Origin of the sequence: Proteus sp. PR00208 (genome assembly GCF_016238545.1) — a bacterium.
Taxonomy (GTDB): Bacteria; Pseudomonadota; Gammaproteobacteria; order Enterobacterales; family Enterobacteriaceae; genus Proteus.
Genome location: NZ_JAEHQE010000002.1, coordinates 1 through 230,686 on the forward strand (window position 1 = coordinate 1; position 230,686 = coordinate 230,686).

A 230,686-nucleotide genomic window follows, 5' to 3' on the forward strand; every position below is an offset into this window, starting at 1 on the left:
CCTTTATACTTAATCAACTGGTCTGATTTGTCATAACGACAACCGCACCTAAAATCCAGCGCTTCTAATCAGAAGTTACTAACTTAAAAAAATTATGAGGGTTTAGGTCATGAACCGTAAAAACCTGTTTACTCGCACAGCACTAGCTGCCATTGTAGGAGCAATCTCCTCTCAAGCAGGCGCTGCCGGTTTTCAGTTAAATGAATATTCAACTTCAGCACTAGGGCGTGCATTTTCAGGGGAAGGCGTTATTGCCGATGACGCAAGCGTAGGTAGCCGAAACCCAGCTGCACTGACTATGTTTGATCGCCCCGAATTTTCTGTCGGTGCTATTCTCATTAACCCAGGCGTTGATGTTAAAGGTAAATCACCTCTTACAGGTACTGATACCACTGCAAAAGATATCGCACCAAGTGCATTAGTACCTAATATCCACTTTGTAGCACCCATCAATGATAAATGGGCCATTGGCGCATCAGGTACAACAAACTTTGGTTTAGCGACAGATTTCCCTAACGATTATCCTGCAGGACTTATCGGCGGTAAAACTGATCTGAAAACCATGAACTTAAACTTAAGTGCAGGTTACCGTGTAAATAACCAATTTAGTGTAGGTTTAGGGTTAAATGCTCTTTACGCTGATGCGGAAATTACTCGTCATGTTGGTGAAGCGGGTAAAGTGTTAGGTGGCGCATTATCTCAAAAGCCTGGCATGGAACAATTAGGTGGTTATTTATCAAGCTTATCTCCTAGCGATCGCTTTGCTCAGTTAAAAGGTGATGCATGGGGCTTTGGCTGGAACGCAGGTCTATTATACGAATTTGATGAAGGTAACCGCATTAGCTTCACTTATCGCTCTAAAGTAAAAGTGAAATTTAAAGACGGTGAATATCAAAGTGATTTGCGCTCTATTCCACAACTCGAAGGAATGGGAATTGTCGGCACTAACGGAGAAACCATTAAAGGTAAGCTGGATCTTAACCTACCTGAAATTTGGGAATTTGCGGCCTATCACCGTGTTGCACCAAAATGGGCTGTTCACTATAACTTCGCTTACACCAGTTGGAGTGCGTTTGAAGAGTTAAGAGCAACACGTAAGAGCGATGGTCAACAACTGTTTAAGAAAGAAGAAGGCTTCCGTGATGCATGGCGTGTGGCTTTAGGTACAACCTATTATCACGATGATAACTGGACATTCCGTACCGGTATTGCCTTTGATGATAGCCCAGTTCCCGCTGATAAACGTTCTATTTCCATTCCAGACCAAGATCGCTTCTGGTTAAGTGCTGGTACAACTTACGCATTTAATAAAGATATGTCTGTTGATGTGGGCTTAGCGTATATGCACGGTAAAAAAGTCACAATCAAAGAGAAATTATCTGAAGATTTACCATTGCCTGCTTATGAATTTGAATCATCAGGTAAAGCATGGTTATACGGTATGAACTTTAACTACCGTTTTTAATTTCCACTGTATTTTTATACAAAAAATGGTCTTTTTTAAGACCATTTTTTTATTTATACATAAAACTAACAGCAAAGGTTAGTCAATGGAATCTAAGTCATCTTCGATGGCTTTCGCATTAGGGTTTTCTTTTACTGTACCCGCTTGGAAGTCATTACTTTGGAAATAGGCTTCACGCATCATTAGATAAGGATCAGACGAGTTTTGTAAAATTGCATCAGAGTCGAGCAATTGTGCTCGTGTTTCAATGCCTTCTAATGCCCATTTACCCGCCGACATCCAAAATGTTAAATAGCTCAGCATAGGATACGTTAAATCAGCCCAATCACCACCTTCTTCACGGACAGTAAAGCTACCATAGCCCGGAACAACAACATAAGGGCCATAATCCATACCATAATGCCCTAATGTGCTACCAAATCGCATTGGGACTTCTTTTTCCATCGTCTCTTTAGACATGCCAGCAACATCTATTAAACCGCCCATACCAAAAACGGTATTAATCCAGAAACGACCAAAATGTTTTGCACCTTTTTCAAAGTCACCACGCAATACGCTGTTTACCATACTTGCAGGCTCTTCTAAATTACCTAAAAAGTTAGATAAGCCATTTCTTGCTGGTGGTGGCACATAATCACGCCAAACAACGGCAACTGGACGTAAGATATAGGGGTCTAAAACATAGTAGTTAAAATCAAACATCTGGCGGTTAAACCCTTCTAATGGGTCAGAGCGCCCCTCCCCATTATTAGGGGTACTTGCACATCCTGAAAGTAAGGCGACTGAAAGAGCAACACCGCACAGGCGATACTTCATAATGTTCTCCGCTAATTATCTTATGATGAGCAGCATCATAGTTCGCATATTCATAAACTCTACACATAATACTGTCAATGCATGATAAGTGGTACTTTTATTAGGTTTTGATCTTATAAGATAATTCGGGTTTTGTGATTACCTTATCGAGCTGATTTAAAATATTAGCCCAATATTATTAGGCTAATATAAAAATACATGGTGTGATTTAATTATATTCTTTTATCGCTAATAGCTCTTCTGGATCTAAGTATGAAAAATGCTTTTTTAGTGAGGGCTTACCAGAAATATGAAAATCATCTTTAACCACTAACGTGCCATTTTCAGTATAAAAATTCACTAAATACTCAAGATTTTCGTCAGTAACAGCTTGGTCTGCATTGGTTATTAATTGCGTTAGCAATTGGGTATATTGTTCCAATTCTTCAGTAGTGAAAATTTTCCTCTCCTTATCTTTAAGCCAGATAAGGAATTTAAATAAAAAAAACGCTCATCAGGAGAGTTCTTAAATACAATCAATTACCACCACTAAGTGATGGTAATAATAATTGCTGGAAAAGTTGTATAATATGACATAAAAATAAACCTTATAAATAGACTAAATAAAATCTAGCAGTAATTTATTTTTTAAACAAAAAATACAGGATCAGACGTGCTATTTATTTTACGCAATATCTCAATAACGTCCTTATCAGTAATTCTATTAGCGTTCATTTTTACTTGGAAGGTTTCTAATTGTGTCCCTTTTGCATCATCACTATCACTATGATATTCGCGTAAGTTAATAATCGTTTTGATGCCTTGGGCTTCTAACCATTTCATTTCACCCGGTGTTGGCTGTCCTGAACGATAAACTTTTTCTGAAACTTGATAGAAATTTTCAGGAGGTACAAGAATATCAATTAGCCTAGAGTTACACCCCACCAGTAGAAAAAAATAAGTAATAAATAAAAATTACAGATATCGAATATCATTAATTGATTTTATGTCCATATAAAAACCTAAATATATTATTGGTGATTGAACGAAGAAGTAAAACAAGGGTGATAATAGCGTGAACTGATAAACACTGCTCTAGGAATAATATTTAAATTTACAGGATGGGTAATAGATGGCGTTCCCTACAGGGATCGAACCTGTAACTAGCCCTTAGGAGGGGCTTGTTATATCCATTTAACTAAGGGAACATACGTAATAAAATTAAGTACAACTTATGGACGGGCTATATTCTACCCCCCTCACTCTCTATTAATCAAGTTTTAACGCACTGATATTGGAAGGAATTTTTTTGTTTCTTTTTTGAACAATGTAATTTGGCTTAAAAACCATCTGATAAATATCAGCATCAATGATTATGGTTTGTTCTTATATATGTCTGTTCTATTAAAACTCTTTCAGTTGTTTTAAAAACAATTTCGGTGAATATCCCATCTCTTTATTAAACATCGCACTAAAGGCGCTCGGATTTTCATAACCCAGTTCTAAAGCAACTTCAGTAACTGAATCACCTCTCTTTAAAGCGGTTAACGCATACATTAAACACGCTTTTTGACGCCAGTCTCGAAAAGAAAGACCCGTTTCTTTATGAAAAAGACGGGTAAAAGTACGTAGGCTCTTATTTAATTTTTCAGCCCACATTTCTGGTGTCGTGCGAATATTAGGTTGTGACATAAATTCAGTACACAATTCATCTAATAAAGCATGTTGCGGTAATGGTGTAAAATAAGGCAATGGCTTAGCATGAGCTAATTCATGACAAAGCAAAGTCAATAATGCACTATCTCGTCCACCTAAATCATAAAGTAAAGGAAGTTCATTGGCCGAAAGTAATAGCTGATGAAGCAGAGGGGAAACTTGTAAAACCTCACAATATTCTGAGTGACGAGGGATTTTATTAGGCTCAATATAGAGACTATAAGTACTACTCCCCAACATCAGCACTTGATGTACCTTTTCTGCTGGGATCCACACGCCACTGTAAGGTAATACAATCCATTGACCATCTTCTGTTTTAACTTTCATTACCCCATTAGGGGCATATAAAAATTGAGCTCGTCGATGATGGTGAGCTTCAAGTAATGTGTCATAAGGATAATCAGAGCCTAATGCTAAAATATCACGAGGAAGGTTATCCACACTGTTGATATCGATATTACGCATAATATTTAAATTGTCCTAAATTCGTATAAACTTGTCATTATCGCGTGGGTAAGCCATCATTTTATTCTATATTGTTAATCTCCTGACTCAACAGGAGATTTGAAATGACACTCTGGCTGATTTCTTTTGGTTTAATTTCAGGCATCACAACATGGTTATTTGGCTTTGGCGGTGGCTTTGTCACTGTTCCCTTACTCTATACACTTATTCTTACACTCTGGGGAATAGGCAGTTTACCTGCTGAACATGCTATGCAAATCGCAGTTGCTACCTCTGCATTAATTATGTTGTTTTCTGCGACAGTCACAACCATTAAACACCATAAGGCCAAAAGGCTTGATTGGAATATCATGTTCATTTTGTTTATTGGTATCGCTTTTGGTGGGATCTTAGGTGCTCTTCTCGCCTTAACAGTTGAAGGTGTGTGGATCAAATGGATCTTTATTGGTTATCTTTTTGTCACTATATTAGACTGCTATTTTCGCCCCGGTTTTATGGCTCCTACTCACAACTCAAAAAAAGTGACCAAAGCAAAAGAAAGCATTAATGGTACAGTAATTGGTATTATTGCCGCTTTTCTAGGGGTTGGTGGAAGTGTGATGACAGTACCTTTATTGCGCCGTAGAGGAACACCAATGGCACAATCAGCAGCAATCGCCAATGCATTAACCTTACCTTTAGCACTCACTGCAACATTCACTTATGTCGCCCTCTCTTTTACGTCACCTTTAAATAGTGAATCTGGTTTTATTGGTTATATTTGGCTAAAAGCTGCACTTATTCTGATTTGTAGCACTTGGGTTGGCTTGAAGATCTCTGAACGCTTTTTATCTCGTATTCCCGACAAATGGCATGCAAGAGTCTATCCTCTGTTACTGAGTCTTGTTTTGATTGTCATGCTGTTTTAAATCCTTTCTTCTATGAAGAGACAAAGGCAATAAATAACGAAAAAAACAATAATGGCTACACATAAAATAGTGGCAAATGGTGGTTTTGAGTGTTCAAAAAATCGCCATTTTTTAACATTTCACCTTATCTTTTTCCTACGCACCTTCACTTAGCATTAATGATATTAAGACACATAAAACAAAAAATATCTCTTTTTGACAATCACGATACAGTTCCATAACTATTAATATCATTAATTAATATTTAAACATAATGAACAATAATTTATAAATTGTCTCGTATTTAGCATCAGTTTGTTCACGTTTTACTGAGCCTTTTTTGTATTATTAATCACCAATTTATTTTTCTTTTTTATTTGTATTTATCATCAAAATAATAAGTTAGCTGTTTTTCAAAAGAAAATAATTTAAGAAGAAACTGGATTTAAACAAAATAAAAAATATTATTTATTCTGATTTTTAAATAACAAATTAATTACAATATAACGAATTTTCGATATATAAATAATTATATATCGATAGGCTTTTTTGTCAAATTTAAATTATTATTAATCATATATTTTAAATACACTTTAATAAAATAGATTGATAATATAAGCTAGTGAATTTAAAAGAACAATCTACAACTGTTATATCCCTTAAAATCTCCTATTTCTTCTCCAAACTTTTATAATAGTATCCAATGGAGGAAAATAATTATCATTTGATTTTGTCTATTTTAGTTAAATTATTTAGTGACATTTATTAACGTCTTATTCTCTATTATTTATTATTTACAACCAAGTCATCACTTATGGATTAATAAAATGGAGACGCCTTCAAATATTTATTTAACTGTCTGTATATAATATTTAGCTATAAGAAGAAACTGGAGGTTATATGAGTATTAGTCGTCGTTCTTTTATTAAGGGGATGGGAATAGGATGTGTGGGTTGTACCGTGAGTAGTTTACCACCAGGTGCACTTGCATTTAATCCTGTAGATTCTCTTAAGGGTCAGTCAAAATTAACACCTAGCCTGTGTGAAATGTGTTCTTATCGTTGTCCGATAGAAGCTCAGGTTGTTAACAACAAGACCGTTTTTATCCAAGGAAATAGAAATGCGGAACACCAAAGTAGCCGAGTTTGTGCAAGAGGTGGAAGTGGCGTTAGCCTAGTTAATGATCCAAATCGGATTGTCAAACCCATGAAACACAAAGGCCCTAGAGGTGCTGGTGAATGGGAAGTAATAAGCTGGGAACAAGCTTATCAAGAAATTGCAGAAAAAATGAATGCCATAAAACAAAATTATGGTGCAGAAAGTATCTCTTTTTCATCTAAATCAGGTTCACTCTCTTCTCACCTTTTCCATTTGGCAGCCGCATTTGGTTCACCGAACACCTTTACACACGCATCGACTTGCCCTGCGGGTAAAGCCATTGCAGCATCAGTGATGATGGGTGGCGATCTTGCGATGGATTTAGCAAAAGTATATTATCTCTTTCGGTCATAACCTTTATGAAGGTATTGAAGTCTCTGAAACACACGAACTAATGAACGCCCAAGAGCGTGGTGCAAAACTAGTCAGTTTTGATCCTCGTTTATCTGTCGTTTCAAGTAAAGCAGATGAGTGGTTCGCAATCCGCCCTGGCGGGGATTTACCTGTTTTAATGGCAATGAGCCATATTCTTATTAAAGAAGATCTTTACGATAAAGATTTTATTGAGAAATTTACCGTTGGCTTCCCACAATTAAAAGACGTTTTACAAGATACAACACCTGAATGGGCTCAAGCACATTCTGATGTTCCCGCTGAAGATATTGTTCGTATCACACGCGAAATAGCAGCAAAAGCACCTCATGCACTGATTATGCCTGGTCACCGCGCAACCTTTAATAAAGAAGAAATCAATATGCGCAGAATGATCTTCACCCTCAATGCCTTACTCGGCAATATTGAACGTGAAGGCGGTATGTATCAGAAAAAAGCAGCTTCAAAATATAATAAATTAGCAGGCATTAATGTTGCTCCTGAATTAGCGAAACCAAGCGTTAAAGGTATGCCTGAAATTACCGCAAAACGCATTGATGCAACAGCACCTCAGTTCAAATACATCAATAAAGGTGGTGGTATTGTTCAGTCCATTATTGATTCAACTTTAGAAGGTGTGCCGTATCAAACAAGAGCATGGATTATGTCTCGTCATAATCCATTCCAAACGGTCAGTTGTCGTCCAGAGTTGGAAAAAGCAGCACAGAAATTAGATTTAATTGTTAGCTGTGATGTGTATTTAAGTGAAAGTGCTGCTTATGCAGATTATCTGTTACCTGAAACCACTTATTTAGAGCGTGATGAAGAGATTTCTGATGTTTCAGGGCTAAATCCTGCTTATGCCTTACGCCAGCAAGTTGTTGAACCTATTGGCGATACAAAACCAAGCTGGTTAATTTGGATGGAACTAGGTAAAAAATTAGGTCTAAGCCAATATTTTCCTTGGGAAAATATGGGAGTTCGTCAGTTGTATCAAGTTAATGGCGATGAGGCACTGTATAAAGAAATCCATAAAAAAGGCTATTTATCTTATGGTATTCCATTGCTATTACGTGAACCTACCTATGTTAAAGCGTTCGTAGAACAATATCCTGATGCGATTAAGCATGTTGATGACAATGATATGATGGAAAAAGCTCTCTCATTTAAATCACCAAGTGGCTTAATTGAAATTTACTCTGAAGAATTAGAAAGCCGTTTAGAAAACTATGGTATTCCACGCTTCCACAACTTCCCATTAAAAGAAAAAGACGAGCTTTATTTTATCCAAGGTAAAGTCGCCGTTCATACTAATGGTGCAACACAATACGTACCATTATTAGCTGAATTAATGTGGGAAAACCCAGTTTGGCTACACCCTGAAACAGCTAAAAATCATGGAATTAAACATGGTGATGAAATCATTCTGGAAAACAGTATAGGCAAAGAAAAAGCACATGCTTTGATCACTGAAGGCATTCGCCCTGACACCGTATTTGTTTATATGGGATCAGGTGCAAAAGCAGGTGCGAAAACAGCAGCGACTACAACAGGCGTTCACTGTGGCAACTTATTACCTCATGAAATTAGTCCTGTATCAGGTACTGATGTGCATACATCAGGTGTCAGAATTAGTCGGGCTTAAGGAAAAAAATAACGATGAACAATAATGATAAACAATTTGTCATGTTACATGATGAGAAACGTTGTATTGGCTGCCAAGCTTGTACTGTTGCGTGTAAAGTCATCAATGACATTCCAGAAGGATTTAGCCGACTTCAAGTCCAAATTCAAGGTCCTCATGACGACGAAGCGGGTAACCCACATTACCAATTTTTCCGTGTTTCTTGCCAGCATTGTGAGGATGCACCTTGTGTTTCTGTGTGTCCTACTGGTGCCTCTTTTATTGATGAGAATGGTATCGTTCAGGTGAAAAAAGAGCTGTGTATCGGCTGTGATTACTGTGTTGGTGCTTGTCCTTACCATGTTCGTTATATCAATCCAATGACGCATATCGCAGACAAATGCAACTTCTGTTCTGATACTCGATTAGCTGAGGGTGAATTACCTGCATGTGTATCAGTATGCCCAACAGATGCACTTGCTTTTGGTCGCATCGACTCACCTGAAATTCAGGCTTGGATCAAACAAAAATCCGTTTATCAATACCAATTAGATAATGTCGGAAAACCAAGTTTATTCCGTCGTAAAGAAATCCATCAGGGAGATAAAGCATGACTAGTATCTGGGGAGCAGAACTCCATTATACGCCAGATTATTGGCCTGTATGGTTAATGGCAGCTGGTTTATTAATCGTTGCTATGATAGCAGTATTAGTTATTCATGGCTTACTACGCTATGCCCTTGCACCAAAACACTCTGGTCATTATGAAGAAGAGCGAGTTTATTTATATTCTAAAGCAATTCGTTTTTGGCACTGGGGTAATGCTTTACTGTTTATCCTATTACTATTAAGCGGATTTTTAGGGCATTTCTCTATCGGAAATGTCACTTCAATGGTGCTATTACATAAGATCTGTGGTTTTGTACTTATCGCGTTCTGGATTAGTTTTATTTTTATCAATCTAACAACCAGTAACGGTGTGCATTACAAAGTAAGATTTAGCGGATTAATTGGTCGTTGTATCAAACAAGCTCGCTTTTATCTTTACGGTATAATGAAAGGTGAACCACATCCTTTCGCAGCAACTGAAACTGATAAATTTAACCCACTTCAGCAACTCGCTTACTTAGGTGTGATGTTTGGTTTAGTGCCACTGTTACTTGTTACTGGATTATTATGTTTATATCCTGAAGTCCTCGGTTATGGCTATTGGATGCTAAAAGCACACTTAGTATTAGGAATAGTGGCATTAATGTTTATTTGTGCACACTTCTACTTATGCACACTGGGTGATACTTTCACTCAAACATTCCGTAGCATGATCGATGGTCATCACCGTCACCAGAAACATGATGATCATGGTTCCATAGCAGAAAAAACAGAGCATTAATTTCTCAATATTCCTTCTGTTACGTTTCATTTCCTAAAATGCCCGTTTGAACGGGCATTTTTTTGATCTTAATTCAGAAATAATTTTATAGTTTTATTATTAGCAAATATATCATTTTATTTACATGTTATTCGGTGTATAGTCGGCGCCCACTTTCGCTATATAAATATTTATACAATGATATACATTGCATTTGCGATGGGTATCATGAAGATTGGCAAATGAGTGCAGCAATTGGTTATCAAACAGCTTATCGTGCTGGTGGATCAAATCATACCGAAAATGGATTAAGTCCTGCTGTCACATTAATGTTTAAACCTCTCAAAGACTAACTGTTACCGTCTCTTCATATTCACAGCGAAGAGGCAACAATAGCCCATCCCAATGTGATATTAACTACTATTATCCATAGATAGTCATTTAATGATAAATACTTAAATTTTGATCTAATAACGTATTTCCTCCAACGCACACATTTTGTCTTTATCATATTAAAATTCATTCTTTTTAAATTTATTGGTATAAAAGACATAAGTTATCCGTTTAATAGCTTCAAAAATGTTATCAGGAGGTGAAATCGTGGTGGGTAATATAAGAGGTAATTTTATGGGAAGCTTATTCTAAACAAGTATTAATTAGCTGTTTTTTCTCATACAAATAAATACGAGAATATATTTCTCTAAGTATGAAATTCTCAGTTCATTTGTAATAAAATTATTCTTTTTTTCTTAAAATTAAAAATTCTCATTCTCTATATACGTAAAATGCCCTAATAAGGGCATTGGTTTCATATAGAGGCTTTATTTCATCTATTAAGAAAATTCTTATTATTAACTAACCAGAGAGACACACTTACATATAAGAATTATCTTACTCAATTTAGTTATTCTAAAATGAGTTACTTTCTAATTTAAGAATATTATTAGAAGATAGAAAGAGCCTTGCTATCGAAATGAGCTGGAATATGTTGTTCATTACGCTCAGTTTCTTGAGCTATTCCACCTGTTACTTCTTCAAAGAAGCTACCAATATTAACGCCTAGTACTTCAAGTACTCTAACTAAGCAATCAATATCAATACGGTTTACACCACGCTCATAACGAAATAACTGTTGTTCACTAATATCAATCTCTTTTGCTAACTGAAATACAGTATAACCTTGAGATTTTCTTAATGACTTAATTTTTTGTCCAACTGCATAAGCGACTGGATACTTGCTACTCATAATATTGTTCTCGCTTTTCACTTTGATTGATATCTAATTTTATAATGGTGTGTTCCTGCGTAATAATATATAAAAATATATACTATCGAGGACACCTTTTTGTTTTAATAAAATATTATTTTTAGTAGATAAGAAATATTACAATTCATAACATGACTTATCATATGTAAATAATATACTACGCATTTAAACACTTTCAACTAGTCGAAAAAAGACAGTGCAAGCACAATGATTTACTCACACTAGTAAAGAATACCTAGGATAATGGTATATTTCCTTTATTTTCATGCATTTAAAATATTTTATTTATAAAATTACGCTTTTTTTCCCTTAAACTTTACTCATTAATTAGAATTATTATCTACTACAAGCTTAATTTAAAGTGCGATTGTTTGAATTGTGTAAAAATAAATCAACTTATATCAGTCTAATTTATTTAAAATAATAAATTAACCTCATAAAGGTAACGATTTTCTTATTTTTATTAAATAGCTTAAGCAATATCAATGAAATCTGATGAGTTTATAAAAAAGTCAATATTACACTTTAATTTCAATGAATTACATGCATTACATTGAAATATAGATATAAATCTCATTTTAAACATTTGTTAATTAATTTATATAAGCATAAACCCTTACTCTTTCAACTAAATATATTTCAAGATCCACAATTCTTTATTACTCCAGAATAAAAAATTATAGATTTAATTACGCATTTTTTTTGAATTTTTATTAATGAATAACTTATTTTAATTTTCAATTAGATTAAAAATCTTCTTTATGAAATAGAAAAAAGGTGAATGTTAATATAAATATTTTTGTTTTATCAGTAAGTTATTTGAAGATTATGCTTATTACCATAAAAACCATTCTTTTTATGAGCATAAAATACTATTCTTTCTTTTTCACTCAAATACCCGTATTTGATGCATTACAAAAATAGTGTAATCATCGCATCTTAAGCCAAATTAACGAGGGAATGAACTATTAAATATCGCCTTTAGCATGATCTAATTTTGTTAAAAAAAACAAAAATTAATCTTTTTACGTCCTAAGTAATCACACCTATTCCATATAAGAGTTATTCTTAGGGCAAAATAAACATTAATATTTTTATATAATTTATATTCCTACTAAATGCACAATTTTCTCCATTTTTCGTAAAAAATGAAATTAACCACTTCAGGACAAATCACTTAATGATGAAACAAGTGTTTTTTGCTTTATATCATTTACTATCCAGTTCATTATGATGAAAAAAATTGATAAATATCAAATTTTAAGATTAATTTATTTTAAATCATGGAGTTAAATAAGATATTCCGTTCTATCATATCTTTAAAAAAGAAGAATAAAGAAGATAAAACATCATTATATTTTATCTTTCTTCTTGTTAGCGCTATCCTATAGTTTATAAAAAGTAAGAAGTATTAACTATAAAGCCCTATTTTTATCTTTTAATCTTCTGAATTTTTTCTTAAAAAATGCGTGCCACATATTTTTCAATGCTGATTTAAAATGTTTTAACTTACTCATTTTATGAGAGATATTGCTCATAAAAAGTACTCAAATAATTTATAACCGTGTCTCTGAGGTTATTTAATTTTATTAATAAACTGAAAATGCCTATTTCTACGCCTAAAGAGAGTAGTTCTTTCTTTTTCAGTTAGAGTAATTTTTTTAATATTTTCGGCTCAAGATTTGAGCTCCACTCAAAAATAAATACATACTTTCTACTGAGCCCCCTCATCCCAAATGATTAACTTAACAATAGAAGAGTGATTTTCTTTTTAAGCGCCTCCACTTTAAATGATAAAAACATAACAGAATGTAAAAAAGCGTAATAAAGAAACCGACTAATGATCACTTTTCACAGAAAACACAATGCAATAGCAAGTTAAAACAGCCTTAGAAACGAATAGCACCAAAGGAACAAGATAAGCCGCTAAGTATTGCCTTGGGTATATGCCAATACAAGGATTAGGAAAGCATGTGAGTAAGGATATGCGGTCATGAACGGGGCATGTATGAGCAAGATGATAAAACAACAGATATAGAAAAAACAATTAAGGCTTAAAAGAATGCAACTAAACGGCAATAACACAGGTATTAAAAACAAAATAACTATTGTTGCTTGTTTTTGAGAAGTACTAGGGAGAACAAAGAAGAAATTATAACGAAGGAATAAAGAAGTGGTGGGCGGTATTGGGCTCGAACCAACGACCTCCTCCTTGTAAGGGAGATGCTCTACCAACTGAGCTAACCGCCCGCTTTATTATTAAATGGTGGGTCGTGGGCGATTCGAACGCCCGACCAATTGATTAAAAGTCAACTGCTCTACCGACTGAGCTAACGACCCATTTAATAATTTTGCGTAAATCTGTAAGTAGCTTTGTGAATGGTGGGTCGTGGGCGATTCGAACGCCCGACCAATTGATTAAAAGTCAACTGCTCTACCGACTGAGCTAACGACCCGTCACAATGTTCACTACTTTATGTTGTATTTTTAGGAATGGTGGGTCGTGGGCGATTCGAACGCCCGACCAATTGATTAAAAGTCAACTGCTCTACCGACTGAGCTAACGACCCATACCTAACTGTGTGATATTGCGCGAAATAACCGGATGAAGTGGTGGGCGGTATTGGGCTCGAACCAACGACCTCCTCCTTGTAAGGGAGATGCTCTACCAACTGAGCTAACCGCCCACTTCATGATGACTAAATTCTCACTACCACGCTTTAATGTAATTGGTGGGCGGTATTGGGCTCGAACCAACGACCTCCTCCTTGTAAGGGAGATGCTCTACCAACTGAGCTAACCGCCCAATTACACTAAATCATACAACTTATCACAACGAAAAATAATGGTGGGCGGTATTGGGCTCGAACCAACGACCTCCTCCTTGTAAGGGAGATGCTCTACCAACTGAGCTAACCGCCCGTCGTGATGGGGTGCATTATAGGGATACTGCGCTATGAGTCAACGATTTTTATCAGTTTTTTATCGTGAAAATGATCGTTCGTTTTATTTTTAGTCAAGATGCTTTTTTTAGCACCATAAGTGACACAGCAATTAACCAAAGTAATCCTACGGATACTCTTCGTCAAACAAAAAATCATCAATTTGAAAAATTTATCTCTGTTAAAAGCTTAATGCCATTGAGGAATTAGCATCCAGTGATAAAATAAGGCAACCATTTCGTTTTTTTGATAATCACGATTACTTATCTATATATAAGTAAGACGTACAAAGGCAATCCCAATGAGTAAAATAAAAACCCGTTTTGCACCAAGTCCTACTGGCTATCTACATGTTGGTGGTGCGCGTACCGCACTTTATTCCTGGTTATATAGCCGTCACAATAAGGGCGAATTTGTACTGCGTATAGAAGACACCGACTTAGAACGCTCTACACAGCCAGCCATCGATGCAATCATGGACGGTATGAATTGGTTAAATCTGAATTGGGATGAAGGTCCTTATTATCAGACTAAACGCTTCGATCGCTATAACCAAGTGATTGATCAAATGTTATCTGCGGGTACTGCATACCGTTGCTATTGTTCTAAAGAGCGTTTAGAACAACTACGCGAAGATCAAATGGCGAAAGGTGAAAAACCTCGTTACGATGGTTGTTGCCGTGGCGGTAACCATAATCACAGCGCTGATGAGCCTCATGTTGTGCGTTTCTTAAACCCACAAGAAGGTTCTGTTATTTTTGATGACAAAATTCGTGGCCCGATAGAATTTAGTAACCAAGAGCTTGACGATCTGATTATTCGCCGTACTGATGGCTCTCCAACTTATAACTTCTGTGTTGTTATTGATGACTGGGATATGGAAATCACTCACGTCATTCGTGGTGAAGATCATATCAATAACACACCTCGCCAAATCAATATTCTCAAAGCATTAGGTGCGCCTGTACCTGAATATGCTCACGTATCAATGATTTTAGGTGACGATGGTAAAAAACTATCTAAACGTTATAACGCAGTCAGCGTAATGCAATATCGTGATGACGGCTATTTACCAGAAGCACTATTAAACTACTTAGTACGTTTAGGCTGGTCCCACGGTGACCAAGAGATCTTTACTATTGATGAAATGATTGAACACTTCACTTTAGAAGCTATCAGTAAATCAGCAAGTGCATTTAATACTGATAAATTACTTTGGTTAAACCATCATTACATCAATACACTGCCAGCAGAGAAAGTTGCAGTTCATTTAGATTGGCATATCAAACAACAAAATATTGATACCAGTAATGGTCCATCATTGGTTGAACTGATCAAATTATTAGGCGAACGTTGCAAAACATTAAAAGAGATGGCTGAAAGTTGCCATTACTTCTATGTTGATTTCGAAACCTTTGAAGAAGCTGCCGCGAAAAAACATTTACGCCCAGTAGCTCGTCAACCATTAGAAGTTGTTCGTGATAAGTTATCAGCAATTACAGAGTGGACGGCTGAAAATGTTCACCAAGCCATTCAAGATACTGCTGATGAATTAGAAGTGGGTATGGGTAAAGTGGGCATGCCATTACGAGTTGCTGTAACAGGTGCAGGTCAATCTCCTGGCTTAGATGTTACCGTTCACGCTATTGGTAAAACGCGTAGCATTGCACGTATTAATAAAGCATTAGACTTTATTACTGAAAGAGAAAACCAAGCTTAATTGCCACGTTAATCTTGCTTATTAAGAAAGATACATTCCTAAAATGGGGAATGTATCTTTTTTTTGTACTCTTTTTCAGCAATCAATAAATAATGTGAGATTAACTGATTGACAGTATTGTGCTTGTTGCCTATTATCAAGCCCGTTCCAGTATGTTGGGGCTATAGCTCAGTTGGGAGAGCGCTTGCATGGCATGCAAGAGGTCAGCGGTTCGATCCCGCTTAGCTCCACCAATATACTTCTAGAACAATCTAATATGTGGGGTTATAGCTCAGTTGGGAGAGCGCTTGCATGGCATGCAAGAGGTCAACGGTTCGATCCCGTTTAGCTCCACCAGAATTTTAAGATCCTGAAGAGAAATCTTCGGGATTTTTTGTTTTCTACTCCCTCTACTTTTTAATATTGCGGGTAAGCCCATATTCAAGCCATAAAAAATGAATGGCCTGATAATATTAACTTTAGTTAACATAATTCATGAGATGGCATATTTATGAAAAAGAGTGAATTAGAAAATGTATTGTCATTATTTATTGAATTAAGCCAAAAAATTATTAATGCATTACCACCTGAAAAATCAGGTATAAACAATAATTAGCATCACCGCTTTAATGGCTTTAATAACCCTTCTAGACCTTCAATTTTAATTGCTAAGGTCATCTCCATAAGTTGACCAAGCTTACCTTCAGGAAACTCGCCTTTCTTTGCAAACCACAATAAATATTCTTCAGGTAAATCAACCAACATACGCCCTTTGTACTTACCAAATGGCATTTGAGTGTTTGCTATATCGATAAGATGCTGTTTCTCTAGCATGTTTTCTACCACGTTGTCATTGAAGGAATAGAACCGATTATAGGGCAATTTAAAGATAAAAAAAGCAGTACCCAAAGGTACTGCTTTATTTTCTGTTACTTGATTAACAAGTGACGCTGTTTACATTGTTATTTTATTCACATGCTATCTGTTTTATCTTCAGAGATTAAACAAACAGACCTGCGATAGCGGCTGATAAGAAGCTTACTAATGTAGAGCCGAACAGTAATTTCAGACCGAAACGAGAAACAACGTTACCTTGTACTTCATTCAGACCTTTAATCGCACCTGCTACAATCCCGATTGAAGAGAAGTTAGCAAATGAGACTAAGAATACAGATAAGATCCCCACAGAGCGTGGTGTTAACTCAGAAGCGATATCTTGTAAGCTACCCATTGCAACGAATTCATTAGACACTAATTTTGTTGCCATCACACTACCAACACGTAATGCATCTTGTTCTGGCACACCAATTACCCATGCTAATGGATAGAAAACGTAACCTAAACAATCTTGGAAGCTGATACCAAAAATCATGCTGAAAATCGCATTCACAGCAGCGATTAATGCAATGAAACCAATCAACATTGCAGCAACGATTAATGCAACTTTGAAACCCGCTAAGATGTATTCACCTAACATCTCAAAGAAGCTTTGGCCTTCATGCAGACTACCCATTTGAATATCTTCTTCATTTTCAACAGAATATGGGTTAATCACAGAAAGAACGATAAATGTACTGAACATATTCAGTACCAGAGCAGCAACAACGTATTTTGGATCTAACATTGTCATGTATGCACCAACAATTGACATAGATACTGTCGACATTGCTGTTGCAGCCATAGTGTACATACGACGCTGAGACATTTTGCCTAATACATCTTTATAGGCAATAAAGTTCTCTGATTGGCCAAGAACCAGTGAGCTCACCGCGTTGAATGATTCCAGTTTCCCCATACCGTTCACTTTAGAAAGCACAGTACCGATAATGCGGATCACGAAAGGTAATACTTTGATATGTTGAAGAATACCAATTAATGCAGAAATAAAGATAATTGGACATAAAACATTCAAGAAGAAGAATGCTAAACCACCTTTCATCATGCCACCGAATACAAACTCAGTACCCTGTGCGGCGTAGCCTAATAAGTGATCAAATAATCCAGCGAAGCCACGAACAAAGCCTTCACCAACATCAGAGTTGAGGAAGAACCATGCTAATGCGATTTCAATAACTAATAACTGCACGATATAACGCAGACGGATCCCTTTGCGGTTGTTACTCGCAACGAATGCTAATGCGCCAATAACGGCGAGTGCTAAAACGAAGTGAATGATAGAGGACATGCATGCTCCAAAAATAAAAATAAATCTTGTAGAGCATTTTATGTAACGCGTAACATTACGATGTGACTACTGTCACAATCTCATGAAACCGCATACACACTATTTATTAAATAAGATAGGTTGATCACACTTTGAAAGTTACTTAAGAAACATTAAATGTGAATTTAGCTTAAGTGAAAATGCCACTGAGAAGATTTCCCCAGTAGCATTTATTAAATATTAGGATGATTATTTCGATTGATCAAGTAATCGTATCATTTCATCTTCATCGATAACAGTTATCCCTAATTCGTTAGCTTTCACTAACTTAGAGCCTGCTGCTTCACCCGCAATGACCATGTCAGTTTTTTTAGAAACACTTCCACTTACTTTTGCGCCTAACGCCATTAATCTGTCTTTTGCTTCATCACGCGTTAACTGTGCAAGTGACCCAGTTAACACAACGGTTTTACCCGCAAAAGGATTATCACCCGCTTCATGAGTCACAATAACAGGCGCTTGCCATGTAATACCGGCATCATTGATCAATTGATCAATAACCGTTCTATTGTGTTCCTCTTGGAAGAAATTAACGACATGTTTAGCGACGACATCACCCACATCAGGGACTAATTTTAGCGCTTCTACATCTGCATTTCGTAATTCATCAAGGGTTGAGAAATGTGTTGTCAATCCACTTGCTGTTGCTTCACCGACTTCTCGAATACCAAGTGCATAAATAAAACGTGCAAATGTCGTTGATTTAGCCTTATCTAAAGCAGTGATCAATTTTTTAGCTGATTTTTCACCCATTCTCTCTAAACCAGATAGAATTTTTTCATCTAAACAGAAGAGATCTGCTGGTGTTTTGACATATTCTTTCTCAACCAGTTGGTCGATAATTTTATCGCCCATTCCATCGACATCCATAGCTCGACGTGAAACAAAATGTTTAAGTGCTTCTTTACGTTGCGCTCCACAAATTAAGCCACCAGTACAACGAGCAACCGCTTCGCCTTCAATGCGCTCAATATCAGAATCACAAATAGGACAATGTGTCGGAAAGACAATTTCTTTAGCATCATCAGGGCGCTTTTCTTCAATCACACTGACAACCTGAGGAATAACATCACCAGCTCGACGAATAACGACCGTATCGCCAATGCGTATTCCTAAGCGTTCAATTTCATCAGCATTGTGTAACGTTGCATTACTCACAACAACACCTGCAACTTGAACAGGTTCTAAACGCGCAACAGGTGTAATCGCTCCAGTGCGCCCTACTTGGAATTCGACATCTTTGATAATCGTCATTTGCTCTTGAGCTTGGAATTTATAAGCAATAGCCCAGCGTGGTGCTCTTGATACGAAACCCAGTTCCTCTTGCAATGCAATATCATCAACCTTGATAACAACCCCATCAATATCAAAACCTAAATTGGGGCGAACTTCTTCTACATGGTGATAAAAATCAAGTACTGCTTTGCTACCAGTGCAAAGTTTTACAGCATCGCTAACAGGCAATCCCCACTTTTTAAATTGTTGTAGGCGCTCATAGTGACTTGTAGGTAATTCGCCACCTTCAAGTACACCGACACCATAACAGAAAAAGGTTAATGGACGTTTTGCTGTAATACGAGGATCAAGCTGTCTTAATGAGCCAGCTGCGGCATTGCGAGGATTAGCAAAAACTTTTCCGCCTGTGCGGCGCGCTTCTTCGTTTAAATATTCAAAGCCTTTTTCATTCATAAAGACTTCGCCACGAATTTCAATACGAGCAGGAATATCTTCACCATATAAACGCAGTGGAATAGCTTTGATTGTTCTCACATTCTCAGTGATATTTTCCCCTGTTGTGCCATCACCACGCGTTGCAGCTTGTACTAATACTCCATTTTCATAAAGTAAACTCACTGCCAATCCATCTAATTTTAATTCACAACAGAAAGTGATCTCTTCACTATTTTTTAAACGATCACGTAAACGCTTATCAAAAGCCAGATAGCTTGTTTCATCAAAAGCATTATCTAAGGAGAGCATCGGAATTTCATGTCTCACTTGCTCAAATGCCGTTAGGGGTAAAGCACCAACTCGCTGTGTAGGCGAATCAGAGGTAATTAATTCAGGGTGTTCAGCTTCTAATGCTTTTAGCTCATTCATTAAGCGATCGTATTCAGCATCAGGTATTTCAGGTGCGTCCATGACATGATAGAGATATTCATGGTGACGTAGAGTAACGCGAAGTTTATCAATTTTTTGTTGAGTGTTTTTATTCATGATTATCACCAAAGAAGAAAAACCCCCGCAAGCGGGGGCTTTTTTTACAGATATAAAGCTATTGATTTAAATCCAGCGTCCTGCGAATTCTAGATTTATAAAGCTCGATTTTTTGTGGCGTTAAGAGTTTGCGTTCATCATCCAGCACAACACCACCTACATCAGATGCTATTCGTTGAGCCGTAAGTAACATCAATTTAAAGTTTTGATTAGCATCACCATAAGATGGCACCATCATAAACATCGATACACCTGGTGTCGTTAATTCAGCCATCGTATCAATGTTAAATGTTCCTGGTTTCACCATATTCGCTAAACTAAACAACACAGGCCCATTGGCTGTTGGGTTGAGATGACGATGGAAAATATTCATTTCGCCAAACTGGAATCCAGCTTGAATGATACTTTGCATCAACACTTCACCATCCAGCATTTGACCATGATGTGCACTTACGTTTAGAACAATAACCAGCTCTTTCTCTGCTTCTGTTGCTTGCGGAGCAGATTCAACTTTTGGCTCTTCAGCCGGAGCATGATGCGAAGCCTCAGTTTCAACAGGAGTCACATGAGCCGTTGTCTCTGAAATTGAAGGCTCAAAACTCGCTGATGGGCTTACTGTATTAACGTGTGATTTTATTTCACTCGCAACATTAACCACAGGAGCTTGTTTTGGCTCATCCCTAACAATCGGTACAGGCTCATTTTCAATAACATCAAAAACACCAAGGCTTGGCTCTTGCTGTAATGAAGTGTCGTGAGAATTCCCTTTTGTTTGGTTTTCAGACATTAATGGATCTCTATCTACCACTGAAATTTCAGGTTCATGTAGAGGCTCCGATTTTATCGGTGGCTCACTCTCCCGCTTTTCAGTAGAGGATAAAGTTGATGTCTGATGACTAACCTCAGCATATTGTGGTTCGTCATCGTTCTCATCTGACTGATAATTCTGTTTCTGACGTTTTACTGGGCGATTACGGAAAAGCTTAGAACGCTCTTTTCGACCAATCCATAAGCCGTGTAATAACAAAGCTATGATTAAAATCGCACCAACAACGATTAATATCAGACGCAAATTTTGCTGCATCATTTCTATCTCTGTTGTCTTGAGGTTTAATAGCCACGTTGGCAAATATTACTTTTTACTAAGAGTATTTGCCAATGCTCATAAGTGCAAGCCAATACTTAATTTTCTTGTCACAAAGATACACACTTCAATCTCTTATGCGCGTTTTTTAGACAATTCATGACTAGTAAGGCTGATTATCTCCCTATATGATACTAGCTTGCCCTCATTGGAGAGAATAGGAAGTATGACAAATTTGACAGAAACGAATAAAAATTTAAATGGATTTCATTATTTTGCTCTTGGTTGGCGTTTAATTACACGCAAAGGGCTGAAGCGTTTTGTTATCTTACCCTTACTTGCCAACATTATTATTCTCGGAAGCGCTTTTTGGTGGCTATATGGTCAAATTGATGGCATGGTCAATTGGATGATGGAAAAAATTCCTGATTGGTTACAGTGGTTGAGTTATTTGATCTGGCCATTATCCGTTATTTTTATCTTATTAGTGTTCACTTATTTCTTTAGCACCTTAGCCAACATTATTGCTTCTCCGTTTAATGGATTATTGGCTGAAAAATTAGAAGGCCAAATAACTGGCATTGCCCCACCAGATACGGGTGTTGCAGGTATATTGAAAGATGTTCCACGTATTTTAAAGCGTGAGTTAACTAAAATAGCTTATTATTTACCTCGCGCTATTGTTTTGTTATTGCTCTATTTTATTCCTGCTATCGGACAAACCGTTGCGCCTGTTTTATGGTTTGCTTTTGGTGCTTGGATGATGGCAATTCAATATAATGACTTTCCATTTGATAACCATAAAATTTCATTTGCAGAGATGAAATCTTCGCTTAAACAGGATAAATGGAATAATCTTCAATTTGGTATGATTATTAATATTTTTACCATGATCCCTATTCTAAATTTAGTCATCATGCCAGTTGCGATCTGTGGTGCAACAGCAATGTGGTGCGATCGTTATCGTAAACAACATGTGCAAGATGGGCAGTGGTAAACCTAATTTAGCGACATATCGATAAATATAAAAAAACCCCGTTTTATTCTTCTTAGACGGGGTTTTATTTTATGGTTTTTCTAAAATGTGATTTAGCTTATTTTGTTATTAACCAGACTACTCAATTAATGAACGAATATAATCTTTCGTTTCTTCTCTATCCATCGGCTCACGCTCATTAATACCCATTTCAAAGATATTTAATGCGCCATCTAGTTTTTCAATAATCTCTTCATCATCTCGAATGCAGAGAATATAAGCATTTTCAAACGGTGTGAGATCGACCAATCGTAACCCTTTTTCTGTCAAAAAGTGGTTAATATATTCCAAATAAGGTAGTTCATAAGGCAACATATAAGGATCTACACTCACCTCATCCCAGTCAATATTTTCAACTTGAGATAAAATCAACGCACTCGGTGATTCAGGCAAAGAGATGTGCTCTAACGATTTTAGATCAGGAATATCACCGAAATATTCTGTCCACTCCACATAGTCCATTAATCCTTGAGCTGAGAGTGATTCATATAGCCAATTAAGGACATCTTCTTGAGCATCTGACTCGGGTAAATTTTCACGCAAAGCTTGCGCATCTAATTCAGGTACGGCGAGTTCAAGCGCACTAATCAACTCTTCAATGGTTTCCATTATGACCCCTGTATTTGCAGTAAATGTGGTTAAAAATAGATTATCAGCCATCAATATACTGTACATCTCTTGATTTATTAATTTGTGAATCGTCTCACTGACTCTTGATTAGAACCTTTTGGAATAAAAAGAGAAAAAAGGTATAAGTATATTCATAAAGCTTATTTCCATCTTTAGCTTGATGGCGTATGGTAATTTCATCTGACCTTATAAAAATTATGTACCGAGGATAAAAATGAGCAAGATTTTCGAAGACAACTCGCAAACTATTGGGCACACTCCCTTAATTCGCTTAAAACATTTCGGAAATGGCAACATTCTGGCTAAAGTGGAATCTCGTAACCCAAGCTTCAGTGTAAAATGCCGTATCGGTGCCAACATGATTTGGGATGCAGAAAAAAAAGGCATTCTTAAAGAAGGCGTTGAGCTTGTAGAACCTACCAGTGGTAATACTGGGATTGCTCTGGCTTATGTTGCAGCAGCTCGTGGCTACAAATTAACACTGACGATGCCAGATACCATGAGTGTAGAACGCCGTAAATTACTCAAAGCATTAGGTGCTAATTTAGTGCTGACTGAAGGCGCAAAAGGCATGAAAGGTGCCATTGATAAAGCCAATGAAATTCGTGATAGCGATCCTAAGCGTTACCTTTTACTACAACAATTTAGTAATCCAGCTAACCCAGAAATTCATGAAAAAACCACAGGTCCTGAAATCTGGAATGATACTGATGGTGAAGTAGGTGCTGTTATTGCTGGCGTCGGCACTGGTGGTACTATTACGGGTATTGGTCGCTATTTGAAAAAGACACAAGGTAAAGCGGTAACAATGGTTGCTGTTGAACCAGTAGGCTCCCCTGTTATAACTCAAGCTCTCGCAGGTGAAGAAATAAAACCGGGTCCACATAAAATCCAAGGTATCGGAGCTGGCTTTATTCCTGAAAACCTAGATTTATCGTTACTGGATCGTGTTATTCAAATCACTAACGAAGAAGCCTTTGATACTGCTCGTGAACTGATGACTAAAGAAGGTATTCTTGCGGGTATTTCTTCAGGTGCAGCTATTGCAGCTGCAGTAAAACTCGCAAAAGAACCAGAATTTGCAAATAAAGAAATTGTGGTTATTTTACCTTCTTCAGGTGAACGTTATTTAAGCACTCCACTTTTTGCTGACATTTCTGACAGCTAAATCGCGTCATCTCAATTGTAAAATATTTATTAAAAAAGCACCTCAATGGTGCTTTTTTTGTGGTAGAGATCAAAGTTTGTTATCCAGACAGGTGATTTATTTCTTCGAGTTTAGTATTTAATCAATTAATTATTTCGAAGGTCGAAATTAATCAGAAAATAACCGAGATGACAAAACGAACTCTTTTATCTTTCTGAACACTATTTTTATCAGATGACGCTTTACGGCTTAATATTATCTGATATTGCTACGCAAAGCAGGACAAATTCATCTACACTTACTAAGTCCTGACTTAATGTGAACAATTGAGTTATAAAAGGAAAAAATCCTATGTACCAGCAAGAAGTTACTATTACAGCACCAAACGGCTTACATACTCGTCCTGCGGCACAATTTGTAAAAGAAGCCAAAACATTTTCTTCTGATATCACGCTTATCTCTAGCGGTAAATCTGCCAGCGCTAAGAGCCTTTTCAAATTACAAACTTTAGGCTTAACCCAAGGTACTGTTGTAACTATCTCTGCTGAAGGCGAAGATGAAAAACAAGCTGTTGAAGCATTGGTAAAATTAATGGCGGAATTAGAGTAATTCGCAATTAAGCATTAACGCACTATTTATTCCCCTGAAACCATTCAGGGGAGTTAATTTCAATGATGATTTTAAAACAACAGTATTTTGCAATCCTATTCTTTTAAGATTATCACCAGCAAGTCGTAGGATAAATTATGATTTCAGGAATTTTAGCGTCACCCGGTATCGCATTTGGTCAAACCCTTCTCCTCAAAGAAGAACCTATCATCATTAGCCAACGTAAGATCCAAAGTGATGAAATTGAAAATCAAATCGAACGCTTTAAAGACGGTCGTAACAAATCTGCACAACAACTAGAAATTATTAAAGAGCGTGCTGAAAAGAACCTTGGTGCGGATAAAGCCGAAATCTTTGAAGGCCATATCATGTTGCTAGAAGATGAAGAGTTAGAACAAGAAATTGTTACTCTTATCAAAAGTGACAAAAAAACCGCTGAAGCTGCGGTTCAATCTGTTATTGAAGATCAAGCAACCGCATTAGAAGCGTTAGATGACGAATATCTAAAAGAACGTGCAGCTGACGTTCGTGATATTGGAAAACGCTTAATGCGCAATATCTTAGAGATGCCAATTATCGATTTAAGTGCTATCTCAGAAAAAGTTATTTTAGTTGCAACTGACCTTACCCCTTCTGAAACTGCGCAATTAAGCTTAGACAACGTATTAGGTTTTATCACTGACTTAGGTGGCAGAACATCTCACACATCTATCATGGCTCGTTCATTAGAAATTCCAGCTATCGTGGGAACATCTAATGCGACACAAACAATTAAAAAAGACGATTATCTTGTTCTTGATGCGATTAATAACAAAATCATTATTAATCCATCAGATGAGGAACTCGAAGCATTAAAAGCTATTAAAGAAGAGTATCTACACGAAAAAGAAGAATTAGCAAAACTCAAAGACTTACCTGCTATTACACTTGATGGGCATCAAGTCGAAGTTTGCGCTAATATTGGTACAGTTCGAGATGTTGCTGGTGCTGAACGTAACGGTGCTGAAGGTGTTGGTCTGTATCGTACAGAGTTCTTATTTATGGATAGAGACTCTTTACCAACAGAAGATGAGCAATTCCAAGCCTATAAAGCGGTAGCTGAAGCTGTAGGAAGCCCAGCGGTCATTATTCGTACTATGGATATTGGTGGCGATAAAGACTTACCTTACATGAACCTACCAAAAGAAGAGAACCCATTCTTAGGCTGGCGTGCAATTCGTATTTGTCTTGACCGTAAAGAGATCCTTCATCCACAATTACGTGCTATCTTAAGAGCATCTGCTTTTGGTAAACTACGCATTATGTTTCCAATGATTATCTCTGTTGAAGAGATCCGTGCATTGAAAGCAGAACTTGAAATACTGAAAAGCCAGCTTCGTGAAGAAAAGAAAGCTTTTGATGAATCTATTGAAGTCGGTGTGATGGTAGAAACCCCAGCCGCAGCAGTGATGGCTCGTCATATGGCAAAAGAAGTTGACTTTTTTAGTATTGGGACTAACGATCTAACACAATATACTCTGGCTGTAGACCGTGGAAATGAGCTGATATCTCATCTATATAATCCAATGTCACCTGCAGTACTCAACCTGATAAAACAGGTGATTGATGCATCACATGCTGAAGGTAAATGGACTGGAATGTGTGGTGAACTTGCTGGAGATGAACGAGCAACATTGCTCCTTCTCGGCATGGGATTAGATGAGTTTAGTATGAGTGCGATTTCAATTCCTCGCATCAAAAAAGTGATCCGTAATGCGAATTACGATGATGCAAGAGCACTAGCAGAGCAAGCACTTGCTCAGCCAACTGCAAAAGAATTGATGGACTTAGTAGAAACTTTTACTAAAGAAAAGACACTATGCTAATCGCATTAGCCAGAGCCCGGTCCCAACTACAATAATTAGGAGAAGATTCATGGGTCTGTTTGATAAATTAAAATCACTGGTTTCAGAGGAAAAGAAAGGCAGTGGCACGATTGATATTGTTGCACCACTTTCTGGTGAAATCGTCAATATCGAAGATGTTCCTGATGTTGTTTTCGCTGAAAAAATCGTAGGTGACGGTATTGCTATCAAACCTGCTGGTAATAAAATTGTTGCGCCAGTCGATGGTACTATCGGTAAAATTTTCGAGACTAACCATGCTTTCTCTATTGAGTCTGACAACGGTATCGAGTTGTTTGTCCACTTCGGTATCGACACTGTTGAACTGAAAGGTGAAGGGTTTAAACGTATCGCTGAAGAAGGTCAGCAAGTAAAAGTAGGTGATACGATTTTAGAATTTGACTTAGCTGTATTAGAAGAAAAAGCAAAATCAGTTCTAACTCCGGTTGTTATCTCTAATATGGATGAAATTCAAGGTTTAACCAAAATGACAGGCCCAGTTACTGTTGGTGAAACCGTTATTATTCAGATTAAAAAATAATCTTCTGTGATGTTCTCTATTTAAACCGCCACCAATAATGTGGCGGTTTTTTATATTTAAAAAACACAAACTAAAAACTAAAAACTAAAAACTAAAAACTAAAAACTAAAAACTAAAAACTAAAAACTAAAAACTACTCTAACTCATTCGACGATGTTCTTACTCTAAATAATTCAAGGTGTAGCTAGGCGACAAGTGAATAAGTCCCTAGGAGCATACATTAGTATGTGACTAGGGTGAGTGAACGCAGTCAACAACGCTATAACTTGAAGTATGACGCGTAAAATGCTCTAAATAATTCAAGGTGTAGCTAGGCGACAAGTGAATAAGTCCCTAGGAGCATACATTAGTATGTGACTAGGGTGAATGAACGCAGTCAACAACGCTATAACTTGAAATATGACGCGTAAAATGCTCTAAATAATTCAAGGTGTAGCTAGGCGACAAGTGAATAAGTCCCTAGGAGCATACATTAGTATGTGACTAGGGTGAGTGAACGCAGTCAACAACGCTATAACTTGAATTATGACGAGTAACGCTACAACTTGAATTATGACGAGAAAACGCCCGTAGATAAATAACGATCACCCCTATCACACACAATCGCAACAATCACCGCACCAGGATTCTCTTTTGCAACGCGCAGAGCGCCAGCAACAGCCCCTCCAGAACTTACGCCACAGAAGATACCCTCTTGGCTAGCTAACTGGCGCATCGTCTCTTCTGCTTCGATTTGAGACATATCTATCACACTATCCACCAGCTCTTTTTTAAAGATACCCGGCAAGTACGCTGGTGACCAACGACGAATACCTGGAATTTGGCTTTTTTCTTCAGGCTGAAGGCCTATCACTTGCACACTATTAGATTGTGTTTTTAAGTAACTTCCCACACCTGTGATTGTACCCGTTGTTCCCATACTCGAAACAAAATGCGTAATACGACCTTGTGTTTGTTGCCAAATTTCAGGGCCTGTTGACATAAAATGTGCTCTTGGATTATCGGGGTTATTAAATTGGTCTAATACCTTACCTTCGCCCTGTTGTTCCATTTGTTGTGCGAGATCTCGCGCACCTTCCATACCGATTTCACGACTCACTAAAATCAATTCTGCGCCATAAGCTTGCATTGATGCTTGACGCTCTTTACTCATATTCTCAGGCATTAGCAGCTTTAAACGGTAACCTTTTACCGCCGCAATCATCGCTAAGGCAATCCCCGTATTACCACTGGTTGCTTCAATCAACGTATCACCCGGCTTTATTTCACCGCGTAATTCCGCTTGTTCAATCATCGATAATGCAGCTCTGTCTTTTACTGAACCTGCGGGATTATTACCTTCAAGCTTAACCCAGATTTCAGCGTCTACCTCTTGTGTAAGTCGTTGTAGTTTTACTAATGGTGTATTACCAATAAATTGTTCTAACCCTGCCACAATAAGTCCCTGCTCATTTGTTTGTCTGTATTAATGAAGAAATCACATTTAACTTATTAACGCAATAACATTAACGTTAATTCGATAAGTCTCTACACTTTCGTAAAAACCAAAACACCCACGCTAAAAATAAGCATGGGTGAGAAATAATAAAAGGCTATGCTATTAATAAAATTAAGCGGTATAAGCTAACGATACTGTATTTAAGGGAGTATCTCCCGTATATAAACGGGCTTGAGCACCTCCCATATAATAGGTATTTCCTGTTGCTGGCGCCGAAGAAATATCATTCCAAATTGCAGTAATAGGTGTTTCACTCCATCCTAATGGCTGTAAAATTAACTGCCAATAATGCCCTTTGGGTGATACCTCAATAACCTTAACGGGTAATCTGCAAACACTATTGGCATGTGCACTTAATGCAATTTCCCACGGACGTAAGAACACATCTACCGAACCTTGATAAAGCGGTGTCACAGATAATGGCAAGTGATATCCCCCGATCTGTAATTGAGCGCCATTAATTTCACCTTTTAGGTGGTTCACATCACCTAAAAATTCTAAAACAAAGCGACTTTTTGGTGATTGCCACACTTCTTGTGGTGTTCCTACTTGCTCTATTTTGCCATTTCCCATAATCACAATGCGATCAGCTACTTCCATCGCTTCTTGTTGATCATGAGTGACGAAGACACTGGTAAATTTAAGCTCTTCATGCAATTCACGTAACCAACGGCGTAATTCGGTTCTCACCTTGGCATCTAAAGCACCAAAAGGCTCATCTAATAACAAAATTTGAGGTTCAACGGCCAATGCTCTTGCTAAGGCTACACGCTGTTTCTGTCCGCCTGACAATTGTGCAGGATAACGTTGAGCTAAATGAGGCAATTGGATCATCTCTAATAACTGCTCAACTTTTTTATGAATTGCGTCTTTGCTAGGGCGCTCACGACGGGGCAATACGGTTAAACCAAAAGCGATATTCTCAAATACGGTCATATGACGAAACAATGCATAATGCTGAAAAACAAAACCGACTTTGCGATCTCTCGCATGTAATCGGCTAACATCCTGCCCTTCGAAACGAATACTTCCTTGGGTTTGATGTTCAAGACCTGCAATAATACGTAAAAGTGTCGTTTTCCCCGAGCCTGAAGGCCCTAACAGCGCCACCATTTCACCTGAAGCCACATCAAGACTGACATCATGCAACACTTCAGTGCGATCAAAATATTTTGTGACACTATTAATTTCAATACTCATATTTTGCCTCTACTTTTGTGTAAATAATGATGTCATTGCTGACGAGCTAAGTGCCATTGCAATGCACTTTTAAACATTAAAGTGAATATTGCCATCATGGCGAGTAATGCAGCCGCCGTAAATGCACCAACGGTATTGTAATCTTGATGAAGTAATTCCACTTGTAACGGTAGTGAATAGGTTTCGCCACGAATAGCACCAGACACCACAGAAACCGCACCAAATTCACCAATTGCTCTAGCATTCGTTAATACAACACCATAGAGCAATGCCCAGCGAATATTAGGCAACGTCACTCGCCAAAACATCTTCCAACCACTCGCTCCTAATAACACGGCGGCTTCATCTTCTTGGCTACCTTGGCTCATCATCACTGGCACCAGTTCTCTGACTACAAAAGGGCAAGTGACAAACACCGTAACTAATACCATTCCCGGCCATGAGAACATAAGCTGGATATCAAATTGCGATAACCACTGCCCAGCCCAGCCATTACTACCGTAAAAAAGCAGATAAAGTAATCCAGCAACCACTGGAGATACTGCAAATGGAATATCTATCAACGTCATTAACAGTTGACGCCCCGGAAAACGAAAGCGCGTGACAAGCCATGCCATACTGACACCGAACAACATATTGACAGGTACAGTGATTAGCGCGATGAGAACCGTTAACCAGACAGCATGTAACATATCGCTGTCTAATAAATTCTCAGTAAATATTTCAACGCCTTTTGAAAACGCGGTCATAAAGATCCACGCAATAGGCACAACTAAAAATAAAATGGATAACACAACGCCAGTAAAGATTAACCCCCACTTTACCCAATCAATTTGGCGACGATATACCGAGCGTTGTTGCATAATATCTGACATCAATGCCCCCTTAACCGTTGACCAAATCGGCTTTGTAATCCATTAATTGAAAACAGTAAGACTAATGAAACAAGTAAAATTACAGAAGCAACGGCACTTGCCGCAGGATAATCAAATTCTTGCAATCGAATAAAAATCATCAAAGAAACGACTTCTGTTTGCCATGCAATATTGCCAGCAATAAAAATAACGGCGCCAAACTCACCTAAACTGCGCGTAAAAGAGAGCGCGGTTCCCGCTATTAGTGCCGGTGATAACTCAGGTAATACAACCTTACGAAAAGTCTGCCAACGACTCGCTCCTAGCGTCTCAGCCGCTTCTTCATACTCAGGGCCTAACTCTTCAAGAACTGGCTGAACCGTTCTTACAACAAAAGGTAAACTGGTAAAAGCCATAGCAACGGCAATGCCAATCCATGTATTAATGACTTTTATATCAAATTTATCCAATACAAAACCGTACCAGCCTTGTGTTGAAAAAAGCGTTGCGAGTGTCAAACCAGCAACAGCCGTAGGTAAAGCGAAAGGCAAATCCATTAAACCATCAAGCAGTTGTCTACCTGGAAAACGGTAACGAGTAATGATCCACGCAAGCAACATACCGAAAATAGCATTAAAAATGCTGGCAACTGCCGCCGCTAATAGCGTGACTTTATAAGCGGCCACAATTTGTGGATGCGTGATTACTGCCCAATATTGAGCCCAACTCATATCAGAAAGTTGCACAACCAGCGCACTCATTGGTAACAGTAAGATCAAGCAGGTATAAAACAGTGTTCCACCTAAACTTAATCCAAATCCCGGTAAAACCCGTTTGCTGGTTGTGGTAAACATTATTGACGTCCTTGCGCTAATAACTTGTCAAGCATGCCATCTGTCGTGAAATGTGTTTTCATCACGTTATTCCAGTCACCAAATACTTCTTCAACCGTAAATAGTGACGTTTCTGGGAACTGTGCTATTTTTTCAGCCATGACCGCTTTATCATTTACGCGATAATTAAATTGCGTGATGATCTCTTGTGCTCTCGGGCTGTATAAATAGTTTAGATAAGCTTTTGCCAGTGCTTCGGTGTCGTTACGTTGAACATTTTTATCAATCCAAGCGACTGGAAATTCAGCTAAAATATCAACAGGTGGCACAATGACTTGATATTCATCTTCACCATATTGTTGACGAATATTATTAACTTCAGATTCAAAGCTTATTAATACATCTCCGAGTCCACGTTCAATAAAAGAAGTCGTTGCACCACGGCCTCCTGTATCAAACACCTCAACATTCTTGAGGAATTTCTTCATCGCTTCTTGTGTTTTCTCATCGTTACCATAAGCTTTTTCAAAAGCGCCCCACGCGGCTAAATAGGTATAGCGACCATTACCCGATGTTTTAGGATTAGGGAAAACCACTTTGACATCTTCACGGGTTAAATCTTCCCATGAAGTAATGTTCTTGGGATTTCCTTTGCGTACTAAATACGCCATGGTGGAATAATAAGGTGAACTATTATTAGGAAGACGTTGTTGCCAATCAGCAGGAATTAATTTGCCTTTATCATGCAAAATTTGCACATCAGTAACTTGGTTATAGGTCACTACATCCGCAGGTAAACCTTGCAATATTGCAAGTGCTTGCTTAGAAGAGCCTGCATGTGATTGTTTGATGGTGACTTTATCGTCAGGATGTTGTGCATCCCATTGCGTTTTAAAGTCGCTGTTTAGCTGTGTGAATAACTCTCTGGCGATATCATAAGAGCTATTAAGTAATTGAGCCGCCCCTGCATAACTACTAACCACCAAAGACAATGCTGCGGTTGCTTGTAATGCAAAGGTTCTGATCATGTTTTTCTTCATTAAAAGTACCCATCATTGTAAGTTTTATTCTAATGGTTACTCTATCGACTTTATTTATAACAGTGTAGTTAGCTTTTGTTATTTGATATAACTATAAGATATTAAAAATGAATAAAACTCAGGCTAATTAATTAAATTTGCATCAATTACTCTTTATATGAAAAAAATTCAGACAAAAATGCCCGCTTTTAAAGCAGGCATTTCATTAATAAAGCGTATTTAACACTAGATAATAATCACAGTGATTTTAATACTTCATAAGAAGGTGCGAAGTAATAACTTCCCGTTACAGGTTTACTCATACGTAATAGGTCATCATGTTTGCCGTCTAATTCACCAAACATGCTCAATAGTTGCTGCTCGATGTTATATAAACGACCACAGTAAGCTAAGAAATATAAACCATGTTTACCGCTTGCAGTACCGTAAGGCAGGCTGTGGCGTAAAATCGCTAGCTCTTCACCATCTTCTTCAATCACAACACGAGAAACGTGAGATGTCACATTACGCTCAGATTCATCAAGTTCAACACTATCTTTTTTAGTGCGACCGATCATTTTTTCTTGGTCTGATTCACTAAAACGAGCCCATTTTTTCAGGTTATGCTCATAACGTTGCACTAAAACATAACTACCGCCAGCATCAATGCCGTCATTAATTAGTGCAACACCATAACGTTCATCATCCTGTGGATTTTCTGTGCCATCAATGAAACCACTTAAATCGCGCTCTTCTATCCAACGGAAACCATGAATTTCTTCTTCAACTTTGATTGCATCACCAAAAGCAGCAATTGCGGCTTGTGCTAGTGAGAAATTCACATCATGACGCATAGATTGGATATGAATAAGAAGATCGCGCTGTGTTGCAGGCGCTAAACCTTTACCTAGAGGGCGAAAAGGTTTGAGCTCTGGTGCGCTATTTTCATCGGAAAGTTTTTTCCAGAGATCAGAACCAAATGCAACAACTGCGCCTAGTGATGCATCAGGAAATTGCTTTTGTAAATCAGATAATGATTGCATGAATTTCTGACATCCTTCACGCAGAGCCTCTAATTCACCGACAACCATTGCTTCGATAAAAAGACCAAATTTACTATGTGCGACTAAAATGCCACTTTGTGCATGAGACATATTGCTTTCCTAATCAATAATCAAAACACCTAGAATGATGTTAATTATATCGAATATTTTTTTCTGAAGATTTGCCTTTTAACAAAAATCGGACAGTCTGATTATAAAATCTTCCTTGTTTTATAAGGAATAGCATAAGGAATAGCGTGAAGGCTATTTGTTCTGCCAAATAATTTGCGTTAACGTCCAGTTAGATAGAACTTCATCAGGTGGCATTAATCCATCAGGACCATCCCATTGACCACTAAAGACATAACTCACCGATTTAGCTTCTGTGGATTGACATAAAATAGTTCTCTGTTTTTCATCTTTAGAACCTTTGCTGCACACACCAAATGCTTTTTTATAGATATCTTTAAATGGTGTACCCATCGTTGTACCCCAATCTGTCGTAGCCTTGGCATCAAAGACTTCTATTTTCTCAACAGTGCCTTTTTCTTTGCCATAGAAAGCCACTTGAACTTTATTATCTTCAAGCGCTTGGACTACAACAATAATATCGCTACCTTGCATCTCCATGCCTTCACGATAATTGAAGCTACTCCCTAGCTCATTTTTTATTTCACTTTCTGCTATTTTGGTTGAGCTGGTAATATTTCCTAATCCATTGGCAGAAATTGTTAACGTATCATTTGAAAACCAATTCATCGGATTTAGTGCAGAAAAAGACATTCCTCCCATGGATGAACAGCCACTTAATAGCAAAACACTTGTGCTTAAACACAAGGGTAACCAAAACTTAGGCATCATTTATTTCTCCGTTAAACTTTTTCGTCACACATTAAAATAGATATTGAGGTTATTAAGTACACCTTATCTTACTCTTTGTATCGTCTCAATCATCAGACTAAAACTGTCGCAATAAGTCAGCATAACAAAATATTTACTGATTTGATCTTAGATAACCACATGAAAAGAAAGCCTAGTTACGACCATCAACATAACATTTTGTTCCACAGAAAAGGCAATATCAGATTTTACGCATAAAATAAGAAGTACAAATGTAAGAATAGAAACAAAGAAAAAAGAGATGAGCATAAAGGGAAGAATAGAAAGGGAAGAGAAATAACCCCTAAAGATATCAGGGGTTTTAAACACAATTAAAGATCAAAATCCTGATCAACAATTAATCGTTTAGTATAAGTTGTGCTTTCTTGGTTTTGATCTTCATACAATAACTTCTCAAACATACAAATTGTTGCATCATTTTCTTCTGGTACAACTAATGTAATTTGAGGACACCCTTTCGCGATCAGCTTTTTCTCTAACCGAGAGATCAATGCATTCGCAATGCCTCTTCCTCGAAAATCTGGATGAACGCCCAAATAGTATAAAGAACCACGATGACCATCATAGCCCCCCATCACACTACCCACGAGTTCACCCGCGACTTCGGCGATCAGAAACAAATCTGGTGAGTGGTTTATTTTTCTTTCAATATCAATTTCAGGATCGTTATCAGGCGATATCAAATCGCAACGCTCCCAAAGTGTAATAATTGCCTCAAAATCATCTTGGCGAAATACACGTATTTCCATGGTTTTGCCCATTATCGGTCACATAAATCTGAATTTATTATCGCTTGTTTAGTTTATGAATCAACTTGAAAATGAGAACATAGACAATATGGAGTTCTATTTTTAATAAATATGATAAAAATTGTAGGTTATTATGAATTTGCCTGATATTCATCGCGTTAAAGAATTTTTCTTATCACTACAAGATACGATTTGTCGCTCTCTTGAAAACATAGACCAAAAAGCCACTTTTCAGCAAGATAACTGGGAAAGAAAAGAAGGAGGCGGTGGTCGTACTCGCGTTTTAACCAATGGCGCTCTTTTTGAACAAGCTGGCGTCAATTTCTCGCATGTTTATGGCGACACATTACCGAAATCTGCCACTGCACATCGCCCTGAATTAGCAGGACGTCGTTTTCAAGCAATGGGTGTTTCATTAGTAATTCATCCTCTTAATCCTTATATTCCAACTTCTCATGCTAACGTGCGTTTTTTTATTGCTGAAAAAGAGGGAGAAGATCCTGTTTGGTGGTTTGGTGGTGGCTTTGACTTAACACCTTATTATGGGTTTGAAGAAGATGTTATTCATTGGCATAAAGTAGCTAAATCGGTTTGTACTCCTTTTAGTGAAGATTATTACCCTCGTTATAAAAAATGGTGTGATGATTATTTTTATATTAAACACCGCAATGAACCTCGTGGTGTAGGTGGCCTTTTCTTTGATGATTTAAATACTCCAGATTTTGACCATTGTTTCGAATTTGTCCAACAGGTTGGGCTTGGTTATCTTGATGCCTATTTACCTATTGTTGAAAAGCGTAAATCAATGCCTTGGGGAGAGCGTGAACGCCAGTTCCAACTCTATCGCCGTGGCCGCTATGTTGAATTCAATTTAGTGTGGGATAGAGGTACATTATTTGGCTTGCAAAGCGGCGGAAGAACAGAGTCCATTTTAATGTCGATGCCTCCCTTAGTCCGTTTTCAGTACAATTACTCGCCCGAACCGAATACCCCAGAAGCAAAGTTATACAGTGACTTTTTGATCCAAAAAGAGTGGGTATAAAATACTTCATTCATTGAGAGCAAAGCCACATTAAAAATGTGGCTTTACTAGAATCAAACGAGAAGTTTAATAACAAATATTTCCTAAAATCAATTAAACAAAAAAGCCAGTAAACCTGTCACTTTATTTTTGTTTTCCCACCCTTCTGCTCTCATACAGGTATTGAAATAGTCTTTACGTTCCCATTCATTAGCATCGGAAGGAAGAGATGCTCCTGCGCCTGAATTAGGAATATCTTTACCATTTATACTCATAGGAGCAAAAGAAGGCTGGCTTGAAGCCACATATCTCGCGGGATATCGCGCTTTAGCTTCTTGCATACACATATTCTTAGCAATATCTAACGGTGATGGATTTGTAGTTTTTGCTTCCCATTTTTCAGGTGTTGCACATGCAGAAAGCGTAAAAATTGATGCAATGATGATCGTTTTTTTCAAAGTAATAGCTCATTAAGACGAATGGGAATCAATTGCATTTTAGCTATTTTCCGAAAGAAATAATTAATTTTTTATGAAGCTTAATCTCATTGAATAATTATTGAGCATAAAAAACGACAAATTAAATGTTAAATAAGCTGTGACACCTCATTTAAGACAGTGATATCTATTTTTCATAATTTATCTCACTAAAATATATCAAAACTCCCATCATGCAAGTATGTTGAAAAAATATAAAATTGAAAAATTTATCATTTTTCTTGTCTTAAACTAATCATGCGATCTAAGAAATAAGGAAGGTAAATAATGAGAAAATTACGTATTGGTATGGTCGGTTTAGGATCAATTGCACAAAAAGTTTATCTACCTATTTTAAGTAAAGCTTCTAAGTGGGAATTTATAGGCGCATTTTCACCTAATCAGGAAAAAGGGAATATAATTTGTGCCACTTATCGTATCCCTTTATTCACTAGCTTAAGTGCTTTAGCTCAACAGTGTGATGCGATATTTGTACATAGTACAACTTCAAGTCATTTCGAAGTTATAGACTATTTATTAAACGCAGGTGTACATGTTTATGTTGATAAACCCTTAACAGAACATATTCACCAATCTGAGGCACTTATTGAGCTTGCTGCCAAGAAAAATAAAAAACTCATGGTGGGTTTTAATCGCCGCTTTGCCCCCTTTTATCATCAGTTGAAACAAAATATTACCCACCTTTCTTCTTTAAGAATTGATAAACATCGATGTGATAGTGTCGGCCCTAAAGAGACTCGTTTTACCTTGTTTGATGACTATTTACATGTTGTTGATACAGCGCTTTGGTTAGCAGGTTCAAACGCTAAATTATTAAGTGGTAGTATTATCCAAACAAAAGAAAATGTACTTTTTTATGCTGAACACCATTTAAAAATCAACGATTGCTGGATAACAACATCAATGCACAGAAAAGCAGGAAGCCAGCAAGAGCAGATTATTGCCGTTGATGAAGATGCAATCCATCAAATTACAAATATGAATTTATGGCGCAGTGAAAGCAGAAGTAGGCTCACTGAAAAACATCCAGAAAATTGGGACCCCATTTTATTACAACGAGGTTTTATTGGGGCGGTGGAACACTTTATTGAATGTGTTACGAATAATACAGAGCCATCGACAAGTGGAGAGCAAGCCATTGTTGCTCAACTCATGATAGAAAAAATGTTAGCTAATCAATAAATTCCAGGTATAAAAAAACTGAGTTCATTATAAATTGAACTCAGTTTTTATTTTTTGACGTTAAATTAACTTATTTCGATTTCTTCAAATGTGACATTAAACGCTTACGTTTACGCAACTGAGATTGTGTTAATTTATTTTTCTTATCCGCATAAGGGTTTTCACCCTCTTTAAATTGAATACGGATTGGCGTACCCATCACTTGCAGAGTACGGCGGAAATAGTTCATCAAATAGCGCTTATAGCTATCTGGTAAATCAGTGACCTGATTACCATGAATAACTACAACAGGTGGGTTATACCCACCGGCGTGTGCATATTTCATTTTTACACGACGTCCACGAACAATTGGTGGCTGATGATCATCTTCTGCCATCTTCATGATGCGAGTTAGCATAGAAGTTCCTACGCGACGCGTTGCACAGACATAGGCTTCTTGAATTGATTCAAAAAGATTACCCACGCCACTACCATGTAATGCAGAAATAAAGTGAACACGCGCAAAGTCAACAAAGCCTAGTTTAAGATCAAGCATGGCTTTTACTTGTTCGCGATCGTCTTGTGTCATGCCATCCCATTTATTAACAGCAATGACTAATGAACGACCTGCATTCAAGATATAACCTAATAATGAAAGATCCTGATCTGAAATACCTTCACGGGCATCAATAACCAGCAATGCAACGTTAGAGTCTTCAATGGCTTGTAATGTTTTGATAACAGAGAATTTTTCTACTGTTTCTTTCACTTTACCACGTTTACGAACACCCGCTGTATCGATGATGATATATTCTTTTTCATCACGTTCCATTGGAATATAGATACTGTCACGGGTTGTACCTGGCATATCGTAAACAACCACACGATCTTCACCAAGCATACGGTTTGTCAATGTTGATTTACCGACATTAGGACGACCAACAATCGCTAATTTTACCGGTAATGTAGAAGGGTCAAAGTCGTCTTCTTCCTCTTCTAACGCTTGTGCTTCTTGTTCTGCTTCTAATGCAGCCCAATAAGCCGCATTTTCTTCTTCTTCAGTCAGCTCTAGCTCTTCTTCCACCACTTTACCCGTAATTGGTAAGAGTGCTTGTTCAATCAATTGAGCAACACCACGACCATGAGATGCAGCAATTGGGAAGATTTCGCCTAATCCTAAAGAGTAAAAATCAGCTAATGCAGTATCAATATCGATACCGTCAGTTTTATTCGCAACTAAATACGTTTTTTTCTCAACACCACGAAGGTGTTTTGCAATACCTTGGTCTGCTGGCATCAAGCCCGCACGAGCATCAACTAAAAACAGTACGATATCGGCTTCTTGAATAGCCTGTAGCGATTGTGATGCCATATGGGTTTCAACACCCTCTTCAGCACCATCAATACCACCGGTATCAATAATAATAAATTCTTCGCCTTCTAACTCTGCTCGACCATATTTACGGTCACGGGTGAGGCCTGGAAAATCGGCAACTAATGCGTCTCTTGTGCGTGTTAGTCGATTAAATAACGTGGATTTACCCACGTTAGGGCGCCCTACTAAGGCAATAACGGGTATCATTTTTTGATGCCTCATAAAAATACAATCACAAACCTGATTGTATTTTACATGTAATTACTAAAAAGACGAAACGGCTCCTTTAAAGGAGCCGTAAAATAAATAGATTTGTCAGCAATTAATTACCGACTATAAAGATAAAGCTTACCGTCGCGAGCTTGGATCATCAGTTTATCTTGTACCGCTTGAGGGCGACTTAATAAGCCTGAACTGTTCACTTGGTTTTGTGCAATAAATTTACCTGTATTGGTATCAATCCAATGGAGATAACCTTCTGCATCACCAACCACTAAATAACCATCAAAAATAGCCGGAGCAGTTAAATTGCGATGCAATAAATCTTCTTGTGTCCATAATGTCACACCATCAGATTTACGAACAGATAAAACTCTGTCATTTTGGTCAACAAGGTAAAGATTATCACCCAACAGCACCATATCATTGACTGAGCCTAACTCACGTTTCCAAAGAATTTGTCCAGAACGCATATCAAGGCTAACTAAATTACCGTTATACGCCATTGCATAAACAGTATTTTCATCAATAATCGGTGTGATATCCACATCATTTAATCGGCTAATTTCAGTAGAGCCTTTAATTTGTGAAATATTTTGTTGCCAAATCAACTGCCCTTGAGAAAGAACAACTGCACTGACACGGCCATTATCTGCACCAATAATAGCTGCGCCATAAGCAACAGCAGGTGCAGACTCGCCACGAAGAGATAATGATGGAGTATCTAAGTTAATAGTCCAAGAAATCTCACCACTTAACAAGTCGAGTCCTTGCAACATACCATTACTGGTATGAATAAGTACTAAACCATCACTAACAACAGGTTTTGAAATGGCTTCACCAGCAACATCTGCTTCCCAATCAATGGAGCCATCTTCAGTGTTCAGTGCGTATACTTTCGCTTTTTCAGTTCCCACAAAAACGCGAGTGCCTGAAACTGTTAGCCCACCAGAAAGTAATGCGGACTCATTGGATGAAAGAAAACCTGTTTTAATAGAGAGATCTTGCGACCAAAGCTCTTTACCTGTTTCTACATCTAATGCTTTCACTAAACCATGGCGATCAGCGACATAAACAACTGCGCCATCCCATGTTGGTGACAAGTGAGAATAGTATTTACCAATACCATTTCCAACTGATTTGTCCCAAACAGCTCTAGGTGTAAATTGGCTTTGCACCTCAGGCAATGGAGACATTGTCACATTATCCTGTTCACTAGAACATCCTGCCAACAAAGCAGATGCTAGTAGACCAACCAGGAGAGTTTTACGCAGTTGCATGTCTGAAGATCCCTTTAATTGGATAAATTATTGAGTTTAAGTTCAACCAGTGAGCGAATAGCACCCGCATTTTCATCAGTTAATGCGCTACGATAAGCGGTTGTAGCACCCGTGTTATCGCCTTTTTTCGCTAAGACATCGCCACGGATATAATTTTTCATTCCATTCCATGCTTTGCCTTTCACTTGCTCTAACGAAACTAAAGCAGCATCTGTTTTATCTAATGCTAATTGTACACGAGCTAAACGAAGATTAAGCATATCTGCAAATGCGTCATTTTTTACTTTTGCCACAGCATTCGTTAGATGGCGTTCACCACTGACTAAATCATTAGCATCAATAGCGATTTGGGCTAGCTCTAATGAAGCTAAAGCGCCATAAATATCATTCGTTTCAGTAACAAATTTTTCAGCTAATGCAATATTTTCAGGCGTAGGCTTAGCAAGTGCCTCGCTGACTGTTGCAAAAGCACCTGCGCTTTCTTGCAGACGATTTGTTTGATGTGATTGCCAATATTTCCAACCAAACACACCACCAAAACCAATAACAGCGGCTAAAACGATAGTTAAGCCGTAGTTTTTAAAGAACTGTTTAATTGCATCAACTTGTTCGTTTTCGGTGCTATAAACTTCCACAAGTCTCTCCTTAACCTAATAACAGAGTCAATTGCTGAGCGAGCTCATTGCGAGCAACGATTGTTTGTTCCCCTGAACGCAAATCTTTCACTGCAACAGTGCCGGCATTAATTTCATCTTCGCCTAAAATCAGAGCAATTTTAGCGCCTTGTTTATCAGCACGCCCTAACTGCTTTTTAAAGTTACCATTACCATGATTCGTCATTAAACGTAATGTTGGTAATTGATCACGAATTTCTTCAGCCAGCATTAATGCTGCGCTTTGACTCTTTTCGCCAAATGAAGCAAGGTAAACATCAGCGACATTAGTATCTGCAACAAATTCAGGGTTAACCGCTTGAACTAATAAGATCATGCGTTCCATCCCCATAGCAAAACCAACTGCTGGTGTTGGGTGTCCACCAAGTTGCTTCACAAGGCCATCGTAACGGCCGCCCGCACACACGGTTCCCTGTGAACCTAATGCGCTAGTTACCCACTCAAAAACAGTACGGTTATAATAGTCTAAACCACGAACTAAACGCTGATTAACACGATATGTAATACCGACAGCATCCAATAAAGCACAAAGACCATCAAAGTGCGCTCTTGATTCGTCATCAAGATAATCGAAAAGTTCAGGCGCATCATTCAATAAAGTCTGAATTTCTGGATTTTTTGAGTCTAAAACACGTAATGGGTTAGAATACATACGACGTTTGCAGTCTTCATCTAACTTATCTACGTGCTGCTCTAAGAAAGCAACTAACGCTTCACGATATTTAGCACGCGCTTCTAATGAACCAATAGAGTTAAGTTCTAATGTTACGTGTTCTGCAATACCTAACGCTTTCCACCAACGCGCAGTTAGCATAATTAATTCCGCATCAATATCTGGGCCTTGTAGACCAAAGACCTCTGCACCTAACTGGTGGAATTGACGATAACGACCTTTTTGAGGGCGCTCATAACGGAACATTGGTCCTAAATACCATAAACGTTGTTCTTGGTTATAAAGCAAACCATGCTCGATACCCGCACGAACACAACCTGCTGTGTTTTCTGGGCGTAATGTCAGACTTTGAGCATCTTCGCCACGATCGGTAAAAGTATACATTTCTTTTTCAACAACATCGGTCACTTCACCAATTGCTCGCTGAAATAGAGGGGTATGCTCTACGATAGGTGTTCTGATTTCACTAAAGCCGTAACCCGCTAAAATTTGTTTTAGCGTATTTTCAATTTTCTGCCATACACGAGTGTCAGCAGGTAGATAGTCGTTCATACCACGAATGGCTTGGATTTTTTGTGCCACTTTTCTTCTCTAATAGTTATTAATTGATTGTTAGGCTGATTATAGAAGCGAAATCAATCAGTATTCAATGTGAAATCAATAGTAAAACTGGCTCATTGATTAATGAGCCAGTTTTTTGAGTATTATTTGTCCAGCTGATTTATATTTATACGCATACTATCATCAAGCATTGATGCTTTAGCTCGAATTTTCGCTTCTAATAAATCAATCATATTAACGTTATCAAGACGCTCTTTTTGTCTCACACCATCTTCATAAAAACCACTTCGTGTTTTAGCGCCAGTTACACCTAACGTTGAAACTTCAGCTTCGCCTGGTCCATTAACAACACAACCAATAATAGAAACATCCATAGGTGTGATGATATCTTCCAAACGTTGCTCTAATTCGTTGACTGTTCCAATAACATCAAATTCTTGACGAGAACACGTTGGGCAAGCAATAAAGTTAATTCCGCGAGAACGAATACGTAAGGATTTGAGAATATCAAAACCGACTTTAACTTCTTCAACCGGATCTGCAGCTAATGAGATCCTTAATGTATCGCCGATACCTTCTGATAATAAGATCCCAAGACCAATCGCAGATTTAACAGATCCCGCTCTTGCACCACCCGCTTCGGTGATCCCAAGATGCAATGGTTGATCTATTTTTTTTGCTAGCAAACGGTAAGAATCAACAGCAAGGAAAACATCAGAAGCTTTTACACTGACTTTAAATTGTTCAAAATTCAGCTTATCAAGGATATCCACATGGCGCATCGCCGATTCAACTAACGCCTCAGGTGTTGGCTCTCCGTATTTCTCTTGAATATCTTTCTCAAGTGAACCGCCGTTTACGCCAATACGAATAGGAATATTGTTGTGACGGGCGCAATCAACAACTTGGCGAATGCGTTCTTCACTACCAATATTACCTGGATTGATACGTAAACAATCAACACCATATTCAGCGACTTTTAATGCGATACGGTAGTCAAAATGAATATCAGCGACTAAAGGCACATTAACTTGTTGCTTAATTAATTTGAATGCTTCCGCAGCATCCATTGTGGGTACAGAAACTCGAACAATATCCACCCCTACACGTTCCAGAGATTTTATCTGGCGAACAGTCGCTTCTACGTCTGTTGTTCGTGTATTCGTCATCGACTGTACCGCGATAGGAGCGCCATCGCCAACAGGTACATTGCCCACATAAATTCGTGTCGATTTGCGACGAATAATAGGTGATTCTTTATGCATTGATTAATTCTCCCATGCTTCCATGCTTCCATGCTTGCTCAAAGGTGTAGTCAGATTAAGCGCTCGGTACTGTTATTTTCGCTATTTTTCCAGTAAAACGGCTTAAATCAACAGATTCACCATTAAACTGTAAGCGAGTAACAGAAGGTGCGCCTATTTTTAGTTTATAAGGTTGCTCACCATCAAATTCCAAACGATCACCCGCTTTCTTAATACCATTAAATAAGACTTTATTTTGAGCATTACGAACTTCTAACCAACATTCACCATCAAACATAAGAACCAATTGATTCGCAATAGCAGGAGCTTCCGATGAAGTAGATTCTTGCGTTGAATTTGCTCGAGAAGTTGTTGATGTTGTTAGTGGTGAGACTGGTAATGGAACCGTTCTCACTTCTGTTGGTACTGGTACTGTTGGTGCTGGTGACGTCGTTTCAGCCGTTGGTGATGTAGCGACATTATTCGCCTGATTATCAACTAATGGCGACGCAGGTACTTGTAAATTATCACCTTCAGATGTTGACGTATTATCTAAGGTTGCTAAAGGAGAATCTATCGTGTTGGTGTTTTCTTGTGTACTATTTTGCCCTACGTCTTGAGATGCCATAGAGACTAATTCTTGTTGATCCGCCTGATGACCTTGCCACCACCAAACACCTACTAATGCAATCATAACAATCAAAATCACCCAAGTGATTTTCATCAGCCAACCTTCACGTTTTTTATGACGTTTGCCTAATGAGTAATTTTGTGTGGTTGTCATTCTAATTTGTTTAACAGGCGCTTGTTGGTCGATAAAACCAAGGATGTCTTTTTCAGGAACACCAACGAGCTTGGCATAAGAACGCATATATCCGCGTAAAAATGTGGGTGCAATATCAGAAGAAACAGAATCTGTTTCAATGTCGCGCACTGTTGATAACTTCAAACAAAGTCGATCAGCAACAGTTTGTTGTGTTAGCCCTACTTTTTCTCGTGCCTGACGTAAAAGTTGACCTGCTGTTAATTTCACTTCTTCGGTTTTGTTTTCAGTATTCATTAGCAATCTAGGCACTGTGGCTATTGGATGTTTAACATTGATGAACTCGCAAAAGCACAAAGTACCTTAACGTATATCACCGCGAATTTTTTGATATTTTATTATCACTTTGCTGACAGACCAAATAATCTGGCGGTATATCCTCAATTAACACACTATTATTGTTTAATAGTTTTTGTTCACAAAGGAAATTACCATAAAGCCTTAATACATTAACATTTACTGGCTTCGAGTTCATCGCTAATTTGTAATAATCTAACGCTTGAATAGAATTTCCTAATAACTGCGATGTTAATGCCATTCCTAAATTTGCATCAGGATGATTTGGCATCACTGATAACACTTTTTGGAAATGATATTGCGCTATTTGATATTGTCTTTCAGCTAAATAAGCATCACCTAATTGTAAACGTGTAGACACTGCAACACGTTCTTGATTGGCTGATGATTGACAACCAAGTGTCAATAGCATCAAGCCAATAGTTATAACTACTGATGATATCCTTATCATCGTTTTATTCCTCAAATATATTCATCCTTGTTCTCTCTACATTGTAATTATGTAATACACTTCACAAAGAAAGAGATATCCAACTGTATCAGACTGCTTTTACTGAAATTAGTTCACCTTGTTGGCGTTTTTTCAGTGTACGTTTTGTACGGTCAATAACATCACCTGCTAATTGTCCACAAGCCGCATCAATATCATCGCCACGGGTTTTACGTACAATCGTCGTAAAGCCATATTCCATTAATACTTTAGAGAAACGGTCAATACGGCTATTAGAACTACGTCCATATGGCGCACCTGGGAACGGGTTCCATGGAATTAAGTTAATTTTACACGGCGTGTCTTTTAAAAGCTCAGCTAATTGGTGTGCTTGGTCTGTGCTGTCATTAATATGATCAAGCATGACATATTCAATAGTCACTCGCCCTTGGTTCGCGTTTGATTTAGCAATATAACGGCGAACACCTTCAAGAAACATTTCAATATTGTATTTCTTGTTAATTGGAACGATTTCATCACGAATTTCATCAGTTGGTGCATGCAATGAAATAGCTAAAGCCACGTCCACAGCATCACCTAATTTATCTAATGCAGGTACAACACCTGATGTAGAGACAGTGACACGACGTTTAGATAGACCAAAACCAAAATCATCCATCATGATTTCAAGTGCTGGAATAACATTATTTAAATTTAGTAATGGCTCACCCATTCCCATCATCACGACATTAGTAATAGGACGACGGCCTGTCTCTTTTAATGAGCCGATAATTTTAGCTGCACGCCAAACTTGCCCAATAATTTCAGACACTTTCAAGTTACGGTTAAAACCTTGCTGTGCAGTTGAACAGAACTTGCACTCTAAAGCACAACCCACTTGTGAAGAAACACATAATGTTGCGCGATCATCTTCTGGAATGTACACAGTTTCTACTTGTTGATCGCCAACTTTAATTGCCCACTTAATCGTGCCATCTGTTGAACGTTGTTCTTCAGAAACTTCAGGTGCTTTAATTTCAGCAATTTCTTTTAATTTATTGCGTAACACCTTGTTGATATCTGTCATTTGATCAAAATCGTCATAACAGTAGTGGTACATCCACTTCATAATTTGGTCAGCACGGAAAGGTTTTTCGCCCATAGAGACAAAAAGCTCACGCATCTGTTTACGATTTAAATCTAACAGATTAATTTTAGTTTTTTGATTCACAGTATTTTCTTTAGAAACAGCGACAGAAGCGCTTGGCGCTGGAGTGGTAGATTGGGTCATGACATTGCCTCGTTGTTACACTATGCGGCCTGCATTAGCATTGATGCTAATGGGATACTTATATATTTGTATAATAAACAATAATAAAAAACGCCCTGTTAATTATCAAACAGGGCGTCGCATTGTACTGTTTTTCGCGTAGAGATGCTAATAAATTAGCGCGCGCAAACTTCGTTTTCAGTGAAGAAGTATGCGATTTCACGAGCAGCAGAAGCTTCTGAATCTGAACCGTGTACCGCGTTTTCAGTAAAGCTATCAGCGTAGTCAGCACGTAATGTACCTGCTAATGCGTTGTCTGGGTTAGTTGCGCCCATCAGATCACGGTGACGTTGAATCGCATTTTCACCTTCTAACACTTGAACCATGATTGGACCAGAAGTCATAAATTCAACTAGACCGTCAAAGAAAGGGCGGCCTTTGTGTTCTTCATAAAAGCCTTCAGCTTGTTCGCGCGTTAAATGCAACATTTTAGCGCCAATGATGCTAAAACCTGCACTTTCAAAACGGTGATAGATAGCGCCGATAACATTTTTTTTCACTGCGTTTGGTTTGATAATAGAAAATGTGCGCTGAATAGCCATGTCTTACCTCTAAATTATTTTATTAATGATAACTTTTGTTATTTCTTTTATCGCAGATCATGGAAAAACGAATCAAAAACCGCATTCCCTGCAAAAAATAGGGCTCGATTATAGGAGGATAAAAATAAATTGCACAGATTGAATATCCTTTTTTTTAAGAAACTGTGGCAAAAAAGTTATAAATTATCGATCTAATCACATTTTTGACGTATTCCATGTTCAAACTTGAAAATAAAAATAAAAAAGAACCGAAATGACACTCGATAAATAGTCTAATTATCTTTATTAAAAAACCTATTTTAGTGAAAAATCTCTCAGTTCTCATTTATTCCATTGATTAGTTTAACGAAATATAAAATTAACCATATCCGTTTGACCACTTAGATCAAGCACAGAAAGTTGATATTTACCTCGTTTCTCTAATAAATAAGAGAATGTTTCTCCGTTTTCTGTTTTACCTATTTGCTCACCATTTAAAAACCACCATTGCATACCACTTCCTCCTTGCGTAGAAACTGTTATTTCGAGATTAGTTTCACCAGGTAATGGCCTTAATAAATCACCCGCACGAATACCCGAGATAAACAAGGGAATAATATCTTCTTTAATTGGTGGGCAAGTTTCAGAAATCGGTGGCAGTCGTTTTGCTCTGCGCTCTTTTTCAGGCAACCATGCTTCTAATGCTATCGGCCATAAAGCAATATCTTTTAACTCTGCATTAGGACAATTAGGCCCAGTGCGTTTACCTTCATCATCTAACCAAATTTTTTCGTTGATCCCCAAAATACCTTCTTGGCTATCATTCAATAAAGTTGGCGGAATAGTGTTATCTAAGATCCAGCTTCGACGACTAACTCGACAGTTACTATCTTCTTTAGGTAATGCCTTACCTGTCGGCCAACAGATTGTTGCTGCTGTTACACTATTAGGACGTAAATCAGTAGGTGGTCTTTGTTTATTTTGATAGAAATAGCCAGTTAATAAGTTATTGACCTGATTCATAATAGGGACAGCCGTTGCAAAGCCAAATTGCCCTGCAACAGGTGTTCCATCAGGTCTGCCCACCCAAACACCAATGGTGTAGCGAGCATTCACACCGATAGACCACGCATCCCGATAGCCATAACTTGTCCCTGTTTTCCAAGCTAAAGGAACAACGGGTGAAATTGCACTATCTGGGCGAGGTCTGGCTTCTCCGGCTAATATGCGTCTGACAATCCATGCCGCACCTTGTGACATCAACACTCGGTTTTCTATTATTTGTTCCGGCTTAAAACGCAACGGTGCTGTTTTTCCTTGCCTTGCTAATGCACTGAAGGCGGAAACGAGCTCATCCATTCGTGTTGCAGTTCCTCCTAAGATCAGCGCTAAATTTGGCTCTGAACCATAAGGAAAGCGCATTTCAAGATGGTTATGACGCAATTTCGCTGCAAATTTCTTTGCACCATACACTTCGATAAGTTGTACTGCTGGCAAATTCAAAGAACGACTTAGTGCTTCACTGGCACTGACCGCACCATTAAAATCAGAGTCAAAATTACCAGGACGATAATTATCAAATCGACGAGGAACATCTTGTAAGAGTGATTCTGCATGAATAAGCCCTTCATCTAATGCGAGTGCATAAATAAATGGCTTTAATGTTGAACCTGGCGAACGCCATGCGCTAATCATATCGACATGACCAAAGCGCGAATTGTCATTAAAATCAGCAGAACCAACATACCCTTTCACACTCATATCCGTATGATCAACAACTAGGATGGCTAAGGATGTTTTATCCGCTAATTGATACTTCCATTGATTCGCAATATCTTCGAGTTGTCGTTGAATATTGATATCAATCGTGGTGGTAATAACAGGCTCTCGCTTTTCGTTATACATACGGCGAGCCAGCAGTGGTGCTAATTGCGGTGTTTGCCTTGGCGCTAATAAAACCTGCTCTTCTTTGATTTCATCAACTTTTTCTTGTGGCCATATTTGATACTCAGCCAATCTATCTAATACTTTATCTCTGGCAGCTTGAGCACGTTCAGGATATCTATCTGGTCGTAAACGACTTGGTGCTTGTGGCAATACAGTCATTAATGTCGCCTCTCCCGCAGATAAATCAGCGGGTGATTTGCCTAAATAAGCCCAACTTGCAGCACCAATGCCCTCTAACGTACCGCCAAAGGGTGCTCTATTGAGGTAAATTTCCAGAATTTCATCTTTTGAGTAATACCACTCTAATTGCAAGGTGCGCCAAAGCTGTTTGATTTTTCCCCCTAAAGTACGGGAGTGAGGATCAATAAGGCGAGCCACTTGCATTGATAATGTGCTTCCGCCTGACACAATTCTTCCTGAACTTAGATCTTGCCACGCCGCACGTAATATCGCCATCGGGTTAACACCAGGATGCTGATAAAACCAGCGATCTTCATAAGTGATTAAAGCTTCTAAATATTCAGGAGAGACATCAGCGAGTTTGACATGATAACGCCATACCCCTTCTTTATCGGCAAAGCGCCAAAGAGGAGTACCATCTTGCGCTGTAACAATCGTCGCAATTTGAGGTTCAGGATCAGGGAGAGGCCAAATTTTATCTGCGATCCAGACTAAAATTGGCGTTGTTAGCAAAAAAATAATGATAACAGCAATAAGCCGTTTATATCCTAGTTTCATTCAATCACTCAAAGGAAAAAGCCCTTTCCGAAGAAAGGGCTACAAGATTTAAGGAACAACGTCAATCTTGGTTTCTGTTGATCCTATTGCACGCCAATAAGGCACATACATGGATTCAACTTGTGGTGGTGGTACTTGATAGTTACCTGGTGTTACAGCTCTTGCTAAATAGAGCAATGTCGTAGGGCGATATTTATCAACAGAGATAGCAGCAACAAAGCGATCATCTCGATACTCAAGATGTTTGATATTCGCTTGTCCCATATCGTCGATAAATTCCTGCAAGTCTGCAGCACTATCACTTAAGCTTGCACTACTTGATGCTAAGTTTTGGTTTTCGATTTCAAGACCAGCTGGTAATAAATCAACAACTAATGCATCAGGTACGTCTCTATCAGCAGAAACTTCCAGTTTAACCACCAGCATTTCACCACTTTGTAAGCGATTAGGATGAACGCGGTTTCCTTTCAAATCATAATAACTGCGATGGATATTTAATATATTACTATAAGGAGCAGGAGCCACTTTAGGATAGCCCACGATATTCATACGAGAATAAATCGCGGCACCACCACGATTATTTAGCTCTAAGCCTTCTTGTAATTGTGCTGATGTTAATGTCTCATTGACTGCACGATCGCTACTGATTGCGGGAACTTGACGATTAACAGCAACTTCCCAAGGCTGTTCTGCCATATTAATAAAGAAGCGCCCAGCAAGGTATAACGAGTTACTTTCTTGGGTTGAGAACCATTCACGGCTTGTTAAGTTATCAGATAGTGTCATCACACTTGCATCACGAGATTGTGTTTCAAGGTTATTTTCACTTAACAATGCAATAATTAATGCTTGGTCACGAATGGTGCTACCGTAGTCGCCCAATCCATAATTATATTTACGCGTTGTTGTCACACCTTCAGCAATCAAGCTTTCAGCGCGGCTGCCATCCCCCATCAGTTTTAATGCGATACCTAACTGAACTAAGGCTAAACCACTTCCTGCTTGATTACGCTCAAGATAGAGACGACGTAATTCACCTAAAGGTGCTTTTTGCTGATTAGCTAATACTAACGCGGCATAAGCCCTTGCTGAGAAACGTGCTGCATCTTGATTAACCGCATATTCATAGTTAACTAAGCTTTTATCTTGTAAATAACGTAATAAACGATCATTCGCACGTTTTAATGAATCAGTTGGAACTGAATAACCTTGTTGTGACGCACGGAATAAGAAGTCAGTCGCATAAGCGGTTAACCAATATTCTTCACGTCCACCCTGATCCCATAAAGAGAATCCGCCTTCTGACTTTTGCATCGTCAGCAGATGAGCAATACCTTTATCAATAGCCGCTTTTCTATCAGCATCAGTTTGCGTTTTAATTCCCAACTGTTTCAACTCTTTTTCTGTTGAATACAGTGAAGGATAAAGCCCGCTGACTGTTTGTTCTAAGCAACCATAAGGATAAGCAAATAGCTCTCTAACATAACGCGCCACTTGTAACGGAGGACGGCTTGTTAGTAATAACTCACCTTCAAGCGTTGAGCTATTAAAGCGACTTAAAATTTCTGATGGTAAGCGCCAAGTATCACCATCTTGCAATGTGCTTGCATAATGAATAGTTTCTGCTGGGAATGCAGGGCGAACACCAATATTCCATGTATTGTGATAAGGTTTAATCTCTTCACCTGGTACTTTAATACCATAAATAGACAGTGAGAATTCCCCCTGACCAAAGCCATGTTTCGCTTTTACTGGGATTTGAATTTGAGTACGTTCACCTTTCGTTAGCGAGACAGTTTTGCTTTCAGCGCCACCTAACCCCACCAACCCTGAAGCGGTATAATTTAAGGTAATAGATTGTGCATCATCTGTCAGATTGGTTAAATCTAACGATAAAAGTGCATTATCACCACCAGCCATAAAGCGAGGTAATGAAAGCTGAGTCACTAAAGGTGCAGCAATAACAACTTTACCTTCCTGACTACCAAATTTATCCGCAGTCCAAGCTTGCGCCATTAAACGAACTTCACCATTAAACTCTGGAATAGGCAAAGAAACTTCGCCCTCACCTTGAGCATTTAATTTTACAGGAGCTGTTTGTTGAGCAATAATTTGCACATCAGTTAATGGCTTTTTGCCACCACGAGATAATGCGGCAGCTTCACCACCATCACCACCAAAACGCAAGTTAGCTAAGCGACCTTGCCCTTCAATTAATTGACCGTAAACATCATATTGGTCAATGCTATAACGTTTACGACCAAAGAAGGCATCGTAAGGATCAGGGGTTTTATACTCTGTGATATTCAATACACCAGTATCAACCGCAGAAACTAATACATTAATATTTTCAGGTAATGGCTGACCAGCAACTGGATTCGCTTTAATACGAATTTTTAAATCTTGGTTAGGGCGAATTTTTTCAGGTGCATCAAGTGAAATATCAATCCGACGGTTTTTATCCTGTAATGGTAAATGCAAAATACCCACAGCACGTTTTACTGTCGCTTGTTTTGAAGTATCTCCTGGTCTTACAACAACAGAAGTCAGATAGAGATCGTGTCTTGCCCACTCTTTATTAATAGGCACTTCAACATCAAGCCCTTTTTCTGGTACATCAATTTCCTGCCACCATAAAGGTCCATTACTTGATTCAAGTAACACATAACCTTTACCCGGATGAGGTGCAACAATGTTTAACTTAACTTTTTCGCCCGGTAAATAACCATCTTTATCCAGTTTCAATTTAACTTGGTCTGGTCTTACCGCGCCTGTTCCACCAGTGTTATCCATCCAAGAATAACCTGCCCAGAAACGTAGGCTACTAACTAATTCTGTTTTAGGATCAACAACTTCAATACGATAAGAGCCCCACTCAACAGGGAATGCCACTTTTGCGGTGCCATCTTTCGCAATCTTAATTGTTTGCTCATCCATTTGCAGATCTTTTTCGTTATAGCCAGATTCCCAGCCATTCGAACTAGACCAACGCCAGTAATAATCATGGCGTTCATAGATAAACTTCACTTTCAGATCATTAGCAGGTAGTTTTTTGCCGTCTTGGTCTGTATAGACAATTTCAAATTCAGCCATTGAGTTTTCATCAACGCTATAACCTGATTTATATTTGTCTGTACGATAATCGTAGACTTCTTTTTTAGAAAAGACAGGACGAATACCCGCAAGATGAGTGGCAGGCCAAACTGCTTGTTGATAACGACGAGTAACAGGACGTCCACCCGCTTCAAGTAAGCTTGCTTGTAGAATAATATTGATAGGTGATTTCAACTCAGCGTAGCGTTCACTATCAACACTTAACTCACCTTCACCATCAGAGTCTAAATTAAGTTCAAACTCATCCAGTAGACGGCTGAAGTTTTCATCTTTTACAGTACCAAATTCATATCCAGGTAATTTACTGACAGCTTCACGAGAGGCTTTTAAGAAGACTTGCCCTTGTAAGCGATTATCGGCAGCTGGTGCGCCATAAAGATAGCGACCCTTAATGTCAAAATAAGCGTCATTACCACTCAATAAAATGCCTTTCTTACCAGTGATTTCTAATGCCATACGTTCTGGCATAAAATCTTCGACCTGAAACTCATAGAAACGAGGTGTACCATCGCCTACATCAAAACGTAAGGTACGTGTACCAGTATTTTCATCCGCAGGAATAACTAATTTTAATTGGTAAAGCCCCTTTTCAGGTTGCCAAACAAAACTACGAGACACTTGCCCGTCTGTTTTAAGCAGATCGACTTTAACAGGTTGCTCTTTAATAGGATTACCATCACCGTCACGTAGCAATGCGTTAACGATCAATGTTTCACCGGGACGATAGAGATCACGTGGGCCGAAAGCAAAAAACTGTTTGCTATAACCTTGTGGGCCACCAATATCAAATTCAGACAGATCAAGCGCAGGTTTACGCAAGTCAATCATACTGGTTTGCCCATCACGAATAGCCATTAATAAACGTGCTTTATCACTTTTCTCAAGTGTGGCATGCCCTTGGCTATCTGTCTGTGCTTTAGAAATCAATCCACCTTTTTCATCTAATAGGCGAATTTCTACTTTATCTAATGCAGAACCATTTTTAAGTGATTGGGTAAAGATATCTAACGTATCAAGATAACTGTGCATCGACAGTCCGATATCACTAAATGTAAATACCGTTGCTGGCACCGTATAAGAATACTTACCCGCTTGTTGCATAACCGCAATGTAGGCACCCTCTTTTTTCAGGGCATCTATTGATTTTAGCGGTAACAACACGTTTTCACGGGTATTTGTTTCTGTGTTTAATTCAAAGCGACCGGTATAAACCAGATCAGCTTGAGATAAAAACTCATCTGATTCCCAATAGTTAATATTAGAACGGCTTTCCCATTGCGTTAAGAATTGGGCTAATTGCTCATCTTTAACACGGAAAAAGTTTACGTCAACTTGCCCCACATTTAACGCAATGATGGGTAGACCTTCAGCCGCTTCAAGTGGCAGTAACGATCCTTTACTGGTAAAGCCAACAGATGGGAAAATTTCTTCTGTTGTTAGTTTCTGGCTAAAAGGTGTCGTTAATGTACGTTCATTAATACCTTTTATTTTTTCATCAATAGTTAAATTTAATTCTGTTGATGGTGGTAAATGACGGAAACGTAGTTCCATTAGGTTATCAGATAGCTCCCACGCACCTTCTAATTTCCCTTTTTTGGTATCAACAAGATGAATAACATCATCAAACTTTTGGTCAGGATCAAGCGGTACAGAAAAAGTCACAACCATTGTGCTCGCACCATCACGCTGTAATTCTGATGCATCTAATACGGTGACTTCTTTTCCAGCAAAACGCATTGCCAACTCATCACGGACTTCTTTACTTTTTAATGCAGTTTCGTTATTCGTTTTTGTTGTAACTGCTGGTTTTTCGCTTATTTGAGTTGCAGTACCTGATGTGCTCTGAGCGGTATCTTTTTGCTCTGTCACTTGTGTATTTTGCGTCTTATCAGCAGATGATGTGTTTTCATCCGTTTTATCATCACAACCTGTGAGAGCCAATGCTGATGCCAATACAACAGCAAGAGAGCTCCAACGATAGCCTCTCTTTTCTGTATATTGTCTAAATTGGTTTTGGTTCATATCCATTTCCTTTAATTCAACCCCTGAATAATGCGATGTTCTATGCAGGCAGAGATAATATATGTATTTTTTTATACTAATAAGATAAAGAATAACTTAATAAGCTATCTTTTACCGCGTAAGACGAAATAAATTACAACACAAAGTCGTCTTATTTTTACTTTAAAAACAAAACCTAGCTAAAACAAAGCGTTATATAAAAATGCAAACAATTTGCTAATTTAGTCAATTTTCTATTATAAGATAAAAAAAAGCGATATCTGATGAGATATCGCCTAAATTTAGAGGGCTGTATTAACTATCCAAATTAACTATTGGGATGCCTTTTCTTAAGAATCCCCCTAGTTTGCGTTGATAAAAAGGTGATACATGGTGGATCATAAAATGACTCACGCCTTTTTCATCTTTATTCACAAAGCAAAAATCTAGAGATTGTCCTTCTTCTAAATATTCAAAAGCCGATTCAGCCGCTTGTGGGAGTATCTGCATGATCACATCTTCTTCACCCGTTATTTCTAAACCAATAAGATAAAATGACTCTTCATCATCTTGCTCCTGAGCATTAACAATAAAGGCGCGGCGGATCGGTTTATGTTCACCAAAAAACTCGCTAAGCGCGGTTGTTAATTTTTCAGGTTGTGGCTCTAGAACACTCAACTTTAAAGAAGAACCTTCAACAGAAACAATTTCTTGTGTCTCAAATTGTTCAGATACACCCATTACAAACTCCAAATCAAATAACGTTTATTATTTTGCTTTTGCTAATAACAGATTCGCGATAGAACGTACACCGTAACCCGTAGCACCTGCCGCCCATTGCTCTACAGAAGATTTTCTGTACGTTGCTGAACAGTCGATATGTACCCAACCTTTTTTGTAGTTAGTGACAAAGTGCGATAAGAATGCAGCCGCAGTACTTGCACCTGCAGTATGAGAAGGTGCTGCGATATTATTTAAATCAGCGAAGCTAGAAGGTAATTGACTACGATGGAAATCCGCTAATGGTAGACGCCAGAACAATTCATTTTCTTGTTCAGCGCTAGTCAGTAGATCTGCTGCTAATTTATCATCAAAACTTAATACAGAGTGATAGTCATTACCTACTGCAACTTTAGCTGCACCCGTTAATGTTGCTGCATCGATAATCAGCTCTGGTGCAATATTGCTTGCATCAATTAAACCATCAGCTAAAACTAAACGGCCTTCAGCATCTGTATTCATGATTTCAACTGATTTGCCATTACGGTAACGAATAATATCACCTAATTTAAAGGCATTACCGCTGACCATATTATCTGCGATGCAGAGCAGTAGTTTTACGCGTTTATTTAAACCACGAGTAACCGCTAATGCTAAAGCACCTGCTAAGGTTGCTGCACCACCCATATCGGCTTTCATTGAATTCATGGATGATGAAGGTTTGATGCTATAACCACCTGAGTCAAAAGTAATACCTTTACCGACTAAACAAGCAAATACAGGGGCATTGCTATCTTTTGTTGGATTGAAATCTAATGCTAAATAGACAGGATCACGAGAAGAGCCTCGTCCTACTGTATAAATACCGGCATAGTTTTGATCGCGCAGATCAACACCTTTGGTGATCTTATAGCTAATATCTTCTTTATCAAGACCACAGAACAGATCAACTGTGCGTTGTGCTAGTTGTTCAGGCCCTAATTCTTCAGCTGGTGTATTGATGGTATCTCTAACCCAATCAACGATGCGAATACGTGATTCTAGTTCGTGTTTATCTGCATCCTTTAATTGTGGCCATTCGATTGAACGAGCGCCTTTAGGTGCTCTAAATCCTAACCAGAAAGCCCAACTACGTTCTAAATCCCAGCCTTCGCCAACAAGTGCAACATTACGAATACCTTGGCCATCAACTTTACGTCCACCACGCTGAATAGCGCCTAAACGGTTTTCTTCCGTTAAGTGGATTGTCATGCCGGTTTCGCTAGTGCTAATTAGTGCTTTTTCACCCCAACATGCAGCAGCAGGTTCATTTGACAGCATGATAGGCATAATTTGTTTATTCATTTATTGTCTCACTTATTATTACTGGTGGCAGTTAACCTATTCAGACTACCAGATATTTACCGTTTAGCGTGATCAATTTACTGCAAAAACAAAGAGGTCACCATTATCATCCAGTGATCTTACGTATTTACATGATATTCCTCGAAGAAGATCGCACAATAAAATCCCCATACTTCCCTCTTTATGGTTATTTTTAAATCACTGATAAAGCAAAGTGAGAAAAGCCATAATGCAAAAAGACCAGCAATTAGCTAGTCTTTTAAATTTACGATGTCAGCAATTATTCAAATTCATCAAGCCAAACAAGTAAAATAGCCTCAAGAATTTTTTCATTGGATTTCTGTGGATCATCATCAAAATCTTCTAAATCACAAATCCACTGATGCATATCAGTAAAGCGTACCGTTTTAGGATCAGTGTCAGGGTAAAGATCAAATAATGCTTCCCCTATTTCACGCGTGTCACTCCATTTCATGCTCGGCTCCTAAAATTAATGCTCTCTTGCGTGATTAATCGAATATTTAGGGATCTCAACAACTAAATCTTCGTCAGTCACTTTTGCTTGGCAACTCAAGCGGCTTTCTGGCTCTAAACCCCATGCTTTATCTAACATGTCGTCTTCAAGCTCAGAGCTCTCTTCTAGTGAATCAAAACCTTCACGCACTACACAGTGACAAGTTGTACATGCACAAGACATTTCACAAGCATGTTCAATTTCGATGCCGTTGCGTAATGCAACATCTAGAATAGACTCACCTTCTGTTGCCTCAACAACAGCACCTTCAGGGCACAGTGTGCTATGGGGTAAAAATACAATTTTAGGCATAGTTATATCTCATCCACAGAATGACCTGCCAACGCTTGTCGAATAGATGAATCCATACGACGCGCTGCAAAATCCTGAGTTTGCTTATCCAGTAGTTTAATCGCGTTTTCAATAGCAACAGGATCTGTTCCTTCAACGCTCTCTATTAAGGTATCTACAACTTTGTCGATAGCCATTTTCTCATCTTCATTTAACAGATGAGCATCTTCTTCTAATGCTGCAGTTAAACTTTCTAACACGCGAGCTGCTTCGACTTTTTGCTCGGCTAGACGGCGAGCTCGTAAATCTTCTTGGGCATTTTCCATCGAAGATTGGATCATCTTAGCGATTTCAGTATCACTAAGACCATAAGACGGTTTGACTTGTACTGAGGCTTCAACACCCGTTGATTTTTCCATTGCACTGACACTGAGTAAACCATCAGCATCAACTTGGAAAGTGACACGAATATGTGCGCCACCCGCAGCCATTGGAGGAATTCCACGTAATGTGAAACGTGCTAAAGAACGACAATCACTCACCATTTCACGTTCACCTTGAACAACGTGAACACTCATTGCCGTTTGACCATCTTTGAATGTCGTAAATTCTTGCGCTCGGGCAACAGGAATCGTGGTATTGCGAGGGATCACTTTTTCAACTAATCCGCCCATTGTTTCAAGACCAAGAGAAAGCGGAATAACATCTAGCAATAGCATTTCGCTATCCGGTTTATTGCCCACCAAAATATCAGCTTGGATTGAAGCACCAATGGCAACCACTTTATCTGGATCGATAGAGGTTAACGGTTCTCGTTTAAAATAATCACCCACCATTTGACGAACTAATGGCACTCGTGTTGAACCACCAACCATAACCACTTCTAGAACTTCATCTATTTCAACATCCGCGTCTTTTAATGCACGGCGAACAGATAATAATGTACGTTTCACTAATGATTGAATTAATGATTCAAACTCAGCACGAGTGATCTCACCTTTCCATCCATTAATGTTGATATCTGCAACATCGTTATCACTCAATGCAATTTTGGTTTCTGATGCAACATCTAGTAATTGACGTTGTAATACAGCATCTTTTTGATGACCAAAACCAGCACGTTCTCTTATCCAGTCTGCCAGCATCATATCGAAATCATCACCACCTAAGGCAGTATCACCGCCAGTCGCTAAGACTTCAAAAACGCCTTTAGTTAAACGCAAAACAGAGATATCAAAAGTACCACCACCTAAATCATAAACAACGATGGTGCCTTCTTTTCCTGAATCTAGACCATAAGCAATAGCTGCCGCTGTTGGTTCATTTAATAAACGTAGAACATGTAAACCCGCACGACGAGCCGCTTCTTTTGTGCCTTGACGTTGAGCATCATCAAAATAAGCAGGCACAGTAACAACAACACCATCAAGTTCGCCACCTAATGATTGTATCGCGCGCTCTGCTAATGTTTTTAATATGTCAGAGGAGACTTGGATAGGATCGACAATACCTGCTGCGGTTTTAATTAATGGCAGATCGTTGTCATTTTCATGAAAATGATAAGGAAGGTTTGGATAACGGCTTGTCACATCACTCAGTGAGCGACCCACCATTCTTTTTATTGAGCTTATCGTGTTAGCAGGATCTTTTTCTGCTTCTTTTTTAGCATTCCAACCAACATTGATATTATCAACTTGATACTGCACAACAGATGGCAATAAATAGCGACCTTCGCTGTCTGAAAGCGCTTCGGCTTGCCCACTACGTACAGTGGCAACTAATGAGTGTGTCGTACCTAAATCAATACCCGCTGCAAGTCGGCGCTGGTGCGGTGCAGGCGTTTGACCCGGTTCACTAATTTGTAATAATGACATAACTATTTCCCTTAAAAACCATCAAACAAGCGTTCTTCAAGTTGCTCTACTTGCTCTTTTAATTTTGCGAGAAAACGCAATTTTCTCACATTATCTGCAGCAATATCCCAAGTTTGATTATCTAACGTTTTGACCATTTCATCATGGCGTACTGTGTACATTTTTTCTAAACGCGCAGAAAAATCGGCTAACAAACTTTCGGCTTCAGCACTGTGTTCGATGTTATCCAGCTCTTCACGTAATGTGAGTTGCTCCATTAAAAATGCAGTATCGTGCATCGTTTGTTGCTCATTAGCAATATCGATACCGTGTAATGAGAGCATGTATTCAGCTCTTGAGAGTGGATTTTTTAAGGTCTGATAAGCCTGATTGATGGTTGAAGCAAGCGAGATTGCTTGAGCCTGTTCTTTTTCAGACTGACCTGCAAAACGATCTGGGTGATATTGACGCTGCATATCTTGATAACGTGTAGCAAGTTGCTGTTTATCAATATCAAAACGATTAGGCATGCCTAATAGTGTGAAATAGTCCATACATCTACTCTTGGATTAATTAACGTTAATACTGTGTTTTAACACAAATTACACAGTGAAGCTCTCACCACAACCACACTCATTCGATACATTTGGGTTGTTAAATTTAAAGCCTTCGTTTAATCCTTCTTTGACGAAATCAAGCTCTGTTCCATCTAAATAGACCATGCTTTTACCATCAACGATAACTTTCACACCTTTGTCTTCAAAAACAGTATCTTCGTCATTGATGACATCAGCAAACTCAAGAACATAAGCCATTCCAGAACAACCAGATGTTCTTACGCCTAAACGCAAACCTTCACCTTTTCCACGATTAGATAAGAAAGAGCGAACTCGATTAGCGGCGGATTCTGTAAGGGAAATTGACATGGCACACCTCACTCATAAAGAACGAAAGCGGATACTGAAAAAAAGTTTCAGCATCCGCCAATATTTTATTTTTTTATTATAAAAGACAATTACTTGCCTTGGCGTTTGCTTTTATAGTCTGCAATCGCTGCTTTTATTGCATCTTCTGCAAGAATTGAACAGTGAATTTTCACTGGTGGTAATTCTAATTCTTCTGCAATTGCTGTGTTCTTAATAGATTCGGCTTCATCTAATGTTTTGCCTTTCATCCATTCTGTTACCAGTGAACTTGATGCAATTGCTGAACCACAACCATAAGTTTTAAAACGCGCATCTTCAATTACGCCATTATCGTCAACTTTGATTTGCAGTTTCATAACGTCACCACAAGCAGGTGCGCCAACCATACCACTCCCTACAGTAGGGTCATTATTATCAAATGATCCCACATTACGAGGGTTTTCATAATGATCAATTACTTTTTCGCTGTAAGCCATGATTTAACTCCTGAAAACGTCTGATTAATGGTGAGACCATTCGATGCTGTTGATATCAACACCTTGTTTATGCATATCCCAAAGTGGCGAAAGATCACGTAAGCGACCAATGGCACTGTGGATTTGTTCAATTGCATAATCTATTTCTTCTTCAGTGGTGAAACGACCCAGAGAGAAGCGAATAGAACTGTGTGCAAGTTCATCAGTTAAACCTAAAGCACGCAATACATAAGAAGGTTCTAAACTAGCTGAAGTACAGGCAGAGCCTGAAGATACAGCAAGATCTTTCAGTGCCATCATTAATGATTCGCCTTCAACATAGTTGAAGCTCACATTAAGAATATTTGGCGCAGTATGTTCTAAAGAACCGTTGATATAAACTTCTTCGATATCTTTAATGCCATTCCATAAACGTAAACGTAATTCGTTTAAGCGTTTAGTTTCATCAGCCATTTCTTCTTTCAAAATACGGTAAGCTTCGCCCATACCTACAATTTGGTGAACGGCTAATGTACCTGAACGCATACCACGCTCATGTCCGCCACCATGCATTTGAGCTTCTAAACGAATGCGTGGTTTACGACGAACATAAAGCGCACCAATACCCATAGGGCCGTAAACTTTATGCGCAGAAAGAGAAAGTAAATCAACTTTTAACTTAGAGAGATCAATCGGTAGTTTACCCACGCTTTGTGTTGCATCTACGTGGTAAACAATACCTTTGCTACGGCATAATTCACCGATAGCAGCAATATCTTGAACAACACCAATTTCGTTATTTACATGCATGATAGAAACTAAAATAGTGTCTTCACGCATCGCTTCTTCAAGCTCTTTCAGGTCAATCAGACCATCACTTTTTGGTGCTAAATAAGTCACTTCAAAACCTTCACGCTCAAGTTGACGACAAGTGTCTAAAATGGCTTTATGTTCAGTTTTTGAAGTGATGATGTGCTTACCTTTTTTCTGGTAAAAGTTAGCAACACCTTTTAGTGCGAGGTTATCAGCTTCAGTTGCGCCTGATGTGAATACGATTTCACGAGGATCTGCACCGATTAAATCAGCAATCTGATTACGTGCAATATCGATAGCTTCTTCTGCTTGCCAACCAAAACGGTGTGAACGAGAGGCTGGGTTACCAAAAATGCCATCAATAGTCAGGCATTGCATCATTTTTTCAGCAACTCGTGGATCAACGGGAGTGGTTGCTGAATAATCTAGATAAATGGGTAATTTCATTGCTCACTAACTCCAAAGACGACGGATCTTCTTTAATAATTTTGTTTTTGCCTACCTAGAGATCGCCGTTAAACTCGCATATTAACAATGGTTTCTTGTAAACGACCATTGATAGCATGGCGTTTTTCATTGTCTTGACGATCGGCGACATCCATAACCTCTTCGTTATTGACTAACTCTTCAAGGCTGATACTGCTTAGGAAACTGGTTATACGATCACTTAAATCACGCCACAAAGTATGAGTCAGGCAACGATCGCCACCTTGACAACCTTCTTTGTTACCCTGACAACGGGTAGCATCGACAGATTCATCAACCGCAGAAATAACTTGAGCAACAAAAATTTGCCCTGCATCACGACCTAATAAATAGCCGCCACCAGGACCACGAACACTTGCGACTAATTCATTTTTGCGCAAACGTGAGAAAAGCTGCTCAAGATAAGAAAGGGAAATCCCTTGACGCTCTGAAATATCAGCGAGGGGGACAGGGCCTTGCTGTGAATGCAATGCAACATCAAGCATTGCAGTAACTGCGTAACGCCCTTTTGATGTCAGTCTCATAACAAATACTCCGTGGTGAACAATAATCAAATTGTGTCATTCCCGAGTAATTTAGTCAACTATTTATCCGAGTGTTTTAGTCAAGTATTATACTCAGCCCAAAGTTGACTTAAGTTAATCAACTTTGCCCTCTATTTCTTAGCCCATTTCTCAACTGACGTCAGAATACCACGTAAGATATGAAGCTCTTGTGTTTCTGGGCGCGCACGCGTAAATAGACGGCGTAAACGGCTCATCACTTGTCCCGGATGTTTAGGGCGAATAAAGCCAGATTCATTAAGCACCTGTTCTAAGTGAACGTAAAAACGTTCTATATCATCAGCTGGTGGATAATCAATCTCTGATGGGTTATTTTCCTCTTGTTTTTCTTCTTGGGCAAGTGCTGCCATACGAATTTCATAACTAACAAGCTGAACAGCCATTGCTAAATTTAAAGAACCATATTCTGGATTAGTCGGAACATACAGATGAAAATCACATTTTTGTAATTCTTCATTGGTTAAACCTGTGCGTTCACGACCAAAAATAATAGCAACAGGCTTATTTTTAGCTTCCATGACACAGCGCTCACCACATTCACGCGGTGCAAGCATTGGCCAAGAAAGTGTACGGCTACGGGCACTTGTTCCTATGACTAAACCACAGCCTTCAATCGCTTCATCGATACTATTAACAATATGTGCATTGCCAATAACATCACTTGCACCCGCGGATAGGGCAATAGAATGCGAATCTGGTTTTTCTTTTGGATTAACAAAATAAAGATTGGTTAATCCCATAGTTTTCATAGCTCGAGCTGTAGAGCCCATATTGCCTGTATGCGAGGTTTCTACAAGGATGATGCGAATATTTTCTAACATTGATTTCTTGTTAATTGCTTTGTGATCTATCTATTTTATCACAATTGTAGCCAGAAACACGAATGCCTGTTATACTCTGGCACGTTTTTTATCCCCGTTCTTTAACATCTTGTGGAAGATAACCATGCATCCGATGCTGAATATTGCCATACGTGCCGCACGTAAGGCTGGTAATTTAATCGCCAAAAATTACGAAAATCCTGAATCTGTAGAAACTAATCAGAAAGGTACCAATGATTTTGTCACTAACGTTGACCGTGACGCAGAACAAGCAATCATTGAAATCATCCGTAAATCTTATCCAAAACACACCATTATTACGGAAGAAAATGGCGAGTTACTCGGTGAAGATCACGACATACAATGGGTTATTGATCCACTTGATGGCACGACTAACTTCATTAAACGTCTTCCACACTTCTCTGTTTCTATTGCTGTACGCATTAAAGGCCGTACTGAAGTGGCTGTTGTTTACGATCCTATGCGTAACGAATTATTCTCAGCCGTTCGTGGTCAAGGCGCACAATTAAATGGTTATCGTCTGCGTGGCTCTAATGCTCGCGATTTAGACGGTGCTGTTCTTGCGACTGGTTTTCCATTCAAAAGCAAGCAACATTCAGCTGCTTACATGAACATGTTAGGCAAACTGTTTGTACCTTGTGCTGATTTCCGTCGCACAGGCTCAGCGGCATTAGATTTAGCTTATGTTGCCGCAGGTCGTGTTGATGGTTTCTTTGAGATTGGCTTAAAACCTTGGGATTTCTTAGGTGGCGAATTAATCGCTCGTGAAGCAGGTGCTATCGTTTCTGACTTTACAGGTAACCATGGCTACCTACAAACAGGTAATATTGTTGCAGGTAACCCTCGTGTTGTCAGAGCATTATTAGCTGAAATTCGTAGCGAATTAACAGATGCATTAAAACGTTAATTTCGTTGATACGAATAAAAAATATAAACGAAAAAGACCATAATATTATGGTCTTTTTTATTGCACTTTTTCTTATGTAGAACAAGTTAACTATTTTGAGGTTTAACTTGAGGTCTTATAAACATCGCAGGAATAGTTAATGCCGCCATTAACCAGAAAATTAATGATTCTTGATTTGGCAGTTTCTCATATAGCCAACCTGATACTATCGTCATAATCGCAATACTTCCTCCCATTGCTAAAGCAGAATAAACGGCTTGCAGGCGAATAATTTCATGCTCTTGACGCGCACTAATAAAGCGCATAGCGGCTAAATGGCACACTGTAAACGTACCACTATGTAAGATTTGAACAACAATAAGCGCGGGTAATGCGGTAAAACTCCCCATTAATCCCCAACGTAAAAATCCAGCAAAAGCAGAAAGCAAAAGTAAATTTCTTGCGCTCCAACGACGGAATAAACGATGGCTCAGCATAAAAACAACTACCTCTGAAACCACACCTAATGACCAAAGATAGCCGATTGTTGCAGTGTCATACCCTGCTTTTTCCCAATACAGTGTGCTAAAACCGTAATAAGCTGCGTGTGCGCCTTGCAGTAAAGAGACACATAACAGAAAACGCCAAACTGGCCCATCTGAAATGAGTTTCATAAAAGACACATTACTGTGTTCTGCTTTTTTCACTTTACCCTGTGGCATAACTTTAGGGCGGAGCATAGATGTCAGGAATAGTGCAAAAGTACTGGCAATCAATCCATAAAGAATAATGGGATGCCCAAAAGCATCAATTAAAACACCTAGCAATGATGAGCTAATAATAAAAGCGATTGAACCCCAAACGCGAATTTTTCCATAATCAAAAGGAAACTGTTTTTGCCACGTTCCCGCTAGGGAATCCCCTAAAGGCACCATTGGTGAAAAGAAAACGTTAAATCCTGTCATCACAAAGAATAACCATGCCCAATGGCTACCCATCATAAATGCAACAGTAAAAAGTAATGAGAGAAAAGCAAATAATCTCAATGCAGTGATAAGTTTTGACGGATCTTTTACCGCAGGCGTTAAAATTAGGCTACCAACAAAACGTGCAGTTAAACCTACACCTAATAACAGACCTATCATTGCCGGATCGACACCCTCTCCTTTTAGCCATATGGACCAAAAAGGTAAAAAAATGCCGTATGAAAAGAAATAAGTAAAATAATCTAAGGCAAGCCACAATGTTGATGGAATAACCATCCAATCCCCCATTTTTAAGATGCAAAAAAACCCGCCAAGAACAAGTTCTCGAAGCGGGCTTGTACAACGGGTTTTATTATATCGTTACAAACTTATGCGTAAACTGGAAATTTAGCGCAGATATCCAAGACTTTTTGTTTCACTTTCTCAATGTTCGCTTCATCATTGATATTATCAAGGACATCACACATCCAACCGGCTAATTCACGAGCTTCCGCTTCTTTAAAACCACGACGTGTAATCGCTGGAGAACCGATACGAACACCAGAAGTGACAAATGGGCTACGTGGATCATTTGGTACGCTGTTTTTGTTAACAGTGATATTTGCACGACCCAGTGCAGCATCTGCATCTTTACCTGTAATATCTTTATCGACTAAATCTAATAAAAACAGGTGGTTTTCAGTTCCGCCAGACACTACTTTATAACCGCGATCTAAGAAAACTTCTACCATTGCTTTCGAGTTTTTCGCAACTTGTTGCTGATAAACTTTAAATTCTGGCTCCATAGCTTCTTTTAATGCAACCGCTTTACCTGCAATAACATGCATTAAAGGGCCACCTTGAGAGCCAGGGAATACAGCAGAGTTCAGTTTTTTATAAAACTCTTCGTCGCCACCTTTAGCAAGGATAAGACCACCACGTGGACCCGCTAAAGTTTTGTGGGTTGTTGTTGTAACAACATGTGCATGAGGAACTGGGTTAGGATAAACACCCGCTGCAACCATACCTGCTACGTGTGCCATATCAACAAATAAGAATGCACCAATGCTATCTGCAATTTCGCGCATTTTAGCCCAATCAACCAGACCAGAATAAGCAGAGAAACCACCGATGATCATTTTTGGTTGATGTTTTTTAGCCTGAATAGCGATATCTTCGTAATCAATTTTACCTGATTCATCAATACCATAAGGTACGATATTATACAGTTTACCAGAAAAGTTAACTGGTGAACCATGAGTTAAGTGACCGCCTTGCGCTAGGTTCATACCTAAAACGGTATCACCTGGTTTTAATAATGCCATATAGACAGCGGCATTCGCTTGAGAGCCTGAGTGAGGCTGTACGTTAGCGTAATCTGCACCAAATAATGCTTTTGCACGATCGATAGCCAGTTGCTCTACAACATCCACATACTCACAACCACCGTAGTAACGTTTACCCGGATAGCCTTCAGCATATTTATTTGTCAGCTGAGATCCCTGCGCCTGCATAACACGAGGGCTGGTATAGTTTTCAGAAGCAATAAGTTCGATGTGCTCTTCTTGACGAGTCACTTCACCTTCCATTGCATTCCATAATTCTGGATCGTAATCAGCAATATTCATTTCACGTTTTAACATTCACATCTCCTGACTCAGCTAACTTCACTAAAGACAAACTCCCATGCGGGAGAAAGAATGGCATACAGTGTAAACTCTTTTTCTTCATTGAGATAGCCCCTAATGAAAAAATACGCAATCGTTTGCCATCCAACTATAACAGCATATTATTACTTTTTAACAACCTCATTTTATCCTGTACTTATTCCTCTTTTTGAGGTGCATCTCGCCTTATTTTGCAAACACCCCGCATCATTCTCTAAGAATTGAGATTTTTTGTTAAAAAATAAAAACAGAGATTTACAAAATACTCAAAAAGAGATAAGTTGCATATAAAATGCAATTTATAAAAATTCACAATAAACTGAAAATTTTTCAGGAGCAATTATGTTAGATGAACAAACTATCGCGACAATTAAATCAACAATTCCCCTCATTGCTAAAACAGGTCCTGCGTTAACTGCCCATTTTTATGATCGAATGTTTTCTCGCCACCCAGAATTAAAAGATATTTTCACCATGAGCCATCAAAGCAGTGGTGCGCAACGTGAAGCCTTATTTAATGCAATATGCGCTTATGCGACGAATATTGAAAACTTAGCTACTATTTTGCCTGCCGTTGAAAAAATTGCACAAAAACACACCAGTTTAAATATTCTTCCTGAACACTATCCCATCGTCGGTGAAAATTTATTAGCAACAATTGATGAGATGTTTAGTCCTGGGCAAGAAGTGCTAGATGCTTGGGGGGAGGCTTATCAAATATTGGCTGATGTCTTTATCAATCGCGAAGAACAAATTTATCAACAAAAAGAACAAACAAATGGTGGTTGGAGAGGATTACGAAACTTTAAAGTTAAACATAAAGTAAAACAAAGTGATGTAATTACCAGTTTTGAATTAGAGCCTGAAGATGGACTTGCGGTTACTCCTTATCAAGCAGGGCAATATTTAAGCCTTTATATCCGTGATGAACATCTTGAAAACCAAGAAATACGTCAATATTCATTAACTCACTCTTCAAATAATAAAACCTATCGCATCGCAGTAAAACGCGAAGATAAAGGTATTTTATCGAATTTTCTGCATGACCATATTCAAGAAGGTGATACTTTACACGTCGCCGCACCAGGGGGCGATTTCTATTTAGATGTGTCACCAACAACACCTGTAACCTTAATTTCAGCAGGTGTGGGTTTAACGCCAATGCTATCTATGTTACACACACTTTCAGCTCATAAAGCTAATATCAATTGGTTACATGCAGCTGAACATGGTGGTGTTCATGCTTTTAAAGATGAAGTTAATCAAGTCGGCAATCAACTTTCACATTATCAACAAGCGATATGGTATCGCACGCCACGAGCGGAAGACGTGCAAAATAAAGATTATCAATTCGAAGGCTTAATGACATTAAAACAAGTTGAAGATTGGTTAACTATTCCTGATATGCGTTTCTATTTTTGTGGTCCATTACCTTTTATGCAATCTGTTGCTAAGCAACTTATTGAATTAGGTATTAATAGTGACAAACTTCATTATGAATGTTTTGGTCCTCATGCTGTTATTACACAAGATTTACAGTAAAAATACTTTCATTAAAGTTCGATTTTAAATTGAATAAAAAAACGCTGATAGAGTTATATTTATCGGCGTTTTTATTAGCTATTTCACTGCCTTTTTATGATCGATATTTATTTTCAATCGCCGCAGGAATAACATGCTCTTTAGCAGAAAGACCGTACCAAATAACACTAATTAAACAGAGCGTATAACCAAATAATTCACTGCCCTCTTCCACCATGTTTTTAACAGCACGGTTATAATCCTCACCCAATAATTTATGCCAAAGTATTCCCATGCCAAATAAACGAGAGAACAGTAAAACACATAATAGACCAGCAACTAACATTCCATGGCTTGGATGAGTAATAAAGTGAATTAAGCCTTTTAACGTTCTTTTGCCTTCTCTAATTGCAATAGCAATACAAATAAACGTAACCGTTAGAGCAAACCAAACCCAAGAGCCGTGTGCAATCTGATCAAATACACCATCTAACTCACGAATTAAAATACATAGAAAAAAGCCCAGAATAAGTGTGAATGCTCCCTGTTGTTCACATCCTTGGCACGCTTTAACGAAAAAGAATAAACAGACAATGGCAACGATAATTTCTTGACCTAATTCAGTTACCGACGTTTCAGAAATACCATTATCAAGAACCAAAATATCAAGAAAAATAAATCCCGTAGTGATAGCGATTAACACTGCTGCACATAAAAATAAAGCGAGACGCTTTAATAAATAATTAAACACTATTTTGCCCATACCTTAATGATTTTTTAATATTGATGATAATAACTTTCCTTAAAAGTTATTGAATAACATTTTGTGCCTTAAAGTTTATAAAAAATAGTAAAATAAATTGCTCAGTATCATCAATAGACTTGTATAAGATATAAATAGCATTATAGGCAAAACATTAAAAAATTAATTATGCGCAAAAAAAGAAAAAGCCCGATATCTTGATTAAAAAATATCGGGCTTTAATAAAAATGAAAAATATAATTATTTGGCTTAAATTAATTAATAACTAAATAGCCTCTTCGTCTTGTTCGCCAGTACGAATACGAATAACGCGATTCACATCAAAGACAAAAATCTTACCATCACCAATTTTACCTGTTTGTGCCGTTGTCATAATTGTATCTACACAGGTTTCAACAATTTCATCAGAGACAACAATTTCAATCTTCACTTTAGGTAAAAAATCGACCATGTATTCAGCACCGCGGTAAAGCTCAGTATGCCCTTTTTGGCGACCAAAGCCTTTCACTTCTGTTACAGTCATTCCCGTGATACCCACTTCGCCGAGCGCTTCTCTTACATCATCTAATTTAAACGGCTTAATTATCGCTTCAATTTTTTTCATCGTATTATCCTGCTATTACCAGTTGTGGCGACCAAAACCGCTTGTAATTGGGTATCTGCGATCTTTACCAAAATTACGACTTGTAATACGTGGCCCTACAGGGGCTTGACGTCGCTTGTATTCATTAATATCGACTAATTTTATCACTTTACGGACTGTCGCTTCATCAAATCCTGCTGCAACTAAATCAGATACAGATTTATCTTGCTCAACATAACCTTCAAGAATAGCATCCAGAATGTCATAAGGAGGTAAATTATCTTGGTCTGTTTGCCCCGGTGCAAGTTCTGCTGATGGTGGTCTATCAATAACACGCTGAGGAATAGCAGGTGAAAGTGTATTACGATATTTAGAAAGCTCGAAAACTAATGTTTTAGGTACATCTTTTAGTACATCAAAACCACCCGCCATATCGCCATACAATGTGGAATACCCCACTGCTGATTCACTTTTATTGCTTGTGGTTAACACTAAACGACGGCGTTTATTCGACATTGCCATCAAAATAACAGCGCGGCAACGTGCTTGTAGATTTTCTTCTGTGGTATCTGCGGCAGTATCTTTAAACATAGGCGCAAGCTGAGCCATAAAAGCATCAAACATAGGTTCAATAGAAACCGTATCAAACTCAACACCTAATAAATCAGCCTGTTCTTTTGCGTCATGAATGCTCATTTCTGAAGTATAACGAAATGGCATCATAACAGCCTGAACACTCTCTTTGCCTAAGGCATCAGCTGCGATAGCAACTGTTAGTCCAGAGTCAATACCACCAGATAACCCTAGAATTGCCCCTTTAAAGCCGTTTTTAATTACATAATCACGCGTTGCAAGCACTAACGCTTGATAAACTTGCGCTAAAGGCGAAAGTTCCGGAGCAGGATCTGCCATCGGAATAATATTTAATTCATCGAACTCAACGATAGTGGTTTGTTCATCAAATGCAGCTAGACGATGCGTAATAGTACCGCGTTCATCAAATACTTTTGAACAACCATCAAATACCAACTCATCTTGGCCACCAATTTGGTTAAGATAAATCACGGGAAGATGTGTTCTTTGGCAATGTTCTTTAATTAGCTGTGTACGAACATGAGGTTTTTCACGGTTATAAGGTGATGCATTAATAGATAGAACAAGATCAGCACCCGCTTGTTTTAATGCATCGATAGGTTCATTGATCCAGATATCTTCACAAATTAACAAGCCTAAGTGGTAACCTTTAAATGGCACCACACAGCGCTCATTTCCTTGTTGGAAATAACGTTTTTCATCAAACACACCATAATTAGGCAATTGCTGTTTGAAATAACGCGCTTGTAATTCACCTTTATAGAAAAATGAAAGTGCGTTGTAAATTTTGCCGTTTTGCCACCAAGGATGCCCAACAACAATCGCCGTTTTTTTACTTGCTTGTTCTAAACGCGTAAGTTGTGTTTCACAACGCTGTTGGAAATCAGGACGAAATAGCAGATCTTCAGGAGAGTAACCGCATAAAGCCAACTCAGAAAACATGACCAAATCGGTATCTTCTTGTGCTTTTACGGTAGATAACATGCGTTCGCAGTTACCTTCAATATCGCCAACAACCCAATTAAGTTGAGCCATGGTGAGTTTTAGTTTACGACTCATAAAAATTAGTCTCTCCGCTATCTTCCGCATAAAAGGAAAGTTAGTTTAAAAATATATTCGTTATCTGAAAAGGTTATTCTTTAAAATCATTCGCATCTAGCTCATGACGAGATAACAATTTATAAAACTCAGTTCGATTGCGCCCAGCCATACGTGCGGCTTGGGTCACATTGCCTTTTGTCATTTGCAAAAGCTTTCTCAAATAGGTCATTTCAAAATGCCCTCTCGCTTCTGCAAATGTGGGCAGTGCCGTATTTTCACCTTGTAATGCCTGTGTTACAAGCGCTTCACTGATCACAGGTGCTGTTGTTAACGCAACACATTGCTCAATAACGTTAACCAATTGACGCACATTACCCGGCCAACTTGCTGTCATTAAGCATTTCATCGCATCGGTTGAAAAACTTCGAACAAAAGGTTTATGGCGTTTAGCAGACTCTCTCAATAAGTGATTAGCAAGAATAGGAATATCTTCTGCTCTCTCACTTAATGTCGGAATACGTAAGTTAACCACATTTAAACGATAGAACAGATCTTCTCGAAATTCATTACGTTCCATCGCTTTAGGTAAATCACGATGCGTTGCAGAAAGAATTCGTACATCAATATCAATATCGCGATTACTGCCTAATGGGCGAACTTTTCGCTCTTGTAAAACACGTAATAACTTAACTTGCAATGCCATTGGCATATCGCCAATTTCATCTAAAAATAATGTGCCGCCTTCAGCTGCCTGAAATAGACCTTCACGGCTACTCACCGCGCCTGTAAAAGCGCCTTTCGCATGGCCAAATAATTCAGACTCTAGAAGTTGCTCAGGTAAAGCACCACAGTTAATGGCAATAAAAGGTTTTTTCGCTCTAGGGCTTGCGCGATGGATAGCTTGAGCAAGGACTTCTTTACCCGTACCACTTTGGCCATTGATAAGTACACTGACATCAGATTGGGCAACTAGCTTTGCTTGCTCTAATAAACGTAGCATTTGCGGGCTACGTGTCACGATATCTTTTGACCACTCTTCATCTGAAACAATAGTCACAAGCTCAAGTGCTTCATCAATCGCTTTATAAAGTGCGTCTCTATCAACGGGTTTGGTTAAAAAGCTAAATACGCCTTGCTGTGTTGCGGCCACTGCATCAGGAATAGAGCCATGAGCCGTAAGAATGATAACGGGCATGCCCGGCTGCTGACGTTGTATTTCAGCAAACAGCGCCATACCATCCATTTCATCCATTCGGAGATCACTAATAACAAGGTCTATTTTTTCTTTTAAGAGAAGTTTTAGTGCTTCTTGTCCACTTTCAGCGGTGAAGATATGAAAACCCTCACTTGTTAATCGCATACCAAGTAACTTTAATAACCCAGGATCGTCATCGACAAGTAAAAGATTTGCTGATTTATGGCCAGCCATGCACATTCTCCTTATTTAGAACCTGCTTCAGTCGGTTTTGAGCCTTGTGTGTCAGTATCTGTTTTGACAGGTTCTGGTTTTACCGCCTCAGTTTTCGTAGATTCGGTTTTTGTAGATTCTGGTTTGGAAAGCTCTGGTTTAACCACTATTGCAGGCGGTTGTTTTTCCTCACCTTTTGACTTCTCTGTTATCGATTGCGTCGAAACGGGTTTTTCATTCGTTTTTTCAACGGCTGGTTTTTCAGCAGCAGGTTTCTCTGCATTCACTTTTTCTGTTTCCGTTACGCTCTCAGCTAAATCTTCATTTTGCGATAGCGAATCAACAGAGCCACTCTGTTTTCTATTCGATAACTGCCGTTCAATTTGGGTAAGACTTTCAAGCTTTTTCAGGGTGAGACTCAGTTCATGCTGTAACGCATTATTCTCTTTTCTTAGTGCATCAATTCTATTATCTGTATCTGTGATTAAACGGCGATAACGACTCTTTTCTTCTGCTAAAGAGAGAATAAGCGTTTGGTTCTCAATCCATGTTGATAATAGAACTCGCATAGAACTTGGAAATTGTAATTGATAGCTTTCTAATAATACTAATTGTGTTCGACGATCGGCAATCGTCATTCCAGCACGCTCTAATAGAATACTTTTATAAAATGCATCATCCCAACCAGTGACGACAACACTGCTGGCTTGGCGTTGTGCTTCGGTCGTCATTATGCGGTTTGTACATTCAATGGCACGTAACCAATAAAGCGCGTTATTGATGCCTTCATCATAAAATGAGCTTAATGTTTTACATTCAGCCCAACGATAATCAATCGTTTTTTGCTTAACAACGGGGATTTCTGGCTCAGGCTCTTGTGTCTCAGTGAGCGACTTTGGTGTACACCCTGAAAGAACCAGTGGAAACATAATAAACAAGAAACACTGCTTCCAATTTAATGCAATTTTTCTAGTTGATGCAGGGGCCATAGATAACAATTCAATACCAAGCATCTTCTTATTTATTTTTTTATACTCATGATGAGGAGATGCTTGTTTTTGTGACCTGATTTGCATTATTTAATCTCAGAAAGTAGCGGTAATTCAATACGAAAACAGACATCGGCATAGTCAGAAGGAACAACACTTAGTTCACCTTCCATTCTTTTGATACAGTCATGAGCAATACTTAAACCTAAACCACTTCCTTTGACAGCCCCTTTGCGTAGCAAAGATCCTTGGAAAAAGGGTTCAAAAATCATTTTTTGTTCAGATTCAGGAATAGGTGTTCCTTTATTGGCTATATCAATAACTATTTTCTGTTCAACTTGATAACTAGAGATCCAGATATTACCTGATTCAGCACCATAGTGCACCGCATTCGAGTAGAGATTGTCGATAACTCGCGATAATAACGTCGCTTCTGCTCGACATGTGGTTAGATTAAGTGAAATTATCGTTTTAATATCTTTTGCTCTCGCGGGTAAACTGTGGGCTAATACCACATCATTTACTAAATCAGTCAAGTTAATTTCTTCGATTTGTTGAGGAACTTCAGAAAGTTTGCGATTGTAATCAAGTAGTTGTTCAATTAATAACTGTAACTGCTTACTGCTATTATCGAGAATTGAAACGACTTCTTTTTGATCAAGAGTTAAAGGGCCCGCAACTTCATCAGCTAATAATTCCGTACCTTCTCGCATACTCGCTAACGGTGTTTTTAACTCATGAGAAATATGACGCAAAAATTCATGTCGTTGTGACTCAAGCCATGCTAAACGCTCACTTAACCAAATAATACGTTGTGCTAATGAACGAAGTTCTCGTGGCCCTTGAAAAGTATCTAAATTATTACTCAGTGTTCGACCTTCACCTAATCGATTGATCATCTTCTCAATCCCTTTAACAGGGCCAATAATCATTCGAGTAAATAGCGCAATGAGGATCAAACTGAAAACAAAAACGATAAGACTTTGCCAACCAAAATAGCGCCCTTTCTCAGCGATTGCCATTTGAAGTTGTTCACCACGGCTAAAAATAATCTCTTTAGTTAATACAACGATACGGTTATTAGCATAAGAGAATTGCTCTAAAGCTTGTTGCATCTCTTTTGTAGGTTCACTGCTTTCACATTGAATCGATTTTAGTTTTTCAAGTGAGGTATTAAGTACATCGGCTTCTTTAGATGCCGAAAGAGGAATAATGGTTTGCTGTAATGTTGAGAAGAGTTTGGTGTATTGCTGGTAGCGTTGCTGATACATATCATCATCAGTTTTATCTCTTAAAACACAATACCGACGATAGTTTCCTTCCATTTCAATCGCAAGATTTCGCATTACTTCACTGCGTTCAGTATCTGCGAGTGCATTTTTATTGGTAATAGCAGCCTGATTACTTAATTGATCGAGACTTTGATAAGCCTGATAAGCAAGCACAAGTAAAGGTAATAGCACCATCCAAAATGCCATTATCACGAGCTGTCTTAAAGAACGGGGGAAAACACGCCACTTTTTCAATGAAATCATCTCAACACCTATTAGAGTAATGCGATGCTACATGACTTGATAACAAGAAAAAAGTCCGACATTGGGAAAATTAGGTAAGAGAACAAACACAAACGAGGAAATGCGACAGGCTCTAGAAGTGGGAGAGCGGAATATCTTATTGAGATATTCCGCTCGTCAATATTTCATCTCTTTTTTCTCTAAAAGAGAATGAAGGTGGTGCCTCACTCCACGTGTCGCCCTGTGTTTGATAAGGTCCGAAGACGAGTATCATGATGTTGGACGGTAGGCACCTTACTCTGGCGTCATTCCTGGCTTATGTGGTATGTTCCCACCCATATTGTGGACCGACATAAAAAGTTGAATGAGCAACTGATTTATATAATGCACAAGGCGTGCCAACTTTTAAAAAATCTTCTAACAAACTGAAAATAAACAAAAAATAAAAATACCTCTCTGATATTTTATTTATAACTCTTTTTTATCTAGTTATAAAACAACCAAGCTGTCTCCATATCCAGACAGAGTTACCCTAAATTTAATAATTACTTATATTTCAATAAATTAAATGTCGCCAAAAAGAGACAAGCAAACTAGTAAGTGTCGCCGTTTTTACACAACAAAAAATAATTCTTTTATTATCAATAAAATAAAGCCTCTAACAATGTAGAGGCTTTATGTATTTATCTCTAAGATAATATTACATTTGATTAATCAAATTGTTTTCTTGCATTGCGGAATAAACGCATCCAAGGGCTGTCTTCACCCCAATTATCTGGATGCCAAGAATTACTGACTGTTCTAAACACACGTTCTGGGTGAGGCATCATAATGGTTGAGCGACCATCTTTTGTAGTGACAGCCGTGATCCCTTTTACAGAGCCATTAGGATTTAATGGATATTGTTCTGTTGGATTACCGTAGTGATCCACAAAACGTAATCCCACTAAATTTTGTGCTTCTAGTTGTGCTAGTTGCTCAGCATTACGGAATTCAGCAAAACCCTCACCATGAGAAACTGCGATAGGCATTTGTGAACCCACCATACCTTGTAGTAATAATGATGGGCTTTCTGTCACTTTCACTAAACTAAAGCGCGCTTCAAAACGCTCAGAACGATTGCGAACAAAACGAGGCCACAAATCTGCACCTGGAATAAGTTCTGATAATGTCGACATCATTTGGCAACCATTACAGACCCCGAGAGATAAGGTATCTTGACGTTCAAAGAATTGAGCAAATTCATCGCGTAAGCGAGAATTAAATAAGATGGACTTCGCCCAGCCTTCCCCCGCACCTAATACGTCACCGTAAGAGAATCCACCACAAGCCACCAGCACATCAAAATCACTGAGTGAACGTCGTGATGAATGTAAGTCACTCATATGAACGTCGATAGCATCAAAACCAGCCCTGTCAAAAGCAGCCGCCATTTCAACATGAGAGTTAACACCTTGCTCTCTTAAAACTGCAATACGAGGGCGACTCCCTGTTGCAATATAAGGTGCAGCAATATCTTCATTTGGGTCAAAGGTTAACTTCACATTTAACCCAGGATCGTTGAGATCTTGTTTTGCTTGATGCTCTTCATCCGCACACTCTGGATTATCACGTAAGCGTTGCATTTGCCATGTTGTTTCTGCCCACCAAAGACGCAATGTGCTGCGTTTTTCGTTGTAAACTTCCGTTTCACGGCTTTGGATAATAATGGCATCATTTTCTGTTGCTTGACCTAAATAATGTAAACAATCCGATAAACCATATTCGGCAAATAATGCTTCGACAACTTCTTGATGTTCAGCACGAATTTGGATCACACCACCGAGCTCTTCATTAAAGAGTCCAGCTAAAACATCTTCATCATAAGCACTGATATCAACGTGTAAGCCACAATGGCCTGTAAATGCCATTTCTGCAAGAGTGACAAATAACCCACCATCAGAGCGATCGTGATAGGCCAACAATTTGCCTTCATTGACCAATTGTTGCATCACATTGAAGAACTGTTTCAACTGTTCAACATCTCGAAGATCAGCCGCTTTTTGACCTAATTGGCGATAAACTTGCGCTAGTGCCGTTGCACCTAATGCATTATGACCATTACCCAAATCAATTAAATACAAGCGGTTTCCAGCTTGTGTTGATAATTCAGGCGTCACTGTTTTACGCACATCTTCAACACGAGAGAATGCTGTAATAACTAAAGATAGTGGAGAAGTAACCTCTTTGGTTTTCCCATCTTTATCTTGCCAGCGCGTCTTCATTGACATCGAATCTTTGCCCACAGGAATAGTAATACCTAGCTTTGGACATAACTCTTCACCAATGGCTTTCACTGCGTCATATAAACCTGCATCTTCACCCGGATGACCTGCTGCTGACATCCAGTTAGCCGAAAGCTTAATGCGATTAAGTGCTTCTACATCACAACCCGCCATATTTGTTAGTGCTTCACCGACAGCCATACGTGCAGAGGCAGCAAAATCTAACAGTGCGATAGGTGCTCGTTCACCAATAGACATCGCTTCACCATAATAGCTATCTAATGTTGCTGTGGTAACGGCACAATTGGCAACAGGAATTTGCCAAGGCCCGACCATTTGATCACGCGCAACCATTCCCGTTACAGTACGGTCACCAATGGTAATTAAGAAGGTTTTTTCAGCAACGGCTGGTAAATGAAGAACACGATAGACGGCATCTTTTAAATCGATATCTTTACGGGAGAGATACTCACCTTCTGTTTTAAGTGATTTTACATCACGCAACATTTTAGGTGCTTTACCTAATAATATGTCTAATGGCATATCAATCGGCTTATTATCAAAGTGTGTATCATTGAGCACTAATTCACGCTCTTGCGTTGCTTCACCGATCACAGCATAAGGTGCTCTTTCACGCTGACATAACGCATCAAAAAGAGGCATTTTTTCAGGCGATACCGCCAATACATAACGTTCTTGAGATTCATTACACCAGATCTCAAGTGGGCTCATACCCGGTTCATCATTAAGAACATCACGTAATTCAAAACGACCACCACGACCGCCATCATTAACTAATTCAGGCATTGCATTAGAAAGACCACCAGCACCAACATCATGAATAAATAAGATCGGGTTATCGTCACCTAATTGCCAGCAACGGTCGATAACTTCTTGGCAACGGCGTTCCATTTCTGGGTTATCACGCTGTACAGAGGCGAAATCTAAATCAGCATCTGATTGACCTGATGTCATAGAAGAAGCGGCACCACCACCAAGACCGATGTTCATAGAGGGTCCACCAAGTACAATTAACTTAGCGCCAACAGTGATTTCGCCTTTTTGTACGTGATCTTCACGAATATTACCGATACCCCCAGCTAACATGATGGGTTTATGGTAACCGCGAATTTCAACACCATTGTGGCTATTTACTTGTTCTTCATAGGTTCTGAAATAACCTAATAATGCCGGACGACCGAATTCATTATTAAATGCCGCACCACCTAGTGGACCTTCAGTCATGATGTCTAATGCATTAACAATACGCTCTGGTTTGCCAAAATCTTCTTCCCAAGGCTGTTCAAATCCCGGAATACGTAAGTTAGAAACCGAAAATCCAACTAGACCAGCTTTAGGTTTTGCACCGCGCCCCGTTGCGCCTTCATCTCGAATTTCACCGCCTGAACCCGTTGCAGCCCCTGGCCAAGGTGAAATTGCTGTTGGGTGGTTATGTGTTTCTACTTTCATCAAGATATGTACGGGCTCTTGATGATAGTGATAATGCCCTTTTTCTGTATCAGGATAAAAACGCCCCGCCACAGAGCCTTCCATTACTGCCGCATTATCTTTATAAGCTGACATGACATAATCAGGCGTTTGCTCAAACGTATTTTTAATCATTTTAAATAATGATTTATCTTGAGCTTTACCATCAATTATCCAATCAGCATTAAATATTTTGTGGCGACAGTGTTCAGAGTTAGCTTGTGCAAACATATAAAGCTCAACATCTGTTGGATTACGCTGTAAGCGGTTAAAAGCATCGACTAAGTAATCAACTTCATCGTCTGCCAGCGCTAATCCCATTTCGATATTCGCTTTTACTAGTGCATCTTTGCCTTTTGCAAGCACATCAATCGTTTTTAGTGGTGCTGGCGTTTGCTCGGCAAAAAGTGCATTTACATCTTGATAATTTAAGAAGATGGTTTCCATCATTCGATCATGAATAAAACCATAAAGCTGTTGCCACTGATTGTCTGTCATCGTACCGCACTCAATAAAGTAGGCGATACCACGTTCAATTCGGACAACCTTGGCTAAACCACAGTTATGTGCAATATCTGTCGCTTTAGAAGACCAAGGTGAAATTGTTCCCGGGCGAGGTGTAACAACTCGCATTTCCCCAACAGGCTCATGTTCTGTTAATGAAGGTCCATAATGCAGTAGTTGACGTAATTTAGTTTGATCATCTTCAGATAACTGCCCTTCCACTTTCGCGAAATGGACAAATTCCGCGTATATACCTTGTACAGGAAGATCATTTTCCTGACATAGAGTGAGTAATTTATTAATACGAAACGCGGATAAAGCGGGGGAGCCACGCAGGATTTCCATAGTATTGAGTTCTCTCTTTTAGCAGCTAACCTGACCAATCATTCAGGGGAAACGCGCCTAGTATAATAGAATAACCGCCCAGACGAAACCGTTTGCGTGAACAAAATAACGGCATTTAACTTAGAGTGTTTTAATGATTAATTGGTGTAATCAAGTTGCGTCTTGCCAAGATGTTAAGCAAAATGCTCGATTACTGGAAATTTATCCATGTTAAAATGACGATTTTACACACAACAATAAACAACGTTAACGAGAACCAACCTATTGAATAATATAAGGATAAACTATTTCGTTATCGTTATCATAGCGCTCTTTTCAGCGGCTATTATCGCGTTGAATATTACATGGCCAGATAGGCAAAAAGCGCAGATAAATAAGATTTTATCTCGTGGTGAGTTAAGAATTAGTACGATACCTTCACCATTGATAACGATGAACGATAAAAAGGACCCCGTAGGTTTCGATTATGAATTAGTGAAACGCTTTGCAGATTACCTAGGCGTGAAACTTGTCGTTAATATGCGGACAAATATCAACCAAATGTTTGATGATCTGGAGAATAATAAAGCTGACTTTATCGCCGCCGGATTACTTTATAATAAAGAGAGATTAGATACGACACGCAGTGGCCCTGCTTATTTTTCAGTTTCTCAACAGCTGATTTACCGTAAAGGGACATTAAGACCACGTAGTTTTGATTCGTTAGATGGGCGGCTTGTTGTCACTGCTGGCTCAGCTCATGCAAGTTTATTGCGAACATTAAAAGAGACGCAATACCCCGAGCTTGAATGGGAAGAATCAGATAATCAGACGACCTCGCAACTGCTAGAAGCATTATCAGAAGGTAAAATAACCTATGTTTTAGCAGATTCCATCAGTGTTGCAGTACAACAACGCATTCATCCTAATGTTGCCGTAGGGTTTGAAGTCACTGAAAGCCGTCCACTAACGTGGTATTTGCCAGATGGTGAAGATAATAGCTTATATGCAGCGATGCTCGATTACTTTAATCAATTATCTCAAGAAGATGTGTTAGCAAGACTTGAAGAAAAATATTTTGGCCATGTAGGTACATTTGATTACTTCGATACTATCTCTTTTATTACAGCGATAGATTCTATTTTGCCAAACTATCAACCTCTTTTTGAAAAGTATGCAGATACTTTCGATTGGCGGTTATTGGCAGCTATGGCATGGCAAGAATCACATTGGGACCCTCATGCTACATCACCAACTGGAGTTAGAGGATTGATGATGTTAACTCGCCCTACTGCATCAAGTATGGGCGTTACTGACAGGCTTGATCCCGAAGAGAGTGTTCGAGGAGGAGCACAATATCTTAAGCATCTCCTTTCGCGCTTACCAGATTCTATTCCAGAAGATGAAAAAATTTGGTTTGCATTGGCAGCATATAATATGGGATTTGGTCATATGCTTGATGCCAGAAGGCTTACGGAGCAACAAAATGCCGATCCTGATAGTTGGCTAGATGTAAAATCAAGATTACCTCTACTTAGCCAAAAGAAATATTATGCAGACCTCCCTTATGGCTATGCCAGAGGCCATGAGGCTTATCGCTACGTTGAAAACATTCGACGATATCAACTTAGCCTTGTCGGTTACCTTCAAGCCAAAGAGAGCAAAAATAAAATATTATCTAAAGATAAAGAGAATGATAACGATGAAGAGCAAGAAAGCTCATCATTATCATTGACTCAAGATATGGCTTATCAATAATTTTTGTACTTAAAAACAGCCTATTAAACAACATAGCCTCTTTTATAGAGGCTTATTTATTTCATTTCTACTATTCAAAAATCACTCCAACCAATTAAAGCAATCCCTAAATTAATATTTTCTTAATATTAAAAATTGTTACATTTTGTCATGCCATTTTTTACCCAAAATAGGGAAAATTCATGTGTTAAAAAATGTAACACTCATTAGCCAAAACACTCACCCAATGAGTAAACTGTGTTTAAAATGATCCAATTAGTCATTTTAAGACTATCAGAATAGGTGAAACATAAGAAAAAATTAACTTAAATACGTAGGAATTATCTCATGTGTTATTATTCATTTTATGATTGTTATTTTTGGAGAAACTTTTTTCACGATAAAAATTAACCTAAAGGTGTCATCATTAACATCTAACTTATTGAATTATATATATTGCGATAATCTATAATTGATTTTATTAATTTTTCTAACCTAATGTTAATAACATTACTTTTTGTAAAGTTAAAATAATGTTAATTGCATTGTCTATTAAATTTATCTGCCTGATAAACTTTTTCACCCATAAATTGAGTAATAAAAAGAATAAACCTACATAAAACTCTATTAATATGGAATAGGCAAGATTAAATATGAAAATTGAGTAAATCAACAAAATGTTATATCAAATAGAATGCCTTTGTTGATATCATATAAACCAGTCATTATTCGAAACAACTCGAAATATAATGCAAATCAATTTTTATATTCCGACACTAATATTATTTTTCTATAAATAATAATACGCACGATCTTCAAGGGATTATCTATAATGAAACTGAGTAAAATTGCTTTAGCTGCTGCTTTAGTATTTGGTATTAATTCTGTTGCAACTGCTGAAACTTCTGCACCAAAAGTTGGCGCAACTAAAGGCGAAATTCAATTAAAAGGTGAAATTGTTAATTCAGCTTGTGGATTAGCAGCTTCTTCAAGTCCTGTTATTGTTGATTTCAGTGAAATCCCAACTTCTGCATTAGCAAATATGCAGAAAGCAGGTAACGTTAAAAAAGATATCGAATTACAAGACTGTGATACTACCGTAGCAAAAACAGCTACTGTTAGCTATACACCAAGTGTTGTTAATGCAACAAATAAAGACTTAGCATCTTTCGTATCTGGCTCAGCTTCTGGTGCAGGTATCGGCTTAATGGATGCTGGCAGCAAATCAGTAAAATGGAACACAGCAACAACACCAGTACAATTAGTTAATGGTGTTTCTAAGATCCCATTCGTTGCTTACGTTCAAGCTGAATCAGCAGACGCAACTGTAACTCCAGGTGAATTCCAAGCCGTAATCAACTTCCAAGTTGATTATCAGTAATCGTTTTATTTATTTAAATTAATTAAATAATAAATTAATTACTGCATTAACGCAGGGGACTTCCTCTGCGTTAAATTTGATAAAACACTTCAATTTAATAAGAATAAAATAAAAAGTAATAAAATAAATATTCATTATTTAATTACTTTTTATTTTATTAATAATTAGGCGTTTATTCATGTTAATTTCTTTTTTTCACAGCACAATATGGAAAAACATTTGTGCCATTTTGCTATTGTGCTTAGCGCTTTTCGCTCAAGCCGAGCCTGATGATTCTGTGGAATTTAACATTCATATGCTAGATGCCGAAGACAGAGATAATGTCGATTTATCTCGTTTTGCAACCTCTAACTACATTATTCCGGGTATGTACTACTTAGATATCCGTATAAATGGTCGTGACTTCCCTCGCCAAAACATTAATTATGTTGAAGTGAAACCCAATTACTCCATCGCTTGTATTGACCCTACTCTTCTAAAAAAGTTAACAGTTAACGAAGAAAATCAAAAATTTATCGAAGAAATCTCACCAGATTGTTTCAATATCAGTCAATTACCAGGTATCTCTATCAAAAATGATGGCGGTATTCTCGATATTGTTATGCCTCGCTCACTAATGAAATATGAAGATGCGGATTGGACACCACCTGAATTGTGGGACCCAGGTGTATCTGGGTTATTAGTTGACTATACCTTAACAGGTACATCAACTCGCCCAAATCAAGGCAATAATAACAACTCATTAACAGGATATGGGCAAGCTGGAATTAACCTTGGTGAATGGCGACTACGTGCTGAATATCAAGGAAACTATTCATCTGAATATTCATCAAATAATAGCTTTGATTGGAATCAGATATACGCCTATAAACCATTACCTAGCCTAGCTGCAAAATTAACGCTTGGTGAAACTTATTTAAACTCTCAAGTTTTTGATAGTTTTCGTTTTACAGGTGCCAATATACAAAGTGATGAAAGAATGTTGCCCCCTTCTTTGCAAGGTTATGCACCTGAAATTCATGGCATCGCAAACACTAATGCCAAAGTGACTGTAACGCAAAACGGTCGCTTAATTTATGAAACTACGGTACCTGCTGGCCCTTTTGCTATTAAACATTTACAAGATACAGTACAAGGCCAATTAAATGTCAGAGTCGAAGAGCAAAACGGTAAAGTAAGCGAATTCCAAGTACAAACAGCCAATCTACCTTATATGACTCGCCCAGGCTCAGTGCGTTATAACACATCAATGGGTCAGTCGTCGCTCAACAACCATAAAATGCAAGGCCCTGTTTTTTATCAAGGCGATTTTTCATGGGGTATGAACAACACATGGTCGCTGTATGGTGGGGTTTTGTTGACAGCTAAAGATTACAATGCGTGGTCATTAGGTTTAGGTCACGATATAGGGCGTTTAGGTACGCTTTCAGGTGATATTACTCAGTCTTATAGCAAAACCTATGATAATGAAAATATCAATGGTATGTCCTTCAAACTGAACTACGCTAAAACCTTTGATGAGTACCATAGTACGATTACTTTTGCGGGTTATCGCTTTTCAGAGAAAACATTCCGATCTTTCTCTCAATATATGGATGAGCGTTACAACGATATTAATAACAATGGTTATGAAAAAGAGATGTATACCATTACAGGTAACAAAACTTTTTGGGCTGATGATATTGAAAAATCGACAACACTTTATCTCTCTTATCGACACCAAAACTATTGGGATAAAAAGACACAAGAACAGTATGGTGTTACGGTAAGCCGTAATTTTTCTATTATGGGTATAGAGCAGATTAATACTAACTTATCTGCCTTCCGTACTCAGCATAAAGGTAATACTGATGACAGTATTTCTTTTAATATTTCAGTTCCATTAGGAAGTGGTAAAAGCATTGGTTATAGCTTGCAAGACAGTAACGGAAAAGTGAACCAAATGGCCTCTTATTCTGATAATAGCAATTATAATAATCTATGGCGTGTCCGTGCAGGTTTAAGCTCAGACAATAAAGCCAATACTGATGGTTATTATCAACACCGTTCGCAATATGCAGAAATTAATGCCAATGCGAGCTATCAACAAGATAATTATGTTGCACTAGGTGCAACAGTTAAAGGCGGATTTACTGCAACACGCCACGGCGCTGCATTACATAGCAGTAGCATGACATCAAGTACTGCTCGCATGATGGTTGATACTGATGGTGTTGCAGGCGTACCATTTAATAATCAAAGCACAACGACAAACCTATTCGGTATTGGGGTATTAACTGACTTAACTAGTTATAACAATGTTGATGCTCGTATTGATGTTGATAAAATGGATTCAGATATTGAAACACACAAAGCCATTACTTCTGCCACATTAACTGAAGGCGCAATTGGCTACTATAAATTCCCTGTTCGCCAAGGTGAGCGCCTAATGGCCATCTTACAAACAGTCGATCAAAAACACCCACCATTTGGTGCCGAAATCACCAATAAAAACGGTGAAAATATGGGAATGGTGATGGAAGATGGTTTAGTTTATATCGCCGGTGTTAACCTTAATGAATCATTAAACGTGATCTGGGGTGGTAAAACCCAGTGTACGATTACAATCCCAGCTGCAATTAACGATCCACTAAAACATGAGTTGTTATTATGTCAGGGATTTTAATGAATAAAATGAATTACTAGAGATAATTGTATGAACTCATTCAACACACTTAAAACGCTTTTTTGTGGCTCATTAATTGCACTTAGCATTGTGAGTACGACTCAAGCGGGCGTGTCATTAGATAGAACTCGCATTGTACTAATGGGCAACGAAAACTCAGCTAGCGTAAACCTAAAAAATACTAGCCCTGATATTCCTTTCTTAGCACAATCATGGGTTGAAAATGAACACGGACAAAAAATCGCTTCTCCTTTAGTCGCATTGCCACCTTTACAGCGTCTTGATGGTGATCAAAAAGGCGTGGTTAGAATTACCAAAACAGCAGAAATTGGTCTTTTGCCACAAGATAGAGAATCACTGTTTTATTTAAATGTGCGTGAAATTCCACCAGCACCAAAACAAGCTAACGTGTTGCAAATGGCAATGCAGTCTCGCATTAAATTATTCTACCGCCCAACCACCATTATTCCTGAAAAGCCAGGTATGGTTTGGCAAGATCAATTAGTGTTTAAAAAACAAGGCAATCAATTTATTGCAGAAAATCCGACACCTTATTACATCACAATTATCGGGCTTTCTAATAAGTTGAATGGTGAGGATAGCGATAAGTTAACTACCTTCCCTGGTTTAATGGTTGCGCCTAAAGCATCACTGGAAATTCCAGTTAAAACCAGTAACGTCAATCAATTTTACATGATGTATGTAAATGATTACGGCGGACATCCAGAATTAAAATTTGTTTGCCAACAAAATAGCTGTAAAGCAGCACCTAAAGAACAACAACCCAAATATTAATTAACTTGACGCCGGTAGGAATAAAATGAAATTAACAACAGCAAATTTTTATTTCAATACGCTAAAATTACTTTTTACTGGCGCAATGTTATGTACTCCAGTTGTGGCATCTGCTTATATTCATGGTGAAGTTCGCACTGTTGGAGGCCCTAATATTTTTAGAGTTGCATTAAATAACGCAACATTTCCTAATAACCGACCTGGCGAAACGGCCACAGTAAACTTTTCTTTGCCTGACAGATATTTAGCAACGGTTTATTGTCCTAAAGATCCTTTAGTTCCGAATTCTCGCACTTATTATATGGCAAATTCTGACCTACGCTATTTAGGCAATAATTACTATGAACTGAATGAATATGTCGATGTTCAGATCAAGTTTTCTATTTGGGGTCCTGAATCACTTCCTACTGTTCCTTTTATTGAAAAACCGAACAATCGAAATGGGCAACAAGGCTGCAGTGTCCCTGAATCACCAAAACCCAACATGTCATCAGGAAGTAGTGGTGTATTAGTCTTTCGCTTGAAAAAACCGATTATTAATGGGGTTTCATTAACAGGACAAGCTGTAGCTCAAATGTATGCACGTGTAGGTAATGGCTTATATCAAGAATATGGCCCTGAGCCAATTTCAAAATTAGTGATTAGTTCAGGAATATTAACCACGGAAGATAGATGTACATTTAATAATGGCTCTCCAATTACCTTTGATTTTGGCAATGTCGGTAATACCTCTGACTATTTAAATGGTCAAAACTACAAGATCACGCGCAATATTCCCATCAAGTGTGAAGGTGGTAGTTTTACTAACCCTAACAGTAGAATTATGTTCAAAATTCAAACTGGGAGCTCAGGTATCGCTAGTTTTAACCCTAATTATCTTGGCACAACAGGACCTGTAGATAGAACTAATTTAGGTATTGTTTTAAGAGACAAATCAGGAGCGATTGTGCCACCTAATCAATATTTTTCTGTCGGGAAACTGAATAATTTTAAAGGAAACTGGGAAGTCACAGCAGCTCCTATCGCAAAAACAGGTAGCAAAATTACAGAAGGTGAATTTTCAGCACATGCCACATTAGTTGCGGAGTTTATGTAATGGAAAACCCAATAACAAAATCTGCTATTTCTCTTTTATTATTACTTTCACCTTCCGCTTTTGCTGTGACCGAGCTTATTGGTGGTGATATGGAATTTAAAGGTGTTGTGGTTGCACATGGTTGTACTATTGTTGCTGGTGATGAAAATAAAGTAATTGATTTCAAACAGATATCAGCAAAAGATCTCTATACTTTTCAAAAAAGTGAACCTGTTGCTTTTAGTATTAGTTTAGAAAATTGCAGTCAGGATATTTATAAAAGCGTCACGATTACGTTAGATGGGAAAGAGCATCCTACAATGCCCGATCACCTTGCTGTTGTTGGCACAGGATCTGAAGATCCTAAAAGTATCGGGATTGTATTTACAGATGTTCAACGCAATGCTATTCAATTAAAAAAGCCGAGCTCAACTCGACTTCTTAATAATAAACGTATTCAGTTTAATTTTATGACATATGTTGAGGCATCACCCTCTGCACTGAAAAATCAAACATTGCTCACTGGCCCATTCCAAGCACAAGCAACGTATACCCTTAATTATCAGTAAAAAGGTATTATTCTTTTATGGCTGGTTCAGTATTCATTATAACTGGACTGGTTTTTTGCTTTTTAAGTTGTTTCTTTTCAGCCCTTCTCATTTTAAAAAATTGGCTTAAAAGCTGTGAACACTCTTCACCTAATACACCTGATGTTATCTCAACTTTATGGTTCATTCCGGGGTGCTGTAAAATATCAATAAATGAACCAGCTGCACCTGTTTTTAAATCTGAGGCGCCATAAACTACGCGTTTTACCCGACTATGCACAATCGCTCCTGCACACATCACACAAGGTTCTAGGGTAATATAAAGAGTTGCATCGAGTAGACGATAATTTTGTAAATGCTTTCCCCCTTTGCGTAATGCCATAATTTCTGCATGTGCAGTGGGGTCGTTATCGATAATTGAATGATTCCATCCTTTAGCAATGATTTTATTATCAACGACTAATACTGCGCCCACTGGTATTTCACCGATTTCTTGTGCTTTTTGCGCTTGCTCAATCGCTTTATGCATCCAATAAATATCATCTTTAACTTTATTCACAAGGATATCTCTTCATGATCATATAGCGGGATATTGTACCCTGTTTTCTATTGATAACTAAAGAGATTGTCTTGAATTGTTTATGACAAAGATAGCAAGATGAAACTTTAGTTTACGCGCGCTTCTGTGGCTAATTTGATAGCTAAAGCCCCTAAGATTGTTGCCATAAACCAACGTTGAATGAGTGCCCAACGAGGCCTTTGCATAAAGAACCCTGCAATAGAGCCAGCGGCAATAACAATCAATGCATTTACTGCGATGCTAATAATAATTTGAATACTCCCTAACACTAATGATTGATTTAAAACGCTGCCATTTTGAATGCTAATAAATTGAGGCAACAGTGATAAATACATCAATGCAATCTTAGGATTCAATAGATTGGTAACAAACCCCATAACAAAGAGCTTTGTTGTATTACCTGAAAGCAATTTTTTGGGATGAAAGATAGAACGCCCACCAGGTTTAATAGATTGCCAAGCTATATAAAAAAGGTAAATCGCACCACAAATCTTCAACGCATCATAAGCATAAGGTACAGCCATAAAAATGGCCGTAATACCAAATGCCGCTAATAACATATAAAAAATATAGCCGACAGCCACACCGATTAGTGAAATAAATCCGGCTTTTTTCCCTTGAGAGATTGAACGTGAAATCAGGTAAATCATATTAGGACCTGGAGTTAATACTAATCCCAAAGATAAAAGCGCAAACGTCCACATATTAAACAGTGTTGGCATAGAATACCCCTTATGTTATTGCATTATTTAACATCAATAACAGAGTATTAGGTGTGCGGAATACCACAAAACATACTCTTTATAATTAATATTTACTCGCTTCTACCTAGGATTTTTGATTTTTATATATATTACTGATAAATTATCGTAGCTTATAAGCTACAAATATAGTTGTTGATTCGTAGCTTTTAAGCTACATTTTGCCAATGAAAACGATCAAACATTACTTAACAATAGATGGCAAAGACTTATATGCTGACTATTTCAAAAAAATACGCGATCCTGTTGCTAAAGCAAAAATTGCATCAAGAGTAAATAGAATGGCAAGTGAGCATTTTGGCGATCATAAACCTTGCCGTGATAGTGTTTGGGAATTACGAATTGATCAAGGAGCTGGATATCGGGTTTACTATAGTTTAATCGATGGCGAAATTATATTGCTACTTCTAGCTGGAGATAAGCGAACTCAGGATACTGATATTAATAAAGCTATCCTATGTCTAAAAGATTATTTGAAGAGGTAGATTATGCCAAATTCTCGTTTGCATGATGATGCAATGGTCGAAATTTTACGTGAAGACCCCGATTTTGCTAAAGCTTATTTACATCAAGCCTTCCTTGATATAGATGAAGATGGTGGGCAAGAAGCTTTTCTTATGGCGTTACGCCATGTCGTAGAAGCCCGTGGAGGCATGGCAACCATTGCAAAAAAAGCAGGTGTTTCACGTGAAACACTTTACCGAACACTATCACCAACAGGTAACCCTACATTAAAAACACTACGCCATGTCATTAATGCTACTGGTTTTCATTTCTCCTCATTGGCAAGCGCTTAATATTTTATTTATATAATCTGATAAGCCATTTGAGTGATGTTACTTTAGGAAATGTCATATAAATGGTAATCTTACCCTCCCTTGCTTATCTCTCATCAAGCAAGAAGATTTGGGCGATATCCCCATTTGAATGATAAAACGCTATTTTATCGGATATAGCTACATAAAACTGATAGATGGTAACATATAAGTGCAAGATATAAGTTACTGAAATTTAATAATTTATATATTAAGTGACTGATATGGCTTTACTAATTACGAAGAAATGCATCAACTGTGATATGTGTGAACCCGAATGTCCTAATGATGCTATTTCAATGGGGGATGAAATTTATGAAATTAATCCTGATCTTTGCACTGAATGCGTAGGACATTACGATAAACCGACTTGCCAATCGGTTTGTCCGATTACTAACACGATCATCACTGATCCTACTCATACTGAATCTCAAGATGAATTATGGGAAAAATTTGTGTTGATCCACCATGCAGATAAGCTCTAAACCTTAGTCAATGATTTTGTGGGTGATAAATCTAAGAGAGCTATTTTTCTAAAATAACTGTCGCACAGGCATAACGCTGTTCATCAGCAAGTGTTACGTGAATAGAGTTTATCCCCGCTTTCTCTGCCATCTCTTTTGCAACCGCTAAAAAATGCAGTGTAGGTTTGCCTAACTCATCATTACGCACTTCAAAATGATTAAAAGCCAATCCTAAACGGATCCCTGTTCCTAATGCTTTTGCCGCCGCCTCTTTTACTGCAAACCGTTTAGCTAAAAAGCGTATTGGCTGTTTATGGGATTGATAGATTTCCCATTCGGTATCAGTAAGAATGCGACGAGCAAGGCGTTCACCAGAACGCCCTATAATATCTTCGATACGCGATATCTCGACGATATCCATACCTAAGCCAACAATAGCCATTAGCGACGCGCTTCTCGCATTAAGCGTTTCATTTCTTCAACCGCTGGTGCTAATCCACTAAATACGGCTCTACCAATAATTGCATGACCAATATTCAGTTCATAAAGTTCAGGTAATGCGGCAATACGTTGTACGTTGTGGTAATGCAAACCATGTCCCGCATTCACTTTTAAGCCTTTAGATGCGGCGTAAGTCACTGCATCACGAATACGGACAAACTCTTTTTCTTGAGCCATTTCATCTTCAGCGTCAGCATAAGCACCAGTGTGGATCTCAATAAAAGGTGCACCAACACGATCGGCTGCGTTAATTTGCTCATGGTCAGGGTCAATAAACAGAGAAACTTTGATACCCGCTAAAGATAAGCGTTTAATTGCATCAGCAACTTTTGCTTCATTGCCAACAACGTCTAAACCACCTTCCGTTGTCACTTCTTGGCGTTTTTCAGGTACTAAGCAGCAAAAATCAGGCTGAGTTTGACAAGCTATCTCAATCATCTCTTCAGTAACTGCCATTTCCAGATTTAATCTTGTCTGAACCGTTTGGCTTATCAACATTAAATCGCGATCAGTGATATGACGTCTATCTTCACGTAAATGGATAGTAATACCATCAGCACCAGCTTGTTCTGCAATAAAAGCCGCTTGAACAGGATCGGGATACGTTGTGCCTCGGGCATTACGAAGGGTGGCGATATGGTCAATATTAACGCCAAGTAGAATATCAGACATGCTCTTCTCCTGAAAAATAACGTTGTATTACCTTAGTTTACACATTCCATAGAGAAGAAAAAGACAATATTACTGTTCTGCCATCAATGCTCTTTTCTTTGGGGATTTTTTAATAGCAAATTGTCTAAAAAGTTCTCTACTTTTTAATGGTTTTCCGCCTAAATAGGGCTTCAATGCCATTCGAGTAAACCTTTTCGCCGCTTTTAATGTTTCAACAGTAGGAAATTCGCGACTGGCTAAAGATTTTAATTCAAATCCCGTAAAACTATTATGATCAACCACTAAACTCGCAATAAAACCTTTTTCTTCCCGATAACGATAGGTCATCGAATCTGAAACAGGCTCTCCACTTCCGGCACAATGCAGAAAATCTAATCCATAGCCAAGTTGTGTTAATAACGCAAGTTCAAAGCGTCTTAGTGCCGCTTCGGGTGTGGTATCGCTAGCAGCAAGAATTTGCAAACAGGAGAGGTATTCAAAAAAAAGTACACTATAAGACGTACCATTTTCTAAAACGCGAGACAATAACTCATTAAGATACAAGCCACTGTATAGTACAGAGCCTGTCAGTGGTAATGCTAAAGAGATAGGTTCAGCATCACGAAGTGTTTTAACTTCTCCTCGCCCACTCCAACGAATGAGCAAAGGAGTAAAAGGTTGAAGTGCCCCTTTTAAGGGTGAACGACGGCCTCGCGCACCTTTTGACAATATGCGTACTCGCCCTTCATTTTCAGTGAAAAAATCGAGTAATAAACTCGTTTCACTGTAAGGTCGAGCATGGATAACGAATGCACGTTGCCAGCCATCCACTTCAGTTACCTACTTTAAATCGTCCACATAGCCAAGGCTACGTAAAGCACGTTCATCATCAGCCCAGCCCGCTTTGACTTTCACCCAAAGTTCTAAGTGAACTTTGTTTTCAAATAAGTCTTCCATATCCATACGGGCTTCAGTACCAATTTTCTTGATTTTCGCACCTTTATTACCAATAACCATTTTCTTCTGGCCTTCACGTTCAACCAGAATTAATCCGTGGATATCATAGCCACCACGCTCATTGGTAACGAATTGCTCAATTTCAACAGTGACAGAATAAGGTAATTCTTCACCTAAAAAGCGCATCAATTTTTCACGAATAATTTCTGATGCCATAAAACGCTGAGAGCGATCAGTAATATAATCTTCAGGGAAATGATGAGTCGCTTCTGGTAAACATTTACGTACGATTTTCGCTATCGTATCGATATTCATGTCTTTTTCAGCACTAATTGGCACAACATCAAGAAAATCCATTTGTTGGCTTAAAAAGCCAATATGTGGAAGTAACTTGGTTTTATCAGTCACGTTATCCACTTTATTAATTGCTAATAAAACAGGGCAACGTAATGATTTTAATTTATTTAACACCATTTCGTCATCAGGCGTCCAATTGGTGCCTTCAACAACGAAAATAACCAATTCAACATCACCAATTGAACTGCTTGCTGCGCGATTCATTAGTCTGTTGATTGCTCGCTTTTCTTCGATATGCAAGCCCGGTGTATCCACATAAATCGCTTGGTAAGCACCATCTGTATCAATACCCATGATACGGTGACGCGTAGTTTGCGGTTTACGTGATGTAATAGAAACTTTCTGCCCCAGTAATTGGTTCAGTAGTGTTGATTTTCCCACATTTGGGCGACCGACTATCGCAATAAATCCGCAATAGGTTTGTTCTTCGCTCATTCAAGCTCCAGTTGTATTAATGCCTGTTCAGCAGCGGCCTGTTCAGCTTTACGACGGCTTGTACCCATCCCTTTGACAGGTTGTTCGATACCGCTTATCTGACAATGGATCGTAAACTCTTGATCATGGGCTTCGCCACGAACCTGTACCACAATATAAGAAGGTAATGGTAAATGACGGCCTTGCAGATACTCTTGCAAACGAGTTTTAGGATCTTTTTGCTTATCGCCTGGACTAATTTCAGCCAAACGATTCTCATACCAGTTTAAAATAATTTTTTCGATATTTTGAATATCACTATCGAGGAAAATTGCACCAATTAAAGCTTCCACCGTATCCGCTAAAATTGATTCGCGACGAAAGCCACCGCTTTTTAATTCCCCTGGGCCTAAACGCAGACATTCACCTAATTCAAATTCACGCGCTAATTCAGCGAGTGTATTTCCACGAACAAGTGTTGCTCTCATTCGGCTCATATCACCTTCATCAACACGAGGAAAGCGATGATAAAGTGCGTTAGCAATTACATAGCTTAGAATTGAATCACCTAAAAATTCTAAACGTTCATTATGTTTACTGCTGGCACTGCGATGCGTTAAAGCCTGTAGTAATAATTCATTTTGCGTAAAAGTATAGCCCAGTTTCTTTTGTAACTGGTTTATTAATAAAGTATTCATGTGCGATCAATTTCCATAACTTAATTTGAAGCACACGCAACAAATCTGTTTAAGACAACGAGAAATTATCGAGTTGGATAACAGAACTGTTGCGTTTGCACTGGCTCCTGTCAATAACAGGAGCCAATCATATTTAAAGAAGCGACACATTCTACACTTAGATAAGAAGGAATGCTGTCGCTATTTTGTTAATAATTACTTAATGCCACCGATACGGCTAAAACGAACGCCTGTTGGCCATTCATTCTCTACTTTTTCAAAGCTCATCCAAATTGTTGTCGCTTTACCTACTAAATTTTTCTCAGGAACAAAGCCCCAGAAGCGACTATCTGAACTACCGTCTCGATTATCACCCATCATAAAGTAATGACCTTCAGGAACAATCCACGTACCGACAGGTAATCCAGGCTGGATAAACTCAGGCATCGTCATATCACCAGGTATTGTCATAATACGGTGAGAGACTTTATCAATAGTTTCTACTCTTTCTTCTTCACGTAATTGAGTTGCTGTTGAAATAGGCTCCTCAATTGGAATAGATTTCATACCATTAATACGCTGACCACCCGGTACATTTTGTAATAATAACGTCCATTCACTTGGATAAGCAGTACCATAAGTTACTGATATTTCCTCATTACAAATGGCTTTATCACAATTTGGATAGATATGAAGTTTTTTCGACACCATATCATAAACAATTTTATCGCCCGGTAATCCAATAACACGTTTAATAAAGTCAGTAGAAGGATCACGAGGATATTTAAATACAGCGATATCGCCTCGTTTAGGTTTCCCTGTATTAATTAACGTGGTTTGTGTAATTGGATCTTTTAATCCATAAGCAAACTTTTCAACCAAGATAAAATCACCAACCAACAAGGTTGGCATCATGGAGCGAGAAGGTATTTGAAACGGCTCATACACAAATGAACGCAGAACCAAAACAATAATCAAAACTGGGAATAAAGAGCCTAATGTCTCTGCCCAGCTTGGTTTATTAATTGATTTTGCTAACTCTTGCTGATCCTCGGTCCCTTGCGTCATCTCTTGAAGACGCTTTAGTTTTGCTTTTCGGGCTGGCTTGAGCTTAAAGCGCTCAATTCCCCAAAAAACTCCCGTTATTAGCGTTGCCAGCGTTAGGATCAAGGCAAACGTGTTAGCCATGTTTTCTCCTTAAATTATTTATCTTTACCAACATGAAGGATGGCTAAAAACGCTTCTTGTGGTAGCTCTACGTTACCAATTTGCTTCATACGTTTTTTACCATCTTTCTGTTTCTGTAACAGTTTTTTCTTACGGCTAACGTCACCGCCATAACATTTGGCTAATACGTTTTTACGTAACTGTTTAACAGTTGAACGAGCAATAATATGGTTACCAATTGCCGCTTGGATAGCGATATCAAACTGTTGGCGTGGAATAAATTCTTTCATTTTTTCCACCAGCTCACGACCACGATAAGGTGCATTATCGTTATGTGTAATCAATGCTAAAGCATCAACGCGATCACCATTAATCAAGACATCGACACGTACCATGTTAGAGCCTTGGAAACGAATAAAGTTATAGTCTAAAGAAGCATAACCGCGTGATGTTGATTTTAAACGGTCAAAGAAATCTAATACTACTTCAGCCATCGGAATTTCATAAGTTAATGAAACCTGATTACCATGATAGACCATATTGGTTTGAACGCCGCGTTTTTCGATACATAAAGTAATTACGTTACCTAAGTATTCTTGCGGTAATAACATATGACATTCAGCAATAGGTTCTCTGATTTCTTCGATATTATTCAGTGGTGGTAATTTAGACGGGCTATCCACTAACACAATATCACCGTTAGTCATTTCAACTTCATAAACTACGGTTGGAGCTGTTGTGATCAGGTCGAGGTCATATTCACGTTCTAAACGTTCTTGAATAATCTCCATATGAAGAAGACCCAAGAAACCACAACGGAAACCGAAACCTAACGCTGTTGAGCTTTCTGGCTCATAGAATAATGAAGCATCGTTCAGGCTTAATTTGCCTAATGCATCACGGAATGATTCATAGTCGTCAGAGCTAATTGGGAATAAACCCGCATAAACTTGTGGCTTAACTTTTTTAAAGCCAGGCAATGGCTTATCTGCTGGTTTTTGCGCTGCTGTTAAAGTATCCCCAACAGGTGCACCTAAAATATCTTTAATACCACAAACAACCCAGCCTACTTCACCACAATTAAGCGTGGTTGTATCAATTTGTTTTGGCGTAAAAATACCAATACGGTCAATGTTATAAACCTGTCCCGTACTCATTACCTTGATTTTATCGTTTTTGCTGACTTTACCGTTTTTAACACGGATCAGTGAAACAACACCAAGGTAATTATCAAACCAAGAGTCAATAATCAGTGCTTGTAATGGAGCGTCTGCATCACCTTCAGGTGCTGGAATTTCTTTAACAAGACGTTCGATAACTTCTTTAACACCAATACCTGTTTTTGCCGAGCAACGCACTGCATCTGTGGCATCGATGCCCACAATGTCTTCAATCTCTTCAGCAACACGCTCAGGCTCTGCTGCTGGTAAGTCTATTTTATTTAAAACAGGAACGACGGTGAGATCCATATCCATCGCGGTATAGCAGTTTGCTAATGTTTGCGCTTCAACCCCTTGCCCAGCATCTACGACCAATAACGCGCCTTCACACGCAGCGAGTGAACGAGATACTTCATAAGAGAAGTCAACGTGTCCTGGGGTATCGATAAAGTTAAGCTGATAAACTTCACCGTCATCAGCGGTGTAATTCAAGGTTACGCTTTGCGCTTTGATTGTAATACCACGTTCACGCTCAAGATCCATAGAATCAAGAACCTGCGCAGCCATTTCACGATCTGATAAGCCACCACAAATTTGAATAATTCGATCTGATAACGTCGATTTACCGTGGTCAATATGTGCGATAATGGAAAAGTTACGTATGTTTTTCATTCTGAAATTATTTTTCTCTATTGCTTTGCTCTATAAATCTGGCTTTGGCGTCATTCATGGACACAAAGCGAAAACTCTATATTGCAGGAGTTATTATTGATGACGCATTCTACACACTAGAGACATTATACTCAAAGAAACGTTCATCAAACACAAACATTTATGCTAAGACTTGCATTTATTTGTAATTTTTTGCGGGTAATTTCCAGATATAGAAACGTGTTAATTTAAGATAGATATTATTACAAAAGCAGCATGACAAGAATAATGGGGCTGATGCCCCATTATTTTAATCAACTCATTATTCTTGAAACTGAACTTTAAGTTCATGAGGAGGAAGCCCTATTTGCAATACAATAGGTTCAAAACCTTCATCTTTGCTCCACCAAGTCGCCACTTTTTTGGCAAATAAAAAACCAAGAGCACCACCCACAAGTCCACTGCAAAAAATAGCAAATTCACTCGAAAGCCAAAGGCTCGCAATGCCTGCGACAATAAATAAGCCAATAAGTGGCGTTAAATACACTAGCATTGCGGAAAGAAGTAGATTATTTTCAGGAATACCGACTTCCACTTTTTGCCCTTCAACTAAAGGTTGTGCAACGGGAAGTTCGAGTTGATGAACTGTCTCTGGCCCTATTTTATTTAATAAATAAGAGCCACACGCAGCGCGAGCTTGGCAACTACCACAGCCAGAAGAAGATCCGTAGCGTAATAACGCCCGTCCTTCATGCCAATGTATAACTGTTGCCCACTCTTTAACCATAACTTATACCCTTTTACTTTTTCGTAAATACAACACTATTAACTATTGCTTGTGCCGTAGGAAATGGTAGCTGACCAATAAAGGTAATTTCATTACCTTCTTTGTCATAGGTATAAATTGTATTACGACCATACCTCAACATTTTATCGCGTTCGGGCGAATTAACGTGTTGACCACTTTTATTAACATAAATAGAGAAGTCAAATAATCCATCACTAAATAAAATAGACTGACTAAACTCAGTCTCAGAAATTTGATGATTACTGCGTTTTACCTCTTTAAAACCTTCAGGCAATTGGCTAACCGACCAGTTATAAACCAAGGGCTTAGCTTTTGGTACAAGTAATAAAGGTGGCATATTGACAGTACGTAACGAATTAAGTTCTGCTCCGACTTCACTCCCTTCATTAACTGTGATCACTCGAAATTGTTCAATGATGTCATTATTCTTATCTAGTAGATCGACTCTTAAAGGTAGATATCTTTCTTCATCTATAAACAAGACATAATCATAACGGTCATTATTTTTTGATAGCACGCGAACAACTCGACTTGGAATATCACCAATATGCGTTCTACCTGCATCAATAAAATTATAATAACCTGATAATTCATTGAAATCTTGGTAAATGATAGAAGGGATATAATCAACGATATGATCATTTCTTAAGCTGAAAGCATCTAAGCCCGGCTCAAAATAGCTGATCTCATCACCACGTTGAACTATTTCACGGCGAGTACTATCCATTTGCATTAATTGTGCAAGCGGTTTGCCATCGATAAGAGTGTGACGGTAGCGAATAGGAACAATACCTTGAGAATTGATATTGATAAAAGATAATTCATAGGTAGAGCTTTGACTTGTCTGACCCATCTTTTGCAACAAAGCCTCGACACTACCTGTTTGAGGTTGCGCCAAGGCTTGTATCGGCATTGACAGGCTGCCCACCAGCAATAAGGTGGATAACCATGATTTTTTCATTACGACTGTTTCATTCCCACACGTTATTTATACATTCACATCTATTACTGTGCAACTACTACGGGTTGAGTTTCACCTTGAGCGCTAACTGGCGCTTCATTTTGTGGTGCATTATAAATGCGACGATCTAACTCATACTGTTGCAACATTAATCCAAGGCGCTGATTACGCTCTTGTAAACGTGTTTGCTGGTCTTTACCTAAAGTATCATTTTGAAGATTTAAGCTTACTGGTGAACCTGAACCCATAATAGGTTGAGTATTAAATACAGGTGTATCTACTTGGAAATCTTCAGAACCACTTTTTCCATTATATTGCTGAACACCAACAATAACAGCTAATGAAACACAAGCCGCGACACCGATTTGAGTTAACTGACTTGCCCAAGGACGTAACGTTTGTAAGAAAGAGTGCTGACGCCATTGTGATGGCGCAGGTTGCTGCTCTTGTTGTTGTTCAGGACTTATGCGAACAGGTTCATTCTCTAAAGCGAGCGCAACGCGACTTGCGATATCGAAGTGGACTACTTCACCTACATCACCACGCATTGTGTCACGAATTAAATGGTAGCGTTGCCATGTCTCTTTCATGGAGTCATCACGAGCAATTGTACCCATTAATTCTTTATCAAGAACTTCGCCATCCATAAATGCAGAAAGTTTTTCTTTTTGCATGTAAAAGTACCCTTCAGTCAATGATGGTTCACCCACAATTAAAACTCTTGTATTAATGGTTGAACCTTATTATCAATAGCTTCTCGCGCCCTAAAAATACGTGAACGTACTGTTCCGACAGGGCAATCCATAATGACCGCTATCTCTTCATAGCTTAGCCCGTCAAGTTCCCGAAGTGTAATAGCAACCCTTAAATCTTCAGGTAATGACTCTATGGTGTGAAAAACCACTCTCCGTAACTCTTCAGACAACATTAAATTCTCAGGGTTCGAAATTTCTTTTAGTGCATTGGGTGATTCGAAATTTTCAACATCACTCGCATCTAAATCATTCGAAGGCGGACGTCGCCCCTGTGCGACCAGATAATTTTTTGCTGTATTCACAGCAATGCGATAAAGCCATGTATAAAAAGCACTATCTCCACGGAAAGAACCGATGGCACGATAAGCTTTAATAAAGGCTTCTTGCGAAACATCTGGTACATCGCCCTGTGGTACATAACGGGAAATCAGGCTTGCTACCTTGTGTTGATAGCGGATAACCAGCAAATTAAAGGCTTTCTGGTCACCATTTTGTACCTTTTCAACCAACATTTGGTCCGTTAACTGCTCGCTCATTAGAGATGGACTCTCCCGAAGTCAAGCTTCGCACTATTTTTAAATGACTCCGTCATATTTACTCTCGTTATTCCTTCTCGTTTTTATGAGCTACAAGACTTAGAGCGCAAAAATAGTATGAAGTTCAATTCAATCATTATTTTAAGAGATGAATCACAAAAAAATCATCATGATGATCACCCAACCAAAATGCAATCTGCCAATAAAAAAACGATAACACAATGATATTATTTGAATATATACGATTACTTACAACAATATATATTATCTTAAACAAGATATTATTAAATATAGATTTAATAATATAAATAAAAGTCAGTCACCCAAGATTGGAACTTGTCGGTATAGTGCCCTTCATTATTACGAATAATAAGTTCATCTATACTACATGCAACACTGCCTTGATTTTGTCTTTGAAATGCTAACAAAACTCGATGATAAGGCTTATCTGCACTGTCTTTAATATTAACGCGTTTCGCAACATTCCACTCTTTTTTTTCTGCAATTTCAATAAATTGCTCACCAATAGAATAAGGTAATACAACACAGAACAAACCATCTTCGGTGATAAGTGATTGCGCACTATCCAGTAATCCCTCATGCGTTAAAGTTTTGGTATAACGCGCTTGCTCACGAACATCATTACGACAAGCAATTGCTGGCTCAAAATAAGGAGGATTACTAACAATCAAATCATACTTATTTTGCGTTTGCTCTGCATAATGATGAATATCACTATGATGGATATGAATAAATGAATGCCATTGTGACTCCTGAGCATTTTCCGTCGCTTGTAATGCGGCTTTCTCATCAAGTTCAATGCCATCAATACACTCAATTTTAGTCGCTCGTTGAGCTAGCATTAATGCAATTAGTCCACTTCCTGTACCAATATCAAGTGCTCTTTTTACATTATCGATAGGCGCCCAAGCCCCTAATAAAACACCATCTGTACCCACTTTCATTTCACACTTATCATGAGCAACAAAAAATTGTTTAAATGTAAAACCACCTTTGCGTAATCCTGCTTTTTTCACTTTCTTTTGATTCATCTATTGGCTCTATTGATTTGTACAGCAATCTCTTTTTTATTGCTTATCAATCATGTCACGGAAAAAGAGATATATGATAAGATAACGTTTCTACAACCCCTATCTTAACATTAAACTATTTGTATACGATGCACGCTTATTTAGATTAAGCCTAAAAACAACGAATACCTTCGTCTATCGGTAATATATAATGTGATAGCGGTAAATCCTCTGGCTTTTAGCGGGGGATAATGTCAAAATCCGCGCCCTAAACAGAGGTATACAATGACAGCCACGACATTTTCCAGTCTTGAACTTGATGAAAGTTTATTGACCGCATTAGAAGAAAAAGGATATCAACGTCCTACAGCTATTCAAGCAGATGCAATTCCTGCTGCAATGGATGGACGCGATATTTTAGGCTCTGCGCCAACAGGCACAGGGAAAACTGCGGCCTTTTTGCTTCCGGCAATTCAACACTTGCTTGATTATCCACGTAAAAAATCAGGCCCGCCACGTATTCTTATCCTGACACCAACACGCGAACTTGCTATGCAAGTTGCCGAGCAGGCAAAAGAATTATGTGCGCACACACATTTAGATATCGCCACAATCACGGGCGGTGTTGCTTATATGAATCACGCTGAAGTCTTCAGTGAGAACCAAGATATCGTTGTTGCGACAACAGGTCGTTTATTACAGTACATCAAAGAAGAAAACTTTGACTGCCGCGCAGTGGAAATGCTGATTTTAGATGAAGCAGACCGCATGTTAGATATGGGTTTCGCTAACGATATCGAAACTATTGCAGGCGAAACTCGCTGGCGCAAACAGACATTACTGTTCTCTGCAACACTGGAAGGTAATGCGGTTATTGATTTTGCACAGCGCATCCTCAACGAACCTGTTGAGCTTAATGCCGATCCTTCTCGCCGTGAACGTAAAAAAATTCAGCAGTTCTATTATCATGCTGATAATCTTGAACATAAAACAGCGTTACTTGCTGCATTACTTAAGCAAGACGATGTTAAAAAATCGATTGTCTTTGTTCGTAAAAGAGAGCGTGTAAGAGAGCTTGTCACTGCGTTAGAAAAACAAGGTATTAAATGCAGCTACCTTGAAGGTGAAATGGCGCAAACACAGCGTAACGATGCAATCAAACGTTTAGAATCAGGCAAAATGAATGTGCTTGTTGCCACAGACGTTGCTTCTCGTGGTCTTGATCTAGATGATATCACACACGTTTTCAACTTTGACTTACCTCGTACTGCGGATGTTTACTTGCATCGTATTGGTCGTACAGGACGTGCGGGCCGTAAAGGTATCGCAATTTCATTAGTTGAAGCTCATGATCACCCATTATTAGGGAAAATTGGCCGTTACGTTCAAGAGCCAATTAAATATCGTGTTGTTGCTGAACTACGTCCAGAAACCAAAGCACCAAGCCTGAAAGCAACATTCAAACCTTCTAAAAAAGTACTTGCTAAACGCAAAGCGAAAAAAGAAGAAGAGAAAAAAGCAGTTAAAGAAAAAGTGCGAACTCGCGATCGTAAAAATATTGGTAAACGTCGCAAAGCAGTTGCTGAACATACAGAAAAAAATGTTGCACCTACTGCACCAGTAAAAGAAACGAATACTAATAACGAATAATCTGTGCTCTTTCTGAACCTATAAAAAAACCGTAGCTATATAATATAGTTACGGTTTTTTATTTTTTTCTTTTGTATAGAAAAAAAGCCCGATATTTTCATATCGAGCTTATTATTAACTTATTACTTTAGTGAAAATTACAGACTTTCTGTGAAAGTACGAGTAATAACATCACGTTGTTGTTCTGGAGTCAGTGAGTTAAAACGCACAGCATAACCAGAAACACGAATAGTTAATTGAGGATATTTCTCAGGATTGTTAACAGCATCTTCCAGTGTTTCACGGCTTAATACGTTAACGTTAAGGTGTTGACCACCTTCTACACGAACAACCGGTTTAGATTCTACAGGCACTTCACGATATTCGATATTGCCTAACTCTTTACGGTTAATCACTTGGCCTTCTTCAAAACCTTTTTTAGCACAGATGCAACGAGCTTCGCCGTTTTCATCATCTAATAACCAGAAAGAGTGTAATAAATCGTCGTTATCAGCTTTAGTAATTTGGATACCAGTAATCATTTCGACCTCCAATTTGGGCACAAAATCAAATTCCAATCTCATATCAGAACTTGGGTATTTGGTCTAACCAATGTTTCTGTCTACTTATATACCAGTATAAATGACGCCATTCTTTGATAAATATCAACAAAATTCATAAGCACTTTATCCAATAGGGTGCAAAGTGTTGTTTTAAATCAATAATCATTCATCACTGATTTGCAATTTTTTTTGTAAATTTTCAAATAAAAGTTGATAGCTCAATTAATTTTTATTTTTAGCCCGTAATATTTTCATTCCCTTGATGAAATCGGTAAGCTTAGACACTATAAGATATCAACAAGGATTTTAGGTTATGACTACACCATTAACTTGGCATGATGTGATAGGCGCTGAAAAAGAAAAGCCTTACTTTCATCAAATTATGTTTCAAGTCGCACAACAAAGAGCCGCTGGTAAAATTGTTTATCCTCCTCAAGAAGATATTTTTAATGCTTTTCGTTTTACGCCTTTTGATAATGTGAATGTAGTTATTTTGGGGCAAGATCCTTATCACGGCCCTAATCAAGCACATGGACTCTCTTTTTCAGTACGACCAGGCGTGCCAGCACCACCTTCATTAGTCAATATGTATAAAGAACTAGAAAAAGAATACCCTGATTTTAAACGCCCTAACCACGGCTATTTAGAAAGCTGGGCAAAACAAGGTGTTTTATTACTTAATACCGTATTGACGGTAGAGAAAGGCCAAGCACATTCTCACGCTAACTATGGTTGGGAAATCTTTACTGACGCAGTAATCGAACAGATCAATCAGCGTAGAGATGGGGTTATTTTCTTACTTTGGGGCGCTCATGCTCAGAAAAAAGGACGTTTTATTGATACAAATAAACACGTTATTTTAAAAGCACCTCATCCATCCCCGCTTTCTGCTCATAGAGGCTTTTTAGGTTGTGGTCATTTTAAACAAGCCAACGATATTTTACAGCAGCAAGGCCGCAAACCAATCAATTGGCATCTTGATCCCATTGAATAAAATTCCCCTATAAAACATAAAACCGCACAATAACAAGAATATTGAATAATCTTCGTATTGTGCGGTTTACTTTATCTACATGTAATAACTCATGTGATAACGAATGTTTTAATCAATGTTATTTAGAAACGATAACCATAGCTGGGCGCAGTAAACGGCCGTTTAAGGTGTATCCTTTTTGCATAACATCAACAACATGATTAGAGTCATGTGCTGGGCTATCAATTAAAGTCATCGCTTGGTGAACTTCAGGGTTAAATACCACATTTTTTTCTTCAACCACTTCAATGCCAAATTTATGAACAGCATCTAAGAATGATTTCAGCGTTAACTCTAACCCTTCAATCATAGGTTTTAGCGATTCATTTTCATGATCAGCCGCAGATAAAGCACGCTCTAAATTATCAAGTACAGGCAGTAACTCATTAGAAAATTTCTCAAGCGCAAATTTATGTGCTTTCTCAACATCTTGTTGAGTACGGCGACGAATGTTCTCAACTTCAGCTTGAGCACGGATCATTGCTTCACGCTCTGTCTTTTGAGATTGCTCAAGTTGTTTTTCAAGAGAATCAACACGCGCTAATGCTTCCACTAATTCAGCTTGAGCATTAAAGTCCGCTTGTGCTTCTTCGGTCATTGTTGGCTCTTGAGACTCATTCATTGCAGATCCCATTCCTTCTTTTTCTTTTGAGGCTTGCTCTTCATGTACATTTTGTTCTTTACTACTCATGAACATCTCCGCGTAGTTTTGGTATTCATCTTCATATTTAGTTTATTATGGGGATCAATAAACGGGTTTCAAGGAATTGGCGCAAAACGAGGGTAAAAAAATGCCAGATAATACCGTAACAGAAGAAAAACACTTTAAATGCATTGGCATTGTCGGCCATCCCCGTCATCCTGAAGCAATTTCAACGCATGAAATGCTCTATCATTGGCTATTGGCTCAAGGTTATGACGTTATTATTGATACACAAGTTGCTCAAGAACTAAAACTAGAAAATGCACAAACAGGTGATTTAACACAAGTGGGTAAAGTTGCTGATCTTGTCATTGTTGTTGGTGGTGATGGCAATATGCTTGGCGCTGCGCGCGTTTTATCTCGCTATAACATTAAAGTAATTGGCGTTAACCGAGGTAATTTAGGTTTTCTTACCGATCTCGACCCTGATAATGCCTTACAGCAATTAACCAATGTGTTAGCTGGGCACTATCATGAAGAAAAGCGTTTTTTACTTGAAGCACGCGTCTATGCTGAAGGTCAAAGAAATCGCATTGGTACAGCAATCAATGAAGTCGTGCTTCATCCTGGCAAAGTTGCTCATATGATCGAGTTTGAAGTTTACATTGATGATCGTTTTGCTTTCTCTCAACGTTCTGATGGCTTAATTATCGCAACACCAACAGGATCAACGGCCTATTCACTCTCTGCCGGTGGTCCTATTTTAACACCCAATCTTGATGCTATTGCGCTTGTGCCTATGTTTCCACATACCTTGTCAGCACGCCCTTTAGTTATCAGCAGTGATAGCCAAATTCGCTTAAAATTCTCACAAACAAATATCGATTATGAAGTCAGTTGCGATAGCCAATTAGTGTTACCCATTAAAGAAGGTGATGAAGTTATTATTAAGAGAAGTCGTCAAAAACTCAATTTAGTTCATCCGACTGATTACAATTATTTTAATACGCTCAGCTCAAAATTAGGTTGGTCGAAAAAAATGTTTTAATTTTTGTGCCTCACTACTTTACTGTATAAAAAACCAGTTTATACTGTATGTAATTACAGATATGTTTTTATACACAGGAGAGGCACTATGCTGACTCAATTAACCATTAGTCATTTTGCCATAGTCCGTGAACTTGAAATCGATTTTTCTGGTGGCATGACCACCATTACAGGCGAAACTGGCGCAGGTAAGTCTATTGCAATTGATGCACTAGGTTTATGTTTAGGTAACCGTGGTGATGCCAATATGGTGCGCCCAGGTGCAACTAGAGCCGATTTATGTGCACGATTCTCACTCTCTGACACGCCATCAGCACAACGTTGGCTTGAAGAACATCATCTTGATGATCATAATGAATGCCTATTAAGAAGAACTATCTCTGCTGATGGGCGTTCTCGTGGTTTTATCAACGGCACTTCCGTACCACTTTCACAATTAAGAGAGCTTGGTTCTTTACTTATCCAGATCCATGGACAACATGCTCACCAACAACTTCTAGAGCCTCGCTATCAAAAACAACTGCTTGATATCTATGCCCATGAACCGGCTTTATTAAAAAGCATGAAGTCGGCTTATCAAACATGGCATCAAAGTTGCCAAACTTTAGCCGCTTTTCAACAACTCTCTTTAGAACGAGAAGCAAGGCAACAACTGGTTGATTACCATTTAAAAGAACTCAATGAATTTCAACCAGTACAAGGCGAATACCCAGAATTAGATCAAGAATATAAACGTCTTTCTAACTGCGGGCAATTTTTGACTTTAAGCCAAAATAGCTTACAAATTTTAAGCGATAACGAAGAGCAAAATATTTTAAGTATGCTCAATGTGGCTAAACATGAAATTGCTGAACTGACCTCTATGGAAAGTCAGTTCAATTCACTATTAGAGATGCTGGAAGAAGCTACTATTCAAATTAGTGAAGTGAGTGATGAACTTCGTCATTATAGCGATCGCTTAGAGATGGATCCTAATCGCTTATTTGAAGTTGAAAAACGCATGTCTAAGTACATCAGTTTGTCACGCAAACATCGTGTCGCACCTGAAGAATTATACGATCTTCATCAGCAATTAATTGAAGAAAAAAATGCCCTACTTCGTCAAAATGATGATTGTGACGCTTTAATAGAACAAGTTAAAGCTGACCATTTAATTGCATTAGATGTCGCAAAACAGTTACATCAGGTTCGCCAGCAGTATGCGAATGAATTAAGCCAGCTTATCACCAACAGTATGCATCAATTATCAATGCCTCATGGCTATTTTACTGTTGATACTCATTTTGATGATAGCTCACTGCAAATCGATGGTGCCACAAAAGTTGAATTTAATGTCACTACAAACCCAGGACAACCGCATCAAGCCCTTTCTAAAGTTGCTTCTGGTGGTGAATTATCACGTATTGCACTTGCAATCCAAGTGATCACGGCGAAGAAAATGGATACGCCTGCTCTTATTTTCGATGAAGTTGATGTTGGTATCAGTGGTCCTACTGCTGCTATTGTGGGTAAATTATTACGCGAATTGGGTGAATCAACTCAAGTAATGTGTGTCACTCACTTACCTCAAGTCGCGGGTTGTGGTCATCAACACTATTTTGTCAATAAAGAGACAAATGGTGAAGAAACTGAAACAACCATGAAACTATTATCGAAAAAAGAACGTCTACAAGAGCTAGCTCGTTTATTAGCAGGTAGTGAAGTCACCAAAAATACCTTAGCAAATGCGAAAGATTTGTTGGCTGCATAACGATTAACAAACTTTTATTGATATTTAGGGTCATAGGCAGAGCGTGAAAGGTTTTCAATTGCTGCGTTGTCGATTATCATCGTCACTATGACCCTAAAAGGAATGTAATAACCATGCGTTTTAAACTGTTAAAAGTTGCCGCCTTATCTTTAGTCGTAATGACTTCAGGTTGCTCTATGTTCGAGAGACTGGTTTATCACCCAGATATCAATCAGGGAAATTATTTAACGCCAGCCGAAGTCGCAAAAGTTCAGCAAGGAATGACACAGCAGCAAGTTCAATTTGCCCTTGGTACGCCAATGCTAAAAGATCCTTTCGGAAGCCAGACTTGGTATTATGTTTTCCGTGAAGAGCCTGGTCATCAGAAAGTACGTCAAGAGACTCTTACCCTGACTTTTGATAGCAATGGCATACTGACTAAGATTGATAAACAAGGCAATATGCCTAACTTCTCAGCACCTGAAACAAAATCGTAATGCGATAACAGCGCTAAGAAAGCTTAGTTTTGTATAGATTGGCAAAAACGAATTGCACCCCATACGTTAGATTTGACGTTGGGGTGTGTTTTTATAAAGAGAAATTGCTTTATAACAGTGTTGTCTTGTATTGTGTCTGTCTGTAATCAAACGGCCTATCAATGCAATATATGATGCTCACCCCTATTGGGCAAAAAGCATAATATTAATCCGCTTTTTGTCGCGCTTTCTCAGCACGTTTACGACGCATTTCTTTAGGATCGGCAATTAAAGGTCGATAAATTTCAACTCTATCACCGTCTCGCACATTATCGCTTAACTTTGCTGGTCGACTATAAATACCCACTTTATTCTTAGTCAAATCAATATCATTACAAATCGTTAAGATATTTGAAGCAATAATGGCTTGTTCAACAGTATCCCCTAATGTTAGTTCCACAGGGATAAGGTACTGTTTGTCAGGTAACGCATAGGTTACCTCTACCCATATTTTAGTCACGATAGATCTCTTTCGCTCTGTGAGTAAACGCCTGCACCATATTGTTCGTTAAATCCTTAAAAATACGACCAAAGGCTAACTCAATTAATTTATTGGTAAACTCAAAGTCTAGCTGAAACCCTATCTTACACGCATTATCATCAAGTGCGGTAAACACCCATCCCCCAGTTAATTTACGAAAGGGACCATCAACAAGACGCATATCCACACGTTCATTTGTCTTTAAAAAATTATGGGTAGTAAATGTTTTACTGATCCCTGCTTTAGAGACATTTATTGATGCAATCATTTCTTCTGGTGTGCTTTTGATCAGTTTACTTCCAACGCATCCTGGTAGAAAATCAGGATAAGTAAGAACATCATTAACCAGTTTAAACATTTGCTCTGTACTAAAAGGGACAAGAGCAGATCGACTAATCTGAGGCATAGTTATTCCTGTACGACAACACTGCGCGGATCATATCATTGAACAGTGACTAATTAAAAATCTAATGGAATATAGCTTAAGTTTTATGCAATTGAAAAGAAAACAGTCGGTTAAATGATTTCTTTCTATTGCTCATACAGTATAATGTGGACATTATGACAAAGAAAAAATCACACAAACCTGGTTCTGCGACCATTGCGTTAAACAAACGTGCTCGCCATGAATATTTCATCGAAGATGAGATAGAAGCGGGCTTGGCGCTCCAAGGCTGGGAAGTTAAATCACTGCGAGCCGGTAAAGCAAACATCAGTGATAGCTATGTTATCATGCGTGATGGCGAAGCTTATCTTTTTGGTGCAACTATTACGCCTTTAAATGTTGCATCAAGCCATGTCGTTTGTGATCCGACACGTACCCGTAAACTATTATTAAAACAGCGTGAACTTGATAACCTTTATGGTCAAATCAACCGTGATGGTTATACCGTTGTTGCACTTTCTCTTTATTGGAAAAACGCTTGGTGCAAAATCAAAATTGGTGTTGCAAAAGGTAAAAAAGATCACGATAAACGTGAAACCATTAAAGATCGTGAGTGGAAATTAGACAAAGCACGTATTATGAAAAATGCTAACCGCTAAATTGCGTTAAGTACTAGCAATGACAAGTATTTTTCTGATATACTCGCTGTCAACAACTTGGGGCTGATTCTGGATTCGACGGGATTTGCGAAACCCAAGGTGCATGCCGAGGGGCGGTTGGCCTCGTAAAAAGCCGCAAAAAAGATAGTCGCAAACGACAATCAATATAAAGCACTAGCAGCTTAATAACCTGCTTTGAGCCCTCTCTCCCTAGCTTCCGCTCTTAAGACGGGGATAAAGAGAGGTCAAACCCAAAAGAGATCGCGTGGATGCCTAGCTTGGGGTTGAAGCGTTAAACTTAATCAAGCTAGCTTATTCATGGCGCGTCTGTCCGCAGTGGGTAAGTGAAATTAAAGATAGACTAAGCATGTAGTACCGAGGATGTAGAAATTTCGGACGCGGGTTCAACTCCCGCCAGCTCCACCAAATTTGGTGGGTCAGTGATAGGACAACGGTTTCAAAAACAATAAGTTAGCGAAATCGACAGAACTACACACTGACAATAAAAAGACTTTAAAGTGCACGCCCAATGCACGTGCATTTTAAAGTTTAGAAAAGCTCACTTCGGTGGGCTTTTTTAGTTTCAATGACCAAGCAAATACATTCTTCCTCTTCAACTTTTATAGCATATTCATCATAAATTATTGCTAAACCCTAGCCGCATACATATAAGTTCTACAATTTTTTCTTAAGAATGAAAATACAAAAACGAGTAAATCTACTGTCATAAAAAATTTCTGGAATAAAATTAGTTACTTACTCTTTTACATAAAAGCTATTTAATAACAATGTTATGAGTCTCTAAAATCTATTATTACAAGGTCATTTTTAGTAAAAACTATCATATTTAATTAGCTCTATTAATCCTATATATGACTGGTTTAAAATAATACAAAATACCTATTCTAAAGAGTTTAAGAGGATCATAATGAAAATACTCTTAATTGAAGATCACGAAAAAACAGCCAATTGGGTTAAAAAAGGGCTAGAAGAAGCTGGATATACTATTGATATTACGAATGATGGTCGTGATGGCCTCTATTTAGCATTAGAAAATGATTACAAATTGATTATTCTTGATATCATGCTTCCCGGAATGAACGGTTGGAATATTTTAAAAATATTACGCACATCAAAGTCAGTCCCTGTGATTTGTTTAACAGCAAGGGATGCTATAGATGACCGAGTTAAAGGATTAGAATTAGGTGCAAACGATTATTTAGTAAAACCTTTCTCATTTTCAGAATTATTGGCAAGGGTCAAAAATCAATTAAGAGTTCAAAAAAATATTTCAACAATTATTGAAATTGCTGACTTAAAAATCAATTTATCTCGTCATGAAGTGGAGCGTAATAATATACAGATCCCAATGACTCGCCAAGAATATTCTTTATTACTTTTTTTTGCTTTACATATTAATGAAATATTACCAAGGACATTAATTGCAAGCGAGATTTGGGGAATTAACTTTGATAGTGATACTAATATTGTAGATGTTGCTATCCGTCGTTTACGAAAAAAAATTGATGATGGATTTGAAATCAAATTAATCGAAACGGTTAGAGGAATGGGATATAGGTTAAATGGAGTCAATAATGAAAACAAAATCACTGAGATTTAAAATTATCTTTTTATTTATCATATTGATGATTGCAAATGCAGGTTTTATGTCTTTAACGCTTTATCAATCGCTTAAAAATGAATTAATATCTCGTGATAATAACTTACTTGTAAATCGTGCAGACCAATTAGTAAAGTTAATTAATAGTGGAATTGATATCAAAACATTACCTATCTATTTTCAACGTATGATGGATATGCAACAAGATATTATTTATATTACGGATGCTAATAATAAAATTTTAGTTGATACTAATTCAGATATTTTATTTGCAGATCATCTAAAAACCACTGATACAAAGAATATAGATTTAAACATGATTACCTCCTGGGAAACAGAATCAGGTGTTCCTGTTTCGGCTATTAACTTTACAATAGAATCACCAATAGGTGTGCTAAATGTAGTGATCGCCAAAGCATCCTTTGTGCGCATCAGTATGCTAAGCGAATATTTAAGTAAAATATTGATTATCTCATTAGCTTCTATTTTATTTATGGGAATATTAAGTTTTTGGTTAATTAAACATGGATTGAGAGATATCCGTTTTCTTAGCCAAATTACGGCTAAAACAGACATACATACTCTTAGCCAAACCATAAATATCTCACAACTTCCCAATGAACTGAAAAGTTTAGGTGACTCATTAAATATAATGAGAAAAAGGTTAAAAAATGATTTTGTAAAGCTAACTCAATTAGCCGATGACTTGGCTCATGAACTCAGAACCCCCATTAACGCTATAAAAGTTCAAAATGAAATTATGTTACAACGCTCTCGTAGCGTAGAAGAATATGAATCAATTATTATTAGTAATATTGAAGAACTGGATAAACTTGCAAAAATAATTGAAAATATTTTATTTATCGCTCGTGCTGAAAATAAAAATATCATTTTAAATAGAGAAAGCTTGGATTTATCGGATCTAATTGATGAAATTTATAACCTATTTTCATTTTATGCAGAAGAAAAACAGATTACCTTATTAAAAGAGCCTACAACATTAACAGTTAGTGCAGATCACTTACTTTTTACTCGCATATTAATGAACCTCATATCAAATGCAATTAAATATTCTCCCGCTAATACACAAGTCGTCACTCAATGTAAAAAAGAAAAAAATCAGTTACTGATTTGTATCAGTAATATTGGTGATGAATTGAATCAACATGAACAAATATTTACTCGTTTTTGGCGTGGTGATAATGCAAGAACAACAGATGGAAATGGCTTAGGCTTATCAATTGTGCAAGCGATTATGACATTACATGAGGGTAAAGTCAGTTACGAGCGTATTGGAAAACATAATGTATTTATTTTAACCTTTCCATGCTAATTACGCGATATGACAAAATTGTCATCTTTTTGTCAGCTTTTTTATAAAACATCTCTGCATAATTAATTTATCAATCAAATATCTTCTTAATTATGTAGAGGTAACATCATGAAAAAAAACAGGAAAAACAACCTATCAGAAATTACACCTGAATCTGTTTTTATGATGAAACGACGTAATTTACTAAAATTATTAGGCATCGGCGCTGCTGGAATAGCGGTTTCATCCACTGTAAAAGCCGATTTATTTTCATGGCTTACTGAAGATAACAAACCAACAACACCAAAATCATCCCGTAAAGAATTACAATTTATTCAACCTGAAGAATATCAATCTTCATTGCAATTAACTCATGAAGATAAGGTAATTGGATATAACAATTTCTATGAATTTGGCCTTAATAAATCCGATCCTGCTAAGTATGCACACACAATGAAAACAGAAGAATGGACATTAACTATTGATGGTGAAGTTAATCGCCCACTTACTTTAAACTTAGACGATATTAATCATAAATTTCAATTAGAAGAACGTATCTATCGTATGCGTTGTGTTGAAGCATGGTCGATGGTCATTCCCTGGGTCGGTTTTCCATTAGCGAGCTTACTTTCTTTGGTTGAGCCCAATAGTCGTGCAAAATATGTTGCCTTTGAAACGCGTTATGCACCACAGGAGATGCGCGGACAAGATAGTCGCTTCATTGGCGGCGGTTTACAATACCCGTATGTCGAGGGATTAAGACTCGATGAAGCGATGAATCCACTCACATTATTGGCGACAGGGGTATATGGAAAATCCTTGCCAAACCAAAATGGTGCACCTATTCGCCTTGTTGTTCCGTGGAAATATGGATTTAAGGGGATCAAATCCATTGTCAAAATTCGTTTAACTGAGTCAATCCCACCAACAACGTGGAATCTTTCAGCACCGCATGAATATGGTTTTTATGCAAATGTTAATCCAGATGTTAGCCATCCTCGTTGGTCACAAGCAACAGAACGCTTTATAGGCACAGGTGGATTAGGTCAAGTTACAAGACAACCAACATTATTGTTCAATGGCTATGGCGACCAAGTCGCACATTTATATAAAGATTTAGATTTGCGGAGAAATTTTTAATGCAACCAATATATGGAATAAAAGTTAAGTTATTAAAAACCATATTCCATCTTATTGGTTTATTGGCTTTCACTTGGCTTATTTATACAATTTATACGCAAAATTTCAGCGCAGATCCTTCAAAAGATATTCAGCATTTTACTGGAATTACAACGTTACGTTTATTAATTATATTAGCTCTGATCCCTATGGTTGCCTTTTACTTAAAATTAAACACATTATTTCAAGTAAGAAAACTATTAGGATTATGGTGTTTTTTTTGGGCTAATTTACATTTAGCAAGTTATCTGCTACTTGAAATAGGTTGGGAAAATATTACTTTCTTTTTTAGCGAAGTTTTTTCCCGTATTTATCTTATTATAGGCGCTTTATGTTGGATAATTTTATTATTGATGGCTATAAGTTCATTTGATTGGTTAAAAAATAAATTTAATCAAGAATGGAAAAGAATACATAGTCTGTTTTATCCACTCTTATTATTAGTCTGTATTCATTATTTTTTATCATTAAAATCGCCAACACCAGAGCCTATTATTTATCTAATTATTATTGGATTAACTTACCTTTTTCGCTTTTGGCAACAGAAAAAAAACAAATCAACTAATATATAAAATAGCCTACCCACCAATTTAATTCTAATATTATATAAATGATCTTGTTAAAGCCTCATTTAAGAGGCTTTAACAAATTGTAATAAACTAAATAGTTGCCTATCAATTCAGTATTAGAAATACAATGATATATCCATAGAAAAATTACGCCCAGGAGCAGTAAAACGTTGTAAACCAAGACGATCACGATCTATTTGATTTGTTGTACCAAATTCTGGCAGACTTCTTAATGCATCCCAAGTACTATATTTTCTATTAAATAAATTAAAAACCCCAGCACGTAATACAATATTTTTATTTACATTATAGTAAGCTGTTGTGTCAAATATAGTATAAGAATCACTAAGATATGGCCATTCACGACCATTCCGTATTGCTTGATTACCTTCTTTTCGTGCTGAATAAGTCATAAATATCCCTGCACCATATTTTTTATCCGCATTATCATAAGATAAGGAAGAAACCCATTTAAAAGGTTGTACAGAAAGTAATGAATCTCCAGAAGCATCTTTTCCGCGTGTATAATTAAATGTATTACGCAATATATATGTATTATCTAAGCCGAATATTTTAGAAAGCCGAATTTCATTCGTTAGCTCAAAACCATAAACGTATGCTGAGGCAACATTACTATATTGAAGATGATTTTGTGGTAATGTTGGCTTATTCCAATAACTATCGCCCATATTAGGATCATACCACGGATTAGGAACTTGTTTTTCGCTCTGCTTAAGATCAATAAAGTTATTGTATTTAGTATAATATACATTTACTTTATTAAATAATTTATCATTATTATAACTTAATGATATTTCATTACTTAATCCTTTTTCTTGCTTTAAATTAGGGTTAGGCTCTAAGCGATTACGAGCATCATTACCTCCATAATCAAAATAAAGCTCTTGAGCTGTTGGAATACGAAAACCCTGCCCAATTTTATATTGGAAAGTATAATTTGGTGTTATGTTATAACTGGTTGATAATGCCAAAGATAAAGCCTGATAATGATTATCAGTGAGATCGCTATCTTTCGCTAAAGATAATTTAGCATTATCTGTATGATGAGAAACATTATCATATCTACTGCCTAAAACTACATTTAATTTGTCATCAAACATTTTTATTTCATCAACAAAAGCAATACTAATATCTTGAGTATATACAGGTCTGATGATGCTATAATTAGATTGATAAGGAACTTTAGGCTTTCCTAGATATTTAGTATCTATATTTTTATTGTTAAGTGTTTTTGTAGAATATGAAGTTCGTAGTGCTAATGAGTGCGTTGTATTAAATAAAGATAATGGCATTAATACTATTTCATTATTAATAAACCTACCATATTGAATGATATTCCTACTATTTTCTTCAAAAATATCATAATAATGACCATTATAATGTTCATCAAACGTAGAGCTAAATGCTTTTTGTTCTATTTTTTGCCAATTAAAGCTTGTCGTCATACTGTCAATATATCTTTCTGGAGTCCACGTATCAGAGAGTGTATATCTAATTCTTTTTGATAAATCATCACCAGTACGATAATAGGAAGAAAATAAGTACCAAGATTTTTCATCTGTATATGTTTTACCCTCACTGTATTCAAAAGTAGCACCTATTTTATGGTTTTGAATACCTAATAGATTAATTTTTGATAGTAAAGAATGACGCGTTTTTTCTTGAGGATCTGGTGTTCCCCTAGCAGAACCGAATATATCATTTTCATGTTTATAATTATTAGTTTCATGCCCATTACGATAAACATATAAGAGCATCCCTTCTACATCTTGTTGGGAAGTTGCAATACCTATCGTTTGCATTTTTTCATTATTTTTAGAAGTATAAACACTACGAGAAACAAATCCCCAATTACCTTCACTAATCAAATCCGCAGGATCTTTAGTAATGTATTTTACAGCCCCTCCTAATGCTCCACTACCTGAAAATATAGAATCAGCACCCTTAGATATAATTACAGACTTTAAATGTTCTGTTTCGATATCATTCATACTTCCATTAAAATAACCATAACCTTTATAAATGGTATTATCGAAGGTTTCTGCTTGAGGGATATCATCAACCTGTATAGCAACACGATCTTTATCAACACCTCTTATTGCATATCCATTATTACCAAAACGTCCTTCGGATGAGACACCGACACCAGGAAGATGGCGAACAATATCTTCCATGCTAAATATTAAATTTTTTTCCAATTGTTCTGAATTTAATGTTTTTTCATTAATTTTTTCTTCTTTTTTTTCAATCACATAAAGAACATCTTCAGATATAGCTTTATTATTAAAAAAAACTATCGAGGTAACAACTAGATAGAGTAACGTTTTTTTCATAAACACTCCTTAATTAATGTATTGAATGATAATTATAATCATTATCATTCAATTCAATAAAAGGAATTGTAATACAATTGAAAATTTAGTTGTTTTATCTAATTAATAACAAATTAATTATATTTATGTTTACATATATTAATTTAAATGCATTCTTTAAGAATAAAAAAGCACAAAATCATAAGTTGCAGTCTTAACCTCAATTGCCTCTTCCATACCTTTAATAATTAAATCAGCTAATTCACTCCAACTCATATGGCGTAGCCATTATATATCGCCATTACTTTTAACTATCTGTTTATGTTGTTTTATGAAAATCACTGGTAAGCCTATTACAAACGTCAAGATATGTCTGATAAACGGGCTTATCATCGAACAACACTCTATCACCATCATTGAAACCATCAATCTCATTACTTGCGAAAAGGAGAGAACTGGTAATCAACAATATATACCCCCATAGACCCTGTTTTTACTGTTACCCATACTGTTCCTTGGTTTTCGATTTTGAATTGCTAATACAAAGAAATTTCCACCGTTCTGTAGAAATTTCTTTTATCCATATACCGTAGTCACATCGGCCAAATTGGTTAGTGCTAAGGCCCGGTGATGTGATCTCATATTCAGTTTGAATATCAAAATACCCACAATGATATTTCTTTATGGCAGAAAAATAGGTACTGCCAAGGTAATGTAACGACATCTAAAGCTAATGTCACAGGAAGTAATACTCGGGCAATTTTTTCCCCAAACGAGTTTAATTTAGTATGATTAATTTAACACAACTCACCAAACTAGATTTACGTTGGAACAACTTCACCAAAGAACCATCAATAATAAAAAAATTAAGAAATAATGGATGTATTGTCTTTATATAAAAATTAACTAATTAATTATATATCTATTCTCGACTATAAAAATAATTTTCCAGTGCTTCTTCCTATTTTAGGATAGATACACTGGATTTATTTTATAGCTAGGATCAAATCGGATTTCAATTTTAAATAAGTTTTCGAAATTAAAAATCTTTTATTTTCTCTAAAGAGTAATAATCTTCGTGCCTATCATTGTCGCTTTTCCACCTACTCTCACTCGACTAATTGTATTTTCCGTTGAATCAATAATAACGTGAATAAGAGAGGAACATTGCATTGCACGCCCTTGCTCTAATAAAAAATGTGTTTGATAAGGGAAAACATGCTTAACAAGATAGCAGCCTAAAGCGCCACTAGAACTCCCTGTCGCAGATTCTTCATTGATGCCATATAAAGGTGCAAAATTACGGCAATGAGCAGTAATTTCTTTATCTTGACTAAGTTCAAAAACATGAAAACCGATAGTATTAAATTCACGGCTTAAGTTTGCAATCGCTTCAAAATTAGGTTTTAGCGTATCTAATTTCCCAAATTGTACAGGGATCAAAATATCAGGTAGTCCCGTTGAAAATATCTCAATGGGTAAGCCTGTTTCTGAAATAGTTTCGCAATTTATTCCCAGTGCAGCAGCCACTGCATCGATATTTGGAGCTTGACGTGAAACAGGTAGTGTTTGCTCCATAACGATATTTTCAGCATTAATTGCGACACTTAGAATACCTGCTTTCGTTTTTTGTGTGTAATGACCAGAAGCCAATAAGTTGAGTGAAGATAAAGTGAAAAATACCGCTAATGTCGCATGACCGCAAAAATCGACCTCACCTTCAGGAGTGAAAAAATCAACCTTAAAATCCGTCTCTTCACCTTGATAAACAAAAGCTGTTTCAGAAAATCCGACTTCTTTAGCGATGGTAATTTTCTGTTCATCACTTAATTTAGGAGGATTAATTACCACGCCAGCAGGATTGCCACCTTTATTATTTCGAGTAAATGAGTTTATAAGGTGTACTTTGATCTCGTGCTCTACTGAGCGTATAGCTTCATTTTGCATATATTTCCCGCATTGCTTCGAATAGCATTAAATCTGTGTGTAAAAATAGAGTGTTATAAAATACGCATTAATTAGGGCAAACTTCTGACACGCCATCTAGCCCTTGTTGTCTTTGTTCAAATACGACGCTTTTTTTATCCCCTTCTCGGATAATTTTTAAGATATAAATACTATCAAAATCACTACTTTTCCATTTAGGAATTAATTTAGGATCGCCTCCCTCTTGTTTCATAATATCTCGCGCAACCTTGGTTAAATTATCATGCTCCCAGGCAATAAAAATAACCGAGTTTTCATACTGTCGACTTAACAGTTCCTCTCGTAATGCTTTTATCTCTTTAGCGTGATATTGAAGATGAATAGGCAATGAGGTTTTAATAGCGATAGGTGAAATCGTTTGGAGTGAACGCAATGAATTCCCTAACTTACTCTGTTTAGGTGCCGCGGCGAATAATGCATCAGGTTTGCCAAATTGATTTATAAGCACATCGGGTAGGGCTAATGCTCTATTTAACCCTTTACAGGTCAGTTGCCCACTATCATTATCAGGTTTTTCACCATGTCTTATAAAAACCAGTGTTTGATCGGAATACGCCATATGACTAAATCCTAGAATAAATACGCTCAAAAATATAAATACACTGCGCATACAGCGTTACCTTTAAGTCAATTGAGTATAAGAAATATGGGAAATTAAAACACATCTAATATTAACCATAAACTCACTGAGTTTAAGTCACTCAGTCTATCATAGCCAAAAGTGTTTCAGCGGTGAGCAAATCTTAGATAGCGCATATTTAGCCACTTTTATACTCTATTGACCTTTATTCTACCTTCTAAACGCCTCAAAACTAATTAACAAATATTAAAATCAATCAAACAATTGTTAACAAAAAATAAAGGATTTTTTTTAATTTTTTATTACTTTACACCCAATTTTATAAAGCTAAATGAAACTTAAATACTCAGTACATTTAGATAAAAAATGGAAGAGATCTCTTTTTAAGAGAAAAAATAATGTGTTAAAAATCAATACAAGCCTTTTTATCTCCCTTTATTTAGTTTAATGACTAAAGTTCTTCCTCTGCTTACCGATACTGTTTGTTCTTAAATAAGTTACCAATACTTATTAATTATTATTTATCCAGGGTTAAGCATGTTCTTTAAAAACTTTAAAATTCGTACAAAGTTAACCATCGCATTTACAACTTTTGTGATGCTAATTATGTTGGGTTCCAGTTTCGCATTAATGGGTTTAAATAGTGCGAATCAAGATATTCATGATGTCGTTGATGATATCTATCCAGCCACAGTCAGAGCCAACTTACTGATTAATAATTTCAATGAATTTATTATATTTCAGCAACTTACTATGCTTGATGAGCAAGGAAGTTTAGCGGCTGAGCAAGAGAGCAAAAAAGCAGAGATCACCGCTAAAGTTGCGCAATTACTGAAAGAATTAGACGAAACCACACACGATGCTGAATCAAAAAAAATCTTAGCTGAGGTTTATGAGATCCGTCAGCAATATATAAACTCTCAAAACTTTGTGGTGAAGGCATTTAATGAAAATAACAAACACGCCGCTGTCAATGAACTGATCACAAAAACTTCCGCTATTCAGTTAAAGTATCGCGATAAAATATTAGAGTTTATCAAATTACAAGACAAAAAAATGGAAGAGGCAGGTGACGCTGTTGAACGTGATTTTATTGAGAAAAGGATCTTTTTAGTCTTATTAACCCTCATCAGTATTATTGTGGGTAGTATTTTAGGATGGTTTATTACTAAAGGCATTACTCTTCCATTAGATAAAGCAATAAATTTTGCTAAAGCGATTGCCAATGGTGATTTAACACAAGAAGTGAATATTGATTATCATGATGAAGCAGGAATATTATTACAAGCCCTTGCTGAAATGAAAACGCACCTATTAGAAGTTGTGCAAAATGTACAAAACAGCGCTGAAAATATTTCGTCAGCAGCAGAGCAAATTACAGCTGGTAGCCAAAATTTAGCAGCAAGAACAGAAGAACAAGCAACATCAGTAGAAGAAACGGCAAGCTCAATGGAGCAAATGACATCAACTGTTAAAAACACCGCAGATCATACTCATGATGCGATTAATGTTGCTGAAAAAACTGAAATCGCCGTACATCATAATGGCGAAATAATGCTTCAGCTAACTGAAAAAATGAGAGCCATTAATAGCTCATCATCTCAAATGACAGATATTATTAACTTAATTAATGCCATTGCATTCCAAACTAATATTCTTGCACTAAATGCCGCTGTTGAAGCCGCTAGAGCGGGTGAACATGGTAAAGGTTTTGCAGTTGTTGCTGGTGAAGTCAGACTACTGGCACAAAAAAGTGCAGACTCCGCTAATGATATACGCACTCTTATCGATAATTCATCAACTCAAACACAAGAAGGAATGGAATTAGTTGAACAAGCCGGCTCACAAATCCAAAAAATGATCGCTGATGTCGAAGAGATCAGTGCGCTATTGCGTGAAATTGGGCAGGCAAGTAATGAACAAAGTGATGGTATATCGCAAATCAATAACGCTATAAGTCAGCTTGATTCAACAACTCAACAGAATGCGGGATTAGTTGAGGAATCGGTAGCTGCTGCAAGTTCACTTAATGAACAAGCACTTAATCTGAATAAATTAGTGAATTACTTTCAGATTAAAAGTATCTAATATTTAGTTGAATAAGTTTATTGAAAAAATAAAGGTCACTAGTCTTCTATCATAGTGACCTTTAAACGTGTTTTATGTATGTTCCAAACGGCTATACGAATAAATAAACTCAACCAAAGACGTGAGTTAAATGTGCTTTATATTCAGCAATATCATTCTCAACCGTTGGCTCTTTAATAACATCATTGACCATAAAAGTCGGTAATTGAGATAATCCTAAAAATTGTTGTGACTTGTGGAAAGCGAAATAAACACCATCAACACCTCTGCCATCAAAAAAATTACCAAATTCATTAAAGGCTTCAACAGGCGCATTCCACGTTACAGAGATCATGTATTTCTTACCTTGTAACAGCCCCCCTGTACCGTATTGCTTTTTAGGATCACGACGCGTACGCCCATCGTTCTCATATAACTTGCCATGACCAAATGTATACACATCATCCATATATTTTTTTACTTTCCACGGCATCATCATCCACCAGCCAGGCATTTGATAAATAATGGTGTCCGCCCATAGAAATTTCTCGATTTCGTCGTCAATATCATAGCCATCTTCTATTTGGGTTTCTTTAACGCTATGACCTAATGTAACTAAATGCTCAGCAGCAACATCATGTAGTGTACGGTTTAATTGACCAGCAGAATGACCGAAGTTTTGACCACCATTAATCAATAAAATATTCATGCCAACTCCTAAATTTTCTCTTGCGATACGTTTAATAGAGTTAATTTAACAGGAAATAAAAAAATTCGCACACAACATAAAAATCTATAGAAAATTAAAATTCAGGATTATTTTCTTATTATTAAAAATCAACAAAGATAATTAAGAATAAAAAACCAAAATAGACCACTTTTACGATTGGGTATATTAATAATAGAGATTATTGCTTTTTAGGCAAAAGTCTATTGTTGTTCAGGCTATTTTGTTAAACCGTTGGCTGTTATAACATTAATAAGAATATCTTCTAATCTGATAGGATCGTCTTACTATCACACTAAGATAAACTGTAAGAAATTAAGGACATTAGTGCGCTAAAAGTTACAGCTTTAATGTGTCAGATAAATATTGAGTTAAACTATCAATAAAAACGCGGATACGTTGGCTCACCACGCGATCACTATAATAAACAGCATGAAAAGGTAATGGTATAGATTGTAATTTATCGCTAAATAGCTCAACTAGTTTGCCTTCTTGAATATCTTTATTCACCATAAAATCAGATAAACAAGCAATCCCTTCACCACTCACGCATAATTGCCTTAATGTTTCGCCACTGTTTGAAGATATCCCTTCTGTTACCGTAATTAATGCATTTTTTTCGATTTCTAAAGGCCATGTATTTAATGAAACTGGCTCAGTAAATGTTAAACAAGTATGTTCGCTCAATGCTTGCGCTGCTGTCGGAATTCCTTTTCGCTCTATATATTTTGGCGAAGCAATAATTTTACGATAGCTATTAAATAAAGGGCGAGCACGTAAACTTGAGTCTGTTAAATGGCCAACTCGTATGGCCACATCCACTTTACGCTCAATTAAATTCACAAAAGTTTCTGATGAGACTAATGACAAAATAATATCAGGGTATTGTTGGCGAAAAATAGAAATAAAAGGGATCAACAAATGTAATACAACAGGAGTTGCCGCATCGATACGCAGTAAACCTTTAGGTGAATTTTGTGTGCCATATAACTCATTTTCAGCTGCTTGCATTTCCTGCAAAATAACTTTCATTCGCTGAAAATAAAGTTCACCTTCTACGGTAAGATCAATTTGGCGGGTCGTTCTATTCAGTAAATTAACACCTAATTTATCTTCTAATTTCTTCACTGTTCGGCTGACGGCTGAATTAGCCAGATTCAGTTTATCAGCTGCTTTTGTAAAGCTTTTATGTTCAACAACTTCAACGAATACTCTCGCTTCTTCTGACGTTGCTTTCATACAATAAGTCCCAGTGCTATTAGGTAGTATATTGGGATTTAAGGATACGGACATTTTTTTATTATTGCAATTAAGTTAATAATCAGGGGAGAATAGTGAGTTATTGTAAATAGTGTGAATGGTATAAATAAACGTTACTACTTAAAAAATAAGCAGATATACATAATGTACATCTGCTTAAATCATGGTTTAAACATAAAATTTTTATTTAAAATAATAAGACACATTAACGGAGGGTAAATAAAATCAGGCTAATTTTTCAATAAATTTGATATCTAATAATTCAATTTTATCTTTTAGATTTTCAACAAACGCTTTCATATGTGCCGTTTCATTGTGTTTATCGATAGCGCTCTGGTTTTCCCATATTTCAAAGAAAATAAAGGTTCTTGGTTGAGTGGTATCCTTATGAAGTTCATACTGGATACATCCTTCATCTTTATGGCTTGGTTTTATCATTGCTTTGCAAGCAGATAACACTTCATTTTCATGATTTTCTTTTGCCACAATTGTGGCAATTAATCTGACATTATTCATATGAAATCCTATATTCCAACATAAGTGTAAATGACAAATAAATAACAACCTGAAATTACTCTAGCATAATTTTTTATTTCATTATTTACATTTAGGCAAAAATAAGTTGCTGATATTGTTATTATCATAATGATTATTATTTTTATTAAAAAGCAATTCAATAATATAAACACCACAATCATTATTGCCATTAAAGCAATAGTCTATTGTTTTTTTCATTATTTATTGCATTTTTTTACTTCATTACACTAGCACCCTATTAAATTTCAAATTTATTATTCACCTTATTAGGATGCGCTATGAAAACCTTTCTCCCTTTATTAGCTCTGGCTACTGGGGCATTTGCAATAGGAGCCTCTGAATTTACACCAATGGGGTTACTACCTAATATTGCTTCAGGGCTAGATATCTCGATCACAACAGCAGGTGGCCTCATTACAGGTTATGCTGTCGGTGTTATGGTTGGCGCTCCTATTATGACATTGGGCTTAGGTCGATTAACAAAACGACATGCTTTAATTTTCCTATTATTGCTCTTTATTGCAGGCAATTTATTCGCCTCACAATCTGATAGCTATTGGGGATTAATGGTTGCAAGGCTAATAACGAGTCTTAATCATGGTGCTTTTTTTGGTATTGGATCAGTAGTAGCCGCAAGTCTTGTTGAAAAACATAAACAAGCTGCTGCCGTTGCCGCTATGTTTATGGGATTAACTCTTTCAAACTTGATCGGTGTTTTTATTACTTGGATTGGTCAAGTTTATGGCTGGCGTTTAGCCTTTGTTCTTATTTCTGGATTAGGTGTTGTGACACTGATGGGTTTATTAATGCTGCTCCCTACGATCCCTAAAGGAAACAAGCCTAATATCAAGTATGAATTAAAAGTACTCACTCGTTTACCTGTTGTGTTAGCACTACTGACTACCGTATTTGGCGCCTCTGCTCTTTTTGCTCTTTATACATACATCGCCCCTTTCCTTATTAATATTGTTCATATCAGCGAAAGCGATGTCGCAATGCTACTTGTTGTGATTGGATTAGGATTTACCGTAGGTAATTACTTAGGGGGTAAGTTATCGGCAAAAGGAATCGATAGAACATTAGTGATGTTTTTTATATTACTGATTTTATCAATGATCCTTTTACCCTTAGTTTCAAATCATTTGTTCTTAACGATTATCACTCTTTTTATTTGGAGTGTGGCGAGCTTCGCCCTTGTTCCACCACTGCAAATAAAAACAATGCAGATAGCCCATGATGCGCCGGGTTTAGTTTCATCAGTAAATATCGGTGCATTTAATTTAGGCAACGCTATTGGAGCCGTTATTGGCGGAGTTGCTTTAAAATACAGTTACAACATTGTCCCTTTAAGTGCGGCCTTAGTTGGGATCATTGGTTTATTACTGGTTTTTGCTCAATATAAAGTGAAAAGAGAACCACAAAGAAGCTTGGCTTAGTCATTAACGCCCTATTCATACTCACTAAAAAATGAACCTAGTTCACACTTTGGTTCTTTTTTTTCATGTGTAACAACGTCGACAATAAAATGTAAACAATTTTACCAATATCAGACAAACTGTTTGTTTTTGCCAACTTATTTCAACGTTTATGGATGGCGTCAAATGTTAAATCCTAAAACATCGCTAACATAATCGCTGATTTCCATTATCAAAACAGAGCTATTTAATGATGAAAATAATCTTTTCACTATTAATACTCCCATAATAATCTCAGGATAATGTCACTTATTGTGAGATAAGCTTATAGAGCTAAAACAGGCAGCAACACATTTACACACTAAAGAAAATATTCCGTTAGAGATTATTACGTAGCTGAATCGAAAATAATTATCTGTAAACTCACTTTTCAATCACCTTTTTTACTTTGAATATTTGTATGACAATTATCTAGATGAAATTAATATTTCACCTAAAAATGAGACTATTACTTCAAAAATATTTCATATCTTATCTTTGTTCTATAACAGTCAACTTAAACACTTTTAAAAAGGTAAGAAATCCCCTTAAATAAATATTTTCCTATTATTAAATAGAATTTATTTCACGTTTTCTTATTTATAAAGAATAAAAAAAATAGACTTTTTACTTTTATCAATACGATCAAGATCACGTCAATCATATCTTTAATTGAGGAACATTAGGAAGAACCATTCTCATTTATTATTTACTTTTCTTATCATGGTTCCATTATCTCACTGATTTGTATTACAATTAAATCTAGTTTGAAAGCGAGTAATTGTGCGCCTATGGATACAAAAAGAAGTTAATCATTGATGAGAAAATCATATTAAAGTCCATTTAAACAGTTAATATAATAATATTAATTTTGTATAATTAAAATTATTATATTAAGAATAAATAAAAACAAATCAATGATAACAATTTATTTTCACACTAGATAAAAATAGATATAAATTAGAAATAAAAAAAATAAATATATTTTTATAAATAAAAAACACGTAAAGAATAGGCAAGAAATAAAAAAACAAAATAAAGAAAACACTAAAAATTAAAACAAGATAGAAAAAACAAAATAAAATATTAAAAATACAAAGTAAAATATTATCGATAATGAAAGAAAGTATTATAAAAATAAAAAAACGATAATTTAAATTATTAAGACAACAAAATTTATAACAATAAAATATCGAAATAAAAAATTTTTAGTTTATTTGTTAATAAAATAGGTAAAAAAGCAATTCATTAATTTATTTTATGTTTATTTTGGGAGTTGATGGTCTTTTTTTACCCTAAAAATGGCATTTTAGACTTCAATTTATCTTTTTATTACATAGCTAAAACCATCAATATCGTTCTTTTTTTCATCAAAAACCAATTTTGCAACAACATTAGCAATGCAATTACATTGATGAGCGTCAAAAAACACGACAATTAACAAGCAAATAATGAGAAAAAAGGAATTTTTTTATATTTGTCACACAATTGATTTTATTCTATTACATATCAATAAATATTCCCTACAATAGCCAACTAATCTAACCTGACAATTTCCTAAGTGATGATATCTTTCATTGTTTAGGTTAGTAACTATCTTTTTTTATTTATGATTTATCGTTTCAGCAAAGTAGAGCATTAATAAAACCTAGTACCCTACACAATTATATAATGACCAACTTATAGGTTTGCCAACGCAGTTATAAACGATAACAATTGCAAACTTAAGGATAAAAATAATCATGTCAGACTATCTATCATTCTTATTAGGCATTGTGCCTTTAGCGGTTTTGATTTTTATGATTTTAAAAATGAAATCAGCCGTTCACCATGCCGTGCTTGTATCTTTAGTGATAACTGTTGCACTTGCTATTTTCCATTGGAACAACACCATTCAATTTGCTTCAGTCTCTGTCCTTTATGGCGCAGTTAAAGGATTGTGGCCAATCATCATCGTTATTCTTGCTGCCATTTATAGCTATAACTTAATGCTAAAAACAGGTGGCATGGATGTCCTTAAAGATGTACTGGCTGGCATAAGTGATGATAAGCGAGTGCAAGTTCTGCTTATCTCATGGTGTTTTGGTGGCTTTCTTGAAGCTGTTGCGGGTTATGGTACTGCGGTTGCCATTCCTATCGGTATTTTAATTGCACTTGGATTTGATCCTTTTAAAGCAGCAGTTGCCTCTTTAGTTGCCAATACAGTTCCTACTGCTTTTGGTGCAGTCGGTATTCCAGTTTCAATTTTGGCGCAAAATACTGGGCTTGATGTATTAGTACTGAGTAAAACGATTATTATTCAGTTGGGATTATTTAATATCGTATTGCCTTTTGTCATCGTTGCCATTGCTGGTGGCGGAATTAAAGCGATTAAAGGTGTCGGATTTATTACCTTAATGTGTGGTATCAGTACACTGATCCCTCAATATATCGTTGCAGCTAATTTAGGTGCTGAATTACCAGCGTTTGCAGGTAGCTTAGTCAGCTTAATTGTGGTTATTTTCCTTGCTAAACGCATGAAAAATAGTGGTGATAAACAGAAAAATGTCAAAAAACATACTGGCAAAGAGTTGTTAGTAGCAAGTTCTATTTATCTGTTTACTTTTATATTTATTTTAGCGTGTTCACCTTTATTCCCTACGCTCCAAAGCATGGCGAGTGCGATTTCCACAAAGATCCCATTTGTATTAAGTGAAACACAAACGGAATATCAAACCATTGCTTGGTTAAGTACACCGGGGGTATTAATTATTCTCGCCAGCTTTGTGGGGGGAACCATTCAAGGCGCAAGTGTTTCAACACTTATCTCTGTTCTGGTTAAAACGACTATCCAACTGAAAAACTCAATTATTGCCATCACAGCAATCGTAGCGATGGCAACTGTCATGGATTTCAGTGGCATGATTGGCAGTATCGCTGAAACCTTAGTCGATTTCACAGGTGCAGGATTTATCTTTATTGCCCCAGTGATCGGTGCGTTAGGAACGTTCGTAACAGGTAGTGACACCAACTCTAACGTACTGTTTGGTAAGTTACAAACCAGTGCAGCCGCTAAACTTAATATTGACCCATTCATTCTGGCCGCTGCCAATACCTCTGGTGCAACGGGCGGTAAAATGATTTCACCTCAAAGTATCGCCATTGCTGTTTCAGCGACAAAAATGGATGGCCAAAGCAGTGCCATTATGCGTGAAACCTTAAAATACTGTATTGCCTACATTGTTATTCTTGGGGCGAAGATCGGTATTATTTATCATCTAATGAACTAATTAATAAGGAGAAGTGAGCGTGTTTATTCCATTCACTTCTCCTCTTATAACGAAGCAATAAAAGAATTTTATCTTTAGTAAAAATAATAACATCTGAGCGATGTTTTGGAGTTCGATTAATGAAAGTTAATTTTTATGCGACCTGTCTTGGTGATGTGCTGAAAGCAGATTCAGCCCGAGACACCGTCTTGTTACTTGAAAAATTAGGCTGCGAAGTCTTATTTCAGGAACGCCAAGGTTGCTGTGGTCAGCCTGCGCTTAATAGCGGTTATGTTAATAACGCAAAACCCGCCATGAAATCGTTAATTGAAACATTGGAAGTGAACGACTATCCCATTATTTCACCCGCAGGCTCCTGTACTTATGCCATTAAAGGTTACCCAACTTATCTTGCTGATGAACCACAATGGGCATTACGGGCACAAGGTGTTGCCGATCGCCTTATTGATTTAACCAGCTTTATTGTTAACACCCTTGGTGTTGTCGATGTTGGGGCTCGTCTGCCAGGTAAAGCGGTTTATCACCCATCTTGCAGTTTAACCAGAAAATTAGGTGTCGTAAGTGAGCCTTTAACGCTGTTAAAACATGTTGAAGGTCTTGAAATGTTACCTTTTGCAAACTCAGAAACCTGCTGTGGCTTTGGGGGAACTTTCTCCGTGAAGATGTCTGAAATTTCAGGCGAAATGGTGACTGAAAAAGTCAAACATATTATGGATGTGAGTCCTGATTATGTCATTGGTGCCGATACAAGCTGCTTAATCAACATTCAAGGTCGTTTAAGTCGTGAAAAACGTCCTGTAAAAGTGTTGCATATTGCACAAGTTTTAATGAGCCAATAAGGGAGCCTGCTTATGTCTATCAAAACCAGTGATATAGATTTCAGACCTCGTCTAGAACATGAAATGAAAGACACAATCATGCGTAATGCGGTTGTTATGGCGCAAGAACGCATTGGGGCTAACCGTCAAATCATGGTGAAGGAGCTAGGTAATTGGGAAGAGTGGCGTGATCGCGCTGAACAAATCCGTAACCATGTTCTTGAAAACTTAGATGCTTATCTCTATCAATTATCCGAAAAAGTGACTGAAAACGGAGGCCATGTTTATTTTGCTAAAACAGCAGAAGATGCCTCTCGTTATATTTGTGAAGTTGCCAAAAAGAAAAATGCGAAGAAGATTGTAAAATCTAAATCGATGGTCACCGAAGAAATTGGGATGAATAAAGCCTTACAAAATGAAGGCATTGAAATCATCGAAACTGACCTTGGTGAATATATTCTTCAATTAGATAATGATCCACCGTCTCATATCGTGGTTCCAGCGATCCACAAAGATCGTTATCAAATTCGCAAAGTCTTAAATGAAAAACTCAATTATGAAGGCAGTGAAACGCCAGAAGATATGACGCTTTTCATTAGACAACGTATAAGACAAGATTTCCTTTCTGCTGATATTGGTATCACTGGCTGTAACTTTGCCGTGGCTGAAACAGGTACTGTCTGTTTAGTCACCAATGAAGGTAATGCAAGAATGACCACAACACTACCTAAAACCCATATAGCGGTTATGGGTATGGAACGTGTGGCTCCTACCTTTGAAGAAGTTGATCCGTTGATAACCATGTTATGTCGTAGTGCCGTTGGCTCACGTTTAACCAGTTATAACACTTGGGTGACAGGTCCACGTGAAGCAGGCAATGTTGATGGCCCTGAAGAGTTCCATTTAGTAATTGTCGATAATGGTCGTTCTGAAATTTTAGGCTCACAATTTAAAGATATTTTACGTTGTATTCGTTGTGGTGCTTGCCTAAATACATGCCCTGCTTATCGTAATATTGGTGGTCATGCTTATGGATCAATTTATCCTGGTCCAATTGGTGCGGTAATTTCACCATTATTAGGGGGTTATAAAGATTTCCACGATCTCCCTTATGCATGTTCGCTATGTAACGCTTGTAATGTAGTTTGCCCAGTCAAAATTCCTTTAGCACAACTGATTTTAAAACATCGCCGTGTGATGGCAGAAACAGGCCTTACACCAAAAGCAGAACGTCGAGTGACAGGTATGTTTAACTACCTCAATTCACACCCTGCCCTTTGGAAAGTGGGTATGAATGTCGGTGCAAAAATGGCGGGATTAATGATCAAAAATGGTTCTACACCAATCAAAATTAGTGTTCTTAATGATTGGATGGAATCACGTGATCTCCCTAAACCAGATGGTTATAGCTTCCGTAGTTGGTTTAAACGCCATAAAGCAGAAGGAAAAAAATAATATGTTAAACGAACAAAATCGTAATGAATTTCTGCAAACTATTGCTGAAAAATTAGGACGTCCTATTGCGCATAAGCCACAGCCGCAGCCTACACCAGTGAATGATTTAGCGAAAACACGCTTAACTAATTTAACTCAAGATGAACTGTGCAAAGAGTTTACGGACTTTGCACAGACTCAAATGGTGAAATGTGTTGTTAGCAAACCGAATGAAGTTATTAATAGCCTAATTGAGCTATGTGAAAGTTATGATTGTAAAGGCTCGGTGGTAATAAGTGGTGATGAGCGTTTAGATGCACTTGGCATCACAAAAGCGGTTAGCGAAAAATACGAAACTTATATTTGGGATCCTACACTTGGGCGTGAAAATATTGTTCATGCTGAACGCTCTCAAATCGGAATTGTTTTTGCTGAAGCGGGATTAACGGAATCTGGTGGAATTGTTTTATTTTCGTCTCCAGAGAAAGGACGTGCCGTGAGTTTATTACCTGAAACCTCAATTGTGATCCTACGTAAAAGCGATATTTTGCCTCGTGTGGCTCAAATTGCTGAGCGTTTACATAAGATGGCTCAAGAAGGTGTGAGAATGCCGTCTTGTATCAATTTAATTGGTGGTGCAAGTTCCACTGCTGACATTGAATTGATTAAAGTATGGGGGGTTCATGGCCCTGTTCATGCAGCTTATCTTATTATTGAAGATTGCTAATTCAAGATAAAATAACGTTAAAACGATAACAAAATAGCTAACAGTCAGAGTCGATCATCGACGCCTAAATCAAACCCAAAAGATAAGTTAATGGCTTTTGGGTTTTTCTCTATTATTTACCAATTAATTATTTAATAAAACTTTTGCTCTCCATTGATTTAATTTTATTTCACATGCGAGTAAAACATCTCCTGCCCCAGAACCGCCCATTAATAATGCGGATTGTCGTTGACATTCAGCGCTTCTAAATTGAATAAAATGCTGCTGAGAACTGGCTAATGCATCAATGGCACTTTTCGCTGCAATAGAATCAGTATCTTCAAGATCACTCTTACTTTTGTCATAAATGACATTCATTTGCTGTTCTGTCAGTTTTAACTCATCCAATAAACAAGCTTGCACAGCGGTTCTTGGCTCGTTTGCGGTCACTTCATAACATTTCGCTAAAGGATCGTATTTATCTTGTGCTGAAGAAAAAAAGCTCACTGTAAGTAAACTACAAGAGATCAGAAATAAACTTATCTTCACGCGAATTCCTTATAGATATTTATAATAAAATTTATGTTTAACATAATGTATAAAATAACTAATATCATATCTATTAGTGCGAATAGCTTCATTTTAGGACATATCGCATCTTACTTGATAAATTTAAATTTCAATCGATTAATAATAAGAAAATATTATTTAACACAATATCAATAGATTGAAATTCAACCAATAATTTTAAAAATAGCCATTTACTACTTTAACTTTGCATTGAATTGATAAAATAACAAACTTTCTTATATCGAAAAAAGTCTGCCATTTTAGTTTTCACTATTTTTTTCTTAGCATAGCAATAGAAAACCCTCTTTTTTTGCAGTAATCTCATACTATTCTTATTGGCAATTTTTGCCTAAAAACGACCAGTGGTATCACTAATATGTTCTACAAATTTACCCCTATTATTCTTCTTATAATTTCCAACGTTTTTATGACATTTGCTTGGTATGGACATCTAAAATATGGCAATAAACCCCTTATTGTTGTCATTATTTTAAGCTGGTTGATTGCATTTGTTGAATACTGCTTTGCTGTACCCGCAAATCGCATTGGTCATAATTATTACAGTGCAGCAGAATTAAAAACCATACAAGAAGTGATCACATTAACTATTTTCGCTATTTTTTCTGTCACTTACTTGGGAGAAAATTTTACATTAAATCATTTTATTGGTTTTCTTTTAATTGGTGCAGGTGCTTTATTTATTTTTAAAGGCCCTTTTTAGAAAAACCGATTAGTAGATATCATTAGCTCATTTTTACAGCATGTTATCTACGCTTATTTTGTTATCGCCTTATCAAAACTGATAAGGCTTTTTTTATTCGAAATCTCATTTTCTGATTACTTTTAATACTATTTATAGTGTGATTTTTACGGAGGATTAAATAACATCATCACTTACCATTAAGTTATATAGTCTACTCAGATTTTTTTTCCAAAATAATAGTCTGTTTTGTAATAAAAATATTCTATATATAGAAACATTTCTCTTGAAAAATATTTTTCATTCGGCGCATAATGATTGCTCTAAGAGAAGCATCGTTTCTCTGTCTTTTTTTGCCTCTCTTAAACTACCGCACCCTTAAAACGTGCGTTTTGTCACTTTAACGTCAGATAAAATGGTATCTGGTATGAGCAAACATTCTAACGATTTTATTTATATGCAGGATAATCCCTGTATGCATTGTGGTGCTTGTTGCGCCTATTTTAGAGTTTCGTTCTATTGGGCTGAAATGGTAAGTGGTGGCGGTGTGGTTCCAGATGAATTAACAGAACCATTAACGCCTTTTCTCTCTTGCATGAAAGGAACAAATTCTAAAAAACCACGCTGTGACAAACTGATTGGTGAAGTTGGAGAGTGTGTAAGCTGTTCTATCTACGAACAACGTCCTTCTCCTTGTCGTGAGTTTCAACAATCTTGGGTAAATGGCATTCCTAATGAAGCTTGTGATCGTGCGAGAGCGGCTTATGGTTTACCGCCATTAACTCATATCACCTTACCTCACAGCGCGTAAGACATCAGAGGGGTTAAGCCCCTCCTGATTATTTAGTAATACCCAACACGCTTTTTTATAAAAAATAAAATAACAGTGCAAAAAATTGTTATTAAATAACACGTTAGTTTGACTTTATTTTTAAATAACCTAGTATATAAGGTAATGAATTAATAACGTGTGTTTAGCGAGGTTTTTTATTTAAAAATAGCGATATATTTGGAGGGTATTATGATCAGTAGCTCTTTTTTTATCCTTTTCCTTTCTTTTATCTGTTCTACTGCTGTCGTTAGTATGTTACTCGGTGGCTTAGAGGAATGATTATGAATGTTTCTGATGAAAATATTCTTCCCCAGAAATAATGCCCATACTTTACATAAAATCAGTATGGGCATTATTTTACTTGTCGTTTAAATTCTAGATTTATTTTTCCTGTTATTATTTTTATTCTATTTTTTATAAAAAACCAGATACCCAAACTTTCCTCGTTTATCTATTTAGTAAGTAAAATGCCCCGTTATTTTCCATGAAAATAAGACATCCTCTGCGACTTGTCCAAACCCAATATTATGCATAACTAGATAGCGTTGGTTATCCCCGCTTTTCTTATTTACTACAATGCCAATATGAGGTCGCCCATTATATAAACGCCAGCTAACAATATCGCCTGGCACATAATCTTCGGCATTTTTTGTAATCGGTTTTACTTTTCCTTTTCGTGTGAAAAAGACCTCTAAATTGGGAACTCTACGGTGATCAATATTCGTATCGGGTTTATTCAATCCCCACATTCGTTTACTTGGGTAAGCGGAAAAATTTGCTTTAATATCTTCATGTAATAATTTTTGTAAATCGATATCAATCCCACGATAACTACGAATAATCACATCACTACAGACTCCTTTATAAGCAGGCACGTCCCCCATTGGGTAGTCTATTTTACGATAATCAGAGTCGTAAAATACGGCTCTTGGTAAGTCAGCCGCATACTCCACCAGCTTTTTATTTTGTTCTGAAGTTAGCGCTTGTGCACTTGAAAAGGGAGTAATGAGTAAGAGTAAAACAGTAATTCCCATTATTTTCACTGTATGTTCTCCATGAAAAAGTTAAATCCATTATTTAAGAAAGAAATAACATTATCTGTTTATACTGATAAAGCACAGCATAAAAATATCAGGGAAGTCTTAATTCGTTTTTAGAGCCGTTTTTAGAGTAGAGATAAAAAAACCGAGCCACCTTTAGGGTAAGCTCGGCTGATAAATAAGGGAAAAAAATAAGAAAGAGAAAAAGTAAGAGAATACAGTTTAGTTCAACACAATATGACTTTTACGGCGTAAACTTGCAAACAGCATGTAAACTGCCGTCACTAATAACACCACAAAGAAGAAATTCATAATGCCGTTATTGGCTTGCGCCATAAACATTCCCGCCCCTAAAGGCCCAATAGCGGAGCCAATGCTATAACTTAATAGCATCACTTGTGTAATAGCGACAATGTAACTCGCGTTCACATGATCACATGCCAATGTAATAGCGATAGGATAAAGTGCAAAAGAAGACATTCCCAATAGCGCTAGTGCAATAATAAGCACCATATAATCGCTAGAAAGATAAGTCAGTCCCATGGCAAAAACGCCCACTAAACACATCATCGCTAATAACAGTGTCTTGCTGATCATCACAGACAATTTGCTAATAATAGGCTGGATCACCATTCCGCCTAAAATAATTGCTGCCATCAACACACCTATTTGGTCTGTTGTAAATTGCCCTTGATTTAAAGCCAATGGCATCATGCCATAAATACTACCCATCACAACGCCAGATACCATACAGCCCACTAAAGCGGCTTTATTTAATCGGCTCATCTGCTTGAGTGATAAACTTTTATGAGAGTGCCCTTGTGGTTGCCCTTGTTTAAAAAGTAGAGGCGGTAATACGGCAATGAGTAATAAAACTAATATCGCCATAAACGGGATAGCGCCTTGCGTACCAATTGCACCAATCGCCAATTGTCCTAATGTTGTGCCGCCATAAAGCGAGGTCATATAAAAACCTAAGCGTTTAGCTCGCTCTTTAGGATTATCGCCAATTAATAACCATGACTCGACAACAACAAATATACCTGCAACCGCCATACCACCAATAAAACGGAAAACCATCCATGCTGATAAATAAGGCATTAAAGGCAACACACCGACCGTCACTGCCAACAATAATAAAAATACAACGAAAGAAAGACTGTGCCCTATTCTTGCAATAATAGGTTCTATCATGACTGAACCTATTAACAATCCAATAAAATAAATACTTGCTAACCAACTGGCATAGAGCGTATCCATTCCAAAACTGCTCATAGACAGTGGAATTAAACTCATTAAATAGCCTGACGCGATAGCAAATACCGTTAACCCAGCCACAGGTACTAATGTACTGTCGCCTTTGCGTACCAAAGTAGTGTTCTGTTTCACTACCCTCGTCTCCACAGTCAAAACGGTTGATGATGCGCTGTTTTCTCGATGCCTGATAGAGGCGGTTCTTTTATCTAGGAAAGATAAAAGAAACAAAGGTGAAAACAGTGGATGGCGTTCCTAAATTCAGGAGACGCGAATATAGCGTTTAAATGATGATAAATAAAATTATAAAATCTAATGTCAGAAAACAATTTTATTTATATCAATCATGATTATCGTCTTTTTCCACCAAAAAGAAATAGCGCTAATCTAATATTTATTTTTATTAAATGATAAGTATTTTTTATTAAGAAGACTATGAGTAAATACGTGCTAAATAAAATAAAAATAATAAACATTCATTACTATCCTATCGTTACTCGATAGGATAGCTAAAAATGAAGAGATACTTTTGTTTATTCCACACTTTTCTCTAAAGCAATTTTAATGGCATCAGGAATTGAACCACCGTGACCTTTGCCCTCAAACAGATAAAACTCACACTGTTTTCCCGCTTCCGATAAATATTGACATAACTGATGTTGCGTTAACCAGCTACTACGCTTTTGATAATTTTTCTGTTGTTCTTCACTTAATTGGCTTAAATCTGGTTTTTCTTCTTTTTCCCCCAAGGTTATTGCAATAGAAATATCATTAGGAATAGCTTGCCATTGCTCTTGTTTCACCCATTCGCCTTTTCCCCACCATAATGATGGGCTTGCTGCGATATAACGTTGAAATGTTTCTGGATGATTGAATAAAACATAGAGGGTAAACACGCCACCAAAGGAGTGACCAAACAAAGATTGCTGAGTGATCGAAACGTGTTCTTTAGCGAGTTGCTCTAACGCATAAGGCCTTACTTGCGTTAAGAAGAACTGATAAAAATTTTCTGCATTTCCACCTCGGCTAAATGCTTCTCCTTTTACACTCGGCGTGTAGTCATGCGTTCTCTCTGTAATAAAATAAGCTTTATCCCCCACATACCCCACACTGATAATCGCAGGCAACGGTTTGTTTTTCTGCTTTATGGCTTCGTTTATCATCAACGGAAACTGGGCATTTCCATCAACACTATAAATTAGCGTTGTCTTAGTGGCGTTTTTAGGAATAGCAAGAAAGAGGCGATATTGTTTTCCTTCATATGCCACTTCTTTATTTGTAATTTGATAATAAGAGTGAGCCTGAGACTCAATTTCAGGAACTTCTTGGTTAGGTCTAGCTTGAGCCACCGCAGATAACATAATCATTCCACATAACATTAGTATTCGCATAAATCAGATACTCTGTCGGTAATTTAAAAAGTGAGCCATTAAGATGAAAATAATAGAGAGGCATAAAAAAATAAACCCCATACTTAACGGGGTTTATTTAAATTTAGGCTCGATTAGAAGCTATATTTAATATTTGCCCAATAACGACGACCTTCATCGACAACCCAGTTGCCGCCTTTATCATTTACAGCAGGACCTGTTTCATCTGTAATATTTAATACTGCAAAATTAAACATCGTGTTTTTATTAAAGTTGTAGGTCATTCCTAAATCAAAGGTTGTGTACCCACTACGATAACGTGCCCCAGTGTAACCATTACGTTGTGCCGCCCAAACTTGCTTACCAGTATAAGCGGTATTGGCATAAAAACTGGTTGCTTCGTCAAACTGCCAATCAACTCGTGCATTGGCGCTGTGTTTTGGTGTTAAATCTAATGGATAGCCTTTTAAGGATTCACCTGATGCTAATTTTTCATCATCACTTTTACGTTCTGAATCGATATAAGTGTAGTTTGCATTGACATGCCAACTTTCTGTAATTGGGAAACCAACCGCGGTTTCAATCCCTTTAATATTCGCTTTACCGACATTATCGTATTGATACAGTTTTAAACCCGTAATTGGGTCTATTTCGCCTGTATCGTAGTTAGTTAGCTTATCTTTAAAATCAGTATTAAAGAACGTCACACTTGCAGTAACACCATCTCCATTATCATAGCCAATACCAATTTCTTGGCTAACAGACGTTTCAGGTTTTAAATCACGATTACCGTACATAATCGCGCGACCTTTCTCTGTTGAAGTGCCATATTCTGGGCTAATTTCACGTAAGCTTGGTGCTTTAAAGGCTTTAGCTACACCACCTTTTAAGGTGAATTCATCCGTTAAATGATAAACGGCGTACGCTCTTGGGCTCCAGTGATTACCGTAATATTCGTGATCATCAAGACGCACACCGCCAGTTAATGCGAGGTTGTCTGTTACGCTATATTCATCTTCAAGGAATAACGCTTTTTGATCTGCGGTAATGGTGGATTGTTTAATACCAGAGCCAGTGGATGATTCATCTTTTAAACGTGAATATTGATATTGACCACCAAAAGTCATCACGTTATCAGGCAAGAATGCAGTAAATTTCGCATCAAAAACAGTATTGGTAATTTCAGGGCGGCGATCTTCATAATACTTCTCGCGCTCTTTTGTCACCTTATCAATCATTTCTGTTTTGGTGATGCGTTTAGTCTGTTCTTGATAAACACTTAATTCTGAATGCAGAATATCAAACTGATTTTTATAGGTTAATGCCCAGTGATTACGGTCATTATTGGTTTCCAGCATTTTATTTTCATCCGCTTTTCCACCACGGATAGTAAATTCACTCATGGATTTACCTGGTGTCGTTGTACGTTGTAACGTATTGCGACCCGCTTCTAATAAAATGGTTTGATTATCAGTCGGTGTGAAAGCCAATTTTGCCGTAATATTTTTATTGTCATTACGACCTTGGCCATAAGTGATTTTATCTTCAGCACGTAAATAGCTACTGCCATAAAGCTGTAAGCCTAATTTATCTTCAATTAAAGGTCCTGAAAGATAAAAATCACCATTAATGGAATCGCCTGCATCACGGTTATGTTGCAATGTACCGCCAAGTGCAACAGAGCCATGCCACTCTTTTGTTACTGGTTTCGTGATGATATTGATAACACCACCCATTGCATCTGAACCATACAGAGATGACATTGGTCCACGAATAACTTCTATACGTTCAATCGCCTCTGCTGGTGGAATAAAACCACCTTCATAACCACCACTCCCATTAGGACGTGACTCACGGCTATTTTGGCGACGACCATCAACAAGAATAAGGGTGTAGTCACCCGGTAAACCACGCATGGTGATTTCTTGTTTATTAGCATTACCATTAATGCTAACACCTTCAACACCTTTTACGGCGTCGGCTAAATCATGAACGGGTTTTTTAGCGAGTTGTTCTTTGCTGATCACGGTGATACTTGCTGGTGCATCTGTAATTTGTTGAGCAAACCCTGATGCTGATACTACAAGTTTTTCTTCTTTGTTTTCTTGTGCATACAGCGGATAAGAGGCAGATAAAATACAGGCTGTTAAAACACCCATTTTAAAGTTCATAGCAGTTCCCTGAATTAATAACGGTTATGGTAATGAGAATGATTAATATTATCTTAATCAAATATTCATGAGAATGATTTTCTTTTCATATTTAGTGTTTTTTTTTAATCTGCATCAAAGCAAATTAGTGCTATTCCGATTAAGTACAGAAATAGCGGATCTTGAGCACAAAAAAAGCAGATGGCATAACCATCTGCTTTGTATCGTTTTGTAGGGTATTTTTAGATTTAGAAAATTAACAAATTACACTCTTGCTATTACCAGAATACGGCGTAAAGCACACACAAAATGACCATAATGGCGTAAGAAGCAATATTGAATCCGCTTTGTGTTTTAAAGGTTTTATCTGTTAATGCAATCGCCCCTACACTGTCATCAGTTTTAGTCGAGGTTAAACTCACTAAAGCAATCACAACAGTAGTAAACATAAAGGTGTACATCATTTGATCAAGGAATGGCATACCTAATGGCATTAATTTTAGAAATAATGCAAACGGTATAGATAAAACCACACCAATGATTGCGCCTTTTGCATTCGTTTTTTTCCAGAACAAACCTAACAGGAATACCGCTAAAATTCCTGGGCTGACTAAGCCTGTATATTCTTGAATATATTGGAATGCCTGATCGATACCACCTAATAATGGTGCAATAAAGCAAGCAATAATTAAAGCAACAACTGCACTAATACGACCCACGTTCACTAAACGGGTTTCAGAAGCTTTTGGCCCAATATACTCTTTATAGATATCCATCGTGAAAATAGTCGCGATAGAGTTAAGCATAGATGCCAAAGATGAAACTATTGCAGCGGCAAGTGCAGCAAAAACAACACCTTTTGCACCTACTGGTAAGAACTGAGTTAACCAAGGATAAGCTTTATCTGCTTGTGATAACGTTGGAATATGCTGTTGTGCCATTGTACCTAAACCTGCCATTAATTCAGGGTTAGTCGTAATAACAAATGCAGCAATACCCGGCACAACCACAAGAACAGGCACTATCAGTTTTAAGAATGCAGCAAACACTAACCCTTTTTGTGCTTCATTAATGGATTTAGCTGCTAAAGCACGCTGAATAATGTATTGGTTAAAGCCCCAATAATAAAGGTTAGCCACCCATAAGCCACCAATCAGCACCGCGATACCCGGCAAGTTCATAAACTGCGGATTATCTTTTTCTAAGATCATTTTAAAGTGATCAGGTGCGGCTTGTGTCATTTTGCTCAAACCTTCCATAATCCCGCCATCTCCACCGATATAGCTGACTGCTAATACAGTGGTAAATAAGCCACCAAGGATAAGGAAAAATACTTGTACCACGTCTGTCCACGCAACAGCAGAGAGTCCGCCATAGAGTGAATAGACAACAGCAAATAATGCTAAACCAATAATGGCATACATCATTGGTACACCAAGGATGGTTTCTAATGCCAATGAACCTAAATATAGTACCGATGTTAAGTTAACAAAGATAAATAATGCCAGCCAGAATACGGCAAGAATGGTTTTTAAGTTACGGCTTTTAAAACGATTCTCGACAAATTCTGGAATGGTATAAATACCTTTTTCGATAAAAACAGGTAAAAAGTATTTAGCAACAATAATTAATGTCAGTGCAGCCATCCATTCATAAGAAGCGATAGCAAGACCAATGGAAAAACCAGAACCAGACATACCAATGAATTGTTCTGCTGAAATATTAGCAGCAATAAGCGAAGAACCAATAGCCCACCAAGGAAGGGTTTTACCTGCTAAGAAATAGTCCTTTGTTCCTTTTTTCTCACCATCCTTTGAACGAGAAACCCATAATCCTAGACTAATAATGATGACGACATAGAGGGCAAAAATTGCATAGTCTATTGTGCTTAACCCAACACCTTCTGTATGCATAATATTTTCCTTTCAGACCCATAGAGAGAATAGGATTTTAATGTAAACGTTTTCACAATCTTTTTCCGTTACTCTGTTCACAAATTTATCGCTTATGTTACGTAAATGGATCATAAAACAGGAAAACGAACAATTAGCATAACGAGCAAAGCAAAATTTAAGCTTAAAATACGATGATAGTTTTATTTTATAAATTTCAGATATTAAAATAATCGTTGAAAAAACCCTACAAATGATAACGATTACACAAATTAATTAAGTATGACCTCTTAATGTAAAAACCATTAAGAGGATCGATTAAATTAAAAAGCAAATGAGGTAATTAAGAGAGGTGACTAAGATTAAAAACGGAATTACGTTGAACTAATGTTGGCGAAAAAATACGTTGTTTTTGTTCAAGCACTTCACCTTTAGAAAGCCTGATAGCGAGTGTTGCGGCTTGTTCTGCCATCATTTGTACGGGATAACGCACCGTGGTTAAACGAGGGTGAATATAGCGTGCAATTAATACGTCATCAAAGCCAATAACTGAGATTTTTTCAGGCACAGGGATTTCATTTTCATCAAGAACAGATAAAGCCCCAGCGGCCATAAAATCGTTGTAAGTCACTACGGCTGTAAAATCGATAGATTTCGTTAGTAGATGCATCATTGCTTTTTCACCGCCTTCACCTTCAGGCTCACCATACTCAATATAGCTTTCTGGCAATGAGATATTATTAGCATCTAAAGCAGCTTTATAACCAGCAAGACGCTGAGTTGTATCTTCAATATGATGAGTAGATGAAATATATGCGATTTTAGTATGACCTTGGCGAATAAGATGCTCTGTTGCCATCCATGCCCCTTTATAATTATCTAAAGCGACACAACGTTCGGCAATTTCAGGAATAAAACGGTTAATCAATACCATGCTTTTAACTTCTTGAGCATAAGCCAGCAACTCTTCATCAGAGAGTGCTTTTGAATGGATCACCAGACCATCACAGCGACTATTAATCAATAACTCGATAGATTGTCGCTCATCTTGAGCATCATGATAACCATTACAGACCAAGATGTGTTTCCCTGATTGTCTTGCAACGTTATCAACCGCTTTAACGAGTGTACCAAAAAAGGGATCAGAAACGTCATGCACTAAAACACCCAAAGTTTGCGTACTTTGGCTAACCAAAGCCCTTGCTGCTGCATTAGGTCGATAGCCTAGCTTTTGCATCGCAGCATTAACGGTTTCAATAGATGTCTGACTTGCTTTCGGCGAGTTATTAATGACTCTAGATACAGTCGCGACAGAAACACCCGCTTCTTTCGCTACATCTTTGATAGTCGCCATATCCACCCCTTATGGATCACCTTTATTCATGGTTAAGAAATAACGAACCGTTAATCTACAAACAAAGAAAAAAGAGAGTAATAGAATTTAAGTGGCTTGATTATCAGCGAAGAAGGGAAATTTAAAAAGTAAAAAGATCAAATAAATAGTGAAAAGGAAAGCGTTTACACTTTCCTTTTGTTGTTACGAATAAAACTTATAGATTGTTTGGCTATTCCACGAAGTATTTGCAGGTAAAATACCTTGGTTTTCATGCCATTCTGGATGATTAGGACCATCTGGGAAATATTGTGTTTCTAATGCCAACCCTGAGTAATTGCCGTAATGACGACTCTTTCCTCTTGTTCCTACCAGAAAGTTACCTGTATAGAACTGCACAGAAGGCATGGTTGTAAAAACATCCATTTTAAGTTCGCCTTCAGGAGCAATCACCGTCGCAACAGGGGTTTTATCATCAATCGCTTTCTTATCTAAAATAAACGCATGATCGTAACCATTTGCGGCTTTTTGGCACTCACCTGCCATAAAATCAAGGCCAACACGCTTTAATTTACGAAAATCAAACCCTGTCCCTATGACGCTTGCAAACTCACCTGTAGGAATATTGCCTTTACCATTTTTTAAATAATGAGTCGCACAGATTTTTAAATCATGCTCAAGTGCAGTGCGCGCAGTATGTTCACCCGCAAGATTGAAATAAGCATGATTAGTTAAACTTAATGGTGTCGTTTTATCACTCATCGCCTGATAATCAATACACACTTCATTATTATCTGTCAGTGTATAGGTCACGCTTACTTTTACAGTGCCGGGAAAACCTTGGTCACCATCATTTGAAATTAGTGAAAAAGTGACAGATTGAGAAGATTGCGCGGTGATCCCCCAGCGAAGATGGCTAAAGTTTTGCTTACCACCATGTAAGGTATTTTTACCTTCATTCGCACTAATTTTATATTCTTGCCCCTCTAATACAAACTTTGCCCCTGCAATGCGATTAGCAAAACGCCCAACCGTTGCACCTAAATACGCGGTTTGTTGTTTATGGGCATTCATATCCGCCGAGCCTAATAACACATCTCGACGATATCCATTAACTGGTACAATACAGGTTAACCAAGTCGCACCAATATCCATTAAAGAGATAGACATACCAAAACGATTTTTAAGCACTACTATTTGCGCAGGTTTTCCATCTGATGCGGGTTGTGCTGTCATTTGTTCAGGTTCAAGAAAACGAAGCTCATTAGTCGCCATTATTTTGCCTCCGAATAGCCCGCTCCTTGGCTTGCAGAGCAGACATAGATAGTTTCTTTTAATCCCGTTTTAGCTTCGTATTGCGCCTTAACAGAGTCAATGACTTTATCAACTAAATCTGGTGTCACTAATGCTACGACACAACCGCCAAATCCACCACCAGTCATTCTTACACCACCACGATCACCAATCACCGATTTCACAATTTCAACCAATGAATCAACCTCTTTGACTGTAATTTCAAAATCATCACGCATTGAGTGATGTGATTGCATCATCAGTTGACTCAATGTTGTTAAATCACCTTCACGCAAGGCGTCAGCCGCTTCTAATGTACGGCTATTTTCAGTAATAACATGGCGTGCCCGACGATAAACCACGTCGCTCATTAATGCTTTTTTTGCAAGTAGATCCTCTAATGTGGCATCTCTTAATGCAGTCACATTTAAAATCTGAGCGGCTTCTTCACACTGTTGGCGACGAGTATTGTACTCACTATCAACTAACCCACGCTTTTTATTAGTATTGATAATCATCACAACCATATTTTCGGGCATTGTCACTGCCGACGTTTCTAATGAACGACAATCAATTAATAGTGCATGATTCTCTTCACCACAAGCCGAAATAAGCTGATCCATAATGCCGCAGTTACAACCAACAAATTGGTTTTCTGCTTTTTGACCATTTAATGCAATCTCTTTTTGGCTAATAGGTAATTGATAAAGTGTTTTAAGCGTTTGACCAATGGCGACTTCTAACGCAGCAGAAGAACTTAACCCTGCGCCTTGAGGGACATTTCCGGATATCGCAATATCCATACCATGAAAAGAATAGTTATCTTGTTGTAGAAAATGAATAACACCCCGAACGTAGTTAGCCCACATTTTATTAGGTAAAAACTCAATGGTATTATCGAGGCTAAATTCATCAACTTCATTTTGGTAATCAACAGCAATGACACGAATAATATTATCTTCTCGTTTTGCTGCGGCAACGACCATTTGATAGTTAATTGCACAAGGTAAAACAAACCCATCATTATAATCAGTGTGTTCGCCAATAAGATTTACCCTACCAGGCGCTTGAATAAAATGTGTAGGTGCGTAACCAAAAATAGATGAAAATGAACGAGTCACATTATTAATAAGTGCCTGCATAATAAATCCTTAGCTTAAAATTAAGTAATATATTCTAAATCATTTGAGTTGCAGGTAGGCGGCAAGCAAAGATATCCCGATGAGAATGCTCATGTATGTGATTCGGGTAGCTGAGCGTAGCCAATACCTCTGCAACTTGAAGGATGAGGAGTATAAAAAACCCACCACATCATTATGTAAATAATAAGATGCTTGATTTAATTTATTTCGTGCGCAAAAAGCAGATTAATTAAAATACCTTGCTATATTGCATGGCCATTAACGTTGCTCTTTATAATGAATGTCACTTACTTGACGTAAATTATTCGCGGCTTGTTCTGGCGTTAGATCTCTTTGCGATTCTGCCAGCATTTCATATCCCACCATAAATTTACGCACAGTGGCTGAACGTAATAATGGCGGATAATAAAGCGCATGTAATTGCCAATGATCGATATTTCTATCATCTTCAAAAGAAGGCGCAAAATGCCATCCCATTGAATAAGGGAAAGAACAGTGGAATAAATTATCATAACGACTTGTTAATTTTTTCATTGCAATAGCAAGATCATCTCGCTGAGCACTATTTAATTCACTCATTCTTCGAATATGCGCTTTAGGTAATAACATCGTTTCATAAGGCCAAGAAGCCCAATAAGGTACTACCGCCAGCCAATGCTCAGTTTCAACTACGGTACGACTTGCATCTTTACATTCAGCATCGACATAATCGATTAATAGATTGCGCCCGTATTTTTCAAAATAAGCTTTTAATTGCGCATCTTTTCGCGCTAATTCATTAGGTAAAAAATCACTCGCCCAAATTTGCCCATGAGGATGAGGTTGAGAACATCCCATCGTTTCGCCTTTATTCTCAAATACTTGAACCCAAAGATATTCTTTGCTGAGTTCTTCTATTTGATTATCCCAAGTATCAACGATTTTACGTAAGCTACTGACGGATAATTCAGGAATAGTTTTTCCATGATCAGGTGAGAAACAGACAACTCGACTAATTCCTCTTACTGCTTGAGTTTGAAATAAAGGATTTGATGAAGGCTCAATATGATATTCGTCTTGCAACAACGCAGAATGGTCATTATTAAAGACATACGTTCCTGTGTAATCTGGATTTTTATCGCCAGAGACACGGGTGTTATTTGGACACAAATAACAGTGAGGATCATAAGAGGGAAGTGTCGCAATCTGAGGCTTTTCATCTTTGCCATTCCAAGGTCGTTTCGCTCTATGTGGTGAAACTAAAATCCACTGGCCAGTTAGCGGATTATAACGACGATGAGGATGTTCAACAGGATCAAAAATCAGTTTCGACATAGCCTTCTCTCTTATTTATTCAAGATTATCTGAATACTTTACGTCTTATTTCAGATAACCATTTGGGTTTTGTAACTGCCAACGCCAAGCATCCGCAGCCATATCATCAATTGAACGAATGGCTTTCCAGTGTAAATCTTTCTCTGCTTTTGCAGGGCTTGACCAACATTCTGCAATATCACCAGGACGACGAGCTTGTAATTGATAAGGAATAGGTTTACCGCTAGCTTTACGAAATGCTTCAATCATTTCAATCACGCTAGTACCGTTACCTGTTCCCAAATTATAAATATGTAAGCCCGCTTTTTTACCTAATGCATTTAATGCTGCGATATGACCATCTGCCAGATCCATAACATGGATATAATCACGAACACCGGTACCGTCTTTTGTTGGGTAATCATCGCCAAAAACAGCCACTTGTTCACGACGACCAATTGCCACTTGAGCAATATAAGGGGTTAAGTTATTTGGAATACCTTTAGGATCTTCCCCCATCGTACCTGATGGATGCGCCCCTACTGGGTTAAAATAACGCAACAAACTAATAGACCAACTTTCATCAGCAATAAATAAGTCAGATAAAATGCGCTCAACCATATATTTACTGGTGCCATAAGGGTTAGTCGTGCCCCCTACTGGCGAATCTTCAGTGATAGGAACCGCTTGCGGATCACCATAAACAGTTGCAGATGAGCTAAAAATAATGCTTTTTACGCCCGCATCACGCATACAACGTACGAGCACCAATGTGCCATTAACATTGTTGTCATAATATTCAATTGGCTTCTGGACGGATTCACCAACCGCTTTTAATCCCGCGAAATGAATAACAGACTGAATAGAATGCTTAGCAAAAATTGATGCTAATAGCTGCTCATCACGAATATCACCGTTATAAAACAGAGGGCGTTTACCTGTTAGGGCTTCAACACGATTAAGTACTTCTTCATTCGCATTGCTAAGATTATCGTAAATAATCGGTGTCATGCCTGCTTCAATCATTTGTACGCAAGTATGACTACCGATATATCCCATACCACCTGTCACTAATATTTCCACATTCACCTCTTTTGATTCAAAGGAAAAGCGCAAGACGGTTTCTGTTCACTGACACAGAGTTTAGCAAGATCAACAAAATCATTTCGTGATCAAACCGACATTTAGTGTAAACGTTTACACTCTTTTTGTGCGCTTTAAATTTTTATACAACATCCTAATTTAGAATTGTATTACAGTAATTCAATAGAATAAGTAACACTATATCTCGCCTTAACACTAAAAATAACACACATTAAAAGTAAACGATTACATCTCATTTAATGCGCTAATTATATGATAAAACTGACATTCAATGGGTTTTATCATACCTTATTAACTTCCTCGCTAATATGTTTAAGCGTAGTAAGAACACTCTCAATAATTCTACGAAAAATGAGCCTACACTACATCTACTTGAGTAAATGCTATAAACATCTTATTAAATAGATATTCTAATGATTAAATAGATATTCTAATGATTAAATAGATACTCTAAATAATTCAAGGCACAGCTAGGCGACAAGTAAATGAGTCGCTAGGAGCATACATTAGTATGTGACTAATGCGAGTGAACCAAGTCAACAACGCTGTGGTTTGAAGTATGACGAGTATATAAGGAAAATATAATGAAACCGATTGTCGTGCTATATCAAGATCTTCCTGAAAAACTGTACAAAAAATTAGCTGATTTTGCTGATATCAAACAATTTAAAACGCTCTCTTTAGACTCTAATGATTTTCGTTCAGCACTTGCCAATGCCTCTGGATTACTAGGTGCTGGTGGCAACATCGATGAAAATTTTATTAACCAAGCACCTCATTTAAAAGCCGTTTCAACGGTTTCTGTTGGCTATGACAATGTTGACGTTAATGCACTCACTAAACGTAATATTAAACTAATGCATACTCCAACCGTATTAACAGACACCGTCGCAGATACCATGATGGGATTAGTACTTGCCGTAGCAAGACGCATTCCTGAACTTGCTGATAATATTAAACAAGGCTTATGGATTAAAGGTATCACACCTGATTGGTATGGTACTGATGTTCATCATAAAACCATGGGTATTATTGGAATGGGGCGAATAGGAAAAGCTTTAGCACAGCGCGCACACTTTGGTTTTAATATGAATATTCTTTATCACTCACGTACAGAATATACAGAAGTAAATGATAAATTTACTGCAAAGCATTGCACTTTAGAGACCTTATTACAGCAATCTGATTTCGTCTGTATCACGTTACCATTAACACCAGAAACGCATCATTTAATGGGACAGAAACAATTTTCGATGATGAAACCTGACGCTTATTTAATTAATGCAGGGCGCGGAGCTGTGGTGGACGAATTGGCACTAATCCATGCATTAGAACAAAAAGAGATCGCAGGTGCTGGACTTGATGTTTTTGAAAAAGAACCTCTATCTTCATCTTCACCTTTATTAACGATGAAGAATGTCGTTGCTGTTCCACATATAGGCTCTGCAACAAAAGAGACTCGCTATGCGATGGCTGAATGTGCAGTAGATAATCTGATTGCGGCGCTAAGTGATCACGTAAAAGAAAACTGCGTCAATTTCTAAAATAGTAAATAGCGTTTTTTTAGATACAAAAAAAGGTAATGAAAATCTATCATTACCTTTTTTATTAGATGTGCAAATCAGTTTAAGCAGGATCAACGTGAGCCATCACACTCAAGATCTGTTTATTTTGCAAAACCTTATTACGTGCATTAACAACAATCTCGTGACTTTCATTAACGGTGAGATCACCTTTAATTTCAAGATGTACATCTACGAGTAAATAATCACCTGAACGACGCGTCTTTAAATCATGAACGCCTTGCACGCCTGGTGTTGAAACCAGCATCTGTTTAATCTCTTCCAGCGTCTCTTTATCAGCCCCTCTGTCCATTAAATCCTGTAGAGCTTGATAAGTAAAACGCCATCCCATACGACCGACAAATAATCCGACAATTAATGCTGCTAATGGGTCAAAAAATTTAAATCCAGCCAAACTTCCGATAATACCAATTGCAACAACTAATGAAGAAGCTGCATCAGAACGCGCATGCCAAGCATTTGCGACTAACATATTTGAGTCCACTTTTTTTGCAACAGCAAGCATATAGCGAAATAATCCTTCTTTAGCAGCTAATGCAAGTAAAGCCACATATAAAGCAACACTATGAACTTCAGGAATAGTAGAGGGATCTAAAATTTTATGAATGGCAGAAAACACCATTCCTAAACCAACAATTAATAAAATCGTCCCAAGAATAAGTGATGCCGCATTTTCATAACGAAAATGCCCATAAGGATGATCAGCATCAGGTTGTTTCTGACTACCTTTATTGGCAATTAAAACAACAAAGTCAGCAATAAGATCAGAGAGTGAGTGAATGCCATCGGCAATTAAACCTTGAGAGTGTGAAAAAAAGCCCACTGTAATTTGCCAAATGGATAAAATGATATTGACAAAAACACTCACTAACGTGCTTTTCTTAGCTGCCTTAAATTTTTCAGACTGCTTATTATCAGCCCGATCCAACTCAATATCATCAATGTGATTATGTGTCATAATAATAATCTTATTTGGTTTTAAATAGCCTACTCTATTGCCATAAATAAATAGAGTTCCATAGGTTATTTCAGGTTCCATAACTCATTGGTGAGGATAAAGGACGACTCTGAATAACAATCCAGTTTAGGGACTAAGATTGCTGTCCAGACATCATATTGAGATGTCATTGTCTATTAATATGCCATATTTAAATCTTTCTGTCTCTTATTTTTATCAATAAAATCTTATAGATACAGAACAATAATATAATTGATAATCATTCTTTTATGCATTTTCTATTTTTAATGAGAAAAAGAGAAATTTATTTTTAACATGACATTATTAATTGCTTCCCTGTCAACGAGTTAAGGTATATAACTTATTTTCATTATATTGTTAATATTATTTCAGCCTGTTTTTAATTTTTAATGCTTAATAATGTAAAGTAGTAAATAATCATTCTCACTCTTATTTAAAACACAGATCACAGCTATTTTTTACTATTAGGCGATAATGGTAAATATTTTAAACTAACGCTAAGTGAGGTTTGTAATGTATAAGAAAATCCTAGTTCCCATTGATATTTTAGAAGATGAACTTTCTCAGGAACTAATCGCTCACATTGAACAAATAGCAAAGGTGGGTAAACCTGAGATCCACTTCCTCACCGTTATTCCTAATGCTGAACTTTTCTTTGGTATCGAGTTTGCTGCTATTCCTGAAAAATTCAAAGACTCGTCAGAACGTACTCGTCTTGCTTTTGTTGCACTACAAGACATGATTAAAGATGCAAAAATTCCTGATGAGCAAATTATATGTAATGTTGGTGTTGGTAACGCAAAAGATGAAATTTTAGAATATGCCCGCCACATTGATGCTGATTTAATTGCGATTGCGTCACATAGACCTAATGTTTCCTCTTATTTATTAGGCTCAACAGCATCATCAATTGTACGCCATGCCAAAATGTCAGTTTTAGTTATACGCTAATATTTAGCTTAAATAACAACAAAGCCCTTTATCTCAACAACAAAGGGCTTTTTAGCAAATGATGGTTTATTTAAAATCAGGTTGACTGTTATTTTTTAACTGAATCTTGAGTAGTCTCAGCCGCTGACCAAATACGATATTTCACATCAACATCTTTTGGTGCATAAACAACGATAGGTAATTTGCTGTTATAGCGGATAAAGGCATCTGATCCTATATTTGCCTGTACAAAGGCATCTTTTTTCGTATTGTCAGCACATCCCATCATTGTTGACATTGGACCATTTAAATCGCCAACAACATAATAGCTATAACCCCAACCTTCTAAATTCTTTTCATCTAAATCCGCACCAAACCACTGATGGTTGCAATCTACTTTAAGTTCTTTACCAATAATTAATTCAACTTGGTAATTGCTTTCATTATCTTTTTTCTCTAATTCGATAACATGACGAACTTGATTTTCTTGAGCCTTAGGATAAGGTGCAACTTTATCTAAACTGTCAGTAGCTTGTGCACACGCAGATAAAGACATTGCTGCTACTAAAGATAATATTACTTTGTTCATCACTCTCTCCATTTTTACAGCGAACACTTCGCCGTTAACAAAATTAGTCAGATGTTTTTATTGCTCATTATCTGAATACTAATATTTTTAGTGATTGAATGCTAACATCTTAGTAAATAGTACTATGAGTGGATAATTCTGAATGTTTTAAAAAGAAAAATCACGTTTTTTCATGAAATGTAAATTTGTGATACATCACCGTGCAGATAAGCTATCTATGATTATACTGAAATAGAGACCCAATTTCTTTTCATAGGAGGTTATATGTTCTCAGATCAACAAGCCCTTGTTTCTCAATTAAGAAATAGTGATCCCCGCTTTGAAGCTCTCTACGATAAACATCATCGACTCGATCAAGAAATTGCTAAATTAGAAGGCCCTAACGGAGCTGGCTATAACGATGAAGTTGCCAAACTAAAAAAAGAAAAGCTTCATCTTAAAGATGAAATGCAAAAAATACTTCAACGAAGTGAAAAATAAGGCTCTTTTTAAGCGATGATAATCTGTCATCGCTTTTTATGATTAAAAACAAAGATACTACCCCATAAAGATGCATAATTAATGTATCTTTTATTTTTTAGGGGCTCAATATGTCATCAATACATGGTCATGAAGTTTTGCAAATGATCCTTTCTTCAGAGACTGCATTTACTAAAACATCGCTAATTGATGCTATCCATAAACAATTCGGCAATGACTCACGTTTTCATACTTGTTCAGCTGAAAATATGACAGCGACTGAATTAGTTGATTTCTTAGAAAGGAAAGGTAAATTTATTCCAGCAGAAGGTGGATTTACAACGAGTGAAAATAAGATTTGTCATCATTGATAGATATACAGTTTTAAAGCTCGATTGCCAGTGATTTCCTTTTCTATGTCATTGGCTTTTTATATAAACAAATAAAAAGCCAATTCGTTCTGACAATCGTAATTACTTTATTTACTACATTTTATTCATCGTCTGTTTGCAACCAGCCATCATCTTCCCAAACACTTTGAATAAGTTCCATTATGTGTTCATGCTTAGTTTCATCTTTTATGCCTGTAACTTGAATCGAATTCATGCTACTAAAGGCGATACGAAACTGCATATCTGGATATTCTGGAATGATCTTTTTTCTCAGTTCGTGTTCTAAGAGCGGAAATAATGAGTCGGTTATCTTAGATTGTTTATTAAATAAAATTTCCACACGCATTGGTTTCACCATTTAAAGGCAAATAAACTGTATATAAATACAGTAGTATATTCTAAGAAAAAAGAAAAGTCTTTTTAGTAAAATTTTTATTATTACGCATTAAATAATATTTTAGCGTCTCTATCTGCTTAATGATAAGATGCATAATAAATGCAACATACAGCTAAGAGAGAAAGGTATGTCAGGAAAAAGAATAAATCGTGAAAAAAAAACCATTCAAAAAATGGTTCACCTTTATGCTCATTCACATCCTGAAGCTGACTCAGATTATTATCAACAATTAATCAATTATTCCTATAACCGATTAGATAAATGTCGTTATGGTGAAGATAAACCCGCTTGTAAACAATGCCCTATCCATTGTTACCAACCAGCAAAACGAGAAACGATGAAACAAATCATGCGTTGGGCTGGTCCACGAATGTTAATTTATCATCCAATCTTAGCAATACGCCATCTTATTGACGATAAAAAACCTGTTCCTCCACTTCCTGAAAAAAAACGCACTATTCGTTCGACTGAAAAGTAAAGTCGGATTTCTTCAAGCGATATAAAACATGCTCAGCGAGAGGATGGGTTTTATCTAATGCTGGATGAAAGAAATTATCAGACTGATGCATACCTAGTTTTTGCATTACACCTTGAGATGGAAGGTTTGAAACTGCGGTAAAAGCAACAACTTCCTCTAACTCCAAAGTCTCAAAAGCAAATTTAAATACAGCTAAAGCCGCTTCATAAGTATAACCTTTTCGCCAAAACTTTTTCGCAATACGCCAACCAATCTCTATGCAGGGATTAAATGGCAAAGGCGCGGCTGGAATATTTAATCCAACAAAACCAATAAACTCTTGAGTCTCTTTTAATTCAACTGCCCACATTCCCCATCCATTTTGTTGAACAAATTTTTCACGGATAACCTCAACCATATTATCACTTTCTAATTGAGATAAAGTGCAAGGAAAATAGCGCATCACTTCAGGTGAAGAGTTGATTTCAGAAAAAAATGGCGCTTTATCACTCTCACGCCATTCTCTTAGGTGTAGTCTGGGAGTATCTAAATTCATCGTTATTCTCTGTTTATATAAAATTAAGACAATAGCGATAAAATAGGATAAACAACGAACAATGAAAAGAAAAATGGTACTTTATTTTTTGTTTTCTTTTAGTTGGTTTTCTACTGGAGCAGCAACTTTATCTTTATTTGCATTAGCGCTTTCTTTTATTGAAACAACGCGTTGTTGAGCAACTGATTTTGCTTGATGTTCAACTTGCTCTGATTGCCCAGTAAATATACCGCCACGCTTAATAGACATACTGCCACAACGGCTCGTACCACGTAATTCACCATGCTCTAAGATATCTAGGTTATTAGCAGCACAAATTCCTTTTACAAAACCGTCAATAATAATATCTGGTGCTGTTAATTCGCCTTCAACTTGCCCCGCATGCATAACACGAATAACGCCATCTTTGACATTAATATTACCAGCTACTTTCCCCCAAATTTGGATATCGCCTTCAACATTAATATCGCCTTGGAATACCGTTCCTTTTGCAATAATCGTGTATAGTTTTTGCTCTGGCATCGGTTTTTTCTCTTCTGTTATTACTGGTGCAACAGGCTCTGCTGCTTTTGGTGTTTCAGTTTTACGACTAAACATAGCGGCTTTTTTTAACCTCAACGTCATATAATAAATAATAATGCTAAAAATTAGGATTAGAATAATCAAAAATTCGCCTGCCATCTGATAACGCCAAAAAGCAATTAAGGCAAGAGTCCAAATTATCCATATCCCGCTGAATATAATATTTCGCAGTGTTCGCTTATTCTCCATAATTAGCTATATCCTTACCTCCCTGACAATAAATACACTTATGCATTCACCATTCTAATAAACAGATGGCAAGCATAATGCCAGCAATAAGCCTATTATTACCTTTTAGTTTTTTGATTTGTTCCTTAGGCTAAAAAATATTTAATTAAACACAAAGATTATCTATTTTAATCACCAAACTTTAATGTAAATAAATTATGAGTAGCAAACACTTATCTAGACAAATATTTCGCATTAAAAATTAACATTTTATACTTATATTCTTTTTTATAAAAATATTGTTCAAAAATATTTATTTTAAAACCGCAGAACAATCTAATTTTTCAAAAATAAAAATATGAGACATCAGTCACAGTAAAAATGAAAATGAAAAATCACCAAGAAAAAATTAGATTTAAATGTGAGATTTGTGTTTATTTTTTGTTAAAATCAATCTTTATTTATCTATTTTTATAACTTATGTTAATATAACAGGGAAAACTAGTTTTCTTTTTTAGTTTTAACTTTCATTTTATGAACTTTATCTTTTCAAATAAAACACAACAATAAAACAACAAAACAACCACAATAAAAAAACAATGATTATACCTATCTTTTAAATGCATCTATTATTTATTTACACTGTAAAGAAAACTAAGTAAGAATAACTCCATGTTATATATAAACTTTAACACTTGAAAAAATAAGTGTAAATTATTGATTACACAAATGCACTTACCATTCTTTATGGTCTCAAATAAAAATTTTTTCTTATTTAATTTTCTTTTGCAATTTATACCAAACCCCATTAAATTAACAAAATGACTTATCTTAAATTAGCAAAACAAAATGCAGTGTCTAATATCTAAAAAAAAACATCATCAAATTAAAGAAAATAGTCTCCTTTTTATTTTTAATAGCACTCAATAATAAAGAAGTGTTTTTATAAATGTACTTATATTTATCATTATAAAAATACAGTGATACTCATATAATAATTTTTGGGCGAATTATGAATACAATGCAATGTGACAAAAATAATCAAAACAATTGTGCGATTCAAAAAAAATCTTTTTTCTATCCACAATATCAAATACTAGAAAATGAACAAAAAGCTCTCTTCCTTATTCGGAAAAATGCACTTATTTTGCAAAACTGTACGGATACAATCACAGCAAACCAAGATCAAGTTCTTTTTTTACAACAGGGCAATTACACATTAAAAACACAAGGCGCCGATCCTGTAGAGATTATTGCGATACCCCTTTCAGATGATTTCTTAAGAGATTTCATGTCAAAATACAACGATATTTTGTGTAATATAGAAAGGGATGAAGAATTTTCTAGTGCCTTTATTTGTTTTCAAAACTCTCCTCTTATTCACTTTTGTAGCAATGGTTTTGAATATCTCACCGCCCAATCCTGCCCTGAAGCGTTCACACGGTTACGAATTGAAGAGCTTTTAATTCTGTTACTGTCAACGGAACAAGGTTCAGATTTAATGGCATTATTGCGTCAACTCAGTCATCGCCAAGTTGATCGCTTGAAAATATTTATGGAAAAAAACCATTTAAAAAGTTGGAAGCTAAAACAATTTGCCCGTGAATTTGGTATGGGGTTAACAACATTTAAAGAACTTTTTAACCACGTCTATGGCACATCACCAAGAACATGGATCTGCGAAAGAAGAATTATTTACGCACATCAACTATTGCTGACTACTGAAATGAGTATTGTTGATATTTCAATGGAGTCAGGCTTTTCAAGCCAATCTTACTTTACACAAAGTTACCATCGTCGTTTTAATATGACACCAAGTAAAGCGAGAAACATCAGATTAAAATTATAAAAAATCCGACCGAATATCATAATATCTAAAAGTCATTCATAGTTAGAATACTTGAAATTTATTCTTATGAGTGAGTTCTATATCGTGATCAAAGAAAATAAACATACCCCACAAGCCCATTATTATGACTATTTAGCTTTACTAAAAAAAATGATGGCAACCAGTGATAAAAAAACTGTAGATGATTTGTTTGATCTACAGTTTTCTTTGCAGTCTAATAAAAACGGCGACACTGAATGTGATGTTAATGCACATCAGATAAAAATATTATCTCGAGTATTATGTCGTGAAAGCTTAGACAATTTATTGCAATCCACTTGGTTTTTACGAAAAAAATACTGTTTTGTTGATATCACTAAAGAAGAAATTCGTGATGTTGTTGGCTTAGCAAGTTCATTTCATACGCAACAAGCAAATTCTACGTTAACCCCAATGGATTGGGATAAATCATTGAGAGCTACTGTCAATATCAATGAACATATGCGCTTAATTCAAGCTGTTATAAAGCCTCTATTTATTTGGTGGGTTCAGCATCTTGCCCCTCAACTATTCACACTTTATAAAACTAAAAGAGAGCTAGAGTCTCAAATTAAGCAGTGTGAAAATATTAAGTCATTCGAAAGAAAACAGCTATCAAATACAAGTGATTCTTTTTTATCTTTAGATGACATTAATATCAAACTAAATTCAGATAAAGTCCGACTCATTGTGATTAATGATCTACTACAAAAAGATATTAAGTTACTTTTAGAGAATTGGAAAAATGAACCAGTATTTAATTTTGAAATAAATAACACACTAGATTACATCCAAGGTGTAACACCACGTTCAGAATTGATAAAACCGCTATGGAAGATTTTAAACAGTATTCCAAAAAATCCTGAAAATTGTCAAAATTTAAAAATTTGGTTATTAGAAAGAGATCTTTGCTTAAAGAACGATGAATTTTTATGGCGATAATAAAATTTCAGCTCTTCTCTAAATAAAAAGAGAAGAGCTGATGTTAACTTTTAATTATTCTATTTAATATCTAAGATCTCAATTGTAACGATAGACATGGACTCTGGAGGCACTTGCCCTGGAACACCATTTTTCCCATAACCACCACCTGGTTTTATATAAATTTTAGCTTTACCATTGATACCTGCTTTGGCAATAAAGGTATTCAATGGTAGTGGTAATTGGCGATAAGGTAAAATAAGAGGCTTAGCTTTATCATAATTAAGCGTCACAGTGCCATCTGTTAGCTCTTCATGCATAGTAAATACAACTGTTTTGCCCGCAATTGATGTAACGGGTTTACCCTGTTTTAAAATTTTAAAATAGGTATTGTCGTCATATTGTACGTAATTCTGTTTTTGGATCTCAGATAAAATGGATTTATTACGCTGGGCATTATCTTTTCCAATAATCGAATAAGCATAAGCAAGTTGTCCTGCAATCATTTGCCCTTCGCCCGCCATTTTCTCAAGCTGCTCTTTTAGCGTTTTATTTTCTTTTAAAATATTACTAGTATCTGTATTAACTTTCGCTAATTCAGCATCTTTTGCTTTAATTTGCTCATTTAATTTAGCAATAGATTCTGTTTGCTGTTGCTTTAATGTACTAATTTGCTGTGTACTTTCTGTATTTTGTTTTTCTAATTGTACTTTCGCTTCAGCTAATTGAGCGCTCAATTTATCTGTCGTATTTTGCTTTTCAGAGAGTTGTTTTTCTAGCAATGCTAACGTTTTCTCACTTTCTGTTTTGCTCGTGGTGACTTGAGCTAATGCGATATTATTCTCTTTAAATTGTGTATCTAATGTTTGATATTTATTCGATAGCTCACTTTGCGCTTTCTCTAACTTAGCTATCAGATTATTTTTATCAGTAATTAAACTATCAACGGCTTTTTCACCCGCAGATAAGCTCTTTTTCAGATCAGCTAATTCAGTTATTTTATTATCTAACTGTAATTTTAATTCTGGAATTGCTTTTAGTTTTTCATCTGCCTGCTCTTTTTGTTGCTGGACAGCTAAAAGCGTTTTATTAAGTTGAGTTTGTTCCTGATTATTTTTTTCAACCTGTGATTGTAATTGTGCTATTTCTTTACGTTGTTCCTCAACAAGTTTGCTATTAGCATCTTGTTGCTTTTCTGCTTCTGCCACTTTTAATGCAAGTTCTTTAGATAAATCTTCACGTTCTGACGTGATCTTCAATAATGTGCTTTGTAATTTATCTATCTCTTTTTTCGCAGAGTCATCTTTTAGCAAAAGTTGAGCCTGTGCAAATTGAGTCTGCACATCTTCTTTCTCTTTCTTTATTGTTGCTAATTGATTTTGTACATCTGTGAGTTGTTTCGTTAATTTATCTTGCTCAGTCGTTATTGTTGATAACGAATTTTCTAATGTTGCTATCTCTTTATTTTTTGCTGCTTCTAAATTAGCTAATTCTTGTTCTTTTTGCTTATTGTTACTATTTAGCAATTGCTGAGATTCGACATACTGAGCTTGTATAGCTTCTTTTTCTTGTTCAATTTTAGCGAGTAGTGTCTGCTTTTCATTTAATTGGCTAATTAACTTCTCTTGCTCTAATTTTATGCTTTCAAGTGAACTTTGTAATTTATCAATCTCTTTTTTGGCGCTATCATCTTTTAACAGAGCCTGAGCCTGTTGATACTGAGATTCTAATTGCTCTTTGTCTTGCTCAAGCTGAGTATATTTCGCCTCTAAGCTTTTAAGTATCCCTGCTTGTTTTTCAAAATCTTGTTGCTGTTTTGCTAATTCTGTATTTTTTACTGTTGTAGCCTGTAATACGTTCTCTTTTTCGGCTAATTGCTTAACTAATAAGTCACGCTCTTTTTTTATTGTTTCCAAATCACTTTGTAGCTTGGAAACAGCTTGTTTTAACGTGTCATCAGTAAGTAAGTTATTCGCCGTAGCTAATTTTTCTTCTGTTTCAGCCAGCGTCAATTCGAGTTGTTTAATTTGGTTATTGGCATTTTGAAGTTTTTCCAAATGCTCTTTTGTTATAGCTGCCTGTTCAGTGTATTTTTGATACAACGTTTGGTATTTATTTCTCGTATCAGCTAAACGATTTAATAGCTCTTTATTAAAAAGAGGTTGTTTATGATCGAGTACAGAGCGATTGAACTGATATGCAAAGTGAAAAGGGATGGCCGTAACAGAATAAAATGTTCCTGGAATAATATCTAACAAGAAGTTGTCATTACGTTGAGGCCTTGTATAACTCTCTTTTGAATAAAGAGCTAACGGGTTATAAACCGTTGCATTATTTCGGTAGCTATAACGATTAAGATCCTCTGGTGTAAATTGTGGTTTAATCGGAACAAATGAAAGCAACGGCGTTAAATAACGAGTGTAATCACTCTTTAATTTTGAATAACTGGCGGGTAACACAGGGCAATTTTCTGCCAGCGTGATATCAGGAGTCTTAACAGGTTCGACTGCCTGATTATCTATTTTAGCTGGCGTAGAAGGTTTAACTCGTTGCTCTGGTTTTGTTTGTTGAGTCGCTGTTGTGGTGCGGTTTACTCCACGATTAGCCTGACCAGCTCTCGTTGACGATGAAATTGTAGCAGATGTTTTAGGCTCAATTTTAATTGGCTCTTGCGTTTCAAAATAACGGTCAAAATCTTCAATAACAGAATTAAACTCATTATTGGCAAACGATAGTGTTGGAAACAGCATAAAAGCGAGACAAACACTCTGCTTTAATTTCATAGTAATTATTCACCTAATTTTTTTAATGTCGAATTAACTGACATAATCGACAAATAGCGAACTTTTGCACATAAAACTTCTGTTTTTGATTCAATACTCATTTTCAATAAATCTAAGCTATCTTTACTTGCTGTACCTTGAACACTACGGTACATCGCATTGATTTCGCTAATTTCTTTAAATGAACTCATCATGGATTGATAGTCAGATGGAGAAAAAGTTTTCAAAGAATCAAGTTGTTTGATGCAAGCACTTTGTGGTGCTAGCCCCAATTTTCTTGCATCTACGCCACTATCAGCAGGCTCTGCTGCAGGTGCCATAGAAAGCGGTTGTGCAACAGCCACTGGTTGAGTAGTTGCTACAGGCTGTGTGGTTTGTGTTGGCGCTGGCGTTTCAATTGGACGAGTGTGATCAGTCCACGCACACCCAGATAGGGCGAGGACGCTGGTTGCCATAAATACAGCGAGGACATTCTTTTTATTTTGTAATAAGGACATCATTTTTCCTTAATTCCGATCAGACTTAAATAAGAGCATATGAGTTGTCGCATTTTAAGCCATTTTATTATAATTTTCTATTACCTACTGCATACTAAATAAATAGGCTAACACCCTTGGTTGCAATGAGTGTTCCTATCATTTCATTTATTTTTTCTTAAAACACTACTTACATCACACTAAATACATCAAATATTGAATATCGGATTTATTTAGTAAAAATGTTGTCATATAAACTGATCGTTTTTTATATTGATGGAATAATACCAGATAATAATAAAAATAATAATACTAATTTTATCATTTATTTACGTAATTTACGTGTAAAAAATACCCTTATATTTTGTTGCTGTTTTTTAATACCGAGATAAAATCAAAAAATGAATATCTAATATCGGTATTGATATTCATTTTATCCTTCCAAATAGGAGAACTAAGATGAGTCATTTTAAAATTGGTATCGTTGTCGGTAGTTTAAGAAAAGATTCGTTTAATAGACAAACAGCACATGCTTTAATTAAGTTATTTCCTCAAGAATTTACCTGTCAGTTTATCGATATTAGTGCTCTTCCTCTCTATAACCAAGATGATGACAGTCATACCCCTTCTTCTGTTATCGATTTCAAACAACAAATAAAAGCGTGCCAAGGCATCATCTTTGTCACACCAGAATATAACCGCTCAATACCTGGTGTACTTAAAAATGCGATTGACCAAGCTTCTCGCCCTTATGGAACGAATGCTTGGAATGAAATTCCAGCCGGTATTATTGGTGTTTCAATTGGTAATATTAGTACGGCAATAGCTCAACAGCATTTACGTAATTCATTAGCCTTCTTAAATATGCCGACGCTAAATCAACCTGAATGTTATCTAAAATGGTATGACGGAATGGTTGAGAATGGGCAGTTTTCAGAGAAAACAGCAACTTTTATGCAAAACTGGGTTGATGCCTACGTGGCTTTTGTGAAGCAAAATAATCAATAATCAAATAGACTAAAAAGAGCTTTATGTGAAAAACATAAGCTCTTTTTTTGAACATCAAAGTTAATTTAATTTATTTGGTTATAATATCTCTACTGACAAATAAAAGTTTTAACATTTTATAGATAAAAAGTGATAATAATCTTGCTCACTTCAACATTTAATAACAAAAGACAAAAATAGATTATCTTTAAGAGATATACTTTATTATTACAATTAAAAACTGTTTGTTATATAACCAAAAATAAAGTGATTTAAATAGAATCGGGCTTGAGATCAAATTTAATCATTTATCTTATTCGTTCTAAAGTCAGAAAATATCAATAGACTTCAATCTACTACCACATATAAAACTTAAAATTTGATAATTATTTTTAATAATTTATATTAGGTAAGAACGTTAGCCATAATGTGCGATACATATCTAAATAATATGCTTCTATAATTGTGATAAACAAAAAAATTATCTATATTATTCATCCATTAAATACTGGCAGGTAAGTCATGGATAAAAATTTAAAAGAAATTGAATGTGAAATCGCTGCTCTAAAAATTGTTATCAAATCTTTACTTTCCACGCTAAATGATAAACAACGAAGAGATATGTTGGGCAATATATCTATAGTGCTTGAGGATACATCTAACAAATACCCTCAGCTTAATGAAGTTATTAACTTAACTGAGCAATATGTGAAAAAGCTTATTCAAACCTAATGAAAACGATATTTTCTATTGCTATTAAATTTATCCCCTAATTCTTATAGGGTACTAATAGTATCCTATTGATTATTTTGTATAGGATATACTGTGATTTTTCTTTCATTCACACAACGCTAAGTTAAATTTACTGAGTGTCTATTTCCTACATCTCAAATATCCTCACAGTTACTGTTCTAACGAAAAATGCGATAAAGTTGTATATTCTTTTATCAATTTAATTTTTTCTTGGATTTAAATAAACAATTAATTAATATAAAAATAATTTATCACACAGCAATAAATTGTCGTTCTTTTGAGGATCTTATGGAAAAAAAAGTTGTCAATATAGAGTATGAAATTGCAGCAGTAAAAGTAGTTCTAAAAGCCTTGTTATTGACTTTGACAGATAAACAAAAAGAAATAGTGATCCACGATATAAATAAGACCATCAATGATGCTTATATCGATCATCCTCAATACCAAAATATTATAAGCAAGACCGAACAGTATATAAAAAAAATACTCTAAACATTAAAGCTACATTCTTCATCGCCCTCTCTATTATTATTTATATTAGAGAGGATTTATATCTATATCTTTAAAAATCAAATCGATTTAAACTTTAACATAATCACTGATTGATTATGAAAGTTGAAATAAAAAGTACTTTTTAATTGATTGAGTATAAACGAAATAATATTATTATTTATGGCTCACTTAATTTGAATAATGATTTTCTGTTCCTTATGAAAAAAATTATAAACCATTACTGTTTCAATACTCGATCAATGATTAAGTTAAACTTATTTCTAATTTTAAATAAAAGCACGAATAATAAGAATTTAAACTTTAGATTTATTATGTTTATGCGTCTAAAGAGTAAAAACTTACCACCTTAGACACACTTTATGAATATTCTCTATATCAACGATGAGCAAGATTGAATTTTTGTACCGATAACTGTAATTCTTCGGTTTGTCTTTCTAATGAAATAGCTGCCGCTGAAACTTGTTCAACTAAAGAAGCATTCTGTTGTGTTACACCATCCATTTGAGTAATAGCTACACTCACTTGACCAATACCTTTACTTTGCTCTTCAGATGCAATAGTGATTTCTTTCATTATTGACGTTACCTGCTTAACTCCCATCAAAATGTCTTCCATCGTGTTTTCCATATCACTCACTAATTTTGCACCTTTTTTTACACGCGCAGTGGAATCAGCAATAAGGACTTCAATCTCTTTAGCTGCTTTGGCACTATCTCCTGCTAAATTACGCACTTCATTAGCGACAACCATAAATCCTCGACCATGAGCCCCTGCTCTTGCCGCTTCCACTGACGCATTTAAGGCGAGTATATTTGTTTGAAACGCAATGTTGTTAATGACATTGATGATATCTGCAATCTGACTTGAACTATTAGATATCCCGTCCATTGTTGTCACAACAGATTCAGCTAATTCATTGCCTTTTTCAACAGTCACTGATGCAACTTCAGCCAACTCTCTCGCTTGATAAGCGTGTTCCATATTCTGGTTAACGGCAGCTGTTATCTCTTCCATACTTGCTGCTGTTTGCTCTAATGCTGTTGCTTGCTCTTCTGTACGAGAAGCTAAATCGTTATTCCCTTTGGCTATTTCAGATGCGCCACGATAAATACTATCACTTCCCATTCGGATCGTACTTACTGCTTCATGCAAACTATTTTGCATATCATTTAATAACGGTATTAATCGCCCAGCACAGTTATTACCAAAAGGTTCTAGTGACTGACTCAGATCACCTTCTGTAATTTTCACAAAATGTTGGCGAATATTTTCGAGTGGTTTTTGTAACATAGCGACTAAATAACGATCAGTGAGGAGCAGAATAATTCCCCCTAAAATGACACTAATAATAATAACAATTTGTGTCACCTCAATAAGGTTATCCACTTCTTCAATCGTACTATCAATTTTTATATTTGCGGCATTATTAAAGTTTTCACTCACATTACCTAATTCGCGACTCAACGCAGGTGTTACATTTTTTGCATGATGTACATATTGCTCGATAGTGCCATTGAGCGCTAATTCCATCTGCTTTTTTACGCCTTGTTCAAAAAGTGCTTGCCATACGTCCATTAGTTCTTTTGATACTTTTTCATCCATCGGCCCTGGAGAAACAGATTTCATATACGTGATCTGTTTTTCCATATTTTCCATCGCCAATTGTACTTGTGTAAAATCGACGTCTTTGCCTTCTGCTTTTTCCTCAACGAGACGATTTAATCGAGAAGTGAATCGAAAATACTGATCATTTCCCTGACTGAGTGCAGCCATTTGTTTTATTATTTGATTATCAGATTGATTACCTTTGGATATTTGCTCTAGCGCCCATGCGCTATAAAGACTGACACCGCCAAATAGCACACATAAAGTCCCCAGTATGACTAACATCATCAGACGAATAGTAATGTTACGAAGTTTCCGCATCGAATTTCTCAACTAACAAGATAAAGTAAGCCCAATAGGGCGTAATGTACTTTTATCGACACTTTTTCAATTTATTTTAATTTTTTACTAAAGTTTTTTATAAATTGGTTTTTTATTTTCTATACATAAAAAGAGTTAGATGAAGGAAGCAAAAATGTTACTTATCTATCATTTTTTATAATTTGACATGAGAATAACAAATTCATTTAAAATCAACAAACTATAAAATCAGTGACTTGAAAAACAAATAAGAAGTATTAAAGAGATAAAAGGATAATTGAAGGGGAAAATAAGGTTTGGAATATTCTTAAATTAGCTAAAAGTAGAGCAAGGATAGAATGACGCAATTAACTTTCAATCAACGTAAACAAATCAATAAACATAATTGGGTGATCTGTACTCTTATTTTCTTCAGTATCAAGCAATTCCATTCCCTTTTTAGAATAAAATTCCATAGCACTTTTTTTAGCATCTGTTATCAAAAACCTACATCCAACCATAGGACGAATATCATCCAGTGACATTAACAATGCATATTCAAAAAGCATTGAACCAATTCCTGAAGTCCGATTATTAGAATCAACAGCTAAACGTGCGATTTTAACAGCTGGTAAAAATTCATATGAACTAGCACGAACACAATCACCTAAATCATATTCTTTAAGGTTAACCTGACTACAAGTTAATGTAATGTAGCCTAGTATTTTAAAAGGAAAAGTGTCGATAGGCTTATTTTTGTCTTCTCGCATATTGTCATCAGCTACAATATATGTTTGAGCGATACAACCATCTTGGAATAATAAGGCATCTTTTTGAATGAAAGATTTTAGCGGTTGATATTCTTTTGAACCACCACTAAAATTTTTATGTTTATGATATTGATTTAAAGGAAGGATGATTAGGTTAGGTTATAATAATTCCATTTTAGTTCAACAACCTACCCTAAATTTAAACTATGCATTTTTTACTGTTTTTTGGCGATTCTGACGTGCATTTTCTAAAGAACGTTTAGCATTAGCATTAGGCTTAGAGTTCTTTATTTGCTTAAGCATTTGTTCTGCATCTTTTCCCGTCAGGATGGTGCGACCGAACGTACTACTTGTAATAGCCATTTTAACCTCCTGCGTTAAGATTAGTATATTAGATATGTAAAATATCAACTTAATGTTGTATACAGATTACGCAATCAAATTTATGGAGCCAAGAAAATTCACGATGAAAAATTGGAGCGGGCGAAGGGGTTAGAACAACCCCGCCAATAACTTGAAAAATATAGAATTTTCAAGTTATATCTTAACTTATACCCCCAAAGATACCCCCAAAGCACAGAGGCTTTGAATTCAAGTAATTACCTTTGTCGATAAATCAGCAGGAAGCGAGATGATAGCAAATGGCAGGCATACTCGAAAGCAGCGACACCAGTAGCATCAGACTAATTACGATTTAATAAACCCAGATCGCGGCGGGCCCTCATGATATCAATATTCGTGAGATATGGCGTTTGTTCTTGCCAGCTAAACCCTCTGCGATCGATACGAACCAGTTCGTACTTTTCCACTAGAAAGTTAATGGCATTAGCGAGAGTGATACCGGCATCGAAATGTTCCTTTATAACGGTTTCATCACTGAACGGCGTATCGTTCAGGGTCAGACCATAGTGTTTTTCCAGTAGCCGTGTAAGAAGCAATTGCCAGACTGCAACGGGTGGCAGGCAGGGCTTCGCCGCCCGCGAAATTGTAGCCGGTAGAATTTTCATATTTGTTCTCGTGAAATTTGTTAGCGCTGAGTGGAATAAACAGCGACGTATACATAGCCACAACTGCCAAGGGTATCGGCTTCGCAGGTAAAACCGTTGTGGTACAGGGTGACGCAGTGGGCGTGGCGAGGATTCATTTCACCCGTGCTCAGCATGGATTCCATCCGGCTGATAAAATGCGGAAATGCCACATCCAGCTTAAGACATTCGGCATCACTGAACTTACCTGTGATACAGGCCCGGTCAGCCAGGTAGTGCAGCTGGTTGCCCTCCTGCACCAGACGTGTTCCCAGGCGCGGCGTGATATCGCGCTGCAGGCCCCAAATGATGTTGCTCATTACAGTTCTCCACAATTGTCAGTTCAGGGTGATGCTCATCAGGCAGGCATAAGGCCCGTTGCGGTCCTGGCGGCGTTCGGCGTACACAGCCAGGACTCCTGTGATATCCGGAACATCCCTGCCGGTGTAATGACAGACGCTACCGTGCCACTGATATTTTCCGGTGCAGTAGCGAAAGATTCGGGACTCAGGATGCTGGCGGTATATCGTCATTGCCCGGCGTTTACTGATAATTTTCATGTAATACCTCACAACAGACCGTGTTCTGCGAACGAATAGATTTGCCTGCCACCAACAATCAGATGGTCAGGAATACGGATATCCACCAGTTGAAGTACCTGAGTCAGTCGCTGCGTGAGGGCTTTGTCAGCCTGGCTGGGTGTCGTCTCGCCGGAAGGATGGTTATGCACCAGTATCACCGCCGCCGCATTGAAGTGCAGTGCACGTTTGACCACTTCCCGGGGATGGACCTCGGTGCGGTTAATCGTGCCACTAAAGAGCGTCTCATGGGCGATAAGCTGGTTCTGATTATCCAGATACAGCACCCGGAACTCTTCCCGCTCAAGTGCGGCCATATGCAGTCGCAACCACTCCCGAACGGCGTGAGTAGAGGTGAAGGCTACCCCTGGCTCATGCAGGTGCCGCTCCAGAGCCCTGAGCGCCCGCTGAATGAGACGCCGGTCCTGTGGCGTCATCTCGCCGGGTAAAAAGGAGAGCTGTTTCATCCTTTGTTCCTCCGTTCAGTCGATGATACGCAGAATGGCGTGAGCTTCAGGATGCTGCAGGGCATAGTCCCGCAAGCGATAATAGTGTGCGGTCATTGCGTCACACTCTGTGCGACAGGCGTGATGGCTGTATTCAATCATGCAGACCGCGATACCTGCGGCTTCCACGCTCATTTCCGCGCCATTGCCGTTCATGCTATTAAACAGATGCCATTTATCGCCACCGTCAGCATCAGGGGCCATAAACGCGCCGCCATTACTGAGCGTGTAAAAGGACCAGATACCACCGCTGTACTCATCACAAAAGCGCTCCATCCAGGCGAAAATACGCGGTTCCAGCGTTATCCACTGCGGGATAGTGCCAAAGTACAGCGGCCAGAAATCGAGACGCTGTTCGTCAGGTACTGGTGTTGCTGTAAGGGCAAATTGAGGTTCATTAGCGGGTACCAATTCGCATTGAGTTTGTGTCGTCATGGATTTTCTCCGTCAATAAAAACGCCAGCGACGATGGCTGGCGTATGGGAAATAAAGGACAGACAGGGATGATGAATGGGTGTGGTCAGGAGGAGGATGCTCTGAGCATGCCTGAGTTGCGGATATAACGGTTAAGCCCTTCACCGGCATCCGGTTCAAAGCACCACGCCCGCCAGATCATTCGACCTTCAGAGTCACGAACCACCAGGCGGAAGTGTGTGCCCTGGTCGTCTTCAATGCTGATGTTGCGATACCTGCGGGTAACCGCTTCGGCCTGCTGTCGGGTAAAAGGTCCCGGTGGCAGCATGTGAGATTCAGACATTCGATGTACCTTAAAAGCAAAAGCCCCTGACGCAGACGCGTCAGGGGCTTTGGGAATATGCGGGTGTGGGGAGATTGTCAGTAACCGGTTTGTACCTTATACAGCCGCAGGGTTTTGCTGCCCCGAACAATCTTCACATACAGGGCATTATCTTCCGCGCTGCGTACAAAACCGGCCTTCACATCGCCCTTACAGTCACCACCATCGTAAGGAACATTGATGCCGGTCTGGCGCACCAGGTCGATAATCCCGAAGCTTAAATCTTCACAGGCTGGGCCCGGCAGGTCCTGAATCAGGGCAAATTTATGGTCGTCGCTGACACCGGTCAGTGAGCACATGGACGTATTGATGTCGTTTCCCTGGCACCAGTACTCCTGGCCGGGATTGTCTTTATCCATCAGACTTGCCGGAAGCTGAGCGGCACCGGCACTGAAGGCGGCAAGTGACAGAATGAGGGCAGGTACAGCAGAGGTCATTATTTTCAGCATGGTCTTCTTCCTGAATTAATCCAGCCCGCTGTCGGGCAAAATGAGAGAGGTTGATATCGGGTGTTATCAGAAGCGCCGGTAGCGAAACAGCTCTTTGCCCTGGTAAAGTGCCACCAGGTCGTCATATTCCGGCTTCTTCTGGTTGGGTTTAAAGGTCACTACCGTGCCCGGACGGCACAGGTCTTTTACGGTGAGTCCGTATTTCTTGTCCGGAGTAATGGTGAATCCTTTCGACACATCGTTGCGCATGATAGTTATCCAGCCCCACAGGCCGCCTTCGCAGTCTTTAAAGGGTGCGGAACGCACCGTGACCATCCCGCCCAGGCGGTCAACAGACATGGCTTCGCATTTTCCGGTAACCTGACGATGCGCATCGCACCAGAAAATGTTCCCGTTGTTGTCATTAACTACAGCAGGGAGGGTCCGGTTATAAGGCTGAGCCTGAGCGCCCACACAGAGCAGAAGGCTGCCGGTAATACCCAGTACTTTAATCAGTGTTTTCATTACGTTGGTCCTAAACAGAGAAAGAATCAGGTAGCGGTCATTCAGGCCCAGACAGTCAGGGCCAGCATCAAAAGCCATACCCAGAAGTAAGCCGGTTTCTGACCGAGAGTTTTCGCCCGCCGCCACAGATAGAACGGCACCAGCCAGGCCAGTTTGCCGAACGTGGTGGTGTCCACTCCGGCCTTACGCAGGCGTCGTTCATCGAGATACCCCAGAGCAATATTGAGCAGCAGCGTGATAAACCAGTACTGCCCACCCGAGACGGCATCATATGCCTCGTCAAATGACATCCCGCTCAATCCTGCAGTCCACAACTCCAGCGCGTAGCCAATGAAGGGAGCAAATGCCAGCGTCCACACAACGCCACCCGGAATGCGGTTCCCCGGCAGCGCTGGTGGTGTGGTGCTCCGGAGCAGCGTCGAAGCCAGCGGAGTAGCGGAGACCGGCTGCCACTCTGCCATTCCCTGTCGCCACACCAGAGTGGATGCAGTCAGTTCACCGCGCATAATCAGGCTGGTGATGTCGTCTTCGGTCACATTGTCGTGGCGTATGCCATTTTTCTCGTAATGCCAGGTCATTGTTTTTCCTTCTTAACAGAGGTAATTAAATCAGTGTGTTGCCCGGCTCCTCCTCTGAGGGCCCAGGAGACAGGACTTCACGGATACAGCTGAAGTGCGGAAGGGCCCGGATAAAGCCCGCCTGTGTGGTTAACTGGCTGAGACGTTTTAGCGGGGTGAAAGTTGTATTGAGGACTGTCACCGCATGGATGGTCGCCAGTGGATGCACGGTGATATGCCCGTTAAGTTCACCGGTGAGGTACCAGCAGCCGTCGAGTGATATCAGGCGGTACGGGGCCAGTCCGTCACAGCGCTCTCCCTCAGCCAGCAGCAGTACCCGTTGGCAGGCGGTAATAGCACTGACGAGACGGTAGAACACCAGTGAGGTGGCCGGTGATATAGTCTGTGGCGGTTGCCACACCAGACAGGGCATCCCTCCTGCTGTGAGCAGCATGCCCGCCAGACGCCGGTCCAGCCCCGGAAAGATATCGGCCAGTCCGGACCGGTGAGCAAAGGTCAGCGCATCCAGCTCACCCTGTACGCCCCCACTGGTGCTGCGCAGGCGGCATTGCCCTCGTCGATACTCCAGGTCCAGATACATCAGCCGTTCGCGAAAATCCCGTCGCAGGGTACGGACTGACACACTAAACTCTGCAGCCAGCCGGGCCATGTTCAGCGTCTCACCGGCAACCAGGCGGCTGATTATCAGTGACAGCCTGACAGCCAGTCGGTCGTGACGGCGCTCTGCCTGTGTTATCTCAAATCTCCGTAATAATTAACTGACTGAATATGAAATGATTCTAAAGAGGGGGGCGGACAGGGTATGGACATGGAATGAACTATTTTTTATCTGCCACCGGAGGCAAGCCCAACGCGGCGCACCGTGAAATACGGTGATAAAACACTCAATCCAATGGAGGTAAAACGGACAGGGAGTGTCCTTTCCCAACATGCTGATAACAAGCTCAGGACTGAAACCCACTCAGCATCGCTTCCGCCATCACCCAGAGAGCCCGGTTGAGCTTCACATCGCCGTCGATACCACGCACGGCGCGGGTATGTGTTCGCCCACCTTTTGCACTCCGGCCACTGAGCCCGCCCTTAATCAGGTTCTCCTGAATACGCTGGTATGTGGTCCACAGGTCATTGCTCTCATCCTGCCAGCGGCGTGGGGAGAGTATCTGAGGTGCTGTCACCGGCTGGTGGTCCTCACCAAAACGGTACGTCAGTGCAGCCTGTGCCAGAGCCTGTTGTGCAGGTGGCGGCAGCATCAGCGACTGCATGGCATCCCGCTTCTCTTCCACACGGTCAAAAATACCCAGCACTTCATACGCCCCCTCAATCACCTGACTCACGACATCTCCTTTGTGCGGTACCCGCACCTCGCCGAACGATTCACCGCAGACAAGCCCGTTCTGGCATACCGCACGGAATAATCCCGGTAACATCTGATACGAGCTGGTGCCGTCATGAGAATTGAGCAGAATGATTTCTGGGACTTGCTTGCCAGTAATTTGTCCCTCCCGGCGCAGACGTAACATATGCTTTGTATGCTCGCGACGCCCTGGGTCACGCACCCGGGTCTGGCAGGCAAAGAAAGGCTGAAAGCCTTCACACTGCAGATTTTCAAGAACGGTAATGGTTGGTATCCAGGTATACCGTGCGCTACGAGACGCATGCTTCTCCTCGCTGAAGACACTGGGCACTACACGAAACAGCTCTTCCTGGGTTAACGGACGGTCACGACGAATAAGGTTTGCTGCGCCAAAGCGCGAAGCCAGACGGGTCATAAGCAGACTCCTCATGATGGAAAATTAAATACAAAAAGCCCCGCCGCAAAATCGCGGCAGGGCTCAGGAAACTACGGGTTAGAAGGGTTAATGTTCAGAAGAAGAAATTCCAGACTGCACGGGCGACTGATACCACGATGTCGCGCACAGACTGGATGACTGACCGAACCTGGGCCGGTATCAGGGGCATGGAACTTACTGTATCCAGTACCGAGCCGACCGTTTCACCAAAATCGTCACGGGCTTTTTTATTAACGGCATCGGTACGAAGTGGCGCACTGAGTTGTACTGCCACCTGACTACTGGCCTCCCGTGGCAAGCAACGAATCATCCGCTCAGCCATCATCCGCAGCCCCCACTGCAAACGTATCGACACCGCACAGACAGGGTTTACAGGTTGGAACAACTCATGCAGCAGACAGATTTTGAGGCTGATATTTCGTTTCTGCTCTGTAGACAGCTTTTCACCACCGCAGGTGGGTTCAACCTTGTCAGACTGGCTGATAACAAACAACACCTTATGCCGGTATGCTTCACCAATCACCTGCCGGTAAAAATGTTCATCTACGGCCAGCGCCCGATCATCACCCTTAATCAACCACAGAACCAGATCCAGCTGGGGGAGCTGTTTACGGTACAGCGTGGCATACTCTGTATCCCGGCGCTCAGACTCCCCGACGCCGGGTAAATCCACCAGCGTCATAAAGCGCTTCCCCACTTGCAGGCGAAAGCGTAAGGGTTCGCGTGTGCAGGCGGTCACATCGCTGACCGGTGAAATCTCACCGGTAAACAGGGCATTACATAAGCTGCTCTTGCCCGAGCCAGTTTTACCCATGATGCCAATCACCGGCTCATAGTCAGTAAGCTGATTTATCTGCTGCAGAATACGCTCTGATGCCCAGTGCGGCAGGTTAGAAAGCGAATGCTGCAGTGACTGTAAACCTTCAAATTGATTCATTACTGCTCCTCTGAAATGAAAACAAAAAAGGCAAGACCGTGAGGTTCTGCCTTTAATGAGGTATGTTCAGGGGAATGATATATATCTGAATATTTTTAGAATGCTGATAGGCCGTTCTGTGCCAGAAGCGGATGTTACTTCTTGCATATTTCAATTTTCTTCTCCCCACAGCGGTGTATCTCCTAACGCTTTAGCAATAAAATCAACAAAGCTGCGAACCTTGAAAGGAATACGGATCGCGCTGGGATAAACAGCCTGAATAGTAAGTTCAGTCGTCCGGTATGCTGGCAGCAGCTTTATCAGCTTGCCCTGCTTAATATGCTCGCCAAAAACAAAGTTGGGCCCGTAAGCAATGCCTGTTCCGGCCAGTACGGATTCAAGAAGCAACTGAATGTTATTGGCAGTCATACGGCATGGGCCTTCAATACTGTGCGGCCTGCCTTGTGCATCATAAATCGTCCAGTCTCCCGCTGAAACCGCCTGGCTGAACGCCAGTCGAGGCGCACGGGAAAGATCATCCGGCGTCTCTGGTGTGCCATGTTTTTTCAAATACTCCGGTGAAGCGCACAAAACCATCCTGCAAGGTGCCAGCCGCCGCGTAACCAGTGTCGGATCCTCAAAACGCCCAACTCGGATGGCAACATCGATTCGATTTTCGAGCAGATCGGCGTATTTATCCTCCAGTACAACGTCCAGACTGACCTCCGGAAATTGCTCCAGGTAGCGTGATACGATCCTACCAAGATGCATTGCACCGAAGGCGACCGGTGCTGCAACGCGAAGCAACCCCTTCGGTGTTTTCTGAACATCACTGGCTTCCCGGTTCGCATCCTCAAGAACCTCAAGAATAACTTTGCAACGTTCATAATACCGCTCACCGGCATCCGTCAGGCTAAGACGGCGTGTTGAACGCTGAAGAAGTCGTACATTTAGATCAGATTCTATAGCGCTGACATGCTTTCCTGCCATTGCAGCCGAAAGCTTAAAACGTCTCGCGGCGGCGGCGAAACTGCCTTCATCCACTGCCGCGATAAAAATCTGCATGCTGGTGAACCTGTCCATAACTTACCACCATTCGATAATCAGAGTATCGGCTGTCGACACAATTACGCTGATTATCATCACTCATGACAGCAATTACCATTACCTTAATGACATGAAGAGGCATGAGACGATGAAAATTAAGGTGAATGGAACGGGTATCCACATTGAGCAACAGGGCAGCGGTGAAATTGCACTGGTATTTTTGCATTATTATGGCGGTTCATCCCGTACATGGGAGAGCGTGATAAGTCAGTTACCTGACCACTACCGCACAGTTGCAATCGACCACCGGGGCTGGGGGGGCTCAGACGCACCTAAATCAGGATACCGAATTGGTGACCTTGCTCGGGATGCCGAAGGGGTTATTTCAGCGCTTGAGCTTAAACGCTACATTCTTATTGGCCATTCGATGGGGGGAAAAGTTGCCCAACTGATGGCGTCGCGTCGGCCTGCAGGTCTTGAAGGCCTGATGCTTATCGCTCCCTCTCCACCTTCACCTATGCGTCTCACGCCTGAGCAGCGCGATACGTTATCCAGCGCATATAACAGCCGCGAATCTGTCGGCTTTGTGATTGATAATGTCCTGACAGCGGGGGCACTAAGTTCTGCTCTGCGTGAACAGGTAATCGAGGACAGTTTGAGGGCCTCATCCGAGGCCAAAGAAGGCTGGCCTAATACGGCTATCGGCGAAGACATTACCCAGGAAGTGGCCTCAATTAATGTCCCTGTGACGGTCATTTCAGGGGAGTTGGATCGTGTAGACCTTCCGGCTACTCTGCAAAGAGAATTGCTGCCCCTTATTTCACATGCATCAATGTATATTATTCCAGACGTCGGACATCTCTTGCCTCTGGAGGCCCCTACAGAGGTCGCCAGCCACCTGTTAAAATTTACAGCCGCCATTGAAGGGGGGACAGCAGTCTACCATTCGCCTGTCGAAACGATAGCCGCGTTTGATGATGCTTTCAATGCAGGCAGGGTTGATGACCTGCTGGCTCTGTTCAGTAACCGTGCCACTATGAAAATGACTGATGGTGTGGTCATCGAAAGCGATCCTGAAAAGCTTCGGGACACTTTTTTGTCACTGACATCATCCCAGCCAGTTATCAGAAACCATATCCGCTCGATCCTCTCCGCCGGTGAAATTGCTCTGCTTATTATTGACTGGACTTTGACCATAACCACCAAGGATAGAACACTGCACGAAGAGTCCGGTACAGCAACGCAGGTGTTGTTGCGAAGCGTTGACGGAGGTTGGCGGCTGCTGATTTCAAATCCATCAGGAACGTAGTGAGTTCAGTAAGAATAGCTTGCGCTAGCAATATCGCGTGGCTGCAGAGAGGTAAGTGACATCCGCCACCACCCGCATGCCGTTTTAAGGCATGCGGTAATAACGATGAGCGCAAGATTGCTGTTATGTCTTGCTGCTTTCGGAGCGCCTGCTTTTCGCTCACAGCGGACCTTCAAACCAGCCATCTCGTCCTCTCTGTGCCGAAAGCTGAAGTAGCTAATAGCACTTATTGTTGATCAATGAAGAGCTGGTCAATTGAATAGGCTAATTTAATTGATAGCTAGCGTAACTATGAGGAGACACACTCATAGTGATGAGCGTGTTCCCATATAAATGATCAGATTATGATAACGCAGCTCGTTCATAAAGAGGCATAATCTCTTGATAAACCTGATTGTAAAGCTCTGATTTTAGCAGACTGTATTTTTCAGTCATAATAAGTGTTTTAAACTGATTCGTTTCTCTTTCAAATGAAACTGAGCCGATAATTAGCTGGCTATTAGTTGATAAACCATTAATACATAAATCGAATAACTTTTTTGTTGTGCGCGGATCTGGATCTTGTTGTTTAGGCGAGTCAATTACTACTGGAAGCATAGGACTTGTCGATTTATCTTCTATTGTTTTTAGAAGAGCATAGTGATAAGCCAATATTGACCTTGGAGCACGGCTGCCTGTTTCGCTCTTAGAAATCGGACCATATTGAAGAATAGTTCCAACTTTAGGATCTTTGATACCTAACTCAGTTTGCGCAAACTTCAGTGACTCTTTAAACTTATCATTGATTTCTTTTGCTCGCTTTTTATCTTCGAACTTTGCTATTTCTTTTGAAAGCTGAGTTCTAGCAACATCCAATTCGCCTATTTTTAGCAGTAATTCGTTAATTTGCTCATCGAAAGTTACCTCAACCTGCTTACTTGCTTGAGACTTAATAACGTCTTGAAGAGTCAGTTGCTCTTTGACTTCCAGAAGCATGTTTTTGAGTTCTGAGCTTAAGCTTATAGCCTGTTTCAAATCTTCTTTAATTTTAGAGAGTTGATCATCATATACAGATTTTTCCTCATACAACTTTGGTATGATTTGCAATAGCTTTTCTTTATTCTCAAGTACTACATATCTCGCTTCTAAGCCTGCCGATGGTAGCAAAGAATCTATATCATTTTCATCGAGCTGTCTTTTTGATTCCTCTATTTCTGTTACTAATTCATCTCGTAGAGATAATATTTTTATGAGCTTAATTCTGTATTCTGTTTCTTCTTGATGTAAGTCTTGGCACTTACGAAGGAAACGTTCCAGCAGCTCTTCATAATATTTTACATCCACATCGAAAAGTACTCTTCCAAATGACTCTTCGAATCGCTTTTTAGCTCTCTTTAGAGCTTTTAACGTCGTTCGGATTTCAACAAGATCGATATCAATTAAATTAATCTTTCCTTGTAAAGTATAGTACTCCTTTGGTTTTACACCAGTATGAAAATTCAAGATATTTTTTTGCCAGTCCTCATACATAGCCAAACTGCTAAATGAATCTAAAACCTTCCCCCAACCGTTATCTTGATCAATATAGTAAGGGAGATAAAGACTTGCTGGTTGTGCTTGTCCCTGAACCAAATTAGTTTTAGTCACAAGCTCCAAATTGAAATCAAAGACATCACGCACAGCTAATGCAATCTCTGCACGAGAGCTAGAGGTCACTAAGTGATGCTCTTGTCCTGCTGTTATATCGAAAATGGAAATACGTTTTTCGTGGCGAAGAAACGCATAGTCACGATTATTAACACAAATAACAACTTTTGAAACAAAGTTATCTTCTTTCCACTTTTTATCCAGTCGAACATCAGCACCTAATGTATGATATAAGCTCTTAATAAAGCTAGACTTACCTGTGTCGTTCTCACCTGTAATGATATTAATATCAGGTGAGAACTTGAAGGAGAATCCTTTCTTATCGCGAAGGGATAATATATGAGCACTTTTAAAGTATATGCTTTTCATTATTCACCTCCCTCTAAGAGCTTCTGGATTATTGAGTAAATAACTATGCATTCTTTCTTCCCTGACTTTAAAGTCAATGCATAATCTGGACAAAGTGCATCAATTTTGTACATGGTTTCAGTTAGATATAATTTCAAATCCGAGTGAGCACTCGCCTCATCGTAAAGGCTAATTGCATATTCTAGATATACAGTCGAAGGATTTTTTTTGTTTTGGTTAAGGTCGATGCAAACTTGTGAGAACATGGCTTGCAGGATAATGAGCTGAAGCGATGTTTTGCCAAGATCATTGAATAGGGGACTAGCTTTGTCCCAATCAGGCTTTAAACTATTACTTGCATTCAAGGAATCAAGCACACCATTCAATGCTTCTGATGAGAAACCCTTTCGTGAGATAAGTTCAGGAAAATTAATAATATCTGCGGATTTTACCTTGGATTTTTCTCGACACGCCTGTTCAAGCAAAGAAGCTAATGCATTAACACTCAGGCTAATGCTATCGCCAAACTTCTTGCTAAGGAAATCGCATAGTTTACCTTTTAGATGTGTAATGTGGTCATCTAGGCTTAATGAGGATTGAACGAAACGCATAACAGAAAGATCGATACTGGAGTCATCAAGCTTTACTTGATCTTTGATTGCTTTCTTAAAGCTCGTCTGATACTCCACTTTGACTTCATTTGCACCAAAACAAGACTTACCACCGTTTTCCTCACATAGATTGAAAGAAGCATTAGTAACAAAAAGGAGCTTGGGTGAATATTCGGCGAAATTCTTTTGATGAATAAATAACTTACCGATGATAGATATGGGGTTCTTCTTGGTGCTATTACTAAGAGTGGATGCAGTCCAGTGTTTCTCTCTTGTTTTTACTTGAGCAAATGTGAGTTGTGTTGGAGAAACTTCGTCATCAAGAATAAGAACATCATCATGATATTCGAAGATAAACACATAGTTCTTTTCATCTAGTTCATATTCCAGCATTTGAGATAAAGCCCAGCAAGTTTGATAGTCAAACCCACGTTGAGCAATCTCACCGCCTCTTTCAGACTGCGGAATACTAACTAATGTTTCAGCTAACCCCATATACTCCCTTATGTTTAGTTCAATGGACTCGCGTAACAACATCATTAATCCGATTGAATACAAATAGTAGCATTAGCACGAACTATTGGGTAACACATTCTGAAAGTTAAAAATATGTGAGTTGCAACATCGAAACAGGGAAGCTAAGTAAGCGACTTTGTCTCTAGCGAAGTCATAGCTCTATTCGTTCAGAGGAGGACCAAGAGTCTTTGAAGTACGTGCTGGCGGCGCTCGCCAAGCGTTTTGGAGGCGATGAACATGGTGAAGACTATGAGAAGGTGCGATCGGTTGCCTTCACACGTTTCTACGGCGAGGACGACGAAGATGGTCTTGTTAGTCTGCAGCGTTTCGCAGTTGGGTTAGTCCAGAGCTTGATGGCTGAGATTGTGACCTGCTCCTAGATGATTAATACGCCACTATGCTGGTAATGTCAGCAGATCGCTCATAAGGGACAACCATACTCAAATCTCCCACATTGCAGGAGATTTGAGTATGAACACGTCACCGTGGAACAAAGACCGTATCATAGGCCAAAAAAGGCCACTTCAGATATCTCATATCTGGGGTATCCGAATCCGACTTGAACTGGAAGGTAAAACGCGCGATTTAGCTCTGTTCAATATGGCACTGGACAGTAAGCTTCGAGGCTGTGATCTGGTCAAACTCAAAGTATCTGATGTTGCATATGGTAGCTCTGTTTCGAGCAGAGCAACGGTATTGCAACAGAAAACCGGTAGCCCTGTGCAATTTGAGATAACCAAAGGGACAAGAGAAGCTGTTGCTGCATTGATAAAGCTTGGCAATTTGCACAGTAAAGACTTCTTGTTTCGGTCTCGGATCGGAACTAACCAGCATATTTCAACCCGGCAATACAACCGAATCTTTCATGGGTGGGTAGCAAAGCTTGGTCTCGAAGAGACGCTTTACAGCACACATTCCATGAGAAGAACAAAACCTTACCTGATCTACAAGAAAACCAAGAATCTCCGGGTGATCCAACTTCTGTTGGGTCATAAGAAACTGGAAAGCACAGTCCGTTATCTGGGCATTGAAGTCGATGATGCGTTAGAGATTTCTGAATCGATTGAAGTCTAAGGTTATCAGGGCTGCAACAGCAGCCCTGTGCCAGAAGCGGACTTTTTAAAAATATTGCGTGCCCAACAATTGGGCGCAGGTCACATCAAGTACCCTCAGAATTATAGAGAATACCTGAAATTTTTGTAGAGCGAGGTTTGTTACCCTGCCCGACCAGCGACATGTGGTTAGTTTAGTGATCAGAAATGTCGAGCGTTTGGTCGTTCATTGACGCGGGATCTTCCAACGGTTCCACATGAGTGGTGATATGGATAAAAGGCAGTGCGGTGCGGATATCATTCTCTATACGCTCGGCCCAGTCGTGCCCATATTGAACAGTCCATCGCCCAGGAACTAGGATGTGCATTGTCATAAACGCCCGCCCGCCAGCCTGGCGTGTACGTAGTGCATGGAAATCAAGCCCCTGTTCACGATATCCTGCCAGCAGTGACTCGATTTTTTTGAGTTCTTCCGTGGGTAGCGATACGTCCATCAGACCTGCAGCTGAACGACTCATAAGCTGATAACCAGTCCAAACGATGTTGGCTGCGACCAGCAATGCAACGATCGGATCGACCCAAAACCAGCCGGTCAGATAAACCAGTCCGACACCAAAAATGACACCGACCGACGTCCAGACATCGGTCAGCAGGTGATGAGCATCTGCCTCAAGAGTGATAGAGTTGTGCTGCCTGCCAGCCCTTAACAAAATGCGAGCCGTCACAAAATTAAGGATTGATGCGACTGTTGAAACCAGTAATCCGAGACCAATCTCCTCAAGCGGCTGTGGAGTTAACATCCGCTCAACTGCGGTATAGGCGATACTGGCTGCCGCCAATAGGATCAGAAATCCTTCGAAAGCACTCGAGAAATATTCGGCTTTGCCGTGCCCATATGCATGGTTCTCATCGGCCGGAAGCGCAGCCAAGGTCAGCATCCAGAGCGCCATTAGGGCTCCTGCGAGGTTAACTACGGATTCGATGGCATCAGATAGCAGACCGACCGAACCGGTCATTTTCCACGCCACACCTTTGAGTCCGATAGTGGCAATAGCCGTGGCAATGGAAAGCCAAGCGTAGTGCGTCAGCGGACGAGGTAACCCTTTTGTTTTAGTCATTATTAACTTCCTAAAATAGGACGACTAACTCACATTCTATCCATGATAGATAATTAAACAATCATTTCGCCATGAATATTTTTTCGTTTTTATTAAATTTAATTAAAAAGTCTCTGCAAGTGCTGTTTCATCTTCTAGTAAACTAAATTTTATTTTTAGGGTTTTCTTCAACTTGAAGTAATATTATCTCACAACAGATTAGTCACTTAGGTTAACTGAGCGGCTTTTATATTTTTCAATTAAAATATGCAAAACTCCCATTGCACCATGTGCATAAAAATAGACCTCAATGAAAGTAGTAAAGAACTTATGCCAGTGGATTACTGTTTCAGCCAGATTTGACTGCATGGTATTCAACAAGAACCATAGGCCACCTGAAAGTGCTACAATTAGCAATGCTAGAACTCCAAATCCTTGGATTGTACTGGCAATACCTCCCGAATGTGCATCGGGCAGTCGGAAACTAGTCAACGTTTTTATATCTTGCTTAATACCACTAAAGTCAAGCCCTACCCATGAAAAATAATAAGTAAAACCTCTTTGAGTAAGCATCCAACTTAACATAATAAAACCACAAATAATCAGTCCTAACCCTGAAATAATGTGCATCCAGGTTATAACTCCTTCAAGACTATGTTCACCAATTGCTTCGGTCTCTGTCAGATTAGAGTTAATAATTTGTGATAATATTAGAAATGCCACAATGATGTGAAGAATACGAAAAAAAGGAGCGTAATCATGGGGTAATAGATTCCAGAGTCGCAATTTCATTAATGAGTCCTTAGTAAATTTATCGATGATCTTAATCATACAAAAGAATTATTAGGATAACCTTAATTCTTAAAATTGCAGCAGGCATTAGTTCACCTCTGATATGGCCACTTGCGAAATGGGAATGGTAACTGTTATTACTATGTGTTTACTTGCTGTTCTTGTTACGCAGCCCCTTAAACACATTACTTTCAAATATGATTTCCTGCTGGGTTTAAATATGTGTCTTTCTATAGTGCGGCAACCTATTTTTACACCAACTCATGAATTAAATAAGAATCATAAATTAAATGAGAGGTTTAATTCTCTTGCTTAACGCGATGATATTAAATGGAAATTTTAATTTTTGTAATTTATTAAACAGTTAGAATGAGACATGGTAAATACGATCTTCCTTTAGATAATTCTGATAGCACTTTTTCTACTGGGCAGTCTGCAATGTCCGCTTCTCGCTCACAACGGACCTTCAGCTCAGTTAGTTCTAACCGCTTCGTGCTGTGAGTTCAACGGGTCTATGCAACCTGAATACGGGGCACTTGATGGTTATATCGCCCGGCAGGATGACGATATCGACTGGCCGCTGAAGCGCGATAATCCGACAGAAGATCATGGCTATGCAGCATTCATTTCGGAGAAAATTACTGGAGGTCGCTCTGATGGCTATTAACGGTAAGAGCTGGATTTTTCTGGGGCTCACTATTTCTCCTTTTGCTACGCCCGACCCTTTGGTGAAGTCAGTACTGAAAAATATTCACGAAACACTGGGTAATGCCGGATATTTCTTCATTGCTTTCCATGCGGCAGCGGCGTTGCTTCATCACTATGTCCAGAAGGACAACACACTATGTAGAATGCTTCCTGATCACAACAAGCCGATTTAATTTGTGTTTCTGCCGGGGGAGCGTCTTCCCGGCAGCAATATTGCTGCCCTCAACGCTTCGTTATATCCCCTGTAGCCCTGGTTCATGTCAGACAGAATGCCTGCAGCTCAGTACTGTATATTCTTTATCACATTGCTGACTTTCACCTGCACAAGGTAATTCAACCTAGATGAGTCTGAGGTTGCCACGGGATAGATGAAAACGCATGGCATGGCAGGAACAAGAATCAACGTTACTTTTTGTCCTGGTAAACCACTGTGATGTTGTCTGGTTTTCTTAACGTCGGGGCCGTAGCAGGGTCAATCAGGTACACAGGTACTATCACGGCATTTTTCCCACTAAACAGAATTGGCACCCAGCAATGAACACGTGGGTCTCCTGTCGTCTCCGGGATACCACTTGTACCGTATGACATAAGATCAACCACATTAATAAAAAGCGCCTTACCTATATCAAAGAAAAACTCGTTAAAAACCACATCTTTTGCCAGCAAAATTACAGCATCACCTGCTGCCAGTTTTATTGGGGATGAAGAGTGTCCAGAGGTTTCAACATCAGCAAAAATAATCCTTTCGGTATAGATAAAACAGGCATAGCGGGCATCCTGTTCTGATCTTTCCAGGAGCGACTGACAGAACTCTTTGATATGTCGATTTTCGACCCTGCCAACTGCATTATCCCGACGGAGGTGTCGCTTATGTTCGCGAACATGCACCTTGCCATTGACGCTGTCAAAGTCGTACCCTTTTCCAACCTGAAGCTTACTCTCCCAGATCTCCATACAATACTTTTCAGCAGCTACAACATTTCTTCGGCGAGGCAAATCCTGCTGGTAGACACCAGACAGTAGCCGGGCCTTAAGTTCGTCCGCAAGCTGATAATAGCGATTAATATCTTTCAGTACCGGAACGGTGGCATCCAGCAATGTGGAAATAACCTGCGATCGTGAGATCTTCTGTTTTTTGCTGTATTCATCCACAACACGCAGAGTCTCAGAATTGGTTACATTGAAAGTGATTCGTTCTGACATGCCAATCACCTATTAAGCATTTTAGAAAAAGTGCATAACAATTAACCTTAAACACCTTTATTATCAACAAGTTTATTCTATTGCTCTTTCTCTTTAGTTATCAATTCATAGTAACATGCTCTCACGTAAAAATACTGAATATGATGCTGTCAGGACAGCCTGGATACCAGGAGCGAACATTTGGGTTTTTAGTATAATTAAGGTCTTCATGTTTTAAGAACTTCCTCTTCATATCCCCTTCCCCAGTGATCCGCTTACCCCGTCTGTATATCTTCTGTCCCCACAGTACTGCTCAGTAAACAGAAATACTGTGACTTTCCTGCATAAAAATTACATATCACCACCTTCCTTTGTACACACACTACAGAGGATTAAATCATGGACTTTCCCTGGCCCTGGAATCGCAAATACACAATGAACTGGTTCCTGTTGTCGTTACTGAACCACCATCTTGATCAGCTACTGGAACGTTACTCCCGCCTTCAGCCCCTCAGACTCGATGTGTTCTATCAGAATGACACATGGCGTTATAACCATCACGGATGGTACGAGACAGAAAGGGAGGTACGCCAGTTAACAGAACATCTGATGTTAGAGAGCAACATCGTGGGCCACTTCTGGGTACTGGAGTGTACTTCCCGACACAAATGCCATGCCCATATCGTGATGTATCTTGATGGTCACCATAACCAGGCCACCTTTCCGGTGGCTGAACAGGCGGGGGCTGCCTGGCAGAAGATTACACAGGGTGAGGGGTACCACAATCGCTGTGATCCCAAGAAGTGCTACGAAGCCGATATCACCCGCCCCGTCAATTACGATGATGCTGCAGCCATCGACAACCTGCGCTACATCATCAGCTATCTCGCCAAGGAGAAATCAAAATACGGGCAGACTTACTACGGGGCCAACGAGGTACCACCCGCGAGTGGACTGGGCAGACCGCGAGGGCTTCGATAAAACGACGCACTTTTTTACGTCAGTTCCGGTTGTTATGCCGGAGAAGGGTACAGTGATTCATCACACGACTCCGGTACTTACTTAGCTACCGGAGAATCTCACCATGGCAATTAAACCTTCCCTGCTTGAAGATCAGTTCGTTGATATGACTTTCATCACCCGCCTGCTGGGGGTCAGTGATAAGTGGATTTACCGACTCATCAAAGATGGCATATTTCCAAAACCCATCAAACTGGGGCGAAGTTCACGATGGCTACAGAGTGAAGTGGAAGCCTGGCTACAGGCGAGAATCCACGAATCACGCAGCTAAATACCTCTCCTTACATATCACTTTCCTGACAGGCAAACTCTTTATCCTCTCATAGCGGAGGTTTGCGGCTGCCTGTCATTCAGTATCCAGGGATAATCCACCATGAAAGAGACAAAGACGCGATATAACAGTTTGCTGGTCAGCTATCAACGTTGGCTAAACGGGTTCACAAAACTGGCCATCATAAATGGCATGTGTCATCCCAATATTCAGGCCAGCCACCATCTGATGGTGGGCAGTCTGTACTTTCCCGGCGCAGGGCAGATGACTGCAGTGGTACCACAGTGCCTTTACCGACTGATTTACGGAAGTCAGCATCCAGAGCCAGTGTCGGTATTGACTGATATGCAAATCAGCCTTGAGACAAGGCAAAAAACTTTACTGCACCACCCAATGTTGGAAGGGATATTACTGAGTGAATGTATCCGCCTCAAACAACGCCCACTGGCAAATAGGCTGATTAGCCTGTTACACCAATTCAGTTCACCGGAGCATCGCCACAAACTGGTCTGGCTATGTTGGTACGATTTGATGATGGGTGCGACGCTGGAAGACTGGTTGGATAACCTGAAACGTAAGGCACCTGAAGATCTAGGCTTGTGGCTGGTTGGACGGCAGGAGGAAAACATATCCCTCACGCAAATGATGGATGAATATCTGCTATTTACCGGCCACTAATATCAGTTCCGATCTGTGCCTAACCGTTTTACTCCTGGGAAAAAGAGCAGAGCTACTCCCCACTTTTTCTCAATGATGCTCCCCCTTTATCCAAAATGTTCAGGGGCAAGGCCCATTCACTATTGGTATTTATTGGAAGATACGATATTATTCTATAATTCCGGAAATATAGAAATGAGATATAAATGGAGCTTTCGAAAGCAGCAGAAACCCTGAAAGAGCTGGGTCATCCTACGCGCCTAAGCGTATACAGAGAGCTGGTTAAAGCCGGGCATGAAGGGCTACCGGTTGGCGAACTGCAGAAGCGGCTCGAAATCCCAGCGTCTACGTTGAGCCATCATCTTTCCTCGTTGATATCAGTTTCTTTGGTACGCCAGGAACGTCAGGGCAGAACGCTTTTTTGCCACGCTCGATATGAAAACCTTGAGGCTCTGATTGCCTTCCTGACAGAAGAATGCTGCTCAGGGACTAACGACTGCCTCCCCCTGCCCCAGAAGACGGAGAAGTAAAATGACAGGTGATCTTAAGAATGTTGATTCGGGTTTGTTCGACACCTCAATCACAGAGGCAAGATTCGGTGTTCCTGCCGTTCCCCATCCTCCACGTATCCTCATGTTGTACGGCTCTGTGCGCGAACGTTCCTACAGCCGACTGGCAACGGAAGAAGCGGCAAGGTTACTGACCGCCATGGGCGCAGAAGTGCGGATCTTCAATCCTTCTGGCTTGCCTCTTCCTGATGATGCGCCTGACTCGCATCCTAAAGTCATGGAACTGCGCGAGCTGGTTCGTTGGTCCGAAGGGATGGTGTGGTGTTCCCCTGAACGCCATGGTGCGATGACCGGCATCATGAAAGCCCAGATTGATTGGATACCGTTATCAGAAGGCGCTGTTCGCCCTTCGCAGGGTAAGACTCTGGCCGTTATGCAGGTCTGCGGTGGCTCTCAGTCTTTCAATGCCGTAAACCAGATGCGCATTCTTGGCCGCTGGATGCGGATGATCACCATCCCGAATCAGTCCTCTGTGGCAAAAGCCTGGCAGGAATTTGATGAAGATGGACGAATGAAACCGTCGTCTTATTACGACCGGATCGTGGATGTGATGGAAGAACTGGTGAAATTTACTCTGCTGACCCGAGGTAACTCAGCCTATCTCGTTGATCGCTACAGCGAACGAAAAGAGTCTGCAGAAGAACTTTCACGGCGGGTTAATCAGAGCAAAATTTGAGGGCTGGTATGAGTGATGTAACGGCATTCAACAACTGCATGAGCGTGTTCTGGCGGCAACATGAAGCCGAACTCTCTCGCTTTCTGACATCTAAGACAGGTGATAGCGAAAAAGCAGCAGACCTTCTGCAAGAGCTATTCCTGCGTGCCCGCGCTCATTCAGACAGTTTCTGCGAAATGGAGAATCCGCGAGCCTGGCTGTATCGGGCGGCGAGGAATCTGCTGATTGATGAGTACCGCACCACCAGGGAATTCGTTGAGCTGGAAGATGATGCCCCATTCACTGATGCATCCCCTGATGCAATCTCAACGCTGGATATTTGCCTGCCTGAAACATTGCAGGCATTACCTGAAGATGAGCGGTGGTTGATTGAAGAATCCGACCTTAACCGGCGTCCCCAGCAGTCCCTGGCCGATGAACTGGGAATCACGCTTACGGCGTTTAAATCCCGACTACTTCGGGCCAGAAAACACCTGAAAGAGACGATGACAGAACTTTGTCAGATTGAGGCGGATGACACGTCTTCCGTCTGCTGCCACAAAAAAATGAATTAATCGCGCATCTTTTCCCCACCACCTTCGTTTACCTCAGTGTAAAGCCAAATGACTAAACACTGAGGTAAACAGTCCATGTCAAAAATTGAGATCTTTGAAGCAGCAGGCTGCTGTGCAACCAGCAGCGTTGTAGTCAGTGACGAAGCCGTCAAATGGAACGCCAGCGCCGAATGGGCGAAAAAGAATGACGTTGATATACAGCGCTACAGCCTTGCGAAGAACCCGCAGCAGTTCCTGAATTCGCCGGTCATTAAAGAGTTTCTGAACACATCAGGGATGGAGTCTCTCCCTGTCACCTTGCTCGACGGCAAACTCGTGATGGCAGGCAAACTCCCGACTCGTGAAGATATCGCCCGTTGGGCAGGTATTCCGCTTAGTCAGGACTGGAGTGAAGACAGCACGCAACCACGCTGCTGCAGCATTCCACGTATGCCTTAATTCCAGAGGAGCAATCACTGATGAATATGCCATTTTTAAAAGACATTCCCCCGTTCATCTTCTTCACTGGCAAAGGTGGCGTGGGTAAAACATCCCTGGCCTGTGCTACTGCGGTATGGCTGGCCGATCAGGGTAAGAGAACGCTTCTGGTGAGTACCGATCCGGCTTCCAATGTCGGCCAAGTCTTTAGCCAGACTATCGGCCACCGAATCACAGATATCAGTACCGTAGAAAATCTTGCCGCGATGGAAGTTGATCCGATGGCTGCAGCACAGGCATATCGTGACCGAGTACTCGACCCGGTTCGCGGGCTGATGCCAGCCGATGTGGTCAGCAGCATTGAAGAACAGCTCTCCGGTTCATGCACTACGGAAATCGCGGCATTTGATGAGTTTACTGGTCTTCTTACCAACCATGAGTTGCGGGAAAAGTATGACCATATCGTATTTGATACTGCGCCAACCGGTCATACCATCCGTATGCTTGAGTTGCCGGGGGCCTGGAGCGGTTATCTCGAAGCGAACCCTGATGCCGCCGCTAACCTCGGGCCGCTGGTGGGGCTGGAGAAACAACAGCACCAGTACTCAGACGCGGTTAAGGCGCTGTCTGATGCAGCTCTCACGCGCTTGGTTCTGGTTGCCCGAGCCCAAGCTTCAACACTGAAAGAAGTCTCTCATACGCACGATGAGCTTTCTGCTATCGGTTTGCAGCATCAACACCTTGCCATTAATGGCGTGCTGCCGCCGTTTGCGGGTGAAAATGATCCACTGGCGCAAAGTATTCTGGCTCGAGAAGAAAAAGCATTACAGGCAATGCCAGAGAACCTGGCGAACCTTCCCCGCTCGCAGCTGTATCTGAAGCCATTTAATCTGGTCGGTCTGGAAGCGCTGCGTCAGTTATTTACGGAGAACAAAGCCTCGCTGCCGCTCCCTGCTACCACGCTGAATACTTTGGATTTACCGAAACTTGCCTCACTGGTAGATGAACTCAGCCTGACAGGTAAAGGTCTGGTAATGGCAATGGGTAAAGGTGGCGTGGGCAAAACGACTGTTGCAGCTTCGATCGCGGTATCGCTGGCAAAACGCGGTCATAAAGTCCATCTGACGACGTCCGATCCGGCAGCACATCTGTCTTATACGCTGGATGGCTCGCTGCCAAACCTTCAGGTCAGCCGTATCGATCCGAAGGTGGAGACAGAGCGCTATCGCCGCTTTGTGCTGGAAAATCAGGGCAAAGGATTAGACGCTGAGGGACTAGCAGTGCTGGAGGAAGATCTCCGCTCGCCATGTACTGAAGAGATCGCCGTGTTTCAGGCATTCTCGCGGATCATCAAAGAGGCAGACGATCATTTTGTTATTATGGACACCGCGCCAACAGGTCACACACTTCTGCTACTGGATGCAACAGGAGCCTATCACCGGGAAATGGTGCGTCAGATGGGGCAAACACATGACCATGTGATGACGCCAATGATGCAATTGCAGGACCCGGAGAAGACAAAGGTTATTATCGTGACGCTTGCCGAAACGACACCGGTACTTGAAGCGGCGAACCTACAGCAGGATTTACGTCGCGCTGGCATCGAGCCATGGGCATGGGTTGTGAATAACAGCCTGGCGGCAGCTGAACCGTCTTCACCTTTCCTGAAGACCAGGGCGAACCGCGAGTTGCCTCTCATCTCTGATGTGGAAGAGCAGTATGCAAAGCGTATTGCATTAACTGCGTTACAGAGCGAAGAGCCGGTAGGTATTGACCTACTGAAAGAAATGGCTAAGTAACCATGAAGGGGGCAAATGCCCCCTTCATTTTTATTTCAGTCTTTTACCTGCATCATTAACGACTTTTTCACCATCTTCTTTGGTGAAAGCCCCTTTCTGAGATTCTGGCAGGATATCCAGAACGACTTCAGAAGGACGGCAAAGTTTAGTTCCCAGTGGCGTCACTACAATCGGACGGTTAATCAGGATCGGATGTTGCAACATAAAATCGATTAGCTGGTCGTCAGTAAATTTATCATCTGCAAGACCCAGTTCCTCATACGGTTCGACGTTCTTACGCAGCAAAACCCGGACGGAAATGCCCATATCTGCAATGAGTTTGACCAGCTCATCGCGTGAAGGTGGGGTCTCAAGGTAAAGAATAACAGTCGGCTCATTACCGCTGTTGCGGATCATCTCCAGCGTGTTACGCGACGTGCCGCAGGCCGGGTTGTGATAAATAGTGATGTTGCTCATATCAGTATCTCATTACAAAGTGAAAGAGAGACGTAGCGCCAGCGCTGCCAGCGTTACAAACAGCACAGGCAGAGTCATGACGATCCCGGTGCGGAAATAGTATCCCCAGGTGATGGTCATATTCTTCTGTGAAAGGACATGCAGCCAGAGCAGCGTTGCCAGGCTACCAATAGGTGTAATTTTCGGGCCCAGATCGCAGCCAATCACGTTGGCGTAGATCATCGCTTCTTTGATAACGCCTGTTGCAGTGCTGCCATCAATAGAGAGAGCGCCAACCAGCACGGTAGGCATGTTGTTCATGATGGAAGACAGGAAAGCCGTCAGGAAGCCAGTACCAAGCGTCGCAACCCAGAGTCCTTTATCCGCCAGTACGTTCAGCACACCTGAAAGGTATTCGGTTAGCCCAGCGTTGCGCAGACCGTAGACCACCAGGTACATCCCCAATGAGAAGATGACAATCTGCCATGGCGCACCGCGAAGCACTTTGCCAGTGTTAATGGCATGGCCTCGTTTCGCCACCGCAAACAGAATGACAGCTCCTACAGCAGCAATCGCGCTGACCGGGATACCCACCGGCTCAAGGACAAAAAAGCCAACCAGAAGAAGGATCAACACTATCCATCCGGTTCTGAAGGTTGCCAGATCTTTAATAGCTTTTGCAGGTGCTTTCAGGAGAGCCAGGTCGTAAGTCGGCGGAATATCTTTGCGGAAGAACAGATGCAGCATCACCAGCGTGGCGATAATAGCGGCAATATCCACCGGCACCATTACCGACGCATACTCAGTGAAGCCCAGCCCAAAGAAGTCTGCAGAAACGATGTTAACCAGGTTGGACACGATAAGCGGCAGACTGGCCGTATCGGCAATAAACCCGGCGGCCATGACAAATGCCAGCGTAGTACCTTTACTGAAACCTAATGCAAGCAGCATGGCGATGACAATTGGAGTAAGAATCAATGCCGCACCATCGTTGGCAAACAATGCCGCCACCGCTGCACCTAGCAGGACGATATACGTAAAGAGCAAACGGCCACGACCGTTACCCCAGCGTGAAACATGCAATGCCGCCCATTCGAAAAAGCCGGATTCATCGAGCAGCAGGCTGATGATAATCACCGCAATAAAGGTCGCTGTCGCGTTCCAGACGATATTCCACACCACCGGAATATCGCTTACATGCACAACGCCAGATATCAAAGCCAGTCCTGCGCCTAGCATTGCACTCCAGCCGATCCCTAATCCCTTCGGTTGCCAGATAACCAAAACAATGGTCAGGACAAAAATAGCGCCTGCCAGTAACATACATCCTCCTGACAGGGCGGTTCTACCGCCCTGTAAAAACAAAAAATTAACTCGCCAACTCTCTGAGTTTTTCAATACCGGCTGGCTCAGAAGCCAGTACCGGAACGAGCGCTATACGGTTAGCGTGCTGATTCTTAACAGCCTCAATCTGAGGCTGTTCCTGCTGGGCGCGCTGGCAAAGCAACGGAGAACTCGTATCCGCAATGGAAAGGCTGTTATTGATAATCCAGCCCCACGGATGAATCCCCGCACGCTCAAGATCGGACTGCAGGTTTGCCGCTTCCAGTACCGGTGTGGTTTCAGGCAGAGTGACCAGCAGGACTTTGGTGCGTTCCGGGTCCTGAAGCTGCATCATTGGGGTAGTAAAATGACCTTTACTCCCCATTTTTTTGGCAATCTCTCGGTGGTAAGCCCCGGTCGCATCAAGCAGTAATAGCGTATGCCCGGTAGGTGCCGTATCCATGACCACAAACCGTTTGCCTGCTTCACGGATTACGCGTGAGAACGCCTGGAACACCGCAATCTCTTCCGTGCAAGGAGAACGTAAATCCTCTTCGAGCAGCCGTTTCCCTGCCTCATCCAGATCCCTGCCTTTCGTCTCAAGAACATGCTGACGATAGCGTTCAGTTTCATCGTGAGGGTTGATTCGGCTGACCTGCAGATTTTTGTGGCTGCCATTCAACGTTGTACTCAGGTGTGCAGCAGGATCTGAGGTAGTGAGATGCACATCAAAACCCTTATCTGCCAAACTGACGGCGATAGCCGCAGCCATTGTGGTTTTACCCACACCGCCTTTACCCATCAGCATAATCAGACCGTGTTCACTGCGAGCGATATCATCAACCAGGCCAGAGAGCGATAAGTTTTCAGGCGTGTACTGGATGTTCGTTACCGGGAGCGGTAATGCCTCAGAACCGGTATCCAGAAGTCCCTTCAATGCTGAAACACCAACCATATTGACTGGCTGTAGTAATAGGGTATCTGTCGGTAGCCCAGATAAACCGGCAGGAAGATTTGCCAGTGCCTCCTGCTCACGTTGCCATATCGCAGCGGCCAGGGCGTCATGTTCAGCTTCGGCTTTAGGCAGCACACCATTAATCACCAGGTATTGGTTTTTCAGGCCAATTGCGGCGAGTTCTTCATGGGTGCGGGCGACTTCCTGCAGCGTAGATTTTTGCAGTCGCGCAACCAGAACCAGGCGGGTACGTTCAGGATCGGATAACGCCTCTACCGCATGAGCATACTGCTCACGCTGCTTTTCCAGCCCGGCCATTGGGCCAAGACAGGAAGCACCATCCGGGTTACTTTCAATGAAGCTACTCCAGGCACCGGGAAGCTGGAGAAGGCGAATCGTGTGGCCCGTCGGCGCTGTATCAAAAATGATGTGATCGAAGCGGGTCAGCAGGGAAGCGTCTGTCAATAAGCCGGTGAACTCATCAAACGCCGCAATCTCAGTGGTACAGGCTCCTGAAAGCTGCTCGCTGATACTGTTAACAACGTCATCAGGCAAAAGACCTTTGATAGGATCAACGATTCTGGAGCGGTATTGTTTGGCGGCTTCCTGCGGGTCGATTTCCAGAGCGGAAAGTCCAGGAACTGCTGCCACAGGGCGAATGGTATTACCGATAGCCTGATCGAACACCTGACCGACATTGGAGGCTGGGTCAGTACTGACCAGCAAAACCCGCTTACCCTGTTCAGCAAGGCGGATAGCCGTCGCGCAGGAAATAGAAGTTTTTCCTACACCACCCTTGCCGGTAAAAAACAGGTAAGGCGGGATATTCTGTAAGAATTTCATATGTCCTCCTGACATATTCAGCAACAGGAAGTATTACCACCACAGCAGCTGGTGGGAGCTAACCCTACCTTCTCCAGCGGAATACCGAACCAGCGAGCCAGCTCAGCGCGTTTTGGGTATCGCCCTGCCATCACCGTTTCACCGTCCAATAGCAGTAACGGAAGACCTTCTGCTCCAGATGCTTCGAGGAATGCTTTCGCTTTCTCATTCTGAACAAAGCTCATGGGCTGCTGCGCCAGGTTGTAACGTTCAACCTGTACACCACGTCCTTTCAGCCACTGCACATCAGCAGAAAAATCAACCAGAACCTGATCGACATCTGAGCCACATACGCCGGTACTGCAGCACATTGCCGGGTCAAACACCGTTAACGTCTTCATTCTGAATACCTCACATTTGGAAAAACATATATGTTCAGGCAAATTTTTTAGATGCAAACAGCCTTACCGCTACCAGAGCAGTTTGCCGATGCCAGCTTACGGGCGATGGCCTGTACATCGTCCTGTTGGCTTAACCAGGCCTGCTCAATCACCTGAGCAGCCCAGAATGGAATATGCGGGGATAAGCGATAATGAACCCATTTCCCCTGCTTGCGATCCAGCAATAGACCGCTTTCCCGGAGCATTGCCAGATGGCGGGAGATCTTGGGCTGCGACTGATCCAGCGCTGTACAGAGATCGCACACGCACAGCTCTCCCATCTCTCTGAGCAGCAACACGATGCCCAAACGGGTTTCATCGGAGAGGTTTTTGAAGAGTTGTAATGCTGATAATTGTGGCATAAGCCCTCCTGCTATTATCTCGCAGTTTCTCTCTATAACAGTGCAATGTCAAAAAATATATTTGAATTTCCATATATGAAAGAAGCAAAGCTTCTCTCTACGTCTAGTATGGACAGCGAGATAATCTAGAGTAACCTCTTATACTAGGAAGCCCTGAAGACATCCACAGGGCACATTCTGTTAGAGTTAATATTAAGCTGGAGGTAGCGCCCAAAGTTCTTCAAGGTTCACATCGTCGCTGCTGGGTCGATGCTGTTTCAGCAGCGGGTCAATTTTCAATATCATTGGAAGATCAAAAGCGGTTCCAGTGACTACGCAGCAGCCCTTGGCTAGAGTCGGTATGAGAGCCTTAGAACTGGAATCTAACGTGCTAATTGTATTGTCTAATAGCATAAGGTCGCGATCGTTAACCAATCGGTGTATGAAGAAATTGTGAATCTGGGAAACAATAGTAGGTGAAATATCTGCAGGCCGCTGACTAGATAGTGTGAGGTATACGCCATACTTGCGTCCCTCCTTAATTATTTCTTCAAAGAGTTCAAGCCGGTAGTCTTTCCAGATTTCATGCTCACGGGTGGACTGCTCTGACAAAATATTGTGTGCCTCATCAATGATAAGGTGCAGAGTCCGGCTTGGAGGGCTTTTAAGATTCTCTGCATCTTTATGATTTGTGTAGAAATTTTTGGCTACAAGCAGTGGCAAGATCTTTTTTATCTCATTCTTGCATTTCTTTAAAGAGATGACATGTAAGAGATGCGGAGGTTGTGGCACATCAACGATTTCAAGAACATTACGCAGAGCCGATATAGATGATTTGGCCCTAGCTAGCACCGGTTGAATGTGTTCGTATTGGGCATAGCCAAATACAACATCTGAACAGAGTTGGAGGTAGCACCGCAATATTAGTTCGTCGAATTGATCAATTCCATCTAAATTAACACTCTCATCAATAATGGGTTTGATATTCGCGTCAAATCCATTGCCATTTGAATTATAGTACGTGCCGCTGGCATGCTTAAAATACTTATCTTTATTGTAATAAATAATTCCTTTTAAATGTTCTTGAAGCAATTCGCAGTCAATCATGCGTGCAATTTCACGGCTCAAATCCAAAGCATCTGATTTCGCTTCACCTGTACTAAAAACTTTTTCAAAAACCTTTTCTACATACCTTTTGAGTGGCGTAGTTTTAAATTTTTCCTTACCAGATAGAACGCGACGCAGAAATGGCTGTTGTGTGTTCGTAGTTGCCTGAAACAAGAGGCTTAGGGTTTCGACATCCCAAAAATGAGCGCCTTCAATCTTGAATTTGTGCTTTGCTTTTTTAGAGTCCAGCACTGTGATTTGCTTATTCTTAGCTGGTAGTAGCTGATCTTCCGTGTATTCACCATTAAAATCTATGATAACGAACTGGCTCTTGTGCTGTAATGCTTGGAGCCGCTCATTAAAAAGTGTAGTATAAAGTTTAGCTAGCGTATTAGATTTACCACTCCCGGTGTTACCAAATATGCCCAAATGGCTGTTGAATAATCGCATCCATGGGAGGTTGATGGGTACATTCTCCTTGAGCATAGAGCCAATAGAAAAACCTGTTTTACCGTCCGCCCCATAAATTTTCCCTACCATAAGTTCGCTGAGTAGAGATGCCTTGTCTCGGATCATCGGCATGTACTTCACACCTTCAAAAAACTTATCATCTACTATATAACCAATGGGGCGAACATCCACTTTTCGTACATATTGGACCTTCTCGGCATCAGTCTCTAGCCTTTTCTCATCCAAAAATTCACCTTCAACAAGACAGACAATATCTATAAAGCCTCGCTGAATAGATACGTGCTCCCGAAGTGAAATACCTCTGTACTTAACTCCTCCGTAGAAAATAGTCTCATGATTGGAGTCTTCAAAAATTCGAAGGGAGATACGCACTCCACTCACTGCAATAACCTCACCTACGATGATACTCATATCAGATCCTCCTCTTCAGCTTTTAATGGAGGTTCATAAGTGTCTGGCGTGAGTGAGAAAACATATTTATTGAAATTGGTGAAGTCCATATTCATATCTTCAGCGGGCCCAATTACTTGGACGTTTTTCCAAGATTTGAATTCTTCCCGCATGCTATTTGCACTATTGTTGCTATAACAACAAATAAAAGTATGAAGTTGTGGGTTGGAGAGGGAGCGTTGGATAAGTCTGAGAATGTGTTCATCAGCAAACGAAAAGCCAAATGTTATGAGTATAGAATTTGGTTTTTCAAGCTCATAGCTTAATAGCCTGAGCATCTGGTAGTAGTGTTCTTCGAAGACAGTTTCGTAAAACTTCCACTTAGTGGGGTTGACAATAGGTAGCTTATTGTACTCCCCCCAGAAAATATCTATCTGGTCTTGACTGAATGCCAAGGATGGAATGCCTTCAGTTCTGTTGCCATCGACACCAAGAAATTCGGAATATCCATTTAAATTTCCGAGTGTCTCTTCTGTCAAAAGGTTACTAAAATCATTGCGGTAATTGACTTCAATCTTATCACCGCTTTTTGACCAGTAAACCGAACCGTGAAGATGGATAATGTTTAGCTGCGGGATGCCATAGTTGCTTCGTTCAAATACTCCAGTTTGACATTGAAACGTACTGAAGTTTTTGGAATGAAGATGCTTTGTGTGAAATCCGGAGGTACCATCATTCACCACAAAATCATGTGATCCCTTCATGAGAAGGCTGTCAGCTGTATGGGACAGGCATCCATCATAGTTTGTGGTAAAAATATTGATTTTGCGGTTGAGGTCTTTCCTTCTATCCAACAACCCCAAAAGGGTTGTTAAAAAAATCTCATAATTCTTGAGATTTTCTTTTCCTTTATTCGTTGTAACGAAACTTGGATTGAATGTCTGCACTGGAAAAATACATGTGTTGTAGTAGTGCATGAATAACGCGGTTCGCTTCTCTGGCGAGTTTTCAAACTGTGTGGCGAGCGTTTCGATCGTTTCTCGCCGTCCCTCTGCATTCTTGATGGCTAGGGACAGCGTCGGGAACAAGTCTGCTGAAGCGCCTGAGCCAATCAGTATGTTGATGTTCTTATTGTATATATCCAATGGCTGGATCGCCTCAAACATACTTACCTCCCTTATTTAGTTTTGTCTAAAATAGCATCAGTGTATAGGCAGACCAAGTTTTGACTTAGGCAAAAAATTTGTAGCAATAGCCACTATTTCTCTGGTTTTCAACTATTGCAGTTAGCAGCATATATTGAATTACATCCATCCAGACGTCTAGGTACCCAGACGAATGCAATTGCTTTTCGAGACTGCCTTTCAACATTTCAGCTTGTAATAATCCCTTCCTTGCCTAAATTACTAGTAAAATCACCATACCACTGCATCATCGCCCTCCTCCCCTCCAGATATTGAGCATGGTTATACGTTCCACGAATTGAGTTCTTATCGACGTGAGCCAGCTGTAGCTCGATCCAGGCCGAGTTAAATCCCTGCTCATGCAAAATGGTACTCATCGTGTGGCGGAATCCATGCCCTGTAACGCGTCCTGCATAGCCGATGCGCCTTACCAACACAGTCAATGCCATATCACTCATCGGTTTCTTAGGATTATTACGTCCTGGGAACAGCAACTCTCCTGCTCCCGTCATGGGTTTAAGCTGATTAAGCAGGTCAATTGCCTGGCTTGATAACGGAACCAGATGAGGTCGGCGCATTTTCATTCGCTCTGCTGGTACGTTCCAAACCTTCCGCTCAAAATCAAACTCCTGCCACTCCGCTTGCCTCAATTCCCCAGGCCTTACTCCAGTCAAAATAAGTAATTGCATCGCAATCTTAACAATCACACTACCGGCATAGGTGTTCAGAGTCCGAAGAAACTCAGGCAGTTCATCCTGGGTCAAAAAAGCATAGTGCTCTTTCTCATGGGGAGCTACGGCGCTGGCTAGATCGGGAGCTGGATTGTACTCAGCCCTGCCAGTCACAACCGCATACTTCCAGACCTCTCCACAACGCTGGCGAACCTTACGGACCTTCTCAGTTGCTCCTCGAGTTTCTATCTTTGAAAGAACAGCAAGCAACTCCATCGGTTTGATATCTTTGATTGGTCGGTGGCCGATATAAGGAAATACATCCTTCTCAAAGGTTCTCATCATCTCTTCACGATAGGAGACAGACCAGCGATCATAGCGACGCTGATACCACTCCCGAGTGATAGCCTCAAACGAGTTTTCAGCGTCCTGCTTGCGACTGAGCTTCTCCATTTTTCTTTCGAGAGAAGGATCGTTACCAGCTGCTAATGTTCTTTTAGCATCCTCACGCTTGCTTCGTGCTTCAGCTAAAGAAACAGCAGGATAAACACCAAGCGCAAGTACATTTTCCCCTCCAGGCGTACGATACTTCAGACGCCAGTATTTCTTACCGTTGGGGTTAACCAATAAGTAAAGACTCCCACCATCAGCCAATTTGTAGGGCTTCTCTTTCGGCTTTGCAGTTTCAACCTGACGAGCAGTTAACTTCATTGGGGGTACCTCTCAGCATGGGGTACAATTATACCCCCATCCATACCCCCACATTGAGCTTGACCCTGGGGGAGTATTATTGAGTTCAATAGACTAATAGAATGCTATAACTGCTGATTTATCAAGGAAAAATTGAGTTGGGTAGACTTCAGAAGACTTGAGTTTGGAGCGGGCGAAGGGAATCGAACCCTCGTATAGAGCTTGGGAAGCTCTCGTTCTACCATTGAACTACGCCCGCATTAGATTTTTTTGATTATACGCCTCCTTGATTGAACGACAATCCCCTTTTTATTTAAATGATTATTTAATCATCGAAAAAAAGATAACCATTTGTTTTAAAAAACAATAAAGCCACCTTTCGGTGGCTTTATAACTATATTGATATTCGTTAATGCTATTCGTTAATTAACCATTTATTTAAAATAACAGTTATTTAAAATAACAATTATTTATTAGGGCGCATTGCTGGGAATAAAATAACATCACGAATAGTATGACTGTTAGTAAATAACATCACCATACGGTCAATACCAATACCTAAACCTGCAGTTGGCGGTAAGCCGTGTTCTAATGCCGTGATATAGTCATGGTCGAAGAACATTGCTTCTGCATCACCCGCTTCTTTTTGGCGAACTTGATCTTCAAAACGCTCTGCTTGGTCTTGTGCATCATTGAGTTCTGAGAAACCATTACCAATTTCACGACCACCAATAAAGAATTCGAAGCGGTCAGTAATAAATGGATTATCATCGTTACGACGAGCCAGTGGAGAAACTTCTGCTGGGTATTCAATAATGAATGTTGGTTGAATTAAGTGGCTTTCTGCAACTTCTTCAAAAATTTCACACTGAACACGACCTAAGCCCCAGCTTTTCTCAATCTTAATACCAATAGATTGAGCAATAGCAACCGCTTTATCCATATCATCAAGATCAGCCATTACGGTTTCTGGACGATATTTGCAGATAGCTTCTTTCATGGTTAATTTGGCAAAAGGTTTACCAAAATCAAACTCTTGATCACCATATTTCACTAATGAAGAGCCCAGTACATTTTCAGTTAATGTACGGAATAATTCTTCAGTTAATTCAATCAAGTCACGGTAATCTGCATACGCCATATAGAGTTCCATCATGGTGAACTCCGGGTTATGACGTGGTGATACACCTTCGTTACGGAAGTTACGGTTGATTTCGAATACGCGATCAAAACCACCCACAACTAAACGTTTTAAATATAATTCAGGTGCAATACGTAGATACATATCGATATCTAACGCATTATGATGGGTAATGAACGGACGCGCACTTGCTCCACCAGGAATGGTTTGCATCATTGGCGTTTCAACTTCCATAAAGCCTTTGTTCACCATAAATTGACGGATACCCGCCATGACTTGTGAACGAATTTGGAAAGTTTTACGCGATTCTTCATTAGAAATCAGATCTAAATAACGCTGACGATAACGCATTTCTTGGTCAGCTAAACCGTGGAATTTATCTGGTAATGGGCGTAGTGCTTTCGTTAATAAACGCACTTCTGTACAGTGAACACTTAATTCACCCGTTTTCGTTTTGAAAACACGACCGCGAGCACCTAAGATATCGCCGAGATCCCATTTTTTAAATTGCTCGTTATAGATACCTTCTGGTAAATCATCACGAGAAACATAAAGCTGAATACGACCACCCATGTCTTGCAATGTAGCGAAAGATGCCTTGCCCATAATACGGCGAGTCATCATACGACCTGCAATAGAAACTTCCACATTTGCTGCTTCTAACTCTTCTGCACTCATTGCATCATACTTTTGATGTAATTCGTCAGACAGCGCATCTCTGCGGAAATCATTTGGGAATGCGTTACCATTATCACGTAAAGCGGATAATTTTTCGCGGCGTGTTTGCAGTTCGTTATTTAAATCAGGTGCCTGCTCCGCACCTTGTTGCTGTTGCGACATGTTTTTCCTCACAGGCCCGCTTTTAAGCTAGCTTCAATAAATTTATCAAGATCACCGTCTAATACTGCTTGTGTATTACGCGTTTCCACACCAGTACGTAAATCTTTAATACGTGAATCATCAAGAACATAAGAACGAATTTGACTACCCCAGCCAATATCGGACTTGTTATCTTCCATTACTTGCTTATCTGCATTTTTCTTCTGCATTTCCAGCTCGTATAACTTCGCTTTCATCTGCTTCATTGCCTGATCTTTGTTCTTATGCTGAGAGCGATCGTTTTGGCATTGAGTAACAAGACCTGTTGGAACGTGGGTAATACGAACCGCAGATTCTGTTTTGTTAACGTGCTGTCCACCCGCACCCGAAGCGCGATAAACGTCAATACGTAAATCAGCTGGATTGATTTCAATATCAATATTGTCATCAACTTCAGGGTAAATAAAGGCAGAACTAAATGAGGTATGGCGACGGCCGCCTGAGTCAAATGGGCTTTTACGAACTAGGCGATGAACACCTGTTTCTGTACGTAACCAACCATAAGCGTACTCACCAATAATTTTGATAGTCGCTGATTTTAATCCTGCAACATCACCGTCAGATTCTTCAATAATTTCTGTTTTAAAGCCTCTTGATTCAGCCCAACGTAAGTACATGCGCATCAGCATACTTGCCCAATCTTGCGCTTCTGTACCACCAGAGCCCGCTTGTAAATCAAGGTAGCAATCCGCACTGTCATATTCACCAGAGAACATGCGACGGAATTCTAATTGCTCAAGCTTTTTATTTAAACCATCTAACTCAGCAATAGCTTCGTTAAATGTTTCTTCGTCATCAGCTTCAACCGCTAATTCAAGTAAACCAGAAACGTCTTCTAGTCCTTGCTCTAACTGATCGATTGTTTCTACGATAGCCTCAAGAGATGAACGCTCTTTGCCTAATGCTTGTGCCCTTTCTGGCTCGTTCCATACATCAGGTTGTTCTAATTCAGCGTTAACTTCTTCTAAACGCTCTTTCTTGGCATCATAGTCAAAGATACCCCCTGAGAACATTCGTTCTTTCAGAGACTTCTTCAATTTGGTGTTTTACGGGGTTGATTTCAAACATATTTTTTCGTCTTTATGTTGTTTTCAAAAACAATTGGAATAAATTTTGAACCGCATATTGTAACGGATATATCAGCGGGTTTATAGCATTTATATACAACTGTCTATCAGATAGTTGTTACCATAACAACGTGACTCTCTATATCACGGTAAATTGTTTAATTTATTCGCATTAACAAGGCCAAATATGCTCAACAAGCAATTGAGCATTACGTTGCCCTCTAAATTCATTCACATCTAATCGATACGCTAGCTCAACCATTTTAATGCTGTTATCAGGCCACATATTAATATCAACATTAAAGGCAATAGCATCAATCATAAGATGGCTATTTACGGGCTGAAGCATCATTTTTAAATGCTTACTACCCACAATACGTTGCTGTAATAACGTGAATTTACCGTCAAATAAAGGCTCTGGAAAAGCTTGTCCCCACGGACCTGCTTCTCTTAGCATTTCCGCAATTGGTAGTGATAGCTGGTTTTCTGTTAGCTCACCATCAGATAAAATAACGCCTTGCAATTGTTCGTCAGAAACCAACTCTGCCATTAAAGACGAAAAATGACGCTGAAATAACGGGAATTTATCTTCTTCAAGTGAAAGCCCTGCCGCCATTGCATGCCCACCGAATTTCACCATCAAACCAGGATTTAATGTATTTAACCGCTCTAAGGCATCTCGCAAATGTACGCCACTAATTGAACGACCAGAGCCTTTTAACAGCCCATCACCACTAGGTGCGAACGCAATAACAGGACGATGCAATTTCTCTTTAATACGAGAGGCTAAAATACCCACAACGCCTTGATGCCATTCGGGATGATATATCGCTAAACCATTAGGTAAATCATGTTGAGTGCCCATAAACTGGCGAAAAATGGTAGAGGCTTCTTCTTGCATTCCCGCTTCAATTTCACGCCGAGTTTGATTTAATCCATCAAGTTCATTGGCAATTTCACGAGCAGTACCAATATTGTCAGTTAAGAGTAAAGCAACCCCCACCGACATATCATCTAGACGCCCTGCTGCATTTAAGCGAGGCCCTAAAGAAAAACCTAAGTCACTACTAACCAATTGAGATAGTTCTTTACGAGACACTTCTGTTAACGCTTTAATACCCACACAACAACGTCCAGCTCTAATTCGGCGTAATCCTTCATAAACAAAAATACGGTTATTTTCATCAAGAGGAACAACGTCTGCCACTGTGCCTAGTGCAACTAAATCGAGAAAATCCGCCATATTTGGGCGAGTTAAGTTTTGTTGCTCGAACCAGCCTTGTTTTTCTAATTCAGCTCTTAATGCCGTCATTAAATAAAAAGTAACGCCAACACCTGCTAATGATTTAGATAAAAAAGAACAATCTGTCAGATTAGGATTAATAATCGCATCAGCGGCAGGTAAGGTTTGTCCCGGTAGATGGTGATCGGTAATGAGGACACGAATACCATATTCATGAGCCGCATCTACACCTTCAAAAGAGGAAATTCCATTATCTACAGTGATAATGAGATCAACCCCTTTTTTAGCAACGTCATGAACAACTTGAGGGCTTAAACCATAACCATCATCAAAGCGATTAGGGATATGATAGCTAACCTGCTTAAATCCCATTTGGCGTAATGCTTTAAACGCAAGTGCGGTACTTGTTGCACCATCAGCATCAAAATCGCCAACAATAACAATACGAGATTGTTGCTGTAATGCATCAATCAGTAATGAAATTGCCGTTTCTATTCCTGTTAATGCTTGATAATGAAGTAAGCCTTTTAACGATCGTTCTAGTTGAACTTCAGAGGTTATTCCACGATTAGCATAAATTTGTCGTAATAAGGGATCTAAGTTATCTGGTAATTGAGTTGCCTGTGCAATTCGACGACGCAATGTCGGTTCAATAGTGACCATAAAACGTAATTACTTCTCTTTTTTATCTAATAATTCAACAAGGTTTTGTGCAGAAATATATCCACCATAAATACTAGCATTAGGTAATACAATAGCAGGTGTGCCTTGGATCCCCATCATAGTGCCTAATTTAAAATGTTCATTGATATTGATTTTTTTGCAATCATCAATCGCAATAATTTTGTCACCTTTAAATGCACTGTCTAATGATTTATTAGGGAAGCCACTACACCACACAGCATTCATTTCTTTGCTCACAATATTGTTGCTAATGCCATTACGAGGAAACGCTAAATAGCGTACTGTCACTCCTTGTTTATTCAACTCGGGTACTTCTTGATGAAGTTTTTGGCAATAGGGGCAACTAATATCAGTAAAAATAGTGATCACATGGCGTTCATTTTGCGCTTTATAGACAATCATTTCATTTTTAAGTGAATCTACTTTTTTCATAATAATTTGATTGGCAATACTGACTGGCTCACCATTACTGATATTATAAATAGGGCCCGCTGTTAGATACTTACCATCATCCGTAATATAAAAAATACCTTTGTCTGATAACACCGCATTTAACCCAACAATCGGTGTAGGTTGGATACTTTCTGCTTTAATTTGCATTTTAGCCAGTTGCGCTTCAATTGAGGCATTGTCAGCAAGCACAGGCATTGACACCATGCTTAATAATATTGGCAACCAGAATAATTTCTTTTTCATTTGAATTCCTATTTAACGCCTGCTCTTTAGCGGCTATCCCCTTGGATGATGTTGCTGATGAAGCGCTTTCAAGCGTTCTGTTGCAACATGGGTATAAATCTGTGTTGTAGAGAGGTCACTGTGCCCCAATAACATCTGTACAACACGCAAGTCTGCTCCATGATTTAAGAGATGTGTCGCAAATGCATGACGCAACACATGAGGTGATAGTTTTTCAGTATCGATCCCTGCTATCACTGCATAATGTTTTATCCGATGCCAAAATGTTTGGCGTGTCATTTTTTGCCCTCTTAAGCTAGGAAAAACAATATCGTCTGTTTTTCCTTGCATTAAAGTGGGTCTTCCATATTGCAGATATTGCTCCAGCCAGTAAATAGCTTCTTCACCTAAAGGAACTAATCGTTCTTTATCGCCCTTACCAATAACACGTAGCACGCCTTGTCGTAAGCTGATATCAGAGAGGGATAATCCCACTAATTCAGAAACACGAAGCCCACATGCATAAAGGACTTCAAGCATTGCTTTATCGCGCAATTCAAGTGGCTCATCAATACAAGGGGCATTGAGTAAATCATCAACTTGTCGCTCACTTAAATCTTTTGGTAAACGCTTAGGAAGCTTAGGTGTTGACAGTAATGAGCTTGGGTCATCTAAACGTAATTTTTCACGATACAGATACTGGAATAATCGACGCATTGTGCTGAGTAGACGCGCGGCACTACTGGCTTTATAGCCTTCATCTAAACGCGTTGCGAGAAAGGATTGCAAATCCAAAGTAGTGACTGATAACCAGTCTAATTCGTGATGTGCAAGCCATTGCCCTAATGCTTGTAAGTCTAAGCGATAAGAGCTGAGCGTATTTGCAGATAAGCCTTGCTCTAACCAAATATTGTCGAGAAATTGTTCAATGATAATATCAGTATCTTCATTGATATGAGTTGCCTTTTTTGTCGATAATTTGGTTTGTGACACAGTCTTACTCTCCCTCTCTTTAGCTTATCGCCTTTACATTATGCCTTATAAAAAAATTTTTCTGGTACAATAGTGACCTTTATTGGCAAAAATATCCTAAAAACCTTTATGAAAATTGGTCTATTTTACGGTTCCAGCACTTGTTACACCGAAATGGCAGCAGAAAAAATTCGTGATATTCTCGGTGAAGAGTTCGTTGATCTTCATAATGTTCAAGAGTGTGATATCACGCTTATGGAACAATATGATATCCTTATTTTAGGTATTCCAACTTGGGATTTTGGTGAGATCCAAGAAGATTGGCTCAATATTTGGGATACATTGCCGACATTAAATTTAAAAAATAAGCTTATTGCAATGTATGGGATGGGTGATCAGGTTGATTATAGCGAATGGTTCCTTGATGCGCTGGGTATGCTCTACCATCATTTATTACCAAGTGGTGTTAAGTTTATTGGGTTCTGGCCTGTTGATGGGTATGAATTTGTCAGCCCAAAACCTTTATCTGATGATGGTAAACATTTTGTTGGTCTTGCATTAGATGACGTAAACCAATTTGAAGAAACTGATGAACGTTTATCACAATGGTGTATGCAAATTCTACGTGAAGTAGAAGAAAATTTATAAATTTAATATCCAGATATTAAATATCTGGATATTGCATCAATAACTGAGAAAAGTTACGCCACTCATTTTCAGTCATACTATCAAAAGCAACCCATAACGTGATTTGCTTTTTATTTAGAATAGAGGTTAACGTTATTCGAGCACCAAAACGGCTGATCCAAGGGCGTTTTGTTATTTGCCATTCATGCAGTTTCCATTGAATTCGGTTGCCATTCAGTAAAATAAAATCCCCTTTGATACGACTAATATTCTTTTGTGTGAAATACCAACCACCTATCAAGAAAAGTAACAATGGAACCCAAACATAAATAAAATCAGGAGGCCATGGATACAACAGTAAACCGATCTCAAAGGCAACATAAGCAACTGTTGAGAAGAGTTGAGTAAACCATGATACTGTGAGGTGCGACTTCCATAAAATCACGAGTTATATTAACTCCTGCTATAATTCTATACGAATATAAATAAGTTAAAGATAATAAAGACCAATCTATTTATAATGTAACTTCTTCCTTAACCTTGCAAATAGTTTATCTTATATTTTAGCTTAATTATTTATTGTTACTTTTTCGATTTAATATGTATTAAAAAAATATAACTTAATAATAAGTACGAAATTTCTATTCTTTCTTAATCGCTGTTTTAATAAAGTCAGCATACCTGATTTATTAAGTATAAAGCGAAAAACATCAAAAAAAGACGATTTAAGCGATCATTTTTAGAGGTAGTGCGCAAATTTAACGCAACTACATTTTTTATTTCAGTAAATTTTAGAGTATCCTTAATATTATTAAATTTTTACATAAAAAATGAAAACGCCTTTATTTGATGAGAAAATAAAGGCGTCATTTTTAATCAATCTTAATTACTATTTAATCCTATCGTTGATTTGATAATCTATTTTATTAATATTTATCAACGATCTCCGCCATTCTAGCTTTATTGCGATCTTGGATTAATTTCACCATATAATAGAGCGCATCATCATCAGGGCGTCCATGATTCATTAACCAGTTAAATAAATCAGGATCTGCACACTCTAGTAAACGAACAAAAAGTGCTTTATCGTTATCAGATAGCGTATCGTACTCATTCTCGAAAAAAGGCATGATAGAAATATCCAGTTCACGCATTCCACGACGACATGCCCAGTTAATTCGTGCTTTATTCTCTATATCGATAGTCATACTCTGCTCTTTACATTGTTCAAATCAAGAAATACCACTATTTCTTCCTAGCATTGATAATAGTCTTATCGCAAAATTTTTAACATCAAAATGATCACAGTTTGCAGGTTTAGTCTCATAGACAACCTATTGAACATGCTTTCATTTGTTATTTATCAAGTTCATTTTCCGTGCGTTAAAAATAATAATGACTTGCATTGTCTTGCCACTCTTTTACCATAACTGATGTATCTGATTAATTTAATAGCTGGTGACATCATGACTCAAAATTCTACTCAGGCTAAACGCCCTCATGCAGCAATCAATTTGCCATTAACACTGGTTTCTTTAGATGAATGGTCACTGATAACAGCAACAGGTGCTGACAGTGAAAAATATCTACAAGGTCAACTAACAACGGATATTGCAGCACTTCCAACAACAACACATACATTGTCTGCACACTGTGAAGCAAAAGGTAAAATGTGGAGTACACTTCGCTTATTCCACCAGCAAGAGGGTTTTGCTTATATTTTGCGTAAAAATGTCGCACAAAAACAACTTGCTGAATTAAAAAAATATGCTGTATTTTCAAAAGTAACCTTAGCTGAAAATACAGATAGCGTTTTATTAGGATTAGCAGGGCAAGGTGCTGCTCTTGCATTAGCAGATTACTTTCCAAATATCCCTCGTAAAGCAAACGAAGTGGTTAATCACGATAATACTTATATTCTGCAATTACCTTTACCTACTGAACGCTTTTTAATCGTAACAGACGAAGAAACAGCAAAAAATCTTGCAACAACATTAAAAGCAGAAACCAGTAATAGTGAGCAATGGTTAGCCTTAGATATTGAGGCTGGATATCCTATTATTGATACTCCAAATATTGAGCAATTCTTACCTCAAGCAACAAATCTGCAAGCATTACCGCTGAGTATCTGCTTTAAAAAAGGCTGTTATACTGGGCAAGAGATGGTATCTCGTGCGAAATTCAGAGGCGCAAATAAACGTGCTATGTATTTGTTATCAGGTGGTGGTACTGAATTGCCAGAGATTGGTGGTAGCGTTGAATGGCAATTAGGCGAAGATAAATGGCGTAAAACAGGAACGGTATTAAGCGCTGTACGTATGGCTGATAATACTATTTTGGCTGAAGTTGTTATGAATAACGATATGGAGCCAGATAGTGTATTTCGAGTTCAAGACGATAACATCAGTCGTTTATCCATTAAACCACTGCCTTATTCTTTAGAAGAAGAGTAATTCTTATTTATCATAACCAATACGGACTTTTATGACACAATTACCAAAAGGGGCATTTGGCCCCTTCTCTGATACTATTAACTTTATTATGGAGTTAGATAAACTAAAACGTGTTTATCGTAAAAATAATGTATTAGACAATAGTCGTTCCGAAAATACCGCAGAACATAGTTGGCACTTTGCCGTTGCAGCAATGAGTTTTCAGCCTTACGCGGGTGACATTGATATGGGACGAGCTATTCAATTAGCCCTTGTTCACGATATCGTCGAAATAGATGCTGGCGATGTGATGGTTTATGACGTTGCCGCTCGCGAAGCGATTAAAGAGCACGAGCAAAAAGCCGCAAAACGTATTTTCTCTTTATTGCCTTCCCCACAAAGTGAATATTTCCTCAATTTATGGCTGGAATATGATGCGGCTGAAACACCAGAATCTCAGTTTGCTAATATTCTTGATCGCACCATGCCGATGCTGATGAATTTACATAATAAAGGTCAAAGCTGGGTCGAAAATAATATCCGCTTAGAGCAAGTATTAGCACGTAATCTGTTTATTGAAAAACAGTGGCCTGAATTTTGGCAATATCTCTACCCTCAATTATTAGAGGCACAGAAAAAAGGCTGGCTGAAGTAATCTATTCAATGCTGAATTTGTTAAATAAAAAATACCGATGGCTAACTTAACCATCGGTATTTAAATTTAAGAATATAGCTAGATTAAAGCTTATTCATAGTCACTAATTGGCGCACATGAACAATGTAAATGGCGGTCGCCATACACATCATCCAGACGTTTAACCGCTGGCCAATACTTGCTTTGTTTCGTTGCTTCACTTGGGAACACCGCACATTCACGACTATAACTATGTGACCACTCTTGCACTAATTCATATTGTGTGTGAGGTGCATTAACTAATGGATTGTCATCAATTGGCCATACGCCTTTATCTACTTGTGCAATTTCAGCACGAATAGAAAGCAAAGCTTCAATAAAGCGATCAATTTCAACTTTACTTTCAGACTCTGTTGGCTCAATCATTAATGTGCCCGCAACTGGGAATGACATAGTTGGAGCGTGGAATCCATAGTCAATTAAACGCTTAGCCACATCCATTTCACTGATACCGTAATTCGCTTTTAATGGGCGAATATCGATAATACATTCATGTGCGACATAACCATCAGCCCCAGCATAAAGAATGTCATAATCATTTTTCAAACGTTGTGCGATATAGTTCGCATTTAAGATTGCCACTTGGCTTGCTTGTTTAAGCCCTTGTGCGCCCATCATACGAATATACATCCAACTAATCGGTAGTATTGAAGCGCTACCAAATTGAGCCGCAGAAACAGCACCTTGTGTAGTGACATTTTCCATTTCAACAACAGAATGACCTGGTACAAATGGCGCTAAATGTGATTTCACGCCAATAGGCCCCATTCCTGGACCACCACCACCATGAGGAATACAGAAGGTTTTATGTAAGTTTAAGTGAGAAACATCAGAACCAATAAAGCCCGGTGTTGTGATCCCCACTTGCGCATTCATATTGGCACCATCAAGATAAACTTGTCCGCCATATTGATGAATGATTTCACAAACTTCACGAATACCTTCTTCATAAACACCATGCGTTGATGGGTATGTCACCATCACACAAGAGAGTTCAGCTTGATGTTTTTCTGCTTTGGCTTTTAAGTCTGCAATATCGATATTGCCGTTATCATCACAACCGACCACCACCACTGTCATGCCAGCCATATGAGCAGAAGCAGGGTTAGTACCGTGTGCTGAACTTGGGATCAAGCAGATATGTCGCGCACCTTCACCACGGCTTTGGTGATAACGACGAATCGCTAATAAGCCCGCATATTCACCTTGCGCACCCGAGTTTGGTTGCATACACATCGCATCATAACCCGTTAATGCGGCAAGCCAATTGGACAGTTGTCCAATCATCACTTGATAGCCTTTCGCTTGATAGGCTGGGCAGAATGGATGTAGCTCTGTAAATTCAGGCCATGTAATAGGGATCATTTCAGCAGCAGCATTAAGTTTCATCGTACATGATCCTAATGGGATCATCGCTTGATTCAATGCTAAGTCTTTATTTTCTAAACGATGCATATAGCGCATCATTTCTGTTTCACTGTGATACTGATGAAAGTTTTCATGTGTCAGCACAGTGTCTTTACGTTGCATAGAAGCAGGAATTGATACTGATGAGGAGGCAACTTGTTTATCAAGTGCATCAATATCACCAGTGAATGCTTTACCACTGATAATTTCAACAAGCTTTAATACATCTTCACGCGTTGTAATTTCGCTTAGTGTTACACCTACAGCACCCACAATATCGGTACGTAAGTTAATTTCGGCATCTTTAGCACGTTGTAATACAGCGGCTTTATCTGCGGTATCAATCGTTAATGTATCAAACCAAGTTTTATGGCGTAATACCATACCGTTTTGTTGTAAACCCGCAGCTAAAATATCCGTTAAACGATGAATACGTTGAGCGATGGTTTTTAACCCCTCTGGCCCATGATAAACCGCATACATAGCCGCGATATTGGCAAGTAAAACTTGGGATGTACAAATATTCGAGTTCGCTTTTTCACGACGAATATGCTGTTCACGCGTTTGCATCGCCATACGTAATGCACGATTACCCGCAGCATCGCGAGAGACACCAATAATACGACCCGGCATCGCACGTTTATATTCATCACGACAAGCAAAGAATGCCGCATGTGGGCCACCGTAACCCATAGGGACACCAAAACGTTGCGCTGAACCTAATACGATATCAGCACCTTGATGACCTGGCGCAGTGAGAACCACCAGCGCCATTAAATCAGCGGCAACACTGGTAATTATTTTGCGCTCTTTTAGTGCGGCTAATAACTTGCTGTGATCATGAACTTCGCCCGTTGTGCCGACTTGTTGTAATAGCACACCAAAGACACCTTCAAGCTCTAATACTTTTTCAGCTTTATCAACAACAACCTCAAAACCAAAAGTATCTGCACGCGTTCTGACAACATCTAAGGTTTGAGGGTGAATATCATCAGCGACAAAGAAACGATCCGCATTTTTCAATTTGCTTACACGTTTTGCCATTGCCATTGCTTCAGCTGCGGCCGTTGCTTCATCTAGCAACGATGCGGAAGCGAGATCCATTCCCGTGTAATCAATTGTAACCTGTTGGAAATTCAATAGTGATTCTAGACGACCTTGAGAAACTTCTGGCTGATAAGGTGTATAAGCGGTATACCAACCTGGATTTTCTAATAAATTACGCAAAATCACAGGAGGCAATACAGAAGGTGCGTAACCCATTCCAATGTAAGAAGTAAAACGTTTATTTTGGCTGGCGATCGCTTTTAATTCAGCCAAGGCTTCTTGCTCTGTTGCCCCTGCACCCACATTCGGTGGTGTTTCTAATTGAATATTATCTGGAACAATTTTTTGAGTTAATTCATTTAATGAGGAGACGCCAACAGCACTGAGCATCTCTTTAATCTGTTCTGGTGATGAGCCAATATGGCGATGAATAAATTCATCGCGATACTCTAACTGATTTAAAGTCTGTGTCATTGCAAGTAATTTCCTGAATTCACTATGAATGGATAGGTAAATAGCACAAGGCTTAAAGCGCGTTGAGATAGCATTACGATAACAAGCTAACAAATAAAAACGCCCCGACATTGATTTGACGGGGCGCTTCGTTTTACTCTTCGCTATCTACCAGCTCTTGATAACCGGCGGCATCAAGTAAGTCATCTAATTCGCTTTCATTATTTGCTTTAATGCGAAATAACCAACCTTCTCCGTAAGGCGCACTGTTCACCAGTTCTGGAGAACCATCTAACTCTTCATTTACTGCGATAATTTCACCCGATAATGGTGCGTAAATATCTGATGCTGCTTTTACTGATTCCGCTACCGCACAATCATCACCAGCTGCGACTTCTCTACCCACTTCTGGTAGATCAACAAACACCATGTCACCTAATAATTCCTGTGCATGTTCAGTAATACCGATAGTGTATTCACCATTGCCTTCTGAACGGATCCACTCATGAGATTGTGCGTATTTTAATTCACTAGGTATTTGACTCATTGACCTTACTCTCCATTTAAAATAATTGTACGTGTTATACCAATGCTTTACCTGAACGAACAAAACCAGGTTTTACCACTTCTACTGGCATCTCACGATTACGCATTAATACAATTGCGCTATCTTTTATACCTGCTGGAACTCTTGCTAATGCAATACTAAAGCCTAATGTAGGCGAAAAAGTACCACTTGTAATAATACCTTCTCTTAACTCGCCTAAATCATCAGTAAAGTGTACGGCAGTGCCAGCACGTAACACACCTTTCTCTCGCATTACAAGACCAACAAGTTTATCTGTGCCTGTTGCGCGTAATTTTTCTAATGCTTCTCGACCAATAAATTGACGATCTTCTGGTGCCCATGCAATCGTCCATCCCATATTTGCTTCAAGTGGATTAATCGTTTCATCCATCTCTTGGCTATAGAGGTTCATTCCCGCTTCTAGGCGTAATGTGTCTCTTGCTCCTAATCCTGCGGGTTTAACTCCCACAGCTAATAATTTTTTCCAAAAATCGACTGCTTGCTCTTTTGGCATTGCGATTTCATAGCCAGCTTCACCGGTATAGCCCGTTGTCGCAATAAACAAGTCTCCAAGCTCTACACCATAGAAAGGCTTCATGGCAGAAACGACTTGGCGTTGCGCTTCGCTTAATAAGCTTTGTACTTTCTCTTGTGCATGAGGACCTTGAACAGCGATTAATGCTAAGTCGTCACGAACAGTGATATCAACCACATAATCTGAAGCATGTTGTTCAATCCACGCGAGATCTTTTTCACGAGTGGCAGAATTCACAACGAGACGATAGAAAGAGTCATCAAAGTAATAGACGATAAGATCATCAATTACACCACCTGATGCATTTAGCATACCGGTATAAAGCGCCTTACCTTTTTCGGTGAGTTTAGCGATATCATTCGCTAATAAATAACGTAGAAAATCTTTAACTTGTGAGCCATGTAAGTCAACAATGGTCATATGAGAAACATCAAACATACCTGCATCACGACGTACAATATGATGTTCATCTATTTGGGAGCCATAATGCAAAGGCATCATCCAACCATGAAAATCGACCATACGAGCACCGCAAGCTACGTGCTCATCATACAACGGAGTCTGTTTTGCCATTCTTCCCTCTTTCTACTTTTACTTTAGATTATTCAGAGAACGTAATTTGTTAAATATAAAATTAAACTTGATTTGAAATCATAGTGTTAATCTCAAACTTAAGTTTATTTTTAAACATTGATTTAACAAATACGAGCAATTAACGTACAACGCAAACGATACCATCCCCTTGAACTTAGCATTGTGAGAAAAAATAAACCATAAGTTAAAATAGGGTATTGTGTCTCTTAATCATAATGTAGACATATGGGTATGCAGAACTAATGATTGCAATTATGCGTATCAGCGCTCATTTTTAGCGAGGAATTACTGAAAAAAGGGAATTAGTGCAAAGAATAGACTGAAAAAATAGATTTTTTTAGTTCTATTTCTTCAGTCAGATATAAATAAAAGTAATGTGAAATAAGAGAGAAATTAGATTTTTTCAACTGAAGTGAAATTTTTATTACTTAACCACTCAGGTAAATCAGAAAGTCCCATTGCTTGCTCAAGTAACTTAGGTTTTACCCCCGGTAAACTATCCGCTAACGAAAGACCGATATCTCGAACCAGTTTTTTAACGGGGTTATTGCCAGCAAAAAGTTCACGAAATCCTTGCATACTTGCCAACATCACCGCGGCTGCATGTTTGCGGCGACGTTCAAATCGTCTCAAATAGAGATATTCACCAAAATCTTTACCTTCAGCTTTTAAACGGCGAATTTCACCAATTAACTCTGCAACATCCATAAAACCAAGGTTAACACCTTGTCCAGCTAAAGGGTGGATAGTATGAGCAGCATCGCCTAATAACGCTAAGCGAGGAGCGGCAAATTGGCGAGCATAACGACCTGTTAATGGTATGGTCATGCGATCACTTATTAATTCACATTGACCTAAACGCATATCAAAGGTCACACCCAATGTGCGCTCAAATAAGCTTTTTTCTGCGCTTTTATAACGTTCAGCAAGGTTGCTTGGTAAAGACCAAACAATAGAACAAGTATGAGGATCAGAAAGAGGCAGAAATGCCAAAATACCTTCGCCATGAAAAACTTGGCGCGCAACATTTTCATGAGGTTGTTCGGTACGAATAGTGGCAACTAATGCGTGATGTTCATAGTCCCAAAACGTCAGTGGAATATCAGCATGTTTACGTAGCCATGAATTAGCACCATCAGCGCCCACAACAAGTCTTGCGGTTAACATTTCACCATCATTAAGGGTAATGAAAGCATCGTTTTCCCCCCATACCACACGCTCAATTTGCGTTGATGAATAGAAGGTAATATCACTATGGCTTTCACATTTTTGCCAAAGCACTTCACGAATAAGGTTATTTTCGATAATAGAGCCTAAGTGGCTGAATCCTTCTTTTTGTGCTGAAAACTCAATACGGCCAAAGCTATCTTGATCCCAAACTTCCATACCTTGATAAGGTGCTGTTCGTAATGCTTGCAAATTTTCCCAAACACCTAATTTTTTCAGCAGCATTTCACTGGCTGTATTAATAGCAGATACGCGTAATGAAAAATCATCTTGTGGGTGAAAAAGCGTCGTTACTGGGTGATTTTCTATTATCGCTATACGTAATCCACACCCGTGTAATCCGCTGGCTAATGCAAGCCCAACCATTCCACCACCAGCAATAACAACATCAAATGATTTCATAATAAAAGTATCCTAAAAAGCGACTATATTTAATTCGAATAAAAATTGACCATCAAAGATCAACACGCTCTAGTCTGTCCAGCCAAGTGTTTGATGCGCCAATTTATCTCTCATCATTGGGAGTAATTCCATCGTCATTAGCCCTAAGTTGCGAGAAACAATCAGTGGCACACAACGATTTGCAAACACTTTCACCAACCCATCAGTAATAGAGATTGTTTTTTCTCTATCTTGTTGGCGAAGTTGTTGATATTGAGAGAGTACTCGATAACTACCAATATCAGTATTGGCATTAATCGCTTGGGTGATCGTATTGGCAAGTGCCATAACATCACGTAAACCAAGGTTAAAACCTTGTCCTGCAATAGGATGAAGTGTTTGCGAGGCATTTCCAACTAACGCTAAACGATGACCAATAATTTGATTGGCTTTTTGTAGCGCTAAAGGGTAGCAATTTCGCTTACCAATATGCTCTATCTTTCCTAAACGCCAGCCAAAGTCACGCTGTAAATGCGCGATAGTTGTTTCATCATCCCACTGTGAAACTTCATCCAATTTTTCAATAGGATGACACCATACTAATGAGCTACGCCCTTCACTCATTGGTAACATGGCTAATGGACCAAACTCCGTAAAACGCTCAAAAGCTTTGCCTTGAGGATCAATTTCTGTTTTGACATTAGCGATCACAGCCACTTGATGATAAGGCTCTCGTTGCCATTGAATATGGCACTGGTGACCAATAGGTGAATGAGTACCATCAGCAGCAATCAGTAAATCACCCGATAATTGCGTACCATCATCAAGTGTTACCTCAACAGAATCGATATTACGTTGAACTTGTTCAACTTTAGCGGGGCAATAAAGCGTGATATTAGATTGTTTTTTTAACTTAGCAAAAAGCTGACGCCCAGCATCATGCAATTCAATAACATAACCCAGTGCTAAGATATCATAGTCTTGTGCATGAATATTAACAAAACCACAATGACCTTTATCAGAGACATGAACATGATTAATGGGAGTGACAAAAGGTTTTAATGTTGACCAAAGCCCGATTTGCTCTAACCGTTTCGCTGTTCCATGTGCTAATGCGATCGCTCTTGCATCAAACCCAGGGTGCCCATTGTCAGGCTCTCTTGCTTCAATTAACGAAATTGAAATCTTACCTTTATTTAATGCAGAGAGTGCAAGTGCTAATGTCGCACCTGCCATTCCACCACCCACAATAATCACATTCATGCTGATTTTAGCCTTAAATTTTTCCTGCCATCAGAGCTTCAATTTCATCAGGATCTTTAACGACAGATGCCGTTAAATTCTCATTGCCTGTTTCCGTGATAACAATGTCATCTTCAATGCGAATACCAATGCCACGATACTCTTGTGGCACATCTGCATCTGGCGCAATGTAAAGTCCCGGTTCAATGGTCAGTACCATGCCAGGTTCTAAAATGCGGTCACGCTCCGTGCCATAATGTCCAACATCATGAACATCAAGACCTAGCCAATGGCTTAAGCTATGCATAAAGAAACGCTGATAGGCTTTTGTCTCAATAAGATGCTCGATTTCACCGTGCATAATGCCCAGTTTAACCAGTCCTTCGACCATGATATACACGACATGCTCAGTGACTTCTTTGATACTTGTACCAGGTTTGTACAATTCCAAAGAAACATTGATGGATTTTAAGACTATGTCATAAATTTCACGTTGTTGACGGCTAAATTTACCATTAACAGGGAAAGTACGGGTGATATCACCGGCATAACCTTCATATTCACAGCCTGCATCAATAAGAACTAAATCCCCATCACGCATTTTGGTTTCGTTTTCGGTGTAGTGCAAAATACAACCATTTTCACCACTGCCGACAATACTATTATACGAAGGGAAACGCGCACCATGAGAGGTAAACTCATGTTCAATCTCACCTTGAAGTTGATATTCATACATACCCGGCTGACATTTTTGCATCGCACGCGTATGTGCTAATGCGGTAATTTTTCCAGCTTTACGCAGTAATTCAAGTTCAAAATCAGATTTAAATAGGCGTTGCTCATGAACAATTGGACGCCAATCAATGATAGTTTGTGGTGCTTTTAAGTTACGGCGAGAACCTTTTCTTAAGGTTTCTAATGCACCAAAGACTATCTCATCAGCAAACGCATATTCACCTTGAGCATGATAAACAACATCTAACCCGTTTAATAATTGGTACAGTTGCTCACCAACATCTTCATAAGGTAGCGCCTTATCAACACCTAATTTTTCAGGTGCAGCTTCTTGTCCAAGGCGACGACCAAACCAAATTTCAGCGGTTAAATCTCTAACGCGATTAAAAAGCACACTGTGATTATGTGTTTCATCACTTTTAATCAGCACAAGAATAGCTTCAGGCTCGCTGAAACCAGTTAGATAAAGGAAATCACTATGTTGGCGATAAGGATACTCACTATCGGCATTACGTTGCGCTGGTGGTGCGGCAAAAAAGATAGCTGCACTCGCAGGCTTCATTTGAGCTAATAATGCCTGACGACGGGATAAAAATTCTTGCTTATTCATACCCACTCCTGTCTTTCATTTATCTTTATGGTTATCTAATTAATGATGAAATTAATGTAGTACACGTTGCTCATTTTGTTTGTCATTTCCTTTGTCTTTTGGAGCGACAAAAGTGATATAACAAAGTTGAACGGATACTTTTACATATTCACTGACTTCTTCAAGTGCATCTTCAAGTTCTTCTTGGTTTTCGTCTTCTTCATAACCTAGCGCACCAATATTACGCAAATCAGTAATCACTTCGGTCAATTCTTTATGATCAGACAACTTAGGTTGAGCAACACCCAGACCTAAAAGAAAATGATTAACCCATCCCGCAAGGGCATCGGCTCTTAGAAAAACAGATTCAGATTCGTCAGGCACTAACATAGAGAAGTTGAACACACTGTCATCGAGCTGTTCATAGGTGATGTGATAAAGCTCTTCAAGTGGCTCTGATAACGTTTTAGGAAAAGCTAAACCCTCATTAGTCAAATCGTGTAATAAGGTTTTCCAACTGTTATCGCGCACTGCACCGCAAATAAATCCTGTAATCAAACCATGCATTTCAGCCGCGGTTAAAGGTACTGTATGTTGCTGTAATAATGCATCAATAGTTTGATAATTCGGTAATGTGTTCTGTTTTGACATAAGAATAAACGTCGCATTTAGGGGAATAGTTCAAGATATGCTACCATCAATAGAAGTCGCTGTACCAGTTAAGCCATGTTAATCATTGGAATTTTTGCAGTAATAGCGTTTAATACAGCGTTATAACCGTATACACTACTAAACACGTAGCACAGATTTTATGTCAGGAAGGAATCATGTCCGCACAACCCGTTGATCTTCAAATTTTTGGGCGCTCATTACGTGTCAATTGCCCACCAGAACAAAGAGATGCTTTACTGGCTTCTGCTGCTGAACTGGAACAACGATTACAAGATCTCAAAGAACGCAGTGGTGTTTCCAACACAGAGCACTTAATTTTTATCGTGGCATTAAATATGAGTCATGAGTTGGCAGAAGAAAAGTTAAAAACCAGAGACTATGCCTACAACATGGAAGAGAAGATAAAAATGCTACAACAATCCATTGAACAAGCTTTACACGATCAAGGCAAGCATCATGATCGCACTTTTTCAACTGCGAAGTAGATTTGTTCAGAAAGCACGCGTACACCACGAAATTCACAGATAATAGGTTGCTTTCTACAATTAAAATAATACAATAGTTCATAGATAAGGTGCTTAACGCACCCACCAAATTTCTCTGAGATGTTTGCCAGCGGGCCAGTCCCCTGAGCCGATATTCGAAACACATAGAACGTGGTGATCTGTTGCTTGTGAGCATACCCGATTCGTTCAGGCAGCCTAATGGCAGCAACACTATGTTCACCTTGGACCATGGGTTCAAGGGTTACAGCTTGCGGCGGCATCTTGGAGACCTCCATTTAAGTTCTAAACACTGAGTATTTTATAAATGCTTAATGTTTAGAACTTTTTTTATACCCTTTTCCCTTACCCAATCTTGGCTTTTCTCTTTTTTACCTCTAAAGTGTAATAAATTGATGTTAATGATACTTCATCATTAACACTAACGACTTACTGATGGGTTGATGAATGATAGAAGCCTCACTTTTTCAGCAAAGAGATGAAATACGCAAGTCTATCCGCCAAAAGAGACGTTTACTCACTCAAGAGCAACAGCAGGACGCTGCGCTAAAACTATGCGAACAAGTTCTTACTCACCCTAAAATCAAACAAGCGCAGACGATTGCACTGTTTCTTTCTTTTGATGGTGAAATTGATACATCACCTTTGATCTCCCAGCTATGGGCATTAAATAAACAAGTTTGCTTACCTGTATTGCATCCCTTTCATCGCCATCACCTCCTTTTTTTACGCTACACACCTTCTACTACATTAGTAAAAAATCGCTTTAATATTTCAGAGCCGCCTTTAAATGTGAATGCGGTGATCCCTCTTTCTAATATCGATATTATTTTTACCCCACTTGTCGCATTTGATGAACAAGGTCAACGATTAGGTATGGGGGGTGGTTTTTACGATAGAACACTAGAAAACTGGCAACAAAAATCATTTTATCCAATGGGATTAGCGCATACTTGCCAACAAGTTGCTCACCTTCCTAGTGAGAATTGGGATGTACCATTACCTGAAATTATTACACCAGAAAAGATCTGGCATTTTTAGTTTTTTATTAGTGCTAGATTAAAATTAATGATTATCATCTGTGTTTTTTTATATTTTTGATAAAAAAAATAATATTAAATACCTTTTTATATTTTCAGCTATACAAAAGGTATTTTATTGTCATGGATAATAAAACAAAAAGTCACATAATAAAAAGTATTAGTATTATTATCAATCTAACTAAAAAGAGAAAAATAGAAATAAAAAAAGATTCTACTATAAACTCATTAGAAACTGAATATCAATTTAAACTAAAAAAAACAAAAAAATCATTTATTTTAAAAAAAATAGAACATCACATTATTTTTTTAGATAATAAAAACAATACATTTATATTATTAAAAAAAAATAAAAATACATATCTTATTTATAATATACAAACAGATAAAACAGAAAACCTAAGTCAAAGCCAATTCAATTCATTAAACATCTCACAATGCTATTATCTCTGTTTTAAAGAAAATCCATTTTTTAGTCTCTCATGGTTTTTTACAGTAATAAAGAAATACAAACTTATCTTTATAAACATTTTATTTTACTCACTCATTCTCCAATTATTAATGCTCACATCACCTTTTATAATACAAATTATTATGGATAAAGTGATTATCCATCAGGCTCTATCAACACTAGATGTTTTAATTATTGGATTGATTTTTATTGCTATTCTAGAAGGAACACTAAAAGGAATTCGAGAATATATTTATCAGCATACAGCAAATAAAATTGATATAACGTTAAGTCTAAAACTCGCCCAACATTTATTTAGACTTCCTATCGGCTATTTTAAATCACGTCAAACAGGTGCCATTGTGGCTCGAATAAAAGAATTAGATATTATTCGAGAATTTATAACAAAAACGCTGTTACTGTTATTTGTTGATTCTTCTTTTATTTTCTTATTTATATTTGCAATGGCAATATTATCGCTAAAGCTAACATTAATATTTATTTCGACAATTCCTCTTTATCTTATTTTAGCTAAATTACTTGCCCCAAAAATAGAATTTGCAGTTCAGCATCTTTATCAAAAAGTTGCAGTCAATACTGCCTTTCTTACTGAAAGCTTAGGTGGTATTGAGACAATTAAAAGCCTTTCTCTTGAACCAAGGTTTACACAACAATGGTATACACAAATTCATAAACTAACAGGTGAAAACGAAAAACTTCAAAATATTGATAATTTATCTCGCTTTATTGTGTCATTCATAAATAAAACAACAGTTGCACTACTCTTATGGGTAGGGGCTTGTGAAGTTATTTCGCTCTCAATGACAATAGGTCAGCTTATTGCTTTTACGATGCTACTTGGCTATTGCTTACAACCTTTAGCGACAGCTATTGATGTTTGGGGAAAATATATCAAAACAAAAACAGCAATCTACAACTTACAAGATATACTTAACCTTCCTAAAGAACAAAATAGTTCAATATTAGAAACAAATATTAAGGGGGAAATTACCTTTGATAATGTCAGTTTTCATTATCAAAATCATACGCCTGCTATTTTAAATAATATTTCATTACATATAAAAAGACATGAAATTATTGGTGTTGTTGGAACATCAGGATCAGGGAAAAGTACTTTAGCACGCATGATCTCAGGTCTTTATATTCCACAATCAGGTCATGTCGCACTTGATAATATTCCTCTTTCACAACTTAATTTAAATAGAGTACGCCAGCAAATAGGTATTATTCTACAACAAAATTTTTTATTTAATCTCAGTGTGTTTGATAATATCCGACTCACTCGACAAAATGCCTCTTTAGAAGACGTTATTTACGTAGCAAAACTAACGGGCGCTCATGAATTTATTTTAAAACTACCATTAGGTTATGACACTATTATTGCAGAGGGAGGACAATCCTTATCAGGAGGACAACGCCAACGTATTGCGATTGCAAGAGCCTTATTATCTTCGCCTAAAATTTTAATCTTTGATGAAGCCACCAGCGCATTAGATGATGAATCTCAGGCTATTATCCAAGAGCACCTTCCTCTTATTGCAAAAGAGAGAACCGTTATCATTATTGCTCATCGACTTTCAACGGTGAGAACTTGCCATCGTATTATTGTGTTGGAAAAAGGCAACCTTATTGAAGAAGGAACACATAAGGAATTAATTGCAAAAAATAGCCACTACAAAAAACTTTGGCAACGTCAACAAGGATGTTGAGTATGAACCTAAATATAAAATCTGCACTTTCTAAAGTATTTCAGCGTAAGAGAAAGAATATTAATTATGATTTCTACCCTAATCATATTGCACTTATTGAAAAACCTTTAACGCCATATAGTCGTTATATTGCGTCAATTATTTCATTCAGTGTTATCGCTTTTCTTATGTGGGCTTATTTAGGTAAATTAAATGTACAATCATCTGCAACAGGTAAACTTATTGTTGCAGGGCATTCTCAAGTTATTCAAATTTATGAGCATAGCCGCCTTGCTGTCCTTCATGTAAAAGAGGGACAAAAAGTAAATCAAGGTGATGCATTATTAACACTCGATATACTGGGTGTTGATGAGGAAGTTAAGGGAATACAGAAAAAAATAGATAGTCTGCTGTTACTTAAACTTCGTTATCAAGCATTAAGCCAAGAAACATCTCCACAAAAACTTTATCATTTTAATAAATTAGATGAAAAAACAAAAAAATCTATTCTTATCAGTTACCAAAAAGAAAAAGATGAATTTGAAAGTAATATAAATTTAATTGATGCCGAAATCGAGGTGAATAATAAAAATCAAACCATGATCCATAATGAACTATTATCATTAAATATATTAAAAGAAAATATTAAACAACGTTTTATTCTTAAGGAAAAGCTCTTTATAAAAAAAATAATTAGCCAAATGGAATATTTAGAAAATGAAAAAGAATTATTAGAAATAAACCGAGTCATTACAATTAAGAATGCTGAATATCAACTTATTAAGAGTCAAGAGAAAAAACTAAATGAAAATTTAGATCAGTTAGAGAAACAGAAAAAATTAGAATGGCATGATAAATATAAACAGTATGAAAGTGAACTATTAATTTATAGCCAAAATCTTAATCATGCCCAAAAACGACAACAGCTAAAAATCGTCCGTTCTCCCGTTACAGGTACTGTACAACAAATCACAAATTACACACTTGGCAGTATCTTACAGCCATCACAACAAGTGATGACGATAATTCCTGATAATCAGCACAATATAGCAGAAGTTAATATTCTCAATAAAGATATTGGTTTTATTCATGTAGGGCAAAAAGCAATGATAAAAATAGATGCTTTTCCTTACACTCGTTATGGCACCTTAGAAGGAAATATAACCAATATCGCCAGAGATTCCGTTCAACATGAGCAGCTAGGTTTAGTTTATCCCGCAAAAATTGAACTAAATACGCAAATGATAGAAAGCAATAATCAACAATATAACCTTGCTCCTGGGATGTCTTTAGTCGCTGAAATTATTATCGATAGACGTCGTGTTATTGACTATTTCTTAAGCCCAATAGAAGTTTACCGTCATAACGCACTAACAGAAAAATAATAAGGTGCTTAATATCATGAACAATATTAATTTAGAGAAAGAAAAAAAATATCACTCATCAATTATTGATGGACTAATTTATTTTTCAAAAACACAAACTGGAAAGATAAAAAAAGAGCAAGTTATTCATTTCCTGGGTAAAGAAGATCATCTTAATAAGTGGGATATTCTTGAAGCCATTCAACTTTTGGAATTAAAAGGTGATTTCTCCTTATTCGATTATAATGAGCATCTTATTATCGATACCCTTATAGAAATAAATGATTCTTGGTATATTTTAAAAAAAACAAAAGAAAAAACATTAATTATTATAAATCCTACAAATAATATAAAAACCGAGCATGTCATTGATAAAGAAAAAAAGCTTAATACATTACAACTTATTGCTAAAGAGCCCTCTTCATCATTATCAAAATTTAATCTAAATTGGTTTATTCCTTCTATACTAAAGCAGAAAAAATCATTATTCCTGTTTTTTATTTTATCTTGTTGCATTCAACTCTTTGCTTTAGTGAATCCCATTATTTTTGAAAAATTTATCGATACCGTTTTAACGGGGAGAAATTTATCTAATTTACATCTATTTGGCTGTCTATTCGTCTTAATTGCTATCACGGAACCCATATATCTTTTTTTGCGAGATAAGTTATATGCATTTATATCTTGTCAATTAAGTGCTGAATTTTCAGGAAAAGCGTATCAACATCTCATCCGCTTACCGAGTCATTTTTTTACTCAACGCCCATCTGGACAAATCATTGCTCGTATACAAGAGCTTTCACATATCAGACAATTTATTACTGGTTCAGCATTGATGATGGTCCTTGATCTTATTTTTATTGCTGTGTTTATCTTTGTGATGTTTATTTATTCATCAACCTTAACGTGGATAACATTAAGTTCTTTAGTTCTTTATTTTATATTTTGGCTTATTCTAGGACCTATCATTCGTTATTGGGTAAAGCAAGAATATCAAACCAACGCAGATAATATTAGTCTACTGACAGAAGCGATAAATGGCATAGAAACCATTAAAGTGACGGCGACAGCAAGTCATTTTATAGAAAAGTGGCAATACAAGTTGACCGATCATATTAATAAACGTTTTTCAGGTGCTAAAAAAGCGTTATTCGCTCAGCAATTTATTTTTATTATTCATAAGATCACTACTGCAATTATTTTATGGCAAGGCGTCAATTTCATTATTAATGCACAAATGACCGTAGGTGAACTTATCGCGTTTAATTTATTTGCCGCCCATATTACACAACCTATTTTACGTTTAGCGCAATGTTGGCAAGATTTTCAACAAACATCCATTTCTTTGCGCCGTATTGGTGATATTTTAAGTAATCCCACAGAACACCAATACCAAGGATTAGCTACCGTTCCTAAAATAACAGGGAGCATTACTTTTTCAAATGTCTATTTTCGTTACACAGACAAGACACCTGATGTTATTGAGTCACTTTCTTTATCTATTCCAGCAGGGAAATTTATTGGTATTACAGGGCGTTCTGGCTCAGGAAAAAGTACTCTTACTCGCTTAATTCAACGTTTCTATACGCCCCAACAAGGAAAAATTTATATTGATGGCATGGATTTAGCTATCGCTGATCCTTTATCTCTACGCCAAAGTATGAGTATCGTTTTACAAGAGAGCTTTTTATTTAGTGGCTCTATTTTTGAAAATATTCGTTTATCAAAACCGAATGCGAGTGAAGAGGAAATAACAGAAGCGGCTCGACTTGCTGGCGCTTTAGATTTTATTAATCAACTTCCTTTAGGATTTAATACACAAGTAGGAGAAAGAGGTTCTAATTTATCAGGCGGGCAACGCCAGCGTATTGCACTTGCTAGAGCCTTATTAACTAATCCACGTATTCTTATTTTAGATGAAGCAACATCTGCATTAGACTATGAGTCTGAAGCACAAATTTTAGCGAATTTACCTCAGATTTGTAAAAACAGAACCGTAATTAGTATTGCGCACCGTCTTAATACATTAGCGCATTCAGATTATATTTATGTAATAGATAAAGGGCAGGTATTAGAAGAAGGCTCTCACTCTCATTTATTAGAAAACCAAGCACTCTATTACCAATTATGGCAGCAACAAATTCAATAAATAAAGATTAAAAGATACAAAAAAGGCTCGATATTTCGAGCCTTCAATATATTACGAATAATTTATTAATAATTAGTAAAGCATACGAGCGCGGATTGTTCCCGGTAATGCTTTGAGTTTTTGTAACACTAACTCAGCTTGAGCTTTCGTTTGTGTTGTAATATCGATCACAACATAACCTACGTTACCTGACGTACGTAAATATTGCGCGGCTACGTTGATATTTTCTTCAGTAAACACTTTATTGATGCTATTCATCATACCTGGGCGGTTTTCATGAATATGCAGTAAACGGTTTACATCGTCGCCGTGGCTTGGCAGTGATACTTCTGGGAAATTAACAGCAGATAATGTAGAGCCGTTATCTGAATATTTCGCTAATTTACCCGCAACTTCATAGCCAATGTTTTCTTGCGCTTCTTGAGTTGAACCACCGATATGTGGTGTTAATATCACATTGTCGAACTTGATAAGTTCAGAAACAAACGGATCGTTAGGATCATTATTCGCACCCGGCTCTGATGGGAATACGTCAACCGCAGCACCAGATAAATGTTTTGATTCTAACGCTTGAGCCAATGCAGGAATATCAACCACCGTACCACGAGAAGCGTTGACAAGAATTGCTCCCGGCTTCATACGCTGAATTTCTTCATGTCCAATCATATTCTTGGTTGATGGTGTTTCTGGCACATGTAAGCTGACAATGTCACACATATTCAACAGTTCAGAGAGATGACGAATTTGCGTTGCATTACCTAATGGCAGTTTGTTTTCAATATCATAGAAATAGACATCTAAACCCACACTTTCGGCTAAAATACCTAATTGTGTGCCAATGTGACCATAACCAATAATACCCAGTTTTTTACCTCGTGCTTCAAAACAGCCTTTGGCTTGTTTATCCCAAACACCACGATGAGCTTTCGCATTGGCTTCAGGAATACGACGCAGTAATAACAGTAATTCGCCAAGCACCATCTCAGCCACGGAACGGGTGTTTGAGAAAGGTGCGTTGAAAACAGGAATACCACGACGGGCAGCAGCCTCTAAATCAACCTGATTGGTACCAATACAAAAGCATCCCACTGCAACTAATTTTTCAGCCGCAGCAAAAATCTCTTCTGTTAAATGAGTGCGGGAACGAAGACCAACAAAACGTGCATCACGGATAGCTTCTTTTAATTCTTCGTCCGATAATGCGCCTTTGTGATATTCAATATTGGTATAACCCGCAGCTCTTAAATTTTCTACTGCACTTTGGTGCACACCTTCGAGGAGTAGAAACTTTATTTTTTCTTTTTCCAAAGATACTTTGACCATTTACCCTGCCCTATCGTTATTACATTTAATGAAAAACAAAATCCTGTCTCAACAACATAACAAAAATAGATTTTGTGGCAATACAACCGATTGCTGTGATGACAGAATAAGCGGTAAAGAAAGCGATTTTCTACCGAGTAAAATGATTTTGACTTTGAAAATGGCAGGATTTTAAAGAGAGATATAACTGTCGTGTGATATATATCACTGAATTTGCAGTTTCTAAAATAATTTAAAAAATAGGTAGCCATCGCTACCTATCTTAAAAAGAATTACTTAATGGTTTTCACACCTTCAGAGGTACCCATTAAAACAACATTCGCACCACGGTTAGCAAATAATCCTACGGTTACAACACCTGGAATACTGTTAATTTTGTTTTCCAGTTCAATAGGATTAAGAATAGTTAAGTTATGAACGTCTAAAATAACGTTACCGTTATCCGTTACCACATTTTCACGATATTCAGGTAAACCACCCAGTTTGACCAATTCACGAGCAACATAAGAGCGCGCCATTGGAATGACTTCTACTGGTAGTGGGAATTTACCTAATACGTCGACTTGTTTAGATTCATCAACAATACAGATAAATGTTTTCGCTACACCTGCGATAATTTTTTCACGGGTTAATGCTGCTCCGCCACCTTTGATCATTTGCATGTGATGGTTAATTTCATCAGCACCATCAACATAAATGTCTAAAGAGTCAACTTCATTACAATCAAAAACAGGAATGCCGTAACTTTTTAATTTTGCAGTTGATGCTTCTGAACTTGAAACTGTGCCTTCGATTTGACCTTTCATTGTTGCTAATGCATCAATAAAGTGAGAAGCCGTAGAGCCAGTACCGACACCCACAATCGTGCCTGGTTTTACATATTCAAGCGCCGCCCAACCTACTGCTTTTTTCAATTCATCCTGAGTCATTTAAAAAACCTTATTTATCACGTTAATGGACTAAGAATAGCATATTGCATTCAAAACTAGCACGAGACACATCAAAAACTGAGAAGCAACATTTTAACTCATTACAACGAAAAATATGGCATAGTAAGCAATAGAATATAAAATCGAAGAGAGTCTGTTAATGAAACGCCCTGATTATCGAGCATTACAAGCCCTTGATGCCGTCATTCGAGAACGTGGCTTTGAAAGAGCCGCGCAAAAGTTATGTATTACACAATCTGCCGTTTCACAGCGTATCAAACAATTAGAAAACTTATTCGGGCAACCGCTATTAGTCAGAACTGTTCCACCTCAACCCACTGAGCAAGGACAAAAATTATTAGCGCTATTGCATCAAGTAGAATTACTTGAAGAACAATGGTTAGGTGATGAAAATAGCGGTTCTACGCCTCTTTTACTCTCTTTGGCGGTGAATGCTGACAGTTTAGCAACATGGTTATTGCCTGCTTTACATCCCGTCTTAACGCAACTGCCTATTCGTCTCAATATTCAAGTAGAAGATGAAACTCGTACTCAAGAACGATTAAGACGAGGCGAAGTGGTTGGTGCAATCAGTATTCAGCCACAAGCACTACCAAGTTGCCTTGTCGATCAATTAGGCGCTCTCGATTACCTATTCGTTGCTTCTCCTGACTTTGCTCAACGCTACTTTTCCAATGGCGTAACAAAATCTTCGTTATTAAAAGCGCCAGCAGTCGCATTTGACCATCTTGATGATATGCATCAGGCATTTTTACAACAAAATTTCGGCTTATCACCTGGTAGTGTGCCGTGTCATATCGTGAACTCATCTGAAGCCTTTGTGCAATTAGCTAAACAAGGTTCAACCTGTTGTATGATCCCTCATCTGCAAATTGCTAATGAACTAAAAAGCGGAGAGTTGGTTGATTTAACTCCAGGGCTTTACCAGCGACGTATGCTTTATTGGCACCGATTTGCGCCAGAAAGTAGAACTATGAGAAAAGTGACAGACGCACTCATTGATTTTGGCCGTAAAGTTTTAAAACAGGATGAAGAGTAATACGCTATTTCATCTTATTAACACAATAAATAGGCTTCATATTGAAGCCTATTTATTTTTATCACCACATGATTATTTAGTGCGTTTTAATTCAAAAACCACATCAACATAATCTTTAAACTCGATGCTTTGCTGTTCATAGGTTTCTTGCACAGCAGCAGGTGCTTGTGCTTTTAATGCCATTGCATCCATACGCACTTGTGCGATTGGATAAGGTGTGGCTTCTGGCGCACGATAACTCACGCTATAAACAGCACCTAAATCTGCACCGAAACCTTTTGCTACTGACGTTGCTTGATCAATTGCATTTTTAATCGCAACTTCTCGTGCTTTTGTTTTGTATTGTTCTGGATTATTGACACCAAATTCAACGTTATTAATCTCATTTAAACCAGCTGCTAATGCGCCATCAAGCAACGTATTAAGCTGTTCTAATTTCTTAATTTTAACATTAACAGTACGTGTTGCGGTATAACCATTAATCACTGAACGCTCTGCTTTTTTATCGTACTCATAATTTGGTTGAGTACGGATATTAGCAGCATCAATATCTTCTTTAACAACACCATTTTCTTTTAAGAAGGCAAAATATTTTGCAACACGCTCATCAACTTGTTTCTTAGCCTGAGCTGCATCTTTTGCTCTTTCGTTAACCTGAATATTTAATGTTGCCATATCAGGAGCGGCTTTAATTGTCGCATTACCCGATGTTGTGATATGAGGCCCTTCTGGCTCAGACGCCGCTAATGCAAAAGAAGGTAATCCCAGCATAAACACGGATGCTAATACAATTGCTTTTAATTTCACAAAAACCCCCGACATAATAAAATTTAAGACCATCTTTTATGGCTAAGAAGAACCTTAGCATATCTGATGTAAAGTTCTTTAAGATTAAAAGAGTGTTTTCCATCCTTGTGCAGCTAATTGAATAGCAATAAACCACATTATACATCCTACAAACAGATTAATAATACGTTGAGCGCGCGCTTTGCTTAATATTGGAGAAAACCAAGCTGCTAAGAGCGATAACGCAAAAAACCAGCTTATAGAGGCAAATACCGCACCAAATGTAAACCAAGGACGAAGTTCTGACGTTAATTGCCCGCCAATACTACCTATCACAACAAAAGTATCTAAATAAACATGAGGATTAAGCCATGTTACGGCAACTAATGTTACGATCACACGCCAACGGCTTTTTACCTGATTTTCGCTTTGTGACAATTCAATATCTTTTGAAAAAGCAGTTTTAAATGCATTCCAGCCATACCATAATAAGAACGCGACTCCACCCCAAGTGATCAGTAATAAAAGTATTTCTGATTGGCTAAGTAGGGCACTTCCACCAAAGACACCTGCCGAGATCAAAATAACATCACTTAAAGCGCATAAAAATGCACTCATCAAATGAAACTGTTTTTTACTTCCTTGTTGTAAAACAAAGGCATTCTGAGCCCCTATTGGTAAAATCATTGCTGCACTTAATAAGAACCCCTGAAAAAAAGTTGTGAACATGCAAAATATCCTAATAATTATTCGTTTAATATTGGATGAATAATAGAGGGGTTTTGATATTAG

General features: G+C 38.6%; 211 protein-coding genes, 11 tRNA genes, 2 other RNA genes and 3 pseudogenes. 78 read left to right on the forward strand and 149 right to left on the reverse strand.

The genetic code is table 11. From position 1 onward, the window contains the following. Positions 1–109: 109 nt before the first annotated feature. Positions 110–1,465, forward strand: a complete 1,356-nt coding sequence (gene fadL, locus JEP36_RS02290) for a long-chain fatty acid transporter FadL (RefSeq protein WP_198629834.1) — start codon at positions 110–112, stop codon at positions 1,463–1,465. A gap of 78 nt (positions 1,466–1,543) precedes the next feature. Here the strand turns inward: fadL and mlaA are convergent, their stop codons facing one another. The 5 genes from mlaA to JEP36_RS02315 form a co-directional block, all read right to left on the reverse strand. After that, positions 1,544–2,281 carry a phospholipid-binding lipoprotein MlaA gene (gene mlaA, locus JEP36_RS02295; RefSeq protein ID WP_109370934.1) on the reverse strand — a complete coding sequence of 246 codons (738 nt, stop codon included), beginning with the start codon at positions 2,279–2,281 and terminating at the stop codon, positions 1,544–1,546. A gap of 208 nt (positions 2,282–2,489) precedes the next feature. Continuing rightward, complete coding sequence (locus tag JEP36_RS02300; protein WP_198625805.1) at positions 2,490–2,684, reverse strand: hypothetical protein; 195 nt, start codon at positions 2,682–2,684, stop codon at positions 2,490–2,492. A 224-nt stretch (positions 2,685–2,908) separates the two neighbouring features. Continuing rightward, positions 2,909–3,205, reverse strand: a complete 297-nt coding sequence (locus JEP36_RS02305; protein WP_198619747.1) for a fused DSP-PTPase phosphatase/NAD kinase-like protein — start codon at positions 3,203–3,205, stop codon at positions 2,909–2,911. Between the two features lie 188 nt (positions 3,206–3,393). Continuing rightward, a tRNA-Arg gene (locus JEP36_RS02310) sits at positions 3,394–3,468 on the reverse strand. Positions 3,469–3,664: 196 nt separating this feature from the next. Next, a complete protein-coding gene (locus JEP36_RS02315; RefSeq protein ID WP_109370937.1) occupies positions 3,665–4,441 on the reverse strand; it encodes an AraC family transcriptional regulator in 777 nt (258 codons plus the stop codon). A 104-nt stretch (positions 4,442–4,545) separates the two neighbouring features. Here JEP36_RS02315 and JEP36_RS02320 point away from each other — a divergent pair, with 104 nt between their 5' ends. From JEP36_RS02320 to phsC, 4 genes and pseudogenes are all read left to right on the forward strand, one after another. Next, positions 4,546–5,349: a sulfite exporter TauE/SafE family protein gene (locus JEP36_RS02320; RefSeq protein ID WP_198629835.1), complete on the forward strand. Its 804-nt coding sequence runs from the start codon at positions 4,546–4,548 to the stop codon at positions 5,347–5,349. An 879-nt stretch (positions 5,350–6,228) separates the two neighbouring features. Further along, a pseudogene (gene phsA / locus JEP36_RS02325) lies at positions 6,229–8,503 on the forward strand (thiosulfate reductase PhsA). 14 nt (positions 8,504–8,517) lie between these two features. Further along, positions 8,518–9,096 (forward strand): 4Fe-4S dicluster domain-containing protein, encoded by a 579-nt coding sequence (locus JEP36_RS02330; RefSeq protein ID WP_023581663.1) that lies wholly within the window; start codon positions 8,518–8,520, stop codon positions 9,094–9,096. Next, on the forward strand, positions 9,093–9,872 hold the full coding sequence (phsC, locus tag JEP36_RS02335; RefSeq protein WP_198625809.1) for a thiosulfate reductase cytochrome B subunit: 780 nt from the start codon (positions 9,093–9,095) through the stop codon (positions 9,870–9,872). The genes JEP36_RS02330 and phsC overlap by 4 nt, the downstream gene beginning before the upstream one ends. 922 nt (positions 9,873–10,794) lie before the next feature. On the opposite strand, the gene JEP36_RS02340 is transcribed toward phsC, so the two are convergent. The 8 genes from JEP36_RS02340 to JEP36_RS02375 form a co-directional block, all read right to left on the reverse strand. Continuing rightward, the gene (locus JEP36_RS02340; protein WP_196533856.1) at positions 10,795–11,097 is read right to left on the reverse strand and encodes a helix-turn-helix domain-containing protein; all 303 of its coding nucleotides are present in this window, start codon (positions 11,095–11,097) and stop codon (positions 10,795–10,797) included. A 2,195-nt stretch (positions 11,098–13,292) separates the two neighbouring features. Then, positions 13,293–13,368: transfer RNA gene (locus JEP36_RS02345), tRNA-Val, on the reverse strand. A gap of 14 nt (positions 13,369–13,382) precedes the next feature. Continuing rightward, positions 13,383–13,458: transfer RNA gene (locus JEP36_RS02350), tRNA-Lys, on the reverse strand. 40 nt (positions 13,459–13,498) lie between these two features. Then, a tRNA-Lys gene (locus JEP36_RS02355) sits at positions 13,499–13,574 on the reverse strand. A gap of 38 nt (positions 13,575–13,612) precedes the next feature. Beyond that, positions 13,613–13,688: transfer RNA gene (locus JEP36_RS02360), tRNA-Lys, on the reverse strand. A gap of 41 nt (positions 13,689–13,729) precedes the next feature. After that, a tRNA-Val gene (locus tag JEP36_RS02365) sits at positions 13,730–13,805 on the reverse strand. A 43-nt stretch (positions 13,806–13,848) separates the two neighbouring features. Further along, positions 13,849–13,924, reverse strand: a tRNA-Val gene (locus JEP36_RS02370). Positions 13,925–13,964: 40 nt separating this feature from the next. Continuing rightward, positions 13,965–14,040, reverse strand: a tRNA-Val gene (locus JEP36_RS02375). Positions 14,041–14,361: 321 nt separating this feature from the next. On the opposite strand from JEP36_RS02375, the gene gltX reads away from it, so the two are divergent. The 3 genes from gltX to JEP36_RS02390 all read left to right on the forward strand — a co-directional run bounded on the left by gltX (position 14,362) and on the right by JEP36_RS02390 (position 16,116). Then, a complete protein-coding gene (gene gltX / locus JEP36_RS02380; RefSeq protein ID WP_109370941.1) occupies positions 14,362–15,780 on the forward strand; it encodes a glutamate--tRNA ligase in 1,419 nt (472 codons plus the stop codon). Positions 15,781–15,937: 157 nt separating this feature from the next. Further along, positions 15,938–16,013 (forward strand) — tRNA-Ala (locus JEP36_RS02385). Between the two features lie 27 nt (positions 16,014–16,040). After that, positions 16,041–16,116, forward strand: a tRNA-Ala gene (locus JEP36_RS02390). A gap of 261 nt (positions 16,117–16,377) precedes the next feature. Here JEP36_RS02390 and JEP36_RS02395 read toward each other — a convergent pair. From JEP36_RS02395 to zipA, 4 genes are all read right to left on the reverse strand, one after another. Beyond that, complete coding sequence (locus tag JEP36_RS02395; protein WP_023581656.1) at positions 16,378–16,593, reverse strand: DUF3820 family protein; 216 nt, start codon at positions 16,591–16,593, stop codon at positions 16,378–16,380. A gap of 166 nt (positions 16,594–16,759) precedes the next feature. Continuing rightward, positions 16,760–17,944, reverse strand: a complete 1,185-nt coding sequence (locus JEP36_RS02400) for a NupC/NupG family nucleoside CNT transporter (RefSeq protein WP_099073755.1) — start codon at positions 17,942–17,944, stop codon at positions 16,760–16,762. 228 nt (positions 17,945–18,172) lie between these two features. Next, positions 18,173–20,200, reverse strand: coding sequence for an NAD-dependent DNA ligase LigA (gene ligA, locus JEP36_RS02405; RefSeq protein ID WP_198629836.1), 2,028 nt, complete (start codon positions 20,198–20,200; stop codon positions 18,173–18,175). A gap of 58 nt (positions 20,201–20,258) precedes the next feature. Next, positions 20,259–21,284, reverse strand: coding sequence for a cell division protein ZipA (zipA, locus tag JEP36_RS02410; protein WP_409281909.1), 1,026 nt, complete (start codon positions 21,282–21,284; stop codon positions 20,259–20,261). A 226-nt stretch (positions 21,285–21,510) separates the two neighbouring features. Here zipA and cysZ point away from each other — a divergent pair, with 226 nt between their 5' ends. After that, a complete protein-coding gene (cysZ, locus tag JEP36_RS02415; protein WP_198619742.1) occupies positions 21,511–22,281 on the forward strand; it encodes a sulfate transporter CysZ in 771 nt (256 codons plus the stop codon). Between the two features lie 117 nt (positions 22,282–22,398). Here the strand turns inward: cysZ and JEP36_RS02420 are convergent, their stop codons facing one another. Then, positions 22,399–22,929, reverse strand: coding sequence for a hypothetical protein (locus JEP36_RS02420; RefSeq protein WP_232797507.1), 531 nt, complete (start codon positions 22,927–22,929; stop codon positions 22,399–22,401). Positions 22,930–23,164: 235 nt separating this feature from the next. Between JEP36_RS02420 and cysK the strand changes: the two genes are divergently transcribed. The 4 genes from cysK to crr all read left to right on the forward strand — a co-directional run bounded on the left by cysK (position 23,165) and on the right by crr (position 27,130). Continuing rightward, entirely contained in the window at positions 23,165–24,118 is a 954-nt protein-coding gene (gene cysK, locus JEP36_RS02425; RefSeq protein ID WP_109370945.1) for a cysteine synthase A, read from the forward strand. 330 nt (positions 24,119–24,448) lie between these two features. Further along, on the forward strand, positions 24,449–24,706 hold the full coding sequence (gene ptsH, locus JEP36_RS02430) for a phosphocarrier protein Hpr (RefSeq protein ID WP_006533407.1): 258 nt from the start codon (positions 24,449–24,451) through the stop codon (positions 24,704–24,706). Between the two features lie 137 nt (positions 24,707–24,843). Continuing rightward, positions 24,844–26,571 carry a phosphoenolpyruvate-protein phosphotransferase PtsI gene (gene ptsI, locus JEP36_RS02435; RefSeq protein ID WP_198619741.1) on the forward strand — a complete coding sequence of 576 codons (1,728 nt, stop codon included), beginning with the start codon at positions 24,844–24,846 and terminating at the stop codon, positions 26,569–26,571. Between the two features lie 49 nt (positions 26,572–26,620). Continuing rightward, positions 26,621–27,130 (forward strand): PTS glucose transporter subunit IIA, encoded by a 510-nt coding sequence (gene crr, locus JEP36_RS02440; RefSeq protein WP_036935451.1) that lies wholly within the window; start codon positions 26,621–26,623, stop codon positions 27,128–27,130. 550 nt (positions 27,131–27,680) lie between these two features. On the opposite strand, the gene cysM is transcribed toward crr, so the two are convergent. The 8 genes from cysM to JEP36_RS02480 all read right to left on the reverse strand — a co-directional run bounded on the left by cysM (position 27,681) and on the right by JEP36_RS02480 (position 35,226). Beyond that, on the reverse strand, positions 27,681–28,565 hold the full coding sequence (cysM, locus tag JEP36_RS02445) for a cysteine synthase CysM (protein ID WP_198625812.1): 885 nt from the start codon (positions 28,563–28,565) through the stop codon (positions 27,681–27,683). A gap of 174 nt (positions 28,566–28,739) precedes the next feature. Then, positions 28,740–29,828 carry a sulfate/thiosulfate ABC transporter ATP-binding protein CysA gene (gene cysA / locus JEP36_RS02450; RefSeq protein WP_198629837.1) on the reverse strand — a complete coding sequence of 363 codons (1,089 nt, stop codon included), beginning with the start codon at positions 29,826–29,828 and terminating at the stop codon, positions 28,740–28,742. 32 nt (positions 29,829–29,860) lie between these two features. Then, positions 29,861–30,703: a sulfate/thiosulfate ABC transporter permease CysW gene (gene cysW / locus JEP36_RS02455; RefSeq protein ID WP_196534097.1), complete on the reverse strand. Its 843-nt coding sequence runs from the start codon at positions 30,701–30,703 to the stop codon at positions 29,861–29,863. Continuing rightward, positions 30,703–31,536 (reverse strand): sulfate/thiosulfate ABC transporter permease CysT, encoded by an 834-nt coding sequence (gene cysT, locus JEP36_RS02460; RefSeq protein ID WP_072068681.1) that lies wholly within the window; start codon positions 31,534–31,536, stop codon positions 30,703–30,705. The genes cysW and cysT overlap by 1 nt, the downstream gene beginning before the upstream one ends. Continuing rightward, positions 31,536–32,555: a thiosulfate ABC transporter substrate-binding protein CysP gene (cysP, locus tag JEP36_RS02465; protein WP_198619737.1), complete on the reverse strand. Its 1,020-nt coding sequence runs from the start codon at positions 32,553–32,555 to the stop codon at positions 31,536–31,538. Before cysP ends, cysT begins: the two co-directional genes overlap by 1 nt. Positions 32,556–32,791: 236 nt before the next feature. Beyond that, positions 32,792–33,688 carry a Dyp-type peroxidase gene (locus JEP36_RS02470; RefSeq protein WP_109370951.1) on the reverse strand — a complete coding sequence of 299 codons (897 nt, stop codon included), beginning with the start codon at positions 33,686–33,688 and terminating at the stop codon, positions 32,792–32,794. A 153-nt stretch (positions 33,689–33,841) separates the two neighbouring features. Next, positions 33,842–34,438 (reverse strand): RpoE-regulated lipoprotein, encoded by a 597-nt coding sequence (locus tag JEP36_RS02475; RefSeq protein WP_232797508.1) that lies wholly within the window; start codon positions 34,436–34,438, stop codon positions 33,842–33,844. A gap of 350 nt (positions 34,439–34,788) precedes the next feature. Continuing rightward, the gene (locus JEP36_RS02480) at positions 34,789–35,226 is read right to left on the reverse strand and encodes a GNAT family acetyltransferase (RefSeq protein ID WP_109371471.1); all 438 of its coding nucleotides are present in this window, start codon (positions 35,224–35,226) and stop codon (positions 34,789–34,791) included. A gap of 133 nt (positions 35,227–35,359) precedes the next feature. On the opposite strand from JEP36_RS02480, the gene hemF reads away from it, so the two are divergent. Beyond that, the gene (hemF, locus tag JEP36_RS02485; RefSeq protein WP_198619736.1) at positions 35,360–36,268 is read left to right on the forward strand and encodes an oxygen-dependent coproporphyrinogen oxidase; all 909 of its coding nucleotides are present in this window, start codon (positions 35,360–35,362) and stop codon (positions 36,266–36,268) included. A gap of 89 nt (positions 36,269–36,357) precedes the next feature. Here the strand turns inward: hemF and JEP36_RS02490 are convergent, their stop codons facing one another. Beyond that, positions 36,358–36,705, reverse strand: coding sequence for a hypothetical protein (locus JEP36_RS02490; RefSeq protein WP_232797509.1), 348 nt, complete (start codon positions 36,703–36,705; stop codon positions 36,358–36,360). 306 nt (positions 36,706–37,011) lie between these two features. Here JEP36_RS02490 and JEP36_RS02495 point away from each other — a divergent pair, with 306 nt between their 5' ends. Next, positions 37,012–37,926, forward strand: coding sequence for a Gfo/Idh/MocA family protein (locus tag JEP36_RS02495; protein WP_198629838.1), 915 nt, complete (start codon positions 37,012–37,014; stop codon positions 37,924–37,926). A gap of 70 nt (positions 37,927–37,996) precedes the next feature. Here the strand turns inward: JEP36_RS02495 and der are convergent, their stop codons facing one another. From der to trmJ, 22 genes are all read right to left on the reverse strand, one after another. Further along, positions 37,997–39,487 (reverse strand): ribosome biogenesis GTPase Der, encoded by a 1,491-nt coding sequence (gene der, locus JEP36_RS02500; protein WP_098942308.1) that lies wholly within the window; start codon positions 39,485–39,487, stop codon positions 37,997–37,999. Positions 39,488–39,606: 119 nt separating this feature from the next. Continuing rightward, positions 39,607–40,779 carry an outer membrane protein assembly factor BamB gene (bamB, locus tag JEP36_RS02505; RefSeq protein ID WP_109370955.1) on the reverse strand — a complete coding sequence of 391 codons (1,173 nt, stop codon included), beginning with the start codon at positions 40,777–40,779 and terminating at the stop codon, positions 39,607–39,609. Between the two features lie 14 nt (positions 40,780–40,793). Beyond that, complete coding sequence (locus JEP36_RS02510; RefSeq protein WP_109370956.1) at positions 40,794–41,414, reverse strand: YfgM family protein; 621 nt, start codon at positions 41,412–41,414, stop codon at positions 40,794–40,796. A 10-nt stretch (positions 41,415–41,424) separates the two neighbouring features. Further along, on the reverse strand, positions 41,425–42,708 hold the full coding sequence (gene hisS, locus JEP36_RS02515; protein ID WP_036912557.1) for a histidine--tRNA ligase: 1,284 nt from the start codon (positions 42,706–42,708) through the stop codon (positions 41,425–41,427). Positions 42,709–42,830: 122 nt separating this feature from the next. Beyond that, a complete protein-coding gene (gene ispG, locus JEP36_RS02520; RefSeq protein WP_196534106.1) occupies positions 42,831–43,952 on the reverse strand; it encodes a flavodoxin-dependent (E)-4-hydroxy-3-methylbut-2-enyl-diphosphate synthase in 1,122 nt (373 codons plus the stop codon). Between the two features lie 55 nt (positions 43,953–44,007). Continuing rightward, entirely contained in the window at positions 44,008–44,991 is a 984-nt protein-coding gene (rodZ, locus tag JEP36_RS02525; RefSeq protein WP_198619734.1) for a cytoskeleton protein RodZ, read from the reverse strand. Positions 44,992–45,067: 76 nt separating this feature from the next. Further along, complete coding sequence (locus JEP36_RS02530) at positions 45,068–45,502, reverse strand: hypothetical protein (protein ID WP_198619733.1); 435 nt, start codon at positions 45,500–45,502, stop codon at positions 45,068–45,070. Between the two features lie 88 nt (positions 45,503–45,590). Further along, a complete protein-coding gene (locus JEP36_RS02535; protein WP_023581631.1) occupies positions 45,591–46,772 on the reverse strand; it encodes a bifunctional tRNA (adenosine(37)-C2)-methyltransferase TrmG/ribosomal RNA large subunit methyltransferase RlmN in 1,182 nt (393 codons plus the stop codon). Positions 46,773–46,927: 155 nt separating this feature from the next. Next, on the reverse strand, positions 46,928–47,353 hold the full coding sequence (gene ndk / locus JEP36_RS02540) for a nucleoside-diphosphate kinase (protein WP_023581630.1): 426 nt from the start codon (positions 47,351–47,353) through the stop codon (positions 46,928–46,930). A gap of 342 nt (positions 47,354–47,695) precedes the next feature. Then, positions 47,696–50,017, reverse strand: coding sequence for a peptidoglycan glycosyltransferase PbpC (pbpC, locus tag JEP36_RS02545; RefSeq protein ID WP_198629839.1), 2,322 nt, complete (start codon positions 50,015–50,017; stop codon positions 47,696–47,698). 48 nt (positions 50,018–50,065) lie between these two features. Further along, positions 50,066–55,159: an alpha-2-macroglobulin gene (locus JEP36_RS02550; RefSeq protein ID WP_198629840.1), complete on the reverse strand. Its 5,094-nt coding sequence runs from the start codon at positions 55,157–55,159 to the stop codon at positions 50,066–50,068. Positions 55,160–55,447: 288 nt separating this feature from the next. Beyond that, the gene (locus tag JEP36_RS02555; protein WP_196534111.1) at positions 55,448–55,873 is read right to left on the reverse strand and encodes an enhanced serine sensitivity protein SseB C-terminal domain-containing protein; all 426 of its coding nucleotides are present in this window, start codon (positions 55,871–55,873) and stop codon (positions 55,448–55,450) included. 27 nt (positions 55,874–55,900) lie between these two features. After that, a complete protein-coding gene (gene pepB / locus JEP36_RS02560) occupies positions 55,901–57,196 on the reverse strand; it encodes an aminopeptidase PepB (protein WP_198629841.1) in 1,296 nt (431 codons plus the stop codon). A 280-nt stretch (positions 57,197–57,476) separates the two neighbouring features. Further along, positions 57,477–57,671 carry a Fe-S cluster assembly protein IscX gene (iscX, locus tag JEP36_RS02565; protein WP_006533441.1) on the reverse strand — a complete coding sequence of 65 codons (195 nt, stop codon included), beginning with the start codon at positions 57,669–57,671 and terminating at the stop codon, positions 57,477–57,479. A 15-nt stretch (positions 57,672–57,686) separates the two neighbouring features. Then, complete coding sequence (gene fdx, locus JEP36_RS02570; protein ID WP_198619730.1) at positions 57,687–58,022, reverse strand: ISC system 2Fe-2S type ferredoxin; 336 nt, start codon at positions 58,020–58,022, stop codon at positions 57,687–57,689. A 2-nt stretch (positions 58,023–58,024) separates the two neighbouring features. Then, a complete protein-coding gene (gene hscA / locus JEP36_RS02575; protein WP_198629842.1) occupies positions 58,025–59,875 on the reverse strand; it encodes a Fe-S protein assembly chaperone HscA in 1,851 nt (616 codons plus the stop codon). Positions 59,876–59,886: 11 nt separating this feature from the next. Next, positions 59,887–60,408: a co-chaperone HscB gene (hscB, locus tag JEP36_RS02580; RefSeq protein ID WP_100158400.1), complete on the reverse strand. Its 522-nt coding sequence runs from the start codon at positions 60,406–60,408 to the stop codon at positions 59,887–59,889. A 48-nt stretch (positions 60,409–60,456) separates the two neighbouring features. Next, entirely contained in the window at positions 60,457–60,780 is a 324-nt protein-coding gene (gene iscA, locus JEP36_RS02585) for an iron-sulfur cluster assembly protein IscA (protein WP_006533446.1), read from the reverse strand. Positions 60,781–60,869: 89 nt separating this feature from the next. Beyond that, positions 60,870–61,256: a Fe-S cluster assembly scaffold IscU gene (gene iscU / locus JEP36_RS02590; protein ID WP_006533447.1), complete on the reverse strand. Its 387-nt coding sequence runs from the start codon at positions 61,254–61,256 to the stop codon at positions 60,870–60,872. 24 nt (positions 61,257–61,280) lie between these two features. Further along, positions 61,281–62,495: an IscS subfamily cysteine desulfurase gene (locus tag JEP36_RS02595; RefSeq protein WP_100158398.1), complete on the reverse strand. Its 1,215-nt coding sequence runs from the start codon at positions 62,493–62,495 to the stop codon at positions 61,281–61,283. A gap of 68 nt (positions 62,496–62,563) precedes the next feature. Next, positions 62,564–63,058: a Fe-S cluster assembly transcriptional regulator IscR gene (gene iscR / locus JEP36_RS02600; protein WP_006533450.1), complete on the reverse strand. Its 495-nt coding sequence runs from the start codon at positions 63,056–63,058 to the stop codon at positions 62,564–62,566. A 131-nt stretch (positions 63,059–63,189) separates the two neighbouring features. After that, complete coding sequence (gene trmJ / locus JEP36_RS02605; protein WP_109370966.1) at positions 63,190–63,918, reverse strand: tRNA (cytosine(32)/uridine(32)-2'-O)-methyltransferase TrmJ; 729 nt, start codon at positions 63,916–63,918, stop codon at positions 63,190–63,192. Between the two features lie 124 nt (positions 63,919–64,042). On the opposite strand from trmJ, the gene suhB reads away from it, so the two are divergent. Continuing rightward, on the forward strand, positions 64,043–64,846 hold the full coding sequence (gene suhB, locus JEP36_RS02610) for an inositol-1-monophosphatase (protein WP_198629843.1): 804 nt from the start codon (positions 64,043–64,045) through the stop codon (positions 64,844–64,846). Between the two features lie 86 nt (positions 64,847–64,932). On the opposite strand, the gene JEP36_RS02615 is transcribed toward suhB, so the two are convergent. Together JEP36_RS02615 and glyA are read right to left on the reverse strand one after the other, a co-directional pair. Continuing rightward, complete coding sequence (locus JEP36_RS02615) at positions 64,933–66,087, reverse strand: 3-phenylpropionate MFS transporter (RefSeq protein ID WP_198629844.1); 1,155 nt, start codon at positions 66,085–66,087, stop codon at positions 64,933–64,935. Between the two features lie 92 nt (positions 66,088–66,179). Next, positions 66,180–67,433: a serine hydroxymethyltransferase gene (glyA, locus tag JEP36_RS02620; RefSeq protein WP_088495048.1), complete on the reverse strand. Its 1,254-nt coding sequence runs from the start codon at positions 67,431–67,433 to the stop codon at positions 66,180–66,182. 366 nt (positions 67,434–67,799) lie between these two features. Between glyA and hmpA the strand changes: the two genes are divergently transcribed. Next, positions 67,800–68,999, forward strand: a complete 1,200-nt coding sequence (gene hmpA, locus JEP36_RS02625; RefSeq protein ID WP_198629845.1) for an NO-inducible flavohemoprotein — start codon at positions 67,800–67,802, stop codon at positions 68,997–68,999. 94 nt (positions 69,000–69,093) lie between these two features. On the opposite strand, the gene JEP36_RS02630 is transcribed toward hmpA, so the two are convergent. From JEP36_RS02630 to purL, 7 genes are all read right to left on the reverse strand, one after another. Further along, complete coding sequence (locus JEP36_RS02630) at positions 69,094–69,741, reverse strand: hypothetical protein (protein WP_198629846.1); 648 nt, start codon at positions 69,739–69,741, stop codon at positions 69,094–69,096. Between the two features lie 265 nt (positions 69,742–70,006). Continuing rightward, on the reverse strand, positions 70,007–70,345 hold the full coding sequence (gene glnB / locus JEP36_RS02635; RefSeq protein WP_006533462.1) for a nitrogen regulatory protein P-II: 339 nt from the start codon (positions 70,343–70,345) through the stop codon (positions 70,007–70,009). Between the two features lie 15 nt (positions 70,346–70,360). After that, positions 70,361–71,977: an NAD+ synthase gene (locus JEP36_RS02640; RefSeq protein ID WP_196534117.1), complete on the reverse strand. Its 1,617-nt coding sequence runs from the start codon at positions 71,975–71,977 to the stop codon at positions 70,361–70,363. Positions 71,978–72,050: 73 nt separating this feature from the next. Further along, positions 72,051–73,388: a two-component system response regulator GlrR gene (gene glrR, locus JEP36_RS02645; protein ID WP_023581612.1), complete on the reverse strand. Its 1,338-nt coding sequence runs from the start codon at positions 73,386–73,388 to the stop codon at positions 72,051–72,053. Between the two features lie 11 nt (positions 73,389–73,399). Beyond that, on the reverse strand, positions 73,400–74,443 hold the full coding sequence (gene qseG, locus JEP36_RS02650) for a two-component system QseEF-associated lipoprotein QseG (RefSeq protein ID WP_232799484.1): 1,044 nt from the start codon (positions 74,441–74,443) through the stop codon (positions 73,400–73,402). Continuing rightward, the gene (locus JEP36_RS02655; RefSeq protein WP_196534119.1) at positions 74,443–75,891 is read right to left on the reverse strand and encodes a sensor histidine kinase; all 1,449 of its coding nucleotides are present in this window, start codon (positions 75,889–75,891) and stop codon (positions 74,443–74,445) included. Before JEP36_RS02655 ends, qseG begins: the two co-directional genes overlap by 1 nt. 689 nt (positions 75,892–76,580) lie before the next feature. Then, positions 76,581–80,471, reverse strand: coding sequence for a phosphoribosylformylglycinamidine synthase (gene purL / locus JEP36_RS02660; RefSeq protein WP_198629847.1), 3,891 nt, complete (start codon positions 80,469–80,471; stop codon positions 76,581–76,583). A 264-nt stretch (positions 80,472–80,735) separates the two neighbouring features. Here purL and mltF point away from each other — a divergent pair, with 264 nt between their 5' ends. From mltF to JEP36_RS02690, 6 genes are all read left to right on the forward strand, one after another. Further along, positions 80,736–82,208 (forward strand): membrane-bound lytic murein transglycosylase MltF, encoded by a 1,473-nt coding sequence (mltF, locus tag JEP36_RS02665; protein WP_109370972.1) that lies wholly within the window; start codon positions 80,736–80,738, stop codon positions 82,206–82,208. A gap of 811 nt (positions 82,209–83,019) precedes the next feature. Then, positions 83,020–83,568 carry a fimbrial protein gene (locus tag JEP36_RS02670; RefSeq protein ID WP_109370973.1) on the forward strand — a complete coding sequence of 183 codons (549 nt, stop codon included), beginning with the start codon at positions 83,020–83,022 and terminating at the stop codon, positions 83,566–83,568. A 178-nt stretch (positions 83,569–83,746) separates the two neighbouring features. Continuing rightward, positions 83,747–86,233: a fimbria/pilus outer membrane usher protein gene (locus JEP36_RS02675; RefSeq protein ID WP_198629848.1), complete on the forward strand. Its 2,487-nt coding sequence runs from the start codon at positions 83,747–83,749 to the stop codon at positions 86,231–86,233. Positions 86,234–86,263: 30 nt separating this feature from the next. Beyond that, a complete protein-coding gene (locus tag JEP36_RS02680; protein WP_198629849.1) occupies positions 86,264–87,028 on the forward strand; it encodes a fimbrial biogenesis chaperone in 765 nt (254 codons plus the stop codon). A 25-nt stretch (positions 87,029–87,053) separates the two neighbouring features. Then, the gene (locus JEP36_RS02685; protein WP_198619723.1) at positions 87,054–88,124 is read left to right on the forward strand and encodes a fimbrial protein; all 1,071 of its coding nucleotides are present in this window, start codon (positions 87,054–87,056) and stop codon (positions 88,122–88,124) included. Continuing rightward, positions 88,124–88,672 carry a fimbrial protein gene (locus JEP36_RS02690; RefSeq protein ID WP_198629850.1) on the forward strand — a complete coding sequence of 183 codons (549 nt, stop codon included), beginning with the start codon at positions 88,124–88,126 and terminating at the stop codon, positions 88,670–88,672. Before JEP36_RS02685 ends, JEP36_RS02690 begins: the two co-directional genes overlap by 1 nt. 7 nt (positions 88,673–88,679) lie before the next feature. Here the strand turns inward: JEP36_RS02690 and tadA are convergent, their stop codons facing one another. Both tadA and JEP36_RS02700 read right to left on the reverse strand, forming a co-directional pair. After that, positions 88,680–89,210, reverse strand: coding sequence for a tRNA adenosine(34) deaminase TadA (tadA, locus tag JEP36_RS02695; protein WP_198625823.1), 531 nt, complete (start codon positions 89,208–89,210; stop codon positions 88,680–88,682). Between the two features lie 107 nt (positions 89,211–89,317). Further along, complete coding sequence (locus tag JEP36_RS02700; protein WP_198619722.1) at positions 89,318–89,953, reverse strand: LysE family translocator; 636 nt, start codon at positions 89,951–89,953, stop codon at positions 89,318–89,320. A gap of 206 nt (positions 89,954–90,159) precedes the next feature. Here JEP36_RS02700 and JEP36_RS02705 point away from each other — a divergent pair, with 206 nt between their 5' ends. The 3 genes from JEP36_RS02705 (at position 90,160) to JEP36_RS02715 (ending at position 91,292) form a co-directional block, all read left to right on the forward strand. Further along, the gene (locus tag JEP36_RS02705; protein ID WP_115350077.1) at positions 90,160–90,477 is read left to right on the forward strand and encodes a type II toxin-antitoxin system RelE/ParE family toxin; all 318 of its coding nucleotides are present in this window, start codon (positions 90,160–90,162) and stop codon (positions 90,475–90,477) included. 3 nt (positions 90,478–90,480) lie between these two features. Next, a complete protein-coding gene (locus tag JEP36_RS02710) occupies positions 90,481–90,789 on the forward strand; it encodes an addiction module antidote protein (protein ID WP_196569581.1) in 309 nt (102 codons plus the stop codon). Between the two features lie 242 nt (positions 90,790–91,031). Then, the gene (locus JEP36_RS02715; protein WP_198619721.1) at positions 91,032–91,292 is read left to right on the forward strand and encodes a YfhL family 4Fe-4S dicluster ferredoxin; all 261 of its coding nucleotides are present in this window, start codon (positions 91,032–91,034) and stop codon (positions 91,290–91,292) included. 40 nt (positions 91,293–91,332) lie between these two features. Here JEP36_RS02715 and acpS read toward each other — a convergent pair whose 3' ends face one another. The 12 genes from acpS to trmN form a co-directional block, all read right to left on the reverse strand. Further along, positions 91,333–91,713 (reverse strand): holo-ACP synthase, encoded by a 381-nt coding sequence (acpS, locus tag JEP36_RS02720; protein ID WP_069367826.1) that lies wholly within the window; start codon positions 91,711–91,713, stop codon positions 91,333–91,335. Then, entirely contained in the window at positions 91,713–92,444 is a 732-nt protein-coding gene (gene pdxJ / locus JEP36_RS02725) for a pyridoxine 5'-phosphate synthase (RefSeq protein WP_075673670.1), read from the reverse strand. The genes acpS and pdxJ overlap by 1 nt, the downstream gene beginning before the upstream one ends. Before the next feature lie 69 nt (positions 92,445–92,513). Continuing rightward, positions 92,514–93,254: a DNA repair protein RecO gene (gene recO, locus JEP36_RS02730; RefSeq protein WP_099073674.1), complete on the reverse strand. Its 741-nt coding sequence runs from the start codon at positions 93,252–93,254 to the stop codon at positions 92,514–92,516. Between the two features lie 9 nt (positions 93,255–93,263). Next, a complete protein-coding gene (gene era / locus JEP36_RS02735; protein WP_023581601.1) occupies positions 93,264–94,172 on the reverse strand; it encodes a GTPase Era in 909 nt (302 codons plus the stop codon). Beyond that, positions 94,169–94,849, reverse strand: coding sequence for a ribonuclease III (gene rnc, locus JEP36_RS02740; protein ID WP_075673668.1), 681 nt, complete (start codon positions 94,847–94,849; stop codon positions 94,169–94,171). The genes era and rnc overlap by 4 nt, the downstream gene beginning before the upstream one ends. 195 nt (positions 94,850–95,044) lie before the next feature. Beyond that, positions 95,045–96,016, reverse strand: coding sequence for a signal peptidase I (lepB, locus tag JEP36_RS02745; protein WP_198625825.1), 972 nt, complete (start codon positions 96,014–96,016; stop codon positions 95,045–95,047). A 14-nt stretch (positions 96,017–96,030) separates the two neighbouring features. Then, the gene (lepA, locus tag JEP36_RS02750; protein WP_109370984.1) at positions 96,031–97,827 is read right to left on the reverse strand and encodes a translation elongation factor 4; all 1,797 of its coding nucleotides are present in this window, start codon (positions 97,825–97,827) and stop codon (positions 96,031–96,033) included. Positions 97,828–98,128: 301 nt separating this feature from the next. Beyond that, on the reverse strand, positions 98,129–98,593 hold the full coding sequence (gene rseC, locus JEP36_RS02755; protein ID WP_165122850.1) for a SoxR-reducing system protein RseC: 465 nt from the start codon (positions 98,591–98,593) through the stop codon (positions 98,129–98,131). 13 nt (positions 98,594–98,606) lie between these two features. After that, entirely contained in the window at positions 98,607–99,575 is a 969-nt protein-coding gene (gene rseB, locus JEP36_RS02760) for a sigma-E factor regulatory protein RseB (protein ID WP_198619718.1), read from the reverse strand. 44 nt (positions 99,576–99,619) lie between these two features. Beyond that, positions 99,620–100,249: an anti-sigma-E factor RseA gene (gene rseA / locus JEP36_RS02765; protein ID WP_232805397.1), complete on the reverse strand. Its 630-nt coding sequence runs from the start codon at positions 100,247–100,249 to the stop codon at positions 99,620–99,622. A gap of 38 nt (positions 100,250–100,287) precedes the next feature. Next, positions 100,288–100,866, reverse strand: coding sequence for an RNA polymerase sigma factor RpoE (gene rpoE / locus JEP36_RS02770; protein ID WP_006533574.1), 579 nt, complete (start codon positions 100,864–100,866; stop codon positions 100,288–100,290). 296 nt (positions 100,867–101,162) lie between these two features. Further along, positions 101,163–101,918 (reverse strand): tRNA(1)(Val) (adenine(37)-N(6))-methyltransferase TrmN, encoded by a 756-nt coding sequence (trmN, locus tag JEP36_RS02775; protein WP_198625827.1) that lies wholly within the window; start codon positions 101,916–101,918, stop codon positions 101,163–101,165. Between the two features lie 264 nt (positions 101,919–102,182). On the opposite strand from trmN, the gene srmB reads away from it, so the two are divergent. Next, positions 102,183–103,547: an ATP-dependent RNA helicase SrmB gene (gene srmB, locus JEP36_RS02780; protein WP_232805398.1), complete on the forward strand. Its 1,365-nt coding sequence runs from the start codon at positions 102,183–102,185 to the stop codon at positions 103,545–103,547. Between the two features lie 137 nt (positions 103,548–103,684). On the opposite strand, the gene grcA is transcribed toward srmB, so the two are convergent. Continuing rightward, positions 103,685–104,068 carry an autonomous glycyl radical cofactor GrcA gene (gene grcA / locus JEP36_RS02785; protein WP_023581591.1) on the reverse strand — a complete coding sequence of 128 codons (384 nt, stop codon included), beginning with the start codon at positions 104,066–104,068 and terminating at the stop codon, positions 103,685–103,687. Positions 104,069–104,402: 334 nt separating this feature from the next. Here grcA and ung point away from each other — a divergent pair, with 334 nt between their 5' ends. Further along, on the forward strand, positions 104,403–105,083 hold the full coding sequence (ung, locus tag JEP36_RS02790; RefSeq protein WP_196534132.1) for a uracil-DNA glycosylase: 681 nt from the start codon (positions 104,403–104,405) through the stop codon (positions 105,081–105,083). Positions 105,084–105,201: 118 nt separating this feature from the next. Here ung and grpE read toward each other — a convergent pair whose 3' ends face one another. Continuing rightward, positions 105,202–105,813 carry a nucleotide exchange factor GrpE gene (grpE, locus tag JEP36_RS02795; RefSeq protein ID WP_160230558.1) on the reverse strand — a complete coding sequence of 204 codons (612 nt, stop codon included), beginning with the start codon at positions 105,811–105,813 and terminating at the stop codon, positions 105,202–105,204. A gap of 100 nt (positions 105,814–105,913) precedes the next feature. On the opposite strand from grpE, the gene nadK reads away from it, so the two are divergent. The 3 genes from nadK (at position 105,914) to bamE (ending at position 109,038) form a co-directional block, all read left to right on the forward strand. Next, positions 105,914–106,813, forward strand: coding sequence for an NAD(+) kinase (gene nadK / locus JEP36_RS02800; protein ID WP_109370993.1), 900 nt, complete (start codon positions 105,914–105,916; stop codon positions 106,811–106,813). A gap of 87 nt (positions 106,814–106,900) precedes the next feature. Next, entirely contained in the window at positions 106,901–108,562 is a 1,662-nt protein-coding gene (recN, locus tag JEP36_RS02805) for a DNA repair protein RecN (protein ID WP_109370994.1), read from the forward strand. Positions 108,563–108,675: 113 nt separating this feature from the next. Further along, positions 108,676–109,038 carry an outer membrane protein assembly factor BamE gene (bamE, locus tag JEP36_RS02810; protein ID WP_198619714.1) on the forward strand — a complete coding sequence of 121 codons (363 nt, stop codon included), beginning with the start codon at positions 108,676–108,678 and terminating at the stop codon, positions 109,036–109,038. A gap of 205 nt (positions 109,039–109,243) precedes the next feature. Here bamE and JEP36_RS02815 read toward each other — a convergent pair whose 3' ends face one another. Then, complete coding sequence (locus JEP36_RS02815; protein ID WP_369961909.1) at positions 109,244–109,540, reverse strand: RnfH family protein; 297 nt, start codon at positions 109,538–109,540, stop codon at positions 109,244–109,246. After that, positions 109,530–109,964: an SRPBCC family protein gene (locus JEP36_RS02820; RefSeq protein WP_198629852.1), complete on the reverse strand. Its 435-nt coding sequence runs from the start codon at positions 109,962–109,964 to the stop codon at positions 109,530–109,532. The genes JEP36_RS02815 and JEP36_RS02820 overlap by 11 nt, the downstream gene beginning before the upstream one ends. Before the next feature lie 155 nt (positions 109,965–110,119). Here JEP36_RS02820 and smpB point away from each other — a divergent pair, with 155 nt between their 5' ends. From smpB to JEP36_RS02850, 6 genes are all read left to right on the forward strand, one after another. Then, a complete protein-coding gene (gene smpB / locus JEP36_RS02825; RefSeq protein WP_109370996.1) occupies positions 110,120–110,602 on the forward strand; it encodes an SsrA-binding protein SmpB in 483 nt (160 codons plus the stop codon). Between the two features lie 59 nt (positions 110,603–110,661). Further along, positions 110,662–111,028, forward strand: a transfer-messenger RNA (tmRNA) gene (gene ssrA, locus JEP36_RS02830). Between the two features lie 502 nt (positions 111,029–111,530). After that, entirely contained in the window at positions 111,531–112,223 is a 693-nt protein-coding gene (hprR, locus tag JEP36_RS02835; protein WP_099074890.1) for a response regulator transcription factor HprR, read from the forward strand. Beyond that, on the forward strand, positions 112,198–113,556 hold the full coding sequence (locus tag JEP36_RS02840; RefSeq protein ID WP_109370997.1) for a heavy metal sensor histidine kinase: 1,359 nt from the start codon (positions 112,198–112,200) through the stop codon (positions 113,554–113,556). The genes hprR and JEP36_RS02840 overlap by 26 nt, the downstream gene beginning before the upstream one ends. Before the next feature lie 108 nt (positions 113,557–113,664). Then, complete coding sequence (gene msrP / locus JEP36_RS02845; protein WP_098942268.1) at positions 113,665–114,675, forward strand: protein-methionine-sulfoxide reductase catalytic subunit MsrP; 1,011 nt, start codon at positions 113,665–113,667, stop codon at positions 114,673–114,675. Continuing rightward, a complete protein-coding gene (locus tag JEP36_RS02850; protein ID WP_198625833.1) occupies positions 114,675–115,286 on the forward strand; it encodes a protein-methionine-sulfoxide reductase heme-binding subunit MsrQ in 612 nt (203 codons plus the stop codon). Before msrP ends, JEP36_RS02850 begins: the two co-directional genes overlap by 1 nt. 113 nt (positions 115,287–115,399) lie before the next feature. Here the strand turns inward: JEP36_RS02850 and JEP36_RS02855 are convergent, their stop codons facing one another. The 4 genes and pseudogenes from JEP36_RS02855 to JEP36_RS02865 form a co-directional block, all read right to left on the reverse strand. Next, complete coding sequence (locus JEP36_RS02855; protein ID WP_198629853.1) at positions 115,400–117,637, reverse strand: TonB-dependent hemoglobin/transferrin/lactoferrin family receptor; 2,238 nt, start codon at positions 117,635–117,637, stop codon at positions 115,400–115,402. Between the two features lie 174 nt (positions 117,638–117,811). After that, positions 117,812–117,901: pseudogene (locus JEP36_RS17710) on the reverse strand (hypothetical protein); the annotation flags it as partial. Positions 117,902–118,675: 774 nt separating this feature from the next. Then, complete coding sequence (locus JEP36_RS02860) at positions 118,676–119,563, reverse strand: PhzF family phenazine biosynthesis protein (protein ID WP_198629854.1); 888 nt, start codon at positions 119,561–119,563, stop codon at positions 118,676–118,678. 67 nt (positions 119,564–119,630) lie between these two features. Next, positions 119,631–120,212 carry a histidine phosphatase family protein gene (locus JEP36_RS02865; RefSeq protein WP_196533442.1) on the reverse strand — a complete coding sequence of 194 codons (582 nt, stop codon included), beginning with the start codon at positions 120,210–120,212 and terminating at the stop codon, positions 119,631–119,633. Positions 120,213–120,719: 507 nt separating this feature from the next. On the opposite strand from JEP36_RS02865, the gene JEP36_RS02870 reads away from it, so the two are divergent. Beyond that, positions 120,720–122,270, forward strand: coding sequence for a methyl-accepting chemotaxis protein (locus JEP36_RS02870; protein WP_198629855.1), 1,551 nt, complete (start codon positions 120,720–120,722; stop codon positions 122,268–122,270). A 109-nt stretch (positions 122,271–122,379) separates the two neighbouring features. Here JEP36_RS02870 and JEP36_RS02875 read toward each other — a convergent pair whose 3' ends face one another. From JEP36_RS02875 to JEP36_RS02885, 3 genes are all read right to left on the reverse strand, one after another. After that, positions 122,380–122,958, reverse strand: coding sequence for an NAD(P)H-dependent oxidoreductase (locus tag JEP36_RS02875; RefSeq protein WP_198619702.1), 579 nt, complete (start codon positions 122,956–122,958; stop codon positions 122,380–122,382). Positions 122,959–123,315: 357 nt separating this feature from the next. Then, complete coding sequence (gene yafC / locus JEP36_RS02880; RefSeq protein ID WP_198619701.1) at positions 123,316–124,215, reverse strand: DNA-binding transcriptional regulator YafC; 900 nt, start codon at positions 124,213–124,215, stop codon at positions 123,316–123,318. 246 nt (positions 124,216–124,461) lie between these two features. Then, positions 124,462–124,752 (reverse strand): putative quinol monooxygenase, encoded by a 291-nt coding sequence (locus JEP36_RS02885; protein WP_196533439.1) that lies wholly within the window; start codon positions 124,750–124,752, stop codon positions 124,462–124,464. Between the two features lie 299 nt (positions 124,753–125,051). On the opposite strand from JEP36_RS02885, the gene JEP36_RS02890 reads away from it, so the two are divergent. The 5 genes from JEP36_RS02890 (at position 125,052) to JEP36_RS02910 (ending at position 132,475) form a co-directional block, all read left to right on the forward strand. Continuing rightward, positions 125,052–126,209 (forward strand): MFS transporter, encoded by a 1,158-nt coding sequence (locus JEP36_RS02890; RefSeq protein WP_198629856.1) that lies wholly within the window; start codon positions 125,052–125,054, stop codon positions 126,207–126,209. Between the two features lie 1,760 nt (positions 126,210–127,969). Further along, complete coding sequence (locus tag JEP36_RS02895) at positions 127,970–129,496, forward strand: L-lactate permease (protein WP_109371008.1); 1,527 nt, start codon at positions 127,970–127,972, stop codon at positions 129,494–129,496. A 119-nt stretch (positions 129,497–129,615) separates the two neighbouring features. Next, complete coding sequence (locus JEP36_RS02900; RefSeq protein WP_099659343.1) at positions 129,616–130,335, forward strand: (Fe-S)-binding protein; 720 nt, start codon at positions 129,616–129,618, stop codon at positions 130,333–130,335. Positions 130,336–130,347: 12 nt separating this feature from the next. Next, positions 130,348–131,769 (forward strand): LutB/LldF family L-lactate oxidation iron-sulfur protein, encoded by a 1,422-nt coding sequence (locus tag JEP36_RS02905; RefSeq protein ID WP_198620775.1) that lies wholly within the window; start codon positions 130,348–130,350, stop codon positions 131,767–131,769. Position 131,770: 1 nt separating this feature from the next. Continuing rightward, positions 131,771–132,475 (forward strand): LutC/YkgG family protein, encoded by a 705-nt coding sequence (locus tag JEP36_RS02910; RefSeq protein WP_198620776.1) that lies wholly within the window; start codon positions 131,771–131,773, stop codon positions 132,473–132,475. Between the two features lie 123 nt (positions 132,476–132,598). Here the strand turns inward: JEP36_RS02910 and umoC are convergent, their stop codons facing one another. Further along, entirely contained in the window at positions 132,599–133,003 is a 405-nt protein-coding gene (umoC, locus tag JEP36_RS02915) for a lysozyme inhibitor LprI family protein (protein ID WP_198629857.1), read from the reverse strand. A 397-nt stretch (positions 133,004–133,400) separates the two neighbouring features. Here umoC and JEP36_RS02920 point away from each other — a divergent pair, with 397 nt between their 5' ends. Together JEP36_RS02920 and JEP36_RS02925 are read left to right on the forward strand one after the other, a co-directional pair. Further along, positions 133,401–133,745 carry a DMT family protein gene (locus tag JEP36_RS02920; protein ID WP_075670926.1) on the forward strand — a complete coding sequence of 115 codons (345 nt, stop codon included), beginning with the start codon at positions 133,401–133,403 and terminating at the stop codon, positions 133,743–133,745. Between the two features lie 406 nt (positions 133,746–134,151). Then, the gene (locus tag JEP36_RS02925) at positions 134,152–134,535 is read left to right on the forward strand and encodes a YkgJ family cysteine cluster protein (RefSeq protein ID WP_109371014.1); all 384 of its coding nucleotides are present in this window, start codon (positions 134,152–134,154) and stop codon (positions 134,533–134,535) included. A gap of 476 nt (positions 134,536–135,011) precedes the next feature. Here JEP36_RS02925 and JEP36_RS02930 read toward each other — a convergent pair whose 3' ends face one another. The 10 genes from JEP36_RS02930 to galE form a co-directional block, all read right to left on the reverse strand. Beyond that, positions 135,012–135,593 carry a DUF1287 domain-containing protein gene (locus tag JEP36_RS02930; protein WP_409339488.1) on the reverse strand — a complete coding sequence of 194 codons (582 nt, stop codon included), beginning with the start codon at positions 135,591–135,593 and terminating at the stop codon, positions 135,012–135,014. A 225-nt stretch (positions 135,594–135,818) separates the two neighbouring features. Then, positions 135,819–136,985: an MFS transporter gene (locus JEP36_RS02935; RefSeq protein WP_109371020.1), complete on the reverse strand. Its 1,167-nt coding sequence runs from the start codon at positions 136,983–136,985 to the stop codon at positions 135,819–135,821. Positions 136,986–137,383: 398 nt separating this feature from the next. Next, the gene (locus JEP36_RS02940; protein ID WP_232805400.1) at positions 137,384–138,241 is read right to left on the reverse strand and encodes an alpha/beta hydrolase; all 858 of its coding nucleotides are present in this window, start codon (positions 138,239–138,241) and stop codon (positions 137,384–137,386) included. 113 nt (positions 138,242–138,354) lie between these two features. Beyond that, positions 138,355–140,391 carry an IreA family TonB-dependent siderophore receptor gene (locus JEP36_RS02945; protein WP_198620778.1) on the reverse strand — a complete coding sequence of 679 codons (2,037 nt, stop codon included), beginning with the start codon at positions 140,389–140,391 and terminating at the stop codon, positions 138,355–138,357. 257 nt (positions 140,392–140,648) lie between these two features. After that, positions 140,649–142,283: a sodium/sugar symporter gene (locus tag JEP36_RS02950; RefSeq protein ID WP_198629858.1), complete on the reverse strand. Its 1,635-nt coding sequence runs from the start codon at positions 142,281–142,283 to the stop codon at positions 140,649–140,651. A 322-nt stretch (positions 142,284–142,605) separates the two neighbouring features. After that, the gene (locus JEP36_RS02955; RefSeq protein WP_198620780.1) at positions 142,606–143,616 is read right to left on the reverse strand and encodes a substrate-binding domain-containing protein; all 1,011 of its coding nucleotides are present in this window, start codon (positions 143,614–143,616) and stop codon (positions 142,606–142,608) included. A gap of 183 nt (positions 143,617–143,799) precedes the next feature. Beyond that, a complete protein-coding gene (galM, locus tag JEP36_RS02960) occupies positions 143,800–144,870 on the reverse strand; it encodes a galactose-1-epimerase (RefSeq protein ID WP_198629859.1) in 1,071 nt (356 codons plus the stop codon). Further along, positions 144,870–146,030, reverse strand: a complete 1,161-nt coding sequence (gene galK / locus JEP36_RS02965; RefSeq protein ID WP_198620782.1) for a galactokinase — start codon at positions 146,028–146,030, stop codon at positions 144,870–144,872. Before galK ends, galM begins: the two co-directional genes overlap by 1 nt. 258 nt (positions 146,031–146,288) lie before the next feature. Next, entirely contained in the window at positions 146,289–147,344 is a 1,056-nt protein-coding gene (locus tag JEP36_RS02970) for a UDP-glucose--hexose-1-phosphate uridylyltransferase (RefSeq protein WP_198629860.1), read from the reverse strand. Between the two features lie 45 nt (positions 147,345–147,389). Continuing rightward, positions 147,390–148,406 (reverse strand): UDP-glucose 4-epimerase GalE, encoded by a 1,017-nt coding sequence (gene galE / locus JEP36_RS02975; protein WP_198620784.1) that lies wholly within the window; start codon positions 148,404–148,406, stop codon positions 147,390–147,392. 605 nt (positions 148,407–149,011) lie between these two features. Between galE and ghrB the strand changes: the two genes are divergently transcribed. Further along, positions 149,012–149,971 carry a glyoxylate/hydroxypyruvate reductase GhrB gene (gene ghrB, locus JEP36_RS02980; protein ID WP_198620785.1) on the forward strand — a complete coding sequence of 320 codons (960 nt, stop codon included), beginning with the start codon at positions 149,012–149,014 and terminating at the stop codon, positions 149,969–149,971. 82 nt (positions 149,972–150,053) lie between these two features. Here the strand turns inward: ghrB and JEP36_RS02985 are convergent, their stop codons facing one another. Beyond that, on the reverse strand, positions 150,054–150,968 hold the full coding sequence (locus JEP36_RS02985; protein ID WP_109371479.1) for a cation diffusion facilitator family transporter: 915 nt from the start codon (positions 150,966–150,968) through the stop codon (positions 150,054–150,056). A gap of 534 nt (positions 150,969–151,502) precedes the next feature. On the opposite strand from JEP36_RS02985, the gene JEP36_RS02990 reads away from it, so the two are divergent. Beyond that, positions 151,503–151,940, forward strand: coding sequence for a universal stress protein (locus tag JEP36_RS02990; protein WP_151435692.1), 438 nt, complete (start codon positions 151,503–151,505; stop codon positions 151,938–151,940). Positions 151,941–152,028: 88 nt separating this feature from the next. On the opposite strand, the gene eco is transcribed toward JEP36_RS02990, so the two are convergent. Next, entirely contained in the window at positions 152,029–152,520 is a 492-nt protein-coding gene (gene eco / locus JEP36_RS02995) for a serine protease inhibitor ecotin (RefSeq protein ID WP_255311068.1), read from the reverse strand. Positions 152,521–152,772: 252 nt separating this feature from the next. Here eco and JEP36_RS03000 point away from each other — a divergent pair, with 252 nt between their 5' ends. Both JEP36_RS03000 and JEP36_RS03005 read left to right on the forward strand, forming a co-directional pair. Further along, on the forward strand, positions 152,773–152,988 hold the full coding sequence (locus JEP36_RS03000; RefSeq protein ID WP_023581560.1) for a DUF465 domain-containing protein: 216 nt from the start codon (positions 152,773–152,775) through the stop codon (positions 152,986–152,988). 110 nt (positions 152,989–153,098) lie between these two features. Next, positions 153,099–153,338 (forward strand): YecH family metal-binding protein, encoded by a 240-nt coding sequence (locus JEP36_RS03005; protein ID WP_023581559.1) that lies wholly within the window; start codon positions 153,099–153,101, stop codon positions 153,336–153,338. Positions 153,339–153,459: 121 nt separating this feature from the next. On the opposite strand, the gene JEP36_RS03010 is transcribed toward JEP36_RS03005, so the two are convergent. Then, positions 153,460–153,705, reverse strand: a complete 246-nt coding sequence (locus tag JEP36_RS03010) for a DinI-like family protein (protein WP_036934877.1) — start codon at positions 153,703–153,705, stop codon at positions 153,460–153,462. 178 nt (positions 153,706–153,883) lie between these two features. Here JEP36_RS03010 and JEP36_RS03015 point away from each other — a divergent pair, with 178 nt between their 5' ends. Continuing rightward, the gene (locus JEP36_RS03015) at positions 153,884–154,234 is read left to right on the forward strand and encodes a nitrous oxide-stimulated promoter family protein (RefSeq protein ID WP_098942243.1); all 351 of its coding nucleotides are present in this window, start codon (positions 153,884–153,886) and stop codon (positions 154,232–154,234) included. Here JEP36_RS03015 and JEP36_RS03020 read toward each other — a convergent pair. Further along, positions 154,212–154,769 carry a GNAT family N-acetyltransferase gene (locus tag JEP36_RS03020; RefSeq protein WP_109371044.1) on the reverse strand — a complete coding sequence of 186 codons (558 nt, stop codon included), beginning with the start codon at positions 154,767–154,769 and terminating at the stop codon, positions 154,212–154,214. The genes JEP36_RS03015 and JEP36_RS03020 overlap by 23 nt on opposite strands. An 81-nt stretch (positions 154,770–154,850) precedes the next feature. Further along, entirely contained in the window at positions 154,851–155,366 is a 516-nt protein-coding gene (locus JEP36_RS03025) for a bactofilin family protein (RefSeq protein WP_232805401.1), read from the reverse strand. Positions 155,367–156,531: 1,165 nt separating this feature from the next. Here JEP36_RS03025 and JEP36_RS03030 point away from each other — a divergent pair. Together JEP36_RS03030 and JEP36_RS03035 are read left to right on the forward strand one after the other, a co-directional pair. Continuing rightward, positions 156,532–157,368 (forward strand): helix-turn-helix transcriptional regulator, encoded by an 837-nt coding sequence (locus JEP36_RS03030; protein WP_198620787.1) that lies wholly within the window; start codon positions 156,532–156,534, stop codon positions 157,366–157,368. Positions 157,369–157,452: 84 nt separating this feature from the next. Then, entirely contained in the window at positions 157,453–158,328 is an 876-nt protein-coding gene (locus tag JEP36_RS03035) for a T3SS regulon anti-activator ExsD domain-containing protein (RefSeq protein WP_311747757.1), read from the forward strand. Positions 158,329–158,387: 59 nt separating this feature from the next. On the opposite strand, the gene JEP36_RS03040 is transcribed toward JEP36_RS03035, so the two are convergent. Both JEP36_RS03040 and JEP36_RS03045 read right to left on the reverse strand, forming a co-directional pair. Then, complete coding sequence (locus JEP36_RS03040; RefSeq protein ID WP_198629862.1) at positions 158,388–161,090, reverse strand: sugar transporter; 2,703 nt, start codon at positions 161,088–161,090, stop codon at positions 158,388–158,390. A gap of 5 nt (positions 161,091–161,095) precedes the next feature. Then, entirely contained in the window at positions 161,096–161,587 is a 492-nt protein-coding gene (locus tag JEP36_RS03045) for a hypothetical protein (protein WP_232797516.1), read from the reverse strand. Between the two features lie 438 nt (positions 161,588–162,025). On the opposite strand from JEP36_RS03045, the gene JEP36_RS03050 reads away from it, so the two are divergent. From JEP36_RS03050 to JEP36_RS03060, 3 genes are all read left to right on the forward strand, one after another. After that, the gene (locus JEP36_RS03050) at positions 162,026–162,574 is read left to right on the forward strand and encodes an NADPH-dependent FMN reductase (protein WP_198620791.1); all 549 of its coding nucleotides are present in this window, start codon (positions 162,026–162,028) and stop codon (positions 162,572–162,574) included. Between the two features lie 501 nt (positions 162,575–163,075). Continuing rightward, on the forward strand, positions 163,076–163,285 hold the full coding sequence (locus tag JEP36_RS03055; RefSeq protein ID WP_109371058.1) for a sigma-S stabilization anti-adapter protein IraP: 210 nt from the start codon (positions 163,076–163,078) through the stop codon (positions 163,283–163,285). Positions 163,286–163,594: 309 nt separating this feature from the next. Continuing rightward, positions 163,595–163,798 (forward strand): hypothetical protein, encoded by a 204-nt coding sequence (locus tag JEP36_RS03060; RefSeq protein ID WP_198620792.1) that lies wholly within the window; start codon positions 163,595–163,597, stop codon positions 163,796–163,798. A 396-nt stretch (positions 163,799–164,194) separates the two neighbouring features. On the opposite strand, the gene JEP36_RS03065 is transcribed toward JEP36_RS03060, so the two are convergent. The 16 genes from JEP36_RS03065 to JEP36_RS03140 form a co-directional block, all read right to left on the reverse strand. Beyond that, complete coding sequence (locus tag JEP36_RS03065) at positions 164,195–165,745, reverse strand: methyl-accepting chemotaxis protein (protein ID WP_198629863.1); 1,551 nt, start codon at positions 165,743–165,745, stop codon at positions 164,195–164,197. 347 nt (positions 165,746–166,092) lie between these two features. Further along, the gene (locus tag JEP36_RS03070; protein WP_232805402.1) at positions 166,093–166,494 is read right to left on the reverse strand and encodes a GNAT family N-acetyltransferase; all 402 of its coding nucleotides are present in this window, start codon (positions 166,492–166,494) and stop codon (positions 166,093–166,095) included. Positions 166,495–166,698: 204 nt separating this feature from the next. Beyond that, complete coding sequence (locus JEP36_RS03075; protein WP_196554920.1) at positions 166,699–166,857, reverse strand: hypothetical protein; 159 nt, start codon at positions 166,855–166,857, stop codon at positions 166,699–166,701. A 320-nt stretch (positions 166,858–167,177) separates the two neighbouring features. After that, positions 167,178–167,501: a TA system toxin CbtA family protein gene (locus JEP36_RS03080; protein ID WP_000698542.1), complete on the reverse strand. Its 324-nt coding sequence runs from the start codon at positions 167,499–167,501 to the stop codon at positions 167,178–167,180. Positions 167,502–167,521: 20 nt separating this feature from the next. Next, the gene (locus tag JEP36_RS03085; protein ID WP_000065326.1) at positions 167,522–167,839 is read right to left on the reverse strand and encodes a type IV toxin-antitoxin system YeeU family antitoxin; all 318 of its coding nucleotides are present in this window, start codon (positions 167,837–167,839) and stop codon (positions 167,522–167,524) included. Positions 167,840–167,857: 18 nt separating this feature from the next. Beyond that, positions 167,858–168,079: a DUF987 domain-containing protein gene (locus JEP36_RS03090; RefSeq protein WP_000691995.1), complete on the reverse strand. Its 222-nt coding sequence runs from the start codon at positions 168,077–168,079 to the stop codon at positions 167,858–167,860. Between the two features lie 8 nt (positions 168,080–168,087). Further along, entirely contained in the window at positions 168,088–168,564 is a 477-nt protein-coding gene (locus JEP36_RS03095; protein ID WP_000811694.1) for a JAB domain-containing protein, read from the reverse strand. A 15-nt stretch (positions 168,565–168,579) separates the two neighbouring features. After that, positions 168,580–169,038, reverse strand: coding sequence for an antirestriction protein (locus JEP36_RS03100; protein ID WP_016538084.1), 459 nt, complete (start codon positions 169,036–169,038; stop codon positions 168,580–168,582). A gap of 85 nt (positions 169,039–169,123) precedes the next feature. After that, a complete protein-coding gene (locus JEP36_RS03105; RefSeq protein WP_000004273.1) occupies positions 169,124–169,360 on the reverse strand; it encodes a DUF905 domain-containing protein in 237 nt (78 codons plus the stop codon). A 77-nt stretch (positions 169,361–169,437) separates the two neighbouring features. Next, a complete protein-coding gene (locus JEP36_RS03110) occupies positions 169,438–169,848 on the reverse strand; it encodes a hypothetical protein (RefSeq protein WP_000912997.1) in 411 nt (136 codons plus the stop codon). Positions 169,849–169,914: 66 nt separating this feature from the next. Continuing rightward, positions 169,915–170,352, reverse strand: coding sequence for a hypothetical protein (locus JEP36_RS03115; protein ID WP_024198335.1), 438 nt, complete (start codon positions 170,350–170,352; stop codon positions 169,915–169,917). Positions 170,353–170,393: 41 nt separating this feature from the next. Beyond that, positions 170,394–170,930, reverse strand: coding sequence for a DUF4339 domain-containing protein (locus JEP36_RS03120; RefSeq protein WP_000219797.1), 537 nt, complete (start codon positions 170,928–170,930; stop codon positions 170,394–170,396). Between the two features lie 25 nt (positions 170,931–170,955). Beyond that, positions 170,956–171,666 (reverse strand): hypothetical protein, encoded by a 711-nt coding sequence (locus JEP36_RS03125; RefSeq protein WP_024198336.1) that lies wholly within the window; start codon positions 171,664–171,666, stop codon positions 170,956–170,958. A 208-nt stretch (positions 171,667–171,874) separates the two neighbouring features. Continuing rightward, positions 171,875–172,699 (reverse strand): DUF932 domain-containing protein, encoded by an 825-nt coding sequence (locus tag JEP36_RS03130; RefSeq protein ID WP_000197385.1) that lies wholly within the window; start codon positions 172,697–172,699, stop codon positions 171,875–171,877. 94 nt (positions 172,700–172,793) lie between these two features. Next, complete coding sequence (locus tag JEP36_RS03135) at positions 172,794–173,657, reverse strand: GTPase family protein (RefSeq protein ID WP_001071225.1); 864 nt, start codon at positions 173,655–173,657, stop codon at positions 172,794–172,796. Between the two features lie 150 nt (positions 173,658–173,807). Continuing rightward, complete coding sequence (locus JEP36_RS03140; protein ID WP_004958616.1) at positions 173,808–174,701, reverse strand: LysR family transcriptional regulator; 894 nt, start codon at positions 174,699–174,701, stop codon at positions 173,808–173,810. Here JEP36_RS03140 and JEP36_RS03145 point away from each other — a divergent pair. Further along, entirely contained in the window at positions 174,700–175,992 is a 1,293-nt protein-coding gene (locus JEP36_RS03145) for an alpha/beta fold hydrolase (protein WP_004958618.1), read from the forward strand. The two genes, JEP36_RS03140 and JEP36_RS03145, sit on opposite strands and share 2 nt — an antisense overlap. A gap of 342 nt (positions 175,993–176,334) precedes the next feature. Here JEP36_RS03145 and JEP36_RS03150 read toward each other — a convergent pair whose 3' ends face one another. Both JEP36_RS03150 and JEP36_RS03155 read right to left on the reverse strand, forming a co-directional pair. Then, the gene (locus JEP36_RS03150; protein ID WP_001575467.1) at positions 176,335–177,987 is read right to left on the reverse strand and encodes a hypothetical protein; all 1,653 of its coding nucleotides are present in this window, start codon (positions 177,985–177,987) and stop codon (positions 176,335–176,337) included. Beyond that, complete coding sequence (locus JEP36_RS03155; RefSeq protein WP_000521770.1) at positions 177,987–179,072, reverse strand: DUF4297 domain-containing protein; 1,086 nt, start codon at positions 179,070–179,072, stop codon at positions 177,987–177,989. The genes JEP36_RS03150 and JEP36_RS03155 overlap by 1 nt, the downstream gene beginning before the upstream one ends. Positions 179,073–179,290: 218 nt before the next feature. On the opposite strand from JEP36_RS03155, the gene JEP36_RS03160 reads away from it, so the two are divergent. Continuing rightward, complete coding sequence (locus JEP36_RS03160) at positions 179,291–179,473, forward strand: hypothetical protein (RefSeq protein WP_000878752.1); 183 nt, start codon at positions 179,291–179,293, stop codon at positions 179,471–179,473. A gap of 91 nt (positions 179,474–179,564) precedes the next feature. Then, on the forward strand, positions 179,565–180,167 hold the full coding sequence (locus tag JEP36_RS03165) for a site-specific integrase (RefSeq protein ID WP_016538085.1): 603 nt from the start codon (positions 179,565–179,567) through the stop codon (positions 180,165–180,167). A 172-nt stretch (positions 180,168–180,339) separates the two neighbouring features. Here the strand turns inward: JEP36_RS03165 and JEP36_RS03170 are convergent, their stop codons facing one another. Both JEP36_RS03170 and JEP36_RS03175 read right to left on the reverse strand, forming a co-directional pair. Further along, a complete protein-coding gene (locus tag JEP36_RS03170) occupies positions 180,340–181,263 on the reverse strand; it encodes a cation diffusion facilitator family transporter (RefSeq protein ID WP_000167917.1) in 924 nt (307 codons plus the stop codon). Between the two features lie 198 nt (positions 181,264–181,461). Then, the gene (locus tag JEP36_RS03175; RefSeq protein WP_001515348.1) at positions 181,462–182,034 is read right to left on the reverse strand and encodes a cytochrome b/b6 domain-containing protein; all 573 of its coding nucleotides are present in this window, start codon (positions 182,032–182,034) and stop codon (positions 181,462–181,464) included. Positions 182,035–182,548: 514 nt separating this feature from the next. Between JEP36_RS03175 and JEP36_RS03180 the strand changes: the two genes are divergently transcribed. Together JEP36_RS03180 and JEP36_RS03185 are read left to right on the forward strand one after the other, a co-directional pair. Next, on the forward strand, positions 182,549–182,701 hold the full coding sequence (locus JEP36_RS03180; protein ID WP_156123960.1) for a hypothetical protein: 153 nt from the start codon (positions 182,549–182,551) through the stop codon (positions 182,699–182,701). Further along, positions 182,673–182,915 (forward strand): annotated as a pseudogene (locus JEP36_RS03185) (cytochrome b/b6 domain-containing protein); the annotation flags it as partial. The gene JEP36_RS03180 and the pseudogene JEP36_RS03185, both read left to right, overlap by 29 nt. 232 nt (positions 182,916–183,147) lie before the next feature. On the opposite strand, the gene JEP36_RS03190 reads toward JEP36_RS03185, so the two are convergent. Then, on the reverse strand, positions 183,148–183,945 hold the full coding sequence (locus tag JEP36_RS03190; protein WP_000003883.1) for a hypothetical protein: 798 nt from the start codon (positions 183,943–183,945) through the stop codon (positions 183,148–183,150). A gap of 378 nt (positions 183,946–184,323) precedes the next feature. On the opposite strand from JEP36_RS03190, the gene JEP36_RS03195 reads away from it, so the two are divergent. From JEP36_RS03195 to arsA (JEP36_RS03230), 8 genes are all read left to right on the forward strand, one after another. Beyond that, positions 184,324–184,905 carry an inovirus-type Gp2 protein gene (locus JEP36_RS03195; protein ID WP_000347296.1) on the forward strand — a complete coding sequence of 194 codons (582 nt, stop codon included), beginning with the start codon at positions 184,324–184,326 and terminating at the stop codon, positions 184,903–184,905. A gap of 103 nt (positions 184,906–185,008) precedes the next feature. Further along, the gene (locus tag JEP36_RS03200) at positions 185,009–185,215 is read left to right on the forward strand and encodes a helix-turn-helix transcriptional regulator (RefSeq protein ID WP_000985661.1); all 207 of its coding nucleotides are present in this window, start codon (positions 185,009–185,011) and stop codon (positions 185,213–185,215) included. Between the two features lie 102 nt (positions 185,216–185,317). After that, positions 185,318–185,893 carry a hypothetical protein gene (locus JEP36_RS03205; protein WP_000665320.1) on the forward strand — a complete coding sequence of 192 codons (576 nt, stop codon included), beginning with the start codon at positions 185,318–185,320 and terminating at the stop codon, positions 185,891–185,893. Between the two features lie 185 nt (positions 185,894–186,078). Further along, the gene (locus JEP36_RS03210; protein ID WP_000423544.1) at positions 186,079–186,402 is read left to right on the forward strand and encodes an ArsR/SmtB family transcription factor; all 324 of its coding nucleotides are present in this window, start codon (positions 186,079–186,081) and stop codon (positions 186,400–186,402) included. Position 186,403: 1 nt separating this feature from the next. Continuing rightward, positions 186,404–187,117 carry an arsenical resistance protein ArsH gene (gene arsH / locus JEP36_RS03215; RefSeq protein WP_000145398.1) on the forward strand — a complete coding sequence of 238 codons (714 nt, stop codon included), beginning with the start codon at positions 186,404–186,406 and terminating at the stop codon, positions 187,115–187,117. 8 nt (positions 187,118–187,125) lie between these two features. Beyond that, positions 187,126–187,671: a sigma-70 family RNA polymerase sigma factor gene (locus JEP36_RS03220; RefSeq protein ID WP_001286343.1), complete on the forward strand. Its 546-nt coding sequence runs from the start codon at positions 187,126–187,128 to the stop codon at positions 187,669–187,671. Positions 187,672–187,746: 75 nt separating this feature from the next. After that, positions 187,747–188,109 carry an arsenic metallochaperone ArsD family protein gene (locus tag JEP36_RS03225; protein WP_000034287.1) on the forward strand — a complete coding sequence of 121 codons (363 nt, stop codon included), beginning with the start codon at positions 187,747–187,749 and terminating at the stop codon, positions 188,107–188,109. Positions 188,110–188,129: 20 nt separating this feature from the next. After that, positions 188,130–189,887 carry an arsenical pump-driving ATPase gene (arsA, locus tag JEP36_RS03230; RefSeq protein ID WP_001057013.1) on the forward strand — a complete coding sequence of 586 codons (1,758 nt, stop codon included), beginning with the start codon at positions 188,130–188,132 and terminating at the stop codon, positions 189,885–189,887. A 30-nt stretch (positions 189,888–189,917) separates the two neighbouring features. Here arsA (JEP36_RS03230) and arsC read toward each other — a convergent pair whose 3' ends face one another. The 14 genes from arsC to xerD all read right to left on the reverse strand — a co-directional run bounded on the left by arsC (position 189,918) and on the right by xerD (position 205,398). Then, positions 189,918–190,343 (reverse strand): glutaredoxin-dependent arsenate reductase, encoded by a 426-nt coding sequence (arsC, locus tag JEP36_RS03235; RefSeq protein ID WP_198629864.1) that lies wholly within the window; start codon positions 190,341–190,343, stop codon positions 189,918–189,920. Between the two features lie 12 nt (positions 190,344–190,355). Beyond that, complete coding sequence (gene arsB / locus JEP36_RS03240) at positions 190,356–191,645, reverse strand: arsenite efflux transporter membrane subunit ArsB (RefSeq protein ID WP_016538086.1); 1,290 nt, start codon at positions 191,643–191,645, stop codon at positions 190,356–190,358. Between the two features lie 46 nt (positions 191,646–191,691). After that, positions 191,692–193,443 carry an arsenite efflux transporter ATPase subunit ArsA gene (gene arsA / locus JEP36_RS03245; RefSeq protein WP_016538087.1) on the reverse strand — a complete coding sequence of 584 codons (1,752 nt, stop codon included), beginning with the start codon at positions 193,441–193,443 and terminating at the stop codon, positions 191,692–191,694. A 17-nt stretch (positions 193,444–193,460) separates the two neighbouring features. Then, complete coding sequence (gene arsD, locus JEP36_RS03250) at positions 193,461–193,823, reverse strand: arsenite efflux transporter metallochaperone ArsD (protein WP_000855179.1); 363 nt, start codon at positions 193,821–193,823, stop codon at positions 193,461–193,463. Between the two features lie 47 nt (positions 193,824–193,870). Beyond that, complete coding sequence (gene arsR / locus JEP36_RS03255; RefSeq protein WP_001135895.1) at positions 193,871–194,224, reverse strand: As(III)-sensing metalloregulatory transcriptional repressor ArsR; 354 nt, start codon at positions 194,222–194,224, stop codon at positions 193,871–193,873. 192 nt (positions 194,225–194,416) lie between these two features. Then, on the reverse strand, positions 194,417–196,192 hold the full coding sequence (locus JEP36_RS03260; RefSeq protein WP_000022894.1) for an ATP-binding protein: 1,776 nt from the start codon (positions 196,190–196,192) through the stop codon (positions 194,417–194,419). Beyond that, positions 196,189–197,337: an SIR2 family protein gene (locus tag JEP36_RS03265; RefSeq protein ID WP_000460992.1), complete on the reverse strand. Its 1,149-nt coding sequence runs from the start codon at positions 197,335–197,337 to the stop codon at positions 196,189–196,191. Before JEP36_RS03265 ends, JEP36_RS03260 begins: the two co-directional genes overlap by 4 nt. 206 nt (positions 197,338–197,543) lie before the next feature. Beyond that, positions 197,544–198,737 carry a tyrosine-type recombinase/integrase gene (locus JEP36_RS03270; protein ID WP_000778549.1) on the reverse strand — a complete coding sequence of 398 codons (1,194 nt, stop codon included), beginning with the start codon at positions 198,735–198,737 and terminating at the stop codon, positions 197,544–197,546. A 164-nt stretch (positions 198,738–198,901) separates the two neighbouring features. Next, positions 198,902–198,975 (reverse strand) — tRNA-Gly (locus tag JEP36_RS03275). A 207-nt stretch (positions 198,976–199,182) separates the two neighbouring features. Next, positions 199,183–200,697 (reverse strand): lysine--tRNA ligase, encoded by a 1,515-nt coding sequence (gene lysS, locus JEP36_RS03280; protein WP_198620795.1) that lies wholly within the window; start codon positions 200,695–200,697, stop codon positions 199,183–199,185. 8 nt (positions 200,698–200,705) lie between these two features. Beyond that, positions 200,706–201,804, reverse strand: a protein-coding gene (gene prfB / locus JEP36_RS03285) for a peptide chain release factor 2 (RefSeq protein WP_109371064.1) whose coding sequence is annotated in 2 segments (ribosomal slippage) — positions 200,706–201,728 and positions 201,730–201,804 — 1,098 coding nt in all. Because the reading frame shifts where the segments join, the coding sequence is not laid out codon by codon here. Positions 201,805–201,975: 171 nt separating this feature from the next. After that, the gene (gene recJ, locus JEP36_RS03290) at positions 201,976–203,709 is read right to left on the reverse strand and encodes a single-stranded-DNA-specific exonuclease RecJ (protein WP_198629865.1); all 1,734 of its coding nucleotides are present in this window, start codon (positions 203,707–203,709) and stop codon (positions 201,976–201,978) included. 9 nt (positions 203,710–203,718) lie between these two features. After that, a complete protein-coding gene (gene dsbC / locus JEP36_RS03295; protein WP_196533415.1) occupies positions 203,719–204,426 on the reverse strand; it encodes a bifunctional protein-disulfide isomerase/oxidoreductase DsbC in 708 nt (235 codons plus the stop codon). 33 nt (positions 204,427–204,459) lie between these two features. Then, a complete protein-coding gene (gene xerD / locus JEP36_RS03300) occupies positions 204,460–205,398 on the reverse strand; it encodes a site-specific tyrosine recombinase XerD (RefSeq protein ID WP_198625843.1) in 939 nt (312 codons plus the stop codon). A gap of 108 nt (positions 205,399–205,506) precedes the next feature. Here xerD and fldB point away from each other — a divergent pair, with 108 nt between their 5' ends. After that, on the forward strand, positions 205,507–206,025 hold the full coding sequence (fldB, locus tag JEP36_RS03305; protein ID WP_088495999.1) for a flavodoxin FldB: 519 nt from the start codon (positions 205,507–205,509) through the stop codon (positions 206,023–206,025). Between the two features lie 16 nt (positions 206,026–206,041). On the opposite strand, the gene JEP36_RS03310 is transcribed toward fldB, so the two are convergent. Next, entirely contained in the window at positions 206,042–206,449 is a 408-nt protein-coding gene (locus JEP36_RS03310; protein ID WP_198620799.1) for a protein YgfX, read from the reverse strand. Between the two features lie 481 nt (positions 206,450–206,930). Then, a complete protein-coding gene (gene sdhE, locus JEP36_RS03315; protein ID WP_036913402.1) occupies positions 206,931–207,206 on the reverse strand; it encodes an FAD assembly factor SdhE in 276 nt (91 codons plus the stop codon). Between the two features lie 264 nt (positions 207,207–207,470). On the opposite strand from sdhE, the gene ygfZ reads away from it, so the two are divergent. Further along, the gene (ygfZ, locus tag JEP36_RS03320) at positions 207,471–208,457 is read left to right on the forward strand and encodes a tRNA-modifying protein YgfZ (RefSeq protein ID WP_198620800.1); all 987 of its coding nucleotides are present in this window, start codon (positions 207,471–207,473) and stop codon (positions 208,455–208,457) included. Between the two features lie 31 nt (positions 208,458–208,488). After that, positions 208,489–209,091, forward strand: coding sequence for an HD domain-containing protein (locus JEP36_RS03325; protein ID WP_198620801.1), 603 nt, complete (start codon positions 208,489–208,491; stop codon positions 209,089–209,091). Positions 209,092–209,181: 90 nt separating this feature from the next. On the opposite strand, the gene gcvP is transcribed toward JEP36_RS03325, so the two are convergent. The 7 genes from gcvP to JEP36_RS03360 all read right to left on the reverse strand — a co-directional run bounded on the left by gcvP (position 209,182) and on the right by JEP36_RS03360 (position 218,559). Further along, positions 209,182–212,058, reverse strand: a complete 2,877-nt coding sequence (gcvP, locus tag JEP36_RS03330; RefSeq protein WP_198629866.1) for an aminomethyl-transferring glycine dehydrogenase — start codon at positions 212,056–212,058, stop codon at positions 209,182–209,184. Between the two features lie 133 nt (positions 212,059–212,191). Next, positions 212,192–212,584, reverse strand: coding sequence for a glycine cleavage system protein GcvH (gene gcvH / locus JEP36_RS03335; protein ID WP_100159082.1), 393 nt, complete (start codon positions 212,582–212,584; stop codon positions 212,192–212,194). A gap of 34 nt (positions 212,585–212,618) precedes the next feature. Continuing rightward, the gene (gene gcvT / locus JEP36_RS03340; protein ID WP_196570298.1) at positions 212,619–213,713 is read right to left on the reverse strand and encodes a glycine cleavage system aminomethyltransferase GcvT; all 1,095 of its coding nucleotides are present in this window, start codon (positions 213,711–213,713) and stop codon (positions 212,619–212,621) included. Between the two features lie 414 nt (positions 213,714–214,127). After that, complete coding sequence (gene ubiI / locus JEP36_RS03345; RefSeq protein ID WP_109371080.1) at positions 214,128–215,363, reverse strand: FAD-dependent 2-octaprenylphenol hydroxylase; 1,236 nt, start codon at positions 215,361–215,363, stop codon at positions 214,128–214,130. A 69-nt stretch (positions 215,364–215,432) separates the two neighbouring features. Next, positions 215,433–216,605 (reverse strand): 2-octaprenyl-6-methoxyphenyl hydroxylase, encoded by a 1,173-nt coding sequence (gene ubiH, locus JEP36_RS03350; RefSeq protein ID WP_198620802.1) that lies wholly within the window; start codon positions 216,603–216,605, stop codon positions 215,433–215,435. 13 nt (positions 216,606–216,618) lie between these two features. Continuing rightward, the gene (gene pepP / locus JEP36_RS03355) at positions 216,619–217,929 is read right to left on the reverse strand and encodes a Xaa-Pro aminopeptidase (protein WP_198629867.1); all 1,311 of its coding nucleotides are present in this window, start codon (positions 217,927–217,929) and stop codon (positions 216,619–216,621) included. A gap of 51 nt (positions 217,930–217,980) precedes the next feature. Then, positions 217,981–218,559: a YecA/YgfB family protein gene (locus tag JEP36_RS03360; protein ID WP_109371086.1), complete on the reverse strand. Its 579-nt coding sequence runs from the start codon at positions 218,557–218,559 to the stop codon at positions 217,981–217,983. Positions 218,560–218,735: 176 nt separating this feature from the next. Between JEP36_RS03360 and zapA the strand changes: the two genes are divergently transcribed. The 6 genes from zapA (at position 218,736) to JEP36_RS03390 (ending at position 225,796) form a co-directional block, all read left to right on the forward strand. After that, positions 218,736–219,065, forward strand: coding sequence for a cell division protein ZapA (zapA, locus tag JEP36_RS03365; protein WP_023581530.1), 330 nt, complete (start codon positions 218,736–218,738; stop codon positions 219,063–219,065). Between the two features lie 109 nt (positions 219,066–219,174). Next, positions 219,175–219,358, forward strand: a non-coding RNA gene (gene ssrS, locus JEP36_RS03370) — 6S RNA. A 172-nt stretch (positions 219,359–219,530) separates the two neighbouring features. Continuing rightward, complete coding sequence (locus JEP36_RS03375) at positions 219,531–220,124, forward strand: 5-formyltetrahydrofolate cyclo-ligase (protein ID WP_198620805.1); 594 nt, start codon at positions 219,531–219,533, stop codon at positions 220,122–220,124. A 122-nt stretch (positions 220,125–220,246) separates the two neighbouring features. Continuing rightward, positions 220,247–222,304 (forward strand): peptidase domain-containing ABC transporter, encoded by a 2,058-nt coding sequence (locus tag JEP36_RS03380; RefSeq protein ID WP_198629868.1) that lies wholly within the window; start codon positions 220,247–220,249, stop codon positions 222,302–222,304. A gap of 2 nt (positions 222,305–222,306) precedes the next feature. Then, positions 222,307–223,668: an HlyD family type I secretion periplasmic adaptor subunit gene (locus JEP36_RS03385; RefSeq protein WP_198629869.1), complete on the forward strand. Its 1,362-nt coding sequence runs from the start codon at positions 222,307–222,309 to the stop codon at positions 223,666–223,668. Positions 223,669–223,684: 16 nt separating this feature from the next. Then, positions 223,685–225,796 (forward strand): type I secretion system permease/ATPase, encoded by a 2,112-nt coding sequence (locus tag JEP36_RS03390; protein WP_198629870.1) that lies wholly within the window; start codon positions 223,685–223,687, stop codon positions 225,794–225,796. 72 nt (positions 225,797–225,868) lie between these two features. Here JEP36_RS03390 and serA read toward each other — a convergent pair whose 3' ends face one another. Together serA and rpiA are read right to left on the reverse strand one after the other, a co-directional pair. Next, the gene (gene serA, locus JEP36_RS03395) at positions 225,869–227,119 is read right to left on the reverse strand and encodes a phosphoglycerate dehydrogenase (RefSeq protein ID WP_198620809.1); all 1,251 of its coding nucleotides are present in this window, start codon (positions 227,117–227,119) and stop codon (positions 225,869–225,871) included. Between the two features lie 272 nt (positions 227,120–227,391). Beyond that, positions 227,392–228,048 carry a ribose-5-phosphate isomerase RpiA gene (gene rpiA, locus JEP36_RS03400; RefSeq protein ID WP_072063358.1) on the reverse strand — a complete coding sequence of 219 codons (657 nt, stop codon included), beginning with the start codon at positions 228,046–228,048 and terminating at the stop codon, positions 227,392–227,394. Positions 228,049–228,208: 160 nt separating this feature from the next. Between rpiA and JEP36_RS03405 the strand changes: the two genes are divergently transcribed. Next, positions 228,209–229,108 (forward strand): LysR family transcriptional regulator ArgP, encoded by a 900-nt coding sequence (locus tag JEP36_RS03405; RefSeq protein ID WP_198620810.1) that lies wholly within the window; start codon positions 228,209–228,211, stop codon positions 229,106–229,108. Between the two features lie 72 nt (positions 229,109–229,180). On the opposite strand, the gene JEP36_RS03410 is transcribed toward JEP36_RS03405, so the two are convergent. Both JEP36_RS03410 and argO read right to left on the reverse strand, forming a co-directional pair. After that, complete coding sequence (locus JEP36_RS03410; protein WP_198620811.1) at positions 229,181–229,915, reverse strand: oxidative stress defense protein; 735 nt, start codon at positions 229,913–229,915, stop codon at positions 229,181–229,183. A gap of 84 nt (positions 229,916–229,999) precedes the next feature. Then, entirely contained in the window at positions 230,000–230,623 is a 624-nt protein-coding gene (gene argO, locus JEP36_RS03415; protein ID WP_198620812.1) for an arginine exporter ArgO, read from the reverse strand. Between the last annotated feature and the right edge of the window lie 63 nt (positions 230,624–230,686).

Excerpts from the sequence above, each read along its gene's own strand:
- JEP36_RS03055 (WP_109371058.1), top strand. The coding sequence starts at position 163,076 with ATGGATAAAAATTTAAAAGAAATTGAATGTGAAATCGCTGCTCTAAAA.
- recJ (WP_198629865.1), bottom strand. The coding sequence starts at position 203,709 with ATGGTCACTATTGAACCGACATTGCGTCGTCGAATTGCACAGGCAACT.
- JEP36_RS03030 (WP_198620787.1), top strand. The coding sequence starts at position 156,532 with ATGAATACAATGCAATGTGACAAAAATAATCAAAACAATTGTGCGATT.
- JEP36_RS02945 (WP_198620778.1), bottom strand. The coding sequence starts at position 140,391 with ATGAACTTTAAAATGGGTGTTTTAACAGCCTGTATTTTATCTGCCTCT.
- JEP36_RS03265 (WP_000460992.1), bottom strand. The coding sequence starts at position 197,337 with ATGTTTGAGGCGATCCAGCCATTGGATATATACAATAAGAACATCAAC.
- rnc (WP_075673668.1), bottom strand. The coding sequence starts at position 94,849 with ATGAATACTTTATTAATAAACCAGTTACAAAAGAAACTGGGCTATACT.
- iscR (WP_006533450.1), bottom strand. The coding sequence starts at position 63,058 with ATGAGACTGACATCAAAAGGGCGTTACGCAGTTACTGCAATGCTTGAT.
- JEP36_RS03170 (WP_000167917.1), bottom strand. The coding sequence starts at position 181,263 with ATGACTAAAACAAAAGGGTTACCTCGTCCGCTGACGCACTACGCTTGG.
- qseG (WP_232799484.1), bottom strand. The coding sequence starts at position 74,443 with ATGCAAATCAGGTCACAAAAACAAGCATCTCCTCATCATGAGTATAAA.
- lepA (WP_109370984.1), bottom strand. The coding sequence starts at position 97,827 with ATGAAAAACATACGTAACTTTTCCATTATCGCACATATTGACCACGGT.
- arsH (WP_000145398.1), top strand. The coding sequence starts at position 186,404 with ATGACAGGTGATCTTAAGAATGTTGATTCGGGTTTGTTCGACACCTCA.
- cysA (WP_198629837.1), bottom strand. The coding sequence starts at position 29,828 with ATGAGTATTGAAATTAATAGTGTCACAAAATATTTTGATCGCACTGAA.
- pdxJ (WP_075673670.1), bottom strand. The coding sequence starts at position 92,444 with ATGTCTGATATTCTACTTGGCGTTAATATTGACCATATCGCCACCCTT.
- JEP36_RS02955 (WP_198620780.1), bottom strand. The coding sequence starts at position 143,616 with ATGGCGACTATCAAAGATGTAGCGAAAGAAGCGGGTGTTTCTGTCGCG.
- cysZ (WP_198619742.1), top strand. The coding sequence starts at position 21,511 with ATGACAAATTTGACAGAAACGAATAAAAATTTAAATGGATTTCATTAT.
- JEP36_RS03210 (WP_000423544.1), top strand. The coding sequence starts at position 186,079 with ATGGAGCTTTCGAAAGCAGCAGAAACCCTGAAAGAGCTGGGTCATCCT.
- JEP36_RS03120 (WP_000219797.1), bottom strand. The coding sequence starts at position 170,930 with ATGACCTGGCATTACGAGAAAAATGGCATACGCCACGACAATGTGACC.
- fdx (WP_198619730.1), bottom strand. The coding sequence starts at position 58,022 with ATGCCTAAAATTGTATTTTTACCCCATAGCACACTGTGCCCTGAAGGT.
- cysP (WP_198619737.1), bottom strand. The coding sequence starts at position 32,555 with ATGAAGAAAAACATGATCAGAACCTTTGCATTACAAGCAACCGCAGCA.
- zipA (WP_409281909.1), bottom strand. The coding sequence starts at position 21,284 with ATGCAGCAAAATTTGCGTCTGATATTAATCGTTGTTGGTGCGATTTTA.
- JEP36_RS02470 (WP_109370951.1), bottom strand. The coding sequence starts at position 33,688 with ATGTCTCATGCACAAAGTGGCATTTTAGTCGCACATAGTAAATTTGGT.
- cysT (WP_072068681.1), bottom strand. The coding sequence starts at position 31,536 with ATGTTTACCACAACCAGCAAACGGGTTTTACCGGGATTTGGATTAAGT.
- JEP36_RS03000 (WP_023581560.1), top strand. The coding sequence starts at position 152,773 with ATGTTCTCAGATCAACAAGCCCTTGTTTCTCAATTAAGAAATAGTGAT.
- pepP (WP_198629867.1), bottom strand. The coding sequence starts at position 217,929 with ATGAATAAGCAAGAATTTTTATCCCGTCGTCAGGCATTATTAGCTCAA.
- JEP36_RS03085 (WP_000065326.1), bottom strand. The coding sequence starts at position 167,839 with ATGAGCAACATCATTTGGGGCCTGCAGCGCGATATCACGCCGCGCCTG.
- JEP36_RS02530 (WP_198619733.1), bottom strand. The coding sequence starts at position 45,502 with ATGATAAGGATATCATCAGTAGTTATAACTATTGGCTTGATGCTATTG.
- rseA (WP_232805397.1), bottom strand. The coding sequence starts at position 100,249 with ATGCAAAAAGAAAAACTTTCTGCATTTATGGATGGCGAAGTTCTTGAT.
- era (WP_023581601.1), bottom strand. The coding sequence starts at position 94,172 with ATGAGCGAAGAACAAACCTATTGCGGATTTATTGCGATAGTCGGTCGC.
- arsA (WP_016538087.1), bottom strand. The coding sequence starts at position 193,443 with ATGAAATTCTTACAGAATATCCCGCCTTACCTGTTTTTTACCGGCAAG.
- JEP36_RS03040 (WP_198629862.1), bottom strand. The coding sequence starts at position 161,090 with ATGAAATTAAAGCAGAGTGTTTGTCTCGCTTTTATGCTGTTTCCAACA.
- pbpC (WP_198629839.1), bottom strand. The coding sequence starts at position 50,017 with ATGAAACTAGGATATAAACGGCTTATTGCTGTTATCATTATTTTTTTG.
- JEP36_RS02705 (WP_115350077.1), top strand. The coding sequence starts at position 90,160 with ATGAAAACGATCAAACATTACTTAACAATAGATGGCAAAGACTTATAT.
- JEP36_RS02970 (WP_198629860.1), bottom strand. The coding sequence starts at position 147,344 with ATGTCGAAACTGATTTTTGATCCTGTTGAACATCCTCATCGTCGTTAT.
- JEP36_RS03115 (WP_024198335.1), bottom strand. The coding sequence starts at position 170,352 with ATGAAAACACTGATTAAAGTACTGGGTATTACCGGCAGCCTTCTGCTC.
- cysW (WP_196534097.1), bottom strand. The coding sequence starts at position 30,703 with ATGTCAGATATTATGCAACAACGCTCGGTATATCGTCGCCAAATTGAT.
- argO (WP_198620812.1), bottom strand. The coding sequence starts at position 230,623 with ATGTTCACAACTTTTTTTCAGGGGTTCTTATTAAGTGCAGCAATGATT.
- JEP36_RS03140 (WP_004958616.1), bottom strand. The coding sequence starts at position 174,701 with ATGCAGATTTTTATCGCGGCAGTGGATGAAGGCAGTTTCGCCGCCGCC.
- JEP36_RS02920 (WP_075670926.1), top strand. The coding sequence starts at position 133,401 with ATGTTCTACAAATTTACCCCTATTATTCTTCTTATAATTTCCAACGTT.
- JEP36_RS03225 (WP_000034287.1), top strand. The coding sequence starts at position 187,747 with ATGTCAAAAATTGAGATCTTTGAAGCAGCAGGCTGCTGTGCAACCAGC.
- galM (WP_198629859.1), bottom strand. The coding sequence starts at position 144,870 with ATGGCGACTAATGAGCTTCGTTTTCTTGAACCTGAACAAATGACAGCA.
- JEP36_RS03390 (WP_198629870.1), top strand. The coding sequence starts at position 223,685 with ATGAACAATATTAATTTAGAGAAAGAAAAAAAATATCACTCATCAATT.
- grcA (WP_023581591.1), bottom strand. The coding sequence starts at position 104,068 with ATGATTACTGGTATCCAAATTACTAAAGCTGATAACGACGATTTATTA.
- iscU (WP_006533447.1), bottom strand. The coding sequence starts at position 61,256 with ATGGCTTACAGCGAAAAAGTAATTGATCATTATGAAAACCCTCGTAAT.
- hprR (WP_099074890.1), top strand. The coding sequence starts at position 111,531 with ATGAAAATACTCTTAATTGAAGATCACGAAAAAACAGCCAATTGGGTT.
- phsC (WP_198625809.1), top strand. The coding sequence starts at position 9,093 with ATGACTAGTATCTGGGGAGCAGAACTCCATTATACGCCAGATTATTGG.
- JEP36_RS02870 (WP_198629855.1), top strand. The coding sequence starts at position 120,720 with ATGTTCTTTAAAAACTTTAAAATTCGTACAAAGTTAACCATCGCATTT.
- hemF (WP_198619736.1), top strand. The coding sequence starts at position 35,360 with ATGAATTTGCCTGATATTCATCGCGTTAAAGAATTTTTCTTATCACTA.
- JEP36_RS03080 (WP_000698542.1), bottom strand. The coding sequence starts at position 167,501 with ATGAAAATTCTACCGGCTACAATTTCGCGGGCGGCGAAGCCCTGCCTG.
- rseC (WP_165122850.1), bottom strand. The coding sequence starts at position 98,593 with ATGGTTAAAGAGTGGGCAACAGTTATACATTGGCATGAAGGACGGGCG.
- JEP36_RS02555 (WP_196534111.1), bottom strand. The coding sequence starts at position 55,873 with ATGGGTGTATCTGAACAATTTGAGACACAAGAAATTGTTTCTGTTGAA.
- smpB (WP_109370996.1), top strand. The coding sequence starts at position 110,120 with ATGACAAAGAAAAAATCACACAAACCTGGTTCTGCGACCATTGCGTTA.
- ygfZ (WP_198620800.1), top strand. The coding sequence starts at position 207,471 with ATGACTCAAAATTCTACTCAGGCTAAACGCCCTCATGCAGCAATCAAT.
- galK (WP_198620782.1), bottom strand. The coding sequence starts at position 146,030 with ATGCAGGCACTTATTAATAATGTGACTCGTTCATTTTCATCTATTTTT.
- JEP36_RS03075 (WP_196554920.1), bottom strand. The coding sequence starts at position 166,857 with ATGGCTATTACAAGTAGTACGTTCGGTCGCACCATCCTGACGGGAAAA.
- JEP36_RS03375 (WP_198620805.1), top strand. The coding sequence starts at position 219,531 with ATGATAGAAGCCTCACTTTTTCAGCAAAGAGATGAAATACGCAAGTCT.
- JEP36_RS03110 (WP_000912997.1), bottom strand. The coding sequence starts at position 169,848 with ATGCTGAAAATAATGACCTCTGCTGTACCTGCCCTCATTCTGTCACTT.
- cysK (WP_109370945.1), top strand. The coding sequence starts at position 23,165 with ATGAGCAAGATTTTCGAAGACAACTCGCAAACTATTGGGCACACTCCC.
- JEP36_RS02940 (WP_232805400.1), bottom strand. The coding sequence starts at position 138,241 with ATGCGAATACTAATGTTATGTGGAATGATTATGTTATCTGCGGTGGCT.
- JEP36_RS02895 (WP_109371008.1), top strand. The coding sequence starts at position 127,970 with ATGTCAGACTATCTATCATTCTTATTAGGCATTGTGCCTTTAGCGGTT.
- JEP36_RS02630 (WP_198629846.1), bottom strand. The coding sequence starts at position 69,741 with ATGGGCAAAATAGTGTTTAATTATTTATTAAAGCGTCTCGCTTTATTT.
- JEP36_RS03100 (WP_016538084.1), bottom strand. The coding sequence starts at position 169,038 with ATGACGACACAAACTCAATGCGAATTGGTACCCGCTAATGAACCTCAA.
- fldB (WP_088495999.1), top strand. The coding sequence starts at position 205,507 with ATGAAAATTGGTCTATTTTACGGTTCCAGCACTTGTTACACCGAAATG.
- JEP36_RS03150 (WP_001575467.1), bottom strand. The coding sequence starts at position 177,987 with ATGAAAAGCATATACTTTAAAAGTGCTCATATATTATCCCTTCGCGAT.
- JEP36_RS02900 (WP_099659343.1), top strand. The coding sequence starts at position 129,616 with ATGAAAGTTAATTTTTATGCGACCTGTCTTGGTGATGTGCTGAAAGCA.
- recN (WP_109370994.1), top strand. The coding sequence starts at position 106,901 with ATGCTGACTCAATTAACCATTAGTCATTTTGCCATAGTCCGTGAACTT.
- srmB (WP_232805398.1), top strand. The coding sequence starts at position 102,183 with ATGACAGCCACGACATTTTCCAGTCTTGAACTTGATGAAAGTTTATTG.
- JEP36_RS03105 (WP_000004273.1), bottom strand. The coding sequence starts at position 169,360 with ATGTCTGAATCTCACATGCTGCCACCGGGACCTTTTACCCGACAGCAG.
- JEP36_RS03270 (WP_000778549.1), bottom strand. The coding sequence starts at position 198,737 with ATGAAGTTAACTGCTCGTCAGGTTGAAACTGCAAAGCCGAAAGAGAAG.
- JEP36_RS02855 (WP_198629853.1), bottom strand. The coding sequence starts at position 117,637 with ATGAAAAAAACGTTACTCTATCTAGTTGTTACCTCGATAGTTTTTTTT.
- arsA (WP_001057013.1), top strand. The coding sequence starts at position 188,130 with ATGAATATGCCATTTTTAAAAGACATTCCCCCGTTCATCTTCTTCACT.
- JEP36_RS02905 (WP_198620775.1), top strand. The coding sequence starts at position 130,348 with ATGTCTATCAAAACCAGTGATATAGATTTCAGACCTCGTCTAGAACAT.
- msrP (WP_098942268.1), top strand. The coding sequence starts at position 113,665 with ATGAAAAAAAACAGGAAAAACAACCTATCAGAAATTACACCTGAATCT.
- dsbC (WP_196533415.1), bottom strand. The coding sequence starts at position 204,426 with ATGAAAAAGAAATTATTCTGGTTGCCAATATTATTAAGCATGGTGTCA.
- JEP36_RS03025 (WP_232805401.1), bottom strand. The coding sequence starts at position 155,366 with ATGTTTAGTCGTAAAACTGAAACACCAAAAGCAGCAGAGCCTGTTGCA.
- rodZ (WP_198619734.1), bottom strand. The coding sequence starts at position 44,991 with ATGAATACTGAAAACAAAACCGAAGAAGTGAAATTAACAGCAGGTCAA.
- ghrB (WP_198620785.1), top strand. The coding sequence starts at position 149,012 with ATGAAACCGATTGTCGTGCTATATCAAGATCTTCCTGAAAAACTGTAC.
- JEP36_RS02550 (WP_198629840.1), bottom strand. The coding sequence starts at position 55,159 with ATGGATATGAACCAAAACCAATTTAGACAATATACAGAAAAGAGAGGC.
- JEP36_RS03175 (WP_001515348.1), bottom strand. The coding sequence starts at position 182,034 with ATGAAATTGCGACTCTGGAATCTATTACCCCATGATTACGCTCCTTTT.
- gcvT (WP_196570298.1), bottom strand. The coding sequence starts at position 213,713 with ATGGCAAAACAGACTCCGTTGTATGATGAGCACGTAGCTTGCGGTGCT.
- der (WP_098942308.1), bottom strand. The coding sequence starts at position 39,487 with ATGATACCCGTTATTGCCTTAGTAGGGCGCCCTAACGTGGGTAAATCC.
- gltX (WP_109370941.1), top strand. The coding sequence starts at position 14,362 with ATGAGTAAAATAAAAACCCGTTTTGCACCAAGTCCTACTGGCTATCTA.
- rpiA (WP_072063358.1), bottom strand. The coding sequence starts at position 228,048 with ATGACTCAGGATGAATTGAAAAAAGCAGTAGGTTGGGCGGCGCTTGAA.
- JEP36_RS03325 (WP_198620801.1), top strand. The coding sequence starts at position 208,489 with ATGACACAATTACCAAAAGGGGCATTTGGCCCCTTCTCTGATACTATT.
- JEP36_RS02700 (WP_198619722.1), bottom strand. The coding sequence starts at position 89,953 with ATGCCAACACTGTTTAATATGTGGACGTTTGCGCTTTTATCTTTGGGA.
- arsC (WP_198629864.1), bottom strand. The coding sequence starts at position 190,343 with ATGAGCAACATCACTATTTATCACAACCCGGCCTGCGGCACGTCGCGT.
- JEP36_RS03405 (WP_198620810.1), top strand. The coding sequence starts at position 228,209 with ATGAAACGCCCTGATTATCGAGCATTACAAGCCCTTGATGCCGTCATT.
- JEP36_RS02950 (WP_198629858.1), bottom strand. The coding sequence starts at position 142,283 with ATGCATACAGAAGGTGTTGGGTTAAGCACAATAGACTATGCAATTTTT.
- gcvP (WP_198629866.1), bottom strand. The coding sequence starts at position 212,058 with ATGACACAGACTTTAAATCAGTTAGAGTATCGCGATGAATTTATTCAT.
- ndk (WP_023581630.1), bottom strand. The coding sequence starts at position 47,353 with ATGGCTATTCAGCGCACATTTTCTATTATCAAACCAAACGCAGTGAAA.
- ptsH (WP_006533407.1), top strand. The coding sequence starts at position 24,449 with ATGTACCAGCAAGAAGTTACTATTACAGCACCAAACGGCTTACATACT.
- JEP36_RS02670 (WP_109370973.1), top strand. The coding sequence starts at position 83,020 with ATGAAACTGAGTAAAATTGCTTTAGCTGCTGCTTTAGTATTTGGTATT.
- JEP36_RS03220 (WP_001286343.1), top strand. The coding sequence starts at position 187,126 with ATGAGTGATGTAACGGCATTCAACAACTGCATGAGCGTGTTCTGGCGG.
- JEP36_RS03165 (WP_016538085.1), top strand. The coding sequence starts at position 179,565 with ATGAACACGTCACCGTGGAACAAAGACCGTATCATAGGCCAAAAAAGG.
- JEP36_RS02400 (WP_099073755.1), bottom strand. The coding sequence starts at position 17,944 with ATGTCCTCTATCATTCACTTCGTTTTAGCACTCGCCGTTATTGGCGCA.
- glyA (WP_088495048.1), bottom strand. The coding sequence starts at position 67,433 with ATGTTAAAACGTGAAATGAATATTGCTGATTACGATCCAGAATTATGG.
- JEP36_RS02710 (WP_196569581.1), top strand. The coding sequence starts at position 90,481 with ATGCCAAATTCTCGTTTGCATGATGATGCAATGGTCGAAATTTTACGT.
- crr (WP_036935451.1), top strand. The coding sequence starts at position 26,621 with ATGGGTCTGTTTGATAAATTAAAATCACTGGTTTCAGAGGAAAAGAAA.
- JEP36_RS02985 (WP_109371479.1), bottom strand. The coding sequence starts at position 150,968 with ATGACACATAATCACATTGATGATATTGAGTTGGATCGGGCTGATAAT.
- arsB (WP_016538086.1), bottom strand. The coding sequence starts at position 191,645 with ATGTTACTGGCAGGCGCTATTTTTGTCCTGACCATTGTTTTGGTTATC.
- eco (WP_255311068.1), bottom strand. The coding sequence starts at position 152,520 with ATGGAGAGAGTGATGAACAAAGTAATATTATCTTTAGTAGCAGCAATG.
- JEP36_RS03005 (WP_023581559.1), top strand. The coding sequence starts at position 153,099 with ATGTCATCAATACATGGTCATGAAGTTTTGCAAATGATCCTTTCTTCA.
- ubiH (WP_198620802.1), bottom strand. The coding sequence starts at position 216,605 with ATGAATGTGATTATTGTGGGTGGTGGAATGGCAGGTGCGACATTAGCA.
- JEP36_RS02885 (WP_196533439.1), bottom strand. The coding sequence starts at position 124,752 with ATGAATAATGTCAGATTAATTGCCACAATTGTGGCAAAAGAAAATCAT.
- rpoE (WP_006533574.1), bottom strand. The coding sequence starts at position 100,866 with ATGAGCGAGCAGTTAACGGACCAAATGTTGGTTGAAAAGGTACAAAAT.
- JEP36_RS02715 (WP_198619721.1), top strand. The coding sequence starts at position 91,032 with ATGGCTTTACTAATTACGAAGAAATGCATCAACTGTGATATGTGTGAA.
- arsR (WP_001135895.1), bottom strand. The coding sequence starts at position 194,224 with ATGCCACAATTATCAGCATTACAACTCTTCAAAAACCTCTCCGATGAA.
- JEP36_RS02820 (WP_198629852.1), bottom strand. The coding sequence starts at position 109,964 with ATGCCTCAGATTAGTCGATCTGCTCTTGTCCCTTTTAGTACAGAGCAA.
- JEP36_RS02320 (WP_198629835.1), top strand. The coding sequence starts at position 4,546 with ATGACACTCTGGCTGATTTCTTTTGGTTTAATTTCAGGCATCACAACA.
- bamB (WP_109370955.1), bottom strand. The coding sequence starts at position 40,779 with ATGCAACTGCGTAAAACTCTCCTGGTTGGTCTACTAGCATCTGCTTTG.
- JEP36_RS03065 (WP_198629863.1), bottom strand. The coding sequence starts at position 165,745 with ATGCGGAAACTTCGTAACATTACTATTCGTCTGATGATGTTAGTCATA.
- hscA (WP_198629842.1), bottom strand. The coding sequence starts at position 59,875 with ATGTCATTATTACAAATTAGTGAACCGGGTCAAACGCCTGCACCGCAC.
- JEP36_RS02840 (WP_109370997.1), top strand. The coding sequence starts at position 112,198 with ATGAAAACAAAATCACTGAGATTTAAAATTATCTTTTTATTTATCATA.
- JEP36_RS03205 (WP_000665320.1), top strand. The coding sequence starts at position 185,318 with ATGAAAGAGACAAAGACGCGATATAACAGTTTGCTGGTCAGCTATCAA.
- JEP36_RS02990 (WP_151435692.1), top strand. The coding sequence starts at position 151,503 with ATGTATAAGAAAATCCTAGTTCCCATTGATATTTTAGAAGATGAACTT.
- JEP36_RS02315 (WP_109370937.1), bottom strand. The coding sequence starts at position 4,441 with ATGCGTAATATCGATATCAACAGTGTGGATAACCTTCCTCGTGATATT.
- JEP36_RS02685 (WP_198619723.1), top strand. The coding sequence starts at position 87,054 with ATGAAATTAACAACAGCAAATTTTTATTTCAATACGCTAAAATTACTT.
- glnB (WP_006533462.1), bottom strand. The coding sequence starts at position 70,345 with ATGAAAAAAATTGAAGCGATAATTAAGCCGTTTAAATTAGATGATGTA.
- JEP36_RS02475 (WP_232797508.1), bottom strand. The coding sequence starts at position 34,438 with ATGATGCCTAAGTTTTGGTTACCCTTGTGTTTAAGCACAAGTGTTTTG.
- glrR (WP_023581612.1), bottom strand. The coding sequence starts at position 73,388 with ATGGCTGGCCATAAATCAGCAAATCTTTTACTTGTCGATGACGATCCT.
- zapA (WP_023581530.1), top strand. The coding sequence starts at position 218,736 with ATGTCCGCACAACCCGTTGATCTTCAAATTTTTGGGCGCTCATTACGT.
- JEP36_RS03385 (WP_198629869.1), top strand. The coding sequence starts at position 222,307 with ATGAACCTAAATATAAAATCTGCACTTTCTAAAGTATTTCAGCGTAAG.
- JEP36_RS02860 (WP_198629854.1), bottom strand. The coding sequence starts at position 119,563 with ATGCAAAATGAAGCTATACGCTCAGTAGAGCACGAGATCAAAGTACAC.
- JEP36_RS02865 (WP_196533442.1), bottom strand. The coding sequence starts at position 120,212 with ATGCGCAGTGTATTTATATTTTTGAGCGTATTTATTCTAGGATTTAGT.
- ispG (WP_196534106.1), bottom strand. The coding sequence starts at position 43,952 with ATGCATAAAGAATCACCTATTATTCGTCGCAAATCGACACGAATTTAT.
- JEP36_RS03050 (WP_198620791.1), top strand. The coding sequence starts at position 162,026 with ATGAGTCATTTTAAAATTGGTATCGTTGTCGGTAGTTTAAGAAAAGAT.
- JEP36_RS02535 (WP_023581631.1), bottom strand. The coding sequence starts at position 46,772 with ATGACCCAATCTACCACTCCAGCGCCAAGCGCTTCTGTCGCTGTTTCT.
- JEP36_RS03090 (WP_000691995.1), bottom strand. The coding sequence starts at position 168,079 with ATGAAAATTATCAGTAAACGCCGGGCAATGACGATATACCGCCAGCAT.
- ptsI (WP_198619741.1), top strand. The coding sequence starts at position 24,844 with ATGATTTCAGGAATTTTAGCGTCACCCGGTATCGCATTTGGTCAAACC.
- JEP36_RS03380 (WP_198629868.1), top strand. The coding sequence starts at position 220,247 with ATGGATAATAAAACAAAAAGTCACATAATAAAAAGTATTAGTATTATT.
- hscB (WP_100158400.1), bottom strand. The coding sequence starts at position 60,408 with ATGGACTATTTCACACTATTAGGCATGCCTAATCGTTTTGATATTGAT.
- JEP36_RS02910 (WP_198620776.1), top strand. The coding sequence starts at position 131,771 with ATGTTAAACGAACAAAATCGTAATGAATTTCTGCAAACTATTGCTGAA.
- JEP36_RS02615 (WP_198629844.1), bottom strand. The coding sequence starts at position 66,087 with ATGGTTATTCCATCAACATTGTGGCTTGCCTTAGATTATTTTACTTAT.
- trmN (WP_198625827.1), bottom strand. The coding sequence starts at position 101,918 with ATGAATCAAAAGAAAGTGAAAAAAGCAGGATTACGCAAAGGTGGTTTT.
- JEP36_RS03130 (WP_000197385.1), bottom strand. The coding sequence starts at position 172,699 with ATGACCCGTCTGGCTTCGCGCTTTGGCGCAGCAAACCTTATTCGTCGT.
- lepB (WP_198625825.1), bottom strand. The coding sequence starts at position 96,016 with ATGGCTAACACGTTTGCCTTGATCCTAACGCTGGCAACGCTAATAACG.
- serA (WP_198620809.1), bottom strand. The coding sequence starts at position 227,119 with ATGGTCAAAGTATCTTTGGAAAAAGAAAAAATAAAGTTTCTACTCCTC.
- iscX (WP_006533441.1), bottom strand. The coding sequence starts at position 57,671 with ATGAAATGGAGTGACACGCGTGAAATAGGGGAAGCATTATTTGATCTT.
- JEP36_RS02890 (WP_198629856.1), top strand. The coding sequence starts at position 125,052 with ATGAAAACCTTTCTCCCTTTATTAGCTCTGGCTACTGGGGCATTTGCA.
- JEP36_RS03070 (WP_232805402.1), bottom strand. The coding sequence starts at position 166,494 with ATGCGAGAAGACAAAAATAAGCCTATCGACACTTTTCCTTTTAAAATA.
- JEP36_RS02875 (WP_198619702.1), bottom strand. The coding sequence starts at position 122,958 with ATGAATATTTTATTGATTAATGGTGGTCAAAACTTCGGTCATTCTGCT.
- mlaA (WP_109370934.1), bottom strand. The coding sequence starts at position 2,281 with ATGAAGTATCGCCTGTGCGGTGTTGCTCTTTCAGTCGCCTTACTTTCA.
- purL (WP_198629847.1), bottom strand. The coding sequence starts at position 80,471 with ATGGAAATCCTGCGTGGCTCCCCCGCTTTATCCGCGTTTCGTATTAAT.
- JEP36_RS03155 (WP_000521770.1), bottom strand. The coding sequence starts at position 179,072 with ATGGGGTTAGCTGAAACATTAGTTAGTATTCCGCAGTCTGAAAGAGGC.
- hmpA (WP_198629845.1), top strand. The coding sequence starts at position 67,800 with ATGTTAGATGAACAAACTATCGCGACAATTAAATCAACAATTCCCCTC.
- ung (WP_196534132.1), top strand. The coding sequence starts at position 104,403 with ATGACTACACCATTAACTTGGCATGATGTGATAGGCGCTGAAAAAGAA.
- JEP36_RS03195 (WP_000347296.1), top strand. The coding sequence starts at position 184,324 with ATGGACTTTCCCTGGCCCTGGAATCGCAAATACACAATGAACTGGTTC.
- bamE (WP_198619714.1), top strand. The coding sequence starts at position 108,676 with ATGCGTTTTAAACTGTTAAAAGTTGCCGCCTTATCTTTAGTCGTAATG.
- JEP36_RS03060 (WP_198620792.1), top strand. The coding sequence starts at position 163,595 with ATGGAAAAAAAAGTTGTCAATATAGAGTATGAAATTGCAGCAGTAAAA.
- JEP36_RS02690 (WP_198629850.1), top strand. The coding sequence starts at position 88,124 with ATGGAAAACCCAATAACAAAATCTGCTATTTCTCTTTTATTATTACTT.
- JEP36_RS03015 (WP_098942243.1), top strand. The coding sequence starts at position 153,884 with ATGTCAGGAAAAAGAATAAATCGTGAAAAAAAAACCATTCAAAAAATG.
- JEP36_RS02495 (WP_198629838.1), top strand. The coding sequence starts at position 37,012 with ATGAGAAAATTACGTATTGGTATGGTCGGTTTAGGATCAATTGCACAA.
- JEP36_RS02420 (WP_232797507.1), bottom strand. The coding sequence starts at position 22,929 with ATGGAAACCATTGAAGAGTTGATTAGTGCGCTTGAACTCGCCGTACCT.
- pepB (WP_198629841.1), bottom strand. The coding sequence starts at position 57,196 with ATGAATAAACAAATTATGCCTATCATGCTGTCAAATGAACCTGCTGCT.
- JEP36_RS02640 (WP_196534117.1), bottom strand. The coding sequence starts at position 71,977 with ATGAGTCGTAAACTAAAACTCACCATGGCTCAACTTAATTGGGTTGTT.
- JEP36_RS02340 (WP_196533856.1), bottom strand. The coding sequence starts at position 11,097 with ATGAGTAGCAAGTATCCAGTCGCTTATGCAGTTGGACAAAAAATTAAG.
- suhB (WP_198629843.1), top strand. The coding sequence starts at position 64,043 with ATGCATCCGATGCTGAATATTGCCATACGTGCCGCACGTAAGGCTGGT.
- JEP36_RS03045 (WP_232797516.1), bottom strand. The coding sequence starts at position 161,587 with ATGTCCTTATTACAAAATAAAAAGAATGTCCTCGCTGTATTTATGGCA.
- ubiI (WP_109371080.1), bottom strand. The coding sequence starts at position 215,363 with ATGAAATCATTTGATGTTGTTATTGCTGGTGGTGGAATGGTTGGGCTT.
- JEP36_RS03200 (WP_000985661.1), top strand. The coding sequence starts at position 185,009 with ATGGCAATTAAACCTTCCCTGCTTGAAGATCAGTTCGTTGATATGACT.
- JEP36_RS03095 (WP_000811694.1), bottom strand. The coding sequence starts at position 168,564 with ATGAAACAGCTCTCCTTTTTACCCGGCGAGATGACGCCACAGGACCGG.
- JEP36_RS03180 (WP_156123960.1), top strand. The coding sequence starts at position 182,549 with ATGCAACCTGAATACGGGGCACTTGATGGTTATATCGCCCGGCAGGAT.
- yafC (WP_198619701.1), bottom strand. The coding sequence starts at position 124,215 with ATGAAAGCAACGTCAGAAGAAGCGAGAGTATTCGTTGAAGTTGTTGAA.
- lysS (WP_198620795.1), bottom strand. The coding sequence starts at position 200,697 with ATGTCGCAACAGCAACAAGGTGCGGAGCAGGCACCTGATTTAAATAAC.
- JEP36_RS02330 (WP_023581663.1), top strand. The coding sequence starts at position 8,518 with ATGAACAATAATGATAAACAATTTGTCATGTTACATGATGAGAAACGT.
- JEP36_RS02680 (WP_198629849.1), top strand. The coding sequence starts at position 86,264 with ATGAACTCATTCAACACACTTAAAACGCTTTTTTGTGGCTCATTAATT.
- JEP36_RS02395 (WP_023581656.1), bottom strand. The coding sequence starts at position 16,593 with ATGCTAGAGAAACAGCATCTTATCGATATAGCAAACACTCAAATGCCA.
- gcvH (WP_100159082.1), bottom strand. The coding sequence starts at position 212,584 with ATGAGTCAAATACCTAGTGAATTAAAATACGCACAATCTCATGAGTGG.
- JEP36_RS02850 (WP_198625833.1), top strand. The coding sequence starts at position 114,675 with ATGCAACCAATATATGGAATAAAAGTTAAGTTATTAAAAACCATATTC.
- JEP36_RS03135 (WP_001071225.1), bottom strand. The coding sequence starts at position 173,657 with ATGAATCAATTTGAAGGTTTACAGTCACTGCAGCATTCGCTTTCTAAC.
- JEP36_RS03190 (WP_000003883.1), bottom strand. The coding sequence starts at position 183,945 with ATGTCAGAACGAATCACTTTCAATGTAACCAATTCTGAGACTCTGCGT.
- trmJ (WP_109370966.1), bottom strand. The coding sequence starts at position 63,918 with ATGTTAGAAAATATTCGCATCATCCTTGTAGAAACCTCGCATACAGGC.
- JEP36_RS03010 (WP_036934877.1), bottom strand. The coding sequence starts at position 153,705 with ATGCGTGTGGAAATTTTATTTAATAAACAATCTAAGATAACCGACTCA.
- rseB (WP_198619718.1), bottom strand. The coding sequence starts at position 99,575 with ATGAAAAAATCATGGTTATCCACCTTATTGCTGGTGGGCAGCCTGTCA.
- fadL (WP_198629834.1), top strand. The coding sequence starts at position 110 with ATGAACCGTAAAAACCTGTTTACTCGCACAGCACTAGCTGCCATTGTA.
- JEP36_RS02655 (WP_196534119.1), bottom strand. The coding sequence starts at position 75,891 with ATGATTTCATTGAAAAAGTGGCGTGTTTTCCCCCGTTCTTTAAGACAG.
- nadK (WP_109370993.1), top strand. The coding sequence starts at position 105,914 with ATGCCAGATAATACCGTAACAGAAGAAAAACACTTTAAATGCATTGGC.
- JEP36_RS03020 (WP_109371044.1), bottom strand. The coding sequence starts at position 154,769 with ATGAATTTAGATACTCCCAGACTACACCTAAGAGAATGGCGTGAGAGT.
- JEP36_RS03145 (WP_004958618.1), top strand. The coding sequence starts at position 174,700 with ATGCTGGTGAACCTGTCCATAACTTACCACCATTCGATAATCAGAGTA.
- JEP36_RS03260 (WP_000022894.1), bottom strand. The coding sequence starts at position 196,192 with ATGAGTATCATCGTAGGTGAGGTTATTGCAGTGAGTGGAGTGCGTATC.
- JEP36_RS02925 (WP_109371014.1), top strand. The coding sequence starts at position 134,152 with ATGAGCAAACATTCTAACGATTTTATTTATATGCAGGATAATCCCTGT.
- arsD (WP_000855179.1), bottom strand. The coding sequence starts at position 193,823 with ATGAAGACGTTAACGGTGTTTGACCCGGCAATGTGCTGCAGTACCGGC.
- iscA (WP_006533446.1), bottom strand. The coding sequence starts at position 60,780 with ATGTCAATTTCCCTTACAGAATCCGCCGCTAATCGAGTTCGCTCTTTC.
- acpS (WP_069367826.1), bottom strand. The coding sequence starts at position 91,713 with ATGGCTATTGTTGGCTTAGGTATGGATATCGTCGAGATATCGCGTATC.
- JEP36_RS02480 (WP_109371471.1), bottom strand. The coding sequence starts at position 35,226 with ATGGAAATACGTGTATTTCGCCAAGATGATTTTGAGGCAATTATTACA.
- JEP36_RS03360 (WP_109371086.1), bottom strand. The coding sequence starts at position 218,559 with ATGTCAAAACAGAACACATTACCGAATTATCAAACTATTGATGCATTA.
- JEP36_RS02675 (WP_198629848.1), top strand. The coding sequence starts at position 83,747 with ATGTTAATTTCTTTTTTTCACAGCACAATATGGAAAAACATTTGTGCC.
- ligA (WP_198629836.1), bottom strand. The coding sequence starts at position 20,200 with ATGAATAAAAACACTCAACAAAAAATTGATAAACTTCGCGTTACTCTA.
- JEP36_RS02595 (WP_100158398.1), bottom strand. The coding sequence starts at position 62,495 with ATGAAATTACCCATTTATCTAGATTATTCAGCAACCACTCCCGTTGAT.
- grpE (WP_160230558.1), bottom strand. The coding sequence starts at position 105,813 with ATGAGTAGTAAAGAACAAAATGTACATGAAGAGCAAGCCTCAAAAGAA.